The following is a 230686-nucleotide window of genomic DNA, read 5'->3' as shown; positions in this document are numbered from 1 at the left end:
GACGTTTACTGAAAGGGATTGGTGCACTGGCGCTGGCGGGAAGTTGTCCGGTCGCTCATGCACAAAAACCGCAAAGTGCGCCGGGTACGCTTTCACCGGATGCACGTAATGAGAAACAGCCGTTTTATGGTGAGCATCAGGCAGGGATCCTGACGCCACAACAGGCCGCAATGATGCTGGTGGCATTTGATGTGCTTGCCAGTGATAAAGCCGATCTTGAACGGCTGTTTCGCTTGTTGACTCAGCGTTTTGCGTTTCTGACTCAGGGCGGAGCGGCACCTGAAACGCCAAATCCGCGCCTGCCACCACTCGATTCTGGCATTCTTGGCGACTACATTGCGCCCGATAATCTCACCATCACGTTATCGGTGGGCCACTCATTGTTTGATGAACGGTTTGGGCTTGCGCCGCAGATGCCGAAAAAGTTGCAGAAGATGGCACGTTTCCCCAACGACTCGCTGGATGCGGCGTTATGTCATGGTGATGTGTTGCTACAAATTTGCGCCAACACCCAGGACACGGTGATCCATGCGCTGCGCGATATCATCAAACACACGCCGGATTTGCTCAGCGTGCGCTGGAAGCGGGAAGGGTTTATTTCCGATCACGCGGCGCGTAGTAAAGGCAAAGAGACGCCGATAAATTTGCTGGGCTTTAAAGACGGCACCGCCAATCCCGATAGCCAGAATGATAAGTTGATGCAAATAGTGGTGTGGGTGACGGCAGAGCAGCAGGAGCCTGCGTGGGCTATCGGCGGCAGCTACCAGGCGGTGCGCTTGATTCAGTTTCGGGTGGAGTTTTGGGACAGAACGCCGCTGAAAGAACAGCAGACGATTTTTGGTCGTGATAAGCAAACCGGTGCGCCGCTGGGGATGAAGCATGAGCACGATGTGCCGGATTACGCCAGCGATCCGGAAGGGAAGGTGATTGCGCTGGACAGCCATATTCGTCTGGCGAATCCCCGCACGGCGGAGAGTGAATCCAGCCTGATGCTGCGTCGTGGCTACAGTTATTCGTTGGGCGTCACCAACTCCGGGCAACTGGATATGGGGTTATTGTTTGTCTGCTACCAACACGATCTGGAAAAGGGCTTCCTGACAGTACAAAAAAGGCTTAATGGCGAAGCGCTGGAAGAATACGTTAAACCCATCGGCGGCGGTTATTTTTTTGCGTTGCCGGGGGTGAATGACGCGAATGATTATCTCGGAAGCGCGTTATTGCGGGTTTAATGTTTTTAGGCGGATAAGGCGTTCGGCGCATCCGGCGTTCGTGCACTGATGCCTGATGCGATGCTGGCGCATCTTATCAGGCCTACAATCGGTGCTGGCTCGGTAGGCTGGATAAGGCGTTTACGCCGCATCCGGCGTTCGTGCGCAGATGCCTGATGCGAATCCTGCTGAAAGCACACAGCTTTTTTCATCACTGTCATTACTCTGTCATCTTTCCAGTAGAAACTAATGTCACTGAAATGGTGTTTTATGGTTAAATATAAGTAAATATATTGTTGCAATGAATGCGAAAACTGTTGTACTTATTAAGTAACAGCGGTAGTTCCCGGCAGTGATAGTCAGTCACTATGGAGATCGCGGATGGTAACGTCCTGTACTGGACATGTTTTTGACAATCAACGCTCGACCAAACGCGGAGATTTCTCCTCCGGTAGCAACTTCGTCACTCTGTATTTTTACTCACTTCCTCCCTTTTCTCGTGTTACCGACGCCGTGAACGGTGCGCGTAGCCGTTTTCGGTGTTATTTCCAAAAGCAAACTATGGCTTACAAGGAAGCCAACCCTCTGATGTTCGTGCGCATAATCGCGCTGCCAACGGCGCGTGTGATGAATACAAACAACTCAAGGTGCTCTCCATGGGAAGACAAAAAGCAGTGATCAAAGCTCGTCGCGAAGCAAAACGTGTGCTGAGACGGGATTCACGCAGCCATAAACAGCGTGAAGAAGAATCGGTCACCTCGCTTGTGCAGATGAGCGGCGTAGAAGCCATTGGTATGGCCCGCGACAGTCGCGATACTTCGCCAATCGTGGCGCGAAATGAAGCGCAATTGCACTATCTGAAGGCTATTGAGAGTAAGCAGCTGATATTCGCTACGGGCGAAGCCGGGTGCGGTAAAACCTGGATCAGTGCGGCAAAAGCGGCAGAGGCCCTGATACATAAGGATGTCGACAGGATCATCGTCACCCGTCCAGTTTTGCAAGCCGATGAAGATCTTGGCTTCTTACCTGGGGATATCGCAGAAAAGTTTGCTCCCTATTTTCGTCCGGTCTACGACGTGCTGGTCCGGCGCCTGGGGGCTTCCTTTATGCAGTATTGCCTGCGACCGGAAATAGGGAAGGTGGAAATCGCGCCGTTCGCCTATATGCGTGGACGTACCTTTGAAAATGCAGTTGTCATTCTTGACGAGGCGCAGAATGTGACTGCCGCGCAAATGAAAATGTTTTTAACCCGCCTCGGGGAAAACGTAACGGTTATCGTCAATGGTGATATCACGCAATGCGATCTGCCTCGCGGCGTGCGCTCCGGATTAAGTGATGCGCTGGAACGTTTCGAAGAAGATGAAATGGTCGGGATCGTCCGGTTCGGCAAAAATGATTGCGTACGTTCGGCACTTTGCCAACGTACGCTACATGCCTATAGTTAAGCGTATTACAAACGCAGAGCCCGGGCTAACCGGGCTTTGTTTTTGCTGTTTATGCCCGGAGTGCAAATTTATCTAAAACCACCTACAGCCGGTTTAGTTGCAATGCAGGATAGCTATTTTAAATAATAAAGTCTGTTCTCAATATATTCATTCAGTTTTGTCAGCTCTTCTGCGATTTTTTCCTTGTTCAATTCATTGTTGTCAGTCATGGTTAATAAAATCAATTCCTTTGATTTTTTTGATAAAATTCCAGGGTGGAAATTTCTGCTGTTATACATTTCATGAAGAATGTTGAGCAGTTCGCTATTAAAAAAGTCAATATTATCCATGTTGTCGATTTGAGGATTGTTGTCTTGAAATTTTTTTTATGATTTTATTTATTTTGATAAGGAAATAAAACTCAATATTCCTCTGGGTTTGTTCTTCTGGTGTGAAAATTGGGAAGTCATAATGTTCACATATTGTATCATAATCATCAAACTTTTCGTTTTCAATTGACCATAACTTTCTCTTTTCTATTTTATCCTTCGTTGATTTTATCTCTGAAAACATTCTTTTTATTATCAATAAAATGATGGCCGTGACAAATAAAATAATTACGCCAATATGTGTGGAGTAATAAAAAAGTAACATGATAAATGAAATTACTGGTAGTGCTAATGAGGTAGTAATCAATAAGTTACCGACTTTACTATATGAGTGTAGTTCAAAAATGAATTCCCTTTCGCCACTTGCGAAGATGTAAAATAATGAGAAGCCTGTGTTCAGTAATGTTGATATTGCGAAACCTAACGTAGCCCACCACAGCGGAAAACTATTGGAGATATTAACAGGGGGTACACTAAAAAGCCCAATAAAAAAGGTAAAGCAGGCTCCAGTAAGAATTGAGTGAAAATATGAAAACCATTTTATACTTTCCCCTGTATGATACCCTTTTTTATATGCACGCCAGGCAATCCGCTTTGTATTATACATGGTTCTATCCTTAAATTGATTTACTATGAAAACTATACTAATTGATATTAATGCATGCGTAAGATTATTATTAATATCGTATATAATTTACTGCCTCATCGCCCGAATCAATTCCATATCAGTTTGTGCATTAAATTAGTTGATAAATAAATGATTATGAACAAATGCATTTATCTGGTAATAGATTTAGCCTACTACCAGATAAACAATCAGTTATTATGGCGGATAATTTGGTAAAACTCGGCAGGTATGTTGGGGCCAAAACTCAGCGCATATTGATAACAAACATCTGTCCACTGATGGTTTTTGTAAAAAGCAAGAATAACTTGTTTTACCATTTGGTATTCAATATCGAGTTCATCTTTTAAGTCGTTTTCAAATTCATACCATTTTAATTTTTCATTGTTGCTTAATTTTTCATCGTATTTTTCAAATATATCATGTGTACGATTAATGTTTCTTTCATTCCAATCCATTGAAATAGTTAATGACTCCACGGGATGATTATGGTAATCGATTATGTCACCAAGGATACTTATATGGTATTTTAATTTTTCAATTTCTTTTGAAATTTCAGTTAAGTTCATGCTTTATCCTCCATTTTAGAATTTGTAGAATTCATCGCAGATATGACATCTTGAGTCTTTGTTTGTAGATCATGAACATATGCGAGTCTGGAGTGCCTGAATGCCAACCTGTTTCGTAAGAGTTAAGATTTATTTTGCTTCAACAAGAAGCAGGTGAGTATCAGCATCAGGATCTTTTGTATCAAGAGTTCCTAAAGCAATATCGGAAACTCTTTTGTCTTGTGCTCGCTTCAGAAGAGCATAGTCATGCTGTCTGTTATTAAAGGATACTCCCATCCATTTACCCACAATAGTTAGAATTGAATCACTTTGTACATTTATATTCAGCTTTTGCCTTGGTAAATAATAAATATTATTTCGGTATTATCTAATGCAAAAATGATTTTACAAAACAAGGTATCGCTCACCTCATCCTTTCTGAACGCAACAGGAGACTATTTTGGGAAATTCCTCGTCGCCCTGCGGGCAGCCCGTTCACTGCGTTCGCGGTCTGTCCAACTGGCTGTAGGCAGTTGTCGAACCCGGGTCCGGGCTTCTCATCCCCGCCAGACTGTGCAATATGCGAAAAAAAAAGCCCGTACTTTCGTACGAGCTCTTCTTAAAATATGGCGGTGAGGCGGGGATTGACTCGCTTCGCTCGCCCTGTGGGCAGCCCGTTCACTGCGTTCACGGTCTGTCCAACTGGCTGGCGCCAGTTGTCGAACCCGGGTCCGGGCTTCTCATCCCCGCCGGGCTGTGCAACATGCGAAAAAAAAAGCCCGTACTTTCGTACGAGCTCTTCTTAAAATATGGCGGTGAGGCGGGGATTCGAACCCCGGATACGTTGCCGTATACACACTTTCCAGGCGTGCTCCTTCAGCCACTCGGACACCTCACCAAATTGTTGTTCCTGTCTTGCTGGAACGGGCGCTAATTTAGGGAAATAGTCGCCTCGGGTCAACAAACTTTTTTAAAAAAAAAGTGCGTTTATTCAAACTTCAATCAATTTGTGGCTTAAATAAGCAAGTTTTGCTTTTTTTGCCACCGACAGCAGATTTGCTATTCTGATGTTCCTTGCAGATCATAACAATAAGCGCGAATAAATTCCGCTCAACTCTTTTCGGGAGCCAATATGGATATCATCTTTTATCACCCAACCTTTGACTCAAAATGGTGGATTGAGGCGCTGAGTAAAGCGATACCTCATGCCAGGGTCAGAGCCTGGAAAAACGGAGATAACCAGGGCGCGGATTATGCATTAGTCTGGCATCCTCCTGTTGAAATGCTGGCAGGACGCGATCTTAAAGCAGTGTTTGCACTAGGCGCCGGTGTGGATTCTATATTGAGTAAACTACAGGCACACCCTGAAATGCTTAAACCCTCCATTCCGCTTTTCCGCCTGGAAGATACCGGTATGGGCGAGCAAATGCAGGAATATGCTGTCAGCCAGGTGCTACATTGGTTCCGACGTTTTGACGATTATCGAATCCAGCAAAATGCTTCACACTGGCAACCGCTGCCTGAATATCATCGGGAAGATTTTACAATTGGCATCCTGGGCGCTGGCGTGTTGGGCAGTAAAGTCGCACAGAGTCTACAAACATGGCGCTTTCCGCTGCGTTGCTGGAGTCGCAGTCGTAAATCCTGGCCAGATGTACAAAGCTTTGCTGGAGGCGAAGAGCTGAAGGCATTTCTGAGTCAATGCCGGGTACTGATTAATCTGTTACCGAATACGCCCGAAACCGTCGGCATTATTAATCAACAATTATTCAATCAATTACCGGATGGCGCGTATCTTCTCAATCTGGCGCGTGGCGTCCATGTGGTGGAAGATGACCTGCTCGCGGCGCTGGAAAGTGGCAAGATTAAAGGAGCCATGCTGGATGTTTTTAATCGTGAACCTTTACCGCCGGAAAGCCCGCTCTGGCAACATCCACGCGTCACGATAACGCCACATGTGGCAGCTATTACTCGCCCCGTCGAAGCAGTGGAGTATATTTCGCGCACCATTTCCCAGCTAGAAAGAGGTGAGGCCGTCAGCGGGCAAGTCGACCGAGTTCGAGGCTACTAATAAAGCGCCAGGATTCCTGCTATCCTTGGCAAGAATTGAATACAGGAGAGAGTTATGTATCCCGTCGACCTACATATGCATACCGTTGCCAGCACGCATGCATACAGCACATTAAGTGACTACATTGCCCAGGCTAAACAAAAGGGAATCAAGCTTTTTGCAATTACCGATCACGGCCCGGATATGGAAGATGCGCCGCATCACTGGCATTTCATTAATATGCGTATTTGGCCACGAGTGGTTGATGGGGTAGGGATCCTGCGCGGCATTGAAGCCAACATTAAAAATGTTGACGGTGAAATTGACTGTAGCGGCAAAATGTTTGAGTCGCTGGATTTAATCATTGCTGGTTTTCATGAACCGGTTTTTGCACCACATGATGAAGCGACCAATACGCAAGCGATGATCGCGACTATCGCCAGCGGCAATGTGCACATAATAAGCCATCCGGGCAATCCGAAATATTCCATTGATTTCAAAGCCGTTGCGGAAGCAGCCGCGAAACACCAGGTCGCGCTGGAAATCAATAATTCGTCCTTCCTACACTCGCGCAAAGGCAGTGAAGATAACTGCCGTGCAGTTGCCGCTGCGGTGCGCGATGCTGGCGGTTGGGTGGCATTAGGCTCGGATTCTCATACTGCGTTTACTATGGGTGATTTTGAAGAGTGTCGTAAAATTCTTGACGCGGTTGATTTTCCAGAAGAACGCATTTTGAATGTTTCACCGCGCCGTTTACTCAACTTCCTGGAATCCCGCGGTATGGCGCCGATTGCGGAATTTGCTGAACTTTAATTGCTTTTATGGAAATAAATAAATGAACGAGTTTTCTATCCTGTGTCGTGTACTGGGGTCACTTTATTACCGCCAACCGCAGGACCCTTTACTGGTTCCGCTGTTTACCCTGATTCGTGAGGGAAAATTGGCGGCGAGCTGGCCTCTGGAGCAGGATGAGTTGCTGGCACGCTTGCAGAAAAGTTGTGATATGGCGCAAGTATCTGCCGATTACAATGCGCTGTTTATCGGCGATGAATGTGCAGTACCGCCTTACCGCAGTGCCTGGGTTGAGGGCGCGACGGAAGCGGAAGTGCGTGCTTTTCTTTCAGAACGCGGGATGCCGTTAGCAGATACGCCAGCCGATCACATCGGCACGTTACTGCTTGCGGCTTCCTGGCTGGAAGATCAGTCAACGGAAGATGAAAGCGAAGCACTGGAAACGTTGTTCAGCGAGTATCTGTTGCCGTGGTGTGGCGCATTTCTCGGTAAAATTGAGGCCCATGCAACCACGCCGTTCTGGCGCACTATGGCACCACTGACCCGCGATGCTATCGGCGCAATGTGGGATGAACTTGAGGAAGAAAAAGAAGAATAAGTGTGATCGTGGTCACTAATGAATGCAACATCAAACTCTACGTTGCATAAAATGTGTGCTCGATCTCATTCATGGCCGCGTTTTCTGCTATCATTCGCGGCATGAACATACTTCTCTCTATTGCAATCACAACAGGCATTCTCTCCGGTATCTGGGGATGGGTGGCCGTTTCCCTTGGTTTACTCAGCTGGGCGGGTTTCCTTGGCTGCACGGCCTACTTTGCCTGTCCGCAAGGTGGCCTGAAAGGGTTGGCGATCTCCGCTGCAACGCTGCTTAGCGGTGTGGTGTGGGCAATGGTCATTATTTACGGTAGTGCGCTGGCACCCCATCTGGAAATAGTTGGCTATGTCATGACTGGCATTGTCGCTTTCCTGATGTGTATTCAGGCCAAACAGCTATTGCTGTCATTTGTTCCGGGTACATTTATCGGTGCGTGTGCGACGTTTGCCGCGCAGGGAAACTGGAAACTGGTATTGCCATCTCTGGCGCTTGGGCTGGTGTTTGGTTACGCGATGAAAAACAGTGGGCTTTGGTTGGCGGCGCGCAGTGCCAAGACCGCTAACCATGAGCAACAAGTAAAAAATAAAGCGTGAGAGAATCACGCTTTATATTGAATACGTAAAGGCCGGATTAATACTCCGGCTTTTTTATGGATCAGGATTCCGGCGGTACTGACAGATGGCGGTATTTCACCAGAATGTCATTCTGCAGATCTGCTTTATTCTGCAAATCCCACAGACCGCGGTCGATACCATCATTAATCAGGAAGATAACACCGGTTTCAATCGCCGACATCAGGCATAGCATAACGGGTTCGTTCGAGGTATATCCTACTTCCCCTTCCAGTAACCGCTGGTAGTCGATAAAGCGGAAGACGCCGGCCTGGACTTCATAGGAAAGAATGGTCTTACTGGTGTTCACTGATGACAGGATTTCACCGGTGCTGACATTAACGACACGCAAGTTCACCGCGATTTGGTCAAGTTGGTACTGCGTATCGGCGCCAATACCGAAGTATCTCGCCCCGGCACCGCCCGATTTCACATTACTTTCATAACCAATAATCGACCCTTCAACCATGATATTGGCTGCCGTCAGCGACTGTAGCGGGATCCGGTTATTGAGCGCAACAGTGCCGTTTTCTTGTGCCGCACGAATAATCTTACGTTCGTTGAGTAAGTTTTGTAGGCCCTGACGCTCCAGTGGTACAAACCAACGCGAATCTTTCAATGCGGTGACCAACATGGCGGTCGCGCTTTGCGGAACTGCGGTGGAGAAGTTACTCGCCGGATAGGGTTTAAATTGTCCAGTTTCATCCTGGATGTTGTATACCGAGACAAAGATTTTGCCCGTTGGCGAAGGCAAATGGGTTAAATCTTTGTAGCTTTGAGCTCGAGGCATTAATGTCGGCTTGGCGGCTTCTTTTGGTGGTGCTGTTAAGCATCCACTCAGCAACATGACTGCAACCAAAACAAATAAGCGCTGCATATTATTTTCCTTACAAAGCTGGGGCTTAAAAATCGGTTGAGTTATTTTGTAATCCCGAAACCTGAATCGTGGACGTTTGACCCGTTTTACGATCGGTTACGTTCAGTTGCAGCTGACCATCCCGGTTGGCAATATCGACGATATATTCGTTAGTCACCATTCGTCCTGGCTGACCCGTATTAATATTTGTCAGCAGCCCACCTAATATTTGTGACTGAATGGCCTGGGTGAAGTTATCTAACGCCGAGGGCGTTTCAATACCAAAGTCATCATCATAGCTTGGATCTTTATACGAGTTCTGTGCCTGGGCGCTGTTTAGTAAAAAAGCGCCATTATTGGGGTTGCCACCAAAATTAGGATTGCGGAACTGGAAGGTCATATTCCCGGCCCAACTTATTGGCGAAATTAGCATGAGTAGAATTACTGCATGTTTGACACGCATTGCAGCCTCCGGACAATTTAATTTAAAATTCATCAGGCGCTAAATCGCCCGTACTCAGTAAAGCCTGACTAATCTGTCGACGGTTCAGTGCTTCTTCAGTTTGTGCCAGTGCAAAGACAACAGTTTTCTCGAAGTCTCTTTTCAATGGGAATAAAAAAGTCTGGAAAATAACGTCCTGATTTACCGTTATGGTGATCCAGCTTCCCCATCGTGCACTGGGCCTTTCATTAATCGTCAAGTTCCCGGTATAGCTACTTTCCCATTTATCACTAAAGGCACGATAAAAATCATGTCCAATGGATGAAACAGTATGGTCAGTTAACAATCCCGGTACTTCTACCTCTACGGCGTGAACATTCCCCGCAGCGAAGAAAATATTCGCTGCTACAATCCAGCATAAATAACGTTTCATGGCTTTATCGCCTGAGGTTATCGTTTGCCCATGAGACTGCTTGAGTCCGGTTTTTGACTGCTATCTTCTTGAAAAGATTATAAAGATGCGTTTTAACCGTATTTTCGCTGATGAACAGCGAACGAGCAATCTCGTTATTGGAGGCGCCGATACGCAGTTTATTAAGGATCTCTTTTTCCCTATGAGTAAGGAGGGCAGATTCCGTGCTGTTATAACGATAGTTACCTGAATGTGTAATCAGATAGCTGGCAAGTTTTTGCGTAAAGTAGCATTCGCCGCGTAAGACGCCTTGCAACCCATTGATGACGCGTTCTTGATCCTCCAGGGCGTAAAAAACACCGTTGATATGAGGCCAGTTTTCAATGTCGCGGTACGGGTAATCGTCTGGAGTATTTAACAACAGTGTTTTGATGTTGTTGTGTTTTCTGCTTAATGTATCCTGCCAGTAATGGATGAGTTTTTTATCTGCTTCCATCATATCCAACAGAATAATGCAGCCAGAAGATATATCGTCCAGAGAACGTTGAATGTTATGTAGTTTTCCTGTGATTGCCAGCGATTGTTTTAAATGCTGCAATAACGCAGTCGCTTGCAAGGAAGGTTTAGTGATTAACAGTAATGTATGACCATGAATACTATGGACTTCATTAAACATGATGAAACCCCGCTCTTTTTATTAATCGCACACCTGACAGCTGCCTTTATTCAATAAAGGCACCAGAAGTACTGACAGATGTTGCACTGCTGTGTGTAGTAATAAATCAACCCTAAATGGGTAAAAAATAAAACTAATGGATTACATCTGATTTCAATCTAGCCATTACAAATCTTAAATCAAGTGTTAAACATGTAACAAAATGTAATCTGGTAATTAAATTTGTTAACATTGGGGGGTTGTTAAGTTTGGTAATGATAGAAAAGTTGTACATATGGCTTTTATTGCACAATTTTGAAAAGTCATACAAATACGCGTAACTACATGATTGTTTTTATAAAATTTATTTATCTCTGGTCCTTTTGTTGCGCTAAAATTGTCTGCATTTTCATATTCTCTTCATGGACAATTTTTGGCTGCAAAAAAACGATGTTTGTGACGGCTTGTCAGGCAAACATATCGACAGAATCTTCGTGAATCATGAGGAGAGATAGTTTGTCGAATTTTCGTGGTCAAAAAAACGACGGTTTAAAAAGTAAACAAAATAATTTTTGCGTAAATAACAGCGTATTTACGCGAGTTTTAATACTTTGGCATGAGTAAAAAAAGAAAAATACAACGCGCGGGTGAGTTATTAAAAATATTTCCGCAGACATACTTTCCATCGTAACGCAGCGTTAACAAAAAACGGTTTGCGTTAACAACCAAGTTGAAATGATTTAAATTTCTTAAATGTACGACCAGGTCCAGGGTGACAACATGAAAAACAGATTGTTATTTATGATGTTAACAGTACTGGGTGCGCCTGGGATTGCAGCCGCGGCAGGTTATGATTTAGCTAATTCAGAGTATAACTTTGCGGTAAATGAATTGAGTAAGTCTTCATTTAATCAGGCAGCCATAATTGGTCAAGCTGGTGCTAATAATAGTGCACAGTTACGGCAGGGAGGCTCTAAACTTTTGTCGGTTGTTTCGCAAGATGGTAATAACAACCGGGCAAAGATTGACCAGACAGGAGATTATAACCTTGCGTATATTGATCAGGCGGGCAATGCCAACGATGCCAGTATTTCGCAGGGCGCATATGGTAATACTGCAATGATTATCCAGAAAGGTTCTGGTAATAAAGCAAATATTACGCAGCATGGTACTCAAAAAACGGCAATTGTAGTGCAGAGACAGTCGCAAATGGCTATTCGCGTAACACAGCGTTAATTTCCATTCGACTTTTAAATCAATCCGATGGGGGTTTTACATGAAACTTTTAAAAGTAGCAGCAATTGCAGCAATCGTATTCTCCGGTAGCGCTCTGGCAGGTTCTATTCCTCAGTACGGCGGTGGCGGCGGCAACCACGGTGGTGGCGGTAATAACAGCGGCCCGAATTCAGAACTGAATATTTACCAATACGGTGGCGGTAACTCTGCTGTTGCATTGCAGGCTGATGCCCGCAACTCTGATCTGACAATTACCCAGCACGGCGGCGGTAACGGCGCAGATGTGGGACAAGGTTCTGATGACAGCTCAATTGAACTGACCCAACGTGGCTTTGGTAACAGCGCGACACTGGATCAGTGGAACGGGTAAAAACTCTGAAATGACTGTTAAACAGTTCGGTGGCGGCAACGGTGCAGCAGTTGACCAGACTGCATCTAACTCCAGCGTCAACGTAACTCAGGTTGGCTTTGGTAACAACGCGACCGCTCATCAGTACTAATACAGAATTTGTATTACAGAAACAGGGCGCAAGCCCTGTTTTTTTTTCGGGAGAATAGTATGAACGCGTTATTACTTCTCGCGGCGCTTTCCAGCCAGATAACCTTTAATACAACCCAGCAAGGTGACATGTACACCATTATTCCTGAGGTTACTCTGACGCAATCATGCTTGTGCCGGGTGCAAATATTATCTCTGCGTGAAGGCAGTTCGGGACAAAGTCAGACGAAGCAAGAAAAGACCCTTTCATTACCCGCTAATCAACCCATTGCCTTGACGAAGTTGAGTTTAAATATTTCCCCGGACGATCGGGTGAAAATAGTTGTTACTGTTTCTGATGGACAGTCACTTCATTTATCACAACAATGGCCGCCCTCTTCAGGAAAGTCTTAATGTATTGATAGTTGAGCATAAAATGAGCCAGAAGAGAATGGTCTGATACGAATCGGCCACCTGAAAGCATGGATAACACACCCTCAAGGATGATTAATCATTGAGGAAATAGAAGAGATGTTCAGACCGTTATTAAACTCCCTTATGCTTGGCAGCCTGGTTTTTCCTTTCTTTGCAACAGCGGAAAGTAATGCGCAAGGTGGCGTGATTCATTTTTATGGTCAAATTGTGGAACCGGCGTGTGACGTGAGCTCCCTACAAGCGCCAGTTGAAATGACCTGTATGCAAAATGGTCCTGTACAGAGCAAAACGTATTCCAGCAAAGAGCTAATGAGCGGCAAAGTTAAAAATGCGCAAATTGCCTCAGTAAAAGTGCAGTATCTTGATGAGCAGAAAAAGCTGGCTGTGATGAATATCGAATATAACTAAGTTTCTGAATCACTCACGTCGCTGACAAGAAAAATGCGATTTCTCTAAAAACCCTGCTGTACACTTAAGAAACAAGATGGTGTAAGGAGGCGTTATGAAATCGCGTATTCATGTTGTACAGGGCGATATTACCAAACTGGCCGTTGATGTGATTGTTAATGCGGCAAATCCATCGTTGATGGGGGGAGGCGGCGTCGATGGCGCTATACATCGCGCTGCCGGTCCGGCGCTGCTGGATGCCTGTTTAAAAGTCAGACAACAACAGGGCGATTGCCCTACGGGACACGCAGTAATTACCCTCGCAGGCGATCTCCCCGCCAAAGCTGTTGTACATACTGTTGGACCCGTGTGGCGCGGCGGAGAACAAAATGAAGATCAGCTATTGCAGGATGCCTATCTCAATAGTCTGCGACTGGTGGCGGCGAACAGTTATACATCGGTAGCTTTCCCTGCCATTAGTACTGGTGTTTATGGATACCCACGCGCTGCAGCGGCTGAAATAGCAGTAAAAACCGTTTCGGAATTTATTACCCGTCACGCTTTACCCGAGCAGGTATACTTTGTCTGTTATGATGAAGAAAACGCCCATCTCTACGAAAGACTCCTTACCCAACAAGGAGATGAATGATTTGCCCCGGCTGGCGAGCGCGGTGTTGCCCTTGTGTTCGCAACATCCAGGACTGTGCGGCATTTTCCCCCTTGATAAAGGTCTGGATGCGTTTGCCGCACGTTATCGCCTGGCAGAAATGGCGGAACATACGCTGGATGTTCAGTATTACATCTGGCAGGACGATATGTCGGGGCGGTTACTGTTTTCCGCTCTGTTAGCCGCCGCGAAGCGTGGCGTTCGCGTTCGTTTGTTGCTTGATGACAACAATACACCCGGACTTGATGACATTTTACGCTTGCTCGATAGTCATCCGCGGATTGAAGTTCGACTTTTCAATCCTTTCTCATTTCGCTTATTGCGTCCGCTTGGCTATATCACCGATTTTTCCCGTCTCAATCGACGTATGCACAATAAGAGTTTTACCGTCGATGGCGTGGTGACGCTGGTGGGGGGGAGAAACATCGGCGATGCATATTTTGGAGCAGGAGAAGAACCGCTTTTTTCAGATTTAGATGTGATGGCAATGGGGCCGGTTGTTGAGGACGTCGCTGATGATTTCGCCCGCTACTGGTATTGCAAATCAGTTTCACCCTTGCAGCATGTTCTGGATGTGCCAGAAGGTGAAATGGCTGATCGTATTGAGCTACCCGCATCCTGGCATAATGACAGCATCACGCATCGCTATTTGCATAAACTGGAATCAAGCCCTTTTATGAATCAACTCGTTGAGGGGGCGTTACCGCTTATTTGGGCAAAAACGCGTTTATTAAGTGATGATCCTGCGAAAGGGGAGGGCAAAGCAAAACGCCATTCCCTTCTGCCGCAGCGTTTGTTCGATATCATGGGGTCACCCGGCGAGCGGATTGATATTATCTCTTCCTATTTTGTGCCGACGCGTGCAGGTGTAGCGCAACTGTTACGGAATGGTAAGAAAAGGGGTAAAGATAGCAATCTTAACCAACTCACTTGCCGCCAATGATGTCGCTGTGGTGCATGCTGGCTACGCACGCTGGCGCAAAAAATTGCTCCGTTATGGCGTGGAACTCTATGAACTGAAGCCGACGCAGGAACAACCCGGTACACTGCACGACCGTGGAATAACCGGGAATTCCGGTGCCAGTCTGCATGCCAAGACCTTCAGTGTCGATGGCAAAACCGTATTTATTGGTTCATTCAATTTCGACCCGCGTTCTACATTACTCAACACTGAAATGGGCCTGGTAATAGAGAGCAAAACGCTGGCGCAACTGATCGATAAACGCTTTATTCAGAGTCAGTATGATGCGGCCTGGCAGTTGCGTTTGGATCGGTGGGGGCGGATTAACTGGGTCGATCGCCACGGGAAGGAAAAAATTATTCTCAAAAAAGAACCCGCAACCAGTTTCTGGAAGCGGGTTTTGGTCAGACTGGCGTCAATATTACCCGTTGAATGGTTATTGTAAGTGTGGCTCAGCGGGCTGGCGCTTTATCATTCTCGCGCTTAATGGCCGGTTTTCCGGAGAACAAAAACTTCAACAACGGAATGCGTAAATGAATTTCATACAGAATTATCGCAATCCCTATCACAAATATCAGGCCGCAGAGAAAACCAAGCCAATTTGAGGTGATATGCGGGGTGATGTATGCGCCGAAAAACAGCGTTAACGGGTGGTGAACCAGGTAGATAAACAGCGATGCGTTTACAAAATAGGTCACCCGCGCCGACTGAAAATTGAGCAAACGGTGACCAAAGGAGAAAACCACATTCACCATCCACAAGCCGAGTACCATCGTGATCACCGACTCGGTTTCATACATCCAGGCATCGCCGCTACCGTAACGTTGATTGAGCAAATATGCGACAAATGCCATTGCTGCAGCGAGTGTGCAACCACGAGAAGGTGTGGTAAACAAGGCTTTAAGATTAGGGAAAATAAAAGCTAATGCGCCAAGGATAAAAAACGGCATATAAAACAGCGTCTGCATGAAAATAAAATTGAACATGCCATCGCTTAAAATAGGCGGATAAACGATAAAGAGCGTTCTTCTTATTGCCGCATAGCCGATGCCGAGGCATAAGAAGATCACCGATAGTTTAGCCATTGAGAATTTTTTATTTTTGTTATCGGAATTATCTAAATTATCTTTGATGCGCTTAAATATCCATATGCAAAGTGTCGTCATGACCACCAATACCAGTAAAAACCACAGGTGCGAAATTAATTCCCAGGCCAGTGTATTATATTTGTCATATAATGACAGGCCAGGCCAGCTTTCTGCTTTGCCTTTGACATACTGCAGCATAATGAATTGCGGCAAGGTCAGCAGAGGAATGGCCGTTAACATCGGGATCCCCACGCGTTCGACGCGAACTTTCCACCATTTTTTCAATGGGTAGCGCAAAAAAAGCATGTAGGAAAAATAACCAGAAATAACGAAAAATACCTGCATGCGGAACGAGTGGATGAAATCGTTAAAAAGTGTCAGCCACCAGGATGGTTCTGCGCTATTCACATGCCAGGTGTGGCTTGAATAGATTAAAGAAATATGAAAAGGGATCCCTAACAACATCAACCAGGCGCGGATGGAGTCGAGGAAATATTCACGCTGCGCGGGTACTGGATTCATATATGATTAACTAATCTCGGATTTTTCGTCTTATCCCTGCCGGGTAATGCCTTTAGGCTTTTGCCATAACAACATCGACCTGACCGCATCTGGCACAGGCTTCACGGGTGTTTTTGCGCGGCATAGTCACTACCACTAACCAAAATGGAAGCGTCTGTAAGACTGTTGATAAATAAATTTGCTGGCAAACCCTACACGAACTCGCTGCTTCTGTCTTTAGGAGAAGCACGGAAAGTGAAAACGGTCGCAATCAAGTGCTTAATCCATGAGCCAGCATGCTGAATAACACCGGGATTCTGTTGTCGTAATGGCTGGTTATCCATTAAAATAGATCGGATCGATATAAGCACACAAAGGGGGAAGTGCTTACTTATTATGAAACATAAACTACAAATGATGAAAATGCGTTGGTTGAGTGCTGCAGTAATGTTAACCCTGTATACCTCTTCAAGCTGGGCGTTCAGCATTGACGATGTTGCAAAGCAAGCTCAATCCTTAGCCGGAAAAGGCTATGAGACGCCTAAAAGCAACTTGCCCTCCGTTTTCCGCGACATGAAATACGCGGATTATCAGCAGATCCAGTTTAATCATGACAAAGCCTACTGGAACAATCTGAAGACCCCATTCAAGCTCGAGTTCTACCATCAGGGTATGTACTTCGACACGCCGGTCAAAATCAATGAAGTTACTGCAACGGCAGTAAAAAGAATCAAATACAGTCCGGATTATTTTACATTCGGCGATGTTCAGCATGACAAAGACACGGTAAAAGACCTTGGTTTTGCCGGTTTTAAAGTGCTTTACCCGATCAACAGCAAAGATAAAAACGATGAAATCGTCAGCATGCTCGGGGCTAGCTATTTCCGCGTGATTGGTGCAGGTCAGGTTTATGGCCTTTCTGCCCGCGGCCTGGCAATTGATACCGCGTTGCCATCCGGTGAAGAATTTCCGCGCTTTAAAGAGTTTTGGATCGAGCGTCCAAAACCGACTGATAAACGTTTAACCATTTATGCATTGCTTGACTCACCGCGAGCGACAGGCGCTTACAAGTTTGTGGTTATGCCAGGACGTGACACGGTTGTTGATGTGCAGTCTAAAATTTATCTGCGCGACAAAGTCGGCAAACTGGGTGTTGCGCCGCTAACCAGTATGTTCCTGTTCGGACCGAACCAGCCGTCTCCGGCGAATAACTATCGTCCGGAATTGCACGACTCAAACGGCTTGTCTATCCATGCCGGTAACGGCGAGTGGATCTGGCGTCCGCTGAATAACCCGAAACATCTGGCGGTTAGCAGCTTCTCTATGGAGAATCCGCAAGGGTTTGGTCTGTTACAACGTGGCCGCAACTTCTCTCGTTTTGAAGATCTCGACGACCGTTACGATCTGCGTCCAAGCGCCTGGGTAACACCGAAAGGGGAGTGGGGCAAAGGTAGCGTTGAGTTGGTAGAAATCCCGACTAACGATGAAACTAACGATAACATCGTCGCTTACTGGACGCCGGACCAGCTGCCGGAACCGGGTAAAGAGATGAACTTTAAATACACCATCACCTTCAGCCGGGACGAAGACAAATTGCATGCGCCAGATAACGCCTGGGTACAGCAGACGCGTCGTTCAACGGGGGATGTGAAACAATCAAACCTGATTCGTCAACCTGACGGTACTATCGCCTTTGTGGTCGATTTTACTGGTGCAGAAATGAAAAAACTGCCAGCGGATACGCCAGTCACCGCACAAACCAGTATTGGCGATAATGGTGAGATTGTAGAGAGTACAGTGCGTTATAACCCGGTCACCAAAGGCTGGCGTCTGGTAATGCGCGTGAAAGTGAAAGATGCCAAGAAAACCACTGAAATGCGTGCTGCGCTGGTGAATGCCGATCAGACGTTGAGTGAAACCTGGAGCTACCAGTTACCTGCCAATGAATAAAACAACTGAGTACATTGACGCAATGCCCATCTCCGCCAGTGAGAAAGCGGCATTGCCGAAGACCGATATCCGCGCCGTTCATCAGGCGCTGGATGCCGAACACCGCACCTGGGCGCGGGAGGATGACTCCCCGCAAGGGTCGGTGAAGGCGCGTCTTGAACAAGCCTGGCCGGATTCACTGGCTGATGGGCAGTTAATTAAAGACGACGAAGGACGCGATCAGCTGCAGGCCATGCCGAAAGCAAAACGTTCCTCTATGTTTCCCGACCCGTGGCGAACTAACCCGGTAGGGCGATTCTGGGATCGTCTGCGCGGGCGCGATGTGACACCGCGCTATCTGGCTCGGTTGACCAAAGAAGAACAGGAAAGCGAGCAAAAATGGCGTACCGTCGGGACAATCCGTCGTTATATCCTGCTTATCCTGACACTGGCGCAAACCGTTGTCGCCACCTGGTACATGAAGACGATTCTTCCGTACCAGGGGTGGGCGTTTATTAATCCGGTTGATATGGTCGATCAGGATCTGTGGGTTTCCTTTATGCAGCTCCTGCCTTATATGCTGCAAACCGGCATTCTGATCCTCTTTGCTGTTCTTTTCTGCTGGGTGTCTGCCGGTTTCTGGACCGCGTTAATGGGGTTCCTGCAACTGCTCATTGGTCGCGATAAATACAGTATTTCTGCGTCGACCGTTGGCGATGAACCGCTAAACCCGGAGCATCGTACGGCATTGATCATGCCCATCTGTAATGAAGACGTGAATCGCGTCTTTGCAGGCTTGCGCGCAACGTGGGAATCGGTAAAAGCCACCGGCAATGCTAAACACTTTGATGTCTACATTCTGAGTGATAGTTACAACCCGGATATCTGCGTCGCAGAGCAAAAAGCCTGGATGGAGCTTATCGCTGAAGTCGGCGGCGAAGGGCAGATTTTCTATCGCCGCCGCCGCCGTCGTGTAAAGCGTAAAAGCGGTAATATCGATGACTTCTGCCGTCGCTGGGGCAGTCAGTACAGCTACATGGTAGTGCTGGATGCCGATTCAGTGATGACCGGTGATTGCTTGTGCGGCCTGGTGCGCCTGATGGAAGCCAACCCGAACGCCGGGATTATCCAGTCTTCGCCGAAAGCATCTGGTATGGATACGCTGTACGCGCGCTGCCAGCAGTTTGCGACCCGTGTTTATGGACCATTGTTCACTGCCGGTCTGCACTTCTGGCAACTTGGCGAGTCGCACTACTGGGGGCATAACGCGATTATCCGCGTGAAACCCTTTATCGAGCACTGCGCGCTGGCGCCGTTGCCGGGTGAAGGCTCTTTTGCCGGTTCAATCCTGTCGCACGACTTTGTAGAAGCGGCACTGATGCGCCGTGCAGGTTGGGGAGTATGGATTGCGTACGATCTCCCAGGCTCTTATGAAGAGTTGCCACCAAACTTGCTGGACGAGCTAAAGCGTGACCGTCGCTGGTGTCACGGCAACCTGATGAACTTCCGCCTGTTCCTGGTCAAAGGGATGCACCCGGTACACCGTGCGGTGTTCCTGACGGGGGTAATGTCTTATCTCTCTGCGCCGCTGTGGTTTATGTTCCTCGCGCTCTCGACCGCATTACAGGTAGTGCATGCGTTGACCGAACCGCAATACTTCCTGCAACCACGGCAGTTGTTCCCTGTGTGGCCGCAATGGCGTCCTGAACTGGCGATTGCACTGTTTGCCTCAACAATGGTGCTGCTGTTCCTGCCAAAATTGTTGAGTATTTTGCTCATCTGGTGCAAAGGGACTAAAGAGTATGGTGGCTTCTGGCGCGTCACTTTGTCGCTGCTGCTGGAAGTGCTGTTCTCCGTACTGCTGGCGCCGGTGCGCATGCTGTTTCATACGGTATTCGTGGTCAGTGCCTTCCTCGGCTGGGAGGTGGTGTGGAATTCACCGCAACGTGATGATGACTCCACTTCCTGGGGAGAAGCGTTTAAACGTCACGGTTCGCAACTGTTACTGGGCCTGGTGTGGGCGGTTGGTATGGCATGGCTGGATCTGAGATTCCTGTTCTGGCTGGCGCCGATTGTCTTCTCGCTGATCCTGTCACCGTTTGTTTCGGTGATCTCCAGCCGTGCGACCGTAGGGCTGCGTGCTAAACGCTGGAAACTGTTCCTGATCCCGGAAGAGTATTCACCGCCGCAGGTGCTGGTAGATACCGATCGTTTCCTTGAGATGAACCGTCAACGTTCTCTCGACGATGGCTTTATGCACGCGGTATTTAACCCGTCGTTTAACGCCCTGGCAACGGCAATGGCGACCGCGCGTCACCGCGCCAGTAAGGTGCTGGAAATCGCCCGTGACCGCCACGTTGAACAGGCGCTGAACGAGACGCCAGAGAAGCTGAACCGCGATCGTCGTCTGGTGCTTTTGAGCGACCCGGTAACGATGGCACGTTTGCATTTCCGCGTATGGAACTCTCCGGAGAAATATTCTTCATGGGTGAGTTACTATGAAGGGATAAAGCTGAATCCACAGGCATTGCGTAACCCGGATGCGGCTTCGCAATAAAAACGTAGTTGCCTGATGCGCTACGCTTATCAGGCCTACATCGTTCCTGCAATATATTGAGTTTGCAAGATTTTGTAGGTCGGATAAGGCGTTCACGCTGCATCCGGCAAAAACAACGAGCCAATAAAAATACCGGCGTAATGCCGGTATTTTTTTAGGAAAGAGGTATCAAATGCGTTTCATTGTGGTAGGCATCATGGTTACCTTACTGAGTGGCTGTGGCAGCATCATTAGCCGCACTTTACCGGGGCAGGGGCATGGCAACCAATATTATCCCGGAGTGCAATGGGATGTTCGTGACTCCGCATGGCGCTATGTTACGATCCTCGATCTGCCGTTCTCCCTCGTCTTTGATACCTTACTCCTGCCCATTGATATTCAACATGGGCCATATGAGTAATTAACGCTCATCCCATTCATCGGCGGCAGCGCGTCCTTCTTCAGTATCCAGAGGCGGCTCAAGCTGAAATTCGCCTTCGTCCCATTCATGCAGCGTATTTTCATCCTGCCATTCCTGGCGGATTTCAATTTCATCATAATCGCCGTCAAAGACGCTTTGTGCAGCTTCACCGCTGAACATTGGCAGACATTCACCTTCTTCGCCTTCATCAGCAAAAAACTCAACCTGCCACATAATGTCGCCATCTTGCAGAATGTATTTCTGGACATTGAACTGTTGCACATTTGCTTCATCTGCATCGATTCCGGGGTTGTCAGCAAGAAATTCTTCCCGTGCGGCATCAATGGCTTCTTCAAGCGTTGCGTACATAGTCATCACGATTCTCCCTTTGATTTGATGATGTATTCAGGGAAAGAATAGCTGATTATGCGCTTTTGCAAGTATGAAAGGCGAAAAATCAGCCTGTCACTTGGGGCAATCGGCGGCGACGCAAACTGTTCCAGGAATAAACCGCGTTAAACAACACAACTCCTGCGGTGACCAGAAACACTGCGCGGAAACCATAGTTTGCCGAGATAGCCGCGCCCATCAATGGTCCCGTAACGTTGCCAATATCACGAAATGACTGGTTGTAGCTGAAAATTCGTCCGGCGATTTGGTTTGTTGAGTTATAGACCAGTAGCGTTTGTACCGCGGGGAGTAACGCGCCATCAGCGGCTCCAAGTAAAAAGCGTAAAACCCCCAGTTGGAATGGTGTCTGGACGTAAGACATGGGGATTAACAGCAGCACAGAAAAGAGCAGCGCCGTTATCAGGATCTTCTCTGGCCCGATACGATCCCCCAGTTTGCCAAGCCGTGGCGCGCTAAGTAGCGCAGCCACGCCGGGGACCGAGGCAATCATGCCACTGATAAAAGCAACATTACTGACATTCCCCGCCAGTTCGCGGACATAGAGTGTCAGGATTGGCGCGATTGAACCGGTGGCGACCTGGATGATTAATGTTGTGACAAACAGGCTAAGTACCAGCTTCGGGTTTTTAAGCGATGTCACGACATCCCGCATGTGCAGCATCTCTTTTTTGCTGACTGGCTGGAATTTCTCTTTGATACAAAATAGGGTGACGAAAAAGCAGAGTATTAGCACACTGGCGGTAATAAAAAATACCGGACGTAAGCCGTAGTTATCGGCGAGCAGGCCGCCAGCCATGGGGCCGAGCAGCGCGCCGCTAACCCCACCGGTAGAGAGTGTACCCAGCGCCCAGCCGCTTTTATTGCGTGGGACCTGAGTGGCGATTAGTGCGTTGGCATTAGGGACAAATCCACCGAGCAGACCCAGCAATGCTCGCAGGATCAGAAATTGCCAGATATTTTGCACTACCCCCATCAGCACCATCACGATACCCATCCCGAGGGCAGAGCGCAGGAGCATAATTTTTCGACCTTTGCGGTCAGCTAATCCTCCCCAGAACGGAGATGCAATGGCGGAAAATAGAAAGGTAATACTGAAGACAATCCCTGACCACATATTTAGCGCCGAGTGGCCCGTAACGCCAAGTTGCTCAACGTAGAGGGGTAAGAACGGCATTACCAGACTGAAGGCGGCGCCGGTAAGAAAACAGCCAAGCCAGGCAACGAGCAGGTTTCGTTTCCAGTTTATGGGAGTGTCATTTTCACAGAGTGACATAGCAATCCGCTGTTGGTGCGCCAGGACGCGGTGAACAAGAGAATAAAAGATAAGCACACTAATTATGCGCCTGACTTATAAGTGACGCAATGCAGAGAGCTTTTATCGCTAAATCAAGGGGGGATGTTGATGTGCCGGATGCGATGCTGCGCATCCGGCATAAAGAAGGTTAGTAACGTGAAGGAACGCCTTCCGGGCGCGTTTTGAAGCGGCGATGCAACCACATGTATTGTTCTGGCGCCATCATGATGCATTTTTCGACCACTTTGTTCATCCACGCGGCGGTGGTTTCAGCGTTATCCAGAGGCGGTGAGCACTCTGGCGGTAGCATGATCAACTGATAACCTTTGCCGTCCGGCTTACGACGAGGGACAAATGGCACCAGACATGCGCCGGACATTCGTGCCAACATCCAGGTGCCGCTGGTGGTTGCCGCCTGCTCAACGGCGAACAATGGCACAAAAACGCTCGAGCGCGGACCGTAATCGTGATCCGGCGCATACCAGACGACTTCACCTTTTTTCAGGGCTTTAATCATCCCTTTTAAATCTTTGCGATCGAGCATTGATTTATTCGAACGCAGGCGCCCCCAGGTTTGCAGCCAGTCGATCAATGGATTGTCATTTGGGCGATAAACCCCGATCCCCGGCTCCTGCATTCCAAATTGTCGCGCACCGAGTTCCAGCGTCAGAAAATGGATGCCAACTAACAGGATGCCACGCTTTTGCGCCTGCACGTCACGGACATGCTCCATGCCGATAACTTCCGTCCAGCGGGCAACCCGACTTTCTGGCCAGAACCATGCCATGCCGGTTTCCATCAGTCCCATGCCAACGGATTCAAAATTCTTAATCACCATCTGCTGGCGCTCTTGTTCGCTCATTTCCGGGAAGCACAGTTCCAGGTTGCGATGCACAATTTTGGCGCGTCGTTTCATAAAACGTAACGCCAGTCGTCCTGTCACACAGCCGAGGCGATAGATAATCGGGTAGGGCAATTGCACGACCAACCAAAGTACGCCAATACCCAACCAGGTTAACCAATAACGCGGATGAAGCAGTGCGGTGGAGAACTTGGGTAGATTCGTCATATCAATCCTGTCTTTCAACCTATACGGGCAATTGTATGTATTGTCGCATTTTTTCGCCCTCAACCAAAATTTGAGGCTGAAGACTGGGCGAAAATGCCGCGCATGTAAACTATTAATAATTTTTAATGCGCAAATGTAGCGTAAAAAGTGTGGATGTTAATTTGCGATTATTGCTATATCATGCGCCGGATTTTACTTTCCCACCTCGCAGGAACCGTACACCATGCCAGTGTTACACAACCGCATTTCCAACGACGCACTGAAAGCCAAAATGCTGGCCGAGAGTGAACCGCGCACCACCATTTCGTTTTATAAATATTTCCATATTGCCGATCCTAAAGTGACCCGCGATGCTTTATATCAGCTATTTGCTTCGTTGAATGTTTTTGGCCGGGTCTATCTGGCTCATGAGGGGATCAACGCGCAAATTAGTGTACCAGGGAGCAACGTCGAGACATTTCGCGCACAGCTTTATGCTTTTGATCCTGCGTTAGAGGGTTTACGCCTGAATATTGCGTTGGATGATGACGGGAAATCCTTCTGGGTGCTGCGCATGAAGGTCCGCGAGCGGATTGTCGCTGACGGGATTGACGATCCTCAATTTGATGCCACTAATGTCGGGGAATACCTGCAAGCGGCGGAAGTGAATGCCATGCTTGATGATCCCGATACGCTGTTTATCGACATGCGCAACCACTATGAATATGAAGTCGGTCATTTCGAAAATGCGTTAGAAATTCCGGCTGATACCTTTCGTGAACAACTGCCGAAAGCGGTTGAGATGATGCAGACGCATAAAGATAAAAAAATCGTCATGTACTGCACTGGTGGCATTCGTTGCGAAAAGGCCAGTGCCTGGATGAAGCATAACGGCTTTAATAAAGTCTGGCATATTGAAGGCGGCATTATTGAATACGCCCGTAAGGCGCGTGAACAAGGCTTACCAGTGCGTTTTGTTGGCAAAAATTTCGTTTTTGACGAACGGATGGGCGAGCGCATCTCTGATGAAGTTATTGCGCATTGCCATCAGTGCGGCACGCCATGTGACAGCCATACCAACTGTAAAAATGATGGCTGTCACTTGCTGTTTATCCAGTGTCCGACATGTGCTGAGAAATTCAAGGGGTGTTGTAGTGAGATTTGCTGCGAAGAGAGCGCGTTACCGCCAGAAGAACAGCGACGCCGTCGAGCCGGGCGAGAAAATGGCAATAAAATCTTCAATAAGTCGCGGGGACGCCTGAATACGACACTGGGCATACCTGATCCAGCGGAATAAACATCATTGCCGGATGCGCGTCATCCGGCAACATTTCAGCATTATTTCTGCTGTACACCTTCCACCGAAATAATCAGATCAACTTCCTGAGAGGCTGGACCTAAATCTGACTTGATATTGAAGTCTTTCAGCTTAATTTTACCTTCAGCTTCGAAGCCAGCACGTTTACCGCCCCACGGATCGTCGCCCTGGCCAATCAACTTCGCTTCCAGCGTTACTGGTTTAGTTACGCCATTCAGTGTCAGATCACCTGTGATATCCAGCTCGTCACCGTCTTTCTTTACGCTAGTGGACGTAAAGGTTGCCTGCGGATATTTTGCTGTGTTGAGGAAATCCGCGCTGCGCAGATGTTTATCGCGCTCGGCATGGTTGGTATCTACGCTGGTGGTGTTAATGGTGACATTGACTTTATCGGCAGCCGGATTCTTTTCATCAAACGTAAAAGTACCGTCGAAATCTTTAAACGTGCCGTAAACCCAGCTGTAGCCCAGATGTTGTATGCGGAAATTGACAAAGGCGTGCTGGCCTTCTTTGTCAATTTTGTAATCGGCAGCAATAGCTGAACCGGCAGAGAACAACAGGGAAGCGAAGGTTAAACCAAGCAGGCTTTTTTTCATTTTTTATACTCCATAGTCAGATGACGACTTTCCCAGCATGCGCTTCAGGGTGTCGTCTTTATCGATGAAATGATGTTTCAGCGCCATAAATCCGTGCATAACTGACAGGACGACGACACTCCAGGCAAACCAGAAATGTAGAGCTCCTGCTAAGTCAGCTTGCGTGCCTGCGTCGGCAAGCGTTGCGGGGATTTCAAACCAACCAAAGATGCTGATGGGTTTGCCATCGGCGGTCGAAATAAGGTAGCCGCTCAAGCCAATAGCAAAGAGCAAAAGATAAAGTGCCAGATGGCCTGCTTTCGCTCCGTAACGTATACCGGGGGAATAGCTTTTCAATGGGCCAGGCGGAGGAGAAATCAAACGCCAGAGAACGCGAATAACCAGCCCCATCATTAACAGAATACCGATACTTTTATGCAACTCTGGCGCCTTGTGATACCAACCGTCGTAATAACTTAACGTTACCATCCACAAACCTAAAGCAAACATGCCATAGACAATAATTGCCGTCAGCCAATGTAAAGCGGCAGAAATAACACCATAGCGTTGAGGGGAATTTATGAATTGCATAACTGCATCCAGAACATATTCACGAGGTAATGAAAATGGCCTGTCATGAGATGAATTGCAACTTAAAAACAACAATCCGAATGATATTTATTTTTATTTCAATAATTTTGATTTAATAATGAAAGAACCTTCATAAGTTTAGTGGTTTCAGGGTGAGGGATATCTGGTGAATGCTGTTGCGACTGGAATGAGCTTATTCAAATTTTCACGCCAAATGAAAGGGAAATTAAATTTTTGTCAGTTTGTGTCAGCGCCTGGTGATTAAAAATAAAACACATAGATCAGATCCATAATCGCCAATACCCCCCAGAGAAAAAGATAAAGCATGAGATGTTCGCGAATATTATTGATGAGATAGTTCACCAGGCGACGCATTAAAAGCTCCTGTAAAAACGGCCTCAACTTAGAGGCCGTGATGATGGTTATTGAAAGCGGGAAAGCCGGAATGGCGTTAAATCAAAATCGATTTTTTTGTCTTGCGCAAAGTCAGCGGCTATTTCCCCTAATACCGAAGCAAATTTAAAGCCATGCCCACTCAGGCCGGTAATCAGTAGCGTATTAGCGTGTCCTGGTAGGGTATCGATAATAAAATCTTCGTCAGGCGAATTATCATAGGTGCAAGCCGCGCCATACAGGCAGCAGCCGATACCAGGCAACACACTACGTAAGAATGGGAAAGCTTCGGAACCGTCACTGTCGATTTCCGCAAACGGAACACGTTCATCCGCTGAATGAATGACCTGACCACCGTTATGTTTCCCAATCTTCAGAGCATCGTTTTCCGCCGGAAAACCGTAGTATTGATCGCCATTGGGTAATTCACCGGTAAAGGCCGGGAATTTATTCTTCACGCTATAGCGGCCATCGGCCTGATACCAGGCGAATACTTTACGTACGGGCTGGATGGGCAGTTCTGGTAGCAGCTCTTTTACCCAGGTACCCGCACAGACGATCGCTTTCTTCGCCTGGTACTCGCCGTCCGCCGTTTCAATAGTTACGCCGTTATCGTCATGACGAATTGCGGTGACCGGACAGTTAAACAGCTGTGCGCAGCCAGCTTCATTCGCCAGTTTGATCCAGGTTTTAATCGCCAGTTCGCTGCGTAAAAAACCGGAATCGGCCTCAAATAGCCCGATATAGTTGTCAGGAACGCGTATTTCCGGCCAGCGGGCCATAATTGTCTGTGCATCCAGTTTTTCGACGTTGAGTTGCCATTGTTCCGCGCTGTGGGCGACATTGGCGAGAAACTCGGAGTCGGCAGGGCCGAGGTTGATGACGCCGGAGCGCACAAAAACGGGGTCTTCTTCGTTGTGACGGGAGAGTTCATCCCACAGGGTTTGCGCACGGAGTACTAGCGGGACATACTTTTCGCCTTCGCCATAAGCATGGCGAATTAATCGCGTATCTCCGTGGTGGCTGCCGTGTTGATGTGGCGGCATATGGCTGTCGGTCATCAGCACTTTCAAACCGGCCTGGGTGGCATAATACCCGGCTGCAGCGCCTACGGAACCGCTGCCAATAATGATGAGATCGTATTTCATTTTTTTCTCTCTGCTCTCATGGTTTAAGCAGAGTAAATAAGTAACAAACGATATACAACCCAGAAATGGTAAAGGCACCGTTAAGGTGCCTTTTGGGTGGATGGTCATGTCATGTTAATGACGCCGATACTCATTGACATGGAAATCACCAGATTCAATTTTGGCGATTCCTGCTTCTAATATCGAAATAAATTGTCTGGCAACATCAGTAGTTAACCAGAGTGTCTGACCAACTTCAGTCCCTTCCTGCTCGGACTTATTTGGGGTCTGGTAGTGCAAACGCAACATCAGCGCATCATAGCTATCAACGGTGCTGATGTCCCACCCTACGAGCGGATGAGTCTGAATGACTTCATTGTTTTTTTCCATCATGGCCCCCTAATTCGTGTTACTAGACAACGTTATTCGAGGTTCAATGCGTTTTTATCTGAAGCAACTTCAGTATATCAATAAATATGGCTATTCACCGAAATTTTAAAGGGGTAGTGAGATATTTTTTTGCTTTTAAGATTTATATGAACAATAAAACAGCATGTCGTTCATATTTTTTTAGCATATTGTGCAATTATTTTGAGGGAGTGTAAAATTTGTACGAACAATCTTAAAAATATAAAAAAGCCGGGGCGACCCGGCAAAAACAAACATCACTGCATATTATTCGCTAACAAACCAGTCATCGGCGCTTTCCCACGTTTCTTGTAGAATTTCGCTAATGCGCTGTTTATCTTCTTTTGTTGCGCCAATAACCGATAAATTATTTGCCGCAGCATATCGTACCGATACGTGACCTTCATTGTCCGGAAACGCATACTGAATGCGACGAGAAAGTTCACCCGCCAGAGCGTCAATGGCCCCAGTGGGTAGTGGAGAAGTTTTCGCTATGGTGACTTCAATTCGCATAATAGCCCCCTGTTGAATATACTGGTTATTTATACAGGTAAAATAACCTAATGACAACAGGAAGCTACGATTTTTATTGTTTAACGGACCAGCGTACCGTTTCCCCGGCGAGGAATGGCACCAGTGTGTCATCAGTCAGTGCGATGCTTTCAGCAACCTGTTGCTCTTCACGTACCAGTTCGATGAATGTGTCGTTGACCGGTAATCCATAGAATTTCGGCCCGTTTAAAGAACAGAATGCTTCAAAATGCTGTAGTGCATTCATCTCTTCAAATACGGTTGCATAGCTACCCAGTGCCGATGGCGCATTAAAGCAACCTGCACAGCCGCAGCTACTCTCTTTACGATGACGAGCATGAGGCGCGGAATCGGTACCCAGAAAAAACGCGATCAAAACCACTGGCGACCAGCTCACGCAGCGCCTGTTGGTGAATATTGCGTTTGAGGATCGGCAGACAGTAGAGATGCGGACGCACACCGCCAACCAGCATATGGTTACGGTTAAACATCAGATGCTGGGGAGTAATGGTGGCAGCCAATAGTTCATTTCCGTCACGGACATAGTCGGCAGCGTCTTTGGTGGTGATGTGCTCAAAAACGACTTTCAGCGCGGTCAGGCGCTGGCGTAACGGCTCCATGACCGTCTCAATAAAGCGCGCTTCACGGTCAAAAATGTCGATGTCAGTATGGGTCACTTCACCATGCACCAGCAGCGGCATGCCGATTTTTTCCATGCGCTCAAGTACTGGCATGATAGCGTCAACCGACGTCACACCATGGCTGGAGTTGGTGGTGGCGTTCGCAGGGTAAAGTTTTGCGGCGGTGAACACGCCTTCGTTAAATCCACGCTCCAGCTCATTGGGGTCCAGCGAATCTGTTAAATAACAGGTCATCAGCGGGGTGAAATCGTGTCCGTCCGGTACGGCGTCAAGAATACGTTGGCGATAAGCCACAGCAGCCTCAACGGTTGTTACAGGCGGTGCCAGATTGGGCATAACGATGGCCCGACCATAGGTTTCGCTGGTATACGGCACGACAGTTTTTAACATGTCGCCATCGCGGAGGTGAAGGTGCCAGTCGTCTGGGCGGCGGATCTTTAATACCTGGGATGGTGCAGTCATTAATTTCTATGCTCCGGCTGAAGGGATGTTTTTGCCGGACACAAAGGATAAGCGGAAACGTTTTCCTTTGCACGAAAAATAAAGGGCGCAAATACGCCCTCGTAATTAATCAGTGAACGGAATGACTATTTCTCCTGGTTTCACTTCAATGCCTTTTGCCAGTTTTTTAGCCATTGCTTCGCCTTTGCTGCCATCTTCGCGCAGGATGTAAGCCGGCTGCTGGTTAAAGTAATTGCGTAATGCCTGATTCAAATAGGGAAGTAACGTTTGCATCACGGTTTGCATTTTTTCCGGCTGCACGGTCGCGTCGACCACTTCCATCTCTTTCAGGAAGATAGCGCCTTTCTCTTTATCAAACACAGGCAGCGCTTTTAGCTTCAGTTTCATGGTTGCTTTTTGGCTACCGAACAGAGAGTTCATATCCAGATTGGCGTCCCCGGTTAGGGTAACCTTATTAGGTTCTTCACGACCAATTTGGCTGGTCAGGTTTGTCAGCACTATATGGGCGTCAGCCACGCCGGGCAAACCGATATCTTTTGAGAAATTATTATGTTTCGCAAGCGACTGGTTAATCTCTTGTTCGGTGATGGTGTATTGGGTGAGTTGATTACAGCCAACGAGCAGGCCACTGACGATTAATGCAGCGGCAAATAAAAACTTGTTCATGGTAGTCCTCGACATGAAATCTGCGTCAATATCCTGACACAACGCAGCATGTGTCACCAGCGATAAACTCGCCAGCAGAAAAAACTGAAAACAGCGGCAACCCGCGAATACAGGCTGCCGCGGCGGGTCAGGATTAAATCGCCATTGATGATAGTAAATTGATTTGCGTCTGTTTAGCCATGTTATCGCGGCAATCAGCGACGCGGCTTGGCCAGTTTATTCCTGCAACCAGCGTCAGATTACGCAGCAGCGGAAAAAGTTGAATGTCATCTTCCGAAAGCTCGCCATTCACGGCGTTTGGCTTGACGATGAGTTTATCCAGTGCACGAAAATCATCGCTGATATTTTTAATTAACCCATCAGAATGAGAGAGAAGCTCGGCAAAATTACCCGCGCTGGCCTCTTTCTTGTCGATGAAGTATTTGCGTGCGGCGGGAGTAGAAAACTCATCAAAAGCCGATTTGGCAAAACGCGGCAACAGCAGTTTATTGGCATAGCCGTTGACCTTGCGCAGCCACTCTTCAATGGCAGGGGAGCGTTTACCCGTCAGTAACGGTTTGCCGTCGAGCTTATCAACATAGTGAACAATGTCCATGCTTTCTGGCATATAGCGGCTGTCATCTTTTTGCAGAATGGGAACCTGTTTTTGACCGACCATCCGGGTGGGTGTTTCTGCATCGTCGTTGAGCAGAACGTGTAATTCGACGGGGATATTTTTCAGGCCGAAAATCATGCGGGCTTTGAGGCAGTAAGGGCAGTGATCGTAAATATATAGCTTCACGTGACTCCTCCATTTGGCTGTCAGTTCACTTTCAGTATGGAGGAGTCAGGGGGGAGTATCAAATCAGGCGTCGTGTTCCAGCAACCGACGCGCGGCACGTTTATGGCTAAATTGCCAGCCCAACGCAAGGAAGGTGATGATGCCAATAACGCCCAACATCATCCACGGCAACTCCGGTTGTTGCGTGGATTTACCCAGGTCAAACAGCCAGCCGCCGCCGATATAGCCAATAGCGCCGCCTATCGCCAGGCCCAGCCGACTAAATCCCATATAACTGCCGCGCGCTCGTGCATCTGCTAACGAGGCGCTAAGAGTTTCACGCGCAGGTTCGGCAATGATCGAGCCAATATAAAACAGACAAATCAGGGTGAAAAGTTGTTGCAGGCCGCTGACCATGCCCACGGGTATCATGCTTAATGACATCACCAGTAGCCCCGCCATCAACCGGTGTTCCAGACGAAAACGCTTTTCGCTCCAGCGGGCGATAGGGTAGAGCAACGTTAACGACAGACACGCTTCGATGGCATACATCCATTTAACGGCAGAGGGCGCTCCGGCAACGTCGTTGACCATAATTGGCAGCATCAACATCACCTGCACAGCCAGCATGTAGTAGCCCGCGAGTGTCAGGACATAGGTGACAAAACGTTTATCGCGCATCACGCGGGTCATGCCTTCGCGGACTGGCGTACGCACGGTAGAGAGTTTCCATGCGGGCAACAGCCAGGCGTTAAACGCTGCACACAATACAAACAGAACTGCCCCCGTGGCGCAGACCAGGCGAAAATCGTATTGCAATAACCAACTCCCCAACAGCGCGCCAATGACCGCACCGGCACTGTCCTGCATCATCAACAGGGAGAAAAAACGGCCCCGTTGTTCCGGACGAATTAATTTCACCACCAGCGCCGAACGCGGCGGATCAAATAACGTACCGCCGAGGCCCGAGAGCAAACAAGAAAACCACAGCATCCAGGGCTCATGGGCGATGCCCATGGTGGCGAATCCGGCGGCGCGCATCAGCATACCGGTAACGATCATCGGTTTAGCGCCAAAACGGTCGGCAATAGCACCACCGAAAATGCCTAATCCTTGCTGAATGAACTGACGCAGACCGAGGGCAATACCGACCATTACGGCGGCCCAGCCCATTTGATCAACGAAGCGGATAGAGATCAGCGGGAAGACAACAAAGAACCCCAGCACGACCAGCATATTATCGACGAGAAGGAAATATTTACCCAGGTTCCTCGCCTGCGACACGCGCGACATTTCCCCTCCCGGGAAATAAAAGATGAGCACTTTCTATTCTGCATTGCTGCTAAGATTTTTCCCATCATATCGGGGACAATATTTATTTATTCAAAACGTCGCTTTGATAGAGAATTTTTATCCAATATGTGAATAATGCAGAAAATGGCATTTTGGACTTTTCACAGGCTCTGGTTGCGCAGGTATAGTAATACTTACAGCGTATTAAAGACGTTACGGGAAGGAGTAGGTATAGAATGTTTGGCTATCGCAGTAACGTGCCAAAAGTGCGCTTAACCACCGACCGACTGGTCGTGCGTCTGGTGCATGAGCGTGATGCCTGGCGACTGGCGGATTATTACGCAGAGAATCGCCATTTCCTGAAGCCCTGGGAGCCGGTGCGCGATGAAAGCCACTGCTATCCTTCAGGCTGGCAGGCCAGGTTAAGCATGATTAACGAATTTCATAAACAGGGCTCAGCCTTTTACTTTGGATTATTTGATCCAGATGAGAAAGAGATTATTGGCGTAGCCAATTTTTCCAATGTGGTACGCGGCTCTTTTCACGCCTGTTATCTCGGTTATTCGATCGGACAAAAATGGCAGGGTAAAGGACTGATGTTTGAAGCTCTGACCGCCGCCATTCGCTATATGCAACGTACCCAACATATTCATCGCATTATGGCCAACTATATGCCGCACAATAAACGCAGCGGTGATTTGCTGGCGCGGTTGGGGTTTGAAAAAGAAGGCTATGCGAAAGATTATTTGTTGATTGATGGAAAATGGCGCGATCACGTACTGACGGCATTAACCACCCCGGACTGGACGCCCGGCCGCTAAGGAGAATTTCATGAAGTATCAACTTACCGCACTGGAAGCCCGTGTGATGGGCTGTTTGCTGGAAAAACAGGTGACGACGCCGGAGCAATACCCGCTTTCCGTGAATGGCGTGGTAACGGCCTGTAACCAGAAAACAAACCGTGAACCGGTAATGAATCTGAGCGAATCCGAGGTACAGGAGCAACTGGATAATCTGGTAAAACGCCATTATCTGCGCACGGTGAGTGGCTTTGGTAATCGAGTCACCAAATATGAACAGCGTTTCTGCAACTCTGAGTTTGGTGACCTGAAACTTAGCGCCGCGGAAGTCGCATTAATTACCACCTTGTTGTTGCGCGGTGCTCAGACGCCAGGTGAACTGCGCAGTCGCGCGGCGCGGATGTATGAATTCAGCGATATGACGGAAGTAGAAACGACGCTGGAACAACTGGCTAATCGCGAAGATGGGCCTTTTGTCGTTCGTCTGGCTCGCGAACCGGGTAAACGCGAAAGCCGCTATATGCATCTTTTCAGTGGCGAGGTGGATGATCAGCCTGTGCTTACAGAAACGTCGGACGCGGTTGGCGGTGATTTACAATCCCGCGTCGAAGCCCTGGAAATCGAGGTGGCAGAACTGAAACAGCGTCTTGATTCGTTGCTGGCCCATCTGGGAGATTAACGTGAAAAAATTACGTATCGGCGTAGTGGGTTTAGGCGGCATCGCGCAAAAAGCGTGGCTGCCAGTGCTGGCAGCGGCGTCTGACTGGACGCTACAAGGGGCGTGGTCGCCAACGCGTGAGAAAGCCATCTCAATTTGTGAAAGCTGGCGCATTCCTTACGCCGATTCGTTATCTAACCTTGCCGCCAGTTGCGATGCGGTATTTGTCCACTCCAGCACCGCCAGTCATTTTGAGGTGGTCAGTGCGTTATTAAATGCAGGTGTACATGTCTGTGTCGATAAACCGCTGGCGGAAAATCTGCGCGATGCCGAGCGACTGGTTGAACTCGCAGCGCGCAAAAAACTGACACTGATGGTCGGCTTTAACCGCCGTTTCGCGCCGCTGTACTGTGAGCTAAAAACACAACTTGCCAGCGCGTCCTCGCTAAGAATGGATAAACATCGTACCAATAGCGTCGGGCCACACGATCTTTATTTCACCTTGCTGGATGATTATTTGCATGTGGTTGATACCGCGCTGTGGTTGTCTGGCGGCAATGCAACTCTCGAAAGCGGTACGTTGCTGACCAATGAGTCCGGCGAAATGCTGTTTGCCGAGCACCATTTTTCGGCAGGTCAGTTACAAATCACCACCTGTATGCATCGTCGTGCCGGAAGTCAGCGTGAAGCGGTGCTGGCAGTGACTGAAGGGGCATTAATCGACATCACCGATATGCGTGAATGGCGTGAGGAGCGTGGTCAGGGCGTGGTGCATAAACCGATTCCTGGCTGGCAAAGTACCCTCGAGCAGCGTGGATTTGTCGGTTGTGCGCGCCATTTCATTGAATGCGTGCAAAATCAGACAGTTCCGCAAACCGCGGGTGAACAGGCGGTGCTGGCGCAGCGCATCGTTGATAAGATCTGGCGCGATGCGATGAGTGAATAAACCCTGTAACATCTGGCGGTAGCAATTCACCATAATCCAGGTAGACTATTCGCCTCTTTCAGCGCCTGCCTTGCAGGCGTTTTGCCCGTGGGTCTGGATTAGAACACCGATGAATTTATTAAAATCGCTGGCCGCCGTCAGCTCGATGACCATGTTTTCGCGTGTGCTTGGCTTCGCACGCGACGCTATTGTCGCCAGAATATTTGGCGCAGGGATGGCAACCGACGCCTTTTTTGTCGCGTTCAAACTTCCTAACTTGTTACGCCGTATCTTTGCAGAAGGCGCATTCTCCCAGGCTTTCGTGCCGATTCTGGCGGAATATAAAAGCAAGCAGGGTGAAGATGCTACGCGGGTCTTTGTCTCCTATGTCTCTGGCCTGCTGACACTGGCGCTGGCGGTTGTGACGGTCGCCGGTATGCTCGCCGCACCGTGGGTGATCATGGTAACTGCGCCGGGCTTTGCGGATACTGCCGACAAATTCGCACTTACCAGCCAGTTATTACAGATTACCTTTCCTTATATCTTATTGATTTCACTGGCATCGCTGGTGGGGGCAATTCTGAATACCTGGAACCGTTTCTCGATTCCGGCATTTGCCCCAACGTTACTCAACATCAGCATGATTGGCTTTGCGCTGTTTGCTGCGCCGTACTTTAATCCACCCGTGCTGGCGCTGGCGTGGGCAGTTACGGTGGGCGGCATCCTGCAACTGGTTTATCAGCTACCGCATCTGAAGAAGATTGGCATGTTGGTATTGCCGCGCATTAACTTCCACGATGCCGGGGCGATGCGCGTAGTGAAACAGATGGGGCCGGCGATTCTTGGCGTCTCTGTTAGCCAGATTTCCTTAATCATCAACACTATTTTTGCCTCATTTCTTGCCTCCGGCTCGGTGTCATGGATGTATTACGCCGACCGTTTGATGGAGTTTCCGTCTGGTGTACTGGGCGTGGCGCTGGGGACCATTTTGCTGCCGTCGCTGTCGAAAAGTTTTGCCAGCGGTAATCACGATGAATACAACCGTCTGATGGACTGGGGGCTGCGTCTTTGTTTCCTGCTGGCGCTGCCAAGTGCGGTGGCGCTGGGCATCCTCTCCGGTCCGTTAACTGTTTCGCTGTTCCAGTACGGTAAATTTACCGCCTTTGATGCGTTGATGACCCAGCGGGCGTTAATTGCCTACTCGGTAGGTTTGATTGGCCTGATTGTGGTGAAAGTGCTGGCTCCGGGCTTTTATTCACGGCAGGATATTAAAACGCCGGTGAAAATTGCCATCGTCACGCTGATTTTGACGCAATTGATGAACCTTGCATTTATCGGCCCGTTGAAACATGCCGGACTGTCGCTTTCCATTGGTCTGGCGGCGTGTCTGAATGCTTCGCTGCTTTACTGGCAGTTGCGTAAGCAGAAAATCTTTACTCCACAACCCGGCTGGACTGCGTTTCTGCTGCGTTTACTCGTGGCGGTTCTGGTGATGTCTGGTGTGCTTTTAGGCATGTTGCATATTATGCCGGACTGGTCGTTAGGCACTATGCCCTGGCGTTTACTGCGTTTGATGGCGGTCGTTGTTGCGGGAATTGCAGCGTACTTTGCCGCACTGGCCGTGTTGGGCTTCAAAGTAAAAGAATTTGCTCGTCGCACTGCTTAACGTAGAATTCCGGCCTGCATCGCAGGCCGGAGAAAATCTTCAAATAGAAATCTTTTTACCACCGCGCCAGGGTGTTGAGGTCTGACCGTTCGCCCCGTACAGTGTCGGCTCCTGATGCGGTTTCAGCATTTCCAGTGCCTGTTGATTGCGCTCAATCTGCCCTTCCAGTAGCCAGCCGTTATGCTGATTTAACTGGCGCAATTGCTGCGTTTTCTCGGTGATTTCCTGCCAGCATTGCGCAATATCTTCACTTATTTCTGTATCCGGTGCCTGTCGACGCAGCTGTTCCAGGTAATCCAGAGTCGCCAGCATTGAGCTTTTTTGTTCTGTAATATGTTGCAACTGGCTACCGGTGAACAGCCCCATAGAGAGATGTTGCTGCTCCTGGACCATCACTATATTAAGCTCGTTAAGCACCACAGACATCTGGTTGAGAATCTCAGCAAGACGCGGCATCTGATTATTTACTCATTAAATCTTGTTGCACTTCGTTGATCAGCGCATCGGCAATTTTGCCGACATCCATTTTTAGTTCACCATTACGAATCGCCAATTTTAATGCTTCAACGCGTTCAAGATTGATATCACTGCTGCCCGGTTGCATCAGTGTGGCCTGCGCATCGCTTAACTTGACGTTAGTACTGGCGGTAGCGTCGTTTTTGCTGCGCGGGTATTGGCTACCGGAGCGTCACTGGTTTCACGTGGCTGAACGGTGCTTACAGGCTTCAGGGGGGAAGTGCGGTCAATACTCATGGTTTATTCCTCATTGAGGGCGCTTTATCATTTGTTGCTTATTTATCGGCAATGGACGGGCAATCTTTAATAGCTTACAGGTTTATAAGAATATTCCCATCGGCATCCACTACGCCACTGACTACCTGACCCGATATCATTCTCACGCGGGCTTTTTGCGCGACAGAAGCGTTATTCAGCGCCAGACCTTCAGCATTTGCACTGAACCCATCGCCACTGGCAATCACGTTAACGCGTTGTCCTGCTTTTACCTGCCAGGCCTGACGCAGCATAGTCAGCTGTATAGGTTGTTCGGGGACCAAATCGCGCAGGCTAACCGCATCAACCAGTTGATTAACATCCAGAACGGTACGCGGCGGTAGTGTATCCAGTCTGCCACGTTTAAGTTTTACACTGCCAGCGTCAAGCTTTCCCCCACGCACAACAGGCATTGCTGCAACAACATAATTCCCTGTCGCCTGTACATTCACTTGCACGTAATGCTTATCGTTGCCACAACGTGCCAGCACATTCACATTGCCCCACAGGCGGGCGTTATTAGTCATGGAAAGCAGCGGCTGTTCGCATGGCGGCAATAAATTGGGAGCAGTACGAATAGAGACGTTGACCTCATCACTTAGCCCTGCCAGTTGTGCAACGAAAAAGGTTTGCAATTGTGAGGGAAAATCGCCAGCCGCACTAAGTGGACTGAACAACATCGAGATGATCGCCACACAGCGCATTATTGTCAGCATTTTTGCCCCCGGCCATTTTCACAGCCTGAATTGTACCCGTACGCAATGACCATCAACGGCATAAATAGCAACCCATTTTGCTTTTATTCCGCCGATAACGCGCGCGTAAAGCCTTTAAGCTGACGGCAGAATTTTGATATCTGCGGAGGAGATATGCTCGATAAGCTCGACGCCGCCTTACGTTTTCAACAAGAGGCACTCAATCTGCGCGCCCAGCGTCAGGAAGTGCTGGCGGCAAATATCGCCAATGCCGATACCCCTGGTTATCAGGCGCGCGATATGGATTTTGCCAGTGAACTTAAAAAAGTGATGCAGCGCGGGAGAGATGAAACCAGCGTGGTCGCGCTGACGTTGACCTCGTCGCAGCATATTCCAGCACAGGCGTTGTCACCTCCTGCCACAGAATTGCAATACCGTATTCCGGACCAGCCTTCACTGGACGGCAATACCGTGGATATGGATCGCGAACGCACCCAGTTTGCCGATAACAGCCTGCAATACCAGATGAGCCTTAGCGCGTTGAGCGGGCAAATCAAAGGCATGATGAACGTATTACAAAGCGGAAATTAACGGATGGCACTGCTGAATATTTTTGATATCGCCGGATCGGCGTTAACCGCTCAGTCTCAGCGTCTGAACGTGGCTGCCAGCAACCTGGCCAACGCCGACAGCGTGACGGGGCCAGATGGTCAGCCGTACCGGGCAAAACAGGTGGTGTTCCAGGTGAACGCCGCGCCAGGGGCTGCGACGGGCGGAGTCAAAGTGGCTGACGTGATTGAAAGCCAGGCCCCGGACAAACTGGTCTATGAACCGGGTAATCCGCTGGCGGACGCGAAGGGCTACGTGAAAATGCCAAACGTTGATGTGGTAGGCGAGATGGTTAACACCATGTCGGCGTCGCGCAGCTATCAGGCCAACGTTGAAGTACTCAATACGGTGAAAAGCATGATGCTGAAAACCCTCACGCTCGGTCAATAAAGGAGAAAGTCATGTCCATTGCGGTAACCACCACCGATCCGACAAATACCGGCGTCAGCACTACCAGCAGTAGTTCGATTACGGGCAGTAACGCCGCCGATTTACAGAGCAGCTTTCTGACTTTGCTGGTGGCGCAACTGAAAAACCAGGATCCGACCAATCCAATGGAAAACAACGAGCTGACGTCACAACTGGCGCAAATCAGCACGGTCAGCGGGATTGAAAAGCTCAACACCACACTCGGTTCGATTTCCGGGCAGATTGATAACAGCCAGTCGCTACAGGCCAGCAACCTGATTGGTCACGGCGTGATGATCCCCGGCACCACCATTCTTGCCGGTACTGGCAGTGAAGAAGGGGCGGTGACCACCACCACGCCGTTTGGTGTTGAGCTGCAACAGGCCGCAGACAAAGTGACCGCGACCATAACCGATAAAAATGGCGCAGTTGTGCGCACCATTGATATTGGTGAGCTCAGCGCCGGAGTCCACAGTTTCACCTGGGACGGCACGTTGACCGATGGTACGACCGCGCCGAACGGTTCTTATAACGTGGCAATTAGTGCCAGCAACGGCGGTACGCAGTTGGTTGCCCAGCCATTGCAGTTTGCGCTGGTACAGGGCGTGATTCGCGGCAATAACGGTAACACGCTGGATCTCGGCACTTACGGCACCACCACCCTCGACGAAGTACGGCAGATAATTTAAGCCTTCACATTTCAGGAGTCAGTCATGGCCTTTTCTCAAGCGGTTAGCGGATTAAATGCTGCCGCCACCAATCTCGATGTCATTGGCAACAATATCGCCAACTCCGCCACCTATGGCTTTAAATCCGGCACGGCTTCTTTTGCTGATATGTTTGCTGGTTCGAAAGTGGGACTGGGGGTAAAAGTTGCTGGCATCACTCAGGATTTTACCGATGGCACGACCACAAATACTGGCCGTGGCCTGGACGTCGCTATCAGCCAGAACGGTTTTTTCCGTCTGGTAGACAGCAATGGTTCGGTGTTTTACAGCCGTAACGGGCAATTCAAACTGGATGAAAACCGTAACCTTGTGAATATGCAAGGTTTACAGTTGACCGGGTATCCGGCAACCGGTACGCCTCCGACCATCCAGCAAGGGGCGAATCCGGGCAATATTTCGATTCCAAATACCTTGATGGCGGCGAAGACCACGACCACGGCGTCCATGCAGATTAACCTTAACTCCAGTGATACGCTTCCTACCGTTACGCCATTCAGCGCCAGTGATGCCGATAGCTATAACAAAAAAGGTTCGGTAACGGTGTATGACAGTCAGGGTAATGCCCATGACATGAGCGTCTACTTTGTGAAGACGCAAGATAATACCTGGGATGTCTACACCCAGGATAGTAGTGCTCCAAACAGCATTGCAACGATAGCGACAACACTGGAATTTGATGCCAATGGTCTTCTGACGTCGGATCCAACAAAGGATATTACCACTGGCGCGATTAATGGCGCGGATCCTGCGACATTCTCCCTCAGCTTCCTCAACTCTATGCAGCAAAACACCGGCGCTAACAATATTGTGGCAACCACCCAGAACGGTTACAAACCGGGCGATCTGGTGAGTTATCAAATCAACGATGACGGCACGGTAGTCGGGAACTATTCGAACGAACAAACCCAATTGCTGGGGCAGATTGTGCTGGCCAACTTTGCCAACAACGAAGGGCTGGCATCAGAGGGGGACAACGTCTGGTCTGCAACGCAATCTTCTGGTGTCGCGCTGCTGGGAACCGCCGGGACTGGCAATTTTGGCGCACTGACCAACGGCGCCCTGGAAGCGTCCAACGTCGATCTCAGCAAAGAACTGGTCAATATGATTGTCGCCCAGCGTAACTATCAGTCTAACGCTCAGACCATCAAAACTCAGGACCAGATCCTCAACACGCTGGTTAACTTACGCTAATTGCTGACGGGATAGCTCGATGGATCACGCAATCTATACCGCGATGGGCGCCGCCAGCCAGACGCTGAATCAACAGGCGGTGACCGCCAGCAATCTGGCGAATGCCTCCACGCCCGGTTTTCGCGCGCAGTTAAACGCCTTGCGCGCGGTGCCGGTGGAAGGGCTTTCTCTTCCCACACGCACTCTGGTGACGGCCTCTACGCCAGGTGCAGATATGACGTCCGGCAAGATGGATTACACCTCGCGCCCCCTGGATGTTGCGTTGCAGCAGGATGGCTGGCTGGCCGTGCAAACCGCTGACGGCAGCGAGGGGTATACGCGTAATGGCAGCATTCAGGTTGATCCCGGTGGACAACTGACGATTCAGGGGTATCCGGTGATTGGCGAGGCGGGGCCGATTGCCGTGCCGGAAGGGGCGGAAATTACTATCGCCGCCGATGGCACCATTTCGGCGCTCAATCCGGGCGATCCGGCAAATACCGTTGCGCCAGTAGGACGATTGAAACTGGTGAAAGCCATGGGCAGTGAAGTGCAGCGTGGTGATGACGGGATCTTTCGTTTGAGTGCGGAAAGTCAGGCCACGCGTGGTCCGGTGTTACAGGCTGACCCGACGTTACGGGTGATGTCGGGCGTGCTGGAAGGTAGCAACGTCAATGCCGTTTCGGCAATGAGCGACATGATTGCCAGTGCGCGGCGTTTTGAAATGCAGATGAAGGTAATAAGCAGCGTCGATGATAACGCTGGTCGCGCCAACCAACTGCTGTCGATGAGTTAATTGAAAGGATACATGACAAACATAAGTTGCCCGACGGGCCTGCGGGATGATTCGCAATTTATTGATTTTGCGAGCTCTTGTAGGCCGGATAAGGCGTTTACGCCGCATCCGGCAAGAAGACATATGCGATTTGTCAGCAATCCACTACAGGACATTTTATGATCAGTTCATTATGGATCGCCAAAACGGGCCTTGACGCCCAGCAAACCAATATGGACGTCATTGCCAACAACCTGGCAAACGTCAGTACCAATGGTTTCAAGCGCCAGCGGGCGGTGTTTGAAGATTTACTTTATCAAACTATTCGCCAGCCTGGCGCGCAGTCTTCCGAACAAACTACCTTGCCATCCGGGTTACAAATCGGTACGGGGGTGCGTCCGGTCGCCACTGAACGCTTACACAGCCAGGGCAACCTGTCGCAAACCAATAACAGCAAAGATGTGGCGATTAAAGGGCAGGGCTTTTTCCAGGTCATGCTGCCGGATGGCTCATCAGCCTATACACGCGACGGCTCTTTTCAGGTGGATCAGAACGGACAACTGGTGACGGCGGGCGGTTTTCAGGTGCAGCCAGCAATCACCATTCCGGCGAATGCGTTAAGTATTACCATTGGTCGTGATGGCGTGGTCAGCGTTACCCAGCAAGGCCAGGCTGCTCCGGTTCAGGTTGGACAACTCAATCTGACCACGTTTATGAACGACACTGGCCTGGAGAGCATTGGCGAAAACCTCTACACCGAAACACAATCCTCCGGCGCACCGAACGAAAGCACGCCAGGTCTGAACGGCGCGGGGCTGTTGTATCAAGGATATGTTGAAACGTCTAACGTCAACGTGGCGGAGGAACTGGTCAACATGATTCAGGTACAGCGTGCCTACGAAATCAACAGTAAAGCGGTATCCACCACCGACCAGATGCTGCAAAAACTGACGCAACTCTAAAGCATACCGGTAGGGCAACTTACCGGTTTATTGATTTTTGAAGATGATAGCCATGCGAAAAAAATACGGCATTTCCACCTTGTTGGTGCTTTCACTGACCGGCTGCGCCTGGATCCCGTCTACCCCGCTGGTGCAGGGGGTGACCACGGCACAACCTGTACCCGGCCCGACGCCCGTCGCCAATGGTTCCATTTTTCAGTCTGCCCAGCCGATTAATTATGGCTATCAGCCGTTATTTGAAGATCGCCGACCACGCAATATCGGCGATACGCTGACTATTGTGTTGCAGGAAAACGTCAGCGCCAGCAAGAGTTCGTCTGCTAATGCCAGCCGCGACGGAAAAACCAACTTCGGGTTTGATACTGTGCCGCGCTATTTGCAGGGGCTGTTTGGTAATGCCCGTGCCGACGTCGATGCCTCTGGCGGTAATAGCTTCAATGGTAAAGGCGGGGCAAATGCCAGCAATACCTTTAGCGGTACCTTGACCGTGACGGTTGATCAGGTGCTGGTCAACGGCAACCTGCATGTGGTGGGCGAAAAACAGATAGCCATTAATCAGGGTACGGAATTTATTCGTTTCTCCGGCGTGGTCAATCCACGCACCATCAGTGGCAGCAACACTGTACCGTCAACCCAGGTGGCAGACGCGCGCATTGAGTACGTTGGCAATGGCTACATTAACGAAGCACAAAACATGGGCTGGTTACAGCGTTTCTTCCTTAACCTGTCGCCAATGTAAGTGAGGCTGTGGTGATTAAATTTCTCTCTGTATTCATTCTTCTGCTGGTAGCGACCGTTGCACAGGCTGACCGCATCCGCGATCTCACCAGCGTACAGGGCGTACGACAAAACTCGCTGATTGGTTATGGTCTTGTTGTTGGCCTTGACGGTACGGGCGATCAGACGACCCAGACGCCGTTTACCACTCAAACACTTAATAACATGCTCTCACAGTTGGGAATTACCGTTCCGACTGGCACCAATATGCAGCTAAAAAAACGTCGCTGCGGTAATGGTGACGGCGTCACTTCCGCCGTTTGGACGCCAGGGGCAAACCATCGATGTGGTGGTTTCTTCCATGGGTAATGCCAAAAGCTTGCGTGGCGGTACGTTGTTGATGACACCGCTTAAGGGCGTCGACAGCCAGGTTTATGCGCTGGCGCAGGGCAATATTCTGGTCGGTGGCGCGGGGGCATCGGCGGGTGGCAGCAGTGTTCAGGTTAACCAACTGAATGGCGGGCGGATCACCAACGGTGCGATTATTGAGCGCGAATTGCCCAGCCAATTCGGCGCTGGCAATACCCTCAATTTGCAGCTAAATGACGAAGACTTCGCGATGGCGCAGCAGATCGCCGATACCATCAACCGCACCCGAGGATTCGGCAGTGCCACGGCGTTAGATGCCCGAACTATTCAGGTTCGCGTGCCGAACGGTAATAGTTCCCAGGTGCGTTTCCTTGCCGATATCCAGAATATGCAGGTCAATGTCACCCCGCAGGACGCCAAAGTAGTGATTAACTCGCGCACCGGTTCGGTGGTGATGAATCGTGAAGTGACCCTCGACAGCTGCGCGGTGGCGCAGGGCAATCTCTCGGTTACGGTAAATCGTCAGGCCAATGTCAGCCAACCAGATACGCCGTTTGGTGGCGGGCAGACCGTGGTAACGCCACAAACACAGATCGACTTACGCCAGAGCGGCGGTTCGCTGCAAAGCGTGCGTTCCAGCGCCAGCCTCAATAACGTGGTGCGCGCGCTCAACGCCTTGGGAGCCACCCCGATGGATTTAATGTCCATACTGCAATCTATGCAAAGCGCGGGATGTCTGCGGGCAAAACTGGAAATCATCTGATGATTAGCGACAGCAAACTGCTGGCGAGCGCCGCCTGGGATGCACAATCACTTAACGATCTGAAAGCGAAAGCGGGCGAAGATCCAGCAGCAAATATTCGCCCGGTAGCTCGCCAGGTGGAAGGGATGTTTGTGCAGATGATGCTAAAAAGTATGCGTGAAGCCTTACCGAAAGATGGCCTGTTCAGCAGCGAGAATACCCGGCTCTACACCAGCATGTATGACCAGCAGATAGCCCAACAGATGACAGCAGGCAAAGGTCTGGGACTTGCGGAGATGATGGTAAAACAGATGACGCCAGAGCAGCCATTATCAGCAGAAGAAATGCCTGCCGGACCGATGAAATTCCCACTTGAAACAGTGATGAGTTTTCAAAATAAAGCGCTCACGCAGATGGTGCAAAAAGCTTTACCGCACAATTTCGATGCTTTGTTGCCTGGTGACAGCAAAGCGTTCCTTGCACAGCTCTCGCAGCCAGCTCAATTGGCAAGTCAGCAAAGCGGTGTGCCACATCACCTGATTCTCGCCCAGGCTGCACTGGAATCAGGCTGGGGACAACGACAAATTCGTCGCGAAAATGGCGAGCCGAGCTACAACGTGTTTGGCGTAAAAGCGTCAGGTAACTGGAAGGGGCCAGTTACTGAAATCACTACTACCGAATATGAAAACGGCGAAGCGAAGAAAGTTAAGGCGAAGTTTCGTGTTTACAGTTCTTATTTCGAAGCATTGTCAGATTACGTTGGGCTGTTAACCCGTAATCCACGCTATGCCGCCGTGACTCGCGCTGCCAGCGCCGAGTTGGGGGCGCAGGCATTACAGGACGCGGGCTATGCTACCGATCCTGAGTATGCCCGCAAACTCACCAATATGATTCAGCAATTGAAATCGGTAAGCGACAAGGTGAGCAAAACCTACAGTATGAGTATCGATAATCTGTTCTGAATAATTCAAGTCCGGCGGGTGTCTGCCGATAATGCTCTGTAATTGAAGGCTTACAAGGAACCTCCATGTCCAGCTTGATTAATAACGCCATGAGCGGACTTAACGCTGCCCAGGCGGCGTTAAATACGGCGAGTAATAATATTTCCAGCTATAACGTTGCCGGATATACCCGACAAACCACCATTATGGCGCAGGCTAACAGTACGTTAGGTGCGGGCGGTTGGGGAGGCAATGGCGTCTATGTTTCTGGCGTCCAACGTGAATACGATGCGTTTATTACCAATCAGTTACGTGCGGCCCAGACCCAGAGTAGCGGCCTGACTTCCCGTTATGAGCAGATGTCGAAAATCGACAATATGCTCTCTGGCAGCACCACGTCGCTGGCAACGCAAATGCAGGACTTTTTTACCAGTTTGCAAACGCTGGTCAGTAACGCAGAAGATCCGGCTGCGCGGCAGGCGTTGATTGGCAAGGCAGAAGGTCTGGTAAATCAGTTTAAAACCACCGACCAGTATCTGCGCGACCAGGACAAACAGGTCAATATCGCGATAGGTGCCAGCGTCGACCAGATCAATAATTATGCCAAACAAATCGCCAGTCTGAACGATCAGATCTCCCGTTTAACAGGTGTGGGAGCAGGGGCTTCACCCAACGATCTCCTTGATCAACGCGATCAACTGGTGAGTGAATTAAACCAGATCGTTGGTGTTGAGGTCAGCGTTCAGGATGGCGGTACTTACAATATCACCATGGCCAATGGGTATTCGCTGGTTCAGGGCAGTTCGGCACGTCAGCTTGCAGCAGTCCCATCCAGTGCCGATCCTTCTCGTACGACAGTCGCTTATGTTGATGGGACGGCGGAAAATATCGAGATCCCAGAGAAATTGCTGAATACGGGGTCACTGGGCGGTATTCTGACATTTCGTTCTCAGGACCTGGACCAGACGCGTAATACGCTCGGGCAACTGGCGCTGGCATTTGTTGAGGCTTTCAATGCCCAACATAACAAGGGATATGATGCCAATGGTAAAGAAGGGGAGGATTTCTTTGCTATTGGTAAGCCTGCTGTTCTGGAAAATAGCAAAAACAAAGGAAGCTCCGCGATCGGTGCTACGGTAACCGATAGTTCCGCTGTGCTGGCGACAGATTACAAAATCTCGTTCAAAGATAATCAGTGGCAGGTCACCCGTCTGGCCAGCAATACCACTTTTACGGTGGTGCCGGATGCCGACGGTAAAGTCTCATTTGATGGTCTGGAACTGACCTTCACCGGAACGCCAAAACCAAACGACAGCTTCACGTTGAAACCGGTAAGCGATGCCATCGTCAATATGGATGTACTAATCACTGACGAAGCGAAAATCGCCATGGCCAGCGACGAAACTGCCGGTGAAAGCGACAACCGCAATGGTCAGGCGCTGCTGGATTTGCAAACTAATGGCAAAACGGTCGGCGGGGGGAAATCCTTTAACGATGCTTATGCCTCGTTGGTTAGCGATATCGGGAATAAAACCGCCACGTTGAAAACCAGCAGCACTACCCAAAGTAATGTGGTGACGCAACTTTCTAATCAGCAGCAGTCTATCTCTGGCGTCAATCTCGACGAAGAGTACGGCAATCTGCAACGTTTTCAGCAGTATTACCTGGCCAATGCCCAGGTTCTGCAGACGGCGAATGCCATTTTTGATGCGCTGATTAACATTCGCTAAGGGGAGATAAGATGCGTTTCAGTACCCAGATGATGTACCAGCAAAATATGCGTGGTATCACCAATTCTCAGGCGGAATGGATGAAGTACGGCGAACAGATGTCGACGGGTAAGCGAGTCGTTAACCCTTCTGACGATCCCATTGCAGCATCACAAGCCGTAGTTCTCTCCCAGGCGCAGGCGCAAAACAGCCAGTACACACTGGCGCGGACTTTTGCAACCCAAAAGGTGTCGCTGGAAGAAAGCGTACTTGGCCAGGTGACGACGGCAATCCAGAATGCCCAGGAAAAAATTGTTTATGCCAGCAACGGCACGTTAAGTGATGATGACCGGGCATCGTTGGCAACGGATATTCAGGGGATCCGCGACCAGTTGTTAAACCTGGCGAATACCACGGATGGGAACGGGCGCTACATTTTTGCCGGTTATAAAACAGAATCCGCGCCGTTTAGTGAGGCTGACGGTGATTATGTCGGCGGAACAGAAAGTATTAAGCAGCAGGTCGATGCCTCTCGCTCAATGGTGATAGGGCATACTGGTGACAAAATTTTCAACAGCATCACCAGCAACGCGGTAGCGGAACCTGACGGTAGCGATTCTGAAACTAACCTGTTTGCTATGCTGGATAGCGCCATCGCGGCGCTAAAAACGCCAGTCGCGGATAGCGAAGCGGATAAAGAAACCGCCGCTGCGGCATTGGATAAAACCAACCGTGGCTTGAAAAACTCACTGAATAATGTCCTGACCGTACGCGCGGAACTCGGCACGCAACTGAATGAACTTGAGTCTCTGGATTCATTAGGTAGCGATCGCGCTTTAGGGCAAACGCAGCAGATGAGCGATCTGGTTGATGTGGACTGGAATGCGACTATTTCATCTTACATCATGCAGCAAACGGCGTTGCAGGCGTCGTACAAAGCGTTTACAGATATGCAAGGATTGTCGCTTTTCCAGCTCAACAAATAAGCTCGTTTTTAAGCATATCTTGAAACTGGGTATGTTTTGTCTGCCTGCTCTGGGATCGCCGGGGCGGGCATTTTTTTGCTATGAGGCATAAAGAACTATTACAGACATGCCTGCAAATCAGCCAATGTTGCCATCAGTATCATAGAATCGGACGGGGGACGGCTCAAAACCCACTCGCAGATAAAACTCGCGGGCCTGGTCTGATAACGCATGGACCAACATTCCGCGAATACCAATGACTTCAGCTGCCTGTAGTACTCGTAGACCGGCATCTCTGACCATCGCGCGACCGATACCCTGACCCTGTAATGATTTATCTATTGCCAAACGACCAAGTACTACAACAGGGATCGGTTCTGGCATATTACGGCGAAATCGTCCTGTTGCGACATGCATTTCGACGGCGCTTGAGGCAAGCGAATAATAAGCCAAAACGTTGCTATGAGTATCACAGCCAACAAATGTACGTGATGCACCTGCAAGCTGATTTTTTAGGGCCCTCTGCTTTAGCCAGTTATCCATCGTTTCTACCCCCGAGCAAAAAGAGGTGAATTGATGCTTTGCCTGGAGTGGTTCGGGGGCCTGAATCATTTTTTCTGTTCCCACGGCGCGGGTGTTTGCATGGTTTTGCGTAATGCAGAATTGGGCGCGGGTGGCTGATCCAGCCGATTCAAAAATAGCTGATAATCATCAGAATCCATCCTGAAAATTCGCTGCTCAATGAGCGCCTCTTCAGCTGCGGCTCTGGCGGCCTCAAGGACAAATTCGGTGCGATTTTTTCCTCGGGCTTTAGCGGCCCGGTCGATAAGATCGCGTTCTGCGGGTTTTATGCGCAGATTTAAAGATTCGCGCCTGGCTGGAATGTTGTTGGCGGCTGGCATAAAAAAATCCTTCAGCTTTATATGGATAATAATTATACAACATATGTAACGCTAATGTCATTACAGCAAAGGCACTGCCCCTGAAATAAAAAAAGCCCTGGCGGTTGCCAGGGCTTGATCACTTTGAGTTAAGTTTTACTCAACAGGTTGCGGACGCGCAGGGCCAGCAGATGCATGATGTGTTGCTGCATGACCACCTGCGGCACCTTTACCTTCAAAGGCAAAGCTTGGGCGCTGCCAGTCACTGTGACGCGGTGCTTCCGGAACATATTCCGGTGCCGGAGCGCGTGTCATCGGCGCAGTGGCGTGGTTATGTTCAACGATTACCTCGGATACAACAGGAGCTACCGTTTCAACCTCTGCTGCGACTTCAGCGACGACCGGGGCGGCAGGTTGAGCAACAACTTCAGGTTCGGCAACCACAACCTCGGCAGTTTCGGCAACTTCTTCAATGTCTGCCGTCTCTTCCTGCGGTTCAACTACCGGTTCTGCGTGCTCTGCAACGTCCTGCGCTACGGCAACATCGGCCTCGGCTATCACCTGAGGCTGTTCAGTTACCGCTGCGGCAATCACTTCGGGATGCGTTGTTTCAACAACTTCAGGTTGCGGTTCTGCAACCTGAACAGGTGTTTCTACAACTTCAGCCACCTCTTCAACAATCGGCGCGGCAACAACAGGCTCGACAGCGGCAGCAACAGGGACTTCTGTCACCATCGGCTGCACCTGCACTTCTTCCTGTTCGCGTTGCTCCTCAACCTGTACATCTTGCGGACGTACAACCGGATAACGGATCCAGACTTTGCCAGAGGCCAGTTCCGGAGATGCGCACGCTACGGTCAACGGCATTGGCGACTGGGTTGGATAACGCTCGTCACGATAGCGACGACGACGCTGACCACTCACGCGCAGGTGACGAGGCGAGCGACGAGAACGACGCGGCATGCCACCGTTGTCACGGTTATCGGCGTTGTTCTCTTCTTGCTGTTCCGGCGCAGTTTGCGCTACGACTGGCAGCGGTATTTTCACCAGTTCAGTGCTCGGGGCTTGTGCTTCCTGAGTAACAGGCTCGGCAGCGACAGTTTCTTCAACCACCGGTGCGGCTACCACTTCTTCTGCAACGCTTTGTTCATAGCGCACTTTCTGATTCAGCTGACGTTGTTTACGACGCGGCTGAACCGGACGTACACGTTCTTCCTGTTCGGTTTCCTGAACAGATTGCTCTTCAACATTCAGCGCCTTCACTTCTTGTTGCGCCTGACGTTTATCATCGTTACGGCGGCGGCTACGTTCACGACGCGGCGCTTGCTGTTCGTCAGTGGTACGCGCTTTTTCCGTTACATCAGCCTGCTGACGGCTATCACGCGTCTCAGCCGTTTGCTGCTGCGCCTGGCGACGATTACGACGGTTTTCTTCGCGATTATCGCTACCCTCCGTACGTTCGCTACGCGTGTCGCGGCGTTCATTACGATCACGGCGGTTGTTCTGACGAGGCTTACGGCGATCCTGTTGGCGTTCCGGTTTCGCTTCCTCTTTTGGTGCAGGTTGCTCGACCGATTTGGTTTCTTCACCGCCACTGAACAGCGATTTCAGTACACTGAAAAGGCGGCTCAACAGACCCGGTTGTGCCGGAGCTGCAGGCGTTGCTGGTGCAGCTTTAGGTGCCGGGGCTGCTGCAGGCGCTACAGGTTCAGCCGGAGCTGGCGCTGGTGGCACATCCGGCATAGCAAAGGTTGCCAGTGCAGGTTGTTCAGGACGCTTACGTTCAGCGAACTCTTCTTCAGACGGCAACGCCATCGCTTCTTCATGCAGTTTCGGCAGCATGTAGCTTAAGGTCGGCGTTTCTTCCCCTTTACGCACGCGCAGCACGTGGTAGTGCGGAGTTTCCATCTGATCGTTTGGTACAATCACACAGCGTACGCCGTCCTGACGAGTTTCAATGGCATTTACCGCAGAACGTTTTTCGTTCAGCAGGTAAGAAGCGATTGGCACAGGAACAATGGCGTGGACTTCCTGAGTGTTCTCTTTCAGCGCTTCTTCTTCAATCAGACGCAGAATAGAGAGCGACAGGGATTCATTGTCACGCACGGTGCCAGTACCGGAACAACGCGGACAAACGTGATGACTGGATTCACCCAGCGACGGACTCAGGCGCTGACGGGACATTTCCAGCAGGCCAAAGCGAGAAATATGGCTGATTTGAATACGCGCACGGTCCTGACGTACCGCTTCGCGCAGACGGTTTTCTACCGCACGCTGGTGGCGTACTGGCGTCATGTCGATGAAGTCGATAACAATCAGACCACCGAGGTCACGCAAACGCAGCTGACGAGCAATTTCATCAGCAGCTTCCAGGTTGGTGTTAAACGCAGTTTCTTCGATATCGCCGCCGCGAGTTGCACGTGCGGAGTTGATGTCGATGGCGGTTAACGCTTCGGTGCTGTCGATAACAATAGAGCCACCAGACGGCAGACGGACTTCACGCTGGAAGGCGGACTCAATCTGGGATTCAATCTGGTAGTGGCTGAACAGCGGAATTTCACCGGTGTACAGTTTGATTTTGCTACTGAAATCCGGGCGACCTAATGCAGCGATATGCTGACGCGCCAGTTCGAGCACTTTCGGATTATCGATAAGAATTTCGCCGATGTCCTGGCGTAAGTAATCGCGGAATGCGCGAACGATTACGTTGCTCTCCTGGTGAATCAGGAACGGAGCAGGGCGACTTTCAGCGGCTTTTTGATCGCTTCCCAGTGTTTCAGACGGAAGCTTAAATCCCATTGCAGCGCCTCGGCAGATTTGCCGACGCCTGCGGTACGCACGATAAGCCCCATGCCTTCCGGCAGTTCCAGGCTTGCCAGTGCTTCTTTTAATTCGGTACGGTCGTCGCCTTCAATACGGCGAGAAATGCCACCCGCGCGCGGGTTGTTCGGCATCAGAACCAGATAGCTACCCGCCAGGCTGATAAAGGTGGTCAGCGCAGCCCCTTTGTTGCCGCGCTCTTCTTTATCAATCTGAACAATAACTTCCTGGCCTTCACGCAACACATCTTTAATGTTGGGGCGACCATGAGCACTGTAGTTAGCTGGGAAATATTCGCGGGCAATTTCTTTTAGAGGGAGGAAACCGTGACGTTCAGCGCCGTAATCAACAAAAGCAGCTTCCAGACTCGGTTCAATGCGGGTGATTTTACCTTTGTAGATGTTAGCCTTTTTCTGCTCATGCCCCGGGCTTTCGATATCCAGGTCATACAGACGCTGCCCATCTACAAGGGCAACGCGCAACTCTTCCTGCTGAGTTGCGTTAATTAACATTCTTTTCATCGTAACTTACTCATTATTCTTACATTGACGACTAAGCTGCGGGCAAAGTAACGCCTTGCCGGGTGTGAACCGATGGCCTCGTGTCTAGTCGCGTCGCCAACCTCACGGTTATCGTCAGCTCAAAGAGGCGCAGAGTGTCGGTTGCCCGTTTTTCATGCGGAAAAACAGCGCAATTATCAGAGAAACAGACTGGGTATTACTCTCCAGAAATATTTCCATCTACCGGTAAGGACTGCAACCCGCAGCCCGCTAACTGCCTGAAAGATCAATACGTCTTACGCCATTGCTGCGTTGATGATCGGTCGGGCAAAATGGGTTATTCCGTAAAATTTCTTGTTTTAACAAGGTTGGACACGGAAACGTTCTCATTATTCCATTGCAAGCCTTGTTATAGCAAGATGACTTTTACCATTTATCACCCACTTACTCACAGTTTTTTCACTTCTTGCTGGCGATTGGTTTAATAACCACCAATTAGGTGATCACCCTGCGAAGTAATAAGGTGCAAAACTAAATATAAGCATAGAAAAATGAGTGGCGCGAATCCTGCTGGCTATTTAGAATCGCCCACCATGAAAACAGAGACTCCATCCGTAAAAATCGTTGCTATCACTGCTGACGAAGCAGGGCAACGTATCGATAATTTTTTGCGTACCCAACTGAAAGGCGTACCAAAAAGTATGATCTACCGTATTTTGCGTAAAGGTGAAGTACGGGTGAACAAAAAAACGTATTAAACCTGAATATAAACTCGAAGCTGGCGATGAAGTGCGTATTCCGCCAGTTCGCGTTGCCGAACGGGAAGAAAATGCGGTGTCGCCACATCTGCAAAAAAGTGGCGGCGCTGGCGGATGTCATCTTATATGAAGATGAGCATATTCTGGTGCTGAATAAACCGTCCGGCACGGCGGTACATGGCGGCAGTGGTTTAAGTTTCGGCGTTATTGAAGGTTTGCGGGCGTTGCGCCCTGAAGCGCGGTTCCTCGAACTGGTGCATCGACTCGACAGGGACACTTCAGGCGTGCTGCTGGTGGCGAAAAAAACGCTCGGCGTTACGTTCGCTGCATGAGCAGTTACGTGAAAAAGGCATGCAGAAAGATTACCTGGCGCTGGTGCGCGGCCAGTGGCAGTCACACGTGAAGAGTGTACAAGCGCCGTTATTGAAGAATATTTTGCAAAGCGGTGAGCGCATTGTGCGTGTGAGTCAGGAAGGTAAACCATCCGAAACGCGTTTTAAAGTGGAGGAACGCTATGCGTTTGCCACCCTGGTGCGTTGTAGCCCGGTTACCGGACGTACTCATCAGATCCGTGTGCATACTCAGTATGCCGGTCATCCGATAGCGTTTGACGATCGTTACGGCGACCGTGAATTCGATAAACAACTAACTGAATCGGGAACGGGGTTAAATCGTTTGTTCCTGCATGCGGCGGCGTTGAAGTTTACGCATCCGGGGACCGGTGAGGTGATGCGTATTGAAGCGCCAATGGATGATGGTTTGAAGCGTTGTTTGCAGAAACTGCGTAACACGCGTTAATGCGAGCATATAAACCTGGTAGTCGGCGGTAGGCCTGATAAGGCGTTTACGCCGCATCAGGCAGTCAGCACCAATTGCCGGATGCGGCGTAAACGCGTCCGGCCCATAAAATTATCCCATCAGCGGGTTTTGCCCTTCCCGGCGCAACATCTGACAGAGCGCAATAAGCGGCAAACCAACCAGCGTGTTAGGGTCACGCCCCTCTAAGCGCTCAAACAGCGTAATACCAAACCCTTCACTCTTAAAGCTGCCTGCGCAGTGCAGGGGATGTTCTTTACGCACGTAATTATCAATCTCCGCCTCGCTCAGGTGACGGAAATGGACGTCAAAAGGTTCAACTTCTGTTTGCAGATGCCCATTCGCCGAATTAAACAGCGCCAGCCCGGTATAGAAGGTGACAATATTGCCACTGGCTTTACGTAATTGCAGACGGGCATTTTCTTCCGTTAACGGTTTGCCAGTGATTTCACCGTCCAGTACACACACCTGATCAGAACCAATAATTAAATGATCCGGATAACGTGACGCCAGGGATTGCGCTTTTTCCTGCGCCAGTCGAAGCACCAACTGGCGCGGTGATTCTTCGCTGTGCGGGGTTTCGTCGACCTCCGGCGCGGCACATTCGAAAGAGATTTGCAGTTTTTCCAGTAGGACGCGGCGCCAGGGCGATGTGGAGGCTAAAATAAGTTTAGGCATATTTTTTTCCATCAGATATAGCGTATTGATGATAGCCATTTTAAACTATGCGCTTCGTTTTGCAGGTTGATGTTCGTTGTCAGCACTGAACGAAAATAAAGCAGTAACCCGCAATGTGTGCGAATTATTGGCAAAAGGCAACCACAGGCTGCCTTTTTCTTTGACTCTATGACGTTACAAAGTTAATATGCGCGCCCTATGCAAAAGGTAAAATTACCCCTGACTCTCGATCCGGTTCGTACGGCTCAAAAACGCCTTGATTACCAGGGTATTTATACTCCTGATCAGGTTGAGCGCGTCGCCGAATCTGTGGTCAGTGTGGACAGTGATGTGGAATGCTCCATGTCGTTCGCTATCGATAACCAACGTCTCGCGGTGTTAAACGGCGATGCGAAGGTGACGGTAACGCTCGAGTGTCAGCGTTGCGGGAAGCCGTTTACTCATCAGGTCTACACAACGTATTGTTTTAGTCCTGTGCGTTCAGACGAACAGGCTGAAGCACTGCCGGAAGCGTATGAACCGATTGAGGTTAACGAATTCGGTGAAATCGATCTGCTTGCAATGGTTGAAGATGAAATCATCCTCGCCTTGCCGGTAGTTCCGGTGCATGATTCTGAACACTGTGAAGTGTCCGAAGCGGACATGGTCTTTGGTGAACTGCCTGAAGAAGCGCAAAAGCCAAACCCATTTGCCGTATTAGCCAGCTTAAAGCGTAAGTAATTGGTGCTCCCCGTTGGATCGGGGATAAACCGTAATTGAGGAGTAAGGTCCATGGCCGTACAACAGAATAAACCAACCCGTTCCAAACGTGGCATGCGTCGTTCCCATGACGCGCTGACCGCAGTCACCAGCCTGTCTGTAGACAAAACTTCTGGTGAAAAACACCTGCGTCACCACATCACTGCCGACGGTTACTACCGCGGCCGCAAGGTCATCGCTAAGTAATCACGCGTCTGCGTGATGAAGCTTAGTGAGGATTTTCCCCAGGCAACTGGGGAAAGACCAAACCGGGCGGCGACGATACCTTGACACGTCTAACCCTGGCGTTAGATGTCATGGGAGGGGATTTCGGTCCTTCCGTGACAGTGCCTGCAGCTTTGCAGGCACTGAATTCTAATTCGCAACTCACTCTTCTTTTAGTCGGTAATCCCGACGCCATCACGCCATTACTTGCTAAAGCTGACTTTGAACAACGTTCGCGTCTGCAGATTATCCCTGCGCAGTCAGTTATCGCCAGTGATGCCCGGCCTTCGCAAGCTATTCGCGCCAGTCGTGGTAGCTCAATGCGCGTGGCGCTGGAGTTGGTTAAAGAAGGTAGAGCACAAGCCTGCGTCAGCGCCGGTAATACCGGAGCGTTGATGGGACTGGCAAAATTATTACTCAAGCCCCTTGAGGGGATTGAGCGTCCTGCGTTGGTGACGGTGCTGCCGCATCAGCAAAAGGGCAAAACGGTGGTCCTTGATTTAGGGGCCAACGTCGATTGTGATAGCACAATGTTGGTGCAATTCGCCATTATGGGCTCTGTTTTGGCTGAAGAGGTGGTGGAAATTCCCAACCCTCGCGTGGCGTTGCTCAATATTGGTGAAGAAGAAGTGAAGGGTCTTGACAGCATTCAGGATGCCTCAGCTGTGCTGAAAACAATCCCTTCTATTAATTACATCGGCTATCTTGAAGCCAATGAGTTATTAACTGGCAAGACAGATGTGCTGGTCTGTGACGGCTTTACAGGAAATGTCACATTAAAGACGATGGAAGGTGTTGTCAGGATGTTCCTTTCTCTGCTGAAATCTCAGGGTGAAGGAAAAAAACGGTCGTGGTGGCTACTGTTATTAAAGCGTTGGCTACAAAAGAGCCTGACGAGGCGATTCAGTCACCTCAACCCCGACCAGTATAACGGCGCCTGTCTGTTAGGATTGCGCGGCACGGTGATAAAAAGTCATGGTGCGGCCAATCAGCGAGCTTTTGCGGTCGCGATTGAACAGGCAGTGCAGGCGGTGCAGCGACAAGTTCCTCAGCGAATTGCCGCTCGCCTGAAATCTGTATACCCAGCTGGTTTTGAGCTGCTGGACGATGGCAAAAGCGGAACTCTGCGGTAGCAGGACGCTGCCAGCGAACTCGCAGTTTGCAAGTGACGGTATATAACCGAAAAGTGACTGAGCGTACATGTATACGAAGATTATTGGTACTGGCAGCTATCTGCCCGAACAAGTGCGGACAAACGCCGATCTGGAAAAAATGGTGGATACTTCTGACGAGTGGATTGTTACTCGTACCGGTATTCGCGAACGCCATATTGCTGCGCCAAACGAAACCGTTTCAACCATGGGTTTGAAGCGGCAACGCGTGCAATTGAAATGGCAGGCATCGATAAAGACCAGATTGGCCTGATTGTTGTGGCAACGACTTCTGCCACCCACGCCTTCCCGAGCGCAGCATGTCAGATCCAAAGCATGCTGGGCATCAAAGGCTGCCCGGCGTTTGACGTTGCCGCAGCCTGCGCAGGTTTCACCTATGCATTGAGCGTGGCCGATCAATACGTGAAATCTGGCGCGGTGAAGTATGCTCTGGTCGTCGGTTCCGATGTACTGGCGCGCACCTGCGATCCCACAGATCGTGGGACCATTATCATTTTTGGCGATGGCGCGGGCGCTGCGGTGTTGGCTGCCTCTGAAGAGCCGGGAATCATCTCTACCCATCTGCATGCCGACGGTAGTTATGGTGAATTGCTGACGCTGCCAAACGCCGACCGCGTGAATCCAGAGAATTCAATTCATCTGACCATGGCGGGCAACGAAGTCTTCAAAGTTGCGGTAACGGAGCTGGCGCACATCGTTGATGAGACGCTGGAAGCAAATAATCTTGACCGTTCCCAACTGGACTGGCTGGTTCCACATCAGGCGAACCTGCGTATTATCAGCGCAACGGCGAAAAAACTCGGCATGTCAATGGACAATGTCGTTGTGACGCTGGACCGTCATGGTAATACCTCTGCCGCTTCTGTACCGTGCGCGCTGGATGAAGCCGTACGCGACGGGCGTATTAAGCCAGGGCAGTTGGTTCTGCTTGAAGCCTTTGGCGGTGGATTCACCTGGGGCTCCGCGCTGGTTCGTTTCTAGGATAAGGATTTAAACATGACGCAATTTGCATTTGTGTTCCCTGGTCAGGGTTCTCAAACCGTTGGCATGCTGGCTGATATGGCGGCGAGCTATCCAATTGTCGAAGAAACCTTTGCTGAAGCTTCTGCGGCGCTGGGCTATGACCTGTGGGCGCTGACCCAGCAGGGGCCAGCCGAAGAACTGAATAAAACCTGGCAAACTCAGCCAGCACTGTTAACTGCCTCTGTTGCACTGTACCGTGTATGGCAGCAGCAGGGCGGTAAAGCACCGGCGATGATGGCCGGTCACAGCCTGGGTGAATACTCCGCGCTGGTTTGCGCTGGTGTGATTGATTTTGCTGATGCGGTACGTCTGGTTGAGATGCGCGGCAAGTTCATGCAAGAAGCCGTACCGGAAGGAACTGGCGCAATGGCGGCAATCATCGGTCTGGATGATGCGTCTATTGCGAAAGCTTGTGAAGATGCAGCAGAAGGTCAGGTCGTTTCTCCGGTAAACTTCAACTCTCCGGGCCAGGTGGTTATTGCTGGTCACAAAGAAGCGGTTGAACGTGCTGGCGCTGCCTGTAAAGCTGCGGGCGCGAAACGTGCGCTGCCGTTGCCGGTGAGCGTACCTTCTCACTGTGCGCTGATGAAACCTGCTGCCGACAAACTGGCGGTTGAATTAGCGAAAATCACCTTTAATGCGCCGACCGTTCCGGTTGTGAATAACGTTGATGTCAAATGCGAAACCAATGGCGATGCCATTCGTGATGCATTGGTACGTCAGTTGTATAACCCGGTTCAATGGACGAAATCCGTTGAATACATGGCAGCGCAAGGCGTTGAGCATCTTTATGAAGTGGGGCCGGGCAAAGTGCTTACTGGCCTGACGAAACGTATTGTCGACACCCTGACCGCCTCGGCGCTGAACGAACCTTCAGCGATGGCAGCGGCGCTCGAGCTTTAAAAGAGGAACAACATGAATTTTGAAGGAAAAATCGCACTGGTAACCGGTGCTAGCCGCGGGATTGGCCGTGCAATCGCTGAAACGCTCGCGGCTCGTGGCGCGAAAGTTATCGGTACTGCGACCAGTGAAAGCGGCGCTCAGGCGATCAGTGATTATTTAGGCGCCAACGGTAAAGGTCTGATGTTGAATGTGACCGACCCGGCATCTATCGAATCTGTTCTGGAAAAAATTCGCGCAGAATTTGGTGAAGTCGATATCCTGGTCAATAATGCCGGTATCACTCGTGATAACCTGTTAATGCGAATGAAAGATGATGAGTGGAACGATATTATCGAAACCAACCTTTCATCTGTTTTCCGTCTGTCAAAAGCGGTAATGCGCGCTATGATGAAAAAGCGTCATGGTCGTATTATCACTATCGGTTCTGTGGTTGGTACCATGGGAAATGGCGGTCAGGCCAACTACGCTGCGGCGAAAGCGGGCTTGATCGGCTTCAGTAAATCACTGGCGCGCGAAGTTGCGTCACGCGGTATTACTGTAAACGTTGTTGCTCCGGGCTTTATTGAAACGGACATGACACGTGCGCTGAGCGATGACCAGCGTGCGGGTATCCTGGCGCAGGTTCCTGCGGGTCGCCTCGGCGGCGCACAGGAAATCGCCAACGCGGTTGCATTCCTGGCATCCGACGAAGCAGCTTACATCACGGGTGAAACTTTGCATGTGAACGGCGGGATGTACATGGTCTGACCGCGATTTGCACAAAATGCTCATGTTGCGCGCAGTCTGCGTGGTTATGAGTAATAATAAGTGCAAAATGATTTGCGTTGTTGGGGGGTATGGCCTCAAAATAACGCAAAATCGTGGTAAGACCTGCCGGGATTTAGTTGCAAATTTTTCAACATTTTATACACTACGAAAACCATCGCGAAAGCGAGTTTTGATAGGAAATTTAAGAGTATGAGCACTATCGAAGAACGCGTTAAGAAAATTATCGGCGAACAGCTGGGCGTTAAGCAGGAAGAAGTTACCAACAATGCTTCTTTCGTTGAAGACCTGGGCGCGGATTCTCTTGACACCGTTGAGCTGGTAATGGCTCTGGAAGAAGAGTTTGATACTGAGATTCCGGACGAAGAAGCTGAGAAAATCACCACCGTTCAGGCTGCCATTGATTACATCAACGGCCACCAGGCGTAAGTGAACATCTCCAGGCGGTCGTTCGACCGCCTGAGTTTTTTCTTTTTTGTCCCACTAGAATCATTTTTTTCCCTCCCTGGAGGACAAACGTGTCTAAGCGTCGTGTAGTTGTGACCGGACTGGGCATGTTGTCTCCTGTCGGCAATACCGTAGAGTCTACCTGGAAAGCTCTGCTTGCCGGTCAGAGTGGCATCAGCCTAATCGACCATTTCGATACTAGCGCCTATGCAACGAAATTTGCTGGCTTAGTAAAGGATTTTAACTGTGAGGACATTATCTCGCGCAAAGAACAGCGCAAGATGGATGCCTTCATTCAATATGGAATTGTCGCTGGCGTTCAGGCCATGCAGGATTCTGGCCTTGAAATAACGGAAGAGAACGCAACCCGCATTGGTGCCGCAATTGGCTCCGGGATTGGCGGCCTCGGACTGATCGAAGAAAACCACACATCTCTGATGAACGGTGGTCCGCGTAAGATCAGCCCATTCTTCGTTCCGTCAACGATTGTGAACATGGTGGCAGGTCACCTGACTATCATGTATGGCCTGCGTGGCCCAAGCATCTCTATCGCGACCGCCTGTACTTCTGGCGTGCACAACATCGGTCAAGCTGCGCGTATTATCGCGTATGGCGATGCTGACGTGATGGTTGCAGGTGGCGCAGAGAAAGCCAGTACGCCGCTGGGCGTTGGTGGTTTTGGCGCGGCACGTGCATTATCTACCCGCAATGATAACCCGCAAGCGGCTAGCCGTCCGTGGGATAAAGAGCGTGATGGTTTCGTACTGGGCGATGGCGCCGGTATGCTGGTACTTGAAGAGTACGAACACGCGAAAAAACGCGGTGCGAAAATTTACGCTGAACTCGTCGGCTTTGGTATGAGCAGCGATGCTTACCATATGACGTCGCCGCCGGAAAACGGCGCAGGCGCAGCACTGGCAATGGCAAATGCTCTGCGTGACGCAGGAATTGAGCCTGGCCAGATTGGCTACGTGAATGCGCACGGTACTTCTACGCCAGCTGGCGATAAAGCTGAAGCGCAGGCCGTGAAAACTATCTTCGGTGAAGCTGCAAGCCGTGTGCTGGTAAGCTCCACGAAATCCATGACCGGTCACCTGTTAGGTGCAGCAGGTGCAGTAGAGTCTATCTACTCCATCCTGGCGCTGCGCGATCAGGCTGTTCCGCCGACCATCAACCTGGATAACCCGGATGAAGGTTGCGATCTGGATTTTGTGCCGCATGAAGCGCGTCAGGTCAGCGGAATGGAATACACCCTGTGTAACTCCTTCGGCTTCGGTGGCACCAATGGTTCTTTGATCTTCAAAAAGATCTAAGTCGCCATTTCCCACCTACATAAAAGGTCCGCTTGCGGGCCTTTTTTTCTTAGATTTTATTCAGACTTGTTCCGCAGTGAACATGCTGCCACACTTACAATCCTATTATAAGGAGCCGGTATGTTCTTAATTAACGGTCATAAACAGGATTCGCTGGCAGCAAGCGATCGGGCCATACAATTTGGCGATGGCTGTTTCACGACAGCCAGAATTATCGACGGTAAAGTCAGCTTATTATCCGCGCACATTACGCGACTACAGGAAGCCTGTCAGCGGTTAATGATCGTTTGTGACTTCTGGGTGCAGCTTGAGCACGAGATGGCAACTCTGGCGGCAGAGCAGCAGAATGGAGTGCTGAAAGTGGTGATCAGTCGTGGCAGTGGTGGGCGAGGTTACAGTACGTTAAACAGCGGACCGGCAACGCGCATGCTCTCAGTTACGGCTTACCCAACGCATTACGACCGCTTACGCAAAGAGGGAATGCTGCTGGCACTAAGCCCGATACGCCTGGGACGCAATCCTCATCTTGCGGGAATTAAACATCTTAATCGTCTTGAGCAAGTGTTGATTCGCTCTCATCTTGAGCAGACAAACGCCGACGAGGCGCTGGTTCTTGACAGTGAAGGGTGGGTTACGGAATGCTGTGCAGCTAATTTGTTCTGGCGTAAAGGCAACGTGGTCTACACGCCGCGTCTGGATCAGGCTGGAGTTAACGGTATTATGCGACAATTCTGTATCCGTTTACTGGCACAATCCTCCTATCAGATTGCCGAAGTGCAAGCCTCGTTGGAAGATGTGATGCAGGCAGATGAAGTGATGGTTTGTAATGCGCTGATGCCAGTTATGCCTGTGCGTGCCTGTGATGATGTCTTCTTTTCGTCAACAACGCTATATGAATATTTAGCCCCACTTTGTGAGCACCCGAATTAGTCATGAAAAAAGTGTTATTGATTATCCTGTTATTGCTGATGGTACTGGGTATCGCCGCTGGTGTGGGCGTCTGGAAGGTTCGCCATCTTGCCGACAGCAAATTACTTATTAAAGAAGAGACGATATTCACCCTGAAACCTGGAACCGGAAGAATGGCTCTCGGTGAACAATTGTATGCCGATAAAATCATCAATCGCCCCCGCGTCTTTCAGTGGTTGCTGCGTATTGAGCCGGACCTTTCCCATTTCAAAGCCGGGACTTATCGCTTTACGCCGCAGATGACCGTGCGCGAAATGTTACAGCTGCTGAAAAGCGGGAAAGAAGCGCAGTTTCCGCTACGTCTGGTAGAAGGGATGCGTCTGAGCGACTACCTCAAACAATTGCGTGAGGCACCCTATATCACGCACACGTTAAGCGACGATAAATACGCTACCGTGGCGCAGGCCCTGGAACTTGAAAATCCAGAGTGGATTGAGGGCTGGTTTTGGCCAGACACCTGGATGTATACCGCTAATACCACTGATGTCGCGTTACTCAAACGAGCGCACAAGAAAATGGTGAAAGCGGTCGATAGCGCCTGGGATGGGCGAGCGGATGGTCTGCCGTATAAAGATAAAAACCAGTTGGTAACGATGGCGTCGATAATCGAAAAAGAAACCGCCGTTGCCAGCGAGCGCGATCAGGTTGCCTCAGTATTTATCAACCGTTTACGTATCGGCATGCGCCTGCAAACCGACCCGACGGTGATTTACGGGATGGGAGAGCGTTATAATGGCAAACTTTCTCGTGCAGATCTGGAAACGCCGACAGCGTATAACACCTACACCATTACTGGTCTGCCGCCAGGCGCGATTGCTACGCCGGGGGCGGATTCGCTGAAGGCTGCTGCGCATCCGGCGAAAACGCCGTATCTCTATTTTGTGGCCGATGGTAAAGGCGGTCACACGTTTAATACCAATCTTGCCAGTCATAACAAGTCTGTGCAGGATTACCTGAAAGTGCTTAAGGAAAAAAATGCGCAGTAAGTATATCGTCATTGAAGGGCTGGAAGGCGCAGGCAAAACCACCGCGCGAAACGTGGTGGTTGAGACGCTTGAGCAACTGGGGATCCGCGACATGGTTTTCACTCGAGAACCCGGCGGTACGCAGCTGGCGGAAAAATTAAGAAGCCTGGTGCTGGATATCAAATCGGTAGGCGATGAAGTCATTACCGATAAAGCCGAAGTACTGATGTTTTATGCCGCGCGCGTTCAGTTGGTGGAAACTGTCATCAAACCGGCGCTGGCGAAAGGCACCTGGGTGATTGGCGATCGGCACGATCTCTCCACTCAGGCGTATCAGGGCGGCGGTCGTGGCATTGACCAGCATATGCTGGCAACGCTGCGTGATGCTGTTCTGGGGGATTTTCGTCCTGACTTGACGCTTTATCTTGATGTGACCCCAGAAGTGGGGTTAAAACGCGCCCGTGCGCGTGGCGAACTGGATCGCATTGAGCAAGAGTCATTCGATTTCTTTAATCGTACTCGCGCCCGCTATCTTGAACTGGCGGCACAGGATAAAAGCATTTACACCATTGATGCCACTCAGCCACTGGAATCAGTGATGGAGGCGATTCGCACCACCGTGACTCACTGGGTTAAGGAACATAACGCATGAGATGGTATCCGTGGTTAAGACCCGATTTCGAGAAACTGGTAGCCAACTATCAGGCCGGAAGGGGTCACCATGCGCTACTCATTCAGGCGTTACCTGGCATGGGCGATGACGCCTTAATCTACGCTTTAAGCCGTTATCTCCTGTGCCAACAACCAGGAGGGGCATAAAAGCTGCGGCCACTGTCGTGGATGTCAGTTGATGCAGGCGGGAACGCATCCCGACTATTACACACTTGCTCCCGAAAAAGGGAAGAACGCGCTGGGCATTGATGCGGTGCGTGAAGTCACTGAAAAACTGAATGAACACGCGCGTTTAGGCGGTGCTAAAGTTGTCTGGATAACCGATGCCGCCTTGCTGACCGACGCTGCGGCGAACGCTTTGCTAAAAACACTCGAAGAGCCGCCGGCAGAAACCTGGTTTTTCCTTGCTACCCGGGAGCCTGAACGTTTACTGGCGACATTACGTAGTCGTTGTCGGCTACATTACCTCGCACCACCGCCAGAACAGTACGCCGTGATCTGGCTTTCACGTGAAGTGACAATGTCACAGGACGCGTTACTTGCCGCACTGCGCTTAAGCGCCGGTTCGCCTGGCGCGGCGTTGGCGTTGTTTCAGGGAGATACCTGGCAGGCCCGCGAAACACTTTGCCTGGCGTTGGCTCACAGTGTGCAATCTGGCGACTGGTATTCCCTGTTGCCGACACTTAATCATGAACAAGCTCCGGCGCGTCTGCACTGGCTGGCAACCCTGATGATGGACGCTCTCAAGCGCAAGTATGGCGCTTCGCAGGTTACCAATGTTGATGTGCCGGGCGTTGTTGCTGCGCTGGCAAACCAGCTTTCTCCCGCGCGCTGCAGGCTATACTGGGGGATGTTTGTCACACCCGTGAGCAGTTAATTTCTGTCACTGGCGTAAACCGCGAGCTTCTCATCACCGATCTTTTACTGCGTATTGAGCATTACCTGCAACCGGGCGTTGTGCTACCGGTTCCTCATCTTTAAGAGAGACATCATGTTTTTAGTCGACTCACACTGCCATCTCGATGGTCTGGATTATGAATCTTTGCATAAGGACGTGGATGACGTTCTGGCAAAAGCCGCTGCGCGCGATGTGAAATTTTGTCTGGCGGTTGCCACGACATTACCGGGTTATCTGCATATGCGGGATCTGGTAGGCGAACGTGACAACGTCGTATTTTCTTGCGGCGTGCATCCGCTCAACCAGAACGATCCCTATGATGTGGAAGATTTACGCCGCCTGGCGGCGGAAGAGGGCGTTGTTGCCCTTGGGGAAACCGGGCTGGATTATTATTACACGCCGGAAACTAAAGTGCGTCAGCAAGAGTCTTTCATCCACCATATCCAGATTGGTCGTGAACTGAACAAGCCGGTTATTGTCCATACGCGTGACGCCCGCGCCGATACGCTGGCAATTCTGCGCGAAGAAAAGGTGACGGATTGCGGTGGCGTACTACACTGTTTTACAGAGGACAGAGAAACGGCAGGCAAATTACTGGATCTTGGATTTTACATCTCCTTCTCCGGCATTGTGACCTTCCGTAATGCAGAACAACTACGTGATGCCGCGCGTTATGTGCCGCTCGACCGGTTACTGGTCGAAACTGACGCGCCTTATCTGGCACCTGTGCCGCATCGAGGAAAAGAGAATCAACCTGCAATGGTTCGTGATGTTGCTGAATACATGGCTGTGTTGAAAGGTGTTGCCGTTGAAGAGCTGGCGCAGGTAACCACCGATAACTTCGCCCGTCTGTTTCACATCGACGCTTCCCGCCTTCAATCCATCCGTTAAATGAATTTATTTTAAGGCTCGTAATTAATTACTAAAACGAGTAAAGTTCACCGCCGCAAATTGGGCGGTGAATAACCATGTTTGATGCATTATGGCATTTATTTTGTCAATACGTGCAACTTCGCTAAAGCTCCGAAGTTGAAACGTGATAGCCGTCAAACAAATCGGTAATGAATTATTTTACTCTGTGTAATAAATAAAGGGCGCTTAGACGCCCTGTACACGGCAAGGTTCTCCCCCCCTTGCCACGCGTGAGAACGTTAAAAGCACCCATACTCAGGAGCACTCTCAATTATGTTTAAGAATGCATTTGCTAACCTGCAAAAGGTCGGTAAATCGCTGATGCTGCCGGTATCCGTACTGCCTATCGCAGGTATTCTGCTTGGCGTCGGTTCCGCGAATTTCAGCTGGCTGCCCGCCGTTGTATCGCATGTTATGGCAGAAGCGGGCGGTTCCGTTTTTGCAAACATGCCACTGATTTTTGCAATTGGTGTCGCCCTCGGCTTTACCAATAACGATGGCGTATCCGCGCTGGCCGCAGTTGTTGCCTATGGCATCATGGTAAAAACCATGGCCGTGGTTGCGCCGCTGGTACTGCATTTACCTGCTGAAGAAATCGCCGCTAAACACCTGGCGGATACGGGCGTACTCGGGGGGATCATCTCCGGTGCGATCGCAGCGTACATGTTTAACCGTTTCTACCGTATTAAGCTGCCTGAGTATCTTGGCTTCTTTGCCGGTAAACGCTTTGTGCCGATCATTTCTGGCCTGGCTGCCATCTTTACTGGCGTTGTGCTGTCCTTTATTTGGCCGCCAATTGGTTCCGCCATTCAGACCTTCTCCCAGTGGGCTGCTTACCAGAACCCGGTAGTTGCGTTTGGCATTTACGGCTTCATCGAACGCTGCCTGGTACCGTTTGGTCTGCACCACATCTGGAACGTACCTTTCCAGATGCAGATCGGTGAATACACCAACGCCGCAGGTCAGGTATTCCACGGTGACATTCCGCGTTATATGGCGGGTGACCCGACTGCGGGTAAACTGTCTGGCGGCTTCCTGTTCAAAATGTACGGTCTGCCGGCTGCCGCGATTGCTATCTGGCACTCTGCTAAACCAGAAAACCGCGCTAAAGTGGGCGGTATCATGATTTCCGCGGCGTTGACCTCGTTCCTGACCGGTATTACCGAGCCAATCGAGTTCTCCTTCATGTTCGTTGCGCCGATCCTGTACATCATCCACGCGATTCTGGCAGGTCTGGCATTCCCGATCTGTATCCTGCTGGGTATGCGCGATGGTACATCGTTCTCGCACGGTCTGATCGACTTCATCGTCCTGTCTGGTAACAGCAGCAAGCTGTGGCTGTTCCCGATCGTCGGTATCGGTTATGCGATTGTTTACTACACCATCTTCCGCGTGCTGATTAAAGCTCTGGATCTGAAAACCCCGGGCCGTGAAGACGCAACTGAAGATGCGAAAGCTACCGGCACCAGCGAAATGGCACCGGCTCTGGTTGCTGCATTTGGTGGTAAAGAAAACATCACTAACCTTGACGCATGTATTACCCGTCTGCGTGTTAGCGTCGCTGATGTGTCCAAAGTGGATCAGGCTGGCCTGAAGAAACTGGGCGCAGCGGGCGTAGTGGTTGCTGGTTCCGGTGTTCAGGCGATTTTCGGTACGAAATCCGATAACCTGAAAACCGAAATGGATGAGTACATCCGCAACAACTAATCCGTAAGACGTTGGGGAGACTAAGGCAGCCGAATGGCTGCCTTTTTTACAGCCGCTAATCAGATCGGTCATCATTAAATTGCGTGTTGCGCCCGGGACGATAGTTCCTTTCACGTCGATATCGTAGGTTTTGTCGAGCAGATTATTTCCAGCAATGAGACGTTTTTGGGGTATCTGATAACAGGCGAACAGCTCCACCTGCAAATAGCAATTTTGCCCGGCAGTGGAAGGAAACTGTCAAAGCAATGCTGGTGGTAGCAGGAAGGGCCTGGTAGCCGATATCCCTGTTATTATCTAAACCAAAGAGAAAAGGTGTTTTCGGCCCATTCATAGGCAAAAATGGGAATAATGGCGATGTATACGGCAGTAAAACGATTTTTTGCTTATAAATCGTGGCTTAAGGTTGAAAGAGCAGGTTTAACTCGACCATACTCTATACTCGCAGTGTAGCGCGGCGTAGCATGGCGCAACGCATGGCAATTTGAAAAAGGAAAATGTCGTGGCAGAAGAAACTATTTTCAGCAAAATTATTCGTCGTGAGATCCCCTCCGATATCGTCTACCAGGATGAGCTGGTAACGGCGTTTCGCGATATTTCGCCGCAAGCGCCAACGCATATTCTGATCATTCCAAATATCCTTATCCCTACCGTGAACGACGTGTCTGCCGAGCATGAGCAGGCGCTGGGGCGTATGATCACCGTAGCGGCAAAAATCGCCGAGCAAGAAGGCATTGCCGAAGACGGCTATCGTTTGATCATGAATACCAACCGTCATGGCGGACAAGAGGTCTATCACATTCATATGCACCTGCTGGGTGGTCGTCCGTTGGGACCAATGCTGGCGCATAAAGGCCTGTAACGATGAGAAAAGGGTGCTTTGGACTGGCGTCTCTGGCGTTGCTATTGCTGGTCGGTTGTCGTTCACATCCGGAAATCCCGGTGAATGATGAACAGTCACTGGTGATGGAGTCATCTTTGCTGGCAGCGGGCATTAGCGCAGAAAAGCCCGTTCTTTCAACGTCTGATATTCAGCCTTCAGCATCCTCGACGCTTTATAACGAAAGGCAAGAACCCGTTACCGTTCATTATCGTTTTTACTGGTATGACGCCAGGGGGCTTGAGATGCACCCTCTGGAAACGCCGCGCAGCGTCACCATTCCCGCACGTTCAGCGGTGACTCTGTACGGCAGCGCCAATTTTCTTGGAGCGCACAAAGTCAGACTTTATCTTTATTTGTAAGGGGTGAATCTTGATGACAAAAATGAGTCGCTACGCTTTAATCACCGCGCTGGCGATGTTTCTTGCCGGGTGTGTGGGGCCACGTGAACCCGCACCGGTAGAAGAAGTAAAACCTGCGCCGGAGCAACCGGCTGAGCCGCAACAGCCAGTACCCACAGTGCCATCAGTGCCGACGATCCCGGAGCAGCCAGGGCCAATTGAGCACGAAGACCAAACCGCACCGCCTGCGCCGCATATTCGTCATTATGACTGGAATGGCGCAATGCAGCCGATGGTCGGTAAGATGCTTGGGGCCGATGGCGTGACCGCAGGCAGCGTCTTGCTGGTTGATAGCGTCAATAACCGCACCAATGGTTCTTTGAATACCGGGGAAGCGACAGAAACGCTGCGCAATGCACTGGCTAATAACGGTAAATTTACCCTCGTTTCCGCCCAGCAGCTTTCGATGGCCAAGCAGCAGTTAGGTTTGTCGCCGCAGGATAGCTTAGGCACCCGTAGTAAAGCCATTGGTATTGCTCGCAACGTGGGGGCTCATTACGTGCTGTACTCCAGCGCCTCTGGCAACGTTAACGCTCCGACCCTGCAAATGCAGTTGATGCTGGTGCAGACGGGCGAAATTATCTGGTCAGGTAAAGGTGCCGTTCAGCAACAATAATCCCATCACGCGCGACGAGTTATTGTCGCGCTATTTCCCGCAGTATCACCCCGTCGCGACGTTTAACAGTGGACTTAGCGGCGGGAGTTTTCTCATTGAACATCAGGATCAGCGTTTTGTTGTGCGTCAGACTCACGATCCTGATGCGCCGCAGTCCGTGTTTCTGCGCCAGTACCGGGCGTTATCACGATTACCGGCATACCTTGCACCAAAGCCACATCTCTATCTCCGTGGCTGGATGGTGGTCGACTATTTGCCCGGCGAGGTAAAAACGCAATTGCCGGATACCGACGAACTGGCAGGCTTGCTGTATTATCTGCATCAACAACCGCGTTTTGGCTGGCGAATAACCTTGCTGCCGTTACTGGAACGGTACTGGCAGCGAAGCGATCCGGCGCGGCGGACAGCGGGTTGGCTGCGACTATTAAAACGACTGCGCAAAATACGGGAACCACAGCCATTACGTTTAAGCCCGTTGCATATGGATGTTCATGCAGGGAACTTAGTCTATACCTCGTCAGGGCTAAAGCTCATCGACTGGGAGTATGCCGGTGATGGTGATATCGCTCTGGAACTGGCGGCGGTGTGGGTGGAAAATAGTGAGCAGCACCGGCAATTAGTTAATGACTATGCCGTGCGGGCGAATATTAATCCGGCGCATTTGTGGCATCAGGTCAGGCGCTGGTTTCCCTGGTTACTGATGCTGAAAGCAGGGTGGTTTGAGTACCGCTGGCAACAAACCGGCGATCAACAATTTATCAGGCTGGCCAATGACACCTGGCGGCAGCTATCAATAAAACAATAAGGAGAGCAGTGTGGGTCCAGTAATGTTGGATGTTGAAGGTTATGAACTGGACGCGGAAGAGCGCGAAATACTTGCGCATCCGCTGGTGGGAGGGCTGATTCTCTTTACACGTAACTATCATGATCCAGCACAGTTGCGCGAACTGGTACGCCAGATCCGCGCAGCTTCACGCAATCACCTGGTGGTGGCGGTGGATCAGGAAGGTGGACGTGTGCAGCGTTTTCGTGACGGTTTTACCCGCTTACCGGCAGCACAATCATTCGCTGCGTTGTTAGGTATGGAAGAGGGGGGCAAACTGGCGCAAGAGGCAGGTTGGCTGATGGCCAGCGAAATGATCGCTATGGATATTGATATCAGCTTTGCACCAGTGCTGGACGTAGGACATATCAGCGCGGCGATTGGTGAACGTTCTTATCATGCCGATCCAGAAAAAGCCCTCGCAATCGCCAGTCGGTTTATTGATGGGATGCATGAAGCCGGAATGAAAACCACCGGTAAACATTTTCCTGGTCACGGTGCCGTAACTGCAGATTCACACAAAGAGACGCCGTGCGACCCACGCCCGCAAGCGGAAATTCGTGCCAAAGATATGTCGGTTTTCAGTACGTTAATTCGCGAAAATAAACTCGATGCCATTATGCCCGCGCATGTGATCTACAGCGATGTTGATCCGCGTCCGGCGAGCGGTTCTCCCCACTGGCTGAAAACTGTTTTACGTCAGGAGCTGGGGTTTGACGGCGTGATTTTCTCTGACGATTTATCGATGGAAGGTGCCGCGATTATGGGCAGTTATGCCGAGCGTGGACAGGCATCACTGGATGCAGGTTGCGATATGATCCTGGTCTGCAATAATCGTAAAGGAGCCGTCAGCGTGTTAGATAATCTGTCACCGATCAAGGCAGAACGTGTTACACGTTTGTATCATAAAGGTTCATTTTCGCGACAGGAACTGATGGACTCGGCTCGCTGGAAAGAGATCAGCGCCCGTCTGAATCAGTTACATGAACGCTGGCAGGAAGAGAAGGCAGGTCATTAACCCTGGCTTATGTGAGGAAGCGATGATTATCTATTTGCACGGTTTTGACTCTAACAGTCCGGGTAACCACGAGAAAGTCTTACAATTGCAGTTTATTGACCCGGATGTACGGCTAATAAGCTACAGTACGCGGCATCCGAAACATGATATGCAGCATTTGCTCAAAGAAGTGGACAAAATGCTGCAACTGACGTCGACGAGCGCCCGCTCATTTGTGGTGTTGGTCTGGGCGGTTATTGGGCAGAGCGGATTGGTTTTCTCTGTGATATTCGCCAGGTGATCTTCAATCCCAATTTGTTCCCTTATGAGAACATGGAAGGGAAGATTGATCGCCCGGAAGAGTATGCCGATATTGCCACCAAGTGTGTGACCAACTTCCGTGAGAAGAATCGCGATCGTTGCCTGGTGATTTTGTCGCGTCACGATGAAGCGCTTAACAGTCAGCGGACATCTGAAGAGCTGCATCATTATTACGAGATTGTCTGGGACGAAGAGCAGACGCACAAATTCAAAAATATCTCTCCGCATTTGCAGCGCATTAAAGCATTCAAAACCCTCGGTTAATTGGCATCGTCGCATCAGGTAACCTTGTCGGTACCTGATGCGACCCGGATTAAGGCGTTCACGCCGCATCCGACAGCCGAGCACCAATGCCTGATGCGATGCTGCGCATCTTATCAGGCCTGGCAAACGCCCTTCATACACGCCTCACGCTATATAACCCTTCCGAATTAGCTCGAATAATAAACAATAAACTCTGTTTTTTGATCTCAACAGGTAAAGTCGCCTATCTTTTCAGCAACAAAACTTGATTAACATCAATTTTGGTATGACCAATGCACCATTCATGTTATTCTCAATAGCGAAGAACATTTTCATTGCTGTAACCTGTTGTTAATTAAGAGCTATGTTAATAACCATTAATTAACAATTGGTTAATAAATTTAAGGGGGTCACGTTGACTACGCCATTGAAAAAAAATTGTGATTGTCGGCGGCGGTGCTGGTGGGCTGGAAATGGCAACACAGCTTGGAGATAAGCTGGGGCGCAAGAAAAAAGCCAAAATTACGTTGGTCGATCGTAACCACAGTCACCTGTGGAAACCGTTGCTGCACGAAGTGGCGACCGGATCGCTCGATGAAGGCGTTGATGCGCTGAGCTATCTGGCCCATGCGCGTAATCATGGTTTCCAGTTTCAGCTGGGTTCTGTGGTTGATATCGATCGTGAAGCGAAAACAATCACCATTGCTGAACTGCGCGACGAAAAAGGTGAATTGTTAGTTCCAGAGCGGAAAATTGCTTACGACACGCTGGTGATGGCGCTGGGTAGCACCTCTAACGATTTCAACACGCCGGGCGTAAAAGAGAACTGCATTTTCCTTGATAACCCGCATCAGGCACGTCGTTTCCATCAGGAGATGCTGAATCTGTTCCTGAAGTTTTCTGCTAACCTGGGCGCCAATGGCAAAGTGAATATTGCGATTGTTGGCGGCGGCGCGACCGGCGTAGAGCTCTCTGCCGAATTGCACAATGCCGTGAAACAACTGCACAGTTACGGTTACAAAGGGCTGACCAACGAAGCCCTGAACGTTACTCTGGTGGAAGCGGGAGAGCGAATTTTGCCAGCGTTACCGCCGCGTATCTCTGCTGCGGCTCACAATGAGTTAACGAAACTGGGCGTTCGCGTGCTGACGCAAACTATGGTTACCAGTGCCGATGAAGGCGGTTTGCACACTAAAGATGGTGAATATATTCAGGCCGATCTGATGGTGTGGGCTGCCGGGATAAAGGCACCAGATTTCCTGAAAGATATTGGTGGTCTTGAAACCAACCGTATTAACCAACTGGTGGTGGAACCGACGCTGCAAACCACGCGCGATCCAGACATTTACGCTATTGGCGACTGTGCGTCATGCCCGCGTCCGGAAGGGGGCTTTGTACCGCCGCGCGCTCAGGCCGCACATCAGATGGCGACCTGCGCAATGAACAACATTCTGGCGCAGATGAACGGTAAACCGCTGAAAAATTATCAGTATAAGGATCACGGTTCGCTGGTATCGCTGTCCAACTTCTCCACCGTCGGTAGCCTGATGGGTAACCTGACGCGCGGTTCAATGATGATTGAAGGACGAATTGCGCGCTTTGTGTACATCTCGCTATACCGAATGCATCAGATTGCGCTGCATGGCTACTTTAAAACCGGATTAATGATGCTGGTGGGCAGTATCAACCGCGTTATCCGTCCGCGTTTGAAGTTGCATTAATCGGCGTACACTGGCGGATGTGGCGTAAACGCCTTATCCGCCCTGGACAAATGGTACGAGCGGTAGGCCTGATAAGACGCGTTAAGCGTCGCATCAGGCATTCCTTCAGACTCCTCTGAATCCTTCAGCTTTTCCTGCTATTCCCACGCTTTTCATCTTCTGTCTGATAGCTGCTTTTCCCCTTCGCTTGCATGATTGTCATAACTGCAAAGAAGGAGGTGTTCCCGTGAATAAATCAATGTTGGCGGGTATCGGGATTGGTGTAGCGGCTGCGCTTGGCGTAGCGGCAGTGGCCAGTCTGAACGTGTTTGAACGTGGCCCGCAATACGCTCAGGTTGTCTCAGCAACCCCAATCAAGGAAACGGTTAAAACACCGCGTCAGGAGTGTCGCAATGTCACGGTGACCCATCGCCGACCGGTGCAGGATGAAAACCGCATTGCTGGTTCGGTCCTCGGGGCCGTCGCTGGCGGGGTGATAGGGCATCAATTTGGCGGTGGTCGCGGTAAAGATGTCGCCACTGTTGTGGGGGCGCTGGGCGGTGGATATGCCGGTAACCAGATCCAGGGCTCTCTCCAGGAAAGCGATACTTACACTACCACGCAGCAGCGTTGTAAAACGGTGTATGACAAGTCAGAAAAAATGCTCGGTTATGATGTGACCTATAAGATTGGCGATCAGCAGGGCAAAATTCGGATGAACAGCGATCCGGGTACGCAAATCCCATTAGATAACAATGGGCAACTGGTTCTGAATAACAAAGTATAACAAGGCTGTACTCTGCAATTTAGCCCCTCATTCGCTCAGGCTTGAGGGGCTTTTTTTTGCGTCTTACTTCACCAGTTCAGGCCATAAACGCAGCGTTGTCCGGGCAACCAGCATCAGTTTTTCCAGCGATGCGCCTTCACGGGCGCTTATCGACATCCCCTGAATAATACAATTAAGAAATTCCGCAAGATGCGTTACGTCACAGTGGGCGGGAATTTCCCCGCGTGCCTGGCGTTGACTTAAAAACTGCTGCAAGGTGCGTTCTTGCATTGCGTGACGTGATTTCACCGTATGAGCAATATCGCCCGAATCCGCTGAAAGCGTGGTGCAGTTGTTAATCATAAAGCAACCCGCGGGGGTGTCTTTGCTGGTAAAGCAGCTGGCGACGGCAGCGAAATAGTCCGCCAGTGCAGACTCCACGCTTTTTTCTTCACAAAACAACTGCGCTTCATGCTTAGCGGCAAAGCGATCGATATAACGGTCGAGTACGGCGCGAAATAACCCCTCTTTGTTGGTAAATTCCGCGTAGAGCGTTGGCGCTTTGGCTCCGGTCGCTTCAACGAGGTCCGCAAGGGAAGTCGCTTCATAACCGTGCTGCCAGAACAATTTCATGGCCTTATCAAGCGCGGCTTCCCTGTCGAACACTTTTGGGCGGCCACGGCTTTTTTTTTACACAATGTGTTGAGTCTGTTGCCATGATGCCATTGTACCTGGTGGCTGTGAATGAATGGTTATTATAAAAATAATCACCTCCCTTCACCAGTCCAGAAAATAGAAAAATAAAAACTCTCTATTTAACTGAAATTTAAAGTTTTTTAATTTAATTAATGATTGTTATAAAAAACCTCTTGTATGTGATCCAGATCACATCTATCATTTAGTTATCGATCGTTAAGTAATTGCTTGCGACGCCATTCACCTGCATAAGGCCACTATTATGAAAAACGTAAAAACCCTCATCGCTGCGGCGATTTTAAGTTCCATGTCATTTGCCAGCTTTGCGGCTGTCGAAGTTCAGGCAACACCAGAAGGCCAACAAAAAAGTGGGTACTATTAGTGCTAACGCGGGGACAAATCTGGGATCGCTGGAAGAACAGCTGGCACAAAAAGCGGATGAGATGGGCGCAAAATCTTTCCGTATTACTTCAGTAACCGGTCCGAATACCCTCCACGGAACGGCAGTCATTTATAAATAAGCATTAACCCTCATTAATGCCCGCTATTGCTGCTTTTTTCCCCGCGACATACTGTGCCGCGGGGATTTTTTTATCCGGGAGTTACAGCGATTGTGGGCTCAGTTGATGACGGCGCACATCTACCGGCATCCCGGAACGGACATCCATCACATGCTGCATCACTTCAGCGTCAGTTTGCGCTGCATCTTTAAATGATTGCATTGCACTATTCAGCGTTATCGGCAATAGCTGCGGATCATCATCAATCTTCTCTGATAGCGGCTGATGCACTTCAACCAGACGCGCACCGTTTGGTTCGGCAGAGACTTTAATCGGCGTGTTGATGATATTCACTTTGGTGCCTGGGGTGACCTGGCTAAAGAGTGTTTTGATATCGTCATCACGCAGACGAATACAGCCAGAACTTACCCGCATGCCAATGCCGAAATCGGCGTTCGTACCGTGAAGCAAATAAACGCCGCCATAGGCCGCCAGACGAATCGCATGATGGCCCATAGGGTTATCTGGTCCAGCCGGAACTACCGCAGGCAACTCAATTCCCTGTGCTTTATACCGCGCGCGAATGTTTGCCGTTGGCGTCCAGGTTGGGTTTGCACGCTTGTCAGAAACGGTGGTCACCATTGTCGGTGTCAGCGTGTCACCACCCAACTGACCAATGCCGATGGGATACACGGTCACTGAATTTTTACCCGGTGGGTAGTAATAGAGACGCAGCTCCGCAATGTTGATCACAATGCCTTCGCGCGGCGCGTCTGGTAGTAGAGTTTGCAATGGGATCGTTAACACGCTACCCGCGCGTGGCACGTAAGGATCAACGCCGGGGTTAGCCTGTAACAGAGCGAGAAAGCCGACGTTATATTTTTGGCGATCGCTTCCAGCGACCCACCGTCATTTTCCACTACATGAAATTTGTTTTCGCCAACCAGGCGACTGCCCGCTGGCGGCAGCGGCCAGGTGTTGGCTTTTGCCGGTAGCGTCAGCGCCACGGCTGCGGCGAACGTAAAAAACGTTAGCCAGCGAGAAAAACGCGTTTTGATCATCACCAAAAATCCATAATAAATATAAGGTTATTGTAATAAAAAGATAAGCCTGAATTATGGATGGTGACAGTGTCGGATAGTGCAGGGAAGTGCAAAGAATTTGTAAATGTTGCAGATGGGGGCGCAGAAACACCCCCGATCTCACCATTAAGCGATCGCGTTCTCTTCCAGTTCACGCATAAACTGGCGAACCCACTCGATACGCGTTTTCCGCTCGCTCAAATCCTGAATAAACTTCAGGCGCGTCGGGCCATCAAGGCGATAATGCTGCGGCTGTTTTTGCAGCAAACCAATCAACCAGGCTGGATTAACGTGATTTTTCTCGGCAAATTCGATCACGCCGCCTTTCTCATTACCTTCCAGCTTCCTGATCCCCAGTTTCTGCGCTTGCTGGCGCAGACGGGCAATATCCAGCAGGGTACGCGCCGGATCAGGCAGCAGGCCGAAGCGATCGATAAGCTCGACTTTGATCTCTTCCAGTTCGTTTTCCGTTTTGGCGCTGGCAATACGTTTATAGAACGACAGACGCGTGTTCACGTCAGGAATGAAATCATCTGGCAATAGCGACGGCATCCGCAGCTCGACTTCTGTTTGCTGGCTGGTGAGATCTTCCAGCGACGGCTCGCGTCCGGCTTTCAGTGCATCGACGGCGTTTTCCAGCAACTCCATATACAGCGAGAAACCGATGGTTTCCATCGAGCCGCTCTGTTCTTCGCCAAGCAGTTCACCTGCGCCGCGGATCTCCAGGTCGTGCGTTGCCAGTGCAAAACCAGCACCGAGATCTTCCAGCGAGGCAATCGCTTCAAGACGTTTTTGCGCATCGGTAGTCATCGCTTTCGGATGCGGCGTCAGCAGCCATGCATATGCCTGATGATGCGAACGTCCGACGCGACCGCGCAACTGGTGCAGCTGCGCCAGACCGAAGTGATCCGCGCGTTCAATGATAATGGTGTTGGCAGTCGGGATGTCGATTCCGGTTTCGATAATGGTGGTACAAACCAGCACGTTGAAACGTTGATGATGGAAATCATTCATCACCCGTTCCAGCTCGCGCTCGCGCATCTGCCCGTGACCGATAGCAATCCGCGCTTCTGGCACCAGTTCCGCCAGCCGTTCGGCGGCTTTCTGGATGTTTTCCACATCATTGTAGAGATAATAAACCTGACCGCCGCGCAGAACTTCACGCAGGATCGCCTCCCGGACCACCAGACTGTCATACTCGCGGACAAACGTTTTGACCGCCAGACGACGGGCGGGCGGCGTGGCGATAATCGACAGGTCACGCATTCCGCTCATCGCCATATTCAGCGTACGTGGGATCGGCGTTGCGGTAAGTGTCAGAATATCCACGTTCGCCCGCATCGCTTTAATGCGCTCTTTATGACGCACCCCGAAGCGGTGTTCTTCATCGACAATCAGCAGGCCTAAATCTTTAAACTTGACGTCATTTTGCAGCAGTTTGTGCGTACCGATCAGAATATCGATTTTCCCTTCCGCCACTTCCGCAAGGATTTGCGTCTGCTCTTTGGCGCTGCGGAAACGGGAGATCATTTCGATACGTACCGGCCAGTTGGCGAAACGGTCGCGGAAGTTGTCGTAATGCTGTTGCGCGAGAAGGGTGGTAGGCACCAGCACCGCTACCTGCTTGTGGTTATCTACTGCCAGGAAAGCGGCGCGCATCGCCACTTCTGTTTTCCCAAAGCCAACATCGCCGCACACCAGACGATCCATTGCCAGCGGCTGACACATGTCGCTAAGCACCGCATTAATGGCCTGCGCCTGATCCGGCGTGGTTTCAAACGGGAAGCTGTCGCAGAACAACTGATACTGCTCACGATCGTGTTTAAACGCGAAGCCCTCTTTGGCGGCGCGTTGCGCGTAGATATCCAGCAATTCTGCCGCCACATCACGCACTTTTTCCGCCGCTTTCTGCCGCGCGCGTGACCACGCATCGCCGCCAAGTTTATGCAGCGGGGCGTTTTCTTCCGCTCCACCTGCGTAACGGCTAATCAGATGCAGTGACGACACCGGAACATACAGTTTGGCGTCGTTGGCATAGGTGAGCATCAAATACTCGCCAGTAATGCCACCTGCTTCCAGCGTGGTCATTCCTGCATAGCGCCCGACGCCGTGCTCCAGATGGACCACCGGCTGACCAATGTGCAGCTCCGCGAGGTTACGGATCAGTGTATCGGGGTTGATGGTGCGGCGAGAATCCTGACGACGGCGGGCAACACGTTCACCGAGCAGATCGCTTTCGCAGATCAGCGCCAGATTACGCACCGTATCGACAAAACCATGTTCGGCAGCGCCAATCATCAAATAACGCCCACGGTCGCTGGCTTCATCAAGACGCATAATGCGTTGCGGGGCAATTTTAATTCGCGCGAGCAGTTCACCCAGCGCTTCACGGCGACCTTCACTTTCTACCGAGAACACCACCGGACCGTCGAAAGACTCGAGGAACTTACGCAGCGCATCCAGCGGCGCTTTTTGTTGCGCCTGAACGGCCAGGTCTGGCAGCTTCTCGAAGCCTAAATTGGCATTCGCTGCTTTTGTCGGTAAATGTTCAGCTTTTAGCTGCACCCGGGGCCAGTTTTTCAGCTCTGAGAAGAGCTCGTCCACCCGCAGCCAGAGCGCTTGTGGTGGCAACAGTGGGCGCATTGGGTCGACGCCGCGATTCTCAAAACGCGCCAGCGTGTCAGCCTGGAAACGTTCGGCACTGTTTTCCAGATCGCCAGTATTCACCAGCAGCGTATTGGCAGGGAAATAACTGAACAGCGGCGGCAGCGGTTCGCTGAAGAATAGCGGTTGCCAGTACTCGATCCCGGCAGGCAATGTGCCTTTACTCACTTGCTGGTAAATATGTTCTGGATCGCGCTTCACTTCGAAGGTATCGCGCCACTGGCTGCGGAACAGTTCAATCGCCGCTTTATCGGTCGGGAATTCGTGTGCGGGCAGCAGGTTGATCGCTTCTACTTCCTCCAGCGTGCGCTGGCTGTCGACGTCAAACACCCGCAGGCTGTCGATTTCATCATCAAAGAAATCAAGACGATAAGGCAGTTCGCTGCCCATCGGGAAGAGATCCAACAACGCGCCGCGCGTGGCGTATTCACCGTGCTCCATTACCTGGTCAACATGGCGATAACCGGCGCTGTCCAGTTGGGTTCGCAATGCATCTCGTGACAGGCGCTGACCTTTTTTCATTACCAGTGCATGACCGTGGAGAAAACTGTGCGGGCAAACGCGCTGCATAAGCGTATTCACCGGAACAATCAGTACGCCACGCTGCATCGTCGGTAGCTGGTAAAGGGTGGAAAGGCGCGAGGAGATAATGTCCTGATGAGGCGAAAAACTGTCGTAAGGGAGGGTTTCCCAGTCCGCCAGATTCATCACCATCTGATCGGTGAACTGGCTGATTTCATCATGCAAACGCAGAGCATTTTGCATATCTGGTGCAATGAGTACCACCGGACCGGCGTGACGTTCGGCAATTTCCGCCACCAGCGTCGCGCAGGCAGCGCCAGTTAACTCGCCCAGCAGACGCTGCTCACCCGCTTTGACGGGCAGCGTATAACGATATTGTTCAGGCATAACGGTTGTCAGAGTCTCGTTAGGATATGCCCCAACATATGGGGGCATATCTCTGATAAGCAATGCTGTTCATTATCCGTAATCGACATGGTTTAGCAAATTGAATCGCCCCGGCTGGGGCGATGGCTTAACGAGAGTAACTGGTGGCAGGCAGAGAAGGCGGGGAGAACAACAGGTCGCTGAATGCGTGTTGTGAAAATTTTCGCACCAGTAATCCAGCAACAGTACAAATCAACAAACTGACAAAGGGATAAACCAGCAGGAGCGTCAGTTCGAGTTGCGGCGACCAGCGGGCCGCGTTCATTTGCGGAATCAGACTTAAGCTGAATATCTCTACCAGAATGCGATGCGTGGTGTAGATGGCAATGGTGTTCGAACCAATCACATTCAGCAGGCTGGTGGAGCGCATACCGAAACGCTGCTCGTACTGATAAAACAGTTTCATGATCACCACAATCGATAGCAGCGACAACAGCAGCGAGATATTAAACAACCAGGCAGCAACCGCCAGAACAGCCAGCAAAGAAGCCATCAGCAGATGGCGGCGCAACGGCACCTCTTTAACACAGGTCATTAATGTTGCGCCAAACCATGCACCAAGGCTGTAATAAGGTAAATTGCGGATCACACTGTTCATTCCCCACCACGGCGTGGGAACGAAATTAACCGCCACACTCATCAGCACAAACAGAATGAATAACGGCAGTGCCAGGCGGTTAAAAAATTTTACATATCACGAAATAGACAATTAAAGCGTACAGATACCACAAGCTGGTGCTGGCGGTGAGCATCCCGTGCAGGAACTCGCCAGTGGAATCGGCATAAGCAGCATTGGAGGCATTGCTTAAATCGCGCTCAGGCGCCAGCCACGGGTTCAGTGCACTTAACGCCAGCCACTGCACCACGCCCCAAAGCGCCAGCACCCAGAAGATGTTCCAGATGCGTTTATCGAGACAATTTCCCCAGGGTACGCTGTCGATATAGCGGCGAATCAAATAGCCGGAAATAAAGAAAAAAACGGGCATACGAAAGGGCGCAAGGTAAAGATTGAAATAGATCCAGCATTTGCTCAGGACTTCCGATAACGGATGCTGGAAAGTGGTCAGATGCGGATAAAAGGTAATGACCGAGTGATAAATCACCACCAGACAAATACATAACCCTTTGATCTGGTTAATCCATAGCTCTTTTTGTTTCATCAGGACAACACGCTCTTTTTATTTAACATGCTGTTGATCCTGCGGGGCCAGTCGCGTGGTGTAATGCGTATCTGTCTGTATTTGGTTATTTTTCAGATAAAGATCAGGCCTCAAGGCCGATGATAAAATGAGGCCCTTTAGCCGATTGATTTGCTGGTACTTTTCAGATTAGCCCTGACGATCACTTACAGTTCAGACGTTTACCCATCCCGCTTTCGCTTATATACTCGTGTCTTTGCTAACAGCAACCAGACGGATTTCATGTACCAACCTGTCGCTCTATTTATTGGCCTGCGTTACATGCGTGGGCGTGCAGCGGATCGCTTCGGTCGTTTCGTCTCCTGGCTTTCTACCATCGGCATTACCCTCGGGGTGATGGCGCTGGTCACAGTATTGTCAGTGATGAACGGCTTTGAGCGCGAGCTGCAAAACAACATCCTTGGCCTGATGCCACAGGCAATTCTCTCTTCTGAGCATGGCTCTCTTAACCCGCAGCAACTCCCGGAAACTGCAGTCAAACTGGACGGCGTTAATCGCGTCGCACCTATCACTACCGGTGATGTGGTACTGCAAAGCGCGCGCAGCGTGGCGGTCGGGGTGATGCTGGGTATCGACCCGGCGCAAAAAGATCCACTAACGCCGTATCTGGTCAATGTGAAACAAACTGACCTCGAGCCGGGGAAATATAATGTCATCCTCGGTGAACAGCTTGCCTCACAGTTGGGTGTCAATCGCGGTGATCAAATCCGCGTGATGGTGCCATCTGCCAGCCAGTTCACGCCGATGGGGCGTATTCCAAGTCAGCGCCTGTTCAATGTGATTGGCACTTTCGCCGCCAACAGTGAAGTCGATGGCTATGAAATGCTGGTGAATATTGAGGATGCCTCGCGTCTGATGCGTTATCCGGCAGGCAATATTACCGGCTGGCGTTTGTGGCTGGATGAGCCGCTGAAAGTCGACTCATTAAGCCAGCAAAAACTGCCTGAAGGCAGCAAATGGCAGGACTGGCGTGACCGTAAAGGCGAGCTGTTCCAGGCCGTACGCATGGAAAAAAATATGATGGGCTTGCTGCTGAGCCTGATTGTCGCCGTTGCGGCGTTTAACATTATTACCTCGCTGGGGCTAATGGTGATGGAGAAGCAGGGCGAAGTAGCGATCCTGCAAACGCAAGGCTTAACTCCGCGACAAATCATGATGGTCTTTATGGTGCAAGGGGCCAGCGCCGGGATTATCGGTGCAATCCTCGGAGCAGCGCTTGGCGCACTGCTTGCCAGCCAGTTGAATAATCTGATGCCGATAATCGGCGTCCTGCTTGATGGCGCGGCGCTGCCGGTGGCTATCGAACCTTTACAGGTCATTGTTATTGCGCTGGTGGCGATGGCTATCGCGCTGTTGTCTACGCTTTACCCTTCCTGGCGCGCTGCCGCCACTCAACCCGCTGAGGCTTTACGTTATGAATAAGATCCTGTTGCAATGCGACAACCTGTGCAAACGCTATCAGGAAGGCAGTGTGCAAACCGATGTGCTGCACAATGTCAGTTTCAGCGTGGGCGAAGGTGAAATGATGGCAATTGTCGGTAGCTCTGGTTCCGGTAAAAGTACCTTGCTGCACCTGTTAGGCGGGCTGGATACGCCAACCTCCGGCGATGTGATCTTTAACGGTCAGCCGATGAGCAAACTGTCTTCGGCGGCGAAAGCAGAACTGCGCAACCAGAAGCTGGGCTTTATTTATCAGTTTCACCACCTGCTGCCGGATTTTACTGCCCTGGAAAACGTGGCTATGCCGCTGCTGATTGGCAAGAAAAAGCCCGCTGAAATCAACAGTCGAGCGTTGGAAATGTTAAAAGCGGTGGGGCTGGAGCATCGTGCGAATCACCGCCCGTCAGAGCTTTCTGGCGGTGAACGCCAGCGTGTGGCGATTGCCCGTGCGCTGGTCAATAACCCGCGTCTGGTATTGGCGGATGAACCTACCGGTAACCTTGACGCGCGTAACGCAGACAGCATCTTCCAGTTGCTTGGGGAGTTGAATCGCTTGCAGGGCACCGCTTTCCTGGTGGTCACTCACGACCTGCAACTGGCGAAACGTATGAGCCGCCAACTGGAAATGCGTGATGGGCGTCTGACGGCGGAACTAAGCCTGATGGGGGCGGAGTAATGGCGATGCCTTTATCGTTATTAATTGGCCTGCGTTTTAGTCGCGGACGGCGGCGCGGCGGCATGGTGTCGCTGATCTCTGTCATTTCTACCATCGGAATTGCACTTGGCGTAGCGGTATTGATCGTCGGCTTAAGCGCGATGAACGGCTTTGAACGCGAACTGAACAACCGTATTCTGGCGGTGGTGCCGCATGGTGAAATTGAGGCGGTAGATCAGCCGTGGACTAACTGGCAGGAAGCACTGGATAACGTGCAGAAAGTGCCGGGTATTGCCGCCGCTGCGCCGTATATCAATTTCACCGGGCTGGTGGAGAGCGGCGCGAATCTGCGCGCTCTGCAGGTTAAAGGCGTTGATCCGCAACAGGAACAGCGTCTGAGCGCGCTGCCATCATTTGTCCAGGGCGATGCCTGGAACAATTTTAAAGCCGGCGAACAGCAGATTATCATCGGCAAAGGGGTGGCGGATGCGCTGAAAGTGAAGCAGGGGGATTGGGTGTCGATCATGATCCCAAACTCGAATCCCGAGCATAAGCTGATGCAGCCGAAACGTGTGCGTTTGCACGTTGCGGGTATTTTGCAGTTGAGTGGCCAACTCGATCACAGTTTTGCCATGATCCCGCTGGCGGATGCCCAACAATATCTTGATATGGGTTCCAGTGTGTCAGGCATTGCCCTTAAAATGACGGATGTTTTTAACGCTAACAAACTGGTACGTGACGCGGGTGAAGTAACCAACAGCTACGTTTATATCAAGAGCTGGATTGGTACTTACGGCTATATGTATCGCGATATCCAGATGATCCGCGCCATTATGTATCTGGCGATGGTACTGGTGATTGGCGTGGCCTGTTTCAACATCGTCTCCACTTTAGTGATGGCGGTGAAAGACAAGAGTGGCGATATCGCAGTATTAAGAACGCTGGGGGCGAAAGATGGTTTAATTCGCGCCATCTTTGTCTGGTATGGATTGCTGGCAGGGCTGTTCGGCAGCCTGTGTGGGGTGATTATCGGCGTGGTGGTTTCACTCCAACTCACCCCGATTATCGAGTGGATTGAAGATCTGATCGGTCATCAGTTCCTCTCCAGTGACATTTATTTTATTGACTTCTTGCCATCAGAATTGCACTGGCTGGACGTCTTCTACGTACTGGTCACAGCATTGTTGCTGAGTCTTTTGGCAAGTTGGTATCCGGCGCGACGCGCCAGTAATATTGACCCTGCGCGAGTCCTTAGCGGCCAGTAAAGGCAGTACATTAAAACAAGGAGCGGCAATGTATTACGGGTTTGATATTGGTGGAACGAAAATTGCGCTAGGCGTGTTTGATAGCGGTCGGCAGTTGCAGTGGGAAAAGCGGGTGCCGACACCGCGTGACAGCTATGACGCATTTTTAGATGCAGTGTGCGAGCTGGTGGCCGAAGCCGATCAACGTTTTGGCTGTAAAGGTTCTGTCGGCATCGGTATTCCGGGAATGCCGGAAACAGAAGATGGCACGCTGTATGCCGCCAATGTCCCCGCCGCAAGTGGTAAACCGCTGCGTGCCGATCTGAGCGCACGCCTTGAACGTGATGTGCGCCTTAATAACGACGCCAACTGCTTTGCTCTTTCTGAAGCCTGGGACGATGAATTTACCCAATATCCGTTGGTGATGGGACTGATCCTGGGGACTGGCGTTGGCGGTGGACTGGTATTCAACGGTAAACCGGTAACGGGTAAAAGCTATATTACGGGTGAATTTGGGCATATGCGCCTTCCCGTCGATGCGTTAACCATGATGGGGCTGGATTTCCCGTTACGTCGCTGCGGCTGTGGTCAGCACGGTTGCATTGAAAATTATCTGTCTGGTCGCGGTTTTGCGTGGCTGTATCAACACTATTACCATCAACCGTTGCAGGCTCCCGAAATTATTGCGCTTTATGAGCAAGGCGATGAGCAGGCAAGGGCGCACGTTGAGCGTTATCTGGATTTATTAGCGGTTTGTCTGGGAAATATCCTGACCATTGTTGACCCTGATTTGCTGGTCATTGGCGGTGGCTTATCGAATTTCCCGGCAATCACAACGCATCTGGCGGACAGGCTGCCTCGTCATCTCTTACCTGTAGCTCGTGTTCCGCGCATTGAACGTGCGCGTCATGGGGATGCAGGAGGAATGCGTGGTGCGGCCTTCCTACATCTAACCGATTAATCAACAGAGGTTGCTATGTTGTCGCGTCGGGGTCATCGGTTAAGTCGTTTTCGTAAAAATAAACGCCGCCTGCACGAGCGTTTGCGTCAGCGTATTTTTTTCAGAGATAAAGTGGTGCCGGAAGCAATGGAAAAACCAAGAGTACTCGTACTGACAGGGGCAGGGATTTCTGCGGAATCAGGTATTCGTACCTTTCGCGCAGCAGATGGCCTGTGGGAAGAACATCGGGTTGAAGATGTGGCTACACCGGAAGGTTTTGATCGCGATCCTGAACTGGTGCAAGCGTTTTATAACGCCCGTCGCCGTCAACTACAGCAGCCAGAAATTCAGCCTAACGCTGCGCATCTTGCTCTGGCTAAACTGCAAGACGCCCTCGGCGATCGCTTTTTGCTGGTGACGCAGAATATCGATAATCTGCATGAACGCGCAGGTAATACCAATGTGATTCATATGCATGGGGAATTGCTGAAAGTACGTTGTTCGCAAAGCGGTCAGGTTCTCGACTGGACCGGAGACGTCACGCCAGAAGATAAATGTCATTGCTGCCAGTTCCCGGCTCCGCTGCGCCCACACGTAGTATGGTTTGGCGAAATGCCACTCGGCATGGATGAAATTTATATGGCGTTGTCGATGGCCGACATTTTCATTGCCATTGGTACTTCCGGGCATGTTTATCCGGCGGCTGGGTTTGTTCACGAAGCGAAGCTGCATGGCGCGCACACCGTGGAACTCAATCTTGAACCCAGTCAGGTTGGTAATGAATTTGCCGAGAAATATTACGGCCCGGCAAGCCAGGTGGTGCCAGAATTTGTTGAAAAGTTGCTGAAGGGCTTATAAAGCAGGAAGCATTGCCTGATGCGCTACGCTTATCAGGCCTACAAGGGGACGCAATTAATTGAATTTGCGGGTTTTGTGGGCCGGATAAGGCGTTCGCGCCGCATCCGGCATAATACACGCACACTTTACTGCCTCTTTTACCGTTTACTCGTCAATAACAACGCGGCAATAAACGTACAGACACCAATCAGTCCTGCCCAGAGCGGCGATATTCTGGTAATCGCAAAGCTATTATCGATGTACAAACATAAAGCCTGATAACCCATATTGGCAACAGTCATCGCCACTGCAAACTTTAATGCATAATTAAGGCGCGTCGTGTAGTAAAAAAATGCAGTAAAGACGATGAATGCAACCGCCCAGGCAAAAAGGCCTAATGTCGTGGTGCTGCCGGGAGGATCATTCTCCTGCTGTTGTCCGGGATGCGGATAATATGTCAGTGGCGGCGTCGGTTGTTTTAATATCTGTGCTTGTAAAACAGCCAATGCATTATTGATTCCCTGATACCAGAGGTCCGCATGTAAATAAGCCAGTGTGTGATTTTCTACCAGGAGGCCGAGATGTTTATCGTCCAGACTGCTTTCAACCTGGCCGTTGGTTATTACAATTAACCGTGGCTCGCGGGTAGTAAATAGTAACAGAACACTTCCTTTTACATCACTCAATGAAGATGATGCATGCGCCAGCATCGCTTTGCCATTTTGTCTGAGACTGGCTTCATTATTAATGTCGGGTAAAACCACAATAAACGGTGCAATTCCCGTTTGTTGGCGAAAAAGCTCGGCTTTATGCGCGATCTCTTCAGCATCTGGTACAGTACCGGTAACATCCGTAAAAAGTGTCTTCATTATTGGAATCAATGGCTTACTGGCTGCTGTCAGAGGCAGGAGTATCAGTAAACTGAGCAGTATAATGAATTTTTTCATGGGCGGGACTTCCGTTTCCTGCGTGACTTTTTAGAGGAGGGCATACTGATTAATAAACCGACGGCGATAAAAATAACGCCCATAATGCCGATAAACCCCCATTTAAAAAAATTAACCCACGGGTTATTAATCTCAGCCTTTTCAGGATGCCCCGGAGAATAATAAACATTAACTTTATCGCCTTCGCTGTCTTCATAAAAATCGCTGCCGATACTCGAAGTGAAAATTAGCGTGTAATCTGGCGTCGGGCGAAAGGCAACGACGGGATACCACGAACCATCTTTACCCGTGCGATGAGAATGACTGGAGTGCCATACGGTATCAACAATGACGCCCTCGGTATGAATCGCGTCTTTGCTATAGGTGAACTGGTTATAAAAAATCACAACAGAAATAAGGATCAGTACCAGACCGATACCGAGGAATATACGAAAGAAAACTTTACTATCCTGACTCATTAGTCACATCCTTGCTAAATAAAAAACGGGCGGTAATACCACCGCCCGTTTGCTGAATTAACGTCCTGCTTTCAGCTTCTGATAATACTCTTCATAAATGCTGCTGGCTGGGCCAACGTCACTCTGCCATTCGCCATTTTTAATGGTTTCAGCATCCGGGTAGAGCGTCTTGTCGTTCGCTATTTCCGGGCTTAACAGTTTGCGCGCGGCGAGGTTTGGTGTTGGATAACCGATAGTTTCGGCAACCTGTTTTGCCACATCCGGGCGCAGCAGGAAGTTGATCAGTTTCAGCGCGCCTTCTTTGTTTTTGGCATTTGCCGGGATCGCCAGGCTGTCCATCCAGAAAATGCCGCCTTCTTTCGGCCATACCACGTCAATTGGCGTACCCGCCTGGCGAGCAACGAAAGCAGAGCCGTTCCAGATCATGCCGAGGTTAACTTCGCCTTCCATGTACGGGTTTGCCGGGTTATCGGAGTTAAACGCCGCGACGTTTGGCATCAGTTTTTTCAGCTCGTTATACGCAGCTTCAATCTCTTTCGGATCGGTGGTATTACCGGAGTAGCCAAGCTTACGCAGCGCCATCTGGAATACTTCACGGGCATCGTCGGTCAGCAGCAGGCTGCCTTTGTACTCAGGCTTCCACAGATCGGCCCAGCTGGTGACAGATTTCGGATCCACCGCATCACCGTTAACGCCAATCGCCGTCGCACCCCAGATATACGGAATGGAGTAGTCGTTATTCGGATCAAACGGCTTGTTGAGCATTTCTGGATCGAGGTTGCCAAAGTTTGTTAACTTCGACTTGTCGATCTTCTGGATCATCCCTTCTTTACGCATTTTATCAACGTAATAGGTTGAAGGAACCACCAAATCATAGGCACCGTCTTTGTATGTTTTCAGCTTGGCGTACATGGTTTCGTTCGACTCGTAAGTCGAATAGATAACCTTAATACCGGTTTCTTTGGTGAACTGTTCAAGCAGTCCAGGCGGTACGTACTCGGTCCAGTTGTAGAAATACAGTGTGTTGTTGTCATCAGCGTGAGCGGCGCTCATGCCCAGTGCCAGAGCACCCGCCGCGAGCAGGTGGCGTGACCATTTTTTCATTTAACGTCCCCTGTGTTACCTTTCGTTTTATCACGAGCAATAAGCTGGCTGGCAATAACCATCACCAGCGACAGCACCAGTAATATGGTTGCCAGCGCGTTAACTTCCGGCGATACGCCGACTTTGACCATCGAATAAATTTTTAACGGCAGAATTTCATAACTCGGCCCGGTGACAAACGAAGAAACCACCACATCGTCCATCGACAGGGTAAAGCTTAACACCCAACCCGCCGCCACCGCTGGCATTGCCAGTGGCAGGATGATTTTTCGCAGAATGGTAAATTCACTGGCACCGAGATCTTTCGCCGCTTCCAGCATTCGCACGTCAAAACCTTTCAGGCGCGAATACACCGTCACCACCACAAACGGCAGGCAGAAGGTGATATGCGAGAACAGCAGCGACCAGAAGCCAAGCTGAATACCCAGCAGCATAAACAGCACCAGCAGAGAAATCGCCATCACGATATCTGGCGACATCATCACCACAAACAGCATTCCGCTAACGAACGGCTTACCACGAAAGCGATAGCGGTACAGCGCAACTGCCGTCAGTGAACCGATAAGCGTGGCAAACGTCGCCGAAAACACCGCCATCGTCAGTGAATGCTGCGCTGCCTGTAACAGGCTGTCGTTGTTCATCAGCAGGCTATACCATTTGGTGGTAAAACCCTGCCAGTTGATGCCAAAGCGCGAACTGTTGAAGGAGTTCACAATCAAAATAATGATTGGGATATACAGGTACGCGTAGATAGCGGTCATAAAACCGCCGCGAAGCAGTCGACCGATCATTCGAGTTCCACCTTCTTATTCAGCAAACGAGAAGCACGCCAGTAAACCAGCAACATCAGGCCCATTACGATAGTCAGCGTAATGCTGGTAGCTGCACCAAACGGCCAGTCACGAATATTAAGGAACTGGACCTTGATGACGTTACCGATCAGCAGGTTTTTCGCTCCGCCCATCAGGTCGGACACATAGAACAGGCCCATCGCTGGCAGCATCACCAGCAGACATCCGGCAATAATTCCCGGCATCGTCAGTGGAATAATGATGCGGATAAAAGTCTGTAACTTGCTGGCACCGAGATCGCGCGCCGCCTCAAGCAACGGCTTATCCAGTTTTTCGATACTGGAGTACAGCGGCATCACCATAAACGGCAGCAGAATGTAAACCAGACCGATAATCACGGCACTGGGCGTGAACATGATACGAATTGGTGTGTCGATAACGCCCAGCCAGAGCAAAAACTCGTTGAGATAGCCTTTGGTACTGAGGAAAATTTTCAGCCCGTAGATGCGAATCAGTGAGTTGGTCCAGAAGGGAACAATCAGCAGAAACAGCAGTAGCGGACGCACCTTGTGTGGCAGCTTTGCCAGAAACCAGGCAAACGGGTAGCCCAGCACCAGGCAGGCGAGGGTGGCGATCAGCGCCATATTCAGCGAGTGCAATAGCACTTCAAAATAGAGCGGATCGAGCAGACGCGTGTAGTTATCCAGCGTAAAGACCATTTTGACAAAACTGGCGTCGTCGCGGGTCAAAAAGCTGGTGCCAATGATCATCAGGTTGGGCAGAAAGACAAACAACACAAGCCAACCGACAATAGTGACAATCACTACATTCTGGAACTTACTTGTGTTCTTCATCAGCCAGTACGACCTCCCAGCTTTCTACCCAATTAATGGCCATTTTTTGGTCGAGAGAGTGGTCAAAGTCAGGATCGTCTTCATTGAAGAATTCGCTGACCATCACCATCTTGCCATTTTCCAGTTCAACAACCGACTCCAGCGTCATGCCTTTGTAGTTACGCTCGCGAACGTAACCAATCAGCCCTTCAGCATGGTTGTCGTCGTTAATCTCTTCAACACGTAAGTCTTCCGGGCGCAGCAGAACATGCAGTTTTTGCCCCGGTTCAACGGCGAAGTTAACGTAGATATTACACTCGCGACCTTCAACGTTAGCCCGTACGCGCTGCTCGTCGAGTCGCTCGATCACCGTGGCGTTGAACATATTGATCTCGCCAATGAATCCGGCAACAAATAAATTCTTCGGCTCTTCGTAAATTTCGCGCGGTGTACCATCCTGCTCAATACGACCCTCGCGCATCACCACAATCCTGTCTGACATGGTGAGCGCTTCTTCCTGATCGTGAGTGACAAAGACGAAGGTAATACCAAGCTTACGCTGTAACGCTTTCAGCTCGTTCTGCATTTGCTTGCGCAGTTTGTAATCCAGCGCCGAGAGCGACTCATCAAGCAGCAGCAGGCGAGGCTTGTTAACCACTGCGCGGGCAATGGCGACGCGTTGCTGTTGACCGCCTGAGAGTTGATGCGGTTTGCGTTGAGCGAAGCTTTCCAGTTGCACCATCCGCAAAGCTTCCATCACGCGAGGCGTAATTTCAGCAGCAGGGGTTTTTTGCATACGCAAACCAAAGGCCACATTTTCGAATACGGTCATGTGGGGGAATAGCGCGTAGCTTTGGAAAACGGTGTTCACATAGCGGTTTTCCGCCGGAACGTGGGTGATGTCCTCGTTATCCAGCATGATGCGTCCAGAATCAACAGTTTCCAGACCCGCAATCAGGCGAAGAACGGTTGTTTTACCGCAGCCAGAAGGGCCAAGCAGCGTGAGGAACTCGCCATTGTTGATAGTCAGATCCAGCTGGGGAATGACCTCTTTACCATCAAAGCATTTGCGAATTCCCGCCAATTGCACCAGCGGTGAAAGCGAACTCGGTTGTTTATTCAATTTTTTACTCTGTCCCATGTAAACGCAACGGATGGCTTACCGAAGCGGGGTTTGTGGTTAACCACCTTGGTGACTCTTAAAGAGGGCCGTAATTCTACGGCAAACTACTTGGATCGCCAATCCTTGTTGTGAATTACTGGCTTAGCTTTATATTCATTAAGGTAATGTTGATAAATATTCCCGATTGCAGGGGTAAAAGTGACCTGACGCAATATTTGTCTTTTCCTGCTTCTTAATAATGTTGTCACGAAAAGTGAGGGTGACTACATGGATAAACTACTTGAGCGTTTTTTTGAACTACGTGTCTCTCGATACCCAATCAAAAGCGGGGGTGAGACAAGTTCCCAGCACGGAAGGCCAGTGGAAATTATTGCATCTGCTGAAAGATCAGCTGGAAGAAATGGGTCTTATCAATGTGACCTTAAGTGAGAAAGGAACGTTGATGGCGACGCTACCGGCTAACGTTCCTGGCGATATTCCGGCGATTGGCTTTATTTCTCATGTGGATACCTCACCGGATTGCAGCGGTAAAAATGTGAACCCGCAGATTGTTGAAAACTATCGCGGCGGCGACATTGCGTTGGGCGTCGGCGACGAAGTCCTGTCACCGGTCATGTTCCCGGTACTGCATCAACTGCTGGGACAGACGCTGATCACCACTGACGGTAAAACATTGTTGGGTGCTGACGACAAAGCGGGTATTGCAGAAATCATGACCGCGCTGGCGGTATTGCAGCAGAAAAATATTCCGCATGGCGATATTCGTGTTGCCTTTACGCCAGATGAAGAAGTGGGTAAAGGGGCGAAACATTTTGATGTTGAAGCCTTTGATGCCCGCTGGGCTTACACCGTAGATGGTGGTGGCGTAGGTGAACTGGAGTTTGAAAACTTCAACGCTGCTTCGGTGAATATCAAAATCGTCGGCAACAATGTTCACCCGGGTACGGCAAAAGGTGTGATGGTGAATGCGCTGTCGCTGGCGGCACGCATTCATGCGGAAGTACCGGCAGATGAAAGCCCGGAAGCTACGGAAGGTTATGAAGGTTTCTATCACCTGACAAGCATGAAAGGCACTGTTGAACGCGCCGATATGCACTACATCATCCGTGATTTCGACCGTAAACAGTTTGAAGCGCGTAAACGTAAAATGATGGAAATTGCCAAGAAAGTGGGCAAAGGGTTACACCCGGATTGCTACATTGAACTGGTGATTGAAGACAGTTACTACAACATGCGCGAGAAAGTCGTTGAGCATCCGCATATTCTTGATATTGCCCAGCAGGCGATGCGCGATTGCGATATTGAACCAGACCTGAAACCGATCCGTGGTGGTACTGACGGTGCGCAGTTGTCGTTTATGGGATTACCGTGCCCGAATCTGTTTACCGGCGGTTATAACTATCATGGCAAACATGAGTTTGTCACTCTGGAAGGAATGGAAAAAGCGGTGCAAGTGATTGTGCGTATTGCCGAGTTAACGGCGAAACGGAAGTAAGCGAAATTGGATGCGGCATATGATGCCGCATCCGGCTTCAATTCAAATTTACCCTTCGAAGAACCAATACCCGCTATTGACCAGCGCCGCGAGCATCGCGAGGAATGACGGATCTTCCAGTGCGTCGCCAAAATTCTCAGCGGTCAGTGCAATATTGCTGGCGAGTGCCTCCAGCGCCGGACGGTGCGGGGAATCAATTTTCTCACCATTGGCATAAACATCGTCGCCGATGCGCAATACGCGCAGACCACCCAGGCGCACCAGCACATCACCTTGTTTCAGCGCATCGTAGATTTCATCTGGCTGATAAGGCGGCTCCGGCGGCGCGATATCCAGTTCATGACGTGACTGGGATATAAACTCGCCAAACCATTGCTTAAAGTGTTCCGGCTGGTTGATCAATTCGAGCATCATCTCACGCAGTTTATCCATCTCCTGCGGCAGAACGTCCGCAGGATGAGCGCGAGGTGGAACATCCGGATCGCTGTAGTAGTTGCCGCCCAGTTCACGTTGCAGCACGTAATCGGCAAATCCGCTGATCAGTTCCCGCGTATTCGGCGCACGAAAACCAACGGAATAGTTCATCGCATTTTCCAGCGCGTAGCCTTCGTGCGGGAACCCTGGCGGAATATAAAGAATATCGCCTGGCTCCAGCTCTTCATCAATAATCGCTTCAAACGGATCAACCTGTAACAGATCCGGGTGAGGGCAGTGCTGCCTCATGTGCAGTTTTTCACCTACCCGCCAGCGACGGCGACCTGTACCCTGAATAATAAACACATCGTACTGATCGAGATGCGGACCGACGCCGCCTCCAGGCACGGAAAACGAGATCATCAGGTCGTCAATGCGCCAGTCCGGTAATTCACGGAACGGACGCATCAGCGCGGCGGCCGGTTCATGCCAGTGATCAACCGCCTGGACCAGCAATGACCAGTTGGTTTCGCCCAGATGGTCGTAGCTTTCGAATGGCCCGTGACTGACCTGCCATTTGCCATCCTGATGACTGACCAGCCGACTGTCGACTTCACTTTCCATCGCCAGGCCCGCCAGCTCGTCGGGAGAAATAGGATCAATAAAATTATTAAAGCCGCGTTTTAACACCACGGGACGTTTCTGCCAGTGGCGTTTAAGAAAATCGGGCCAATTAAGGGTGAGTTGGTATTCCATATTAAGCGTCCATAGGCGGGTATCTGCAACCGATTATAACGGATGCATACTGTAATGCGTGAACAAAGGACATATTTATTCATCTTTTGGCAAGGAATGCTGGCGACCAAAAATCACCTCCATTCGCGCACCGCCGAGCATGCTCTCTCCGGCAATGATTCTTCCGTCGTACTGTTCAGTAATTTCACGAGCGACCGCCAGCCCCACGCCTTGCCCGGGGCGTAAGGTATCAACACGCTGACCACGGTCGAAAATCACCTCACGCTTGCTTTGCGGGATCCCCGGCCCATCATCTTCGACCACGATGTAGAGATGTTTGTCAGTTTGCCTTGCGGAGATTTCGACAAACTCGAGGCAATACTTACAGGCGTTATCCAGTACATTGCCCATTACCTCAACAAAATCGTTCTGCTCGCCGACAAAACTAATTTCTGGCGAGATATCGAGGGAAATATTGACGCCTTTACGCTGATAAACTTTATTCAGTGCCGATGTGAGATTGTCCAACAACGGGGCCACTGGATGTAGTTCGCGGCTAAGTAATGTCCCGCCGCGCATACTGGCTCGGTGTAGGTAGTAACCAATTTGTTGCGAGATACGGCTAATTTGTTCCAGCATCACCGGTTCCGCCTCACTGACGTTCATCTTTTCACTTCGCAAAGAACGTAGCGTACTTTGTAGCACCGCCAGAGGCGTTTTCAGGCTGTGAGTCAGGTCAGTGAGCGTAGTGCGGTATTTGTCGTAACGCTCACGCTCGCTTTTTAAAAGTCGGTTCAGGTTACCCACCAGGCTGGTAAGTTCTCTCGTTGTTGTAGGGTTGAGCAGTTCACGGTGGTGTTCTTCCAGTTCGCGGACTTCTCGCGCCAGGGCTTCAATAGGGCGTAAGCTCCACCAGGCGGCGATCCACAGTAACGGGATCACTAACAACAGGTTAGCCAGGAGTACATAGAGAAACCAGCTCCATACCGTATAGGAACTTTTAAGCTCTACGGGAATGGTATCGACCACCACAATGGTGAGTTTTGGCATTCGCGCCGTTGCCGGATAGACATTAACGGCTACCGAGTGGGTCATTTCTGCATCGTCGTCGTCTTCCCGAACTTCCTGCAACTGCTGCTGAATAGAGAGATCGTTACTCAGTAGCAGGCTGGTATCGTTCACGTCAGCCTCTATTTCGTGAAAACCATTGGATTTCAGCCAGTCAGGCTGGATCATTTTCATCAGCCAGGGAACGTCACGCTGCGCCCACAATAGTTTGCCGTTCTCGTCATAAATCAGAGACATCGTGGGACTTTGCTTGTCGATATTTTCCGGCAGTTCAACGTGTAGCTTATTGTTTTCCCATTTCGCCAGTGTATAGAATAAATTGCTCTCGCCGCGTAACAGACGAAACGTCGTTTTATCGAAACTAACGCTATAACCGATCAGGGCAACCATACCGTAGGAAAGTGAAAGCACCAGTACTACTGCGGCCGTCGCCAACAGAAAACGTACCCGCAGCGAGAGCGGGAAAAAAACACGCAGTAATTTTTTCATCAGCGCAATTCGAAAAGATAACCCTGGCCGCGAACGGTGGTAATCACCTCGTGCGGGTATTGCGCCTGAATTTTTTTGCGCAGCCTGCCCATCAGAACATCAATGGTATGACTTTCCCGCAGTTCGGCATCCGGGTAGAGCTGTAACATCAATGAATCTTTACTGACCACTTTGCCGTTGTTACGGATCAAGGTTTCCATAATGGTGTATTCAAATGCGGTCAGTTTGATGACTTCGTCACTAATGGATAATTCGCGACGGGAGAGATCAACCTGAAACGGCGGCAGCGAAATAACCTGTGAAGCCAGGCCGCTATTACGCCGCATTAATGCCTGCATCCGTGCCATCACTTCTTCAATATGAAAGGGTTTAGTCACGTAATCGTCAGCACCGGCGCTTAATACTTCGACTTTGTCCTGCCAGCTTTCACGGGCGGTTAAAACCAGAATTGGCAGTGAAACATCATTACTACGCCAGCGACGGATCAGCGACAAACCATCTTCGTCAGGCAAACCGAGATCGACAATCGCAATATCCGGTAAATGTTCGTTGAGATAATAATCGGCTTCTTTGGCATCTTCTGCGTCATCGACCTGATGACCAGCGTCCTGAATCTGAACTTTAAGATGGTGACGTAACAACGCATTGTCTTCGACAACCAGTTACGCCGCATTTTTATTTCTCCCTGTCTTAATTATAAAAATAGTGTAACGCGATTATGTGGTTGTGGGGGTAAACATTAAATAAACCAGTGGGGAAGGGAGGTGTAAATAGAAACGCGGATTATCTTAATAAACAGGCCGGACGGTATCACCATCCGGCACTGATACGAGGCTTATTTCAGCTCATCAACCATAGTGATGGCACGACCAATATAGTTAGCCGGCGTCATCGCTTTCAGGCGTGCTTTTTCTTCTTCTGGCAGCGCCAGACCGTCGATAAATTGCTTCATGCCTTCGGCGTCAACGCGTTTACCGCGAGTCAGCTCTTTCAGCTTCTCGTATGGCTTCTCAATCCCGTAACGGCGCATTACCGTCTGGATCGGTTCAGCCAACACTTCCCAGTTGTGATCCAGTTCATCCAGTAGATGATCACGGTTCACTTCCAGTTTGCTCACACCTTTCAGGGTGGACTGGTAAGCAATCAGCGCATAACCGATACCCACGCCGAGGTTACGCAGCACGGTGGAGTCGGTCAGGTCACGCTGCCAGCGGGAAACCGGCAGTTTGCTTGCCAGGTGCTGCAATACCGCGTTGGAAAGCCCCAGATTGCCTTCGGAGTTTTCGAAGTCGATCGGGTTAACTTTATGCGGCATGGTGGAAGAACCAATCTCACCAGCGATGGTTTTCTGTTTGAAGTGGTTAAGGGCGATATAACCCCAGACGTCACGGTCGAAGTCGATAAGAATGGTGTTAAAGCGCGCAACGCAATCAAACAGCTCGGCGATGTAGTCGTGCGGTTCGATCTGGGTTGTGTACGGGTTCCACTGAATACCCAGTGAGGTGACGAACTCTTCGCTGAACTGATGCCAGTCAACTTCCGGGTAAGCGGCGATGTGGGCGTTATAGTTACCGACCGCGCCGTTGATTTTGCCGAGGATCTCCACCTGATTAAGCTGGCGGTACTGGCGCTCCATACGGTAGGCGACGTTAGCCATCTCTTTACCGATGGTTGACGGCGTGGCTGGCTGACCGTGGGTACGGGACAGCAGCGGGATATCGCGATACTGAACGGCGAGATCTTTAATGCCGTCAATCAGTTGACGCCAGTATGGCAGGATCACTTCATCACGCGCAGTTTTCAGCATCAACGCGTGGGAGAGGTTATTGATATCTTCCGAAGTACAGGCAAAGTGAATGAATTCAGAAACCGCGTGCAGTTCCGGGATCTCCGCCACTTTTTCTTTCAGGAAATACTCAACCGCTTTAACGTCGTGGTTAGTGGTACGCTCGATGGTTTTGATTCGCGATGCATCTTCTTCACTGAAATTAGCGACGATTGCATCAAGGTAACCGATTGCGTCGGCAGCAAAAGCAGGAACTTCCTTGATCGCTGCGTGCGCGGCCAGTTTTTGCAGCAACGTACTTCAACTTGTACACGGAATTTCAGCAAACCGTATTCGCTGAAAATCCCGCGCAGCGCGCTGACTTTATCGCCGTAGCGTCCATCGACAGGGGAAACGGCGGTCAGTGAGGATAATTCCATAGATCACAACTCCGGGGTTAAATGAGCAAGAATTTGTTTTGCCTGAGTGGTCAGGCGATTACGAGAAAACATCAGTTGCAGACGTCCGCCGCCGACCTGGTGCCAGAGCACGGCGGCGCGAATGCCTGCCAGCAGGGTTGCGCGAACTTTCGCCTGCACCTGTGGGCTTTGCAGTACGGCAGGGGAGCCGGTGACCTGAATGCGCGGGCCAAGCGGGCTAATCACATCAACATAGATAGCAGCCATCGCGCTCATCAGCGTTTCGGACTGTAAATCGAAGTGTTCGAGCTGGCGTTGCAGGCCGTTGATCCGGTTGCCCAGAGTGTCGAGCGCACCTTTCGCTGAGGAAAGTTTGCGCTCAAGCACCATCAGGCTTAGCGTGTAGCGGGTTAGCTCAGCGTTTAAGCCCTGACGACTGCTGGCATTGTAGCACGCCGAGCAGGGTTTCCAGCCCGACGCGCAGGTTGGCTTCGCTACCGCCAAAAACCGCCAGCGTCGAGCTGGGGTTCATATCAATAATACTGTTGAGTGAGACGTGTAGCGCATCGGCATCACAATGCCCCTGGTGAGCGAGTTGTTGCACCAGGCGTGCCGACTGACAAATACCGGCCAGGGCGAGGGTGATGTCATAGTAATTCTTTGCCACGTTCACTGCTTCCTTGTTGTAATTAAAGACAATAATCAGACCGGCAGCGGCAGACGCTGCTCAATGATACCGCCACCGAGGCACACTTCACCGTTATAGAAGACGGCAGACTGGCCCGGCGTCACGGCGGCAACGGGCTCATCGAAAATCACTTCAATGCGATCATCGTCCAGAGCCTTGACGGTGCACGGAATGTCGGTCTGGCGATAGCGGGTTTTTACCGTGCAACGCATAGTGCCGGTGAACGGTTCGCGATCGACCCAGTGCAGCTGCTGGGCAATCAGACCGACAGACATCAGACGCGGGTGTTCATGGCCCTGCGCAACAATCAGAATGTTGTTTTCGACGTCTTTATCGACCACATACCACGGTTCTTCGGTGCCTTCTTTGGTGCCACCGATACCCAGACCTTTACGCTGACCGAGGGTGTGATACATCAGCCCCTGGTGCTCACCAATTTCATCGCCATCGACGGTAATGATTTTGCCCGGTTGCGCCGGGAGATAACGGCCCAGGAACTCGCGGAATTTACGTTCGCCAATGAAGCAAATGCCGGTAGAGTCTTTTTTCTTCGCGGTGACCAGACCGAGATCTTCAGCAATCTTACGCACCTGCGGTTTTTCCAGTTCGCCGACCGGGAACAGGCTTTGCGCAATCTGCTCATGGCCGAGCGTATAAAGGAAGTAGCTCTGGTCTTTATTGCTGTCCAGACCACGCAGCAGGCGGCTCTTGCCATCGACATCTGCCCGACGCACGTAATGACCGGTAGCGATATAATCGGCACCTAAATCTTCGGCGGCAAATTCGAGGAAGGCTTTAAATTTGATCTCTTTGTTGCACAGAATATCCGGATTCGGCGTGCGACCGGCTTTATATTCAGCAAGGAACAGTTCGAAGACGTTATCCCAGTATTCGGCAGCAAAGTTGACGGTGTGCAGTTCAATGCCGAGCTTATCGCAGACCGCCTGGGCATCAGCCAGATCCGCTGCCGCTGTGCAATATTCCTCACCGTCGTCTTCTTCCCAGTTCTTCATAAACAAGCCTTCGACCTGATATCCCTGTTGTTGCAACAGCCAGGCAGAAACGGAGGAATCGACACCGCCGGACATGCCGACGATCACTTTTTTTGCGGTTTCAGACATTGGATTACTCACGACATTGAACTTCAAGGCGGCGTATTCTATCACGCAGCCTTTTAGATGACACCCTTTGTAAAAGGCCAGTTAAAATCGCCAATCATCTCCAGCGGATAGCGTTGCCCGCTTTGATAACAACGAATACTTTCCGCCACCAGCGGCGAACGCAAATTTGACGCCTGTAAAAGTTCTTCGGCGCTGACCCAACGGCAGCAGTCGATATCGCTGTCATGAGGCTGGGTCGGGCATATTTGCTCAAGCTCAATGGCAAACAGGAAACGCAAAAACGGCGTTTTATCTGGCGCAATCCACTGATGCATGCGGATAAAGTGTTGCGGTCGCGCGCTGATGCCGGTTTCTTCCCACAGCTCACGCGCAGCCGCTTCCACTAGCGTCTCATCCGCTTCCAGATGTCCCGCCGGTTGGTTCCATAACGCTTTACCGTTAATTGTCTCTTCAACAACTAAAAATTTGCCTTCTGCGTGTACCACGCAGGCGACGGTAACGTGCGGTTTAAACATTGTGCATCCTTATTCTGTTGCTTCTCGCCATTCGCCGTTAGCGAGATTATCCAGTGTGTAATTGCCCATGGCATAACGAATCAGTCGCAGCGTAGGGAAACCGACATGGGCAGTCATGCGGCGCACCTGGCGATTACGTCCTTCATATAAAGTAATCTTCAGCCAGCTGGTGGGAATACTTTTACGTTCACGAATTGGCGGATTACGTGGCCATAACCACTCTGGTTCTGCAACCAGCTCCACGCCTGCGGGCAGGGTAGGACCATCATTTAAGGTTACGCCATTGCGCAACGCTTCAAGAGCGTCTTGTGTGGGAATGCCTTCCACCTGCACATAATAGATTTTCCCGGTGCGTTTGCCCGGCTGAGTTAAACGTGCCTGTAGTGCACCATTATTGGTCAGCACTAATAACCCTTCGCTATCTCTGTCAAGACGACCTGCCGCATAAACGCCCTGAACCGGGATGAATTCTTTTAATGTTTTGCGCCCGGCTTCATCGGTGAACTGTGGCAGGACATCGTAAGGTTTATTGAACAGGATCACACGCGTGGGCTGGTTTTCTGGCTTGCGTTTGTTAGTGCGTTGCGAGCTGAATCGCTTAACCTGGTGATTTCTAAAAGAAGTTTTTTGCATGGTATTTTCAGAGATTATGAATTGCCGCATTATAGCCTAATAACGCGCATCTTTCATGACGGCAAACAATAGGGTAGTATTGACAAGCCAATTACAAATCATTAACAAAAAATTGCTCTAAAGCATCCGTATCGCAGGACGCAAACGCATATGCAACGTGGTGGCAGACGAGCAAACCAGTAGCGCTCGAAGGAGAGGTGAATGGAAAGTAAAGTAGTTGTTCCGGCACAAGGCAAGAAGATCACCCTGCAAAACGGCAAACTCAACGTTCCTGAAAATCCGATTATCCCTTACATTGAAGGTGATGGAATCGGTGTAGATGTAACCCCAGCCATGCTGAAAGTGGTCGACGCTGCAGTCGAGAAAGCCTATAAAGGCGAGCGTAAAATCTCCTGGATGGAAATTTACACCGGTGAAAAATCCACACAGGTTTATGGTCAGGATGTCTGGCTGCCTGCTGAAACCCTTGATCTGATTCGTGAATATCGCGTTGCTATTAAAGGCCCGCTGACCACTCCGGTTGGGGGCGGTATTCGCTCTCTGAACGTTGCCCTACGCCAGGAACTGGATCTTTACATCTGCCTGCGTCCGGTACGTTACTATCAGGGCACTCCAAGCCCGGTTAAACACCCTGAACTGACCGATATGGTTATCTTCCGTGAAAACTCGGAAGACATTTATGCAGGTATCGAATGGAAAGCAGACTCTGCCGACGCTGAGAAAGTAATTAAATTCCTGCGTGAAGAGATGGGCGTGAAGAAAATTCGCTTCCCGGAACATTGCGGTATCGGTATTAAGCCGTGTTCTGAAGAAGGCACCAAACGTCTGGTTCGTGCAGCGATCGAATACGCAATTGCTAACGATCGTGACTCTGTGACCCTGGTGCACAAAGGCAACATCATGAAGTTCACCGAAGGCGCGTTTAAAGACTGGGGCTACCAGCTGGCGCGTGAAGAGTTTGGCGGTGAACTGATTGACGGTGGCCCGTGGCTGAAAGTTAAAAACCCGAATACCGGCAAAGAGATCGTCATTAAAGACGTGATTGCTGACGCATTCCTGCAACAGATCCTGCTGCGTCCGGCTGAATATGATGTTATCGCCTGTATGAACCTGAACGGTGACTACATTTCTGACGCCCTGGCAGCGCAGGTTGGCGGTATCGGTATCGCCCCTGGCGCAAACATCGGTGACGAATGCGCCCTGTTTGAAGCTACCCACGGAACTGCGCCGAAATATGCCGGTCAGGACAAAGTTAACCCAGGCTCTATCATCCTTTCCGCTGAGATGATGCTGCGCCATATGGGCTGGATTGAAGCCGCAGACCTGATTGTTAAAGGTATGGAAGGCGCAATCAACGCGAAGACCGTAACCTATGACTTCGAACGTCTGATGGAAGGCGCTAAGCTGCTGAAATGTTCAGAGTTTGGTGACGCGATCATCGAAAACATGTAGTATCCGCATGTGTTAAAAACTGTAACGGGCGTATTATACGCCCGTTGTTTTATGTTAGCAGGCTAATGGTTATCAAAATTTTATCAAAATAAGTTATCAAAACGTTAAATTGTAACATTCTGGGATTAGTATGTTAGAAAATTTTTTGAGCAGGCTCGAAGAAAGAAAATATAAAAAAGCACAACAAGAAGCTATAGCGGCATTTCAGATTGGAGCCAAAGATGAGGCCGGTTATACAATAAGCCATATATTTGCTAAAAGTGATGAGTTTATTGTTTACGATGCAGCAGAGTTACCTTCGCATGAATCGATTAGAATTTATATAAAAACTAAAAAGGATGATGATACAACTTTAATAGATAACTATAATAAAGTTAAAAAAATATTTAGATGGTTTTAAATCTCATTGCTATAAGTATAAATGTGGAGTGGAGTATAAAAGACGCGCCGCAACAGCCTTAGCTCATGGTATTTATGGGGATACTGATGAGGCTATCAGGAAATTTAATGATATTAACAGTGAAATAATAAAAGATCATGAAGAATCTGTCCGGGCTAGATTATGCTATCAAATCGGAGCGTTTACACCTGTTATAGTATTGTCAGTAATTCTATTATTTATTTATCTGTTTAGAGATGCTGTTTTTTTTGTAAAAAACCCCCTGTTTCTAACCTTACCTGTTTGTTTATTTTGGGCTTCTTTAGGGGGATATCTTTCTGTTTCACTAACCATAAAAAACACAGATCGAGAAAAATCTTTAAAGAGAAGAATCTATTATTTTTATGGTGTAGAAAGATGTTTAATTGCTTTAGTGGCTGGTGTCATTTGTTATGCTATAATAAAAAGCGGATTAGTTCTTGATTTACTAAACAAAGAAGACAATAAATATGTGTTGTTTATAATATATTTACTTTCTGGGTTTAGCGAGACACTTATTCCAAATGCGCTTAAAAGTATTGAGCGAAAGATAGACTAAATGTAAATTGTATTAGCTCAGACCTGATCTGACAGTTACCGGTTATTTATACAGGTATCTGTCAGATTACATCTGGCTTAAATTTTTCTCGGCCCAGATGCGCTTTCCATCAAGTAACGTTTCCATTGGCGTCCGCCCATTGCACATTTTTCCCTGATGGGTTCGCTCATTATTATAGTGAGCCAGCCATTCATCAAGATCCGACTGTAATGTATCAAGATCGCCGTACAGTTTTTTACGGAACGTTACCTGATAAAATTCGTTCAGGATTGTTTTATGGAACCGCTCGCAGATGCCGTTGGTCTGCGGGGACATCGCCTTTGTTTTCGTGTGTTCTATATCGTTTATTGCCAGATAAAGCTGATAATCATGCTGCTCTACTTTGCCACAGTACTCCGTGCCTCTGTCGGTCAGTATTCTCAGTATCGGCAGGCCCTGAGACGCATAAAACGGCAGTACACGATCATTCAGTAAGTCAGCCGCGGTAATCGGTGTTTTGGTGACGTAAAGCTTACAGTGAGCCACTTTCGAGTACGTATCAACGAACGTCTGCTGATAAATACGCCCGGCACCTTTCAGGTTGCCTACATAGAACGTGTCCTGCGAACCCAGATATCCCGGATGAGCCGTTTCGATTTCGCCACAGGCCTCGTCATCACTGGCTTTACGCTCTAGTGCTGCGATCTGGCTGTCAGTTAACTCAATGCCATCACGGGCTACTTTTTCTTCCAGTGCTTTCGGACGTTTTTTGAAATTCTCAAGGTTATGGCGTAACCAGACAGAATGGACACCACTGCCGGAGATAAAAACGCCCTGTTTACGCAGCTCGTTGCTGCGTCCGGTGCTGACTGTGTGCCGGGAAAGCGACGGCGTAATCAACAACAGCCTGTTCAGTTGCCTCATCGGTACGGTTCTTAAGGTTAGGAGCGCGGCGACTACGATTAATCAGCGCATCCACACCACCTTCATCGACCAGTTCGCGGTAACGATAAAACGTATCACGCGAAACGCCCATGATTTTACAGGCTTTTGATACGTTGCTGAGTTCTTCAGCCAGATTGAGCAAACCGGTTTTGTGTTTGATAACGGGATTGGTAGTATGAAGCATGAGAGTTACCTCGTGTTTTGTATAAGGATTCGACACCCATATCAAAACCGGTAACTCTCAACCTTTCAAGGCTCAGTGTCAGATCAAGTCGCGACTAATACATGTAAATATTCATATTGTTAAAGTTACCCAATTTTTTTCCGCGGAGATCGTTATAACGATCAGTTTGTTGCTGGGTTTTATGTCCCAGCAATTTCTGAGTATCTATTCCCTGTTCTTTGTATAGCCTTTCTGACAATGAACGTTGCTCATGAAAGGTTGCTGGGGTTCCTTCACCCCAATCAATTTCAGCCAGATCCCTTGCTTTGCTAAAATTCATAGTCAGAGTATTAGCTTTTACTTGTGCCCCACGTTCTGCCTGTGAAGTTGATCTGAAAAAAATGTACTAAGTATGGACTATCTACATAGTCACGGCAGCGAGCTACAACATCGCGCAGGCTCCAGTTGATTACATTCAAACGAAGAGAAAGAGGAATGGCTATTTTGCTGCCGGTTTTTTCCTGTTCGATATGCAGATGATCATCCCAGATATCGCTGAATTTCATTTTGGATATATCTCCCAAACGTTGGCCAGTAACCAGCGCTAACAGCATGGCATTTCCCATGTAACGATGAGTGGAGTCTGCGATATCAAAAATTTTTTGCCATTCTTCCAGGCTGAGGCGTTGACGGGTGATTTTCCTTCTGGGTTGCTTCGTCGCAAGAGCAGGGTTATACCCTGGTGGAACTTCGCCATAATGCTGTGCTTCCTTAAACACATCGATTAATACAGACCTTACGACTTGGGCCATTCTAGGCTGTCCAGCTGTAATATACTCATCAAGCAATTGTGCTATATCTCTGACATCAACGGATGAGATCAACTTCATTCCTGCTCGTTCTCTGAGCAAGGATACTGGTTTGGCTTTTTGCTTATAGGTATTGAGTCTTATATCACCACTTTTTGAGCCTATCATCCTGGATCGCTTGATAGCGATCTAACCAGGTTGACGTTGTGATCGCTTTTCCTTTGCAGGTTGCGATCCTGTCACTGATAGCCAGAATCTGTCGGGTTCTTTGTTCAGCCAGGCGTGTATTGGCTTCAGTGGCAATAGCGATGGCTTCAGCTTCGTTAGTTCCCAACGCATGAAATTTCCCTGTTACTGGATGCTTATACCGCCAATAGACTTTATTTACCTTCCTACTATAAAGCGGATATAAGTTAGGTACTGAAACATTATTCTTACGCGGTCTGGCTGCCATCACTCAAGATCCGTTGCAAAAGTAATGAGTCATTTTTCTTGATTACTGGTGTTACCAACTCCCCAACTAACTCAGCGTCCTCACGCACTCGCCATAACCGACCTTGTTTCATGGCCGGTGGGCAAAATAAATTCTGCTTAGCATAACGACGCAATGTGGACACACTTGGAGGATTACTTCTGTATTTTTCAGAGGCCCATTCTTCAAGAGTTAACATTTGAAGCATATGCGATCACCTTGTTACTTCACTAACTGTTCAGTCTCTGCATATCGACCCTGCAAGGTCGGTTAGTTTCTCCACAAAACAGAGAAGAGCACCTGTGGCCACAACTATCAGGATGGATCGGGTTATGACCCCGTCATCCGGGGATACTCTTCTCTGTTTTGTAAAAAGGGCGGTACCAGCCGGAAGCAAGGGTACAAGCTGGTACCGCCAAGACTACACACAGCATAAAGTTGTGGTGCCGGGTGCCTCCCGGTGCCTGGCGAAGGTTGCACACCAGGCGGGTGGGTATCCACAGAAGGTCGACTGTCAGCCTCAACCTTAACCCGCGTGCGCTGAGCCGCATTCACCACAACGCTAAGGATTCTCTCTGGTTGAAAATACTTAGCTGTTATGTGCCTGCTTTTAGCCACATCAGGCGAGGTGGACCTGGTTATTCCCCAACAACAAGGATTCGGTTAATCTGGTTATCCCCAACAACGCAAAAGGAAAAGAAATGTCCGGTAATATCTATACGCTGTACAAATCCCACTGTGAAAATGTTGGAAAGTATCGGGGCATTGAAATCAGTGGGGTAGTGTCATCAGTCGAAATAAGCAAAGTTGAATCAAGGGCAACATTACTAACTCTTCTGGACCTTGTGTTACATGAGCACCGGAAGAAATTCGGCACTCCCTATAATCAGTTGAATGGGAAAAAGGCTCTGGTTCACCTTATTCTGATGAAGCATCACTGGATGCCAAAACAGATTAATGAGATGAAATTTGATGAACTTCTTCTTTCAATTCAGGATGAACTCACACTTGATAAAATAAGCGTAACCGCCCAGAAATTTTTAGATTATCGAGACTGGAGATCACAAATTCATCACTTTGATGATTTTGACGAAAATGAATGGGATCCTAATTTGTCTGCACAATATCTAAAGTAACATCCTGTGATAAAACCGTGATTTCCTGATCCAGTTTTTTTAAGGAGTCTATTGTTTCCTGTCGATAAGACAGCACTTCACGAAGCTGGTTTATAGCTGCCAGCTTCTTTGTCATCCACTCATAAATTTCCTCATCTGTGTAGTCAGGCGCGACGATTTTGGGTTCTGTTTTGTGCATTTCACACCTCCTCAAGTTATCAGTTACTTGTTGATGGGGACCAGATTGTTAAAGAGCTAAGCGTCCTGTAGGGCGCTTTTTTGTTGCTAACGAATCATCCTGGACTTCATATGCCCCAGGCGGCTACTTCGTGGGCGTCCTGCCTGTTTGTTGTTTCTCTTGGGTACATTATGTATCTCAAAGGTACATTGTCAAGTATAAAAAAACCTGCCGAAGCAGGTTCATAAACATTGATTAGGCTTTGATTTTGTATCTTCTTGGTTTTCCTGAGAAAATCACAGTACCAATTATAGAGCAATTACCGTTGATCTTAATGTAAGGCTCAGGCCAGTTTGGGTTTAACGCTTTGAGATAACGCTGTGTCCCATCTTCTATCAATCTTTTGAAGGTGGTTTCACCTGTATCGTGCATCAATGCAATAACGTCGTCACCGTGGCAGGCAGGTACTTCAGGATCGACAAAAATCATGTCTCCCGGGCGGTACTCATCAATCATTGAATCACCTATCACCCGCAAGATATAAGTCATTTCCCCACAGGGTACAGGGCAGGGATACGTTTCTGCTGTGCTCAAATCAACCTCAGAATATCCAACTTCTTTCCATGCTCCGGCCTGTACCCATGATATGACAGGGACTAATGTGATTTGTTTATTAGTGATTGAAACATCAGGTTTTTTTGTGATGTTCGTTGTCTGGTGTTCTTGATCGAGCCATCCGACAGGCAGGTCGAAACATTTTTCGATGTGTCGTGCCATGCTGTCACCGATATTTTTAGTAGCACCATCTCCCATAAACCTGCTGGTCTGGGTTGGCTCGCGATCAATCATAGTGGCAAAGGAAGAATTCCCGCCAACACCATCTCTCAGTTTTCTGGCGTTAGACCGCCGGATGTCATGGATTGTTTTCATAACGAAATTAAAACCCTTGTACCGTTAAGGTACAAGTATCTTGAAGGTTCATTTCAATCATGTAATATGTACACCGGAGGTACATATTGTATGAAAGCGTATTGGGACTCTTTAACCAAAGAACAGCAGGGCGAGTTGGCCGGAAAAGTTGGCTCAACACCTGGCTACTTACGGCTGGTTTTCAATGGCTATAAAAAAGCCAGTTTTGTGCTGGCTAAAAAACTTGAGCAATGCACGTCAGGTGCAATTACGAAATCTGACTTAAGACCGGATATCTATCCGAAAGATTAGCAGAACACTTTCAATTTTTAACCACAGAACGATGAGGCTAATCGTGGGTAAGCATCACTGGAAAATAGAAAAACAGCCTGAGTGGTACGTGAAAGCTGTCAGAAAAACTATCGCGGCGTTGCCGGGTGGTTACGCTGAAGCGGCTGACTGGCTCGATGTAACAGAAAACGCTTTATTCAACCGCCTTCGTGCAGATGGCGATCAGATTTTCCCGCTGGGATGGGCAATGGTTTTACAGCGTGCTGGTGGCACTCACTTCATTGCTGATGCTGTGGCGCAGTCTGCAAATGGCGTCTTTGTGTCTCTTCCTGACGTCGAGGATGTGGACAACGCCGATATCAACCAACGCCTGCTGGAGGTCATTGAACAGATCGGCAGTTATTCAAAACAGATTCGTTCAGCAATTGAAGACGGTGTAGTGGAACCGCATGAGAAGACAGCAATTAACGATGAGCTGTACCTCTCAATTTCGAAGCTGCAGGAGCATGCAGCACTGGTCTACAAAAATCTTTTGCGTTTCAGAAAGTAGTGACGCCCGCGAGTGTGCAGCTCCGGGCGTCGTGGCGTCGATTGCTTCTGGTTGTGGAGAAACTAACGCATGAACAGTTTAACAACACACTACCGTCGCTCGCAACTGATTGCGCTTCCGGTTCCGGGTGGAAAAGCGAAGGTGGAGTATTGCTATGCAGTGAATGTACCAGGTGACAGGGAAATTGTAACCCACAGCTTTGCAGAGTGGGCTGTGGGTGATTTCAACCGGCAGAAGGAGACAGTCCTTTGCGACAAGTTAACCGCTGGTTCAAAGATCACTACGGAGTGCCCGTCAGAGTCATTCGTTGGGAATCGGAAACACAACGGGTTATCTACCTCCGCGAAGGTTATGAGCATGAATGCTTCAGTCCGCTCGAACAGTTTCGTCGTAAATTCAGGGAAATAGAGGTCGGTCATGAGCACTAAATTAACCGGCTATGTATGGGATGGTTGCGCTGCATCAGGCATGAAGTTATCCAGCGTGGCAATTATGGCCCGCCTGGCTGATTTCAGTAATGACGAAGGTGTGTGCTGGCCATCAATTGAAACCATTGCCCGTCAGATTGGCGCGGGGATGAGTACCGTCAGAACGGCTATCGCACGGCTGGAAGCAGAAGGCTGGTTAACGCGTAAGGCGCGTCGCAAGGGTAACCGCAATGCGTCGAATGTTTATCAGCTTAACGTTGCGAAGCTTCAGGCAGCGGCATTTTCTCAACTGTCAGATTCTGACCCGTCAAAATCTGACGCATCAAAATCTGACCCGTCAAAATTTGATGCGTCGAAATCTGGCAAAAAAGCGGGTTTTCACCCGTCAGAATCTGGCGGGGATCCGTCAGTAAAATCAAAACATGATCCGTCAGATAAAAAACCTTCTCGTCCGGACGCTTCGCAACCGGACACGCAGACGGCTGAACAGGATTTTTTAACTCGCCATCCTGATGCGGTTGTATTCAGCCCTAAAAAGCGCCAGTGGGGGACGCAGGATGATTTGACCTGCGCACAGTGGCTCTGGAAAAAAATCATCGCCCTGTACGAGCAGGCTGCCGAATGTGACGGCGAGGTGGTTCGTCCCAAAGAACCGAACTGGACAGCCTGGGCAAACGAAATTCGCCTGATGTGTGTGCAGGATGGTCGTACTCACAAACAAATCTGCGAGATGTACAGCCGCGTCAGCCGCGATCCGTTCTGGTGCCGTAACGTGCTCAGCCCGTCGAAGCTGCGGGAAAAATGGGATGAGCTTTCCCTGCGCTTATCGCCGTCCGTAAGCACGTACACCGAAAAACGCGAAGACCCGTACTTCAAATCCAGTTACGACAACGTGGACTACAGCCAGATCCCGGCAGGATTCAGGGGGTGATCATGAGTCTGTTAAATGACGTTCAGAAATTCATTGAAGCCCATCCGGGGTGTACTTCCGGAGACATTGCGGATGCTTTTGCTGGTTACTCACGGCAGCGCGTTCTGCAGTCAGCAAGCAAGTTACGTCAGAGTGGGCGTGTGGCTCACCGTTGTGAAGGAGATACACGCAGACATTTCCCGCACCTGACTGAGAGAGCACAGGAGCCGGAACCACAACCAGTTCGTGAAACCAGACCTGTGCGCAATTTCTATGTCGGCACTAACGACCCGCGGGTGATTTTGTGCCTGACCCGCCAGGCGGAGGAACTGGAGTCCAGGGGCTTATACCGTCGTGCTGCAACGGTGTGGATGGCGGCATTCCGTGAAAGCCACTCCCAGCCAGAACGAAACAATTTTCTGGCGCGTCGTGAACGGTGTTTACGGAAAAGCAGCAAGCGGGCTGCATCAGGTGAAGAGTGGTATCTGTCAGGGAATTACGTGAGGGCTTAATGAGTAATAAATATTGCCAGGCGCTGGTGGAACTGAGGAACAAACCAGCCCATGAACTGAAGGAAGTGGGCGATCAGTGGCGCACGCCGGACAACATTTTCTGGGGAATTAACACCCTGTTTGGCCCGTTTGTTCTGGATCTGTTCACTGACGGTGATAACGCCAAATGTGCCGCGTATTACACGGCGGAAGATAACGCGCTGGCGCATGACTGGTCAGAACGTCTTGCGGAGCTTAAAGGTGCTGCCTTTGGTAATCCCCCATACAGCCGCGCCAGTCAGCATGAGGGGCAATACATCACCGGCATGCGTTACATCATGAAACATGCCAGTTCCATGCGTGATAAGGGCGGGCGCTATGTTTTCCTGATCAAAGCTGCCACAAGCGAAGTGTGGTGGCCGGAAGATGCGGACCATATTGCTTTTATTCGCGGGCGTATTGGTTTTGAACTGCCTGCCTGGTTTATCCCGAAGGACGAGAAGCAGGTGCCGACAGGAGCTTTTTTCGCTGGTGCTATTGCTGTTTTTGACAAGACCTGGAAGGGATCGGCAATCAGCTACATCGGGCGCGATGAACTTGAGGCATGTGGTGAGGCGTTTCTGGCGCAGGTTCGCCAGCAGGCGGAAAAACTGGTCAGGGAGATGGCGGCATGACGACGTTAACTCAATGCCAACAGCAGGTGCTGGATATGCTGATTTCTTATCAGAAAGAACGTGGCTTCCCGCCAACCAATCAGGAGGTGGCAACCATGCTGGGATACCGTTCGGTGAATGCAGCGGTGGAGCATCTTCGCGCACTGGAGAAAAAAGGCGTCATCACGATAAAGCGTGGCGTGGCCCGGGGGATAACGCTTCATACCGCGGTGAAGGACGACGACAGCGAGGCGGTCGGGATTATCCGCTCACTGCTTGCCGGTGAGGAAAACGCCAGGCTGCGTGCAGCCCACTGGTTACATGAGAGGGGCCTGAAAGTATGAAGCTGATCCTGCCTTTTCCGCCCAGCGTGAACACGTACTGGCGACACCCCAACAAAGGGGCGTTTGCTGGTAAGAGCCTGATAAGCGCGGCGGGGCGAAAATTCCAGAGCGCGGCGTGCGCAGCAATAGTTGAGCAGTTACGTCGTCTGCCGAAACCAACGTCGGCACCTGCTTCAGTAGAGATCGTGTTGTTTCCTCCGGATAACCGGATCCGCGATCTGGACAACTATAACAAGGCGCTGTTTGACGTTCTGACCCACGCGGGTGTGTGGGAAGACGACAGCCAGGTGAAAAGAATGCTGGTGGAGTGGGGACCGGTTATCCCGGAAGGGAAGGTCGAGATCACTATCAGTAAGTACGAGAAAACGGCGGGTGCAGCCGCCTGAGCAAGAGGAGAAACGAAGTATGAATAATCTGATGGTCATTGATGGTATTGAAGTTCGTCGTGATGCTTATGGGCGTTACAGCCTGAACGATCTGCATCGCGCAGCAGTAGCATCTGGTGCAAATGCCAGAACCAAGGAGCCAGGAAAGTTTCTTTCCAGCCAACAAACTGTTGAACTTGTTCATGAATTGACCAACACCCAGAATTTGGGTGTTGACCCGGTGAGTGTGATTCATGGGGGAAATGAACGGGGAACTTATGTCTGCAAGGAACTGGTGTATGCCTATGCAATGTGGATCAGCCCGTCATTCCATCTGAAGGTGATCCGTACTTTCGACATGGTAACCAGCGCACCGGAAAAATTATCCGGACAGGCTGCTGACAAGATGCAGGCTGGCGTGATTCTGCTGGACTTTATGCGCCGGGAGTTAAATCTGTCTAACTCTTCAGTGCTTGGAGCCTGTCAGAAACTTCAGGAGGCTGTTGGCTTACCGAATCTGGCACCGCGATATGCCATTGATGCTCCTGCTGATGCACACGATGGCTCAAGTCGCCCGACACTGTCACTGAGTGCACTGCTGAAACAGTATGGTATCCGCCTGACGGCTAATCAGGCATATCACCAGATGGTGAAGCTGGGGATCGTCGAGCAGCGCGAACGATACAGCCGTACCGCGATTAACAACATCAAAAAATTCTGGTCGCTGACAGCGAAAGGTTGCATGTTCGGCAAGAACATCACCAGTCCCGCAAATCCGCGCGAGACGCAGCCGCATTTCTTCGAATCCCGATTCCCTGAGCTGTTAAAGCTGCTCGATACCGTTCATTGAGGTGACCGTGAGAGCACTACTGACCCCTGAAATTGCCCCGCGTATGGGGATCGTATTGTTCAGGCCCGGTTCAGAGCTGATGCCCCTGTTTATGCAGGGGCGTGTACTGCTGGAGCCTGAGCCGGAGCATTATTCATCTTTCGCCAGTGGTGCCGTTCCCGCGGCATCACAACCGCTGGCGGATGATCCTGCCGTTCGGGCCGTGTTCCGTAATGAGGCAGTGATTCGTCGTGCTGGTGGGGTGGAATGTCTTGAAAGCTGGTTACTTCGTGAAAAAGGCTGCCAGTGGCCTCATTCCGACTGGCACAGCGAGAACATGACCACAATGCGACACGCGCCGGGCGCAATCCGTCTGTGCTGGCACTGCGATAATCAGTTACGTGATCAGTTCACGGAGCGGATGGAATCAATGGCAACGGATAACTGTGCCCGTTGGGTGTTGTCTGTAGTCCGTCGGGATCTCGATTTTGATGATAACCATGCCGTGACAATGCCGGAACTGTGCTGGTGGCTGATTCGTAATGACTTGGCGGATGCCTTACCTGAAAGCGCAGCCCGTAAGGCGCTGAGATTACCGAAACCTGTTGTGCCGTCTGTCACCCGGGAAAGTGACCTTGTGCCTTCGGTTCCTGCCACCAGCATCATCCTGGATAAAGCGAAAAAGGTGCTGGCGCTGAAAGTGGATCCGGAGTCGCCGGAGTCTTTTATGTTACGCCCAAAAAGCCGCCGCTGGGTTAATGAAAAGTACACGCGCTGGGTTAAGACACAGCCGTGTGCATGTTGTGGAAAGCCTGCTGATGATCCCCACCATCTGATAGGCCACGGTCAGGGTGGAATGGGTACAAAAGCGCATGACCTCTTTGTGTTGCCTTTGTGCAGAAAGCATCACGACGAGCTGCATGCGGATACCGTGGCATTTGAAGAGAAGTATGGCTCTCAGCTGGAGCTGATGTTTCGTTTTATCGATCGTGCGCTGGCAATTGGCGTACTGGCCTGATTTTGTGGAGAAAGTTGATGCGTGATATGTATGAAGTGATGGATCGTTGGGGAGCTTGGGCTGCTTCAGACAATAGCGGAGTGGACTGGCAACCGGTAGCCGCTGGCTTCAAGGGGCTTTTACCTCATGGCAAAAAAGTCCCGGATTCAGTGTGATGATGATGAGGGGCTCATGATCGATGGGTGCGTAGCTAGATTAAGAAAGTACAAACCAGAAGAGTATGAGTTAGTTATAGCCCATTTTGTGGTAGGGATTTCATTGCGAGCCATTGCTAAGAAGAGAAAGTGTTCGGATGGGACTATCAGGAAAGAGTTGCAAACATCGCTTGGTTTCATTGAAGGCATTGTTTGCACTCTTGCCTGTTAACTATTCTTAACTGTCTTCTAGTTATATTGGGCGCTTTGAATTCGATTTAAAGCGTCTTCCACTTATTCCAGAAACCCAAATGTCTTCCTCAAGAAAGTCAAGAAGGGCTTTTATTTCTTTTTTTGATGAAGGCATGACAATTTTCTCAACGCCGCCAACTATTATGGTTTGTAAGGGGAAATTAACTTTAGCAGCTTCGGATTTAAACTTTGACATATTTTGGGGTGTTAGCATCCCAGTCTGATTTATTAGTGTTACTTTATTTCTTATCACTGTATCTGCAACGGATTTTAGATCAAAACCTTGGGGAGTAGAAAATACACTAAGTTGACTAAATGCATTAAGTTCTTGGTCAGTAGCAGCAGAAAAATAGGACGACATGTCAAAAATGCTTCTTAGATTAAAGAAACTCTTAAATCGTATTGTATCATTGATAATTATTGCAACTAGTTTATCATCAACATTAAAACCGATGCTATTAGCTTTACTAAAGGTAGTTTTGCTTGCAAAAAGCTTTCCAAAGAATGATTTTGAGGTATCTAAGATTTGTTTTTTGTTGAAAGTTTGTAGTGCAATAATATTGGGGTTTGCTGGCGCGTCAACACCAACAAATAATGCTTTAATATAACCAATATCAATTTGGCTAGGATCCCAGATAGGCACGGCGGTAGGCCTATTGACTGCGTCAATCAGGCGTGCAGAATCAGTAAAGTTTTGTATTTCAAAACACTCACTATGTTTTGGTGTATAACCGGCATAGAATGGTATCATATTGTTATGATGACTTTCAAAATATTGACGCTGTTGTTGGAAAATGGCCGTAACAGAAGTACTTGCTGTTGCATCAAGTTCGACTCTAACAATTCTCGTTGCAATTGTATTATCTATTACTGCAAAAAGTGCCATGGTTATTATCCTTTAACATGTAGAAATGTGTAGTCTGTTAATTGAATAACTGTAAATTTGATATCTTTAATATCAGTAATGACTGATTTAGAAATCAATACAAAACCTACGCCGGTGTCATCTTCAGCTTCGTAAAATTTATAACCGATAAGTGACAATACTGGGTTAAAGTTATAGTTCTCGGAAAAGCTGATGTAAAATAACAATGATAAATAAAAGAATAACGCATATGCTTTATTTTCAGCAATAGAATCTGTTCCTAGGAGAGGGAATAAATAGCTTAAGAAATAATTAGTTACTTCTTTGTTAGCGGGAGAAACTGAACTAATATTTTTTGTCAGAGGTTCAAGTTGTTTCTCAGCATATTGAATCAGGCCTATTGCTAATAACCAACTTGCTATGCCAACGCATAAGCTATATTGCATCAGCCAAACCGTATCTTTTACATATCCAATAAAAAATAGAGTTGCGCAAACAGGTGCAATTGAGCTGGCTGTTAATAATAAGCGTGCTAATTTGTTCATCATGATATCCTTTGTACTGTTTATGCATACAGCACTTTACATCATGTACTCCAAAGTATCTATCTTGTGAAGAATCTTACACTAAATACTACAGAAAAAGTTAACGCGTACGCAAAAAGTATTATATCGTGTTAAGAGTGGTTACTTTGCCACACAGCTTAAACCCGCCGTCGAGCGGGTTTTGTCATTTCTGGGCCTTGGTATTCGTTGGGCTTGGTCTATCTAGTACTTATCCATTGGCTCGGCTTCTTTTACGTTTCCGCTTCTGGTTTGCGGTTCGTGGTACTCCCTCAATTTGCACCTCCTGTATCGGCGAGGTGAGAGATAACTACAAATGCCTCATAACCCAAATACCTGGCTGGAGTTGGTCCAGAGCTGGTGGCGTGGAGACACACCACTGGGCGCAGTGATTATGTCGATCGTTATGGCTGGCTTGCGCATTGCCTATTTTGGCGGTGGTGGTGGCTGGAAGCGAAAAACACTCGAAATTCTACTCTGTGGCGCTCTGACGCTGACTTTTGCATCCGCTCTTGAGTATGTCGGATGGCCTAAATCGCTTTCTGTTGCCATTGGTGGTGGGGTGGGGCTGATCGGTGTCGATGCTATTCGTGGGGCTGCAATGAGAGTAATCGGTAATAAGTTTGGTGGCTCTAAGGAGTAATTTATGCAGGTACTAAATTCCCAGCGTAAAGCTTTCCTCGATATGGTGGCATGGTCAGAAGGAACGGATAACGGGCGACAACCGACACGTAACCACGGTTATGATGTTATTGTTGGTGGTGAACTGTTCACTGATTACTCCGATCACCCTCGCAAACTTGTCACGCTAAACCCCAAACTCAAATCAACAGCCGCCGGACGTTACCAGCTTCTTTCACGCTGGTGGGATGCTTACCGTAAACAGCTTGGCCTGAAAGATTTTTCTCCAGAAAGCCAGGACGCTGTAGCTCTGCAGCAGATTAAAGAGCGTGGCGCTTTACCGATGATTGATCGCGGTGATATCCGTCAGGCAATCGACCGTTGCAGCAATATCTGGGCTTCACTGCCGGGTGCTGGTTACGGTCAGTATGAACATAAAATCGGTGATCTGATTGCCCGGTTTAAAGAGGCTGGTGGGGTGGTAAATGAAGTTGAGCTATAAGCTGGTTATCGCTGCTTTCTTCGTTACTGTCATTGGTTCTTTCATCTGGTCAGCCAACCACTACTACAGCAAATATCAGTACGAAAAGAAACGTGCTGATGAGGCTGTACGAAATGCTGAATCAGCAACTGCCATTACCAATAACGTCCTGCAATCACTACAAATCGTCAATACAGTTCTGGAGGCTAACCAGCATGCAAAACAGCAGATCGCACTGGAGTCACAGAGAACCCAGGAAGATATCAAAGTGGCTGTTACGGATGATGATTGTGCTTCACGTCATGTGCCTGCTGCCGCTGCTGACCGGTTGCGGAAATTCGCGGACGGTTTACGTGAGCGCTCCGGTGGCACCACTGCCAGCCAGCCTGACTTCTGATACTCCTGTACCGTTTATACCTAATCCGCTGACGTATGGTGCTAGTCTGGAGTTGAATGTGAGTCTGTTGTCTGCGCTGGCTAACTGCAATCGAGATAAAGCTGACATTCGTAAAATAGATTCAGAGAGAACTAACCATTAAGCAATAAAATTGACAGTTTAATCAGTTGTCAAATGAATATACGTTAAAGGTATATGTCGACATAATTTCACCAATTACCTCAATACATACACTTTTTTTATGAAAATTACTGGGAAATGAACTTAACTCCTCAAGATATTGCACATAAGTGCTGATATCACTTGCATCACGTTCAAGGAATTTCACTTGACCAAAAGAAGGAGTTTTAATTCTGGTTCTTTGCTGGATTATATGGATAAAGTGTGTAGTTGGTGAAACTATTACTCTTGAAATATCGGAAGTGATATCTTCTTGAACCTGCCGATAAAGCAAATCTTTTGGGTAATGATGTTTTATCTCGATGGTTGCAACATTGCCATTATGTTCAGGCGTCAATATCGACTGGTTATAAAGTGATATGTCAACAGCGCCGATACCGAGTTTTGGATGCTCACTTAAAGCAGTTAGTGTGCTGATTTGATTGATTATAACAACTAACTCATCACGTATTTGTGTTTCATGTTTGCGATTGTAGAAGTAGCAATTCAGTTCATTTAACTTTTTATGCATCCTATCGTGACTAATTGCTTCGATCAGTAAATCCTGAATCATACTTTTCTCTGAGTAATCCGAATGGTTGTACGTGACAGTATTGTGCTGGCACGCCATCAATATGTAAAGATATTGTTATATAATAGCGAGATGGCGAAGTATAATTGATAAAAAACTGTACAGCCCTGATTGAATGTAATTTGCTATAATCACCTCTAAAATAAAGTGAGGTGTAAATGGACGCTACTTATATTGCTTATGAAACTCTTGTGGCTAACAGAGATGCTGCATTTTGGGCTAAATTTTCTGCTCTTGTGAGTCTGGCGAGTATTGGAGTTACTTTGTTCGCAGGGATTGTGGGTTTTCTCGCATTAGGGCAATGGAAAAAACAGTATGATGAAGACAAAAAATTGAAATTGATGGATGCTATCATTGAGTATAATAATACTTTGATTTCTATGCCAAAGAATTTAGAAAATGATGAAGGTTATGTTAATAGAAAGTTGATTATCAGAGCCTTTAATGAATTGCAATCTAGGTGCAATATTTATCTATCATCTAACTCAAATGATGATATTTCTAAAACCATGGATAATTTACGAGAACTTCAAATGGCTTTCTTGGCCGGAAAGGGTTTTAAATCAGAATTGGCCTTGCTTGCAGGGAAAATGTTATATATAGATTTAAAATGAAATAGATTGTCTGGATATTCCATATTATTAATGCTGGTTGAACTAATTATCTTTTTTGATGATTAGTTCTCCGGTATTTTTATTTGCGAAGTTATAGATAGAACTATAGTAATAATTTAAGAGGTGATTGGATGCCCCCACGAACCCCAAAAGCCTGCCGTGTTCGCGGCTGCCGCTCTACAACCACGGACCCTTCAGGCTACTGCGAAAGCCACAAAAGCGAAGGCTGGAAGCAATACAAACCTGGACAATCCCGTCATCAGCGCGGTTATGGTTCTAAGTGGGATGTTATCCGTGTGCGTGTGCTGCAACGTGACAAAGGCCTGTGTCAGTTATGTCTGCGTGCTGGTGTGGCGCGTGAAGCGAAAACCGTTGACCACATCATCCCTAAAGCACATGGCGGCACTGATGCCGACAGTAATCTGCAGAGTCTGTGCTGGCCGTGCCATAAGGCGAAGACGGCCCGTGAACGGCTTAAGTGATAATAACTCTCAACTGTCTGAGGGGAGGGGCGGGTCAAATCTCTGTGACCTGACGTCTTCCGGACTGCCCGCCCCATCGTTTTTTTATACCCGCGAAAAATGAAATTTAACCAGGAGTGCCGCATATGGCTGGAACGGCGGGGCGTTCCGGGCGTCGCCCCAAGCCAACGGCGCGCAAGGCGCTGGCCGGAAACCCCGGCAAGCGAGCCCTGAACAAAGATGAACCCGTTTTTACGCCCATCAAAGGTGTTGAGCCACCGGAGTGGTTCGCTGAAGAAGAGCTCCCTCTCGCCACGATCATGTGGCAACTGACAACCAAAGAACTCTGCGGTCAGGGCCTGCTGTGCGTGACTGACCTCGCAGTGCTTGAGCGGTGGTGCGTAGCCTATGAGTTCTGGCGACGTGCTGTGAAAAATATTGCCAGACAGGGCAACACCATCACCGGTGCAATGGGCGGCATGGTCAAAAATCCGGAGCTGACCGCCAAAAAGAACAGGAGTCCGAGATGAGCAGTACGGGGGCAATGCTCGGACTCGACCCCAGCAGCCGCCAGCGTCTGATTGGCCTGGCGGGGCAGAAGAAAGCCACTAACCCGTTTCTGAAAATTATCGAATCATGAGCCGGAAATCTTACCCCAACGTAAATGCTGCAAATCAGTATGCCCGGGATGTCGTGCGCGGAAAGATTGTTGCCTGCCAGTTTGTGATTCAGGCCTGCCAGCGCCATCTTGATGACCTGATGGCGGAAAAAGTAAGTCGTTTCGTTACCGCTTCGACAAGGACCTGGCTGAACGGGCCGCCAAATTTATTCAGCTGTTGCCGCACACCAAGGGTGAGTGGGCATTTAAACGGATGCCCATCACGCTGGAGCCGTGGCAGCTATTTGTGATCTGCTGTGCGTTTGGCTGGGTCAATAAAGGCACCCGGTTGCGCCGCTTCCGGGAAGTGTATACCGAAATTCCCCGTAAGAACGGCAAATCAGCAATCTCTGCCGGTGTTGCCCTGTATTGTTTTGCCTGTGATAACGAGTTCGGCGCGGAAGTGTATTCCGGTGCCACGACGGAGAAACAGGCATGGGAAGTCTTTCGTCCGGCACGACTGATGTGTAAACGCACACCCATGCTGACGGAAGCGTTCGGGATTGAGGTTAACGCCTCAAACATGAACCGTCCGGAGGATGGTGCGCGGTTTGAACCGCTGATCGGTAACCCCGGTGATGGTTCATCACCCCACTGTGCGGTGGTGGATGAATATCACGAGCACGCCACAGATGCGCTTTACACCACGATGCTTACCGGGATGGGGGCGCGACGCCAGCCACTGATGTGGGCCATTACCACCGCCGGGTACAACATTGAGGGGCCGTGCTACGACAAACGGCGGGAAGTCATCGAGATGCTCAACGGCTCGGTGCCCAACGATGAACTGTTCGGGATCATCTATACCGTTGACGAAGGCGACGACTGGACCGACCCGCAGGTACTTGAAAAAGCTAACCCGAATATCGGTGTGTCGGTTTATCGCGAGTTTTTGTTAAGCCAGCAGCAACGTGCGAAAAATAACGCCCGTCTGGCAAACGTCTTTAAAACAAAACACCTCAATATCTGGGTGTCGGCGCGTTCGGCGTATTTCAACCTGGTGAGCTGGCAGAGCTGCGAGGATAAATCACTGACTCTTGAGCAGTTCGAGGGGCAGCCGTGCATTCTGGCCTTTGACCTGGCGCGTAAGCTGGATATGAACAGCATGGCGCGACTTTATACCCGCGAGATTGACGGTAAAACGCATTACTACAGTGTGGCCCCGCGTTTCTGGGTACCGTATGACACGGTGTATAGCGTCGAGAAAAATGAAGATCGCCGGACAGCCGAACGCTTTCAGAAATGGGTGGAAATGGGCGTCCTGACCGTTACCGATGGTGCAGAGGTGGATTATCGCTACATCCTCGAAGAGGCCAAAGCGGCGAACAAAATCAGCCCGGTCAGCGAGTCACCCATCGACCCCTTCGGGGCGAGCGGGTTGTCACATGACCTTGCTGATGAAGACCTGAACCCCGTCACCATCATTCAGAACTACACCAACATGTCCGACCCGATGAAAGAGCTGGAAGCGGCAATTGAATCGGGGCGCTTTCATCATGATGGCAATCCCATCATGACCTGGTGTATCGGCAACGTGGTCGGCAAAACCATTCCGGGTAACGATGATGTGGTGAAGCCCGTCAAAGAGCAGGCGGAAAACAAAATCGATGGTGCAGTTGCGCTGATTATGGCGGTTGGCAGAGCCATGCTGTACGAGAAAGAAGACACGCTGTCTGACCACATTGAGTCCTATGGGATCCGCTCGCTTTAACTGAGGTAATTATGATCATGCTGATTCTCGCGCCTCTGGTGGGCGTGCTGGGGGCGCTTTTGCTGGCGTATGGTGCCTGGCTGATTTATCCCCCGGCGGGGTTTGTTGTTGCCGGGGCGTTGTGTCTGTTCTGGTCGTGGCTGGTGGCGCGATATCTCGACCGTACACAGCTGTCTGATGGTGGAGGTAAATAGTGTTCTTTTCGGGATTATTTCAACGAAAAAGTGACGCACCGGTGACCACGCCAGCAGAGCTGGCGGATGCTATCGGGTTGTCCTACGACACCTATACCGGAAAGCAGATCAGCAGTCAGCGGGCCATGCGACTGACGGCGGTTTTTTCCTGCGTCAGGGTGCTGGCGGAGTCGGTCGGGATGTTGCCCTGCAACCTGTATCACCTGAATGGCAGTCTGAAGCAGAGAGCCACTGGCGAACGTCTGCATAAGCTGATCTCCTCGCATCCTAATGGCTATATGACGCCGCAGGAGTTCTGGGAGCTGGTGGTCACCTGTCTGTGCCTGCGGGGCAACTTTTACGCCTACAAAGTGAAAGCATTTGGCGAAGTGGCTGAACTGCTGCCCGTCGATCCCGGCTGTGTGGCACCGAAGCTTAACAGTAGCTGGGAGCCGGTCTATCAGGTCACATTCCCGGACGGCTCAACGGATGTGCTGACCCAGGAGGATATCTGGCATGTGCGCACGCTGACGCTGGACGGTCTGGTGGGACTGAATCCCATCGCCTATGCCCGCGAGGCAATATCGCTGGCAGCAGCGACTGAAGAGCACGGTGCCAGACTGTTCAGCAATGGCGCGGTGACGTCCGGTGTGTTGCGTACAGAGCAGACGCTGTCGGATCAGGCTTATGAGCGCCTGAAGAAAGATTTTGAGGAGCGTCACACCGGGCTTGGCAATGCTCACCGCCCGATGATCCTTGAGATGGGGCTGGACTGGAAGTCGATGGCGCTGAACGCCGAGGACAGCCAGTTCCTGGAAACCCGCAAGTTTCAGCTTGAAGAAATCTGTCGTCTGTTCCGTGTGCCCTTGCACATGGTGCAGAACACCGATCGCGCCACCTTCAACAATATCGAAGAGCTGGGGCTGGGATTTATCAACTATTCACTGGTGCCGTATCTGACCCGCATCGAACAGCGGATCAACACCGGACTGGTACGAAAAAGTAAGCAGGGCGTTTATTACGCCAAATTTAACGCCGGGGCGTTACTGCGCGGGGATATGAAGTCCCGTTTTGAAGCCTACGCCACCGGGATTAACTGGGGAATTTACTCTCCCAATGACTGCCGCGACCTGGAAGATATGAATCCGCGTCCCGGTGGTGATGTCTATCTCACACCGATGAACATGACCACGAAACCCTCCGATGGCAGTAAAGCCGGTAAGCAGAAGGATAACGCCAATGCAGACGAAACAACGTCTTGATGTACCGCTGAGTCTGAAATCTGTCAGTGACTCCGGTGAGTTTGAAGGGTATGGCTCCGTCTTTGGTGTAAAGGACAGCCACGATGATGTGGTGATGTCCGGGGCATTTGCTGCTTCCCTGCGGGCGTGGAGTGACAGAAAAACGTTACCTGCGCTGCTCTGGCAGCACCGCATGGATGAACCCATCGGTGTTTACACCGAAATGAAGGAAGACGATGTTGGGCTTTACGTCAGGGGACGGTTGCTCATTGATGATGATCCCCTCGCAAAACGCGCACATGCACACATGAAGGCCGGTTCGTTAACCGGCCTTTCTATTGGGTACGTCCTGAAAGACTGGGAATATGATCGGAGCAAAGAAGCCTTTCTGTTGAAAGAAATCGACCTCTGGGAAGTCAGTCTGGTGACGTTCCCGTCTAACGACGAGGCGCGGATCAGCAACGTCAAGAACGCGCTGGCCCGCGGGGAAATCCCCGAACAGAAAAAATCGAAAGAGTCCTGCGTGATGTCGGACTCTCCCGTACCCAGGCCAAAGCATTCATGGCCGGGGGCTATGGCGCACTGTCCCTGCGCGACGCTGAGGATGTGGGCTCTGCACTGAATGCACTTAAAAATCTGAACTTCTAATCAGGAGAAATACGATGGCGGTTGATATTAAAGATGTGGAACAGGTCGCGCAGGAGCTGCAGCAGAAGTTTGACGACTTCAAGGCAAAGAACGACAAGCGCGTGGATGCGATTGAGCAGGAAAAAGGCAAACTTGCCGGGCAGGTGGAAACCCTGAACGGGAAACTCAGCGAGCTGGAAAATCTCAAAAGCGACCTTGAAAAAGAGCTGCTTGAGCTGAAACGTCCGGCAGGTGGTGCGCAAAATAAACTGGCCACAGAGCACAAAGAGGCGTTTGTGGGCTTTCTGCGTAAAGGCCGTGAAGACGGTCTGCGCGATCTGGAGCGCAAGGCATTGCAGGTGGGCACCGATGAAGACGGTGGCTATGCCGTGCCGGAAGCACTGGATCGCAACATTCTCACCCTGCTGAAAGATGAAGTGGTGATGCGCCAGGAAGCCACGGTGATCACTGTTGGCGGTTCCGACTACAAAAAACTGGTGAATCTGGGCGGCACGGCTTCCGGATGGGTGGGCGAGACTGACGCGCGCTCCCAGACTGCCACCTCAAAACTGGGACTGATTGAACCTTTCATGGGGGAAATCTACGGTAACCCGCAGGCCACTCAGAAAATGCTGGATGATGCCTTCTTCAACGTGGAGGCCTGGATCAACAGCGAGCTGGCGACCGAATTTGCCGAACAGGAAGAAATTGCCTTTACCACCGGTGATGGTACCAAGAAGCCAAAAGGGTTCCTGGCGTATGAATCCACCGATGAAACCGATAAGGTTCGTGCGTTCGGTAAACTTCAGCATATTGTATCCGGTGAAGCGACGACGGTGACCGCAGACGCCATTATCAAACTGATTTACACGCTGCGTAAGGCACACCGCACTGGCGCGAAGTTCATGATGAACAACAACAGCCTGTTTGCCATCCGTCTGCTGAAAGACACCGAGGGTAACTATCTGTGGCGTCCGGGGCTGGAGCTGGGGCAACCGTCCTCTCTGGCGGGTTACGGTATCGCTGAAAACGAACAGATGCCGGATATCGCCGCTGATGCGAAAGCTATTGCATTTGGTAACTTCAAACGGGGTTACACCATCGTTGACCGTATCGGTACCCGCATTCTGCGTGATCCGTACACCAATAAACCGTTTGTCGGTTTTTATACCACCAAGCGCACCGGCGGCATGCTGGTCGATTCGCAGGCCATCAAACTGCTGAAGATTGCAGCGGCGTAATCACTCAGGGGCGCGGAACCGCGCCCCCTGTTCTGACGGGTGAAGAATCATGATCCTGAAACAAGATCTGAAATGGTCACCGGACGGTATGCGTGTTGAGGTCATTCGGGCCGGTGAGTATGACGACGGGGCGCTTCCTGCCCGGGTGCAGGAGATTGCACTTCAGGCCGGGTTAGCAGAGCGCGGAATCAGTGCAAAAAGCAGTAAAGCGGCAAAAGAGAAAAAAGCCACGACCAGTAAAGAGGGCTGAGTATGCTTCTGACAATGGAAGAGATTAAAGCCCAACTCCGGCTGGATGAGGATTTCGATACTGATGACCGCCATCTGCAACTGCTGGCATGTGCGGCACAAAAGCGGACGGAAACGTATCTGAACCGGAAGCTCTATGCACCGGATGAAACCATTCCGGACAGCGATCCGGACGGGCTGCACCTGCCGGATGATATTCGTCAGGGGATGCTGATGCTTATCAGCCATTTTTACGAAAACCGCTCGTCAGTTACGGAAGTGGAGAAACTCGACATGCCGCAGAGTTTTGGCTGGCTTGTCGGCCCGTACAGGTACTTTCCGCAATGAAAATTCGTCAGGCGCAGACCAGCGCAACCTACATTCTGCCGGACCCCGGTGAACTGAATAAACGCGTCCTGATCCGCCTGCGGGTGGATATGCCCGCGGATAACTTTGGCGTGGAGCCTCAATACCCGGTTACGTTCCGGACATGGGCGAAGGTTATCCAGACCAGTGCCACCACCTGGCAGGAAACCGCGCAGACCGGGGACGCCATCACCCATTACATCACCATTCGTTACCGCCGGGGGATCACCGCTGATTATGAGGTGGTCTGCGGTGACAGTGTGTACCGGGTGAAACGTCAGCGCGATCTGAACGGGGCGCGGCGCTTTCTGCTGCTGGAGTGTACGGAACTGGGCGAATGTAGGTAGAGTCACGGAGGCAACAATGACGACTTCCTTTTTGCACGTTGATTTTCAGCAGCCCGCGGAGATGCGCTTTAACCGCGCCCGTGTCCGGCGGGCGTTTGTCACGATTGGTCAGCGTCATATGCGTGATGCCCGTCGGCTGGTGATGCGCCGTGCGCGGTCGGCACCGGGTGAAAACCCCGGTTATCAGACCGGACGGCTGGCTCGTTCGATTGGTTACATGGTACCCAGAGCCAGTAAACATCGCCCTGGTTTTATGGCACGTATAGCCCCTAACCAGCGTAATGGAGAGGGAAATCGTCGTATCACCGGTGATTTTTATCCGGCTTTTTTGTTCTATGGCGTGAGGCAAGGGGCAAAACGTCGTCGTAGTCATCATCGTGGTGCATCCGGTGGCAGCGGCTGGCGACTGGCTCCACGTAATAACTTCATGGTGGAAACGCTTGAAAAGAACCGCAGCTGGACACGCTATTTTCTGGCGCGGGAATTGCGTAAATCACTGAAGCCGGAGCGACGACACAGATGAAACTGACTCCTGTTATTGCTGCGCTGCGTGCCCGCTGTCCGTATTTTGAAAACCGGGTGGCAGGCGCGGCCCAGTTCAAAAATCTGCCGGAGGTCGGAAAGCTGAAGCTCCCGGCGGCATATGTGGTACCGGGTGATGACTCTCCGGGAGAAAACAAAAGCCAGACCGACTACTGGCAGGAGCTGAAAGAGGGCTTCTCCGTGGTTGTCATACTGAGTAACTGGCGTGATGAGCGCGGTCAGTTTGCCTCGTATGATGTGGTGGACGATGTCCGGCAGATGCTCTTTAAGGCTCTGCTGGGCTGGAACCCGGAAGCGTGCGGTAACCCGATTACCTATGACGGCGGCACGCTGCTGGATCTGAATCGTCATGAGCTGATTTATCAGTTCGATTTTTCGGTCATCAGCGAGCTGACCGAAGACGATACCCGCCAGCAGGATGACCTGAACAGTCTAGATGAACTGCGAACGCTGGCGATTGATGTTGATTATCTCGAACCCGGTAACGGGCCTGACGGCGATATCGAACATCACACCGAAATAACCCTTCCTTCCTGAGGATCCTCATGTTTGTCAAACCTGTTAAAGGGCGGTCAGTTCCTGACCCTGCCCGCGGCGACCTTTTGCCCGCCGAAGGGCGAAATGTTGACGAGAACAACTACTGGCTGCGCCGTGAAGCAGCGGGTGATATCCGGCGCGTGAATAAAAAGGTGAATACCGATGACGATAAGCTTTAACACCATTCCGTCGAATACGCTGGTTCCGCTGTTTTATGCGGAAATGGATAACCAGGCAGCGAATACTGCACAGGACAGCGGAGCATCGCTGCTGATTGGTCATGCCAGTAACGGTGCAGAGATTGTTGCCAACAGTCTGGTGTTGATGCCGTCGGCAGACTATGCACGCCAGATTTGTGGTGCGGGAAGTCAGCTGGCGCGTATGGTCGAGGCTTATCGCCAGACTGACCCGTTTGGTGAACTGTATGTGATTGCCGTTCCTGAAGCCACGGGCGCGGCGGCAACAGTTACGCTGACGGTGACCGGCGCGGCAACCGAAACCGGCACGGTGAATGTCTATGTGGGACGTACCCGCGTGCAGGCTCCGGTGACCAACGGCGATAACGTCACGACGATTGCCAGCAGTATCAAAGATGCCATCAATGCCGTTCCGACTCTGCCGTTTACAGCTTCATCTTCGGCTGGTGTTGTCACGCTGACCGCGCGTCATAAGGGGCTTTGCGGGAATGAAATTCCTGTCAGCCTCAATTACTACGGCTTCGGTGGGGGCGAAGTGCTGCCAGCGGGCGTACAGATTGCCGTGGCGACGGGGACCGCCGGAACGGGCGCTCCGGTTCTCACCGGCGCGGTGGCTGCAATGGCGGATGAGCCGTTTGATTATATCGGTCTGCCGTTCAACGACACGGCCTCCGTTAACACGCTGGTGACCGAGATGAACGATACCAGCGGTCGCTGGAGCTATGCGCGTCAGCTGTATGGTCATGTGTATACGGCAAAGACCGGCACACTGTCAGAACTGGTGAACGCAGGTGACCAGTTTAACCAGCAGCACATCACCCTGGCGGGGTACGAAAAAGAAACCCAGACGCCTGCCGACGAGCTGGCGGCAAGCCGTACCGCCCGCGCAGCGGTGTTTATCCGCAACGATCCGGCACGTCCCACGCAGACCGGTGAGCTGGTGGGTATGCTGCCTGCGCCGAAGGGGAAACGGTTCACGATGACCGAGCAGCAGACCCTGCTGTCTCATGGCGTGGCAACGGCGTATGTCGAAAGCGGGGTGCTGCGCATTCAGCGTGATGTCACCACGTACAGGAAAAATGCTTACGGGGTTGCGGATAACAGCTACCTCGACAGCGAGACGCTGCATACCAGTGCGTATGTACTGCGCAAACTGAAATCCGTCATTACCAGTAAGTACGGGCGTCACAAGCTTGCCAGTGACGGTACCCGCTTTGGTCCCGGTCAGGCGATTGTCACCCCGGCGGTGATCAAAGGGGAACTGCTGGCAACCTACCGTCAGCTCGAGCGTGCGGGGATCGTGGAAAACTACGAACTGTTCAAGCAGTACCTGGTTGTGGAGCGTGATGCCAGCGATCCGAACCGCCTGAACACGCTGTTCCCGCCTGACTATGTTAACCAGTTGCGTGTCTTTGCCGTGGTTAACCAGTTCCGTCTTCAGTATTCAGAGGAGTCTGCATAATGGCCCGTATCGGGGGAACCTGTTATTTCAAAATTGACGGTCAGCAGCTATCGCTGACCGGCGGCATTGAGGTGCCCATGAACAGGACGGTCAATGATGACATCATCGGCCTGGACGGTTCAGTGGACCGCAAGGAAACTCACCGTGCGCCTTATGTCAAAGGGACCTTCAAGGTGCCGAAGAATTTTCCGGTGAACAAAATCACCTCGTCTGATGAGATGACAATCACTGCCGAGCTGGCGAACGGTCAGGTCTATGTACTGTCGTCTGCCTGGCTGCACGGCGAAGCGAACCATAATGCCGAAGAAGGCACGGTTGATCTTGAGTTCCACGGTGAAGAAGGGGATTACCAGTAATGAAAGAGCTTGAGTTAAAGAAACCGATTACTGCTCATGGCGAGACACTCTCCGTACTGGAGTTTGATGAGCCCACCGGGAAGGATGTCCGCGAGCTGGGGTATCCCTACCAGATGAATCAGGATGAGTCAGTCAGACTTCTGGCGCATGTGGTGTCGAAATACATTGTGCGGCTGGCGAAAGTGCCGCAAAGCTCTGTCGACCAGATGTCTCCGGCAGACCTGAATGCAGCGGCGTGGCTTGTGGCTGGTTTTTTCCTCCAGGCCTGACGGCTGAATACCTCACTGATCGCTTCTTTGACTGCGCCAGCTACTGGCGCATTAATCCTTTCGAATTGCTGAATATGCCGATCAGTGAAATTCCCTTGCTGGTCAGTCAGGCAAACAGGATAGAGCAGGAGAAACGCACACATGGCTGAATTTGAGCTTAAGGCGTTGATCACCGGTGTCGACAGGCTTTCTCCCGCGCTGTCGAAAATGCAAAAGAAAATCCGGGGATTTAAACGCCAGGCGGAAGAAGCGTCACAGGGTGGGCTGGCGCTTGGTGGCGGACTGGCAGCGGGTCTGACGCTTTCCCTGAAATCTTATGCTGATCAGGAAAACGCCGCCACCGGGCTGAAAGTCGCCATGATGGATGCGAACGGCGAGGTTGGAAAGAGCTTTCAGGACATCAATAAACTGGCTATTGGCCTGGGTAACCAGCTACCCGGTACAACGGCTGATTTCCAGAACATGATGCAGATGCTGGTGCGTCAGGGGATCCCGGCAGAAAACATTCTGGGTGGTGTGGGTAAAGCGACAGCTTATCTTGCGGTACAACTGAAAAAAACACCGGAAGCGGCTGCTGAGTTTGCTGCAAAGATGCAGGATGCTACCGGAACGGCGTCAGAAGACATGATGGGGCTGTTCGACACTATCCAGAAGGCGTTTTATCTGGGCGTTGACGATACCAACATGTTGTCCTTCTTCACTAAAACCAGCTCTGTTCTGAAGATGGTGAACAAGGACGGTCTTCAGGCTGCACAGAGCCTTGCCCCCATCAGCGTCATGATGGATCAGATGGGGATGAACGGGGAGTCGGCAGGTAACGCCCTGCGAAAAGTTATCCAGTCCGGATTAAGCGTTAAGAAAATCAGGGACGTCAATAAAATCATGGCCCGCCAGAAACTCGGGGTACAGCTCGATTTTACTGACGGCAAAGGGAGTTTTGGCGGTCTTGATAACATGTTCAGGCAACTGGCAAAGCTGCGAAAACTGACCGACGTTAAACGAACTGGTGTACTTAAGGCAATATTTGGTGATGATGCCGAAACCCTTCAGGTGGTCAATGCACTAATCGATAAAGGAAAGGATGGCTACGATCAGATCCAGCAGAAGATGAATAAACAGGCCAGCCTGAATAAACGTGTTCAGGCACAGCTTGGTACGCTGTCCAACCTGTGGGAGGCAATGACGGGGACCGCAACTAACGGCCTTGCGGCTATTGGCGGCGCATTTTCTGGTGACGCTAAAAATATCACGCAATGGCTGGGGGAGTTGGGGGAGAAATTCACGAAGTTTGCGGATGAAAATCCCCGGGTTATTCGCGGCGTCGTCGGGCTTGCTGCCGGTCTTGCGATTCTGAAACTGGGATTGATGGGCGTTGGCGGTGCCATCAGTATTGTCAGCAGGATCATGTCGATGACGCCGATTGGCATGATTGCGACGGCGATAGCCTGGCTGCGGGATTAATTATCACTAACTGGGATGTTGTCGGACCTTATTTTAAGAAACTCTGGGAAACCATTGGTCCTTATTTTGAGGCTGGCTGGGAACTCCTTAAGAAAGTTTTTGCCTGGTCGCCGCTGGGGATGGTGATCAATAACTGGGGGCCGGTTGTTAAGTGGTTTCAGGATATGTGGGACAAGCTGAAGCCAATTATTGAGTGGTTTACCGACAGTTCCGGTGACACGGTCGATGCCATTAACTCTGCGCAGTGGGGCGCGGGTGCTTATGATGCTTATGGGACGGGAATACCGGCGCGGGGATACACACCTTATCCGGCGGTAGATCTGGCTCAGTCAAACAACGCCTCCGATGCCACAGGCCCGAATCCCTTCATGATTAACAAAGCTATCGCGCCAAAAGTTGATGGCGAGATCAAGGTTTCATTTATGAATATGCCACCAGGTATGCGGGTTACGGAAACACGTTCCAGTGGCATTGATATTAATCACGATGTTGGGTACACCAGATTTAGGTAAAGACGAACAGGGAGGGCCGCCCCTCCCTGAACTTACTGTGCGAACACGCAATTTCGGCCTGATGGGGAGCCGACAATTCTGGACATTTTTTCGCAAATAACAGTTACCTGTTCTCCTTTTTTAAGAGCAGCAGCTGTTGATTTTTCAGAGTCTTGCATCTCCATTCTTGCTGGCATGAATTCATTTTCAGTTCTGAATTTAATAATTATAGAGTCAGTAAAGTCCTTATCAATGGATTGTACGATACCTCTAACGGCGATTAATTTACCTTTTAACTGTTCATCGGTAGCGACTTCATTTTCTTCATACTCTTTAAACAGCTGTCGAGCAGTAGTGTTGTAGATTTCTTTTTGCGGTGCCGCAGCTTCCGTATCGGATGAGTATGAAGAATTAGAGCCTTTATCGTTATTGCCTGCAAAATATCCAATAATCACCAACCCGATGAAAATATATAAAATCCATTTTAATAATTTCTTCATGTTATCACCTTAATGCTAATAATTTATATGGTTACAAATGGTAATGGCTACCACTACAAATTATGGCATTACCAGTAAATATTACTACTGATAATAAATATGGGACTTATATGACGTGGAAAGACAGGCTTCAGGATGCGTCATTTCGCGGCGTACCGTTTAAAGTTGAAGAAGAAAGTGCGGGAACCGGTCGCCGTGTGGAAACACACGAATACCCGAACCGCGACAAGCCCTATACTGAAGATCTGGGAAAAGTCACTTTCCGCCCGTCCATCACGGCTTATGTGGTGGGAGATGACTGCTTTGACCAGCGCGATCGCCTGATTGATGCGCTGAATAAACCCGGTCCCGGCACGCTTGTCCATCCGACATACGGTGAGCTGAAAGTCTGTGTTGACGGGGAAGTTCGGGTCAGCACATCGAAAAGTGAAGGGCGTATTGTCCGCTTTGACCTGAAGTTTGTCGAAGCGGGAGAACTCTCTTACCCCACATCAGGTGCGGCGACGGCGCAGACGCTGATGTCATCCTGTTTTGCACTGGATGACTGCATCAGTGACAGCTTCAGCGGTTTCAGTATCGATGGCGTGGCGGATTTCGTGCAGAACGACGTTATCGGTAATGCCGGCACAATGCTGGGGTATGTTTCTGATGCGATGAAAGTGGTGGATTCTGCTGTATCGGATGCCGCCAGGCTGTTGCAGGGAGATATTTCGGTACTTCTGCCGCCGCCATCGTCAGGCAAAAATTTCGTTGAGCAGGTGCAGAAAATGTGGCGTACCGGGAAGCGCCTTTATGGTAACGCCAGCGACCTGGTCACCATGATCAAAACGCTTTCCGGTGTCAGCCTCGGCAGCGATCTGCAACCGCGCGGTGTCTGGAAAACGGACAGTAAAACCACCGCCACGGCAACGCAGCAGCGTAACGTGGTTGCCAGCACCCTTCGTACGACCGCAATCAGCGAAGCGGCGTATGCCGTCACCCGGCTGCCTGCACCAACAACTTCCGCAGTGATGCAGAATTCCGCAGTGGGGCAGTCAACAACACCCGCGCAGAGCACCGGCTGGCCTTCCGTCACGCATCCGGCACTGAACAATGCACCGGCGGTGAAAAACACGGTTGACCTGCCAACGTGGGAAGAACTGACCGACATTCGCGACACACTGAATACGGCAATTGAGAAGGAGTTGTCCCGTACAACCAGTGATGCGCTGTTTCTGGCGCTGCGCCGGGTGAAAGCAGATCTGAATGCGGATATCAACACGCGCTTGAACAGTCTGCACGGATCATTCAGCGCACACCGGATGAGGTTTTACCCGCGCTGGTGCTGGCGGCGACCTGGTTTGATAACGCGGCGCGTGACGCGGACATTATCCGGCGTAATGCCATTACGCATCCCGGCTTTGTGCCGGTGATCCCTCTGAAGGTGCCAGTGCAATGAACGATAACGTCACGCTACGGGTAAATGGCCGGGAGTGGAATGGCTGGACATCGGTGCGCATCGGTGCCGGTATTGAACGGCTGGCGCGGGATTTCAGTGTGGAGATCACCCGCCAGTGGCCGGGAGATGAGGGTATCACCACGCTTCAGCCGCGCATTAAAAACGGTTCAAAAGTGGAAGTGCTGATTGGTGATGAGCTGGTGATCACCGGCTGGGTGGAGGCGACTCCCGTTCGTTACGATGCCCGTTCGATCAGCACCGGTATTGCCGGACGCAGTCTGACCGCTGACCTGATTGACTGTGCAGCCGAACCGACACAGTTTAACGGACGATCGCTGGTACAGATTGCGCAGGCGCTTGCAGCGCCTTTCGGCATTGAGGTGGTGAACAGCGGCGCGCCGTCGGGTGTTATTCCTGATGTCCAGCCTGATCACGGCGAAACGGTGATTGAGGTGATCAACAAAATACTCGGTCAGCAGCAGGCACTGGCTTACGACGACCCGCACGGCAGGCTGGTGATTGGCGGTATTGGCTCAACGCGGGCACATACCGCGCTGGTACTCGGGGAAAACATCCTTTCCTGCGATACGGAGAAGAGTATCCGGGAGCGGTTTTCAGTTTACCAGGTGGCGGGGCAGCGTGCCGGAAACGACGATGATTTCGGTGAGGCCACCACCACCGCGCTGCGGGCCCGCACAGGGGACGCATTTATTGCCCGTTACCGTCCGATGTATATCAGGCAGACAGGGCAGGCCACGGGGGCAGGCTGTATTGCGCGTGCTGACTTTGAAGCCCGACAACGGGCGGCGCGGACGGATGAAACCACCTATGTGGTGCAGGGCTGGCGACAGGGTAACGGTACGCTGTGGCAGCCCAACCAGCGGGTGATTGTCTTTGATCCGGTCTGTGGTTTCGACAATACCGAACTGCTTGTTTCGGAAGTCACGTTTACTCAGGACCAGAACGGCACCCTGACGGAAATCCGTGTCGGCCCGCCTGATGCTTATCTGCCTGAACCCGAAGATCCCGGCGCGCAAAAAAAGAAAAAAGCCAGAGTACAGGAGGACCCGTTCTGATGAGGGCGATTGAAACCATACAGCGACAACTCCTCGGGCTGATTGGGCGGGCCGTGGTGAAAAGCATCAGTGCCGCCACGAAATGTCAGACCGTGGATGTGTCCCTGATTGCCGGTGAACCCAAAGCCGGGGTTGAACATCTTGAACCTTACGGTTTTACCGCAAGGGCAAACAGCGGTGCGGAAGCGGTGGTGTTGTTTCCGGATGGTGACCGTTCTCATGCGGTGGTTGTTACGGTGTCGGATCGGCGTTACCGCCTGAAAGGGCTGCAGACGGGTGAGGTGGCTGTCTATGACGATCAGGGGCAGTCCGTGACGCTGACCCGGGAGGGGATCGTGGTGGACGGTGCAGGTAAAACGATCACGTTTCGCAATGCACCTGAAGCACGTTTTGAAATGGACCTGGAAGTGACAGGACAGGTGAAAGACCTGTGCGACTCCGGCGGCACCACCATGTCAGCGATGCGGCTTGCCTATAACGGGCATTGTCACAGAGAGAACGGTCAGGGCAGTAACACCGACAAACCTGATAAAGCGATGGAGGCATGATGGAACTGTGGCTGACGGTGAACGGTAAACGCACCTGCGCCAGCGCACCGCTGGATCCGCTGACCCGCGCCGTGGTGATTTCCCTGTTTACCTGGCGGCGGGCGGAGCCTGATGACAACGCCGATGTCCCGATGGGATGGTGGGGGGATACCTGGCCTGCGGTACAGAATGACCGTTACGGCTCCCGACTGTGGCTGCTTCAGCGCAGCAAACTGACCAATCAGCTGGTGCAGACGGTAAGGGGGTATATCCGCGAATGCCTGCAATGGATGATTGATGACGGCGTGGTGTCCCGTATTGATCTGGATATCCGCCGCACCGGGATTAATGAACTGGGTAACAGTATCACTCTCTGGCGTCGTGACGGACCGGTAATGATTTCTTTTGATGATCTGTGGAGTGCGATAACGCATGGCGGACAGTGAATTTCAGCGCCCGACGCTGGCAGAAAATATCAGTATGCTCCGTAACGATTTATTCGCCAGGCTGGACGTCAGCGACACGCTCCGGCGCATGGATGAAGACGTGCGGGCAAAGGTGTATGCGGCGGCGCTGCATACGGTTTACGGTTACATCGATTATCTGGCAATGAACATGCTGCCTGACCTGTGCGATGAGTCCTGGCTGGCGCGACATGCTGCGATGAAACGGTGTCCGCGCAAGGGGGCCACGGCTGCCAGCGGGTATATGCGCTGGGAAGGTGTCAGCGATGACCTGAAGGTGACCGCCGGGAGTGTTATTCAGCGCGATGACCTGGTGCAGTACACGACAACTGACGATGCAACCAGCTCCGGTGGTGTCCTGCGCGTGCCGATCGCCTGCTCAAGTGCAGGTGCGGTCGGTAACGCTGACGACGGTACGGCATTAATCCTGGTCACGCCGGTGAATGGTCTGCCGTCTTCCGGTGTGGCTGACACCCTTACAGGCGGATTTGATACTGAAGAGCTGGAAACGTGGCGCGCCCGCGTCATTGAGCGGTATTACTGGACGCCTCAGGGCGGGGCTGACGGGGACTATGTCGTCTGGGCTAAAGAAGTGCCCGGCATTACCCGCGCATGGACATACCGTCACTGGATGGGAACGGGAACTGTCGGTGTGATGATTGCCAGCAGTGACCTAATTAATCCCATTCCGGAAGAATCAACGGAAACGGCAGCAAGACAACATATCGGGCCACTGGCCCCGGTGGCAGGCTCTGATTTGTATGTATTCAGGCCGGTGGCACATACGGTGGATTTTCATATCCGCGTGACGCCGGACACACCAGAAATACGGGCTGCCATTACCGCGGAGTTGCGTTCGTTCCTGCTGCGTGATGGTTATCCGCAGGGAGAACTGAAGGTGTCACGTATCAGTGAAGCGATTTCCGGTGCGAACGGGGAATACAGCCATCAGTTGCTTGCACCGGCGGACAATATCTCCATTGCAAAAAATGAACTGGCGGTACTGGGGACGATTTCATGGACGTGACAAACGATGATTACATCCGTCTGTTGTCGGCACTGTTGCCACCCGGTCCGGCGTGGTCAGCCAGAGATCCGGCGATTGCCGGTGCGGCACCGTCATTAACCCGCGTTCATCAGCGTGCGGATGCCCTGATGCGGGAGCTGGATCCGCGCACCACCACTGAACTGATAAATCGCTGGGAGCGTCTGTGCGGTCTGCCGGATGAATGTATTCCGGCGGGAACGCAGACCCTTCGCCAGCGTCAGCAACGGCTGGATGCGAAGGTTAACCTGGCGGGCGGCATCAACGAGAATTTTTATCTTGCACAGCTTGCTGCCCTGGGCAGACCAGACGCCACCATCACGCGATACGACAAAAGCACGTTCACCTGCTCATCGGCCTGTACTGACGCGGTGAATGCGCCGGAATGGCGGTATTACTGGCAGGTCAACATGCCAGCCGCCACAAACACCACCTGGATGACATGTGGCGATCCCTGTGATTCCGCGCTGCGTATCTGGGGCGACACCGTTGTCGAATGTGTGCTTAACAAACTCTGCCCTTCGCATACCTACGTAATTTTTAAATATCCGGAGTAATCCATGCATCGTATAGACACGAAAACCGCGCAGAAGGATAAGTTCGGCGCGGGTAAGAACGGTTTTACCCGTGGTAACCCCCAGACCGGCACACCTGCCACCGATCTGGATGATGACTACTTTGACATGTTGCAGGAAGAACTCTGCAGCGTGGTGGAGGCATCCGGTGCCAGCCTGGAGAAGGGGCGGCATGACCAGCTGCTTACCGCGCTTCGTGCGTTGCTGTTAAGCCGCAAGAATCCGTTTGGCGATATCAAATCGGATGGCACGGTGAAAACGGCTCTCGAAAACCTTGGTTTGGGAGAAGGCTCTGCATTACCTGTTGGTGTGCCTGTTCCATGGCCTTCAGTCACACCGCCAACAGGCTGGCTGAAATGCAACGGTGCGGCATTTTCTGCTGAAGAATACCCGGAACTGGCAAAGGCTTATCCAACAAATAAATTACCTGATTTACGCGGTGAGTTTATTCGTGGCTGGGATGACGGGCGCGGTATTGATGCAGGACGTGTTTTATTGAGTATTCAGGCCGGAATGCTGGAAAAGCACCGTCATTTTGTTGTAGCTAACGATGGGCATGATTCAAAAGAGGAATGGGAGCTGGCAACAATCTTCCGAAATACATATACACAGGGCAAGGGGCTGGATGCTACCAGTGCAGGCGGAACTCTGATCCCATCACCGACACTTCATTCACGAGGGAGTATCGGTAATACTGGCGGGAGTGAAACCCGTCCACGAAATATTGCATTTAACTATATCGTGAGGGCTGCATAATGGATAACGCCGTATTAAATAGAGAGCTTATTACTACGAAGGCGGGGAATATTACCGTCTATAACTATGATGGTGAGACGCGGGAATATATTTCTGCATCAACTGAATATCTTGCAGTGGGTGTCGGTATTCCAGCATATTCCTGTTTAGACGCTCCTGGTACATCTAAGGCTGGTTATACAATTTGCCGTTCTGTGGATTTAAAATCATGGGAATATGTGTCAGACCATCGCGGTGAAATCGTCTATAACACCGAAACGGGAGATGCCAAAGAAATCACAGCACTAGGCGACTATCCCGAAAATACAACCACTATCGCCCCGTTAACGCCATACGATAAATGGGATGGTGAAAAATGGGTGACAGATACTGAGGCACAACACGGTGCCGCAGTAGAAGCGGCAGAAGCACAGCGCCAGTCACTGATTGATGCAGCAATGGCTTCCATCAGTCTGATTCAACTGAAATTGCAGGCCGGACGTAAACTGACGCAGGCAGAAACAACCAGACTTAACGCTGTGCTGGATTACATTGACGCGGTGACGGCAACAGATACCAGCACCGCGCCGGATGTCATCTGGCCTGAACTGCCGGAGGCGTAGGCCATTCAATATCTGGCGCACTGGAGGTATCAACCAGCTCCAGTGCATCCAGATAATCCAGCCACAAATTATATTGCGCCAGTTCCTCACCTTTCAGACGACCAATAGCGGCTTTACCGGGCCATTGCTTACTGTTCATGTATTCGTTGGCCTGGTTAATTAGTAGCTGTCTTTCTGATTCAGTAATTTCAATAAGCTCTTCATGCGTGGGTGGAGGAATATCTGCCCACGCAGGCAGCCCATCATCTCCGGCAATACGGATTTTTCCTTGTGGCGGTTCAGCCATAAACTCACTGATAATATTTTGATTTACTTCCTTAGCGTCTGATAAATCCCATCCCTCTGATTTATATTTATCAATCATATCCACAGGGAAAAAAGCATTATGCCTTGCGCTATAAACATATTCGTTCATATAAATCACCCTGAATAAAATTACTCACCAACAGCCCACCAACTGTAATTCATCGATACCGTGTCGCTGGTTGATGACGTTCTGTAAGCAGAATTAAAGCCGGTTAACGTTGGGCCTTCTGCAGTCATCACGAACCCTCGCCCAGCGCCTAAAGGCGCACCGCCATCACCAGAATGAGTAAGCATGGCGCAGTCCGCTTTTTTGGGGAAAGGGATGCTGAATGTAATTCTCATTGTTTGCGTCGATAATGTCGGCGTAACCGCACCACGACCATATTGCAGGATTTTCCCGTTGGGTAATTTCATCCATCCATCACCACTGGCAAAAGAGGCCATGTCCGGTATCTGATTTTCCCCTGTCCCCACATCCCGTTTTGCCGCTTCTCCCAAACCAACGTTTATGAAAATGCAGAAATAACGAGCAAATGGCATCATTCCTGCTTTTGTCAGGGGGATCTACCATGCTTATTGGCTATGTACGCGTATCAACAAATGACCAGAACACAGATCTACAACGTAATGCGCTGAACTGTGCAGGATGCGAGCTGATTTTTGAAGACAAGATAAGCGGTACAAAGTCCGAAAGGCCGGGACTGAAAAAACTGCTCAGGACATTATCGGCAGGTGACACGCTGGTGGTCTGGAAACTGGACCGGCTGGGGCGCAGTATGCGGCATCTTGTCGTGCTGGTGGAGGAGTTGCGCGAACGAGGCATCAACTTTCGTAGTCTGACGGATTCAATTGATACCAGTACCCCAATGGGGCGCTTTTTCTTTCATGTGATGGGTGCCCTGGCTGAAATGGAGCGTGAACTGATTGTGGAAAGAACAAAAGCTGGACTGGAAGCTGCTCGCGCACAGGGACGAATTGGTGGACGTCGTCCCAAACTTACACCATAACAATGGGAACAGGCCGGACGATTAATTGCATCAGGAGTTCCTCGCCAGAAGGTGGCGATTATCTATGATGTTGGTGTGTCAACTTTGTATAAGAGGTTTCCTGCAGGGGATAAATAAAGTTAAAGACACTTTGTGTACAAAAGAAAGTAAAACAACAGCAACTTGTTGCAATTTTATCAATAAAAGTAGTATTGTCGTGAAAAATTGATTAAAGATTAATATTATGCATGTTTTTGATAATAATGGAATTGAACTGAAAGCTGAGTGTTCGATAGGTGAAGAGGATGGTGTTTATGGTCTAATCCTTGAGTCGTGGGGGCCGGGTGACAGAAACAAAGATTACAATATCGCTCTTGATTATATCATTGAACGGTTGGTTGATTCTGGTGTATCCCAAGTCGTAGTATATCTGGCGTCATCATCAGTCAGAAAACATATGCATTCTTTGGATGAAAGAAAAATCCATCCTGGTGAATATTTTACTTTGATTGGTAATAGCCCCCGCGATATACGCTTGAAGATGTGTGGTTATCAGGCTTATTTTAGTCGTACGGGGAGAAAGGAAATTCCTTCCGGCAATAGAACGAAACGAATATTGATAAATGTTCCAGGTATTTATAGTGACAGTTTTTGGGCGTCTATAATACGTGGAGAACTATCAGAGCTTTCACAGCCTACAGATGATGAATCGCTTCTGAATATGAGGGTTAGTAAATTAATTAAGAAAACGTTGAGTCAACCCGAGGCTCCAGGAAACCAGTTGAGGTAGAAAGACTACAAAAAGTTTATGTCCGAGACCCGATGGTAAAAGCTTGGATTTTACAGCAAAGTAAAGGTATATGTGAAAACTGTGGTAAAAATGCTCCGTTTTATTTAAATGATGGAAACCCATATTTGGAAGTGCATCATGTAATTCCCCTGTCTTCAGGTGGTGCTGATACAACAGATAACTGTGTTGCCCTTTGTCCGAATTGCCATAGAGAATTGCACTATAGTAAAAATGTAAAAGAACTAATCGAGATGCTTTACGTTAATATAAACCGATTACAGAAATAAAATTGTTTATTAAAGTCACATTTAAGACGTAATACCCTACAGGGTAAAAATTTTCTCTGATCTTAACTTCTGCAAATGTTAACTGCTATTTTTATGCTAAAAATGGTTATCAAAACTCAAAAACACATGTTTATAATCAATGAGTTATAGAAATGCTAAGAGCTAATGAGTTATATGCAAATTAGTAAAATTATGTTGCTATGTCAAATAGTTACGATTTAGTCATCTAACTAATGCTGCGCCATATGGGCTGGACTGAAGCCGCAGACCTGATTGTTAAAGGTATGGAAGGCGCAATCAACGCGAAGACCGTAACCTATGACTTCGAACGTCTGATGGAAGGCGCTAAGCTGCTGAAATGTTCAGAGTTTGGTGATGCGATCATCAAGAACATGTAATTCGGTAATTTATTAAATCCTTTAACGGGAGCGTAACGCTCCCGTTATTTTTGTCAGGATGCTAACGGTTATCAAAATAAGTTATCAAAATCCCCAGGTAGTTGGGGGATGGTCAGATGGTTGTTCTACTGCCAGGTTCCAATTCTGTGCCAGAATCGGACGTCGCAATCGCAACAACGACGAATCCGTTAGTCCACAATAAAGAGTTTTGCTCCTGTCTCCGTTCTGGACTGATGTGGCTCTGCGTTATCACCAACCTGATAACTCATTCCCGCAGTTAAAGTGAATTTGCGGCCATCTGCGAGCAGTGTTTCGAGTTCTCCCTCCAAGCATAAAAGGATATGACCTTTACTGCACCAATGATCCGCCAGGTAACCTGGGGTATATTCAACCATTCGCACACGGATTTGGTTCGGCTTGTGACCAAAAAATTGTGTGCGCCAGTAGGCCATACCTGTTTCCCCGGGATGTTCTGTTTTTTCGACTTCACCCCAGTTGGTGGTGCCAAAAGCAAATGCTTCGATATTCATTTTATGGCCTTTCGTTGTTAAGAAAGAGTGCTTGAGCTCAGGTTGGAATGAATTAACATTAACATAAGAAAAAATAATTTATATATCAACACATTATTTTTGCCTTAGGTATTATTATAGCGTTTCAATTATTAAGAGCAAAAAACTAAAACTAAATCCGAAAAATAATCTGGTAACATTTTAAAATAATGAAAAATTAAAAGTGCCGCTATACATTTATCTTATTTCTAATTCTCATAGACGAAATTTCCCATGTTATGATATAATATGACGAAAATCGCAGGTTATCAACCTGTTATTGATGTAAATAAATTTCGAGGAGATTATTCCAGTGGGACGTAAATGGGCCAATATCGTAGCTAAAAAAACGGCTAAAGACGGGGCAACGTCTAAAGTATATGCAAAATTCGGTGTGGAAATCTATGCTGCGGCTAAACAAGGTGAACCAGACCCAGAATTAAACACTTCTTTAAAGTTTGTTATTGAACGCGCGAAGCAGGCGCAAGTTCCAAAACACGTTATTGATAAAGCTATTGATAAAGCCAAAGGTGGCGGAGACGAAACGTTCGTACAAGGACGTTATGAAGGCTTTGGACCCAATGGTTCAATGATTATCGCTGAAACGTTGACTTCAAACGTTAACCGTACGATTGCTAACGTTCGTACAATTTTCAATAAAAAAGGCGGGAATATCGGAGCAGCTGGTTCTGTCAGCTATATGTTTGACAATACTGGCGTGATTGTATTTGAAGGAACTGACCCTGACCGTATTTTTGAAATTTTGCTTGAAGCTGAAGTGGATGTCCGTGATGTGACCGAAGAAGAAGGAAACATCGTTATTTATACTGAGCCTACAGACCTTCACAAAGGAATTGCAGCTCTAAAAGCAGCTGGAATTACTGAGTTCTCAACAACAGAATTAGAAATGATTGCTCAATCAGAAGTTGAGCTTTCACCAGAAGATTTAGAAATCTTTGAAGGACTTATTGATGCCCTCGAAGATGACGACGATGTTCAAAAAGTATATCATAACGTTGCAAATCTCTAATTATAAATAAAAGAAATCTGTCTTTATGGCAGATTTCTTATTCTTAAAGAATGTTAAAAAACATATAAAAAAGACTCTCATCTAAAAAATAAGACTAATCGAAATTACTGATTGTAACTATCTCATGATTAACGGCAAAGGATCATCCGATGGGTGGTAATTGCGCGAAAAACGTAATGGTTTACAGTCGAAATATCAGAATGTAATGCCTGTTAATTGTTACGTAAAATATCAAGAATGATCATCAAGAACTGAATTTTTAAAATGGCAGTTTTCACCAAAATGTTGCCCGGTACCAGGAACATATGGCATTGTATTCTTGATACTCGGGCAATGGGCATGTTACATCAGAATATAATCATGGATACGCAGTTTTATAGCGCCCATTAAAAATGAAAAGTGCTTTTTAAATTGGAGGCAGCCCATATTTTGCGCGGGCGCGATTACATGCCTCATTAATCTTCCCATCCTCGCCAGACATGGCGAATTCTCGACATGTCGATGAGCGATTCTTGTATATGGTGCAACATGCGTTTTTTTCCAGGCGTTCCTGCCAGGGCAACACAACGTGGATCCTTCTGGTTAGTACCGCTCATACATCGATGGTAAGGGGATATTTGCTCAGTAAGATGAGCCGGGATAGTGCCGCCTGCATCATCTGCTTCGGCCCAGTAAAAAAGAGACGCGGAAAAATGCACAACAGGCACCACACGCCAGGCATGGATTCAGATTGCTCATAATTCACCAGTACTACTATATACATCACAATACATCATAACAAAAAATGCAGACACGCCCTGTAAAGATGCGTGTCTGTGACCGGCTGGCGAATTTTCTATAGTCAACTACTGAATGATCACCAGCTGTTATTAATTTTACATATCCACTGAGATATAACCAGACAGTCAAAATATAAACAAAGTAAATTAATCTTTACAATTTGTAACTGCAGAGTTTCGGAAGGGAGTGCTTTATGGAATCAGAGTCTACATTATCTTGTTACCATAGGGTGATTTTATAAACATAGTGGATATTGCGATTGTTTTAATTCTGGTTGATTAAAGGGACTCATCAGAAAATGTTATTTCTCTGATGTTCAAAAATATGAGCAAGCTCAGGTTATAATATTTTGTATTTATATTACGGTTGTCTCATCGTTCACATTGATTATTGTGTTAATGGTAAAAACGTTATGATTCAATTCAATAGTGCATTTGACTTCGAACATACCAGAACACGTCTTCTTAAGGCGGTATCAGATAATGGTCTGGTTTTATTTGGCGAGTTTGACCACGCAAAAGCTGCCCGTAATGCAGGGCTTGTAATGCCGCCAACTACTGTTCTGGTATTTGGTAATCCTGAAAAGGGAACGCCTTTGATGTTGGAACATCCAGACCTCGCTCTGGATTTACCTTTCAGGGTACTCCTTCGCCAGTTACCCGGAGGTCAGGTCAACGTTAGATTTCACTCGGCAGAAGAATTGAAATGTTATGGACTTGACTCAACGGCGATACAAACGTTGAAAAAGCTGGAATTGCTGGTACAGAAATACATTCAACCTATTGATTAACATATGCATAAAGGCGAAAGTTAAAGCGAAACAGAAACGTGCTCAACCTGTATTTTTGTTCCCGAATTATTACCCCATGCCTCTTCTCTGCTTAAAGACCCATTGATCAGCGCGAACATTAGTTTTTCATCAGTCATTGAAAGACTTGCGGCATGTTGGGCAAAATTTCATCTGATGCGTGGATATTTCTGATTCTCTCGACCATGCTCTCTGTAGACGCCAGATTGAGCGAATGAATGTCAACCCCCTCTATTAACCTGTTGTCAGGGACACGCAGATGCGCAATACACTTATCCCTATACTCGCTGCGGTTTGCCTGTTTATTACCGGCGTCTCTATTTTGAACATCCAGCTCTGGTATTCCGCAAAAGCGGAGAGCCTGGCAGGGGCGAGATATGCCACAAACAATATCAATTATATACTTGAGGAAGCGTCACAGGCGACTCAAACGGCACAGGAAATAGCCAGAAAAGGGTGTGATCTGGATGAACAATATCAACTAGGTACAGAGGCAGCGCTCAAGCCACATCTGCGTACGATCATCATTCTCAAACAAGATGCGGTCTGGTGTACTTCACTGCCGGGGAACCGCGTATTGCTATCACGTATACCCGTGATTCCTGAAAGCAATTTACTGCTAGCTCCGGCAATCGATACTGTTAATAAAATGCCCATTTTGCTTTATCAGAATCAGTTCGCTGATACCCGAGTTTTGGTGACTATTAGCGATCAACATATTCGTGGCGCGCTCAATGTGCCGTTGAAGGGGGCGAAATATACTTTACTCGTTGGCGGTAGCATTATTGGCCCGTCGGGAGATGTGACAGCTCTCAATGGTAAAAATCATTTTTCTGGGCGAGTCAGTTCCACAAAATATCATTTCAGTATTATTTATAACCAGCCGCCTCTATTTAGCTTTAGCAGACTTATCGATAAAGGTCTGGGGATTTTGATATTCATTTTGTTAATTTCCTGCGCCGTTGCCTTTCTGCTTGATAAATATTTCAACAAAAGCGCGACACCGGAAGAGATCCTGCGGCGGGCAATACATAACGGTGAAATTGTGCCTTTTTATCAACCAGTGGTAAATGGGCGGGAAGGGACGTTACGCGGCGTGGAAGTCCTTGCCCGCTGGAAACACCCTCGGGGAGGATATATCTCTCCTGCGGCTTTCATTCCTCTTGCCGAAAAATCAGGGTTGATAGTTCCGCTCACCCAAAGTTTGATGAGCCAGGTCGCCAAACAAATGAATGCGATCGAAAGTAAACTGCCAGAAGGTTTTCATGTTGGGATAAATTTCAGCGCCTCGCATATTATTTCGCCGACATTTGTTGAAGAATGCCTGAAATACAAGGGCAGCTTCACGCGCCGTGATTTGAATCTCGTGCTTGAAGTCACTGAGCGTGAGCCTTTGCATGTTGATGAAAGTCTGGTCCAGCGACTAAACATTTTGCATGAAAATGGTTTTGTCATCGCACTGGATGATTTTGGTACTGGATACTCGGGGCTTTCTTATCTCCATGATCTACATATTGATTATATTAAGATTGATCACAGCTTCGTCGGGCGGGTCAACGCAGATCCAGATTCCACCCGGATCCTGGACTGCGTGCTGGATCTGGCGCGCAAACTTTCTATCAGTATTGTCGCTGAAGGTGTTGAGACGAAGGAGCAGCTCGATTACCTGAACCAAAACAACATCACGTTCCAACAGGGATACTATTTCTATAAACCGGTGACATATATTGAGCTGGTCAAAATTATTCTCTCAAAACCGAAGGTGAAAGTGGTGGTTGAGTGAAAAATGATCGCTTGAGCGTGAGGTGACGTAATTATAGACAGCTAATTAGCTCGTTTCGTCTTGTTACTATTGTTCATTATTTTGTTTGCTATAATTGTCTGAAATTTTTGACAGGATTACCATCAGTAGCATGAACAAGAGTAATAATCTGGATTATTTTACTTTATATATCATTTTCTCCATTGCATTTATGCTAATCACTTTCCTGGTTATCTTTTTTGCCAAACCCAGCACCTGGTTGGGAGAAGTGCTTGTTACTATAAATTTGCTAAATGCGTTGGTTTGGTTGGCGATCAATGTGGTTAATCGGTTAAGAGGAAAACTCGTTAGCCATAGGGATCAGCCTTAATCCTTCTGTTATCACTGTCAGAAAACGGCTAAATGAGTTGCTGGCAGTGCGCGTAATCTGGGGGAAATTAAACCTGGCGTAAATGGCAATCTGAATCCAGCGGCCAGCGTCTGGGGAAATGTTGGCGTTCAACTCGGTGATAATGGCTACAATGACACCGCAGTGATGGTGGGATTTAAATATAAGTTCTGATTCCTTCGCCTGCTAAAAAAACGCGCCGAATCAATCGGCGCGGTACTACATTAATGATTATTTTTTGCCAATGGCACGCATGGTGTCATCAATGGCGGTAATTAACAGCATTTGCGGATCTTTAGCACAAACCTGGTTCAGTTTTTCTACCACTTTGGCACTGAGTTCCGGAGATTGCTCGATTTTTAAATCACGGCTCGTAACGCTGGCGTTACCCATTACAGCCACAATTTCTGCAACCTGTGCGCTGTCAGTTTTTGCCATTTCGTTGGCTTCAGCACAAGTAATATAGGTTTCTGCCGGCAAACCGTTCTTAATATTGTAGTCCTGCGCCCAGCTCATTGGTGCGAAAACAAACAGACCAGCCAGTAATGCAAATTTTTTTCATCATCATTCCTTATTTCATTTTACCCAGAATGGCACCACCTGTGCCGCCAATTACAGCACCTTTAATCGCGCCTTCCAGACCATTGCCGGTCAACACGCCAGTGACTGCACCAACGGCAGCACCCACTTTCGCACCTTTGCGGGCATTTTTGCCGTCACGACCTTTTTCAGTTACTGCACCAACACCAGCGCCCACAGCAGCGCCTTTCAGCACACCATTAACGCCATTGCCAGTCAGTAAACCTACGCCTGCACCTAACAGCGCACCTTTCGTGGTGCGATTCATGTCCGCCATTGCTGGTGCGGAGCAGAACAATGCTGAGATAAGCCCGAAGGCGAGTATTTTTTTCTTCAACTTAGATGTCCGGTATTAAGTAAGTTGCACACACAATAATTTCGTCTTTAATTAATATTCACTTAACTAAAGAACGCTCGCTATTATTCAGATAATTCAAAATGAGCGCGAATGGTATAATAGTAATTGTGTTTTATGCTTGAATGGGAATAATCTTAAATAAGGATTAACTCATTGATTTGAAATATTTTCTTCAAGAAATGTCATCAGGTGTTAACATGGTATTGTAAAGGTTAGGCGATCTGAAATATCAATATTGTTGTGTGATTTAAATGTAAAAAATATTTATCAAAAAAGGCAAGGTAAGTAATTTCGCTCTGGTGGCAATAGTGTGAATCAGCGGGGATTTGAGCTGACAATAGAAGGGGAGAACAAAATTTAGACCAAATGCAATCTGACAGATACCAGTATAAACAACCGATAACTGTCAGATCAGGTTTGAGCTAATACAGCTTATTTCAGCTCTTCTGCTTCTGGTAAGGTCACGTTAAGCTCAAGAATGGAAATATCGCCATCCTTTTGCTCGAGTTGTACGGTTACCATCTCGGGATCAATTTGTACGTATTTACAAATGACATCAAGAATATCTTTACGCAACTGCGGCAGATAGTGTGGTTCTGCATCGCTGCGACGACGTTCAGCAACAATAATCTGCAGCCGTTCTTTTGCAATGTTGGCCGTATTTTTCTTCCGTGAGAGAAAGAAATCGAGTAATGCCATAACTTATCCTCCGAACAAGCGTTTGAGGAAGCCTTTCTTCTCTTCTTCAATGAAGCGGAAAGGGCGTTCTTCACCCAACAGGCGTTCTACGGTATCTGCGTAGGCTTTACCCGCATCGGCATTGATGTCGAGAATGACTGGTTCACCCTGGTTAGAGGCGCGCAATACGGATTGATCCTCTGGGATCACACCGACGAGTTTGATGCGCAGGATTTCCAGCACGTCTTCCATACTCAGCATGTCTCCTCTGTGCACGCGACCAGGGTTATAGCGCGTTAACAGCAGGTGCTCTTTAATGGGTTCTTCGCCGTTTTCTGCGCGACGTGATTTCGACGCCAGAATACCTAAAATACGGTCAGAGTCACGAACAGATGAGACTTCCGGGTTCGTGGTAATAATGGCTTCATCAGCGAAATAAAGAGCCATTAATGCACCGGTTTCAATACCCGCCGGTGAGTCACAAACGATAAACTCAAAGTCCATCGCTTTTAGGTCATCAAGAACTTTGGCCACCCCTTCGCGGGTGAGGGCATCTTTATCGCGAGTTTGCGATGCCGGGAGAATGTAGAGGTTATCAGTACGCTTATCCTTAATTAGCGCCTGATTTAGCGTTGCATCGCCCTGAATGACGTTGACGAAATCGTACACGACCCGACGCTCACAACCCATAATCAGGTCGAGGTTACGCAAGCCGATATCAAAATCGATCACGACAGTTTTCTTTCCCTTCTGGGCCAAACCAGTGGCGATGGCCGCGCTGGAGGTGGTCTTTCCAACGCCCCCTTTCCCCGAAGTAACAACAATAATGCGTGCCATAAAAATTCCTTGTTAAAAAGGGATCAATTTAACGATTGAACGGTCAAAGCGTTTTCGACTAATTGCAGCCGTGCCGCTTTGCCATAAAATTCTACTGGGATTTTATCACTCAGCCAGTATTCACCAGCAATAGATACTAGTTCGGCCATCAGGTTAGTACAAAATATTTGCGCTTCCCGGTCACCACTTGCTCCCGCCAGCGCACGACCGCGCATCATGCCATAGACATGAATGTTACCATCCGCGATCAATTCTGCTCCTGCACTTACATTACTTGTAACAATCAAATCACATTGTGGAGCATAAATGCGCTGACCGGAACGCACAGGAGTATCTATTAAACGTGTTTTTGTGTCCGGGATCGTATTTTGCGCTGGTGCCTGGGGAACGGGAGCTGAACGTGGCGCTTTTTCCTTTCCTTCAGTCAGGATTGGTAGCCCCATCTTTTCTATTTCAGCTTTCAGTTTCGCATTTTTACAACCGCTGACGCCAATTATCCGCAAGCCAGTTGCTGAGATAGCTTTGTGCATTGCTGACCAGTTGACCCGTTCTTCGAGGCCACTGACATTGAGTACGACGGGTGCATGTTTTAAAAATGCGGGGGCCTGAGCGATTTTGTCTTCCAGCGCTTGATGAATAATCTTAGGCTCTGCCTCATGCAGATGAACCACGGATAAGGTGAAGTTGCTACCTTTAAGCTCGATTGGCGTGTTTGACATCCTGGCCTTACTCAATTAGCTAATTATCATCATCAGCGAGCGATGATATTACGAAGACTATCAGGCATGTTATAGTCTGGATTATATTGAGGCAAGTCACCCCCACATTTATTCAGAGTAAAATTATGTTTTGTGTGATCTATCGAAGTAGCAAACGTGACCAGACCTATTTATATGTCGAAAAAAAAGACGATTTTTCGCGTGTTCCAGAGGAGCTGATGAAAGGGTTTGGCCAACCTCAACTCGCGATGATTCTGCCATTGGATGGGCGGAAAAAACTGGTAAATGCCGATATTGAGAAAGTTAAACAGGCATTAGCCGAGCAAGGTTATTATCTCCAGTTACCACCACCACCTGAAGATTTGCTTAAACAACATCTTTCTGTGATGGCGAAAAATACAGACAGTACTGACAAATAACCGATATCCGGCGGTGGCATCATATTCGTTGGAGCGGGTTTTAAGAACCACGATGAAGTGAGAGGAACGTTATGTATCAACATCACAACTGGCAAGGTGCGCTGCTGGATTATCCGGTGAGTAAGGTCGTCTGTGTTGGCAGTAACTATGCCAAACATATTAAAGAGATGGGGAGTGAAGTGCCCGAAGAGCCCGTGTTGTTTATTAAACCTGAAACGGCACTGTGTGATCTGCGCCAGCCCCTGGCTATCCCCTCTGATTTCGGCTCGGTTCATCATGAAGTTGAACTGGCGGTGTTGATTGGCGCGACGCTACGTCAGGCCACGGAAGAGCATGTGCGCAAAGCTATTGCAGGTTACGGTGTGGCGCTCGATCTGACATTACGTGATGTTCAGGGAAAAATGAAGAAAGCCGGACAGCCGTGGGAAAAGGCCAAAGGGTTTGATAACTCGTGTCCACTTTCCGGGTTTATTCCTGCAGCAGAGTTCAGCGGTGATCCACAAAATACGTCGCTGGGTCTAAGTGTAAACGGCGAACAACGCCAACAAGGTACGACTGCGGACATGATCCATAAAATCGTTCCACTGATTGCTTATATGAGCAAGTTTTTTACCCTTAAGGCCGGTGACGTTGTGCTGACAGGCACGCCTGATGGTGTTGGTCCGCTGCACAGTGGCGATGAATTGACAGTTACTTTCGGCGGTCATTCTTTGACAACTCGCGTTTTGTAATACTTTTGCCGCCTGAAAGGGGCGGCAAAGCTTGCATCGCCGTGCCAGACTGGTTATAAGGTGCGTTTTAACGTAATGGTGGAACACCTGATGAGCGATATACCTTTCTGGCAAAGTAAAACCCTGGACGAAATGAGCGATGCAGAATGGGAGTCGTTGTGTGATGGTTGTGGTCAGTGCTGCCTGCATAAACTGATGGATGAAGACACCGACGAAATCTACTTCACTAACGTTGCCTGCCGTCAGCTCAATATTAAAACCTGTCAATGTCGGAACTACGAACGCCGCTTCGAGTTTGAACCCGACTGCATTAAATTAACTCGTGAAAATCTGCCCACGTTCGAATGGCTACCGATGACTTGTGCTTATCGCTTGTTGGCGGAGGGTAAAGATTTACCTGCGTGGCATCCGTTACTTACCGGTTCAAAAGCAGCCATGCATGGCGAACGCATTTCAGTGCGCCATATCGCGGTGAAAGAGTCGGAAGTGATTGACTGGCAGGACCATATCTTAAATAAACCTGACTGGGCGCAATAATCCGCATCAGTCAAACCGCCGCGAAAATGGTCCTTGCGGTTTTCTGGTCATCAATAACAAGGTCTGGCGCACAGTATATTAGCGATTTGCTACCCGGGAAGAAATGACCCCGATTTTCCAGACGTGTCGCCAGAGTGCCGCGATGAAGTTAGGGCTGGCGGTATATTGGAAGTATGAAATATTTTGTACTGATGGGCTGAAGTATTAATCCTGAATCCTGCAAAAATTTTCGAGCTAAAAAGTGAGAGCATCATCGCTGTTTCTAAGTAAATCTTAGCACGCGTAAAAAGATAATTTACGGTATGACAATAATTCAAATTCCGTAACCAATGGACACATTCATTAGACCGCCTGAACATGCATGCTTATTCTCCTCAGGTGTTCTGGTGGGTATAAAACGAAAGACGGCAAATTCGGACATCAAACGATGTCGTTATATATCCGATCTACAGGTAGTTGATATAAAAATACTCGTGAATATTCTTGTGGAATATGTGAGGAAATTCATAAAGTCCTTTTATATTGTTAGCTTTATTTAGCACTATGCACTGGCGGTTGAAACAGAGAATCATCCGCTATATGGGTGATTCTGATTACGTGAGACTGTTCAATTCCAGTCTATGTTTACTCTACAATCATGCAAATGACAGTGGACAAAGAAGCGCCATCAGGCGATGGATTCGCCGTAGAATGCTACTGCCTGAGCAGGATAAACCACAGCAAGATCCTGATCTTCCCCATGATTTTCAACATAATAAACACACCTATCTTCCTGAGCGTAAATATCCAACGTTACGCAACGCCCTCCACTCATGGAAAAGTCCTGCATTAACGTCTCGTCTGTCATATTGTTTTTCATCATCCAACTCGAAATGATTAATATCACGCCGTGCTGAAAAAACTCCGTTCATACTGTTAATCTACGGTAACGTGTCTTTAGTTGAACGATAAACTTTAGCGCTATATTAAAAACGCTTCACGATAAAAATATAAATATCGGAAGGTATTATTGACTTGATCATTATCAATGACCATCTTGAAGGCCCCCCCCGGGAACAATGTGTCAGGAAAACAATAACTACTCTTTATATCATTTTAATATCGAAGATATCCCATTAACTAAAACATCTGTAATTCTATTGATCATTAAATCTTCGTTGTTAATAAAACAAATGGCTTCTTTTATTATTTTTTTGAGGCTTATTTATGGTCAGTGTTATTGCTCTCGTTGTCCATCTTCTCAGATTTATTGTGGTGGGCAGAGTCCAAAGTGATGAAATCAAAGAACTGGTTGATGTCGTAACCGGATAACTCACTGCTATCCATTCATTACGTGGCCAGGATCACCCGGGTACAGGATGAGCCGTAGAGCAAGGTCCGTAGGTTTACGGTGGGTTAGATAGTAAAAAGAAACGCGGCTGTCGGATTGTAGCCGCGGGACAAGGTCCAAAAATTTCCAAGAGTCGTTGAATTTCCCAGCTTTTTTGGAAGCACAGGTATCTTACTAATAACTAAAAAAGGTTTAAACTATAAAATTAACCGTATTTTTAGGTAATGCTTACCGACATATCCATACCGCGTTCAGACGGTTAACAGTGGGGCGGCAATCCTTAAGGATCAGCCTACGCAGCGACAGATATTGATAGCCTGAATCAGTATTGATCTGCTGGTAAGAACAGACTACTGTATATAAAAACAGTATTACTTCAGGCGGATTATTATGTTGTTTATCAAGCCTGCGGATCTCCGCGAAATTGTGACTTTTCCGCTATTTAGCGATCTTGTTCAGTGTGGCTTTCCTTCACCGGCAGCGGATTACGTTGAACAGCGTATCGATCTGAATCAATTGCTTATTCAGCATCCCAGCGCGACTTACTTCGTCAAAGCGAGCGGAGACTCCATGATTGACGGTGGGATTAGTGACGGTGATTTATTGATTGTCGATAGCGCTATTACCGCCAGCCACGGTGATATCGTCATCGCTGCTGTCGATGGCGAGTTTACGGTGAAAAAATTGCAGTTGCGCCCGACGGTACAGCTTATTCCCATGAATAGCGCGTACTCGCCGATTACCCTCGGCAGCGAGGATACGCTGGATGTCTTTGGCGTAGTTGTCCATGTAATAAAGGCGATGCGCTGATGTTTGCCCTTTGCGATGTGAACTCGTTTTATGCCAGTTGTGAAGCGGTGTTTCGCCCTGACTTATGGGGTAAACCGGTGGTTGTGCTATCGAATAACGACGGTTGCGTTATTGCCCGAAACGCTGAGGCAAAGGCGTTGGGCGTTAAAATGGGCGATCCCTGGTTCAAACAAAAAGATCTGTTTCGTCGCTGTGGCGTTGTCTGCTTTAGCAGCAATTATGAGCTTTACGCAGACATGAGCAATCGGGTGATGTCGACGCTGGAAGAGCTGTCTCCTCGCGTGGAGATTTACAGTATTGATGAAGCGTTCTGCGATTTGACGGGGGTACGTAACTGCCGCGATCTCACTGACTTTGGCAGAGAAATTCGCGCAACGGTACTGCAACGCACGCATCTCACCGTGGGGGTGGGTATCGCTCAGACCAAAACGCTGGCAAAACTTGCCAATCATGCGGCAAAAAAATGGCAGCGGCAGACCGGTGGGGTGGTGGATTTATCCAATCTGGAACGCCAGCGTAAATTAATGGCCGCTTTACCCGTAGATGAAGTCTGGGGAATTGGACGGCGCACCAGCAAAAAATTGAACGCGATGGGTATCAAAACCGTTCTGGATTTGGCGGATACAGATATCCGGTTTATTCGTAAACACTTTAATGTCGTGCTCGAAAGAACGGTGCGTGAACTGCGCGGCGAACCCTGTTTGCAGCTGGAAGAGTTTGCACCGACGAAGCAGGAAATTATCTGTTCCCGCTCGTTTGGCGAACGTATCACGGATTATGAATCGATGCGGCAGGCCATTTGTAGTTACGCCGCCCGGGCGGCAGAAAAACTCCGCAGTGAGCATCAATATTGTCGGTTTATCTCCACGTTTATTAAAACGTCGCCATTTGCGCTCAATGAATCCTATTACGGCAATAGTGCGTCGGTAAAACTGCTGACGCCTACCCAGGACAGCAGAGACATTATTAACGCGGCTACGCGATCTCTGGACGCCATCTGGCAAGCGGGCCATCGCTACCAAAAAGCGGGCGTGATGCTGGGTGATTTCTTTAGTCAGGGAGTGGCACAACTCAATTTGTTCGATAACAACGCACCGCGTCCCGGTAGTGAACAATTGATGGCGGTAATGGATATGCTGAATGCTAAGGATGGCAGGGGAACACTCTATTTTGCAGGGCAGGGGATCCAGCAACAATGGCAGATGAAGCGAGCCATGCTTTCACCACGTTATACAACACGAAGTTCTGATTTACTGCGGGTCAAATAAACATAGCGGCAGGAAAAAGACGCTCCCGCAGGAGCGCCGAATAGATTAGCGACCAAACAGATCACGTTTTTTCGCTTTAAACGGCTGGGAAATCACCACCAGCACCGCGACAATCAGGTAAGCGATAAAAATACCGAGCAACCACTGTGGCATTTCCAGACCTAAAAAATCCCACTGACGCTCGGCACAATCGCCAGAGGCGACAAACACTTGTGGCACCCATTTATCCAGCGGCAGCCAGTCCGGGAAGCGAACCATAAAATCACAGGTCGCAAACGGTGACGGATAGAGTTGAAGCATAGTGTGTTCGTAAGTTAACTGCACACCGCGGAACGCACTGTATAACCAGATAATCATCGCCACATAACGCAGCGGAGTTTTCGGAGCAATAGCGCCAATCAGCGCGGCACCCAGAACGCCGAATAACGCACAGCGTTCATAAATACAGAGCACGCAAGGTTTAAGTAACATCACATGCTGGAACCACAGCGCCGTCAGTTCCAGTGCCAGAGCGGTAAACGCCATCAACAGCCACGCACCCCGACCCTGTGAACATTGGTTCAAAAATCGCAACATAATAATATCCCTGCAATATGCATAGAATGCGCAGTTTAAACCAATTCATTCGCTGCGCCACCAGGGGGAATCAAAAATCGATCGTAATCGAACAATTATCGGGCGAAAAGGCAAACCGGGCATCAATATGCCCGGTTAGTTGTTATCAAAGCGCTGCTATCCAGCCCATTTGCATAAACCATTCGGTTACAGGGGCAAGAGTAAACTCGACGCAGAGCAGTCCGACGAGAGTCAGGACGAGGGTATAAGGCAGGGCCATCCACACCATGCGACCATAAGAGAGGCGAATCAATGGCGCGAGTGCAGAAGTCAGCAGGAACAGGAACGCAGCCTGGCCGTTCGGCGTGGCGACGGAGGGCAGGTTGGTCCCGGTATTAATGGCAACTGCCAGAAGCTCGTATTGCTTCAACGTAATCGCGCCACTCTCCATTGCCGCTTTCGCTTCGTTGATATAAATCGTCCCCACGAAGACGTTATCCGAAATGGATGACAGCAGGCCGTTGAAAATATAGAACAGTGACAACTGGGCGTGTTCCGATGCCTGTAGGACAAAATGAATAATTGGCGAGAACAATTGCTGGTCGATAATCACCGCAACTACCGAGAAAAAGACGGTCAACAGTGCGGTGAATGGCAGAGATTCGGTGAAGGCTTTGCCGATGGCATGTTCATCGGTGACACCGGTCAATGATGTCGCCAGAATAATGACCGACAAACCAATCAAGCCAACTTCCGCCAGATGCAACGCCAGCGCAGTCACCAGCCAGACGCCGATAATCGCCTGGACAATCAGACGAATTTTATCCTGACGGGTACGCTGGTGGCGGCTTTGATCGTCAAACTGTTGCAGCACTTCGCGGACTTTCTCCGGCAGCGTTTCACCGTAGCCAAACCAACGCAGCTTCTCCACCAACAGGCAGGTTAACAGACCGCAAACCAGAACCGGAACGGTCACTGGTGACATGCGCAGGAAGAAATCGCCAAAATGCCAGCCAGCGGCTTTGGCGATAATCAGGTTTTGCGGCTCACCCACCATGGTCATTACGCCACCTAATGCGGTACCGACGCCAGCGTGCATCATCAGACTACGCAGGAACCCACGGAACTGCTCCAGAACAACTTTGTAATGCTGGTCGATATGACTATCGTCTTGCAGGTCGGTATCTTCGGTACGGGAAGAGGCTACGCGGTGATAAATGCCATAAAAGCCTACTGCAACACTGATCACCACCGCCACGACGGTTAAAGCATCGAGGAACGCGGAGAGAAACGCTGCCGCAATGCAAAAAGAGAGCGATAGCAGCATTTTGGAGCGAATGCTTAACAGCAAGCGAGTAAAAATGAACAGCAACAGCTGTTTCATAAAATAGATGCCCGCCACCATAAACATCAGTAACAGCAAGACTTCAAGGTTTGCCGCCACTTCTTCACGGACATGTTTCGCGCTGGTCATGCCGATGAAGACGGCTTCGATAGCCAATAGACCGCCGGGGAGCAGCGGGTAGCATTTCAGAGCCATTGCCAGTGTGAAAATAAACTACCGCTACCAGCAGCCAGCCAGCAACAAAAGGACTGATGAGAAAAATTAGCGGATTAATAATTAAAAAAATGATGAGGGCAAGTTTGTACCAGTCAGGTGACTGGCCTAAAAAAATTGCGCCATAACGCGCGGCCCCAGGAGATTTCCATGATGGTTTCCCTTACCTTAGTAATAATCAATGATGTTTTTATGTTTAAGCGCAAAGCTTAACGGTCGTGCAGGAGTGAGGCAAGTATTGATGATCAAGGAGAAAGAGATGCAGAAAATGAAGCCTTGATCCCTTTTTTCTTCTTTTTGTCTGCTATCAGCGTGATTAGCCCTCTGGTATGATGAGTGCAACTTTGTTTTGCTGTGTTATGGAAATCTCACTATGGTCATTAAGGCGCAAAGCCCGGCGGGTTTCGCGGAAGAGTACATTATTGAAAGTATCTGGAATAACCGCTTCCCGCCCGGGACTATTTTGCCCGCAGAACGTGAACTTTCAGAATTAATTGGCGTAACGCGTACTACGTTACGTGAAGTGTTGCAGCGCCTGGCGCGAGACGGCTGGCTGACTATTCAACACGGCAAACCGACGAAGGTGAATAATTTCTGGGAAACCTCCGGGTTGAATATTCTTGAGACGCTGGCGCGACTGGATCACGAAAGTGTGCCGCAGCTTATTGATAATTTGCTGTCAGTGCGTACCAATATTTCGACAATTTTTATTCGCACCGCATTTCGTCAGCATCCTGATAAAGCGCAAGAAGTGTTGGCAACCGCCAATGAAGTGGCCGATCACGCCGACGCCTTTGCTGACCTGGATTACAACATTTTCCGCGGTCTGGCGTTTGCTTCCGGTAACCCAATTTACGGTCTGATCCTCAACGGGATGAAAGGGCTGTATACGCGAATTGGTCGTCACTATTTCGCTAATCCGGAGGCGCGCAGTCTGGCACTGGGCTTCTATCACAAGCTATCGGCATTGTGCACTGAAGGCGCGCATGATCAGGTTTACGAAACAGTGCGCCGCTATGGGCATGAGAGTGGCGAGATATGGCACCGGATGCAGAAAAATCTGCCGGGTGATTTAGCCATTCAGGGGCGATAATCCCTTCCGTTTAAAAAGCAAACCCCTCAAACGAGGGGTTTTTTGTTGTTTTTACAGATTTCCCATTCTCGGCGGGCAACGTTCCAGCAACTCGACGCTGCCGTCTTCGTTTTGCTGTTCGAGCATCACATCAAATCCCCACAGGCGATGCACATGCTTCAGCACCTCTTTACGCCCCCGGTCCAGCGGAGCGCGGTTATGCGGAATGTAGCGCAGCGTCAGTGAACGGTCGCCGCGTAAATCTACGTTCCAGATCTGAATATTCGGCTCCAGATTACTTAAGTTATATTGCGACGATAATCGGTTACGGATCTCCCGATAACCTTCCTCATTATGAATGGCAGAAATTTCCAGATAATTATGGCGATCGTCGTCCAGAACGGTGAAGAAGCGAAAATCACGCATCACTTTCGGTGACAGGAACTGGCTAATAAAACTCTCATCTTTGAAATCACGCATCGCAAAATGCAATGTTTCCAGCCAGTCAGAACCGGCGATATCCGGGAACCAGTATTTGTCTTCTTCCGTCGGCGACTGACAAATCCGTTTAATATCCTGGAACATGGCGAAACCAAGCGCATACGGATTTATTCCGCTGTACCACGGGCTGTTATAGGGCGGCTGGAAAACCACATTGGTGTGGCTGTGCAAAAACTCCAGCATAAAGCGTTCGGTCACTTTCCCTTCATCGTACAGATGGTTAAGGATGGTGTAGTGCCAGAAGGTCGCCCAGCCTTCATTCATCACCTGGGTCTGTTTTTGCGGATAAAAATACTGGCTCACCTTTCGCACAATACGCAGAATTTCACGCTGCCATGATTCCAGTAGTGGGGCATTTTTCTCCATAAAATAAAGCAGGTTTTCTTGCGGCTCGGAAGGATAGCGGCGCGCTTCGGCGACTGTTTTCTCTTCTTCGCGCTTCGGCAGGGTACGCCACAGCATGTTGACCTGACTTTGCAGATACTCCTCGCGACTTTTTCTGCCGGGCTTTTTCCTCCTGGAGAGAGATTTTTTGCGGACGTTTGTAACGGTCCACGCCGTAGTTCATCAGGGCATGACAGGAGTCCAGCAGCTTTTCTACTTCATCAACGCCATAACGCTCTTCGCACTCGGTAATATATTTACGGGCAAAAATCAGATAATCGACAATCGAACTGGCGTCGGTCCAGCTGCGAAACAGGTAATTGTTTTTGAAGAAAGAGTTGTGACCATAGCAGGCATGTGCCATCACCAGCGCCTGCATGGTAATGGTGTTCTCTTCCATCAGGTAAGCGATACACGGGTTAGAGTTAATGACAATTTCATAGGCCAGCCCTTGCTGACCGTGCTTATACAGACGTTCGGTTTCGATAAACTTTTTACCGAATGACCAGTGCGGATAGTTGATCGGCATGCCGACGCTGGAGTAGGCATCCATCATCTGTTCCGAGGTTATCACTTCAATCTGGTGCGGGTAGGTATCCAGCCGATAGAGTTTCGCCACCCGGTCTATCTCTGCAAGGTAAACATCCAGCAGGTCGAACGTCCAGTCGGGTCCATCGCTCAAACGTGTGGTGTCCTTATTCATAGAATCGATCGTCGCCATACGCGCACCTCATTGTTGTCGGCGCTCTCTGTGTGGAGCACCTCATTTCAAGCATAGAACACCTGTTAAAAACCGCGTCGCCGGAGAATTTTTTTTCTTTGCGATTTCTTATTATCGGAGTGCCAATAATTAGCTTCTCAACGGAATTTTCTGCTGGATAAAAAGCACGTTCAGCAGGAGATGCCAAAGACAGTATATTCCCGCTGTGTCAGGGAGATGTGAGCTGGCTCACCATAAAAAAGCTGTATGTTGAATAATATTTTCAACTGAGTTATCAAGATGTAATTAGATTATTATTCTTTTACTGTATCTACCGTTATCGGAGTGGCTATGCGAGTTGTCATACTGGGAAGTGGTGTGGTAGGCGTTGCCAGCGCCTGGTATCTGAATCAGGCAGGACATGAGGTCACCGTCATTGATCGGGAACCGGGGGCGGCTCTTGAAACCAGCGCAGCGAATGCCGGGCAAATCTCCCCTGGCTATGCCGCGCCGTGGGCAGCACCAGGCGTGCCTTTAAAAGCGATTAAATGGATGTTTCAGCGCCATGCGCCGCTGGCCGTTCGTCTCGACGGTACGCAGTTCCAGTTGAAATGGATGTGGCAAATGTTACGTAACTGCGACACCAGCCACTATATGGAAAATAAAGGGCGGATGGTGCGCCTGGCGGAATACAGTCGTGATTGCCTGAAAGCATTACGCGCAGAGACAAATATCCAGTATGAAGGTCGGCAGGGCGGGACGCTGCAACTGTTCCGTACCGAACAACAATATGAAAATGCCACTCGCGATATCGCCGTGCTGGAAGATGCTGGTGTGCCGTACAAATTACTGGAATCCAGCCGCCTGGCAGAAGTGGAGCCCGCACTGGCAGAAGTGGCGCATAAACTGACCGGCGGTCTGCAACTGCCCAATGATGAAACCGGAGACTGCCAGCTCTTTACCCAGAATCTGGCGCGGATGGCGGAGCAGGCGGGGGTTAAATTCCGCTTTAATACGCCCGTTGACCAACTGCTTTGCGACGGCGAGCAAATCTACGGCGTGAAGTGTGGTGATGAAGTGATTAAGGCCGATGCGTATGTGATGGCGTTTGGTTCTTACTCGACGGCGATGCTCAAAGGCATTGTTGATATTCCGGTGTATCCGCTGAAGGGGTATTCCCTGACCATTCCAATTGCGCAGGAAGATGGCGCGCCGGTATCCACCATTCTTGATGAAACCTACAAAATCGCCATTACCCGTTTCGATAACCGTATCCGCGTTGGTGGAATGGCGGAAATTGTTGGCTTTAACACTGAACTGTTACAGCCGCGTCGTGAAACGCTGGAAATGGTCGTTCGCGATCTCTATCCGCGCGGCGGTCATGTCGAGCAGGCGACTTTCTGGACCGGTTTGCGCCCGATGACGCCAGACGGCACGCCGATTGTTGGTCGTTCACGCTTTAAAAATCTGTGGCTGAATACCGGTCACGGTACGCTCGGCTGGACGATGGCTTGCGGTTCCGGTCAGTTGTTAAGCGATCTACTCTCGGGGCGCACGCCCGCTATCCCGTATGAGGATTTAAGCGTAGCGCGCTACAGCCGTGGATTTACGCCATCACGCCCGGGCCATTTACATGGCGCGCACAGCTAAGGAATCGAGATGACCAGACCGATACAGGCCAGCCTCGATCTACAGGCATTAAAACAGAATCTGAACATTGTCCGCCAGGCCGCGCCGCACGCGCGCGTCTGGTCGGTGGTAAAAGCGAACGCGTATGGGCATGGTATTGAGCGTATCTGGAGTGCGCTCGGGGCTACCGATGGCTTTGCCGTTACTTAATCTGGAAGAGGCCATTACCCTACGTGAGCGCGGCTGGAAAGGGCCGATCCTCATGTTGGAAGGTTTTTTCCACGCCCAGGATCTGGAGATTTATGACCAGTATCGCCTGACTACCTGCGTCCACAGTAACTGGCAGCTCAAAGCGTTGCAAAACGCGCGACTAAAAGCACCCCTGGATATTTATCTTAAAGTGAACAGTGGAATGAATCGGCTGGGCTTCCTGCCCGATCGCGTGTCCACCGTTTGGCAGCAACTGCGGGCGATGGCGAATGTTGGCGAAATGACCCTGATGTCGCATTTTGCCGAGGCCGAACATCCTGATGGGATTACCGAGGCGATGGCGCGTGTTGACCAGGCGGCGGAAGGGCTGGAGTGTCGACGCTCGTTGTCTAACTCGGCGGCGACGCTGTGGCATCCGGAAGCGCATTTTGACTGGGTGCGTCCGGGGATTGTTTTGTATGGTGCATCACCGTCCGGTCAGTGGCGCGATATCGCCAATACCGGATTACGTCCGGTAATGACGTTAAGTAGCGAGATTATTGGTGTCCAGACGCTGAAAGCGGGAGAGCGCGTGGGCTATGGCGGTCGCTATACCGCGCGTGATGAACAGCGAATCGGCATTGTCGCCGCCGGATACGCCGACGGTTATCCGCGGCATGCGCCAACCGGTACCCCTGTTTTAGTCGACGGCGTACGCACCATGACGGTAGGGACTGTCTCGATGGATATGCTGGCGGTCGATTTAACGCCTTGCCCGCAGGCGGGTATTGGTACCCCGGTTGAGCTGTGGGGCAAAGAGATCAAAATTGATGATGTCGCCGCCGCTGCCGGAACTGTTGGCTATGAATTGATGTGCGCGCTGGCGTTACGTGTGCCTGTTGTGACGGTGTAACTTGCTGTAGCCGGATGCGACCAGCGTCGCATCCGGCGATACAAGACGGATCAAACTTAAGATTCGGCTTCTTCCTCCGCTACCCGAACGCCAATCTTCAGTACTTCATTATCTTCTTTCTCGGCCACCGTCCAGATCATCCCGGCAAACTCCACCTGATCACCGACAACCGGAGCCGCGCCTAACAATTGCTGGACAATTTCCCCCAGCGTTTGCTGTTTATCGCGATACTCCCGACCATCTTCCAGACCATATATCAGCGCCACATCGGCATATTTGGCACTGGCTTCAAGAATGAAGTCACCAAAGAAGCGTTGATCCAGCGCGACTGGCGGTGACTGGCTGAACAGTTTACCGAGCGCCGGGAGATCGCGTTCCCGACCAATCACGCACAAGACGTCGCCTTCACGCAGTCGGGTGCTGCCGGTGGGATGAAGCAACTGGTTATCACGAAATAGTGCCGCAATACGCGTCTCTTTTGGCATATGCAGATCGCGCAGCGCCGCGCCCACGCACCATTTATCGGCACTCAACTGATAAACAAACTGTTCCCACGGGTTTTCCGGATGAATATCAAGGCCAACGCGTGATACCGGGCGTCCGACGGGCGGAACCACCACTTTGGCTTTTTTCGCCGCCCACGAGAGCGATGTTCCCTGTAACAACAGCGAAACCAGAACCACGAAGAAGGCGACATTAAAGAACAGACGCGCATTCTCCAGGCCCGCCATCATCGGGAACACCGCCAGGATAATTGGCACCGCGCCGCGCAGTCCGACCCAACTGATAAATACGCGCTCACGCAAATTGAAGCCACGGAACGGCAGCAATCCGGCAAATACCGAAAGGGGACGAGCGAAGAAAATCATCCATGCGGACAAAATGAGCGCCGGAATGGCAATAGGCAGTAAGTCGCTTGGGTTAACCAACAGCCCAAGTACCAGGAACATGGCGATTTGCGCCAGCCAGGCGAGGCCGTCGAAATTCTGCAGAATGCCGTAGCGGTTGCGAATAGGGCGATTACCCAGCAGAAAACCGCACAGATACACCGCCAGAATACCGCTACCTTCCAGCGCAGTGGTTAATGAGAAAATCAGAATACCGCCGCTTAATGCCAGCAATGGATATAATCCGGCAGGCAGGGCGATGCGGTTGATCATTTGCAGCAGTAAATAACCGCCACCAAGACCTATTACAATGCCCAGACCAAATTGCTGCAGAATATCGACAATGAACATCCAGCTAATATTGCTCTCATGATGCTGGATCATCGCAATCAGGGTAATGGTCAGAAACACGGCCATCGGATCATTACTGCCGGATTCTATTTCCAGCGTCGAGCCAACACGTTCGTTAAGCCCCTTGCCGCCAAGCAGAGAAAATACCGCAGCGGCATCCGTGGAACCGACAATAGCGCCGATTAATAAGCCTTCAATCAAATTGAGATTAAACAGCCACGCTGCCATCATGCCGGTTAAACCAGAAGTAATCAGCACGCCCACCGTCGCCAGTGACAGCGCCGGGCCTAACGCCACGCGAAATGAACTGGCCTGGGTACGCATCCCACCGTCGAGCAAAATAATCGCCAGCGCGAGGTTACTTACCATGTAAGCAAAAGGATAATTATCAAACGGGATGCCGCCGACGCCATCAACCCCCGCCAGCATGCCGATCGCCAGAAAAATAACCAGAATGGGAATGCCAAGACGGGAAGAAAATGAACTAAGTAAAATACTGCTGGTGACAAGGATGGATCCTAAGATGAAAAGGCTAATTATTGTTGTGGCATCCAACGGTCGGTTACTCCTGATTACGCTGTCTCTTATATAAACCCTACCATATTAGCGGCAGAAACAGCGTTTTACTTAGCCCTGAATCGTGATTTTTTTACACTTTTAAGAACAGGATGACCACTAATCGTCAACTGTGTGCCTTCCTGGGTGTGATTAAGCGTGGCATGTGCGCCCAACGGCAGCGTAACTGTGCGTTGTTCATGACCAAAATCGAGGCCAGTTATGAGTGGAATAGACAGGCGGGAACGCAAGAACGCGTACACCGACTCCAGGTTGTAACCCGCGTCATAATCATTGGGCGTGCTACCACTGAAGCTACCGAGGATAATCGCCTTTTGACGCGGTAAAATTCCGGCATGATAGAGCTGTAACAGCATACGTTCGACGCGGAAAGGGTGCTCGTTAATATCTTCCAGCACCAGAATACCGTTCTCAATTTGCGGCATCCACGGCGTACCAATCAGCGAAATCAGCATCGCGAGATTGCCTCCCCACAATGTGCCTTCGGTCCGACACGTCGGGCCTTCCCCTTGCCATTCAATGGTGAATGTTTCATTGCGTAATGCCAGCCAGAAATGGTGCTCGGTAAAGGCGTTCAGCTCTTCCGCGCCAAAATTCGCCACCAGCATCGGGCCGCTAAAGGTGATGACATTACCCTGGGTCAGCAGTCCACACTGGATGGCTGTGAAATCGCTATGCCCGCAGATCAGCAACGGATCATGTTGTTGGCGAGCAACCAGCGCCTGCCAGTCAATATCCGCCAGTAAGCGGCTGGCACCGTAACCGCCGCGAACCGCCAGTACGATAGTGTTGGGTGATGTCAGCCCTGCAAGAGAATTAATATCCGCCAGACGCTCCGTTTCCGTACCTGCAAACCGCTCACAGCGACGGGCAATGACCTCTACGTTATTGACCTGATGACCCGCATCCATCAGGCGTTGAATACCGCGCTGCGCGGCGTGCTGATTAATGCAGTAACCCGACGGGGCGATTAAGTGAAACTGAGACATGGCAATTCCTTGCTGACAACAGAAACGAATTGTATATCATGCCGCTTAGGTGTGCCGTTGTCACCTCAACGGCGATTCCAGGCTATAAGGATAGATGAAGTGAAATTGAGATGGTTTGCCTTTTTGATTGTGTTATTAGCGGGTTGTTCATCAAAACATGACTATACGAACCCTCCGTGGAACGCGAAAGTTCCGGTACAACGTGCAATGAAGTGGATGCCAATTAGTCAGAAAGCCGGTGCGGCCTGGGGGGTCGATCCACAATTGATCACGGCGATTATCGCTATCGAGTCGGGCGGTAACCCGAACGCGGTGAGTAAATCGAATGCCATTGGTTTGATGCAGTTAAAAGCCTCCACGTCCGGACGCGATGTTTATCGCCGTATGGGCTGGAGTGGTGAGCCGACGACCAGTGAGCTGAAAAATCCAGAGCGTAATATCTCAATGGGGGCAGCTTACCTGAATATTCTGGAAACCGGCCCGCTGGCAGGTATTGAAGATCCGAAAGTACTGCAATATGCGCTGGTAGTGTCATACGCTAACGGGGCAGGCGCACTGCTACGGACTTTCTCCTCAGATCGGAAAAAGGCGATCAGCAAAATCAACGATCTGGACGCTGACGAGTTCCTCGATCACGTCGCGAGAAATCACCCCGCGCCGCAGGCTCCACGCTATATCTATAAACTCGAGCAGGCTCTGGACGCAATGTAACTCAGTCGCGTACTTTGTCCGCTTTCTCACGGGCTTCCCGCTCGAGTGAGAAAATAATTCGCTGTAATTGCCGCTCCACCGTCGGGCTGACGTTAAGAAAACGAAAGCTCAGACGGGGAGTGGAGACGGTTTCATTTTTACCATCGATCAATTTACGCTCGCTGATCGTCAGTAACTGGGCATCAAAGTGAAAAATGCCCCATTGTCCCATGTTGACTTCAATCTGTGCGAAGCGCATGCCTTCTTGCAATCCGGCAGGCTTTGCCGTTTCCAGTAATGCGCCCATGCCGCCTAACGACAAATCATACAGGCGAAAACGTAACGTGCTGTTATCCGCCAGTTTGGTCTGGCAAAAATAAGGCGGATGGAGCGGGGCGGAGATGCGGAAATATCGGCGTCGTTGTACAAACCATAAGGTGGGAGGCGGTGCGGTAATAAAGGCCGGAAGCTGCAGGTATTCACTTTGCTGTAATTGTTCAACAGTAAACTCGACTTTCGCACCCTGAGTTTCGGCGGTTATGGTAATGTGCTGCGCCTTAAGCACTGCATTGTTGTCTTCTGCTTGACTGCCGTAATCCAGCACCAGTTTATCCGGCTTATTGCCAGTATTTTGCTGATCAGTTGACCGTCAGTCCAACTGATACGCAAGGGAATTGCAGCTTTATGCAAATCGCGTAAAACGCCCAGTACTGCTAAAGGATTTTGTTTCAGGAACTGCTCATGGTAGTGACTCACGCGGAAAAACTCCTGACCGACAAACTGTCTTTGGTTTATCGGTGGCGATTAACAAAACTTTATACAAATGCGAATTTTTTTATCATGTCGACTGCAAATCAACCACCAGACGCCCGACATCAAACTTACCCTTGCCTATACTTAGAGCGTTGACGTAAGCATTTCTTGCGTCCTGTTCATAGAAACGAGGGCCTGAACATGGGAATTATTGCCTGGATTATTTTTGGCCTGATAGCCGGCATTATCGCCAAGCTAATCATGCCGGGGCGTGATGGTGGTGGATTTTTCCTGACCTGTATTCTCGGGATAGTCGGTGCGGTGGTCGGCGGCTGGCTGGCGACCATGTTTGGCATTGGCGGCTCCATCAGCGGTTTTAATTTGCACAGCTTCCTGGTGGCGGTGGTGGGAGCTATTCTCGTTCTGGGCGTATTTCGCCTCCTGCGAAGAGAATAAGATTTTCATAAGGCGGATAGCGATACAGATGCCGCTATCCGCTTTCACATCAGAACGTATACTCGACACCTGCCCAGAAATTGCGACCTTCTTCAATAAACCCTTCACTGTAGGCATATTGAGTATCAAACAGGTTATTGACCGACGCATTGACGCTGAAGCCATGACCTAAGGCGTAATCAGCTCGAATGTGGGTCACCGCAAAACCAGCGGCTTTTTGTGAACCGTCACTGTTGCTGTAGCTGGAGGAACGCGCCTCTTCCGACAGCGTTACGCTTAACGGCTCCCACGGTTTGAGAGTCATCCATGCGGTCATGGTCTGCGTTGGCAGATCGGTTATCTTGCCGATGTCTTTGCGTTTGGCGTCAGCGTGGATCAGGGCGTAGCTCAATCCTACATCCAGTATATTGCTGATTTTCCCCTTAATACCGGCATCCAGACCGCTGTAATCCACCGTGCCGCTGTTCTGGTTTTGAATGGTATCGGCATCGATATTGTGCGAGAGGATGGCATCACTCACCCGGTTATAGTAAACGCTGACCTCAAATCCCCAGTCGCGCGTGAAGGCACCATTCCAGGTTAAATCTACCCCGCGCGCGCGTTCCGGTTTGAGCTGTGGGTTAACAATCGCTATCTGGTTATACGCTGGTTTGGACGTGGTATAGCGTTCTTTCAGCGTCGGAAAGCGAGTGCGGTCATAGTACGAAAGTGCCAGCGTGTCTTCATTGGCAAAGTGGTATTTCCCCATTACCTGCCAGTTAAAAGCTGACTGATTGTTGTCGTCATAATGGGTGATGCTGCCATCGTTCTCATGTTTTTTCGCTTCTACGCTATCGCGCCAGTCATAGCTGATTCCCGCCACGACATCGACATTATCGGCGGCAGCCCATTGATATTCACTGGCGAGCGACCAGGTGCGATCTTCATAGCGATCGTAAGCGGCGTGCGGCGCACCTTTTTCCCGGTGTACGTCATCTTTCCAGTTAACGGCAAACGACAGCAGATCGTTTTCACGCACATCGGCTGCCAGTTGTAACCCGGCACCGTCGCTGTAATCGGAATAATGGCTGTAGCTGCCTTTTTTATTTTTCAAATCAGCCAGCGAGTTGTACATCATCAGCGTATTTTCAAAGGTGTCGCGATACAGCCGACTTTTCAAAGTAAAACGCTCGTTTAGCTGGGTCGTTCCCTGATAGTAAAAACTTTCTTTGTCATACTCCGGCCACTGCCAGTAGCGTGATTTCTGACCACTGTTTCCGCTGTATGGCGGGTTATCTTTTTCACCATCCTGCTTAATGTAAGTCAGTGTGTATTCATCGTTTTCACGCGGTGTAAAACCGAGCTTTACAATACCGCGTTTATCATCAGCCGATGAGTTAATCATCTTGCCGTGTTTGCCTGCAATATCGTTATTCACACCATGCGGCAGGCCGAGAAAATCCTGCTTTAGCTGGCTACCGCTGACTTGCAAATACCCCAGATCGTTGCTGGCGGCAAATGAAGCATGCATATCGTAGGCATTGTCCTGGCTACGGCTCCATCCCTGGCGATATCCCAGACTTGCTTCCAGAGGTTTCGTTGGCTTCTGGGTGGTGATATTAATGGCTCCGCCCATCTGATTAGGCCCCTGAAGCAGCGACGAGTACCCTTTGGAAACTTCGACCGCGCCCAGATTGTTGGTCAGAATCCGCGCCAGATCGAGGTTGCCGTCATAGGGAACATAAATCGGCACGCCGTCGAAATAGACCGGTACCTGACGGCTATCAAAACCACGAACTTTGACCTGTTCTTCGTTGCGGCTGCCTGACTTTTGCAGCACTACGCCAGGGACGACGCTTAATGCCTTAGCGACATTCTGTTTATCCAGGGCCTTCATGGTGGGTTGATCGAGAACGGTGGTCGTCGTCGATGATACGGGGTTGGACCATACGGTCAGCGTGTCGCTCTCCGGAGCCGCTACGGCCTGCTGGGTAAAGGCAAGTGATAATGCTGTGCAGAGATAACGTTTTTTGAGTCTCATAGAATAAATTCCGTTTAACAAAGAATTAAATAGAGGCTGCGGGTTGCAGACTGACTTTGATGTCAGCCGGTGTCGCGTAATAAGGCGCGGAAGTAATAAAAAGGCGAATGCCGCAGTCGAGGTAATTTTTGAGTGTCGTCAGATTAATTCCGCCGGTCAGAGCCAGCGTACAGTGGGGAGCCAGCGACGGCGCTATTTGCGCAATTTCAGTTGCCTGCTGCGGACTAAATTTGTCGAGCTGAAGTACGTCTGGTTGCGCGTGTAACGCGGCGATAGCCTCTTTCGGCGTGTCGGCTTCAACAACAATTTTCTTCTCGGGGGCGTGGCGACGTAACTGAGCGATTGCGCCCGACCAGTCCTGATTGTCAGCAAGAAAATGACGGTGGTTGGCGAACAATAATATGGTTTCCGCACATCCGGCACGGTGAATCAGCCCGCCAGCGGCAATGACAGCTTGTGTTGCCAGCAACCGGGTTCCAGGGATAGCTTTTCGGGTGCAGGCGATATTGCCGTCAGGATAACGTTCACGAAGCAACGCCAGCATTTGAGCGAGATAATCTGAGACGCCGCAACTCCACTCCAGTACGTTCTGGACCGCTTTCCATCCCTGATGAAGTGCTGCAGCGTCGCCGTAGGCTTGGATCAGCCGCTGACCTGCATCCGCTTGTGAACCGTCGCTGACCGCGTCATCAATGGTTAACCCCAGCGTGGTTAACATCTTACACGCGACAGAAACGCCGCTGACGCAGCCGCCCTGGCGGTGAAAAAACGCAATATAGCCAGGCTGGTGTCCAATATTTAATGCCCGCGTGGTCAGGTCACCGCCCTGGATATCTTCCAGAAGTAACGCATCGATTTGTGCCTGAGAAATGAAGATCATCGCAGTGCCTCCGGCGGCACGCTATCCCACCAGATGAGCGCCCAGTCGCGGCTGGCAGGGGCGAGGGTACGAGCATCTTGTTGTTGATACCAGCGATATAACCGCTCACGCTCATCGTCGTTAAGCGCGCCAAGACTCCAGCTGACGTTCTGCTCAAAACGTTCCCAGGTGCTGTTATCCTGTTGGCAATTTTGTCCACGGATAAAATCGACGTGAGCATAAATTCCCATTTGATACAGGACGTTGAGCGCAAAGATATAGTTGGGTAATTCGATCACTTCCCGACCTGCCGCCCGCTGAATGGCCGGGGAGACGAACGAGGTGCTGACCAGATGGGTGGTGTAGACGCGCAGCCGTGCCTGATTATTCAGTTTGCTCATTGCCTGGCGCATATCAGCCACCAGTGTGGATCGGGAAGCCACGGCAATATCGCAGCGTGGCAGGTCACTCCAGTCCTCTTCCCAGGCGCGCTGGATCCAGTGGACATTGTCTGCCTTCAGCGCGGCGGCGCGGCGGGCGGCAACGTTCAGCATCCCCTGACTGTAATCAACGCCATAAACCGTAGTGAGTTTGTCAGCCAGCGCCAGCGATACGGTACCTGGTCCGCAGCCCATATCGAATAAGGTCTGCGCGCCTTGCAGGTCAATTTTAGCGATCAGTTGTTGCAGGTAGCTGTCCGTTGGCGAGGCACAATTTTCAGCCATTTTCTCCGCCCGTTGGTCCCAGTGATCGGGCGTTTTTTTCTGTGCGGTGAGCCAGTTTGAGTTGCTGCAGATAAAGGTCTGCAAAATCAATATCATCAATGAGCATGATTGTTCCTTAGCGGCTAATTGCAGAGAGGTGATGATGAATTTGGTCGGCAGAAACCCGATACAGGGCCGCCAGTTTGTTCGTTGTTAACTGTTCGGTCGGTAAGCCTTGTGTTACTCGTCCATCTGGCTCTACCTGGATAATGCTGTCGGCAATGGCGTTGGCATGGAGCGGATGGTGAGTCGACATTAACATTGTCATGCCGTTATTTTTTAGCTGCGCCAGCGTGTCCAGAAGTTGGATCTGATGACCGAAATCGAGGCTGGAGGCGGGCTCATCCAGTAACAACAAGCGCGGTTGTTGGACGAGTGCACGGGCGATTAAAGCCAGCTGGCGTTCACCGCCGCTAAGGGTATTCCAGCGTCTTGTCGCCAGATGCAAAATACCCAGCTTTTCCAGTTGTTCCGTTGCTTTAAGGCGTTCTTGCTTACCGGGAACGGAAAAAGCGCCCATGGTGGGGGCCAGGCCCATCAACACCATATCCAGCACACTGAAAGCAAAAATACCGTCGTGCGCCTGCGGTACCCAGGCAATTGCTTGCGCGCGCTGGCGATGGTTAAGTGTCTGAACAGGGATGCTATCCAGTAAGATCTCGCCCTTTAATAACGGAATAACGCCAAGAATGGAGCGCATGAGTGTGGTTTTGCCGCAACCATTGGCGCCAAGCAGACAACAAATTGTTCCTTGCGACAGGGCGAAGGAAACGTCACTTAGCACCGGATGGCGGGAGTAACCCAGAGACGCATGACGGACGGCAAGCAAAGTCACTGGCGACCTCCGCGTAACAACAAAAGCAGGAAAAACGGTGCGCCAACAAAAGCGGTCAGAATGCCGAGCGGGATTTCTGTTGTCCCAATGCTGCGCGCCAGCGTATCGGTAAGCAGGAGCAGAATCGCGCCAGTACACATTGCCATGGGCAACTGTTGCTGATGGTTATGACCGGTCAACAAGCGGGCAATGTGCGGAACGACCAGACCAACCCAACCAATAATGCCCGCTATTGCTACCGTGCTGGCGGTGATTAGTGTGGCGCAGACAATCAATCCTAATCGCAGACGCGCAACATTCAGCCCCAGCGAGCGGGCTTCGTCATCAGAAAGCGTGAGTAAATTCATGCGCCAGCGGAGGAACAGCAAAGGAACGGAGCCAGCCAGAATGAGCGGTGCCGCGTAGTAAAGGTCGCGTAAGGTCACCGTAGACAGGCCACCGAGTAGCCAGAAGGTAATCGAGGGCAACTGGGTATAGGGATCGGCCAGCGTTTTAATTAGCGATATCCCCGCTCCGCACAGCGTCCCTAACGCAATGCCGACCAGCACCAGCGTGAGCACCGGATCGTGACGAGTCACCCGACATGTAATCAGCCAGACGCCCGCGACCACCAGCAGACCGCCGCAAAATGCATAGAGTTGGATGTAAGCTATCGATAATCCCCACAGGATTGCCGCGCAGGCACCAAGTCCGGCACCGGCGGAGACGCCTAAAATATCCGGTGAAACTAAGGGATTACGGAACATACCCTGATAGGTGGTTCCGGCGCCTGCCAGCGCAGCGCCCAGTAACAACGCCGCCAGAATGCGCGGCACGCGGATTTGCCAGAAGACAATTTGTTCCTGCACAGGAACATCTTCTTGACGAAGAATTAGCGCCAGCAGTTGCTGTATATCGAGATGATAAGCCCCATTTACGGCGGCAAAAGTGATACTGATAGCTGCCAGCAGCAGAATACATCCGTTCGCGGTTCTCATTAGCTCGCCACCATTTTTTGATAGTCGGCGTCACTTAATGGGCAATGCCAGAACAGTTGAGCGTAACGTTGCATATCGTTTTTAAACTGGCTGTTGACTGCGGGATCCAGCCAGGCGTGGAGTCTGCGCAATCCCAGAAGACGGTTGATTCCCGGCGGGGCATCCAGCCAGCCGAAAGGCAAGCCACTCAAAAACAGGATGCGATGTTCCGCAACGGCATTTACGCCCTGCCAGAGAGGATCGTTACGGATAAAGTTTGCAGTCACAGCATCCTGAACCAGAATAATATCCGGCTGCCAGCGCAGTAGATTTTCCATGGAAACCTGTGCCAGGCCGTGGCGATCGGCTATTTGCGCGACGTTGTGCAAACCTAATAATTCCGCCGCCTCGGTATGCAACGAACCCTGTAAGCCCGTTTCCAGCCCTCGGGGACCGCGCGCAGCATAAAAGCGGAGGTTAGCGGCGGGTGAGGTGGCGAATGCCTGAGCTTCACCAACGAAACGGCTGGCGAGATTGGCTTGTTCTGCGGCGCGGTGCTCTTCGCCTAACGTTTTGCCAAGCGTTGTTAACTGTTCTGCCGATTGCTCCAGTTTCCCGTTAAGCAATAACCAGGGTATTTGTGTCTGTTCGCTAACCTGCCGTGCCTGGGAGATCCAGGTTTCATCCGTATTGCCGCAATCAACGACCAAATCGGGCTGCAATGCCATAAGCCCTTCCATTGAAAGCGAACTGGCGCGCCCGGCGAGTCGTCCAAGTTTAGGTAAATGACGTATTGCCGGAGTTAATGGAATTGCCGCCTCGCGAGCAAAGTCAAAAGAAGAAAAACCGACCAGTTTTTCTGGCGCGACAGCCAGCAAAAGCAGATCGGCAGGCGCACCGGCACTGACAATACGCGTAATTTTTTGGGCTTCAGGAAGCGTCAATGAGGCCCAGAATTTAACTGATTGTGCAAAGGACGGCAGATGATGCAGGAACAAGGTAGACGCAAGAGCCTGCGTAAACATCCGTCTGGTTAGTGACATAAGTAATATCCTGACAATTAAAACCGCTATATATTTACATATATATCGATAAAGATCATGTTTGATATCAAGATTTGTCTAAAGAAACAGAATGATCTGCTTATTTGCTAAACAACGCTTTGTTCAACAAGAAAATTGTCAGGGAGAATGCGTGAGTGGCGGAAAAATATAAATAGAAGAGTAATGATTAATAAATTGATAATGTAAAATTAATATCTTCTCTGATATAAGAAAATTAAGACATAGATCGTATAATAATCGATGTTTGGTTTTTCGTGGAAAAAAAGAGCAATGCCAATTTTATGCGCGCAATGGCATTGCCCGATATACAGTAAAGTTAAGACGTAGGTACCGCCTCTTTTTGTTTAACCGGCTGTGTGGTTGATTTACCGGTCGGACGCGTTGCCGGAACATTGTCACACGGTTGTTCTTTCGGGCAGATCAAATCGAGCATTTTCAGCGTGACGCCATTGGTCCAGCCAAAGCCATCCTGCAACGGGTATTCGCCACCGCCGCCACCTGTTCCGGTGGTACTGACATCATATTTCTCGACCAGCTTCTTCTCCCGGTCATAAGTGTGCTGAACATTGGTCAGGAAGTGCCAGCTAATGTCCATCGCCACCTCGTTCTGCCCGTAGTTTTGCAACCCTTCAGTCGCCACCCATTGCAGGGGAGCCCAGCCATTTGGCGCATCCCATTGCTGTCCACTTTTCACCGATGTGGTGTTCAGTCCGCCTGGTTGCAACAGATGTGTTTTAGTGGCGGTAGCCATTTTGATCGCGCGATCTTTTGCTGCTGCATTGACATAAAGCGGGAACAGGGCGGCGGCAGTTAACTGATTGCGCACTTTATCGCTCTTCAGGTCGTAGTCGGCATACCAGCCATGTTGATCGTTCCACAGATATTTTTCGATCCCTTTCTGACGGGCATCGGCGAGCGTTTCATATTGGCTGGCCATCGCGTTATCCCCGGCTGCTTTACTGGCGCGGGAGAGGATTTTCTCCATTTTATACATCAGACTATTGAGATCGACCGGTACGATGCTGGTGGTGCGTAATGTATTTAACTGCTGCGGGTTGTCCATCCAGCGTGAGCTGAAATCCCAGCCAGACGCGGCGGCAGAACGCAGATCGCGGTAAATTTCAGTGGCAGGGCGGTTCGGATTACTTTTGGCGGTGGCAATATCTTCTACCCACGACTCCGGACGTGGCGTATCGTGGTCATCCCAGTAGCGGTTAAGAATAGTGCCATCCTTGAGTTTAACAACGCGTTTTTCCTGTTGCCCGGCCTGCAGGTTTTCAATACCGTCCATCCAGTACGCGTACTCTTTTTGCAGTTGCGGCAGATATTGTTTCAACGCGTCGTCACCTTCGTGTTGCGCGAGTAACTCCACCATCAAGGCAAAAAAGGGCGGCTGCGATCGGCTCAAATAATAGCTGCGGTTACCGTTTGGAATATGCCCATAAGTATCTATTTCATGACCAAAGTTGGCCACCATGTCAGACACTTTATCCCAGTGACCGCTTTCGGCAAGCCCCAGCATGGTGAAGTAACTGTCCCAGTAATACACTTCGCGAAAACGACCTCCCGGCACGACATAGGGTTTCGGCAACGGCAACAGAGAATCCCATTGTTCGGTACTTTCGGTAGAACGGGTTAACACCGGCCAAAGTCCGTCAATGTGTTCGCGCAGTGACTGCCCCTTTGGAGGCACATATTTTTCTCCCTCTTTCGGCAGGGTGAAATTGACGTTAACGAAATGGCGCAGATCGAACCCGCTCTGATTCTGCTGCATCCGGTAGTCTGCGAGGATCATTAATGGATCGCTGTTAGGAATGGCATCGGCAAAAGTTTTTTGATCAGGAAAAAGTTTGGCGTTTTGCACATCGTTAAACAGAGGGCCTAACAAAATATCAGGCGATTGTGGCATCACCGGTGTTTCTTCTGCCTGTGCAGATAGCGCGGCGGCACACAATAATACGGCAGCAGGTATTAACGCCACTTTCTGCGAGCGACGAGGGACAAGTGGTTTCATCAATCATTCTCCTTTGGCGATACCGAACAAAACGGTATTCAAGTATCAGAAAACCTTAGTTCAGGATCGCCGTAAGAGCATGATTGAAATCTTTTTCTGCGAACTGACAGACAAATCTAATTTAACTCTGATGCCTGAAGCATTGTGCTTTTACATCCAGCATTAGCGTCTCTTCAGGTTGAATCGAATACAGCTTCTCTCCCTGCTGACAAATCCAGCCAATACCCAGTTCGCGGGCAATTAGAGCGCTGTGGGATACCGGACTTCCGGCACTAAGGCAGATGCCCTTAACGACTGTCGGATCCAGTTGAAGTACCGTGGAGGGATAAATGTTCTCCGCCAGTAAAATGGTCGGCGCGCTAAACTGAGGGAGTTCTTCTTTTGTCTGTGTCAGGTGGAGCAGGGTGCGATGCAGAAGATCGTCCACATCAATATAGCGAGCCTGCAAATATTCATCATCAATCTGCTGGTATTGCTGGCTAAGTTCTTTAAGAACCTGCTGCCAGGCATACTCCGCCGTGCAATGTTCATGCTGAAGGAGTTCGCTTGCCGCTACCCGCAGTTCAGGATCGTCTAATAGTGTATGGTGGCCGGAAAAAATTGCTGCGATATCGTCGAGCCCGCTTGCTTCTGCCTTTGCCGTTAACGTCATCAGATCTAACAACGTGAAGTCAATTGCCTGGCGTAACCGTTCCTGTTCTTCTTCCACGCTCAGTGATGATTTTGCCTGTACTGTGCATAAAACCGGTTGATAATAAAAGGCTTTGCCTGTGACAGGCGGAACTGGACGCAGAGTTGGCGGTGCTATCTCTTCCATTTCACCAAAGTTATCTTCAGCCAACTGGCGAAAAGCGGCTAACGCCTCTTCAGCCTCTGGCCCTTTTGCAATCAGGCGCAGCGTATCGTTACAGCGGACTTGTAACAGCGCAATCTGGTTAATACTCTCCGGTGTTACGCACTTACCGTTTTTCTCCAACAACATGTCTGCATTAAATGTCGATAAGGTATAGACCAGTCGGGAGGCTGGACGGACGTGGAGTCCGTTACGGTTTTTAATCACCACTGCCAGAGAACGGGCTTCTTCATCGTGCGAGGGGCATATGTCGGAGATTTCAGTGGCGGATGATGGTAAACCCAGTTGTTCTCGTTTGGCTTCCAGCGCATGCATGGCGTCATGGATGACTTTGTCGATAGCCGCCCCCGAGGCTGCGCTGACGGCGGCTGCTAACGTTCCTTCGACCAACGGTGCAGCGCACAAACGTACTCTCGCGGCGATCTCTGGCGCCAGCAATTCCAGTGCGGTTTCTGCACTCAATAACGCACTCCCCATATCCATCATGACCAACACATGGTCGGCATCGGCAACGGATTCGATGGCTTCCATCACTTTGACGGCATCTGTACCGATGGGATTCTGCGGATCGTCAATTCCTGCGGCAATGGCGATTTTACAACTATCGCCCATTAACATCTGGCGAGCTAATTCACCGACACCTTCTCCCAGTCGGGCGCTATGTGAAACTATGACCAGGTTTACCATCACCAATTCCTTACTCTTTTGCGGCTAATGCCAACATTTGCATCATAAACATCACGGAGGTTGCACCAGGATCCTGGTGACCAATACTGCGTTCACCGAGATAACTGGCGCGGCCTTTGCGGGCTTGCATCGTAATCGTGCTTTGTGCGGCAGATTCCGCGACGCGACTGGCGGCTTCGAGCGCCGCCGGAACAGAAAGGTTTTGCTCACTGGACTGGCGTAACGACTCAACCACCGGCCCCCAGACATCGCACATGGTTTTATCGCCTGGTTCTGCTTTCCCCCGACTGATTACGCCGTCTGCGCCATCACGAAACATCTGATAAAGCTCTATCAACGTCAGGCTTTGACGTGCCTGAGTTGCCTGTGCCGCACGGATAAAGAACGTACCGAACAGTGGGCCGCTGGCACCGCCGACGCTGGAAAGTAACGTCATGCCGGTATTCTTGAGAATGAAACCGATGTCTTTATCCGCGATGGCAGGGAGTTTTTCCACCACTTTGCTAAAGCCACGATTCATATTCAGCCCGTGGTCAGCGTCGCCAATTTCACGATCCAGCCCAGTAAGATAATCGCTCTCTTTGCTGAAAATTTCTCCACAGCGAGTGAGCCAGGTAACAATTTGAGTTCTGCTCAGTGACATGGTTATCTCCTTATTTACCCCAGTTAAGCGCCGGGGTGTGGACCGGGGCGTCCCATAACGCCAGCGTTTCGTCATCAACTTTCAGCAAGGTGATGGAAAAACCGGTCATGTCCAGTGAGGTGCAATATGCACCGATTAAATTGCGCTCGATAGTCAAGCCAGCTTGCTGGCAACGCGTAGTCAGGCGGTTATAGACGCCATACAGTTCAGAAAGCGGTGTCGCGCCAAGATTGTTGACCAGCGCAATCACGCGATCGCCAGACTGAAGCGGTTGTTTAGTTTGCGTCTCTTCCTGCCAGCTACCTTGTCGATAATCCCAGAAGCGCAACGTGCGGTGATATGTGCCATTTTCCAGCAGTGTGTCGAACATTTCATCGACAGTTTGATCAAGAGAGGAGAAGGGGCGGCGGTCAATACCCGGCTCACCATGAATGCCGACACCAAATTCCATTTCATTATCTGCCAGCGTAAAAGAAGGTTTGCCTGCAGCAGGAACGGTACAGGCACCGAGGGCGATACCAATAGAGTGGCCCTGATTGTTCAACTTACGCCCCAGTTGTGCACAAGCCTCCAGCGAGTCGCCGCGTTCTGCCGCTGCGCCAACAATTTTTTCAATTAATACTGTATTGGCGACGCCGCGCCGCCCGGCGGTATAAAGACTGTCTTTTACTGCAACGTCGTCATCAATGACCACGGTGGTCACTTTTACGCCGCTATCGTGCAGTAATTCGGTCGCTGTTTCGAAGTTAAGAATATCGCCGGTATAATTTTTGATAATCAGCAGTACACCTTCGCCACCATCGATTTGCATGGCACATTCAAAAATTTTATCGGGCGTCGGTGAGGTGAAAATTTCGCCCGGACACGCCCCTGAGAGCATACCCTGGCCAATATAACCACAGTGCATTGGTTCGTGTCCGCTGCCGCCGCCCGACAATAACGCCACTTTTCCTGCAATTGGCGCATCGGCTCGGGTGACATACACCGGGTCCTGATGCAGTGCCAGCGAAGGATACGCTTTCGCCAGTCCCGCCAGTTGTTCGTTCAGTACGTCTTGCACATCATTGATCAATTTTTTCATTATTTTGCTCCAGCAATTAGGGTAGGGCATGGATGATGTTCAACGACACGGCGACCACTGACTGCCGGTAAATCCATTGTGCATCAGGCGGGGGAAAAGAAAATTAACCCAAATTATGTTTCACAATGAAACATATGCTTTAATAAATGTTCCATAATGGAACCATGCCGAATCTGGATAAGTAAATTTGCGATGCGGAACACCTTTTTGTCATAAGGGCAGCAAATATGAATGACGGTTTTAACAACCAGCAACAGAGCGTATCTCCCTTGATAGCAGCATCCTGGGAGCGATGCCGCAAGCTGATGAAACGGGAGTCATGGAGCGTACCGCATCAGGCTCGGGGCGTGACATTTGCTTCTATCTATCGGCGTAAGGAAGCGATGCTGGCACTCGGGCAAGCGGCACTGGAAGATGCCTGGGAATATATGGAATCGCGGGCGTGTGGACTGTTCATCCTTGATGAAACCGCCTGCATCCTTAGTCGTTATGGTGATCCGCAAACGCTGCACCAGCTTAGTGTCCTGGGATTCAATGACGGCACGTATTGCGCAGAGGGAATTATTGGTACTTGTGCGCTATCGTTAGCGGCTATCTCCGGTCAGGCAGTGAAAACGATGGCCGATCAACATTTCAAGCAGGCGCTGTGGGATTGGGCATTTTGTGCAACGCCACTGTTTGACAGCAAGGGCCGATTAACGGGAACGATAGCGCTGGCGTGTCCGGTTGAGCAAACCACCGCAGCGATTTGCCGTTGACGCTGGCAATTGCGCGCGAGGTAGGAAATTTACTGCTGACAGACAGTTTACTGGCTGAAACAAATCGGCATTTAAATCAGCTTAACGCCTTGCTGGAAAGTATGGACGATGGCGTGATTAGCTGGGATGAGCAGGGTAATTTGCAATTTATCAATGCCCAGGCGGCGCGTGTTTTGTGTCTGGACGCGACGGCAAGTCAGGGAAGGGCGATCACTGAGCTATTAACGCTACCAACCGTATTGCAACAGGCAATAAAGCAAGCTCATCCCCTCAAACATGTGGAAGCGACTTTTGAAAGTCAGCACCAGTTTATTGATGCGGTCATTACCCTTAAACCGATAATTGAAACGCAAGGGACCAGCTTTATTCTGTTGCTCCATCCGGTAGAACAGATGCGGCAGTTGATGACCAGTCAATTAGGAAAAGTCAGCCATACCTTCGCTCATATGCCACAGGACGATCCGCAAACCCGCCGGTTGATCCATTTTGGCCGCCAGGCGGCGCGCAGCAGTTTCCCGGTGTTACTCTGTGGAGAAGAAGGCGTTGGCAATGCACTGTTAAGTCAGGCCATTCACAATGAAAGCGAGCGTGCGGCGGGTCCCTATATCGCGGTTAATTGCGAGTTATATGGCGATGCAGCGCTGGCGGAAGAATTTATTGGTGGCGATCGAACGGAGAATGAAAATGGTCGTCTGAGTCGGCTGGAACTGGCACATGGCGGCACGTTGTTCCTTGAAAAGATTGAATATCTGGCGGCAGAGTTACAGTCTGCGTTGCTCCAGGTTATCAAACAAGGCGTCATCACAAGACTGGATGCGCGGCGTTTAATACCCATTGATGTCAAAGTGATTGCCACTACCACAGCGGATCTGGCGATGCTGGTGGAGCAAAATCGCTTTAGTCGTCAGCTTTATTACGCGCTTCATGCATTTGAAATTACCATCCCGCCTTTGCGGATGCGGCGCGACAGTATTCCGGCGCTGGTGAATAACAAATTGCGCAGTCTTGAAAAACGCTTCTCTACGCGTCTGAAAATTGATGACGATGCGCTTACTCGCCTGGTTTCTTGCGCATGGCCCGGCAATGATTTTGAACTTTACAGCGTCATCGAGAATCTTGCGCTGAGTAGCGACAACGGACGCATTCGTGTCAGTGATTTGCCGGAACACCTGTTTACTGAACAGGCGACAGATGATGCCAGCGCTACACGTCTTTCTACCAGTCTGTCATTCGCGGAAGTTGAAAAAGAGGCGATTATTAACGCGGCCCAGGTGACTGGCGGACGTATTCAGGAAATGTCGGTTTTACTCGGGATTGGTCGCACTACGCTGTGGCGAAAAATGAAGCAATACGGCATTGATGCAAGTCAGTTTAAGCGTCGTGGATAGCGGGAAAGTAGGCACTCTCCCGCGTATGACTTGCTAATTAATAGCGACCATGACTGCCATGATTTGGCCCACCATTTGAAGGTGGCATTGGCTTACCGGAAGCCGCAGGACCACGCGGGCCATCGTTGTGGCGGTGATGATGGTGAGGAACACAAGCACTTAACAGGCTTGCGAAGACAATTGCTAACAGACTGAAGGTAAATGTTTTTTTCATGACAAACTCTTGAACGGTTAATGCACTGTGATTGTTATCACATAAAAGCCGTATTGTTAATATTGCCAGGAGTCTGATTATGAGTTTCGGTAACTCAGAATTGAAAAAAGCAGCGTAGCAGGTGTAAAAAAGCCATTATGTGCGACTCACATAATGGCTCGTTATTAACCGCCAGGATATTACGCGGAATTAGACGTTGAACAGGAAGTTCATCACATCGCCATCTTTAACGATGTAGTCTTTACCTTCTGCACGCATTTTACCCGCTTCTTTCGCACCTTGTTCACCTTTGTAAGTGATGAAATCTTCAAACGAGATGGTTTGTGCGCGGATAAAGCCTTTTTCAAAATCGGTGTGGATTTTGCCAGCAGCCTGTGGCGCAGTTGCACCAACCGGAATGGTCCATGCACGCACTTCTTTCACCCCAGCGGTGAAGTAAGTTTGCAGATTCAGCAGTTTATAACCTGCACGGATCACACGGTTCAGGCCTGGTTCTTCCAGCCCCAGTTCCTGCATAAACTCGTCACGTTCTTCGTCGTCCAGTTCGGCAATGTCAGCTTCAACAGCAGCACAAACCGGAACCACAACAGAACCTTCTTTCGCCGCGATTTCACGCACCTGGTCAAGATACGGGTTGTTTTCAAAACCGTCTTCGTTGACGTTGGCGATGTACATCGTTGGTTTCAGCGTCAGGAAGCTCAGGTAACGAATCGCCGCTTTCTCTTCAGCGCTTAAATCCAGCGCGCGCAGCATGCCTGCGTTTTCCAGCTGTGGCAGGCATTTTTCCAGTACTTGCCAGCTCGGCTTTCGCGTCTTTATCGCCACCTTTGGCTTTCTTCTGTACGCGGTGAATCGCACGTTCGCAGGTGTCGAGATCCGCCAGCGCCAGTTCGGTGTTGATAACTTCAATATCGTCCGCCGGGTTTACTTTGCCGGAAACGTGAATGATATTGTCATTCTCAAAGCAGCGAACAACGTGGCCGATCGCTTCGGTTTCACGAATGTTGGTCAGGAACTGGTTACCCAGACCTTCACCTTTCGACGCGCCTTTTACCAGACCGGCGATATCGACAAATTCCATGGTCGTGGGAAGCGTACGCTGCGGTTTTACGATTTCAGCCAGTTGATCCAGACGAGGGTCAGGCATTGGTACGACGCCTGTGTTCGGCTCGATGGTACAGAATGGAAAGTTGGCCGCTTCAATACCGGCTTTGGTCAGCGCGTTGAACAGGGTAGATTTCCCGACGTTGGGCAAACCGACGATACCGCATTTGAATCCCATGATTTAAATCACCTTAATATCTTAATAATCAACCTGTTATCACAAACAGATTGCAGAAATGGAAATAACTTTGCCTATTATACACGGCACTCGGCAAAAATGCCGCAGACAACGACTTATTGCGCTTTAAAGGCGTGCAATCGGTTCGTTGCTTTGGTCAAACCATCTGTAAACCACATTTCAGTACAACGCGCCGCTTCGTCGATGGCTTCATCAATTAACTTCTGTTCACTAACAGGTGGTTTGCCTAACACAAACCCGACAACTTTGTTTTTATCGCCCGGATGACCGATTCCGATGCGTAAACGGTGAAAGTTAGGGTTATTACCCAATTTACTGATGATGTCTTTCAGTCCATTGTGACCACCGTGGCCACCGCCCAATTTAAATTTGGCGACGCCCGGAGGCAGATCCAGTTCGTCGTGAGCCACCAGAATTTCGTCCGGATTAATGCGGAAAAAACTGGCCATCGCTGCGACGGCTTTGCCGCTGAGATTCATAAATGTAGTCGGGACTAACAGGCGGACATCTTCGCCTCCGAGGGTAACTCGCGAGGTATAACCAAAGAATTTAGCCTCTTCGCGCAGGGGAGCGCGTAAACGCTCCGCCAGTAAGTCAACGAACCAGGCGCCAGCATTATGTCGCGTTGCGGCGTATTCAGCGCCGGGGTTCGCCAGGCCGACAATCAATTTAATCGTCACGTTTTTTTTTTGTCCTGAGTGAGTACATAACTGGCGCGTAGTTTACTGGTTGCGGCCCCGCTTGACAAAAAACAGCGTGTTAAACGCAGATAACATAATAATTGCCAGTGTCGACTATTAGAAAGTCAAGGTGTTCAGACGGTTATTTGTAAAGTTTTGTTGAAATAAGGGTTGTAACTGTGATCACGCCCGCACATAAGCCACGGGGTGTTGTCTATACTTTACACATAAGGAAGAGGGGTATTCCCTGTTACAACCCAGAAAGTTCCGGAGGTGACACATGAAACGCAAAAACGCTTCGTTACTCGGTAACGTGCTTATGGGGTTGGGTCTGGTGGTGATGGTGGTCGGCGTGGGGTATTCAATCCTCAACCAATTACCACAGTTTGATATGCCCCAGTATTTCGCACACGGTGCAGTGCTGAGTATTTTCGTCGGTGCCATTCTCTGGCTGGCGGGAGCCCGTGTTGGCGGGCATGAACAGGTGTGCGACCGTTACTGGTGGGTTCGCCACTATGACAAACGTTGCCGCCGTAGCGATAATCGCCGTCATAGCTAACAACTAAAGTAGTTTGCTGACCAGTCAGTTTGCGCTGACTGGTCAATTTAATGCCTTTCTTACAGATCAGCCATCGCTGCGCTGCGATTCGGGAAGAACGCCAGACGTCCCGGAATCGGTTGAATACCGGATCGGGCCATTGTACGCAGAGGCTGGAATTCCACGTTACACACGCGCAGTTCACACCCTTCAGGCAGGCGCTTCACAAAACGCTGGAACGCATCAAGACCACCGGCATCAAGCACCGGAACGGCATCCCACTTCAGAATAACAATCCGTTTTCCTTCCAGACGTGATTCCAGGTCGGTGAACAGACCTTCAGCCGCCGCGAAAAACAGCGGGCCAATAACACGCAAGACCAGCACATCATCAGGAACGTCTACTGCCACCGGCGCCAGACGAGTCATACGGGCGATACGGCGCATAAACAGCAACGATGCCAGAACAATCCCCACGCTGATGGCAATAACCATATCAAACAGCACGGTCAGTGACATACACAGCAGCATGACGATGATGTCATCTTTCGGCGCATGACGCAGCAAGTCGACCACTTTGTGCGCTTCACTCATGTTCCACGCCACCATCAACAGCAGGGCTGCCATAGCGGAAAGCGGCAGCCAGGAGAGCAGTGGTGCCAGTACCAGCAGGGCGAGAATAACCAGAATAGAGTGGATCACCGCCGAGATAGGGGAAGTTGCCCCTGCACGGACGTTAGCGGCAGAACGCGCGATGGCAGCAGTAGCGGTAATACCACCAAAGAATGGAGCGATGATATTCCCCAGCCCCTGACCGACCAGTTCACTATTCGCCTTGTGCTTAGTCCCGGTCATACCATCCAGTACCACGGCGCAGAGCAGAGATTCGATCGCCCCGAGCATTGCCATCGAGAATGCCGCAGGCAGCAGGGTTCGAATAGAATCCCAGGTTAGTGTGAATTCTGAATTAGGCAGATCCCACGGCAGCACAAGTTGCGGCAGCAGTTGCGGAATACCGTTACCCTGAGAACCATCGGCCAGAACGTAGTGGAATTGCGACCCGATGGTAGCAACATGTCCGCCGAGCAGGTTAACAATCCCCATCACCGCGCAACCAGCCAGCAAGGCCGGAAGGTGGCCAGGTAAACGAATACCCAAACGTGGCCAGAAAATCAGAATGCCCAGCGTCACGATACCAATAGCAGCATCACCCACATTAATGGTCGGTAGCGCCATAAATAATGCGCCGACTTTTTGTAGATAATGTTCCGGGACATGAGCCATTTGCAGACCGAGAAAATCTTTAATCTGCATGGTACCGATGGTGATCCCGATACCCGAGGTAAAACCTAAGGTGACGGAAACCGGAATATACTCAATCAGGCGACCAAAGCGCGCCAGACCCATCAGGATCAAAAAGATCCCCGACAACAACGTCGCAACCAGCAGGCCTGCCAGTCCAAACTGTTGCGAAACGGGATAGAGAATTACTACAAATGCTGCAGTCGGACCGGAAACGCTAAAGCGCGACCCCCCCGTCAGAGCAATGACAATTCCCGCAACGGCAGCGGTATATAAACCGTATTGAGGAGCCACACCACTGCCAATTGCCAACGCCATCGCCAGAGGAATAGCAATAATCCCAACGGTTATCCCGGCAATAAGGTCACGGGTAAACCGTGCGGCAGTGTATTTTTCTTTCCAGCAAGCGTCGATCAGAGCGCGGAAAGGCATCACATGTGAGGAAAATATTTTGTTCACAATAATGTTTCATCCGTGAGCGCATCATCTGTCAACTAAATGGCAGGTGAAGGAGGCATAGGTCATACAAATGGATATTACAGACAAAAAAACCCGCCGCAGCGGGTCTTTGAGCCGGGTTCGATTAATGTTCGAACATAGCAGAGATCGATTCTTCGTTGCTGATACGACGAATCGCTTCGGCCAGCATACCTGACAGGGTCAGAGTACGCACGTTCGGCAGTGATTTGATTTCATCGCTCAGCGGAATGGTATCGCAGACAACGACTTCATCAATTACAGAGTTACGCAGGTTGTTCGCCGCGTTGCCAGAGAAGATCGGGTGAGTCGCGTACGCAAATACACGTTTAGCACCACGTTCTTTCAGAGCTTCAGCAGCTTTACACAGCGTACCGCCAGTGTCGATCATATCGTCGACCAGTACGCAGTCACGACCAGCAACGTCACCGATGATATGCATCACCTGGGAAACGTTCGCACGCGGACGACGTTTGTCGATGATTGCCATATCGGTATCGTTCAGCAGCTTAGCGATAGCGCGGGCACGCACAACGCCGCCGATGTCCGGAGAAACCACAATCGGGTTATCCAGATTCAGCTGCAGCATGTCTTCCAGCAGGATCGGGCTACCAAATACGTTATCAACCGGAACGTCGAAGAAACCCTGAATCTGTTCAGCGTGCAGATCCACTGTCAGCACACGGTCAACACCGACGCTGGAGAGGAAGTCTGCAACCACTTTCGCAGTGATTGGTACACGAGCGGAACGGACGCGACGGTCCTGGCGCGCATAGCCAAAGTAGGGGATAACAGCGGTGATACGACCTGCGGAAGCACGACGCAGGGCATCAACCATCACGACTAATTCCATCAGGTTGTCGTTAGTAGGGGCACAAGTGGACTGGATGATGAAAATATCACCACCGCGTACATTTTCGTTAATTTGTACGCTGACTTCGCCGTCGCTAAAGCGACCTACAGCGGCGTCGCCGAGTGAAGTGTACAGGCGGTTGGCAATACGTTGTGCTAGTTCCGGGGTGGCGTTACCAGCAAAAAGCTTCATATCAGGCACGAGAAGAACCTCAGGCATGCGTCCATTGGTGGAAAGAATCTGCCGAAAACTGTGCGGGCCAGGCAATATTCTTTCCAGGCGGTGTATTAAAGAGCGCGATGCAACGTCTGGAACAAGGTGACGTTGTCACCGAAACTCAGCTTGCCCGGCTTAAAGCATGGCTCTGTGCAATGGGGAAAGATTGACACCTTTCGCCACAAAGCCATTGAGCCATTCCGGGGCTTGCTCTAGCACCTGGCGGGCTTCAGACTCTGTATCAAATTCAGCAAAGACACAGGCCCCTGTCCCAGTCAGGCGCGACGGGGCGTATTCTAACAGCCAGGAAAGCACCGCATCAACCTCGCGAAAACGTTTTCTTGCGATAACCTCGCAATCATTGCTGAATTCACATTTTAGCAACGTTTCTATTGACCTTTTCGCCGTGTTGCGCGGGAGTTCGGGATCTTTAAAAATCATTGGCGTAGGAATACTCACGCCAGGGTGCGCAACCAGATACCATTTCTCTGGTGGATTCACCGGCGTTAATATTTCACCGACCCCTTCGGCAAAAGCAGCATGACCACGGACAAAAACCGGAACATCTGCGCCCAGCGTCAGACCGATTTCTGCCAACTCATCAACACTCAGTCCGCATTGCCACAGATGATTTAAAGCGACCAGAACTGTTGCGGCATTGGATGAACCACCGCCCAGACCACCACCCATAGGCAAACGCTTGTCAATGCTGATATCTGCACCACTTCCTTTCGGAAGACGCCCACTGGCGGCGGCTGCTTTCATCAACAACCGTGCCGCGCGAACAATCAGGTTATCTTCGTGTTCCACACCTTCAACTGGCGTTAACAGGCGGATTTCCCCATCGTTGCGAAGTTCAATGCTGATAGTGTCGCCGTAATCCAGAAACTGAAACAGCGTTTGCAGCGTGTGGTAGCCGTCCGCACGCTGACCGGTAATGTATAAAAACAGATTAAGCTTTGCCGGAGAGGGCCACTGAGTCCGCATTATTTCACTATCCAGTTATCCATTTTTAACTTGATGCGTTGACCGCCTTCGGTGAGTTCCATGTTGGCAGGCATCGCAGGTTGCGTTTTGGTGTCATAACCGCCATATACCACTTTCCATTTTTTACCGTTCTGACTATAGGTAATTTCGCTCAGGCGGTACTGGTCGTCCAGTTTGTAGTCGGTTGCATCACCTGGCACACCTAAAATCCACTGGCGCAAACTGTTGAGTGGAATAGGCATTCCGGTCAATTTGCCAATCATCTCTTCGGCGTCATCGGCGGTGTAACGCTGGCCTTTATTGTCCACTAACTGCACATTACCCGGCTGGGCATTCAACTCCAGTTCCGTGCTGCCCAATGGGTTAGTCAGCAGCAGACGGTAGCGATCCTGGCCAGTTTGCTGCCAGAAGAAACGGGCATACACTTTTTGTTGGTCAGAAATATAGGCAAATGCACCGCGTGTCTGGTACTGATTCAGGTTGCGCACGTCTTGCTGATGCTGACGCCACTGTGGCGAATCCGGGCTTTTGCCTGGACCTTTCGGCGTCGTAACGGAACAGGCCGTGAGCACGAGAGCAGCCAGCGGTAGCAGGCGGATAAAGCGAAAATCGGGCAGGGGCATAATAATGACAAGTCCTTGAGATACGTTGCAGTTATAACCCTTAATGCTAGCGTTACCGCCAGCCATCGTCTATGTTCAAGTTGTCTTAATTGCCAGAATCTAACGGGTTTAGGCAATTACTCCAAAAGGGGGCGCTCTCTTTTATTGATCCCGCGCATCCTGTATGATGCGAGCAGACTAACCATATCAACGTTGGTATTATTTCCCGCAGACATGACCCTTTTAGCACTCGGTATCAACCATAAAACGGCACCTGTATCGCTGCGAGAACGTGTATCGTTTTCGCCGGACAAGCTCGATCAGGCGCTGGACAGCCTGCTTGCGCAGCCGATGGTGCAGGGCGGCGTGGTGCTGTCGACGTGTAACCGCACAGAACTTTATCTTAGCGTTGAAGAGCAGGATAACCTGCAAGAGGCGCTCATTCGCTGGTTGTGCGATTACCATAATCTCAACGAAGAAGATCTGCGTAATAGCCTCTACTGGCATCAGGATAACGACGCGGTCAGCCATTTAATGCGTGTTGCCAGTGGTCTGGATTCACTGGTATTGGGCGAGCCGCAAATCCTCGGTCAGGTAAAAAAAGCCTTTGCCGATTCGCAAAAAGGCCATATGAAGGCCAGCGAACTGGAGCGTATGTTCCAGAAATCTTTCTCCGTGGCGAAACGCGTTCGCACTGAAACGGATATTGGCGCCAGTGCGGTATCTGTTGCATTTGCGGCTTGTACGCTGGCGCGGCAGATCTTTGAATCGCTCTCTACGGTGACCGTATTGCTGGTTGGCGCGGGCGAAACCATCGAGCTGGTGGCGCGTCATCTGCGCGAACACAAAGTACAGAAGATGATTATCGCCAACCGTACTCGCGAACGAGCCCAAATTCTGGCAGATGAAGTCGGCGCGGAAGTGATTGCCCTGAGCGATATCGACGAGCGTCTGTGTGAAGCCGATATCATCATCAGTTCCACCGCTAGCCCGCTGCCGATTATCGGTAAAGGCATGGTGGAGCGCGCATTAAAAAGTCGTCGCAACCAACCGATGCTACTGGTCGATATTGCCGTTCCACGCGATGTTGAGCCAGAAGTTGGCAAACTGGCGAATGCCTACCTTTACAGCGTTGATGATCTGCAAAGCATTATTTCGCACAACCTGGCGCAACGTAAAGCCGCCGCAGTTGAGGCGGAAACTATCGTTGCTCAGGAAACCAGCGAATTTATGGCGTGGCTACGCGCACAAAGCGCCAGCGAAACCATTCGCGATTATCGCAGCCAGGCTGAACAAGTTCGCGATGAGTTAACCGCCAAAGCATTAGCCGCTCTTGAGCAGGGCGGCGACGCGCAAGCCATAATGCAGGATCTGGCATGGAAACTGACTAACCGCCTGATCCATGCGCCAACGAAATCACTTCAACAGGCCGCCCGTGACGGGGATAACGAACGCCTGAATATTCTGCGCGACAGCCTCGGGCTGGAGTAGCAGTACATCATTTTCTTTTTTTACAGGGTGCATTTACGCCTATGAAGCCTTCTATCGTTGCCAAACTGGAAGCCCTGCATGAACGCCATGAAGAAGTTCAGGCACTGCTGGGTGATGCGCAAACCATCGCCGACCAGGAACGTTTTCGCGCATTATCTCGTGAATATGCGCAGTTAAGTGATGTTTCGCGCTGTTTCACCGACTGGCAACAGGTTCAGGAAGATATCGAAACCGCGCAGATGATGCTCGACGATCCGGAAATGCGCGAGATGGCGCAGGACGAGCTGCGTGAAGCTAAAGAAAAAAGCGAGCAACTGGAGCAACAGTTACAGGTTCTTTTGCTGCCAAAAGATCCCGATGATGAACGCAATGCATTCCTCGAAGTGCGTGCCGGAACCGGCGGCGACGAAGCGGCGCTGTTCGCTGGCGATCTGTTCCGTATGTACAGTCGCTACGCAGAGGCCCGCCGCTGGCGGGTAGAAATCATGAGCGCCAGCGAGGGTGAACATGGCGGTTATAAAGAGATCATCGCCAAAATTAGCGGTGATGGTGTGTATGGTCGTTTGAAATTCGAATCTGGCGGTCATCGCGTGCAGCGTGTTCCTGCGACGGAATCGCAAGGGCGTATTCATACTTCTGCTTGTACCGTAGCGGTAATGCCGGAGCTGCCGGAAGCAGAACTGCCGGATATTAACCCGGCAGATTTGCGTATCGATACTTTCCGTTCTTCAGGCGCAGGTGGTCAGCACGTCAACACCACCGATTCGGCAATTCGTATTACTCACTTGCCGACCGGTATTGTTGTTGAATGTCAGGACGAACGTTCGCAGCATAAAAACAAAGCGAAGGCACTTTCAGTGCTTGGTGCTCGTATCCATGCGGCGGAAATGGCAAAACGCCAGCAGGCAGAGGCTTCCACCCGTCGCAACTTGCTGGGTAGCGGCGATCGCAGCGATCGTAACCGTACCTATAACTTCCCGCAGGGGCGTGTTACCGATCACCGCATCAACCTGACGCTCTACCGTCTGGATGAAGTGATGGAAGGTAAACTGGATATGCTGATAGAACCGATCGTCCAGGAACATCAGGCCGACCAACTGGCGGCGTTGTCCGAGCAGGAATAATGGAATATCAACACTGGTTACGTGAAGCAATAAGCCAACTTCAGGCGAGCGAAAGCCCGCGGCGCGATGCTGAAATCCTGCTGGAGCATGTTACCGGCAAGGGGCGCACTTATATTCTCGCCTTTGGTGAAACGCAGTTGACTGAAGAGCAATGTGAGCAACTCGACGCGCTTTTGGCCCGTCGCCGTGCTGGTGAACCTATTGCTCATTTAACCGGTGTGCGTGAATTCTGGTCGTTGCCGTTATTTGTTTCGCCAGCGACCTTAATTCCGCGCCCGGATACAGAATGTCTGGTGGAACAGGCACTGGCGCGATTGCCTGAACAACCTTGCCGCATTCTCGATCTTGGAACTGGCACTGGGGCAATTGCGCTGGCATTGGCCAGCGAGCGGCCAGACTGCGAAATTACCGCTGTAGATCGTATGCCCGATGCTGTCGCCCTGGCACAACGTAATGCCCAGCATCTGGCGATCAAAAATATCCACATCCTGCAAAGCGACTGGTTTAGCGCGCTAGCCGGGCAGCAGTTTACGATGATTGTCAGCAATCCACCGTATATCGACGAGCAGGATCCACATCTTCAACAAGGCGATGTCCGCTTTGAGCCACTCACTGCACTGGTTGCGGCAGACAGCGGAATGGCAGACATCGTGCATATCATCGAACAGTCGCGTAACGCGCTGGTATCCGGCGGCTTTCTGCTTCTGGAACATGGCTGGCAGCAGGGCGAAGCTGTGCGACAGGCATTTATCCACGCGGGATATTATGAAGTCGAAACCTGTCGGGACTATGGTGATAACGAGCGCGTAACGCTCGGTCGCTATTATCGATGATAAGCTTTACTACGCTGCTTAGCGTTCATCTCATTAGCATCGCGCTTTCTGTTGGGCTCTTAACCCTACGATTCTGGCTACGTTACCAGGAGCATCCACTGGCATTCGCTCGTTGGACGCGCATTGTGCCGCCGGTTGTCGACACGGTGTTATTGCTTAGCGGCATCGCGCTGATGGCTAAAGCGCACATCCTGCCATTTTCCGGGCAGGCTGAATGGCTGACTGAAAAGCTGTTTGGAGTTATCATTTATATCGTTTTGGGTTTTATTGCACTCGATTATCGTCGGATGCACAGTCAGCAGGCGCGCATTATTGCCTTCCCGCTGGCGCTGGTGGTGCTGTACATCATCATTAAACTCGCCACCACAAAAGTACCGTTACTGGGGTAAGTCATGAGATCGTTAGCTGATTTCGAATTTAATAAAGCGCCGCTGTGCGAAGGCATGATCCTGGCTTGCGAAGCAATCCGCCGCGATTTTCCCTCGCAAGATGTTTACGACGAACTGGAGCGTCTCGTTAGTCTGGCGAAGGAAGAAATTAGCCAGCTTCTGCCATTAGAAGAGCAGCTGGAAAAATTAATCGCGCTGTTTTACGGCGAATGGGGGTTTAAAGCCTCACGTGGTGTTTATCGTCTTTCCGATGCATTATGGCTTGATCAAGTGCTAAAAAATCGGCAGGGCAGTGCGGTATCGTTAGGCGCCGTTTTATTGTGGGTTGCTAATCGTCTCGATTTGCCGCTATTGCCGGTGATATTCCCGACGCAGCTTATATTGCGCATAGAATGCCCGGACGGAGAAATCTGGCTGATTAACCCTTTTAACGGTGAATCATTAAGCGAACATATGCTGGATGTGTGGTTAAAGGGAAATATCAGCCCGTCTGCGGAACTGTTTTATGAAGACCTGGATGAAGCCGATAACATTGAGGTTATCCGTAAACTGTTGGATACGCTGAAAGCGTCGCTGATGGAAGAAAATCAGATGGAACTGGCGTTACGCACCAGCGAGGCCTTATTACAATTTAACCCGGAAGATCCGTATGAAATTCGCGATCGTGGGTTGATTTACGCGCAACTGGATTGCGAACACGTTGCGTTGAATGATTTAAATTATTTCGTTGAACAGTGTCCGGAAGACCCGATCAGCGAAATGATACGTGCGCAAATTAACAACATCGCGCATAAACATATTGTGCTGCATTAATTAATCGACACTTTACTTAAGATTAAGGCGATCCTATGAAACAAAAAGTGGTTAGCATTGGCGACATCAACGTAGCAAATGACCTGCCGTTCGTGCTGTTTGGTGGTATGAACGTGCTGGAATCTCGCGATCTGGCGATGCGCATTTGCGAACACTACGTAACCGTAACCCAGAAACTGGGTATCCCTTACGTGTTCAAAGCCTCTTTTGACAAAGCCAACCGTTCCTCCATCCACTCTTATCGTGGACCAGGACTGGAAGAAGGGATGAAAATCTTCCAGGAACTGAAACAGACATTTGGCGTAAAAATTATCACTGACGTTCACGAGCCAAGTCAGGCACAGCCTGTTGCTGATGTGGTAGATGTTATTCAGTTGCCAGCGTTTCTTGCTCGCCAGACTGACCTGGTGGAAGCGATGGCGAAAACTGGCGCGGTAATTAACGTCAAGAAACCACAGTTCGTGAGCCCAGGCCAGATGGGTAATATCGTTGATAAATTCAAAGAAGGCGGCAACGATAAAGTGATTCTTTGTGACCGTGGCGCTAACTTCGGTTACGACAACCTGGTCGTTGATATGCTGGGCTTCAGCATAATGAAGAAAGTCTCTGGCAACTCCCCGGTAATTTTCGACGTTACCCACGCACTGCAATGCCGCGATCCGTTTGGTGCAGCTTCTGGTGGTCGCCGCGCCCAGGTTGCCGAACTGGCACGTGCCGGTATGGCTGTAGGTTTGGCTGGTCTGTTTATTGAAGCGCATCCGGATCCGGAACATGCGAAATGTGACGGTCCATCCGCGCTGCCGCTGGCTAAACTGGAGCCGTTCCTCAAGCAGATGAAAGCGATTGATGATCTGGTTAAAGGTTTCGAAGAGCTGGATACCAGCAAGTAATCTTTTCTGCTTTGAAAACAAAGGCCTTATCGTTTTACGGTAGGGCTTTTTTCATGATCAAAGAAGACAAAAAAGGCCGCAGGCTGTTACCCCTGCGGCCGGTTTCGGGCGCATATTGCCATCACGGCAGCCTGACGCCCGTTTTCACCTTACTTCCGGCTACGCCACCAGCCAACAATCGCTGCGGTAATAATTCCCGCCAGGATCGGTGCTGCCAGGTCGTGCCAGAAAATCACGGCAAACTGCGCGAGCGTCATATAGCCGCCTTGTTGTAATGACAACATTTTGCGGCTATTCTTGAAGTGTCTGGTTTCAAGATTAGCCCCCGTTCTGTTGTCAGGTTTGACCTCTCAACGTGCGGGGGTTTTCTCTTTCCAGCAACCAATGCCACCAGGGATAAAGCCCCCGCAACATTGCGCCTCACCGGATAACTCCGGCTTGGTGTCGATACTACGTCTCAATTCATCTTCACTTCATCCCTGAAATGTTTGCAATGCTGTATGCGTTCCGGCTTTTCACCAGCTGTTGCAGTCGTTTCATGAGTGCACTGGATGAGCTTCCAGATCTGGTTGCCAGTGTCTACTTGTGGAAGAGATAAATACAAAAAAGGCCGCAGGCTGTTAACCCTGCGGCCGGTTTCGGGCGCATATTGCCATTACGGCAGCCTGACGCCCGTTTTCACCTTACTTCCGGCTACGCCACCAGCTGACAATCGCTGCGGTAATAATTCCCGCAAGGATCGGTGCTGCCAGGTCGTGCCAGAAAATCACGGCAAACTGCGCGAGCGTCATATAACCGCCTTTTTGTTGTAATGACAACATTTCGCGGCTATTCTTGAATTGTTCTGGTTCAAGATTAGCCCCCGTTCTGTTGTCAGGTTTGACCTCTCAACGTGCGGGGGTTTTCTCTTTCCAGCAACCAATGCCGCCAGGGATAAAGCCCCCACAACATTGCGCCTCACCGGATAACTCCGGCTTGGTGTGGATACTACGGCTCAATTTATATTCACTTCATTCCTGAAATGTGCGCAATGCTGTACGCGTTCCGGCTTTTCATCAGCTGTTGCAGTGGTTTCGTGCAGGTTGTGGTACAGGCTCGCAAATCTGATTAACGATCTGTTCAGGTAGTATGAAGAAATACTATAAGCAGATAATTTTTATTATCTCCTCCGATTTCCGCCATCGGAGGAGATATAAATGTCAGGCAAATATTGTCATTAAATAAGCTGCAAACAGTGCCAGATGCGCCGCGCCGTTGAGCACGTTGGTACGGCCAGTCGAAAATGAAATATGGCACAGTACCAAAGAGGCTACCATTACCACCATCTCTGGTGCGCCCAGAGCAAACTGCAATTCATTACCCGTCATAAAGGCGATAAGCGTTACGACAGGTACGGTAAGCGAAATCGTCGCTAATACCGAGCCAAAGAACAGATTCATCGCGCGCTGGACCTGGTTGCTTAAAACTGCTTTTAACGCCCCCAGACCTTCCGGCGACAGAATCAATAGCGCTACCAGGAAACCGGTAAAGGCCACCGGCGCATTCATGCTGGTGAGCAATGTTTCCAGCGGGCTGGCGTTCATTTTGGTGACCGCAATAACGGCAATTAGATGGATGATTAACCAGATGGCATGCCACAGGCTGCTATGAGCGGACGGTTTGCCATGATGCGGATCGTCATCATCGCTGTCATCTTCATGCTCATAGACAAACAGGCTTTGATGCGTTTTGGTCTGAATCAGCAAAAATACGCCGTACATCGCTGCGGAAATTAATGCCACAAGTAACGCCTGACCGGTCGAAAAGTTCGCCGCAGGCAGCGCCATCGGAAATACCAGCACGATTATGGCTAATGGGAACAGGGCAATTAAATACTGTTTAATACCAAACAGATTCATATATTGGGTAGCAAATTTACGTCCACCCAGCAGTAATGAAAAACCAACCAGTCCGCCGGTAACAATCATAATGATTGAATAGAGCGTATCTCGCATTAACGTCGGCGCTGCATCGCCGGTCGCCATTAAGGCTGAAATCAAACTGACTTCAAGAATAACGACGGAAAGGCTAAGAATAAGCGAACCGTAAGGTTCACCCAGACGATGGGCTAGTACGTCCGCATGACGGACAACACTAAAAGCACTGCTTAAAATACCAATAAGAGCAAGAAGGTTGATGCCAATAACCACTGGTAGTGTTTGGCTGCTTCCCCACAGGGACAGCACTACCAGCGCCAGAACCGGGAAAATAAGCGAAGTCTCCTTGTGGCGGGTTTTTACCGCCTCGTGAGCATTTGTCATTATGGTTATCCTTTGCAGATGAATTTGTTGGAAATGTAATAAATAGGCAGGAAAAATAACAGAAAGTGTCAGGATATCGGTAACATTTTACGAAATTTTACCCCGTAGTCGTTTTTTTACTCTTTGGAGTATAAAAACAAGCTACGTGTTTAGACAATGTTTGTATTAGCGTCTCTTGAGAATAGTCTGATGTGAGAATTCTTATGTTCTGGCAAGAGGGGATATTGTTGACCACACTTAATGTTCAATTTTAATAAAGGAGTCAACAATGCCGTATAAAACGAAAAGCGACCTGCCGGAAAGCGTAAAACACGTTTTACCCACTCATGCCCAGGATATCTATAAAGAAGCATTCAACAGCGCCTGGGAGCAATATAAAGATAAAGAAGACCGGCGTGATGATGCCAGTCGCGAAGAGACAGCGCATAAAGTGGCCTGGGCTGCGGTGAAACATGAATATGCAAAAGGCGATGATGATAAATGGTATAAAAAATCGTAAAACTCAGCGGCGAGTTAAAGCTATTCGTGCGGTGTTGCCTTGCAAGTGGTCTGTGGATTGCATATTGTCCCAATAGTGGTTTCAAAATGAGCAGTAAAAATGTCCGGAAGACACCAAAAAGTTGTCGCAGGGAAGTATGCAGTGGCGGAGGTGTAAGGTGATAACGCGTGATTTCTTGATGAATGCCGATTGTAAAACGGCATTTGGTGCCATTGAAGAATCACTCTTATGGTCGGCAGAACAACGGGCGGCCTCGCTGGCGGCGACGCTGTCTTGTCGACCTGATGAGGGACCGGTGTGGATCTTCGGCTATGGATCATTAATGTGGAATCCGGCACTGGAGTTTACCGAGTCGTGCACCGGTACGCTGGTTGGGTGGCATCGTGCTTTCTGTTTGCGGCTTACTGCCGGGCGGGGGACTGCGCACCAGCCGGGGAGGATGCTTGCACTGAAAGAGGGCGGGCGTACCACGGGCGTTGCGTATCGTCTGCCGGAAGAGTCTCTGGAGCAGGAGCTGACCTTACTGTGGAAGCGTGAGATGATTACTGGCTGCTATCTGCCGTCCTGGTGTCAGCTTCATCTTGACGACGGCCGCACCGTCAATGCGCTGGTGTTCATTATGGACCCGCGCCATCCTGAGTATGAATCCGATACCCGCGCTCAGGTGATTGCCCCGTTGATTGCTGCGGCGAGTGGGCCATTAGGAACCAACGCACAGTACTTGTTTTCCCTGGAACAAGCGCTTAACAAACTGGGGATGCAGGATGACGGGCTGAGTGATTTACTGGTGTCGGTGAAAAAACTTCTGACGGAAAATTTCCCGGATGGTGTGCTACGGCCCGGGTTTGCCTGATAAAACATGTTAGCAGTGGGGCATCTCTATTATCTTGAGCGCCCCATACTTACCTTAAAATGTGAGCACTTTATCGGCAAGCAGCGTCCATTGCGCCAGTTCTACCAGAGTACCAATTTCCACTCCATCAATCAGTGGAAGTGTGCTGATGCCACGACCATCGGTGCAGGTTTTGCACAATTTCACTGGCACATTTTGCGCCGTGAGGATCTCCAGCATTTGCTGAATGTTATAGCCTTCCCCAGGTTTTTGTCCGCGCAATCCGGCAGTGACCGCATCAGACATCAGGAATAGACGCAGATCCAGGTAGCTTTCCTGCTCTCGTAGCGCAATGGCCAGCCGCAGGCTGTTAAATAAGGATTCGCTCCCGTAGGGGGCGCCATTGGCAACGATCACGATTCTTTGCATTATTTACTCCTGTATTCAGGGAATTAGATGTTCAGTTTCTATCTTACAGCTTGTGTGCTGTCTGACCAATCCGACACATTTTTTAGGATTTGTCATAAAGCATGCAAAAGTACAAGAAAAATTACCAGTAATCGTTATTCTATAAAGCTGTAGCTGTTCATTTTTATTGGAAATTACTGACGTTTTGAGCCGTTTCGTCCCCCGCATTATCGCAATTTGTTTACTCTTGCTGCTGGCAGGCGGTATAGCTAGCGCACAGTCCTCTTTTAAGCAGCAAGCGGCAAATCCTTTTGATAACGACAGTGACGCTCTTCCTGACTTAGGAATGGCAGCGGAAAATCATGACGGTGAAAAACATTTTGCTGAAATTGTGAAAGATTTTGGTGAAACCAGTATGACTGATAAAGGTCAGGACACTGGCGAGCAGGCGAGAGCTTTTGCGTTGGGAAAAGTCCGCGATGCGCTTAGCCAGCAGGTCAATCAGCACGTGGAATCCTGCTATCGCCGTGGGGGAACGCCAGTGTCGACGTCAAAGTGGATAACGAAGGACATTTTACAGGTAGCCGGGGGAGCTGGTTTGTACCGCTACAGGATAACGAACGTTATCTTACATGGAGCCAGATTGGGCTCACTCAGCAGGATGATGGTCTGGTCAGTAACCTTGGCGCAGGCCAACGCTGGGCGCGTGGCAACTGGCTGGTGGGATATAACACTTTTTATGACAACTTGCTGGATCAAAATCTCCAGCGAGCAGGTTTCGGTGCCGAAGCGTGGGGGGAATATTTGCGGTTGTCAGCAAACTATTACCAGCCTTTTGCCTCCTGGCGTGAACAGACCGCCACGCTCGAGCAACGAATGGCGCGTGGTTACGACTTGACGGCCCGGATGCGGATGCCGTTTTACCAGCATATCAACACCAGCGTTAGCCTCGAACAATATTTTGGTCAGAGTGTTGATTTGTTTAACACTGGCACGGGTTATCACAATCCCGTCGCCTTGAGTCTTGGACTAAATTACACACCTGTCCCACTCGTTACAGTAACCGCCCTGCATAAACAGGGGGAAAGTGGAGAAAGGCAAAATAACCTCGGACTGAATATTAACTACCGTTTTGGCGTGCCGCTCAACAAACAGCTTTCTGCTGGCGAAGTTGCTGAAAGCCAGTCGCTACGCGGTAGTCGCTATGACAATCCGCAGCGAAATAATCTGCCGACTATTGAGTATCGGCAGCGTAAAACCTTAACGGTGTTTCTGGCGACGCCGCCCTGGGATCTTAAACCTGGTGAAACCGTGCCACTGAAATTACAAATTCGCAGTCATTACGGTATTCGGCAATTGATCTGGCAGGGAGATACGCAGATGTTAAGTCTGACATCGGGAGCGACTGCCAATAGTGCGGATGGCTGGACGTTGATCATGCCGGACTGGCAAAGTGGGGAAGGGGCGAGCAATCAATGGCGATTGTCGGTAGTGGTGGAGGATAACCAGGGGCAGCGTGTCTCCTCCAATGAGATCACGCTAACGCTTGCCGAACCTTTCGACGCAATGTCGAACGATGAACCGATCTGGGAACCGTAATCAGAAAATACGTTCCTGATGCACCCATACCGCAGCTTCTACACGAGATTTGAGCTTCATTTTTTTCAGCATGTGTTTCACATGCACTTTAACCGTGCTTTCAGTGATGTCCAGGCGACGGGCAATCATCTTATTCGGTAAGCCCTGGGCTATTAGTTTTAGAATGTCGCGTTCACGTGGTGTTAACTGGTTAACATCACGCTCAGTCGTAGCGCGGTTAGCGCGCAGGCTGGCGGCCAGAACAGGGGTCAACGCTTCGCTTAAGACCATTTCGCCAGCGGCAGCCTGATGTAATGCTTTCAGTAAATCTTCTGGCTCCATATCTTTTAACAGATAGCCATCTGCACCGCGTTTCAATGCGGTTACCACGTCCTCTTCATGGTTAGAGACGCTGAACACCACAATACGGCCAGAGAGGGACTTTTCGCGCAGTTTATCCAGCGTTTCCAGACCGTTCATGCCGGGCATATTGAGATCTAACAGGATCAGATCGGGATCAAGAGACTCCGCCAGTTCAATACCCTGTTCGCCATTACTCGCTTCGCCAACCACGGTGATATCTGGTGCCATACTAATAAGCTGTTTTACGCCAGTTCGCAGCATCGGGTGATCGTCAATCAGCAGGATAGTAGCCGGTTCCTGATTACTCATGGGTATCTCCTTGGACGTCTGTGAAAGTTTTTTCGGGAATAAAGGTGACCACCACTTCGGTGCCACCTGATTCACGACGGCGGACGCGGCAATCGCCTCGTAAACTTTGCGCACGGTCGCGCATTATTATCATGCCGTAGTGATTGCTGCGGATGGCATTTTCAGGCACGCCGCAGCCATTATCCTGAACGGTCAGTTTTACCTGATTATCGTTTTGCGCCACCGTAACCACCACCTCACTTGCTTGCGAATGTTTGAGGGCGTTACTTAATGCCTCACGGGCAATTTGCAACAGATGGATTGCCTGATGTGAAGGCACCAGACGTGGCGGCAATTGGTAATTCAGCTTCACCGGGAAGCCAAATTTGGCGCTGTACTCTTCGCAGCTCGCCTCCAGTGCGGGACGTAATCCTGGTTCGGTGAGCTGTAAACGAAATGTGGTGAGTAACTCACGCAACTGCGCCCAGGACGCATTCAGTTCGTTACGGATCTGGCTTAACAGTTCGCGGCTGCTTTCTGGCAGCGCGTCGCCTTGCATCTGTAAACAACTTACCTGCATTTTCATGCAAGAGAGCGATTGAGCAATAGAATCATGCAGTTCGCGCGCAATGGTGGCACGCTCTTCCATCACGATCAACTGCTGCTGGCGCTCCTGATGGCGATCCAACGCCAGCGTGGCGGTGAGCTGTTCAACCAGGGTATCCACCAGTTGTTGTTGATCATGGCTAAGATGACGCCCCTGCGGCAGGGTAGCCAGCAAAATACCATACTGCATATGAGAATCCGCTAACCGCCATTTCAGCGTAGTGCCGCGATCGCCAACAGGTAAAACGCCGCGTGGGCAGAGGTGGCAGCCTTTATCATCGCAACTCATATCTGGCTGACAGGTAAACTCCTGATGATTCTCTTCATCTTCCGTGTCATATACCCGTAGTTCGATATCACGCAACAGGGTTAAATTTTGTAGACCGTTAAGCACAGGCGACAGGCGTTCACACAGCGGGGCGCGGGAATGCAAACGGCGGTTGGCCTGCCACAAAAAAGAGAGAATCTGATTTTTATGCTCCAGTCCGGCAGTTTTCTCCTGTACCCGCTGCTCAAGCACGGCATAACTTTCCGCCAGTTCAGCAGACATATTGTTCAGTGCAGTCCCCAACATCGCCATCTCGTTGCGTCCGCTGATATTCGCTCTCTTACTAAAATCGCGATGACTGACGGCGCTGGCCATTGCCAGTAATTGTCGCCACGGTTGAAGCAAACGCGCTCGCAGCCAGATAATGGTAAACACCAGTAAAAGCGCCATAAAGACCGCCATTACCCGGTGGACCAGCACAACTGTCTCAATACGCGTTTCGGTAGTGCGATCGAAACCAGAAACCAGCTGATCAAGCCCGGCAACAAACTGGCTGACGTCTGCCGACACCGTTTCGCGGTTTTGTGCACGCAACAGCGCAGGAATCAATTCATTGCGCCAGTAATCCTGTAGCCCCTGCAATTGCGCCAGTTGCCCGTCTCGTTCTGCCGCACGAGTTAACTCGGTGCTAAATGCCGTTTGTTCCATCTCTTTGATTAAGGGCTTGTCATTCTCGCTTAATGGCACAGCCGCCAGCAGACGGTAACTTTGCATGCGCAGCGATCCCGCTTTGTTGATCGCATGGGCGCTGCCCTGAACGCCTTGCACCAGCCAGCCAGAAACTGCCATCCCCGCCAGTCCAATGGCGGTAGAAAGCAAAACAATCAGCGCAACCTGATTAACCAGGGTGAGCGGAGAGAGACAACGTTTAAGCATATAAACCTCTTCCTTCAGGCTTTGAATGAGCAATAACCTTAATGAATGTGACGATACATTCTGGAATGGCAGTATTCTCGGCTATTGGCTGAAGTATACCCATACCCGTAAAGAGTTACTCCTTATTTGCCGTGTGGTTAGTCGCTTTACGTCAGTAAGGGTAGGGATTTTACAGTGTCGTGAAAAATCTCAAAATTTTTATGAAATCTCTGTACTCACTATGGGTAATGATAAATATCAATGATAGATAAAGTTATATTGTCGTTTGATTTACATCAAATTGCCTTTGGCTACAGACACTAAGGTGGCAGACATCGAAACGAGTATCAGAGGTGTCTATGAGTCACTCATCCGCCCCCGAAAGGGCTACTGGAGCAGTCATTACAGATTGGCGACCGGAAGATCCTGCGTTCTGGCAACAACGCGGTCAACGCATCGCCAGCCGTAACCTGTGGATTTCCGTTCCCTGCCTGCTTCTGGCGTTTTGCGTATGGATGTTATTCAGTGCCGTTGCGGTGAACCTACCGAAAGTCGGCTTTAATTTTACGACCGATCAGCTATTTATGCTGACTGCGCTACCTTCAGTTTCTGGCGCATTATTACGTGTTCCATACTCCTTTATGGTTCCAATCTTCGGTGGTCGTCGCTGGACAGCATTCAGCACCGGTATTCTGATTATTCCTTGCGTCTGGCTGGGTTTTGCCGTTCAGGATACCTCCACGCCTTATAGCGTCTTCATCATCATCTCTCTGCTGTGCGGTTTTGCTGGCGCGAACTTCGCCTCCAGTATGGCAAACATCAGCTTCTTCTTTCCGAAGCAGAAGCAGGGTGGCGCGCTGGGCCTGAATGGTGGTCTGGGCAACATGGGTGTCAGCGTCATGCAGCTGGTTGCTCCGCTGGTGGTATCACTGTCAATTTTTGCTGCATTTGGTAGCCAGGGTGTAACACAGCCTGATGGCACCGAGCTGTATCTGGCGAACGCGTCCTGGGTATGGGTGCCGTTCCTCGCCATCTTTACCATCGCGGCGTGGTTTGGCATGAACGACCTTGCTACCTCGAAAGCCTCCATCAAGGAGCAGTTACCGGTACTCAAACGTGGGCATCTGTGGATTATGAGCCTGCTGTATCTGGCAACCTTCGGCTCCTTCATCGGTTTCTCTGCGGGCTTTGCCATGTTGTCAAAAACGCAGTTCCCGGACGTGCAGATTCTGCACTACGCCTTCTTCGGACCGTTTATTGGCGCACTGGCGCGTTCTGCTGGTGGTGCATTGTCTGACCGTCTTGGCGGTACCCGTGTCACGCTGGTGAACTTCGTGCTGATGGCGATTTTCAGTGGCTTGCTGTTCCTCACCTTACCGACTGACGGACAGGGCGGAAGCTTTATGGCGTTCTTTGCGGTCTTCCTGGCACTGTTCCTGACCGCAGGGCTGGGTAGCGGCTCCACCTTCCAGATGATTTCCGTGATCTTCCGTAAACTGACGATGGATCGCGTGAAAGCAGAAGGCGGTTCTGACGAACGTGCCATGCGTGAAGCGGCAACCGACACTGCTGCGGCGCTGGGTTTCATCTCTGCGATTGGCGCTATCGGTGGCTTCTTTATCCCGAAAGCGTTTGGTAGCTCACTGGCATTAACGGGTTCGCCAGTCGGTGCAATGAAAGTATTTTTGATTTTCTATATCGCCTGCGTGGTGATTACCTGGGCGGTATACGGTCGGCATTCTAAAAAATAAATCGTAATATTTGATTATCCTTTGCGCGGCGTAATGTCGCGCTTTTTTTACTTGCCATTTAGTTACAACATACTTTGAGGGCGATAATTATTTTCAATTGCGTCAATTAAGCACCATTAATATGTCATCCATGGGGGATACTCCTTAATACCCACCTGTATAAAAATCCGAAATGTATAAATGTGAGATAGCATAAAAACCATTAATTTACAGTCCGTTAGATATAAATCCTTAATTACCCTTAAGGAGTATCTTAGGAATTTACTTTATTTTTCATCCCCATCACTCTTGATCGTTATCAATTCCCACGTTGTTTCAGAGCGTTACCTTGCCTTTAAACATTAGCAATGTCGATTTATCAGAGAGCCGACAGGCTCCCACAGGAGAAAACCGATGAGTAAATTCCTGGACCGGTTTCGCTACTTCAAGCAGAAGGGCGAAACCTTTGCCGATGGGCATGGCCAGCTTCTCAATACCAACCGTGACTGGGAGGATGGATATCGCCAGCGTTGGCAGCATGACAAAATCGTCCGCTCTACCCACGGGGTAAACTGCACCGGCTCCTGTAGCTGGAAAATCTACGTTAAAAACGGTCTGGTGACCTGGGAAACCCAGCAGACTGACTATCCGCGTACCCGTCCGGACCTGCCAAACCATGAACCTCGCGGCTGCCCGCGCGGCGCCAGCTACTCCTGGTATCTCTATAGCGCCAACCGCCTGAAATACCCGATGATGCGCAAACGCCTGATGAAAATGTGGCGTGAAGCGAAGGCGCTGCATAGCGATCCGGTTGAGGCATGGGCTTCTATCATTGAAGACGCCGATAAAGCGAAAAGCTTTAAGCAGGCGCGTGGACGCGGTGGTTTTGTTCGTTCTTCCTGGCAGGAAGTGAACGAACTGATCGCCGCCTCTAACGTTTACACCATCAAAAACTACGGCCCGGACCGTGTCGCTGGTTTCTCGCCAATTCCGGCAATGTCGATGGTTTCTTACGCATCAGGTGCGCGCTATCTCTCGCTGATTGGCGGTACTTGCTTGAGCTTCTACGACTGGTACTGCGACCTGCCTCCTGCGTCTCCGCAAACCTGGGGCGAGCAAACTGACGTTCCGGAATCCGCTGATTGGTACAACTCCAGCTACATCATCGCCTGGGGTTCAAACGTGCCGCAGACGCGTACCCCGGATGCTCACTTCTTTACTGAAGTGCGTTACAAAGGCACCAAAACTGTTGCTGTCACGCCTGACTACGCTGAAATCGCCAAACTGTGCGATCTGTGGCTGGCACCGAAACAGGGCACCGATGCGGCAATGGCGCTGGCGATGGGCCACGTAATGCTGCGTGAATTCCACCTCGACAACCCAAGCCAGTATTTCACCGACTATGTGCGTCGCTACACCGACATGCCGATGCTGGTGATGCTGGAAGAACGCGACGGTTACTACGCCGCGGGTCGTATGCTGCGCGCTGCCGATCTGGTGGATGCGCTGGGCCAGGAAAACAATCCGGAATGGAAAACTGTCGCCTTTAATACCAATGGCGAAATGGTTGCGCCGAACGGTTCTATTGGCTTCCGCTGGGGCGAGAAGGGCAAATGGAATCTTGAGCAGCGCGACGGCAAAACTGGCGAAGAAACCGAACTGCAACTGAGCCTGCTGGGTAGCCAGGATGAGATCGCTGAAGTGGGCTTCCCGTACTTTGGCGGCGACGGCACGGAACACTTCAACAAGGTAGAACTGGAAAACATTCTGCTACACAAACTGCCGGTGAAACGCCTGCAACTGGCTGACGGCAGCACCGCCCTGGTGACCACCGTTTATGATCTGACGCTGGCAAACTACGGTCTGGAACGTGGCCTGAACGACGTTAACTGTGCAACCAGCTATGACGATGTGAAAGCTTACACCCCGGCCTGGGCTGAGCAGATTACCGGTGTTTCTCGCAGTCAGATTATCCGCATCGCCCGTGAATTTGCCGATAACGCTGACAAGACGCACGGTCGTTCGATGATTATCGTCGGTGCGGGTCTGAACCACTGGTATCACCTGGACATGAACTACCGTGGTCTGATCAACATGCTGATTTTCTGCGGTTGTGTCGGTCAGAGCGGGGGCGGCTGGGCGCACTATGTAGGTCAGGAAAAACTGCGTCCGCAAACCGGCTGGCAGCCGCTGGCGTTTGCCCTTGACTGGCAGCGTCCGGCGCGTCACATGAACAGCACCTCTTATTTCTATAACCACTCCAGCCAGTGGCGCTATGAAACCGTGACTGCGGAAGAGCTGCTGTCGCCGATGGCGGATAAATCCCGCTATACCGGACATCTGATCGACTTCAACGTCCGCGCAGAACGCATGGGCTGGCTGCCGTCTGCGCCGCAGTTAGGCACTAACCCGCTGACTATCGCTCGCGAAGCAGAAAAAGCCGGGATGAATCCGGTAGATTACACCGTGAAATCACTGAAAGACGGTTCCATCCGTTTTGCGGCAGAACAACCAGAAAACGGTAAAAACCACCCGCGTAACCTGTTCATCTGGCGTTCTAACCTGCTCGGTTCTTCCGGTAAAGGTCATGAGTTTATGCTCAAGTACCTGCTGGGGACAGAACACGGTATCCAGGGCAAAGACCTGGGGCAGCAGGGCGGCGTGAAGCCGGAAGAAGTGGACTGGCAGGACAATGGTCTGGAAGGCAAGCTGGATCTGGTGGTTACGCTGGACTTCCGTCTGTCGAGCACCTGTCTCTATTCCGACATCATTTTGCCGACGGCGACCTGGTACGAAAAAGACGACATGAATACTTCGGATATGCATCCGTTTATTCACCCGCTGTCTGCGGCGGTCGATCCGGCCTGGGAAGCGAAAAGCGACTGGGAAATCTACAAAGCCATCGCCAGGAAATTCTCCGAAGTGTGCGTCGGTCATCTGGGTAAAGAAACCGACATCGTCACGCTGCCTATCCAGCACGACTCTGCCGCTGAACTGGCACAGCCGCTGGATGTAAAAGACTGGAAAAAAGGCGAATGCGACCTGATCCCAGGTAAAACCGCACCGCACATTATGGTCGTAGAGCGCGATTATCCGGCAACTTACGAACGCTTTACCTCTATCGGCCCGCTGATGGAGAAAATCGGTAACGGCGGTAAAGGGATTGCCTGGAACACCCAGAGCGAGATGGATCTGCTGCGTAAGCTCAACTACACCAAAGCGGAAGGTCCGGCGAAAGGCCAGCCGATGCTGAACACCGCAATTGATGCGGCAGAGATGATCCTGACACTGGCACCGGAAACCAACGGTCAGGTAGCCGTGAAAGCCTGGGCTGCCCTGAGCGAATTTACCGGCCGTGACCATACGCATCTGGCGCTGAATAAAGAAGACGAGAAGATCCGCTTCCGCGATATTCAGGCACAGCCGCGCAAAATTATCTCCAGCCCGACCTGGTCTGGTCTGGAAGATGAGCACGTTTCTTATAACGCCGGTTACACCAACGTTCACGAGCTGATCCCGTGGCGTACGCTCTCTGGTCGTCAGCAGCTTTATCAGGATCATCAGTGGATGCGTGATTTCGGTGAAAGCCTGCTGGTTTATCGTCCGCCGATCGACACCCGTTCGGTGAAAGAAGTGATGGGCCAGAAATCCAACGGCAACCCGGAAAAAGCGCTCAACTTCCTGACGCCGCACCAGAAGTGGGGTATCCACTCCACCTACAGCGACAACCTGCTGATGCTGACTTTAGGTCGCGGTGGTCCGGTGGTCTGGCTGAGTGAAGCCGATGCCAAAGATCTGGGTATCGCCGATAACGACTGGATTGAAGTCTTCAACAGCAACGGTGCTCTGACTGCACGTGCGGTTGTCAGCCAGCGTGTTCCGGCAGGGATGACCATGATGTACCACGCGCAGGAACGTATCGTTAACCTGCCTGGTTCGGAAATTACCCAACAGCGTGGTGGTATCCATAACTCGGTCACCCGTATCACGCCGAAACCGACGCATATGATCGGCGGCTATGCCCATCTGGCATACGGCTTTAACTACTACGGCACTGTAGGTTCTAACCGTGATGAGTTTGTTGTAGTGCGTAAGATGAAGAACATTGACTGGTTAGATGGCGAAGGCAATGACCAGGTACAGGAGAGCGTAAAATGAAAATTCGTTCACAAGTCGGCATGGTGCTGAATCTCGATAAGTGCATCGGCTGCCACACCTGTTCAGTTACCTGTAAAAACGTCTGGACCAGCCGCGAAGGCGTGGAATACGCGTGGTTCAACAACGTTGAAACCAAGCCGGGCCAGGGCTTCCCGACTGACTGGGAAAACCAGGAAAAATACAAAGGCGGCTGGATCCGTAAAATCAACGGCAAACTGCAACCGCGCATGGGTAACCGTGCCATGCTGCTGGGTAAAATCTTCGCTAACCCGCATTTGCCGGGGATCGATGATTATTACGAGCCGTTCGATTTTGATTATCAGAACCTGCATACCGCGCCGGAAGGCAGCAAATCGCAGCCGATTGCCCGTCCGCGTTCGCTGATTACCGGTGAACGGATGGCGAAAATTGAAAAAGGGCCGAACTGGGAAGATGACCTGGGCGGTGAGTTTGACAAGCTGGCGAAAGACAAGAACTTCGACAACATCCAGAAGGCGATGTATAGCCAGTTCGAAAACACCTTCATGATGTATTTGCCGCGCCTGTGCGAACACTGCCTGAACCCGGCATGTGTGGCGACCTGCCCGAGCGGTGCAATTTACAAGCGTGAAGAAGATGGCATCGTCCTGATCGACCAGGACAAATGCCGTGGCTGGCGTATGTGCATCACCGGATGCCCATACAAAAAATCTACTTCAACTGGAAGAGCGGTAAGTCTGAGAAGTGCATCTTCTGTTATCCGCGTATTGAAGCCGGTCAGCCGACGGTGTGTTCAGAAACCTGTGTCGGTCGTATCCGTTATCTCGGCGTGCTGCTGTACGATGCGGACGCCATTGAACGTGCGGCCAGCACCGAGAACGAAAAAGATCTCTACCAGCGTCAGCTGGACGTGTTCCTCGATCCGAACGATCCGAAGGTCATCGAGCAGGCGATTAAAGACGGTATCCCGCTGAGCGTTATTGAAGCTGCGCAGCAGTCGCCGGTTTATAAAATGGCGATGGAATGGAAACTGGCGCTGCCGCTGCATCCGGAATATCGCACCTTGCCGATGGTCTGGTACGTGCCGCCTCTGTCTCCGATTCAGTCTGCGGCAGACGCTGGCGAGTTGGGCAGCAACGGCATTTTGCCAGACGTCGAAAGCCTGCGTATCCCGGTACAGTATCTGGCGAACCTGCTGACCGCAGGCGACACCCAACCGGTACTGCGTGCGCTGAAACGCATGCTGGCGATGCGTCATTACAAACGTGCTGAAACCGTTGACGGTAAAGTTGATACCCGTGCGCTGGAAGAGGTCGGTCTGACCGAAGCCCAGGCACAGGAAATGTATCGTTATCTGGCGATTGCTAACTACGAAGATCGTTTTGTGGTGCCGAGCAGTCATCGTGAACTGGCGCGGGAAGCCTTCCCGGAGAAAAATGGCTGCGGCTTTACCTTTGGTGACGGCTGCCACGGTTCAGATACCAAATTCAATCTGTTCAACAGCCGTCGTATCGATGCCATCGATGTGACCAGCAAAACGGAGCCGCATCCATGATCGAACTCGTGATTGTATCGCGTCTCCTTGAATATCCGGATGCTGCCTTATGGCAGCATCAACAGGAGATGTTCGAGGCGATTGCCGCGTCGGAAAATTTGTCGAAAGAAGATGCCCATGCGCTGGGCATTTTCCTGCGCGATTTAACGGCGCTGGATCCGCTGGATGCCCAGGCGCAGTACAGCGAACTGTTCGACCGTGGTCGCGCCACGTCACTGTTGCTATTCGAACATGTTCACGGTGAATCCCGCGATCGTGGTCAGGCAATGGTTGACCTGTTGGCGCAGTACGAGCAGCACGGCTTGCAGTTAAACAGCCGCGAATTGCCGGACCATCTGCCGCTGTATCTGGAATACCTGGCGCAGCTGCCGCAAAGCGAAGCCGTGGAGGGTTTGAAAGACATTGCGCCGATTCTGGCATTGCTGAGCGCGCGTCTGCAACAGCGTGAAAGCCGTTATGCCGTGCTGTTTGACCTGCTGCTGAAACTGGCGAATACCGCTATCGACAGCGACAAAGTGGCGGAAAAAATTGCCGATGAAGCGCGCGACGATACGCCGCAGGCGCTGGATGCTGTCTGGGAAGAAGAGCAGGGTTAAATTCTTTGCTGACAAAGGCTGCGGTGATTCAGCAATCACTGCTCATCAGCGTCGCTTTGCCGGTGCCGTCGCGCCGCAATATCTGAATATCACCACCGGAGGACAGCACTAATGCAATTCCTGAATATGTTCTTCTTTGATATCTACCCGTACATTGCCGGGGCGGTCTTCCTGATTGGTAGTTGGCTGCGTTATGACTACGGGCAGTACACCTGGCGCGCGGCATCCAGCCAGATGCTGGACCGTAAAGGAATGAACCTGGCGTCGAACCTGTTCCATATCGGGATTCTGGGGATTTTCGTCGGCCACTTCTTCGGTATGCTGACGCCGCACTGGATGTATGAAGCGTGGTTGCCGATTGAAGTGAAACAAAAATGGCGATGTTTGCTGGTGGTGCCAGCGGCGTGCTGTGTCTGATTGGTGGCGTGCTGTTACTGAAGCGTCGCCTGTTCAGCCCACGCGTGCGTGCAACCACTACCGGAGCGGATATCCTGATCCTGTCGCTGCTCGTTATCCAGTGCGCGCTGGGCCTGTTGACCATTCCGTTCTCCGCCCAGCATATGGACGGTAGCGAGATGATGAAACTGGTTGGCTGGGCGCAGTCGGTGGTGACCTTCCACGGTGGCGCTTCTCAACATCTTGATGGCGTGGCGTTTATTTTCCGTCTGCACCTGGTGTTGGGGATGACGTTATTCCTGCTGTTCCCGTTCTCGCGTCTGGTGCACATCTGGAGCGTACCGGTGGAGTATCTGACACGTAAGTATCAGCTGGTGCGCGCTCGTCACTAAGCACGACATAGTGCCTGATGCGCTGCGCTTATCAGGCCTACAGAGTCATACAACTCATTGATATTACGTGATATATATGCCGGATAAGGCGTTCACGCCGCATCCGGCATAACGTAACGCACGTTGTCAGCCTGCTGAAATCATCAGTTACACATTGTCGATATTTCAGATTGTAGAGAAACGAACCTCATCGATATGATTGGCCCACCTATGGAGCAGTGAAGGAGCACTGACCGTGGATCAACCTAATCAATCGACGATCTCTGCGGCATTAAAAATAATCGCCACGGGGATCGCCTTACCGCCTGATAAAATTACCTCTCAACAACTGGATGTTCAGTTAAATAAACCTGCGGGCTACGTTGAGCGACATTCCGGTATTTGCTGGCGCTATTTTGCCAGCAACGACGCCAGCCAGGCCGAACTGGCGGCAGAAGCGTTGCATAATGCGTTAGCATCGGCTGCCTTAAAACCTTCTGATATTGATCTGTTAATTTGTGCGTCAGCCATTGCCGTACAGGCATTACCCTGTAGCGCAATTCATATTCTCAAGGCCGCAGCGATGCCTGCAGGCGTTGCCGGGTTTGATATCAACAGCAGTTGCGTGAGCTTTATTTCCGCTCTGGAAGTCGCTGCCGGATTACTTAACTGTGGAGCATACCGGCGCATTGCCATCGTTTCGGCAGATATTGCTTCACGCGGTATCGACTGGGATCATGAAGAGTCTTCATTAATTTTTGGTGATGGCGCGGCGTGCGCGATTGTTGAGCGGGGCGATGGTCGCAGCGGGATTATCGCCAGCCTGATCGAAATGTATCCCGAAGGTAACGAGCTGTGTGAAATTCGCGCTGGCGGCACGCGGTGTAATCCTCGTTCAGGCGTCAGTGATAGCGACTTCCTTTTTCATATGCAGGGGAAACCGCTGTTTCGTTTTGCCTCTTCACTTATTGAAGATTATTTTTCGCGCTTACTGCAAAAAAGCGGTCTGCAACTGGCTGATATCGGTACGGTCGTTCCGCATCAGGCCAGTCATCTTTCCCTTGAACATATGCGTAAACGGCTGCGAGTGCCGGAATCTGCGCTTATTGATGTCTACCGTTTCTACGGTAATCAGGTAGCTGCGTCTATACCCACGGCGCTGCATGAAGCGATGATTAGCGGTCGTTTTGCTGCGAATAAACCTGCAATGTTGATTGGCACGGCGGCGGGATTAACGCTGGCAGGCATGGTGCTTTTACCGTGAAAATTCTCGTGACGGGGGCGACCAGCGGCCTGGGGCGAAATGCTGTGCAATATTTGTTGCAATCGGGTGTTTCGGTTGTTGCAACAGGGCGAAATCGTGAGATTGGCAAAGTTCTCACAAGCGCAGGTGCACAGTTTGTGGCTCTCGATTTAACCGAGGCAACTGAGGATGACTGCGCCCGGTTGATGGAAGGCTGCGATGCCGTCTGGCACTGTGCGGCAAAGTCTTCGCCCTGGGGAGACAAAACGGCATTCTGGCTTGCCAATGTCAAAGCGACCCACAGCCTGGCACAGGCGGCAGGCAGGCTGAACATTCCCCGGTTTATCCATATCTCCACGCCTGCAGTTTACTTTGATTTTCAACATCACTACGACCTGCCAGAAAATTATCTTGCGCGAACATTTTCCAGCCATTATGCCAGCAGTAAATACGCTGCTGAACAGGCTATTGCTGGCGCTGTTTCTCGATATCCTGCCACGAGGTTTATCCTTTTGCGCCCCCGTGGACTTTTTGGTCCTCATGACCAGGTAATTGTTCCCCGTCTGATGCAGCAATTGCTACAGGGCGGCGGTTGCTTACGTTTGCCGCGCGGGGGCGACGCGTTATTGGATCTCACGTTCGTGCAAAACGTGGTGTATGCCATGCAACTGGCAACGCAGGTTGAAGGATTACGCTCTGGCAGTATTTACAACATTACCAATCATCAGCCGCAGAAATTATCTGTAATGCTTGACGCCTTACTGCGCCAGCAACTGGGCTTGAGTTACCGCATTGCAGCCGTTCCCTGGCCGCTGCTTTCTCTGGTCGCGCGCGGCCTGGAGCTGTACGGGAAATACGTTAATCAGGAACCTGTTATCACACGTTACAGCGCCGGAACACTCTGTTTTGATATGACGCTGAGTGCGCAAAAGGCCATTACAGAGCTGGGATATCACCCGCGCTTTTCGATGGAGCAAGGTATTGCAATCACGGGACAATGGCTGAGGGAACATGGCAAAAATAACCGTATTTGAAACGGGCTGGTGTACCCATATTGGCTGTATTGCGCTGAAAGGGGCGGGGCTGAAAGTGTGTAAGTTCCCCGCCCGCGCCTGGCTGCTGGAAGTGGGGGATAAACGCTGGCTGTGGGACACCGGCTATTCATCGTGGTTCGAACACTACACGCAATCCGGCGTATTTCGTCTTTATCGCCAGGTCACGCCGGTTTATTTCGATCCACAACAGGCGCTGGTGCGGCAACTTTCCGCACACGGACTGGCGGCAAAAGATGTTGATGCGATTATTCTGTCGCATTTTCACGCCGATCATATTGCTGGCCTGCGCGATTTCCCTGATGTCGCCTGTATCTGTTCTGGTGAAGGTTGGCAGCAGGTAAGAACGCTGCGTGGCATAGCCGCATTGCGTCAGGCCTTTGTGCCAGGGCTGATCCCGGAGAATTTTGACTCTTCACTGCGCTTTATTGAAAGTTTCGCATCGGTGAATATGCCTCCTGAACTGGCACCGTTTGAGAGTGGCTATTTGCTGCCAGAAAGCAATGGCGAAATTATCCTCGTGCCGCTTCCCGGACATGCTGGCGGACATATCGGTGCGTTTGTGCAAACAGACGATGGCTGGACTTTACTGGCTGGGGATGCGGCATGGGCACCAGCTAACTATCAGGAGCAGCGAGGGCCTTCACCACTGGCGCATCTGGTGATGTCTGACAGCCGCGCCTACTACCGTACGCTTGGGCAATTACATCAGCTTTGGCAAAACGGCGCAGTGGACATTCGTTTGTGCCACGAGGGGGATTTATGATCCCGCTGGCTTTACTCTGGCGCTACTTCCGTACCCGCAGGCTGCATTTCACCGATCGCCAGGCGCTGGAATACTGGCAGGCAAAAAGGCTGCATCAGTTCCGGCAAAATGTCTTATCTAAAAGCCCGTGGTTTCAGCGTTATCTGGCCTTGCCCTTTAACCAGTGGCCGTTGATGGACAAAGCGTTAATGATGACGCACTTCGATGAGATGAATACCGCTGGTTTAAAGCGCGACGAGCTTCTCGCCTGTGCAATGCGCAGTGAGCAGAGTCGTGATTTCAAACCCAGCGTGGGCAAGTTCAGCGTCGGGCTTTCATCAGGTACATCGGGGCGTCGTGGGCTTTTTGTTGTTAGCCCGCACGAGCAACAGATTTGGGCCGCCGGTGTGCTGGCAAAAGTGTTACCCGACGGTTTATTTGCCAGAGAGCGGGTGGCACTGTTTTTGCGCGCGGACAACAACCTCTATCAAAGCGTGAATAACCGCTGGTTAAGTCTCGACTTTTACGATCTGCTGGCGCCATTTCAGGCGCAACTCAAACAACTGGAACAGCGAGCGCCGACGATTATTGTCGCGCCAGCTCAGGTATTACGCGCACTGGCGCTGGCGGTGATTGCCGGAGAGCTAACGCTAAAGGTCAAAAAAGTGATCTCGGTAGCGGAAGTTCTGGAGTCGCAGGATCGGGAATTACAGCGAAGCGTGTTCAACAATGTGGGCGAGATTTATCAGGCGACAGAAGGCTTTCTCGCCTCTACCTGCCGGTGTGGCACGTTACATCTCAACGAAGAATTTGTTCACATTGAACCGCAATGGCTGGATGAGCACCGTTTCGTGCCGATCGTCACAGACTTTACCCGCACCACGCAGCCGGTGGTGCGTTATCGACTGGATGATGTGCTGGTGGCAAGTGAACAGCCATGCCCTTGTGGCAGTGCGGCAATGGCGATTGCGCGTATCGAAGGGCGGCAGGACGATCAACTGCAACTGCCGACAAGATCTGGCGATATGCAGACCGTTTTTGCCGATGCCTGTAGTCGGGTGCTGGCGATGACGCTGCCGTTAACCGCTGATTATCGCCTGCTACAAACCGGGGCAGCACAGCTAACGCTAATAGCAGATTGCGAACCGGGGATGCTGGAGCAGTGCCGGGAAGCGTTGAATGCTTTGTTTATGCGCCAGAATATCGCAGTGGAGCACTTGATATGGTTCCTTGAGTCGCAACCAGTGCCAGTTGCTTTTACAGCCAAGCGGCGGCGAATTGTGCGTGAGTGGGGGCGGGAATGAGCAATCTACTACTACGCCTGAAACAGATGCTGCTGGGCTGGGGAACCGTTGGGGTTATCTATAACTTTAGCGACTACCTGCAAGGTCAGGGATATCAATTAACGCCGTCAGTAATTGATAATCTGATTGCGTTTTCACCCTCTGCCGTGTGGCTGTATCTCTCGTTTTTTTTAATTGTGCCGTTAGGTTATTTATCCACACCACTTTGCCACCTGCGCTGGCTGGCCCGCGCAATGCAACTTTCGGCACTTGTAGCTGGCTTGTTTTATCTTCTCTGGCCCACAACTATGCAATATCCCCCGTTTGTGCAGTCGGGGATCTCAACGGGTGCATTAAACGGGCTGATCGCCATTGACTCAAGTCAGAACTGTTTTCCCTCTTTACATGCGGCGCTCACGCTGTTGGCGGTATGGGCGATTGCCAAAAAGGGGAACCGTTGGCTGACGCTGATGAGCGTAGTCTGGGCGATAGCGATCGCCTTTTCGATTCTGCAATTACGCAGACATTTATTTATCGATTTAGTAGGCGGCGCGTTGCTGGCGTCGATTTGCGGTTGGATATGCGCAATATGCGCGAAAAGGAAGACGCAATATGAGTGATTTACTGTTTCCCATCATATTGATGGTACTGTTGGTGTTAGCCGAAGCGGGCGTGTTGCAATTCACCGGGCGGCAAAAAGTGGAATGGCTGGACGTTATTTTTAATATCAACTCCGGTCATATGATGCTGTGGTTATTTCGCGGCCTGGAAGTGCTCTGCTATGGCCTGGTGGTCAATCACTTCAGCCTTGGGCTGTTTGATAATGCACCGGTGATCCTGCTTTGGTTGTTTACTTTGCTGGCGTGGGATTTCGGTTTTTATTGGTTGCATCGCTGGCATCACGAAATGCGCCCGCTGTGGGCGGTACATGTGGTGCATCATCAGGGTGAACACTACAACCTGTCATTAGGCGTGCGGAATTCGTGGTATTCCTCGTTAACCTCAATCCCGTTTTTAATGCTGCTGGCGCTGCTTGGTGTGCCGTTGCAGGTCTTTTTGGCGGTTTCTATTATTCACTATAGTTGGCAATTTTTTAACCATAACGCGCTAACGCCGAAACTGGGCTGGCTGGAAAAAGTGCTGATCACGCCTTCGCATCATCGCGTCCATCATCTGAATGAAAAGCAATATGCCGATACCAATTACGGCGGCACCTTTCTGTTGTGGGATAAAATTTTCGGTTCTTATAGCGCCGGGCCGGATCATGACGTGGCCTATGGCGTAAAAAATAGTCGCTTGTCCTGTAACCCGATGCGCGAGAGTAACCTGCCATTTTTACGCTTAATGGGCTTTCGCTCATTTGGCAAAGCAATTGAACGTCGCTACCAAAGTTCCGCGTGGGCAGTGGGGGCAGGGGTGATCCTGCTGTTTATGTTGGTGCTTGGCTACATTCAACAATATGGCTATGGCATCGAGTTTATTACCAGTGAGCAAGCCGTATTATTTGTTCTGCTGGTGGCAGGCTCCATTGCGCTGGGGGGCATGAGCGACGGGCAGCGTTGGGGAATGATTTTGTGGTGCTCTGTGACGTTGTCACTGCTCTATTTTATTCTTTATATGTGTTCATGGAGCACTCTGCTCTGGAAGGGATTAGCGGGCATTTTGCTGGCCCATTGCGTGTTATTCCTAATCGGTGTAGGACGTAAGTCGCTAAGGAAACGCTATGAACCTGTTTAATCCCGACAGGTTAATCACTTTTCCTGCCGATGATTCGCACCTGGTGAAACAGTTGCAGAATGGTACGAAATCGTACCTCGCAAAAGCAGGCGAGCATCGTTATGCCGACGGCTGGGCATTCACCAAAATGGTGGCACTGATTATTGCCTGTTTATCCTGCTATTCACTGGCGTTGTCTCAAAGCCAGTGGGGGCTGTATCTGTTGTGGTATCTGACGATGATGTTTTGCGCCATGCTGTTAGCGGTTAATGTGGTGCATGACGCGTCACATGATGCGTTTTTGCGCGGTAAAAAGGCCAATGCCTGGCTTAACCGGTGGGTTGCGTTCCCGATGGGGCTTGATCCGGACTGTTGGCGAGTACGCCACGTTCGCTTTCATCACGGCTTTACCAATATTGAATTTTACGATCCGGATACCGCAGAAAATGGCATTCTTCGCCAGACTCCGTGGCAACGGTGGCGACCTTTTATGCGCCAGCAACATCGCTACTGGCCGCTGGTCGCGGCGCTCACCTTTCCCTGGTATATCTGGGTGGTGGACTGGCTCGATCGCGCCGGGTATACGCCGGTAACACGGCATCTGGCCCTGAGGGGTTTTGCTGGCTGGGGGTATTTCTTAGCCGGGAAACTGGCGCATTGTGCGCTCTGTCTGATACTCCCGTGGCTTTTGTCTGATTTTAGTTTTATGACCATCCTGCTGACTTATCTGCTTAGCCAGCTGCTGGCGTCATTGATCTTTGTGATGTTGATTATCGGAACGCACTGGGCGAAGGGGCATACGCAGTTACCGCCAGAAGAGGGCAAAATGGCCGTGGGCCGGTTGGCGCATACCTTCGCCACTACCTTTGACTGGACGCCGCAACCTGCATGGCTTGGCTACTGGCTGGGCGGGATTAATTTGCATCTTACCCATCATCTTTTTCCTCACTGGCATCATCGCCATTATCCAGCGTTAAGCCGCATTATCGCGCAAATTGCCAGCCAGCAAGGTCTGGATTATCAGTTGTTGACGTTAGCGGATTTGCTGAGGCTACAGCAGCAGTTTTTACGGCGAATGGGGGAGAAGCCGTCAGAGTGAGAGTGGAATCAAGTGATGGAGGTGGAGGAAGGATTACTCAGCGCTACGCGCTTCGCCCTTCGGGTCGTTGCCTGCGGCAACGCTCTCTCGCTGACGCTCGAGTCGAACTTTAGTCGAAGCTTCTCATCCTTCCCCGCATGGGCAGAATATGAAACGATATCGATAAGTTTGAAATGAGTTTTATCAGGAAGTGATGGTGGTGGGGGAAGGATTCGAACCTTCGAAGTCGATGACGGCAGATTTACAGTCTGCTCCCTTTGGCCGCTCGGGAACCCCACCAGGGGTAATTCATATTGTAGGTAATGCTTGAGATGGTGGTGGGGGAAGGATTCGAACCTTCGAAGTCGATGACGGCAGATTTACAGTCTGCTCCCTTTGGCCGCTCGGGAACCCCACCAGGGGTAATGCTTTTTACTGGCCTGCTCCCTCACTGGGAAGCGGGGCGCATCATATCAAATGACACGCCGCTGTAAAGAGTTACGTTGAGAAAAATGAACTGGTTGCGTAATTTTCATCCGCAACGGATTAAAGCCAACCAGTTCTATTTTGCCAGCGATTAAAGAATAATCGTCCGGTTACCGTAAACAAATACACGCTGTGCCAAAACCTGGTAAAGCGCGCGGCTTAATACGTTTTTCTCAACATCACGACCTGCACGCATCATGTCTTCGGCAGTGTAGGTGTGATCCACATGAATGACATCCTGCATGATGATTGGACCTTCATCCAGATTGTCATTTACATAGTGTGCTGTTGCGCCAATAATCTTCACGCCGCGTTCATAAGCCTGATGATAGGGACGTGCGCCGATAAACGCTGGCAGGAATGAATGGTGAATGTTGATAATTTTGTTCGGGAAGCGCGCCACGAACTCCGGCGTCAGCACGCGCATATATTTCGCCAGCACCACATAATCAGGTTGATGCGCTTCAATGGCATCCGCCATCTTCTGATCGTGCTCGTTGCGGCTTAACCCTTCATGGCTCACCAATTCAAACGGAATATCAAAACGTTCCACCAGAGAACGTAAAGTCTCGTGGTTACCAATAACCGCAGCGATTTCAACATCCAGTCCACCGTAGTTGGCTTTCATCAGCAAATCGCCCAGGCAATGCGCTTCTTTGGTCACCAGAATGACTATGCGGCGGCGACCTGCGGGATTCAGTTCACGCACCGAACCTTCTGGCAAAGCGCTATCGAGATCCGCCAACAGGGTGGAATCATTAAAAATACCCTCCAGTTCCGTGCGCATAAAAAAGCGCCCGGTACGGTGGTCAACAAATTCATTGTTCTGCACGATATTTAACTCGTGCTTGTAGCAAATATTAGTAATACGCGCGATCAGACCTTTTTGATCCGGGCAAATAGTACGCAGAACTTTACGTTGGAGTGAATGCATTGCTGGAAAAACCTTGTTGAGAGTGTTTGCTAAACCGTACCGTCAACCTTTATTGGCCGCAGCACTTTTTAAATTTTTTACCTGAACCACAAGGGCAGGGATCGTTGCGACCAAACTGCGGACGTGTACCATCAATATAGTACCATTGACCGTTTTCTTTCAAAAATCGCGAACGCTCAATAATCGCCCCGGATTTACCCTTCTCAGTAAAACGAGCGACAAAACTGACATAACCTACGTCGTCACCTTCATGATATGAACGTTCAAATACGGTCAAACCTAACCATTCGGTATGTGCAAATCCGGCAATTAATTCAGCACGTAACACCGAGGCGCCACAGGATGGATGCCAGGTTTTAATTAAATAATCTGCGTCGTGCATCACAAAAGCGCAGTAACGCGAACGCATAAGACGTTCGGGATCTGGTGCAACCTTTTCACCAGACACATAAGGGTGGCAACATAGGCTATACTCGACAGCACTACCACAGGGACAAAGCTTAGACACAAATAATCTCCCTGGAAACAATAACGGCGTTTTAACCGCCGGAGTAGCACTATGTTAACCGAGCGGTAGCGATGTGGCTACGGCTGCATTCCAGGGGACGCTTTCAGGAACAATGAGAAAAGTAAAAATAGGGCTGGCGCTGGGATCCGGTGCTGCACGAGGATGGTCGCATATTGGCGTCATTAACGCGCTTAAAAAAATGGGCATTGAAATTGATATCGTCGCAGGATGTTCAATTGGTTCGCTGGTAGGCGCAGCCTATGCCTGTGGCCGATTATCTGCGCTGGAAGAGTGGGTTACCTCTTTTAGCTATTGGGATGTTTTACGACTGATGGACCTCTCCTGGCAGCGCGGTGGGCTGCTGCGCGGCGAGCGTGTGTTCAATCGGTATCGTGAAATAATGCCAGAAACAGAAATCGAGAATTGTTCACGCCGCTTTGCTGCAGTCGCCACCAATCTAAGCACAGGGCGCGAATTATGGTTTACCGAAGGTGATCTCCATCTCGCTATTCGTGCATCCTGCAGTATTCCGGGCTTGATGGCACCGGTCGCACATAACGGCTACTGGCTTGTTGATGGCGCAGTCGTTAATCCCATTCCTATCTCTCTGACTCGTGCGTTGGGCGCAGATATCGTAATTGCGGTTGATCTCCAGCACGACGCTCACTTAATGCAGCAAGATCTTCTTTCATTTAATGTCAGTGCTGAAAATGGCGAGAGTGAAGATGATCTACCCTGGCATGCGCGGCTGAAAGAGCGGCTAAGTAGTATTACTGCGCGTCGAGGCGTCACGGCACCGACAGCAACAGAGATTATGACTACCTCTATTCAGGTATTGGAAAACCGCCTTAAAAGAAACCGTATGGCAGGGGACCCGCCTGATATTCTGATTCAACCCGTTTGCCCACAGATATCCACGCTCGATTTTCATCGTGCGCAGGCTGCCATTTCGGCAGGACAATTGGCGGTTGAGAAGAAAATGGATGAGCTTTTACCGCTAGTTCGAACTAACGTTTTGACCTGATTTTTTATCTACACTTAAGTTAATTCTGACAGGCACTGATGGCAATAGCATGCCACTATTGAATAAAGCCAGTCAGGGGAGAGAACATGACGCAGCCATTGGTCGGAAAACAGATTCTCATAGTTGAAGATGAGGCGGTATTTCGCTCGCTTCTGGATTCGTGGTTTTCCTCATTGGGAGCGACAACGGTACTGGCGGCTGATGGGGTGGATGCCCTTGAGCTACTGGGCGGTTTCACACCCGATCTAATGATATGTGATATTGCAATGCCGAGAATGAACGGCCTGAAACTATTGGAACATATTCGCAACCGGGGTGACCAAACACCTGTCCTGGTGATTTCCGCTACGGAAAACATGGCAGATATCGCGAAAGCGTTACGTCTGGGCGTGGAAGATGTTTTGTTAAAACCAGTTAAAGATCTCAACCGTCTGCGCGAGATGGTTTTTGCGTGTCTCTATCCCAGCATGTTTAATTCGCGTGTAGAGGAAGAAGAAAGGCTTTTTCGCGACTGGGATGCGATGGTGGATAATCCCACCGCGGCTGCTAAATTATTGCAAGAATTACAACCTCCGGTTCAGCAGGTGATTTCCCATTGCCGGGTTAATTATCGCCAACTGGTGGCCGTTGATAAACCGGGGCTGGTGCTTGATATTGCAGCTCTTTCGGAAAACGATCTGGCTTTTTATTGTCTCGATGTAACTCGCGCCGGACATAATGGTGTCCTTGCCGCCTTGTTATTACGCGCGCTGTTTAATGGGTTATTACAGGAACAGATTGCCCACCAAAATCAGCGTTTGCCAGAGTTGGGTGCGTTATTGAAGCAGGTAAATCATTTACTGCGGCAGGCCAATCTGCCTGGTCAGTTCCCGCTATTAGTCGGCTATTATCATCGTGAATTAAAAAATCTCATTTTGGTTTCCGCTGGTCTGAATGCAACGTTAAATGCTGGTGAACACCAGATTCAAATCAGTAATGGCGTTCCGTTAGGAACATTAGGCAACGCCTATTTGAATCAATTGAGCCAGCGATGTGATGCCTGGCAATGTCAAATTTGGGGAACAGGTGGAAGACTGCGCTTGATGTTGTCTGCGGAATGAGCAAACGATTATATGGGATAAAATTGCATTACGCGCTGGTGTCGGCTGGTGGTACTATCGTCGCCATTCGTTTAAGTAATTGTCTTAATTATGTTAACTCGCCTCCTTTTCAGAACCAGGCCTCGTCAGGGTACTGATATACTGGGATGCGACACAGAAATATGAACACGTTCAATACACGAACAGTCCAGGAGAATTTAAATGGCTGCCATTAATACGAAAGTCAAAAAAGCCGTTATCCCCGTTGCGGGATTAGGAACCAGGATGTTGCCGGCGACGAAAGCTATCCCGAAAGAGATGCTGCCGCTTGTCGATAAGCCATTAATTCAATACGTCGTGAATGAATGTATTGCGGCTGGCATTACTGAAATTGTGCTGGTCACTCACTCATCTAAAAACTCTATTGAAAACCATTTCGATACCAGTTTTGAACTGGAAGCAATGCTGGAAAAACGTGTAAAACGCCAGTTGCTTGATGAAGTGCAGTCCATTTGTCCACCACACGTGACTATTATGCAAGTTCGTCAGGGACTGGCGAAAGGTTTGGGACACGCAGTATTGTGTGCCCATCCGGTAGTGGGTGATGAACCTGTGGCTGTTATTTTGCCTGACGTTATTCTGGATGAATATGAATCCGATTTATCGCAGGATAACCTTGCAGAGATGATTCGTCGCTTTGATGAAACTGGCCACAGCCAGATAATGGTGGAGCCTGTTGCTGATGTGACGGCATATGGTGTTGTGGATTGCAAAGGTGTGGATTTAGCACCTGGCGAAAGTGTACCGATGGTCGGTGTGGTAGAAAAACCGAAAGCAGATGTAGCGCCGTCTAATCTTGCTATTGTCGGCCGTTATGTTCTCAGTGCTGATATTTGGCCGCTGCTGGCAAAAACCCCTCCGGGAGCAGGTGATGAAATTCAGCTCACCGACGCGATTGATATGCTGATCGAAAAAGAAACGGTTGAAGCCTATCATATGAAAGGGAAGAGCCATGACTGCGGTAATAAATTAGGTTACATGCAGGCCTTCGTTGAATACGGTATTCGCCACAACACTCTGGGTACTGAATTTAAAGCCTGGCTTGAAGAAGAGATAGGCATTAAGAAGTAACATCTATCACGATGTTTTCTACGAAACGGCATTGAGTGATCAATGCCGTTTTTTTATAGCGTATTCTTATCAGAGAGTCTTAAAACGGACAATAAAAAATCCCGCCAATGGCGGGATTTTAAGCAAACAGAATCAAGAAAAGATTATTGCTTGATCAGGAAATCGTCGAGGGATTTACCTTGCTCATCCATTGCTTTTTTGATTACAGCTGGAGTACGGCCCTGGCCAGTCCAGGTTTTGGTTTCGCCGTTTTCGTCAACGTAGCTATATTTAGCCGGACGCTGTGCGCGTTTAGCTTTGGTGCCAGATTTAACAGCAGCAATGCTATTCAGCAGTTCGTTCGGGTCAATACCGTCAGCGATCAGCATTTCACGATATTGCTGCAGTTTACGAGTACGTTCTTCAACTTCAGCAGCAGCTGCGCTTTCTTCTTCGCGACGTTCGTTAACAACAACTTCTAATTTTTCCAGCATTTCTTCCAGCGTTTCAAGTGTACATTCTCTTGCCTGCGCACGAAGAGTACGGATGTTGTTCAGAATTTTAAGTGCTTCGCTCATTGTAGTAATCTCAAACTTATATTGGGGTGGTTTGTTGAGGTAATAATAGAGCCTTAAATTCAGTTGTGCAATAGCCAGGAATGTAAGGAATTCAAAAATGTTCTTTATTTCGTACCGACAATAAATATCTTTTCATAAAATTAGCCAGAAATGACGTGGCATATAGCCCTATTTACATCGATGCTTTCGCATCACTTAAGGTTAAAACTTCCTGATTCATGTCACATTTTATGTGGAGATTAACATGCGCTGGAGCCTTTTCACTCTTGGGTATTAGCCCTGTTTATGAAAATCCCCTATTAAGCGAATGATGAAAAGTAGAACAGTCGCAATAAGTGCAAGGACTTCGTATTGCTCTTTCCTGGAGGTCAACAGGGGTTATTACGTGCGCAACAGGTTAAAGATTGTGAATAGTTACCAAGAGTCATTTACGCGTTTATAACAAGCAAGGCCGTGGTAAAGATAGCTCTGAAGGATTATGCCAGCCATTCGTAATGGATGATGAATATACTACTTCTGTGCGCACTGTTACGCTGTAAAACTGACGAATTATGATAAACTCCTGCCAACTTTATTTCATATCATTGAGGGCCTGTGGCTGATGGCGCAGCTATATTTCTACTATTCCGCAATGAATGCGGGTAAGTCTACGGCATTGTTGCAATCTTCATACAATTACCAGGAACGCGGTATGCGCACTGTCGTATATACGGCGGAAATTGATGATCGTTTCGGGGCAGGGAAAGTCAGCTCGCGTATAGGTTTGTCATCACCTGCAAAATTATTTAACCAAAATTCATCATTATTTGATGAGATTCGTGCGGAACACGAACAGCAGACAATTCATTGCGTACTTGTTGATGAATGCCAGTTTTTAACCAGACAACAAGTATATGAATTATCGGAGGTTGTCGATCAACTCGATATACCCGTACTTTGTTATGGTTTGCGTACCGATTTTCGCGGTGAATTGTTTGTTGGTAGCCAATACTTACTGGCATGGTCAGACAAACTGGTCGAATTAAAAACTATTTGTTTTTGTGGCCGCAAAGCAAGCATGGTGCTACGTCTTGATCTGGCGGGTAGACCTTATAACGAAGGTGAGCAGGTGGTTATTGGTGGTAATGAGCGTTACGTCTCGGTTTGCCGTAAACACTATAAAGAAGCGTTAGAGATTGGCTCTTTGACGGCGATTCAGGACAATCATCGGCACGACTAATAAATTTTTCTTTACTGACAGGGTGAATAGGGCGCTTTTATCCTGTCAGTCCGTTTACTAACTTCTTCCGAGTCATCATCCTTTCTCTATTCTTAATCATCACTCAACGTACCACAGAACGATTTTAGTGCGTCGATGCCTCATTACCTACGAGGTAGAGTTATTTGTCGACAATCTCGCTTTGTGCTCGTTTTCCGACAATGCAAACATGATGAATTAATACAGCTGGATTATTTGAGTTTACATAGCCGTTCTTTGTCTGAAACAAAAAAACGGCCCCGAATGGGACCGTTTATGATGTTATACAGAGCTACCGATTAAGCGGATTTTTTCGCTTTTTTTCTCTGCTTTAGCCGGAGCTGCTTCTTTAGCAACGGTTGCGCCTTCTACGTAATCACGACCGTAGTAGGTGTCCAGCAGGATCTGTTTCAGCTCGGAGATCAGCGGATAACGCGGGTTAGCGCCGGTGCACTGGTCATCGAATGCATCTTCAGACAGTTTATCAACGTTTGCCAGGAAGTCTGCTTCCTGAACGCCAGCTTCACGGATAGATTTCGGAATACCCAGTTCAGCTTTCAGCGTTTCCAGCCATGCCAGCAGTTTCTCGATCTTAGCAGCAGTACGGTCGCCCGGAGCGCTCAGACCCAGATGGTCTGCAATTTCAGCATAACGACGACGTGCTTGCGGACGGTCGTACTGGCTGAATGCAGTCTGCTTGGTCGGGTTGTCATTCGCGTTGTAGCGGATAACGTTACAAATCAGCAGGGCGTTTGCCAGACCATGCGGAATGTGGAACTGAGAGCCCAGTTTATGTGCCATTGAGTGACATACACCCAGGAAGGCGTTAGCAAACGCGATACCTGCGATAGTTGCCGCACTGTGAACACGTTCACGCGCTACCGGGTTTTTAGACCCTTCGTGGTAGGACGCTGGCAGATATTCTTTCAGCAGTTTCAGCGCCTGCAGAGCCTGTCCATCAGAGAACTCAGAAGCCAGTACAGAAACATATGCTTCCATGGCGTGAGTTACTGCATCCAGACCACCGAAAGCACACAGGGACTTAGGCATATCCATAACCAGGTTGGCGTCAACAATCGCCATATCCGGGGTCAGAGCATAGTCTGCCAGCGGATATTTTTGGCCAGTTGCGTCATCGGTTACAACCGCGAACGGTGTAACTTCAGAACCGGTACCGGAAGTTGTGGTGACTGCGATCATTTTCGCTTTCACGCCCATTTTCGGGAACTTGTAGATACGTTTACGGATGTCCATAAAGCGCAGCGCCAGTTCTTCGAAATGAGTTTCTGGGTGTTCGTACATAACCCACATGATCTTCGCGGCATCCATCGGGGAACCACCACCCAGCGCGATAATCACGTCTGGTTTGAAGGAGTTCGCCAGTTCTGCACCTTTACGAACAATGCTCAGAGTCGGGTCAGCTTCAACTTCGAAGAACACTTCAGTTTCTACGCCAGCTGCTTTCAGTACAGAAGTGATCTGGTCAGCATAGCCGTTGTTGAACAGGAAGCGGTCAGTCACGATGAGCGCACGTTTGTGGCCATCAGTAATCACTTCATCCAGCGCGATTGGCAGAGAGCCACGGCGGAAGTAGATAGATTTCGGAAGTTTGTGCCACAACATGTTTTCAGCTCGCTTAGCAACGGTTTTCTTGTTGATCAGGTGTTTCGGACCAACGTTTTCAGAGATGGAGTTACCACCCCAGGAACCACAACCCAGAGTCAGGGAAGGCGCGAGTTTGAAGTTGTACAGGTCACCGATACCGCCCTGAGAAGCCGGGGTATTGATCAGGATACGGGCAGTTTTCATTTTCTGACCGAAGTAAGAAACGCGTGCCGGCTGGTTATCCTGGTCGGTGTACAGGCAAGATGTGTGACCGATACCGCCCATAGCAACCAGTTTCTCTGCTTTCTCTACCGCGTCTTCAAAATCTTTCGCACGGTACATTGCCAGAGTCGGGGACAGTTTTTCATGAGCGAATGGTTCGCTTTCATCAACAACAGTCACTTCACCGATCAGAATCTTAGTGTTTTCTGGTACAGAGAAGCCTGCCAGTTCAGCAATTTTATAAGCTGGCTGACCAACGATAGCTGCGTTCAGCGCGCCATTTTTCAGGATAACGTCCTGAACAGCTTTCAGCTCTTTGCCCTGCAGCATGTAGCCGCCGTGGGTGGCAAAACGCTCACGTACAGCATCATAAACAGAATCAACAACAACAACAGACTGTTCAGAAGCACAGATTACGCCGTTGTCGAAGGTTTTGGACATCAGCACGGATGCAACTGCACGTTTGATATCAGCAGTTTCATCAATAACAACTGGGGTGTTGCCTGCGCCTACGCCGATCGCCGGTTTACCGGAGCTGTATGCAGCTTTAACCATGCCTGGACCACCGGTCGCAAGGATCAGGTTAATGTCAGGGTGGTGCATCAGTGCGTTGGAGAGTTCAACAGACGGTTGATCGATCCAGCCAATCAGATCTTTTGGTGCACCAGCAGCAATAGCAGCCTGCAGAACGATATCAGCAGCTTTGTTGGTTGCATCTTTAGCACGCGGGTGTGGTGAGAAAATGATGGCGTTACGGGTCTTCAGGCTAATCAGAGATTTGAAGATAGCGGTTGAAGTCGGGTTAGTTGTTGGAACGATACCGCAGATAATACCGATTGGTTCAGCGATAGTGATGGTACCGAAAGTGTCGTCTTCAGACAGAACACCGCAGGTCTTTTTCATCTTTGTAGGCGTTATAGATATATTCAGAAGCAAAGTGGTTTTTGATCACTTTATCTTCAACGATACCCATGCCGGATTCGGCAACGGCCATTTTTGCGAGTGGGATTCGAGCATCTGCGGCAGCCAGAGCGGCGGCGCGGAAGATTTTGTCTACTTGCTCTTGAGTGAAACTGGCATATTCACGCTGGGCTTTTTTTTACACGCTCTACGAGTGCGTTAAGTTCAGCGACATTAGTAACAGCCATAATGCTCTCCTGATAATGTTAAACTTTTTTAGTAAATCATCTGCTCGAATACGAGAGTATAGTCAGTGCGATGATGATTTGCTTAACCTTTGAAAATCAAAATCTTACTCGTGCTCACACTCACTGTGATTTACTAAAAGAGTTTAAACATTAGAGTCATTAATCTCTAATGCGTCACTTCCAGGTGGCGTAAGCAAGATTACTCACTTCTGGGTACCGATTAAGTGATCCAGATCAAGATTTCGCGAAGCTGACACCTTTCAGCTCCGCTTTTAGCCATAATAGCTAATAGTTAATAAATTGTAGTATTAATTGTTGGCTACCTTAGCATGTTTTGTACGACTAGATAACAATAATGAATGATAGTAATTTTAGATAGTTAGGAGGTGAAAAATGCTGACAAAAGGCGTATTGTCAGCACGTATTTTTACCCTTGTTTAAAGATAACATTATCCGGCTTTTGCTTCGGAGCTAACCGTGATTCAGACACTTTTTGATTTTCCCGTTTATTTTAAGTTTTTCATCGGGTTATTTGCGCTGGTTAACCCGGTAGGGATCATCCCCGTGTTCATCAGTATGACCAGCTATCAGACTGCGGCAGCGAGAAACAAAACAAATCTGACCGCCAACTTGTCTGTAGCCATTATTTTGTGGATCGCACTGTTTCTCGGCGACACGATTCTGCAACTTTTTGGAATATCTATTGATTCGTTCCGCATCGCGGGCGGCATACTGGTCGTGACAATTGCAATGTCGATGATCAGCGGTAAGCTTGGCGAGGATAAACAGAACAAACAAGAAAAATCAGAAACCGCAATTCGTGAAAGCATTGGCGTTGTACCGCTCGCATTACCTCTGATGGCAGGACCAGGGGCAATCAGTTCAACCATCGTATGGGGAACGCGTTATCACAGCATTGGTTATCTGTTCGGTTTTTTTGTAGCAATCGCGTTGTTCGCTTTATGTTGCTGGGGGTTATTCCGCATGGCACCCTGGCTGGTGAGGGTTCTGCGTCAGACTGGCATCAACGTCATTACCCGTATTATGGGGCTCTTGCTAATGGCATTAGGGATTGAATTTATCGTCAACGGTATCAAAGGGATTTTCCCGGGTCTGCTCAATTAATTCCTTTCATATGAAACGGAGTCATGATGCTCCGTTTCTTTCATCATTATTTTTACCGCAAGCCAACGTAGTTAACAAAAGAAATAGATAATTTTATCCCCAATTTACAGATAGTTATAAGACTATCCTTATCTGGCGATCCACAACATCATGTTATTTTCATCACATCATAATCCTGGGCCTTGCTGAAGAATAATTGAAATGATATTAGTAATTCTACTGGCTTTGGCAGAGAAAAGTGCTAAATAGCATTCATTTGTTAAATTATTGTGCGTATTTTCTATCTGGACTATAACCGGAAAAGGCAGTATTGCTTTCTTTAGTTATATCCCTTTGTTTTTAAATTATTTTATTGATTGGATAACGAGGGGTATACGTACTGGTATGGTTAGTAAAAGAGAATTGCGTAACAATTTTGCAAAATGTATTGGCGGGCAAGAAGGGCATTTGATACTTTTCGGCCAACCGTTTGGCGATTTTTATTGGCAATGAGAATGATTTGCGATTAAAAGACGCTGCAAAAAATAATGTGTCTCGACAGGGGAGACACAGTAAGAATCGACATAAGGTGGTCATCTGAATCACCAGAATAAATAAAGTCGGTGATAGCAATTAGTAACGATAAAGCAACCTGGCAGCAAAAAGTCTCCGAGCTGTACAGGTATCCTAATCCGGGATTACACATGCTGGTAAAAACCAGTAATTATAATGAGGGAGTCCAAAACACAATGACCAACATCACCAAGAGAAGTTTAGTGGCAGCAGGCGTTCTGGCTGCGCTTATGGCAGGGAATATCGCACTGGCAGCTGATGTACCCGCAGGAGTCACACTAGCGGAAAAACAAACGCTGGTACGCAACAATGGTTCTGAAGTTCAGTCATTAGATCCGCACAAAATTGAAGGGGTTCCTGAGTCTAATATCAGCCGTGACCTGTTTGAAGGTTTGCTGGTTAGCGATCTTGATGGTCATCCGGCCCCTGGCGTGGCTGAATCCTGGGATAACAAAGACGCTAAAGTCTGGACGTTCCACCTGCGTAAAGATGCGAAATGGTCTGACGGCACGCCAGTCACGGCACAAGACTTTGTGTATAGCTGGCAACGTTCTGTTGATCCGAACACCGCTTCTCCCTACGCAAGCTACTTACAATACGGACATATTGCGGGTATTGATGAAATACTGGAAGGGAAGAAACCAATTACCGATCTCGGTGTTAAAGCCCTCGATGACCACACATTAGAAGTCACCTTAAGTGAACCTGTTCCGTACTTCTATAAGTTACTGGTTCACCCATCTACTTCCCCGGTGCCAAAAGCCGCTATTGAGAAATTTGGTGAAAAATGGACCCAGCCAGGCAATATCGTTACTAACGGCGCCTATACATTAAAAGATTGGGTTGTTAACGAACGTATCGTTCTTGAGCGCAGCCCGACCTACTGGAATAACGCTAAAACGGTAATTAACCAGGTGACCTATTTACCGATCGCTTCTGAAGTCACCGATGTTAACCGTTATCGTAGCGGCGAAATCGATATGACTTATAACAACATGCCGATCGAACTGTTCCAGAAACTGAAAAAAGAAATCCCGAACGAAGTTCACGTTGATCCATACCTGTGCACTTACTATTACGAGATTAACAACCAGAAACCGCCATTCAATGATGTGCGTGTGCGTACCGCACTGAAACTGGGTATGGATCGCGATATCATTGTTAATAAAGTCAAAGCGCAGGGCGATATGCCGGCCTATGGTTACACGCCACCATATACCGATGGCGCAAAACTGACGCAACCAGAATGGTTTGGCTGGAGCCAGGAAAAACGTAACGAAGAAGCGAAAAAACTGCTGGCAGAAGCGGGCTATACCGCAGACAAACCGCTAACGATTAATCTGTTATATAACACGTCCGATCTGCATAAAAAGCTGGCGATTGCCGCCTCTTCACTGTGGAAGAAAAATATCGGCGTGGACGTTAAACTGGTTAACCAGGAATGGAAAACATTCCTCGATACCCGCCACCAGGGTACTTTCGATGTGGCCCGTGCAGGCTGGTGTGCAGACTATAATGAACCAACTTCCTTCCTGAACACCATGCTGTCGAACAGTTCGATGAACACCGCGCATTATAAGAGCCCGGCCTTTGACAGCATTATGGCGGAAACCCTGAAAGCTACAGACGAGGCGCAGCGCACGGCGCTGTACACGAAAGCAGAGCAACAGTTGGATAAAGATTCGGCCATTGTTCCGGTTTATTACTACGTGAACGCGCGTCTGGTAAAACCGTGGGTTGGGGGTTATACCGGTAAAGATCCGTTGGATAATACCTACACCCGAAATATGTACATTGTGAAGCACTAATGGCAATGCGTGGGGCAGGTGTATCCTGCTCCACGGTGTCTGCTTTTTATCGCATTACAGAAGGCACAGGCCAGAAGGTACGGCAATGTTAAAATTTATTCTACGTCGCTGTCTGGAAGCGATTCCGACGCT

At 50.0% G+C, this 230686-nt stretch carries 205 protein-coding genes, 3 tRNA genes, 1 other RNA gene and 47 pseudogenes (1 of these 256 cut by a window edge); 154 read left to right on the top strand and 102 right to left on the bottom strand.

The annotated features are described in order from the left end of the window. Both efeB and phoH read left to right on the top strand, forming a co-directional pair. On the top strand, positions 1 to 1229 hold the 3' portion of the coding sequence (gene efeB / locus CRI63_RS01295) for an iron uptake transporter deferrochelatase/peroxidase subunit (RefSeq protein WP_135518226.1). Its footprint begins 43 nt before the window's first position; the window shows 1229 of its 1272 coding nt (coding positions 44-1272); the start codon falls outside the window, past its left edge; it ends in the stop codon at positions 1227 to 1229. 635 nt (positions 1230 to 1864) lie between these two features. After that, positions 1865 to 2653, top strand: coding sequence for a phosphate starvation-inducible protein PhoH (gene phoH, locus CRI63_RS01290; RefSeq protein ID WP_167850467.1), 789 nt, complete (start codon positions 1865 to 1867; stop codon positions 2651 to 2653). Positions 2654 to 2974: 321 nt separating this feature from the next. Here phoH and CRI63_RS01285 read toward each other — a convergent pair whose 3' ends face one another. The 3 genes from CRI63_RS01285 to CRI63_RS01270 all read right to left on the bottom strand — a co-directional run bounded on the left by CRI63_RS01285 (position 2975) and on the right by CRI63_RS01270 (position 5092). After that, complete coding sequence (locus tag CRI63_RS01285) at positions 2975 to 3628, bottom strand: hypothetical protein (RefSeq protein ID WP_135518224.1); 654 nt, start codon at positions 3626 to 3628, stop codon at positions 2975 to 2977. A gap of 209 nt (positions 3629 to 3837) precedes the next feature. Then, positions 3838 to 4215 carry a DUF1878 family protein gene (locus CRI63_RS01280; protein ID WP_130215847.1) on the bottom strand — a complete coding sequence of 126 codons (378 nt, stop codon included), beginning with the start codon at positions 4213 to 4215 and terminating at the stop codon, positions 3838 to 3840. A gap of 789 nt (positions 4216 to 5004) precedes the next feature. Beyond that, positions 5005 to 5092 (bottom strand) — tRNA-Ser (locus CRI63_RS01270). Between the two features lie 234 nt (positions 5093 to 5326). Here CRI63_RS01270 and ghrA point away from each other — a divergent pair. The 4 genes from ghrA (at position 5327) to CRI63_RS01250 (ending at position 8227) form a co-directional block, all read left to right on the top strand. Then, positions 5327 to 6265 (top strand): glyoxylate/hydroxypyruvate reductase GhrA, encoded by a 939-nt coding sequence (gene ghrA / locus CRI63_RS01265; protein WP_130205454.1) that lies wholly within the window; start codon positions 5327 to 5329, stop codon positions 6263 to 6265. A 54-nt stretch (positions 6266 to 6319) separates the two neighbouring features. Continuing rightward, on the top strand, positions 6320 to 7057 hold the full coding sequence (gene ycdX, locus CRI63_RS01260) for a zinc-binding phosphatase (protein ID WP_130205456.1): 738 nt from the start codon (positions 6320 to 6322) through the stop codon (positions 7055 to 7057). 22 nt (positions 7058 to 7079) lie between these two features. Further along, entirely contained in the window at positions 7080 to 7634 is a 555-nt protein-coding gene (gene ycdY, locus CRI63_RS01255; protein WP_130205458.1) for a molecular chaperone YcdY, read from the top strand. Positions 7635 to 7735: 101 nt separating this feature from the next. Continuing rightward, positions 7736 to 8227, top strand: coding sequence for a DUF1097 domain-containing protein (locus tag CRI63_RS01250; RefSeq protein WP_130205460.1), 492 nt, complete (start codon positions 7736 to 7738; stop codon positions 8225 to 8227). 61 nt (positions 8228 to 8288) lie between these two features. Here the strand turns inward: CRI63_RS01250 and csgG are convergent, their stop codons facing one another. From csgG to csgD, 4 genes are read right to left on the bottom strand one after another with little or no spacing between them, the layout of a single operon-like run. After that, positions 8289 to 9122, bottom strand: a complete 834-nt coding sequence (gene csgG / locus CRI63_RS01245; protein WP_130205462.1) for a curli production assembly/transport protein CsgG — start codon at positions 9120 to 9122, stop codon at positions 8289 to 8291. Positions 9123 to 9147: 25 nt separating this feature from the next. Next, positions 9148 to 9564, bottom strand: coding sequence for a curli production assembly/transport protein CsgF (gene csgF / locus CRI63_RS01240; protein ID WP_064528489.1), 417 nt, complete (start codon positions 9562 to 9564; stop codon positions 9148 to 9150). 22 nt (positions 9565 to 9586) lie between these two features. Further along, a complete protein-coding gene (gene csgE / locus CRI63_RS01235) occupies positions 9587 to 9976 on the bottom strand; it encodes a curli production assembly/transport protein CsgE (RefSeq protein WP_130205465.1) in 390 nt (129 codons plus the stop codon). Positions 9977 to 9980: 4 nt separating this feature from the next. Further along, on the bottom strand, positions 9981 to 10631 hold the full coding sequence (csgD, locus tag CRI63_RS01230; protein ID WP_064528493.1) for a biofilm master transcriptional regulator CsgD: 651 nt from the start codon (positions 10629 to 10631) through the stop codon (positions 9981 to 9983). A gap of 759 nt (positions 10632 to 11390) precedes the next feature. Here csgD and csgB point away from each other — a divergent pair. From csgB to clsC, 6 genes and pseudogenes are all read left to right on the top strand, one after another. Further along, positions 11391 to 11846: a curli minor subunit CsgB gene (csgB, locus tag CRI63_RS01225; protein WP_130215852.1), complete on the top strand. Its 456-nt coding sequence runs from the start codon at positions 11391 to 11393 to the stop codon at positions 11844 to 11846. A 40-nt stretch (positions 11847 to 11886) separates the two neighbouring features. Then, positions 11887 to 12346: pseudogene (gene csgA, locus CRI63_RS01220) on the top strand (curli major subunit CsgA). A 59-nt stretch (positions 12347 to 12405) separates the two neighbouring features. After that, positions 12406 to 12738, top strand: a complete 333-nt coding sequence (csgC, locus tag CRI63_RS01215; protein WP_000992819.1) for a curli assembly chaperone CsgC — start codon at positions 12406 to 12408, stop codon at positions 12736 to 12738. A gap of 117 nt (positions 12739 to 12855) precedes the next feature. Then, complete coding sequence (locus tag CRI63_RS01210; RefSeq protein ID WP_130205471.1) at positions 12856 to 13167, top strand: type 1 fimbrial protein; 312 nt, start codon at positions 12856 to 12858, stop codon at positions 13165 to 13167. Positions 13168 to 13261: 94 nt separating this feature from the next. Then, positions 13262 to 13795: an O-acetyl-ADP-ribose deacetylase gene (gene ymdB / locus CRI63_RS01205; RefSeq protein WP_064528503.1), complete on the top strand. Its 534-nt coding sequence runs from the start codon at positions 13262 to 13264 to the stop codon at positions 13793 to 13795. Then, a pseudogene (gene clsC, locus CRI63_RS01200) lies at positions 13737 to 15219 on the top strand (cardiolipin synthase ClsC). Before ymdB ends, clsC begins: the two are co-directional and overlap by 59 nt. A 7-nt stretch (positions 15220 to 15226) precedes the next feature. On the opposite strand, the gene mdoC reads toward clsC, so the two are convergent. Further along, entirely contained in the window at positions 15227 to 16384 is a 1158-nt protein-coding gene (gene mdoC, locus CRI63_RS01195) for a glucans biosynthesis protein MdoC (protein WP_130222069.1), read from the bottom strand. A gap of 393 nt (positions 16385 to 16777) precedes the next feature. On the opposite strand from mdoC, the gene mdoG reads away from it, so the two are divergent. The 3 genes from mdoG (at position 16778) to CRI63_RS01180 (ending at position 21249) form a co-directional block, all read left to right on the top strand. Then, entirely contained in the window at positions 16778 to 18313 is a 1536-nt protein-coding gene (mdoG, locus tag CRI63_RS01190; RefSeq protein WP_130222255.1) for a glucans biosynthesis protein MdoG, read from the top strand. Further along, on the top strand, positions 18306 to 20849 hold the full coding sequence (gene mdoH / locus CRI63_RS01185) for a glucans biosynthesis glucosyltransferase MdoH (protein WP_130222068.1): 2544 nt from the start codon (positions 18306 to 18308) through the stop codon (positions 20847 to 20849). Before mdoG ends, mdoH begins: the two co-directional genes overlap by 8 nt. A 172-nt stretch (positions 20850 to 21021) precedes the next feature. Next, positions 21022 to 21249: a YceK/YidQ family lipoprotein gene (locus CRI63_RS01180; protein WP_130205481.1), complete on the top strand. Its 228-nt coding sequence runs from the start codon at positions 21022 to 21024 to the stop codon at positions 21247 to 21249. Here the strand turns inward: CRI63_RS01180 and CRI63_RS01175 are convergent, their stop codons facing one another. The 3 genes from CRI63_RS01175 to lpxL all read right to left on the bottom strand — a co-directional run bounded on the left by CRI63_RS01175 (position 21250) and on the right by lpxL (position 24023). After that, the gene (locus tag CRI63_RS01175; RefSeq protein WP_130205483.1) at positions 21250 to 21624 is read right to left on the bottom strand and encodes a MysB family protein; all 375 of its coding nucleotides are present in this window, start codon (positions 21622 to 21624) and stop codon (positions 21250 to 21252) included. Between the two features lie 82 nt (positions 21625 to 21706). Beyond that, entirely contained in the window at positions 21707 to 22933 is a 1227-nt protein-coding gene (gene mdtG / locus CRI63_RS01170) for a multidrug efflux MFS transporter MdtG (RefSeq protein ID WP_135518222.1), read from the bottom strand. A 169-nt stretch (positions 22934 to 23102) separates the two neighbouring features. Continuing rightward, positions 23103 to 24023: a kdo(2)-lipid IV(A) lauroyltransferase gene (gene lpxL, locus CRI63_RS01165; RefSeq protein ID WP_130258286.1), complete on the bottom strand. Its 921-nt coding sequence runs from the start codon at positions 24021 to 24023 to the stop codon at positions 23103 to 23105. A 223-nt stretch (positions 24024 to 24246) separates the two neighbouring features. Here lpxL and CRI63_RS01160 point away from each other — a divergent pair, with 223 nt between their 5' ends. Continuing rightward, complete coding sequence (locus CRI63_RS01160; protein ID WP_135518221.1) at positions 24247 to 25299, top strand: rhodanese-related sulfurtransferase; 1053 nt, start codon at positions 24247 to 24249, stop codon at positions 25297 to 25299. Positions 25300 to 25340: 41 nt separating this feature from the next. Here the strand turns inward: CRI63_RS01160 and CRI63_RS01155 are convergent, their stop codons facing one another. The 10 genes and pseudogenes from CRI63_RS01155 to mdtH all read right to left on the bottom strand — a co-directional run bounded on the left by CRI63_RS01155 (position 25341) and on the right by mdtH (position 32767). Then, positions 25341 to 25916, bottom strand: coding sequence for a YceI family protein (locus CRI63_RS01155; RefSeq protein WP_064528519.1), 576 nt, complete (start codon positions 25914 to 25916; stop codon positions 25341 to 25343). 3 nt (positions 25917 to 25919) lie between these two features. Further along, positions 25920 to 26486, bottom strand: a complete 567-nt coding sequence (locus CRI63_RS01150) for a cytochrome b (RefSeq protein WP_135404183.1) — start codon at positions 26484 to 26486, stop codon at positions 25920 to 25922. A gap of 261 nt (positions 26487 to 26747) precedes the next feature. Next, complete coding sequence (locus CRI63_RS01145) at positions 26748 to 26861, bottom strand: YceO family protein (protein ID WP_001253741.1); 114 nt, start codon at positions 26859 to 26861, stop codon at positions 26748 to 26750. A 47-nt stretch (positions 26862 to 26908) separates the two neighbouring features. Then, positions 26909 to 28027 (bottom strand): N-methyl-L-tryptophan oxidase, encoded by a 1119-nt coding sequence (gene solA / locus CRI63_RS01140; protein WP_130258288.1) that lies wholly within the window; start codon positions 28025 to 28027, stop codon positions 26909 to 26911. Positions 28028 to 28141: 114 nt separating this feature from the next. Next, positions 28142 to 28396, bottom strand: a complete 255-nt coding sequence (bssS, locus tag CRI63_RS01135) for a biofilm formation regulator BssS (protein WP_000414435.1) — start codon at positions 28394 to 28396, stop codon at positions 28142 to 28144. 285 nt (positions 28397 to 28681) lie between these two features. Continuing rightward, the gene (dinI, locus tag CRI63_RS01130) at positions 28682 to 28927 is read right to left on the bottom strand and encodes a DNA damage-inducible protein I (protein ID WP_001217771.1); all 246 of its coding nucleotides are present in this window, start codon (positions 28925 to 28927) and stop codon (positions 28682 to 28684) included. A gap of 73 nt (positions 28928 to 29000) precedes the next feature. Further along, positions 29001 to 30048 (bottom strand): annotated as a pseudogene (gene pyrC / locus CRI63_RS01125) (dihydroorotase). Between the two features lie 105 nt (positions 30049 to 30153). Continuing rightward, complete coding sequence (locus tag CRI63_RS01120; protein ID WP_064528527.1) at positions 30154 to 30714, bottom strand: lipoprotein; 561 nt, start codon at positions 30712 to 30714, stop codon at positions 30154 to 30156. A 133-nt stretch (positions 30715 to 30847) separates the two neighbouring features. Further along, complete coding sequence (gene grxB, locus CRI63_RS01115) at positions 30848 to 31495, bottom strand: glutaredoxin 2 (protein ID WP_135518219.1); 648 nt, start codon at positions 31493 to 31495, stop codon at positions 30848 to 30850. Positions 31496 to 31558: 63 nt separating this feature from the next. Next, positions 31559 to 32767, bottom strand: coding sequence for a multidrug efflux MFS transporter MdtH (gene mdtH, locus CRI63_RS01110; protein WP_135518217.1), 1209 nt, complete (start codon positions 32765 to 32767; stop codon positions 31559 to 31561). 236 nt (positions 32768 to 33003) lie between these two features. Between mdtH and rimJ the strand changes: the two genes are divergently transcribed. From rimJ to murJ, 4 genes are all read left to right on the top strand, one after another. Then, positions 33004 to 33588, top strand: coding sequence for a ribosomal protein S5-alanine N-acetyltransferase (rimJ, locus tag CRI63_RS01105; RefSeq protein WP_130205501.1), 585 nt, complete (start codon positions 33004 to 33006; stop codon positions 33586 to 33588). 10 nt (positions 33589 to 33598) lie between these two features. After that, positions 33599 to 34246 carry a YceH family protein gene (locus CRI63_RS01100; RefSeq protein WP_135518215.1) on the top strand — a complete coding sequence of 216 codons (648 nt, stop codon included), beginning with the start codon at positions 33599 to 33601 and terminating at the stop codon, positions 34244 to 34246. Position 34247: 1 nt separating this feature from the next. Further along, positions 34248 to 35171 carry a Gfo/Idh/MocA family oxidoreductase gene (locus CRI63_RS01095; protein ID WP_130215874.1) on the top strand — a complete coding sequence of 308 codons (924 nt, stop codon included), beginning with the start codon at positions 34248 to 34250 and terminating at the stop codon, positions 35169 to 35171. A gap of 109 nt (positions 35172 to 35280) precedes the next feature. Further along, the gene (gene murJ, locus CRI63_RS01090; protein WP_130205507.1) at positions 35281 to 36816 is read left to right on the top strand and encodes a murein biosynthesis integral membrane protein MurJ; all 1536 of its coding nucleotides are present in this window, start codon (positions 35281 to 35283) and stop codon (positions 36814 to 36816) included. A gap of 39 nt (positions 36817 to 36855) precedes the next feature. Here murJ and flgN read toward each other — a convergent pair whose 3' ends face one another. From flgN to flgA, 3 genes and pseudogenes are all read right to left on the bottom strand, one after another. After that, the gene (flgN, locus tag CRI63_RS01085; RefSeq protein WP_135518213.1) at positions 36856 to 37272 is read right to left on the bottom strand and encodes a flagella biosynthesis chaperone FlgN; all 417 of its coding nucleotides are present in this window, start codon (positions 37270 to 37272) and stop codon (positions 36856 to 36858) included. Positions 37273 to 37276: 4 nt separating this feature from the next. Then, positions 37277 to 37569: pseudogene (gene flgM / locus CRI63_RS01080) on the bottom strand (flagellar biosynthesis anti-sigma factor FlgM). A 74-nt stretch (positions 37570 to 37643) separates the two neighbouring features. Continuing rightward, positions 37644 to 38303 (bottom strand): flagellar basal body P-ring formation chaperone FlgA, encoded by a 660-nt coding sequence (gene flgA / locus CRI63_RS01075; protein WP_135518211.1) that lies wholly within the window; start codon positions 38301 to 38303, stop codon positions 37644 to 37646. Positions 38304 to 38456: 153 nt separating this feature from the next. Here flgA and flgB point away from each other — a divergent pair, with 153 nt between their 5' ends. The 11 genes and pseudogenes from flgB (at position 38457) to flgL (ending at position 48398) form a co-directional block, all read left to right on the top strand. Continuing rightward, entirely contained in the window at positions 38457 to 38873 is a 417-nt protein-coding gene (gene flgB / locus CRI63_RS01070; RefSeq protein WP_130216143.1) for a flagellar basal body rod protein FlgB, read from the top strand. Positions 38874 to 38876: 3 nt separating this feature from the next. Continuing rightward, complete coding sequence (gene flgC / locus CRI63_RS01065) at positions 38877 to 39281, top strand: flagellar basal body rod protein FlgC (RefSeq protein WP_001196460.1); 405 nt, start codon at positions 38877 to 38879, stop codon at positions 39279 to 39281. 11 nt (positions 39282 to 39292) lie between these two features. Next, the gene (gene flgD, locus CRI63_RS01060; RefSeq protein ID WP_064528545.1) at positions 39293 to 39988 is read left to right on the top strand and encodes a flagellar hook assembly protein FlgD; all 696 of its coding nucleotides are present in this window, start codon (positions 39293 to 39295) and stop codon (positions 39986 to 39988) included. 24 nt (positions 39989 to 40012) lie between these two features. Further along, on the top strand, positions 40013 to 41218 hold the full coding sequence (gene flgE, locus CRI63_RS01055) for a flagellar hook protein FlgE (protein WP_130258291.1): 1206 nt from the start codon (positions 40013 to 40015) through the stop codon (positions 41216 to 41218). Positions 41219 to 41237: 19 nt separating this feature from the next. Beyond that, entirely contained in the window at positions 41238 to 41993 is a 756-nt protein-coding gene (gene flgF / locus CRI63_RS01050) for a flagellar basal-body rod protein FlgF (protein ID WP_130215882.1), read from the top strand. A gap of 158 nt (positions 41994 to 42151) precedes the next feature. After that, positions 42152 to 42934, top strand: coding sequence for a flagellar basal-body rod protein FlgG (flgG, locus tag CRI63_RS01045; RefSeq protein ID WP_000625837.1), 783 nt, complete (start codon positions 42152 to 42154; stop codon positions 42932 to 42934). Between the two features lie 43 nt (positions 42935 to 42977). Next, complete coding sequence (flgH, locus tag CRI63_RS01040) at positions 42978 to 43673, top strand: flagellar basal body L-ring protein FlgH (protein WP_130222889.1); 696 nt, start codon at positions 42978 to 42980, stop codon at positions 43671 to 43673. An 11-nt stretch (positions 43674 to 43684) separates the two neighbouring features. Next, positions 43685 to 44783 (top strand): annotated as a pseudogene (gene flgI / locus CRI63_RS01035) (flagellar basal body P-ring protein FlgI). Further along, entirely contained in the window at positions 44783 to 45724 is a 942-nt protein-coding gene (flgJ, locus tag CRI63_RS01030) for a flagellar assembly peptidoglycan hydrolase FlgJ (protein WP_135518209.1), read from the top strand. Before flgI ends, flgJ begins: the two are co-directional and overlap by 1 nt. Before the next feature lie 65 nt (positions 45725 to 45789). Continuing rightward, complete coding sequence (flgK, locus tag CRI63_RS01025; RefSeq protein WP_135518207.1) at positions 45790 to 47433, top strand: flagellar hook-associated protein FlgK; 1644 nt, start codon at positions 45790 to 45792, stop codon at positions 47431 to 47433. A gap of 11 nt (positions 47434 to 47444) precedes the next feature. Beyond that, positions 47445 to 48398, top strand: coding sequence for a flagellar hook-associated protein FlgL (flgL, locus tag CRI63_RS01020; RefSeq protein WP_130215892.1), 954 nt, complete (start codon positions 47445 to 47447; stop codon positions 48396 to 48398). 98 nt (positions 48399 to 48496) lie between these two features. Here flgL and CRI63_RS01015 read toward each other — a convergent pair. From CRI63_RS01015 to rne, 3 genes and pseudogenes are all read right to left on the bottom strand, one after another. Beyond that, positions 48497 to 48989 (bottom strand): annotated as a pseudogene (locus CRI63_RS01015) (GNAT family N-acetyltransferase). Beyond that, on the bottom strand, positions 48986 to 49279 hold the full coding sequence (locus CRI63_RS01010) for a DUF1778 domain-containing protein (protein ID WP_130205535.1): 294 nt from the start codon (positions 49277 to 49279) through the stop codon (positions 48986 to 48988). The pseudogene CRI63_RS01015 and the gene CRI63_RS01010 overlap by 4 nt, the downstream one beginning before the upstream one ends. A gap of 135 nt (positions 49280 to 49414) precedes the next feature. Then, positions 49415 to 52599: pseudogene (rne, locus tag CRI63_RS01005) on the bottom strand (ribonuclease E). Positions 52600 to 53171: 572 nt separating this feature from the next. Between rne and rluC the strand changes: the two are divergent. Next, positions 53172 to 54134, top strand: a pseudogene (gene rluC, locus CRI63_RS00995) (23S rRNA pseudouridine(955/2504/2580) synthase RluC). 111 nt (positions 54135 to 54245) lie between these two features. Here the strand turns inward: rluC and yceF are convergent. Next, a complete protein-coding gene (gene yceF / locus CRI63_RS00990) occupies positions 54246 to 54830 on the bottom strand; it encodes a 7-methyl-GTP pyrophosphatase (protein ID WP_135518205.1) in 585 nt (194 codons plus the stop codon). A gap of 198 nt (positions 54831 to 55028) precedes the next feature. Between yceF and yceD the strand changes: the two genes are divergently transcribed. From yceD to CRI63_RS00880, 22 genes and pseudogenes are all read left to right on the top strand, one after another. Next, a complete protein-coding gene (gene yceD, locus CRI63_RS00985) occupies positions 55029 to 55550 on the top strand; it encodes a 23S rRNA accumulation protein YceD (RefSeq protein ID WP_001174481.1) in 522 nt (173 codons plus the stop codon). A 51-nt stretch (positions 55551 to 55601) separates the two neighbouring features. Next, complete coding sequence (gene rpmF / locus CRI63_RS00980; protein WP_000290727.1) at positions 55602 to 55775, top strand: 50S ribosomal protein L32; 174 nt, start codon at positions 55602 to 55604, stop codon at positions 55773 to 55775. Between the two features lie 80 nt (positions 55776 to 55855). After that, positions 55856 to 56926: a phosphate acyltransferase PlsX gene (gene plsX / locus CRI63_RS00975; RefSeq protein ID WP_074399521.1), complete on the top strand. Its 1071-nt coding sequence runs from the start codon at positions 55856 to 55858 to the stop codon at positions 56924 to 56926. Between the two features lie 67 nt (positions 56927 to 56993). Beyond that, positions 56994 to 57946 (top strand): annotated as a pseudogene (gene fabH / locus CRI63_RS00970) (beta-ketoacyl-ACP synthase III). A 15-nt stretch (positions 57947 to 57961) separates the two neighbouring features. Then, positions 57962 to 58891, top strand: a complete 930-nt coding sequence (gene fabD / locus CRI63_RS00965) for an ACP S-malonyltransferase (RefSeq protein WP_130215900.1) — start codon at positions 57962 to 57964, stop codon at positions 58889 to 58891. Positions 58892 to 58903: 12 nt separating this feature from the next. Next, entirely contained in the window at positions 58904 to 59638 is a 735-nt protein-coding gene (fabG, locus tag CRI63_RS00960) for a 3-oxoacyl-ACP reductase FabG (RefSeq protein ID WP_001008542.1), read from the top strand. 210 nt (positions 59639 to 59848) lie between these two features. Further along, on the top strand, positions 59849 to 60085 hold the full coding sequence (gene acpP / locus CRI63_RS00955; protein ID WP_000103754.1) for an acyl carrier protein: 237 nt from the start codon (positions 59849 to 59851) through the stop codon (positions 60083 to 60085). A gap of 89 nt (positions 60086 to 60174) precedes the next feature. Further along, the gene (fabF, locus tag CRI63_RS00950; protein WP_130205545.1) at positions 60175 to 61416 is read left to right on the top strand and encodes a beta-ketoacyl-ACP synthase II; all 1242 of its coding nucleotides are present in this window, start codon (positions 60175 to 60177) and stop codon (positions 61414 to 61416) included. A gap of 120 nt (positions 61417 to 61536) precedes the next feature. Further along, positions 61537 to 62346: an aminodeoxychorismate lyase gene (pabC, locus tag CRI63_RS00945; RefSeq protein ID WP_135384669.1), complete on the top strand. Its 810-nt coding sequence runs from the start codon at positions 61537 to 61539 to the stop codon at positions 62344 to 62346. A 2-nt stretch (positions 62347 to 62348) separates the two neighbouring features. After that, the gene (gene yceG, locus CRI63_RS00940) at positions 62349 to 63371 is read left to right on the top strand and encodes a cell division protein YceG (RefSeq protein ID WP_064528577.1); all 1023 of its coding nucleotides are present in this window, start codon (positions 62349 to 62351) and stop codon (positions 63369 to 63371) included. Continuing rightward, positions 63361 to 64002, top strand: a complete 642-nt coding sequence (gene tmk, locus CRI63_RS00935; RefSeq protein WP_130205551.1) for a dTMP kinase — start codon at positions 63361 to 63363, stop codon at positions 64000 to 64002. Before yceG ends, tmk begins: the two co-directional genes overlap by 11 nt. Next, positions 63999 to 65003 (top strand): annotated as a pseudogene (gene holB / locus CRI63_RS00930) (DNA polymerase III subunit delta'). The gene tmk and the pseudogene holB overlap by 4 nt, the downstream one beginning before the upstream one ends. A gap of 10 nt (positions 65004 to 65013) precedes the next feature. Next, positions 65014 to 65811 (top strand): metal-dependent hydrolase, encoded by a 798-nt coding sequence (locus tag CRI63_RS00925; RefSeq protein ID WP_130205555.1) that lies wholly within the window; start codon positions 65014 to 65016, stop codon positions 65809 to 65811. Between the two features lie 294 nt (positions 65812 to 66105). Continuing rightward, on the top strand, positions 66106 to 67539 hold the full coding sequence (gene ptsG, locus CRI63_RS00920) for a PTS glucose transporter subunit IIBC (protein WP_000475698.1): 1434 nt from the start codon (positions 66106 to 66108) through the stop codon (positions 67537 to 67539). A gap of 499 nt (positions 67540 to 68038) precedes the next feature. Next, positions 68039 to 68398 (top strand): purine nucleoside phosphoramidase, encoded by a 360-nt coding sequence (gene hinT / locus CRI63_RS00915; RefSeq protein ID WP_054445830.1) that lies wholly within the window; start codon positions 68039 to 68041, stop codon positions 68396 to 68398. Positions 68399 to 68400: 2 nt separating this feature from the next. Further along, entirely contained in the window at positions 68401 to 68778 is a 378-nt protein-coding gene (locus CRI63_RS00910; RefSeq protein WP_130205557.1) for a YcfL family protein, read from the top strand. Between the two features lie 13 nt (positions 68779 to 68791). Next, positions 68792 to 69433: a penicillin-binding protein activator LpoB gene (gene lpoB, locus CRI63_RS00905; RefSeq protein ID WP_130205559.1), complete on the top strand. Its 642-nt coding sequence runs from the start codon at positions 68792 to 68794 to the stop codon at positions 69431 to 69433. Continuing rightward, the gene (gene thiK, locus CRI63_RS00900; RefSeq protein WP_135518203.1) at positions 69414 to 70238 is read left to right on the top strand and encodes a thiamine kinase; all 825 of its coding nucleotides are present in this window, start codon (positions 69414 to 69416) and stop codon (positions 70236 to 70238) included. Before lpoB ends, thiK begins: the two co-directional genes overlap by 20 nt. A gap of 10 nt (positions 70239 to 70248) precedes the next feature. Next, positions 70249 to 71274: a beta-N-acetylhexosaminidase gene (nagZ, locus tag CRI63_RS00895; RefSeq protein ID WP_130222875.1), complete on the top strand. Its 1026-nt coding sequence runs from the start codon at positions 70249 to 70251 to the stop codon at positions 71272 to 71274. A 22-nt stretch (positions 71275 to 71296) separates the two neighbouring features. Further along, positions 71297 to 71838 (top strand): annotated as a pseudogene (ycfP, locus tag CRI63_RS00890) (alpha/beta hydrolase YcfP). A 394-nt stretch (positions 71839 to 72232) separates the two neighbouring features. Beyond that, a pseudogene (ndh, locus tag CRI63_RS00885) lies at positions 72233 to 73538 on the top strand (NADH-quinone dehydrogenase). A gap of 226 nt (positions 73539 to 73764) precedes the next feature. Then, positions 73765 to 74304 (top strand): glycine zipper 2TM domain-containing protein, encoded by a 540-nt coding sequence (locus CRI63_RS00880; protein ID WP_064528599.1) that lies wholly within the window; start codon positions 73765 to 73767, stop codon positions 74302 to 74304. Between the two features lie 63 nt (positions 74305 to 74367). Here the strand turns inward: CRI63_RS00880 and comR are convergent. Further along, positions 74368 to 75001, bottom strand: a pseudogene (gene comR / locus CRI63_RS00875) (TetR family copper-responsive transcriptional repressor ComR). A gap of 240 nt (positions 75002 to 75241) precedes the next feature. On the opposite strand from comR, the pseudogene bhsA reads away from it, so the two are divergent. Further along, positions 75242 to 75500 (top strand): annotated as a pseudogene (gene bhsA / locus CRI63_RS00870) (multiple stress resistance protein BhsA). A gap of 81 nt (positions 75501 to 75581) precedes the next feature. Here the strand turns inward: bhsA and ldtC are convergent. The 3 genes and pseudogenes from ldtC to CRI63_RS00855 all read right to left on the bottom strand — a co-directional run bounded on the left by ldtC (position 75582) and on the right by CRI63_RS00855 (position 81333). Then, positions 75582 to 76543, bottom strand: a pseudogene (ldtC, locus tag CRI63_RS00865) (L,D-transpeptidase LdtC). A gap of 144 nt (positions 76544 to 76687) precedes the next feature. Continuing rightward, positions 76688 to 80134 (bottom strand): transcription-repair coupling factor, encoded by a 3447-nt coding sequence (mfd, locus tag CRI63_RS00860; protein ID WP_135518201.1) that lies wholly within the window; start codon positions 80132 to 80134, stop codon positions 76688 to 76690. 127 nt (positions 80135 to 80261) lie between these two features. Beyond that, positions 80262 to 81333 (bottom strand): annotated as a pseudogene (locus CRI63_RS00855) (acyltransferase family protein). Positions 81334 to 81594: 261 nt separating this feature from the next. Between CRI63_RS00855 and lolC the strand changes: the two are divergent. From lolC to cobB, 5 genes are read left to right on the top strand one after another with little or no spacing between them, the layout of a single operon-like run. Further along, positions 81595 to 82794, top strand: a complete 1200-nt coding sequence (gene lolC, locus CRI63_RS00850) for a lipoprotein-releasing ABC transporter permease subunit LolC (RefSeq protein ID WP_000284714.1) — start codon at positions 81595 to 81597, stop codon at positions 82792 to 82794. After that, positions 82787 to 83488 carry a lipoprotein-releasing ABC transporter ATP-binding protein LolD gene (gene lolD, locus CRI63_RS00845; RefSeq protein WP_001033695.1) on the top strand — a complete coding sequence of 234 codons (702 nt, stop codon included), beginning with the start codon at positions 82787 to 82789 and terminating at the stop codon, positions 83486 to 83488. Before lolC ends, lolD begins: the two co-directional genes overlap by 8 nt. After that, positions 83488 to 84732 carry a lipoprotein-releasing ABC transporter permease subunit LolE gene (gene lolE / locus CRI63_RS00840; protein WP_135518199.1) on the top strand — a complete coding sequence of 415 codons (1245 nt, stop codon included), beginning with the start codon at positions 83488 to 83490 and terminating at the stop codon, positions 84730 to 84732. Before lolD ends, lolE begins: the two co-directional genes overlap by 1 nt. 28 nt (positions 84733 to 84760) lie before the next feature. Then, positions 84761 to 85672, top strand: coding sequence for an N-acetylglucosamine kinase (gene nagK, locus CRI63_RS00835; RefSeq protein ID WP_135518197.1), 912 nt, complete (start codon positions 84761 to 84763; stop codon positions 85670 to 85672). Between the two features lie 15 nt (positions 85673 to 85687). Next, a complete protein-coding gene (gene cobB, locus CRI63_RS00830; protein ID WP_096938882.1) occupies positions 85688 to 86509 on the top strand; it encodes a Sir2 family NAD+-dependent deacetylase in 822 nt (273 codons plus the stop codon). A gap of 137 nt (positions 86510 to 86646) precedes the next feature. On the opposite strand, the gene CRI63_RS00825 is transcribed toward cobB, so the two are convergent. Genes CRI63_RS00825 through potA form a run of 6 tightly spaced genes read right to left on the bottom strand, consistent with a single transcriptional unit; the run spans position 86647 to position 91762 of the window. Further along, complete coding sequence (locus tag CRI63_RS00825) at positions 86647 to 87435, bottom strand: TPM domain-containing protein (RefSeq protein WP_135518195.1); 789 nt, start codon at positions 87433 to 87435, stop codon at positions 86647 to 86649. Continuing rightward, on the bottom strand, positions 87432 to 87893 hold the full coding sequence (locus tag CRI63_RS00820; protein ID WP_135518193.1) for a DUF3592 domain-containing protein: 462 nt from the start codon (positions 87891 to 87893) through the stop codon (positions 87432 to 87434). Before CRI63_RS00820 ends, CRI63_RS00825 begins: the two co-directional genes overlap by 4 nt. Positions 87894 to 87950: 57 nt before the next feature. Next, complete coding sequence (potD, locus tag CRI63_RS00815) at positions 87951 to 88997, bottom strand: spermidine/putrescine ABC transporter substrate-binding protein PotD (protein WP_130205579.1); 1047 nt, start codon at positions 88995 to 88997, stop codon at positions 87951 to 87953. Next, a complete protein-coding gene (potC, locus tag CRI63_RS00810; protein ID WP_000580316.1) occupies positions 88994 to 89788 on the bottom strand; it encodes a spermidine/putrescine ABC transporter permease PotC in 795 nt (264 codons plus the stop codon). Before potC ends, potD begins: the two co-directional genes overlap by 4 nt. Continuing rightward, positions 89785 to 90642 carry a spermidine/putrescine ABC transporter permease PotB gene (gene potB / locus CRI63_RS00805; RefSeq protein ID WP_000799401.1) on the bottom strand — a complete coding sequence of 286 codons (858 nt, stop codon included), beginning with the start codon at positions 90640 to 90642 and terminating at the stop codon, positions 89785 to 89787. The genes potC and potB overlap by 4 nt, the downstream gene beginning before the upstream one ends. Further along, a complete protein-coding gene (gene potA, locus CRI63_RS00800) occupies positions 90626 to 91762 on the bottom strand; it encodes a spermidine/putrescine ABC transporter ATP-binding protein PotA (protein WP_130205581.1) in 1137 nt (378 codons plus the stop codon). Before potA ends, potB begins: the two co-directional genes overlap by 17 nt. Positions 91763 to 92011: 249 nt before the next feature. Here potA and pepT point away from each other — a divergent pair. Continuing rightward, positions 92012 to 93239: pseudogene (pepT, locus tag CRI63_RS00795) on the top strand (peptidase T). Positions 93240 to 93287: 48 nt separating this feature from the next. Here pepT and roxA read toward each other — a convergent pair. The 8 genes and pseudogenes from roxA to rluE form a co-directional block, all read right to left on the bottom strand. After that, positions 93288 to 94409: a [50S ribosomal protein L16]-arginine 3-hydroxylase gene (roxA, locus tag CRI63_RS00790; protein WP_135518191.1), complete on the bottom strand. Its 1122-nt coding sequence runs from the start codon at positions 94407 to 94409 to the stop codon at positions 93288 to 93290. Positions 94410 to 94484: 75 nt separating this feature from the next. Beyond that, positions 94485 to 95945, bottom strand: coding sequence for a two-component system sensor histidine kinase PhoQ (gene phoQ / locus CRI63_RS00785; protein WP_135406417.1), 1461 nt, complete (start codon positions 95943 to 95945; stop codon positions 94485 to 94487). Continuing rightward, a complete protein-coding gene (gene phoP / locus CRI63_RS00780; RefSeq protein WP_135518189.1) occupies positions 95945 to 96607 on the bottom strand; it encodes a two-component system response regulator PhoP in 663 nt (220 codons plus the stop codon). The genes phoQ and phoP overlap by 1 nt, the downstream gene beginning before the upstream one ends. A 173-nt stretch (positions 96608 to 96780) precedes the next feature. Then, a pseudogene (gene purB, locus CRI63_RS00775) lies at positions 96781 to 98150 on the bottom strand (adenylosuccinate lyase). Positions 98151 to 98153: 3 nt separating this feature from the next. Beyond that, positions 98154 to 98796: pseudogene (gene hflD, locus CRI63_RS00770) on the bottom strand (high frequency lysogenization protein HflD). A gap of 35 nt (positions 98797 to 98831) precedes the next feature. Further along, entirely contained in the window at positions 98832 to 99938 is a 1107-nt protein-coding gene (gene mnmA / locus CRI63_RS00765; protein ID WP_130222859.1) for a tRNA 2-thiouridine(34) synthase MnmA, read from the bottom strand. Between the two features lie 53 nt (positions 99939 to 99991). Further along, complete coding sequence (gene nudJ / locus CRI63_RS00760; protein WP_135518187.1) at positions 99992 to 100453, bottom strand: phosphatase NudJ; 462 nt, start codon at positions 100451 to 100453, stop codon at positions 99992 to 99994. A 9-nt stretch (positions 100454 to 100462) separates the two neighbouring features. Continuing rightward, positions 100463 to 101116: a 23S rRNA pseudouridine(2457) synthase RluE gene (gene rluE / locus CRI63_RS00755; RefSeq protein WP_135518185.1), complete on the bottom strand. Its 654-nt coding sequence runs from the start codon at positions 101114 to 101116 to the stop codon at positions 100463 to 100465. 171 nt (positions 101117 to 101287) lie between these two features. On the opposite strand from rluE, the gene icd reads away from it, so the two are divergent. The 3 genes from icd to CRI63_RS00740 all read left to right on the top strand — a co-directional run bounded on the left by icd (position 101288) and on the right by CRI63_RS00740 (position 103515). Then, the gene (gene icd, locus CRI63_RS00750) at positions 101288 to 102538 is read left to right on the top strand and encodes an NADP-dependent isocitrate dehydrogenase (RefSeq protein WP_059235815.1); all 1251 of its coding nucleotides are present in this window, start codon (positions 101288 to 101290) and stop codon (positions 102536 to 102538) included. Positions 102539 to 102668: 130 nt separating this feature from the next. Further along, positions 102669 to 102938 (top strand): hypothetical protein, encoded by a 270-nt coding sequence (locus tag CRI63_RS00745; protein WP_135518183.1) that lies wholly within the window; start codon positions 102669 to 102671, stop codon positions 102936 to 102938. A gap of 28 nt (positions 102939 to 102966) precedes the next feature. Further along, a complete protein-coding gene (locus tag CRI63_RS00740; RefSeq protein ID WP_135518181.1) occupies positions 102967 to 103515 on the top strand; it encodes a hypothetical protein in 549 nt (182 codons plus the stop codon). A gap of 66 nt (positions 103516 to 103581) precedes the next feature. Here CRI63_RS00740 and CRI63_RS00735 read toward each other — a convergent pair. The 4 genes and pseudogenes from CRI63_RS00735 to CRI63_RS24170 form a co-directional block, all read right to left on the bottom strand. Beyond that, positions 103582 to 104623, bottom strand: a pseudogene (locus tag CRI63_RS00735) (IS481 family transposase). A gap of 94 nt (positions 104624 to 104717) precedes the next feature. Next, positions 104718 to 105865 (bottom strand): annotated as a pseudogene (locus tag CRI63_RS24075) (site-specific integrase). Continuing rightward, positions 105846 to 106091, bottom strand: a complete 246-nt coding sequence (locus tag CRI63_RS00720) for an excisionase-like protein from lambdoid prophage 14 (RefSeq protein ID WP_000939946.1) — start codon at positions 106089 to 106091, stop codon at positions 105846 to 105848. Before CRI63_RS00720 ends, CRI63_RS24075 begins: the two are co-directional and overlap by 20 nt. 30 nt (positions 106092 to 106121) lie before the next feature. Further along, positions 106122 to 106441, bottom strand: a pseudogene (locus CRI63_RS24170) (hypothetical protein). Positions 106442 to 106584: 143 nt separating this feature from the next. Between CRI63_RS24170 and CRI63_RS00705 the strand changes: the two are divergent. Further along, complete coding sequence (locus CRI63_RS00705; protein WP_000016389.1) at positions 106585 to 107019, top strand: hypothetical protein; 435 nt, start codon at positions 106585 to 106587, stop codon at positions 107017 to 107019. Here the strand turns inward: CRI63_RS00705 and CRI63_RS00700 are convergent. Together CRI63_RS00700 and CRI63_RS00695 are read right to left on the bottom strand one after the other, a co-directional pair. After that, positions 106991 to 107197 carry a hypothetical protein gene (locus tag CRI63_RS00700; RefSeq protein WP_000549621.1) on the bottom strand — a complete coding sequence of 69 codons (207 nt, stop codon included), beginning with the start codon at positions 107195 to 107197 and terminating at the stop codon, positions 106991 to 106993. The genes CRI63_RS00705 and CRI63_RS00700 overlap by 29 nt on opposite strands. Before the next feature lie 234 nt (positions 107198 to 107431). After that, on the bottom strand, positions 107432 to 108106 hold the full coding sequence (locus tag CRI63_RS00695; protein ID WP_000848748.1) for a LexA family transcriptional repressor: 675 nt from the start codon (positions 108104 to 108106) through the stop codon (positions 107432 to 107434). A 90-nt stretch (positions 108107 to 108196) separates the two neighbouring features. Here CRI63_RS00695 and CRI63_RS00690 point away from each other — a divergent pair, with 90 nt between their 5' ends. The 11 genes and pseudogenes from CRI63_RS00690 to CRI63_RS00640 all read left to right on the top strand — a co-directional run bounded on the left by CRI63_RS00690 (position 108197) and on the right by CRI63_RS00640 (position 114330). Further along, positions 108197 to 108397, top strand: coding sequence for a YdaS family helix-turn-helix protein (locus tag CRI63_RS00690; protein WP_000649477.1), 201 nt, complete (start codon positions 108197 to 108199; stop codon positions 108395 to 108397). Positions 108398 to 108440: 43 nt separating this feature from the next. Beyond that, positions 108441 to 108999, top strand: a pseudogene (gene ymfL / locus CRI63_RS00685) (protein YmfL). 175 nt (positions 109000 to 109174) lie between these two features. Then, entirely contained in the window at positions 109175 to 109354 is a 180-nt protein-coding gene (locus CRI63_RS00680; protein WP_071826555.1) for a DUF4222 domain-containing protein, read from the top strand. Continuing rightward, a complete protein-coding gene (locus CRI63_RS00675; RefSeq protein WP_089581679.1) occupies positions 109344 to 110285 on the top strand; it encodes a helix-turn-helix domain-containing protein in 942 nt (313 codons plus the stop codon). Before CRI63_RS00680 ends, CRI63_RS00675 begins: the two co-directional genes overlap by 11 nt. Next, entirely contained in the window at positions 110282 to 110776 is a 495-nt protein-coding gene (locus CRI63_RS00670; protein ID WP_135518177.1) for a PerC family transcriptional regulator, read from the top strand. Before CRI63_RS00675 ends, CRI63_RS00670 begins: the two co-directional genes overlap by 4 nt. Continuing rightward, on the top strand, positions 110776 to 111429 hold the full coding sequence (locus CRI63_RS00665; RefSeq protein WP_089583264.1) for a phage N-6-adenine-methyltransferase: 654 nt from the start codon (positions 110776 to 110778) through the stop codon (positions 111427 to 111429). The genes CRI63_RS00670 and CRI63_RS00665 overlap by 1 nt, the downstream gene beginning before the upstream one ends. Continuing rightward, the gene (locus CRI63_RS00660) at positions 111426 to 111752 is read left to right on the top strand and encodes a LexA family transcriptional regulator (RefSeq protein ID WP_000210164.1); all 327 of its coding nucleotides are present in this window, start codon (positions 111426 to 111428) and stop codon (positions 111750 to 111752) included. Before CRI63_RS00665 ends, CRI63_RS00660 begins: the two co-directional genes overlap by 4 nt. After that, positions 111749 to 112138, top strand: coding sequence for a RusA family crossover junction endodeoxyribonuclease (locus CRI63_RS00655; protein ID WP_000767124.1), 390 nt, complete (start codon positions 111749 to 111751; stop codon positions 112136 to 112138). Before CRI63_RS00660 ends, CRI63_RS00655 begins: the two co-directional genes overlap by 4 nt. Before the next feature lie 19 nt (positions 112139 to 112157). Further along, positions 112158 to 112967 (top strand): KilA-N domain-containing protein, encoded by an 810-nt coding sequence (locus CRI63_RS00650; protein ID WP_001061438.1) that lies wholly within the window; start codon positions 112158 to 112160, stop codon positions 112965 to 112967. A 7-nt stretch (positions 112968 to 112974) separates the two neighbouring features. Next, the gene (locus CRI63_RS00645; protein WP_135518175.1) at positions 112975 to 113964 is read left to right on the top strand and encodes a DUF968 domain-containing protein; all 990 of its coding nucleotides are present in this window, start codon (positions 112975 to 112977) and stop codon (positions 113962 to 113964) included. 17 nt (positions 113965 to 113981) lie between these two features. Beyond that, positions 113982 to 114330 (top strand): annotated as a pseudogene (locus CRI63_RS00640) (antiterminator Q family protein). A 21-nt stretch (positions 114331 to 114351) separates the two neighbouring features. Here the strand turns inward: CRI63_RS00640 and CRI63_RS00635 are convergent. Together CRI63_RS00635 and CRI63_RS00630 are read right to left on the bottom strand one after the other, a co-directional pair. After that, the gene (locus CRI63_RS00635) at positions 114352 to 115236 is read right to left on the bottom strand and encodes a Kiwa anti-phage protein KwaB-like domain-containing protein (RefSeq protein ID WP_001163087.1); all 885 of its coding nucleotides are present in this window, start codon (positions 115234 to 115236) and stop codon (positions 114352 to 114354) included. Positions 115237 to 115241: 5 nt separating this feature from the next. Then, a complete protein-coding gene (locus CRI63_RS00630; protein WP_031617482.1) occupies positions 115242 to 115763 on the bottom strand; it encodes a hypothetical protein in 522 nt (173 codons plus the stop codon). A gap of 331 nt (positions 115764 to 116094) precedes the next feature. Here CRI63_RS00630 and CRI63_RS00625 point away from each other — a divergent pair, with 331 nt between their 5' ends. The 4 genes from CRI63_RS00625 to CRI63_RS24165 are packed head-to-tail and all read left to right on the top strand — an operon-like array spanning position 116095 to position 117419. Beyond that, positions 116095 to 116421 (top strand): phage holin, lambda family, encoded by a 327-nt coding sequence (locus CRI63_RS00625; protein WP_001120496.1) that lies wholly within the window; start codon positions 116095 to 116097, stop codon positions 116419 to 116421. Between the two features lie 3 nt (positions 116422 to 116424). Further along, entirely contained in the window at positions 116425 to 116901 is a 477-nt protein-coding gene (locus CRI63_RS00620; RefSeq protein ID WP_001197762.1) for a glycoside hydrolase family protein, read from the top strand. Beyond that, positions 116885 to 117277, top strand: a complete 393-nt coding sequence (locus CRI63_RS00615; protein ID WP_001314908.1) for a DUF2570 domain-containing protein — start codon at positions 116885 to 116887, stop codon at positions 117275 to 117277. The genes CRI63_RS00620 and CRI63_RS00615 overlap by 17 nt, the downstream gene beginning before the upstream one ends. After that, positions 117162 to 117419 carry a peptidase gene (locus CRI63_RS24165; RefSeq protein WP_122992028.1) on the top strand — a complete coding sequence of 86 codons (258 nt, stop codon included), beginning with the start codon at positions 117162 to 117164 and terminating at the stop codon, positions 117417 to 117419. The genes CRI63_RS00615 and CRI63_RS24165 overlap by 116 nt, the downstream gene beginning before the upstream one ends. A 21-nt stretch (positions 117420 to 117440) precedes the next feature. On the opposite strand, the gene CRI63_RS00605 is transcribed toward CRI63_RS24165, so the two are convergent. Beyond that, positions 117441 to 118010, bottom strand: coding sequence for a hypothetical protein (locus tag CRI63_RS00605; protein ID WP_089583262.1), 570 nt, complete (start codon positions 118008 to 118010; stop codon positions 117441 to 117443). A 176-nt stretch (positions 118011 to 118186) separates the two neighbouring features. Here CRI63_RS00605 and CRI63_RS00600 point away from each other — a divergent pair, with 176 nt between their 5' ends. The 18 genes and pseudogenes from CRI63_RS00600 to CRI63_RS00510 all read left to right on the top strand — a co-directional run bounded on the left by CRI63_RS00600 (position 118187) and on the right by CRI63_RS00510 (position 131032). Beyond that, complete coding sequence (locus tag CRI63_RS00600; RefSeq protein WP_135518173.1) at positions 118187 to 118642, top strand: hypothetical protein; 456 nt, start codon at positions 118187 to 118189, stop codon at positions 118640 to 118642. 131 nt (positions 118643 to 118773) lie between these two features. Beyond that, the gene (locus CRI63_RS00595) at positions 118774 to 119124 is read left to right on the top strand and encodes an HNH endonuclease signature motif containing protein (protein WP_089583260.1); all 351 of its coding nucleotides are present in this window, start codon (positions 118774 to 118776) and stop codon (positions 119122 to 119124) included. A 125-nt stretch (positions 119125 to 119249) separates the two neighbouring features. Continuing rightward, positions 119250 to 119743, top strand: a pseudogene (locus CRI63_RS00590) (phage terminase small subunit P27 family). Continuing rightward, positions 119740 to 121472: pseudogene (locus tag CRI63_RS00585) on the top strand (terminase large subunit). Before CRI63_RS00590 ends, CRI63_RS00585 begins: the two co-directional pseudogenes overlap by 4 nt. A gap of 11 nt (positions 121473 to 121483) precedes the next feature. After that, positions 121484 to 121666: a protein YmfR gene (gene ymfR / locus CRI63_RS00580; protein ID WP_021543577.1), complete on the top strand. Its 183-nt coding sequence runs from the start codon at positions 121484 to 121486 to the stop codon at positions 121664 to 121666. Further along, positions 121666 to 122907 (top strand): phage portal protein, encoded by a 1242-nt coding sequence (locus CRI63_RS00575; protein ID WP_135518171.1) that lies wholly within the window; start codon positions 121666 to 121668, stop codon positions 122905 to 122907. Before ymfR ends, CRI63_RS00575 begins: the two co-directional genes overlap by 1 nt. Then, positions 122885 to 123534, top strand: a pseudogene (locus CRI63_RS00570) (HK97 family phage prohead protease). Before CRI63_RS00575 ends, CRI63_RS00570 begins: the two are co-directional and overlap by 23 nt. A gap of 14 nt (positions 123535 to 123548) precedes the next feature. Beyond that, positions 123549 to 124754 carry a phage major capsid protein gene (locus CRI63_RS00565; RefSeq protein ID WP_001393068.1) on the top strand — a complete coding sequence of 402 codons (1206 nt, stop codon included), beginning with the start codon at positions 123549 to 123551 and terminating at the stop codon, positions 124752 to 124754. A gap of 49 nt (positions 124755 to 124803) precedes the next feature. Further along, positions 124804 to 125004: a hypothetical protein gene (locus CRI63_RS00560; protein WP_000601360.1), complete on the top strand. Its 201-nt coding sequence runs from the start codon at positions 124804 to 124806 to the stop codon at positions 125002 to 125004. A gap of 2 nt (positions 125005 to 125006) precedes the next feature. Further along, positions 125007 to 125330 (top strand): head-tail connector protein, encoded by a 324-nt coding sequence (locus CRI63_RS00555; protein ID WP_135518169.1) that lies wholly within the window; start codon positions 125007 to 125009, stop codon positions 125328 to 125330. Next, positions 125327 to 125695 (top strand): phage head closure protein, encoded by a 369-nt coding sequence (locus CRI63_RS00550; protein WP_135518167.1) that lies wholly within the window; start codon positions 125327 to 125329, stop codon positions 125693 to 125695. Before CRI63_RS00555 ends, CRI63_RS00550 begins: the two co-directional genes overlap by 4 nt. Before the next feature lie 16 nt (positions 125696 to 125711). Continuing rightward, entirely contained in the window at positions 125712 to 126218 is a 507-nt protein-coding gene (locus CRI63_RS00545) for a hypothetical protein (RefSeq protein WP_135518165.1), read from the top strand. Beyond that, positions 126215 to 126775 (top strand): hypothetical protein, encoded by a 561-nt coding sequence (locus CRI63_RS00540; protein ID WP_135518163.1) that lies wholly within the window; start codon positions 126215 to 126217, stop codon positions 126773 to 126775. Before CRI63_RS00545 ends, CRI63_RS00540 begins: the two co-directional genes overlap by 4 nt. 8 nt (positions 126776 to 126783) lie before the next feature. After that, on the top strand, positions 126784 to 126954 hold the full coding sequence (locus CRI63_RS00535; RefSeq protein ID WP_000497751.1) for a DUF2635 domain-containing protein: 171 nt from the start codon (positions 126784 to 126786) through the stop codon (positions 126952 to 126954). Further along, positions 126938 to 128434 (top strand): phage tail sheath subtilisin-like domain-containing protein, encoded by a 1497-nt coding sequence (locus tag CRI63_RS00530; RefSeq protein WP_135518161.1) that lies wholly within the window; start codon positions 126938 to 126940, stop codon positions 128432 to 128434. The genes CRI63_RS00535 and CRI63_RS00530 overlap by 17 nt, the downstream gene beginning before the upstream one ends. Beyond that, positions 128434 to 128790 carry a phage tail tube protein gene (locus CRI63_RS00525; RefSeq protein ID WP_000090997.1) on the top strand — a complete coding sequence of 119 codons (357 nt, stop codon included), beginning with the start codon at positions 128434 to 128436 and terminating at the stop codon, positions 128788 to 128790. The genes CRI63_RS00530 and CRI63_RS00525 overlap by 1 nt, the downstream gene beginning before the upstream one ends. Next, positions 128790 to 129059 carry a phage tail assembly protein gene (locus CRI63_RS00520; RefSeq protein WP_000661054.1) on the top strand — a complete coding sequence of 90 codons (270 nt, stop codon included), beginning with the start codon at positions 128790 to 128792 and terminating at the stop codon, positions 129057 to 129059. The genes CRI63_RS00525 and CRI63_RS00520 overlap by 1 nt, the downstream gene beginning before the upstream one ends. A gap of 141 nt (positions 129060 to 129200) precedes the next feature. Further along, positions 129201 to 131032, top strand: a pseudogene (locus tag CRI63_RS00510) (phage tail tape measure protein). A gap of 32 nt (positions 131033 to 131064) precedes the next feature. Here CRI63_RS00510 and CRI63_RS00505 read toward each other — a convergent pair. Further along, positions 131065 to 131511, bottom strand: a complete 447-nt coding sequence (locus tag CRI63_RS00505; protein ID WP_000734912.1) for a hypothetical protein — start codon at positions 131509 to 131511, stop codon at positions 131065 to 131067. 110 nt (positions 131512 to 131621) lie between these two features. On the opposite strand from CRI63_RS00505, the pseudogene CRI63_RS00500 reads away from it, so the two are divergent. The 8 genes and pseudogenes from CRI63_RS00500 (at position 131622) to CRI63_RS00465 (ending at position 137994) form a co-directional block, all read left to right on the top strand. Further along, positions 131622 to 132949 (top strand): annotated as a pseudogene (locus CRI63_RS00500) (DNA circularization N-terminal domain-containing protein). Next, positions 132946 to 134025 carry a phage baseplate assembly protein gene (locus tag CRI63_RS00495; protein ID WP_135518159.1) on the top strand — a complete coding sequence of 360 codons (1080 nt, stop codon included), beginning with the start codon at positions 132946 to 132948 and terminating at the stop codon, positions 134023 to 134025. The pseudogene CRI63_RS00500 and the gene CRI63_RS00495 overlap by 4 nt, the downstream one beginning before the upstream one ends. After that, on the top strand, positions 134025 to 134573 hold the full coding sequence (locus CRI63_RS00490; RefSeq protein ID WP_135518156.1) for a phage baseplate assembly protein V: 549 nt from the start codon (positions 134025 to 134027) through the stop codon (positions 134571 to 134573). Before CRI63_RS00495 ends, CRI63_RS00490 begins: the two co-directional genes overlap by 1 nt. After that, a complete protein-coding gene (locus tag CRI63_RS00485; RefSeq protein ID WP_000424732.1) occupies positions 134573 to 134998 on the top strand; it encodes a phage GP46 family protein in 426 nt (141 codons plus the stop codon). Before CRI63_RS00490 ends, CRI63_RS00485 begins: the two co-directional genes overlap by 1 nt. Then, positions 134985 to 136043, top strand: a complete 1059-nt coding sequence (locus tag CRI63_RS00480) for a baseplate J/gp47 family protein (RefSeq protein ID WP_135518154.1) — start codon at positions 134985 to 134987, stop codon at positions 136041 to 136043. Before CRI63_RS00485 ends, CRI63_RS00480 begins: the two co-directional genes overlap by 14 nt. After that, positions 136034 to 136618: a YmfQ family protein gene (locus CRI63_RS00475; RefSeq protein WP_046076242.1), complete on the top strand. Its 585-nt coding sequence runs from the start codon at positions 136034 to 136036 to the stop codon at positions 136616 to 136618. Before CRI63_RS00480 ends, CRI63_RS00475 begins: the two co-directional genes overlap by 10 nt. Before the next feature lie 3 nt (positions 136619 to 136621). Then, a complete protein-coding gene (locus CRI63_RS00470; protein WP_000554694.1) occupies positions 136622 to 137392 on the top strand; it encodes a tail fiber protein in 771 nt (256 codons plus the stop codon). After that, a complete protein-coding gene (locus tag CRI63_RS00465) occupies positions 137392 to 137994 on the top strand; it encodes a tail fiber assembly protein (protein WP_135518152.1) in 603 nt (200 codons plus the stop codon). The genes CRI63_RS00470 and CRI63_RS00465 overlap by 1 nt, the downstream gene beginning before the upstream one ends. Here the strand turns inward: CRI63_RS00465 and CRI63_RS00460 are convergent. Then, complete coding sequence (locus CRI63_RS00460; protein ID WP_001008234.1) at positions 137966 to 138409, bottom strand: tail fiber assembly protein; 444 nt, start codon at positions 138407 to 138409, stop codon at positions 137966 to 137968. The two genes, CRI63_RS00465 and CRI63_RS00460, sit on opposite strands and share 29 nt — an antisense overlap. Positions 138410 to 138429: 20 nt before the next feature. Continuing rightward, positions 138430 to 138840: a tail fiber protein gene (locus tag CRI63_RS00455; RefSeq protein WP_001115549.1), complete on the bottom strand. Its 411-nt coding sequence runs from the start codon at positions 138838 to 138840 to the stop codon at positions 138430 to 138432. Positions 138841 to 138869: 29 nt separating this feature from the next. Between CRI63_RS00455 and pinE the strand changes: the two are divergent. The 3 pseudogenes from pinE to CRI63_RS00440 form a co-directional block, all read left to right on the top strand. Then, positions 138870 to 139424 (top strand): annotated as a pseudogene (gene pinE / locus CRI63_RS00450) (site-specific DNA recombinase). 106 nt (positions 139425 to 139530) lie between these two features. Then, a pseudogene (gene mcrA / locus CRI63_RS00445) lies at positions 139531 to 140363 on the top strand (5-methylcytosine-specific endonuclease McrA). Positions 140364 to 140593: 230 nt separating this feature from the next. Further along, positions 140594 to 140761, top strand: a pseudogene (locus CRI63_RS00440) (isocitrate/isopropylmalate family dehydrogenase); the annotation flags it as partial. A 188-nt stretch (positions 140762 to 140949) separates the two neighbouring features. On the opposite strand, the gene CRI63_RS00435 reads toward CRI63_RS00440, so the two are convergent. After that, positions 140950 to 141291, bottom strand: a complete 342-nt coding sequence (locus CRI63_RS00435; RefSeq protein ID WP_130205597.1) for a DHCW motif cupin fold protein — start codon at positions 141289 to 141291, stop codon at positions 140950 to 140952. Between the two features lie 331 nt (positions 141292 to 141622). On the opposite strand from CRI63_RS00435, the gene CRI63_RS00430 reads away from it, so the two are divergent. Then, positions 141623 to 142339 carry a YebC/PmpR family DNA-binding transcriptional regulator gene (locus CRI63_RS00430; protein WP_064528650.1) on the top strand — a complete coding sequence of 239 codons (717 nt, stop codon included), beginning with the start codon at positions 141623 to 141625 and terminating at the stop codon, positions 142337 to 142339. A 406-nt stretch (positions 142340 to 142745) separates the two neighbouring features. Here CRI63_RS00430 and CRI63_RS00425 read toward each other — a convergent pair. Continuing rightward, positions 142746 to 143077: pseudogene (locus CRI63_RS00425) on the bottom strand (YkgJ family cysteine cluster protein). A gap of 454 nt (positions 143078 to 143531) precedes the next feature. Between CRI63_RS00425 and CRI63_RS00420 the strand changes: the two are divergent. The 4 genes and pseudogenes from CRI63_RS00420 to CRI63_RS00405 all read left to right on the top strand — a co-directional run. Further along, complete coding sequence (locus CRI63_RS00420) at positions 143532 to 143909, top strand: DUF302 domain-containing protein (protein WP_130215945.1); 378 nt, start codon at positions 143532 to 143534, stop codon at positions 143907 to 143909. A gap of 277 nt (positions 143910 to 144186) precedes the next feature. Then, complete coding sequence (locus tag CRI63_RS00415; protein WP_135518150.1) at positions 144187 to 145710, top strand: cyclic diguanylate phosphodiesterase; 1524 nt, start codon at positions 144187 to 144189, stop codon at positions 145708 to 145710. A 130-nt stretch (positions 145711 to 145840) separates the two neighbouring features. Then, positions 145841 to 146059, top strand: a complete 219-nt coding sequence (ymgF, locus tag CRI63_RS00410) for a cell division-associated protein YmgF (RefSeq protein ID WP_135518148.1) — start codon at positions 145841 to 145843, stop codon at positions 146057 to 146059. Positions 146060 to 146107: 48 nt separating this feature from the next. Beyond that, positions 146108 to 146251, top strand: a pseudogene (locus CRI63_RS00405) (autotransporter outer membrane beta-barrel domain-containing protein); the annotation flags it as partial. A gap of 57 nt (positions 146252 to 146308) precedes the next feature. Here the strand turns inward: CRI63_RS00405 and CRI63_RS00400 are convergent. The 5 genes from CRI63_RS00400 to minC form a co-directional block, all read right to left on the bottom strand. After that, on the bottom strand, positions 146309 to 146593 hold the full coding sequence (locus tag CRI63_RS00400; protein ID WP_135383332.1) for a YmgD family protein: 285 nt from the start codon (positions 146591 to 146593) through the stop codon (positions 146309 to 146311). Positions 146594 to 146648: 55 nt separating this feature from the next. Then, a complete protein-coding gene (locus CRI63_RS00395) occupies positions 146649 to 146993 on the bottom strand; it encodes a YMGG-like glycine zipper-containing protein (RefSeq protein ID WP_064528662.1) in 345 nt (114 codons plus the stop codon). A 453-nt stretch (positions 146994 to 147446) separates the two neighbouring features. Further along, a complete protein-coding gene (gene minE / locus CRI63_RS00390) occupies positions 147447 to 147713 on the bottom strand; it encodes a cell division topological specificity factor MinE (RefSeq protein WP_001185664.1) in 267 nt (88 codons plus the stop codon). Positions 147714 to 147716: 3 nt separating this feature from the next. Continuing rightward, on the bottom strand, positions 147717 to 148529 hold the full coding sequence (gene minD / locus CRI63_RS00385; protein WP_064528664.1) for a septum site-determining protein MinD: 813 nt from the start codon (positions 148527 to 148529) through the stop codon (positions 147717 to 147719). 23 nt (positions 148530 to 148552) lie between these two features. Further along, entirely contained in the window at positions 148553 to 149248 is a 696-nt protein-coding gene (minC, locus tag CRI63_RS00380) for a septum site-determining protein MinC (RefSeq protein ID WP_130215951.1), read from the bottom strand. Between the two features lie 125 nt (positions 149249 to 149373). Here minC and CRI63_RS00375 point away from each other — a divergent pair, with 125 nt between their 5' ends. From CRI63_RS00375 to CRI63_RS24790, 4 genes and pseudogenes are all read left to right on the top strand, one after another. Continuing rightward, the gene (locus CRI63_RS00375; RefSeq protein ID WP_130205736.1) at positions 149374 to 149667 is read left to right on the top strand and encodes a YcgL domain-containing protein; all 294 of its coding nucleotides are present in this window, start codon (positions 149374 to 149376) and stop codon (positions 149665 to 149667) included. A 71-nt stretch (positions 149668 to 149738) separates the two neighbouring features. Continuing rightward, positions 149739 to 150398, top strand: a complete 660-nt coding sequence (locus tag CRI63_RS00370; RefSeq protein ID WP_135404263.1) for a fumarylacetoacetate hydrolase family protein — start codon at positions 149739 to 149741, stop codon at positions 150396 to 150398. Between the two features lie 90 nt (positions 150399 to 150488). Further along, positions 150489 to 150935, top strand: coding sequence for a YcgN family cysteine cluster protein (locus CRI63_RS00365; protein ID WP_205712811.1), 447 nt, complete (start codon positions 150489 to 150491; stop codon positions 150933 to 150935). Between the two features lie 37 nt (positions 150936 to 150972). After that, positions 150973 to 151143 (top strand): annotated as a pseudogene (locus CRI63_RS24790) (hypothetical protein); the annotation flags it as partial. Positions 151144 to 151602: 459 nt separating this feature from the next. On the opposite strand, the gene CRI63_RS24160 reads toward CRI63_RS24790, so the two are convergent. Further along, entirely contained in the window at positions 151603 to 151749 is a 147-nt protein-coding gene (locus tag CRI63_RS24160; protein ID WP_240782706.1) for a hypothetical protein, read from the bottom strand. Between the two features lie 906 nt (positions 151750 to 152655). On the opposite strand from CRI63_RS24160, the gene CRI63_RS00355 reads away from it, so the two are divergent. Together CRI63_RS00355 and umuC are read left to right on the top strand one after the other, a co-directional pair. After that, complete coding sequence (locus CRI63_RS00355) at positions 152656 to 153075, top strand: translesion error-prone DNA polymerase V autoproteolytic subunit (protein WP_130205617.1); 420 nt, start codon at positions 152656 to 152658, stop codon at positions 153073 to 153075. After that, entirely contained in the window at positions 153075 to 154343 is a 1269-nt protein-coding gene (umuC, locus tag CRI63_RS00350) for a DNA polymerase V catalytic protein (RefSeq protein ID WP_135518146.1), read from the top strand. The genes CRI63_RS00355 and umuC overlap by 1 nt, the downstream gene beginning before the upstream one ends. A 45-nt stretch (positions 154344 to 154388) precedes the next feature. Here the strand turns inward: umuC and dsbB are convergent, their stop codons facing one another. After that, a complete protein-coding gene (dsbB, locus tag CRI63_RS00345) occupies positions 154389 to 154919 on the bottom strand; it encodes a disulfide bond formation protein DsbB (RefSeq protein WP_130258884.1) in 531 nt (176 codons plus the stop codon). 145 nt (positions 154920 to 155064) lie between these two features. Then, positions 155065 to 156608: pseudogene (gene nhaB / locus CRI63_RS00340) on the bottom strand (Na(+)/H(+) antiporter NhaB). Positions 156609 to 156829: 221 nt separating this feature from the next. Here nhaB and fadR point away from each other — a divergent pair. Next, complete coding sequence (gene fadR, locus CRI63_RS00335; protein ID WP_130215962.1) at positions 156830 to 157549, top strand: fatty acid metabolism transcriptional regulator FadR; 720 nt, start codon at positions 156830 to 156832, stop codon at positions 157547 to 157549. A 51-nt stretch (positions 157550 to 157600) separates the two neighbouring features. On the opposite strand, the pseudogene CRI63_RS00330 reads toward fadR, so the two are convergent. Then, positions 157601 to 159134 (bottom strand): annotated as a pseudogene (locus CRI63_RS00330) (SpoVR family protein). A gap of 330 nt (positions 159135 to 159464) precedes the next feature. Between CRI63_RS00330 and dadA the strand changes: the two are divergent. Together dadA and dadX are read left to right on the top strand one after the other, a co-directional pair. After that, on the top strand, positions 159465 to 160763 hold the full coding sequence (gene dadA / locus CRI63_RS00325; protein ID WP_130205629.1) for a D-amino acid dehydrogenase: 1299 nt from the start codon (positions 159465 to 159467) through the stop codon (positions 160761 to 160763). A 9-nt stretch (positions 160764 to 160772) separates the two neighbouring features. Then, positions 160773 to 161844: pseudogene (gene dadX / locus CRI63_RS00320) on the top strand (catabolic alanine racemase DadX). A gap of 56 nt (positions 161845 to 161900) precedes the next feature. Here the strand turns inward: dadX and CRI63_RS00315 are convergent. Then, positions 161901 to 163637 carry a potassium/proton antiporter gene (locus tag CRI63_RS00315; protein WP_064528688.1) on the bottom strand — a complete coding sequence of 579 codons (1737 nt, stop codon included), beginning with the start codon at positions 163635 to 163637 and terminating at the stop codon, positions 161901 to 161903. Between the two features lie 68 nt (positions 163638 to 163705). After that, complete coding sequence (gene ldcA, locus CRI63_RS00310) at positions 163706 to 164647, bottom strand: muramoyltetrapeptide carboxypeptidase (protein ID WP_135518144.1); 942 nt, start codon at positions 164645 to 164647, stop codon at positions 163706 to 163708. 99 nt (positions 164648 to 164746) lie between these two features. Between ldcA and emtA the strand changes: the two genes are divergently transcribed. Further along, the gene (gene emtA, locus CRI63_RS00305; RefSeq protein ID WP_130205637.1) at positions 164747 to 165358 is read left to right on the top strand and encodes a membrane-bound lytic murein transglycosylase EmtA; all 612 of its coding nucleotides are present in this window, start codon (positions 164747 to 164749) and stop codon (positions 165356 to 165358) included. 1 nt (position 165359) lies between these two features. Here emtA and CRI63_RS00300 read toward each other — a convergent pair. Further along, a pseudogene (locus CRI63_RS00300) lies at positions 165360 to 166093 on the bottom strand (flagellar brake protein). A gap of 198 nt (positions 166094 to 166291) precedes the next feature. On the opposite strand from CRI63_RS00300, the gene CRI63_RS00295 reads away from it, so the two are divergent. Further along, on the top strand, positions 166292 to 166546 hold the full coding sequence (locus CRI63_RS00295) for a GlsB/YeaQ/YmgE family stress response membrane protein (protein WP_000511315.1): 255 nt from the start codon (positions 166292 to 166294) through the stop codon (positions 166544 to 166546). Positions 166547 to 166595: 49 nt separating this feature from the next. On the opposite strand, the gene CRI63_RS00290 is transcribed toward CRI63_RS00295, so the two are convergent. The 10 genes and pseudogenes from CRI63_RS00290 to dhaK form a co-directional block, all read right to left on the bottom strand. Continuing rightward, positions 166596 to 168566: a TonB-dependent receptor gene (locus CRI63_RS00290; protein ID WP_135518142.1), complete on the bottom strand. Its 1971-nt coding sequence runs from the start codon at positions 168564 to 168566 to the stop codon at positions 166596 to 166598. Positions 168567 to 168591: 25 nt separating this feature from the next. Continuing rightward, positions 168592 to 169446: a ModD protein gene (gene modD, locus CRI63_RS00285; RefSeq protein ID WP_135518140.1), complete on the bottom strand. Its 855-nt coding sequence runs from the start codon at positions 169444 to 169446 to the stop codon at positions 168592 to 168594. Next, positions 169443 to 170256 (bottom strand): annotated as a pseudogene (locus CRI63_RS00280) (methyltransferase domain-containing protein). Before CRI63_RS00280 ends, modD begins: the two are co-directional and overlap by 4 nt. Before the next feature lie 9 nt (positions 170257 to 170265). Beyond that, positions 170266 to 171024 (bottom strand): ABC transporter ATP-binding protein, encoded by a 759-nt coding sequence (locus tag CRI63_RS00275; protein WP_130258892.1) that lies wholly within the window; start codon positions 171022 to 171024, stop codon positions 170266 to 170268. Continuing rightward, positions 171021 to 172001: an iron ABC transporter permease gene (locus CRI63_RS00270; protein WP_130258893.1), complete on the bottom strand. Its 981-nt coding sequence runs from the start codon at positions 171999 to 172001 to the stop codon at positions 171021 to 171023. Before CRI63_RS00270 ends, CRI63_RS00275 begins: the two co-directional genes overlap by 4 nt. Beyond that, positions 172001 to 173023, bottom strand: a complete 1023-nt coding sequence (locus CRI63_RS00265) for an iron ABC transporter substrate-binding protein (RefSeq protein WP_135518138.1) — start codon at positions 173021 to 173023, stop codon at positions 172001 to 172003. Before CRI63_RS00265 ends, CRI63_RS00270 begins: the two co-directional genes overlap by 1 nt. A 337-nt stretch (positions 173024 to 173360) precedes the next feature. Beyond that, the gene (locus CRI63_RS00260) at positions 173361 to 175058 is read right to left on the bottom strand and encodes an alpha,alpha-trehalase (RefSeq protein WP_135518136.1); all 1698 of its coding nucleotides are present in this window, start codon (positions 175056 to 175058) and stop codon (positions 173361 to 173363) included. A gap of 121 nt (positions 175059 to 175179) precedes the next feature. Next, complete coding sequence (dhaM, locus tag CRI63_RS00255; RefSeq protein ID WP_135518134.1) at positions 175180 to 176598, bottom strand: dihydroxyacetone kinase phosphoryl donor subunit DhaM; 1419 nt, start codon at positions 176596 to 176598, stop codon at positions 175180 to 175182. 10 nt (positions 176599 to 176608) lie between these two features. Then, positions 176609 to 177241: a dihydroxyacetone kinase subunit DhaL gene (gene dhaL, locus CRI63_RS00250; protein WP_130259701.1), complete on the bottom strand. Its 633-nt coding sequence runs from the start codon at positions 177239 to 177241 to the stop codon at positions 176609 to 176611. Positions 177242 to 177251: 10 nt separating this feature from the next. Continuing rightward, positions 177252 to 178322 carry a dihydroxyacetone kinase subunit DhaK gene (dhaK, locus tag CRI63_RS00245; protein ID WP_130215987.1) on the bottom strand — a complete coding sequence of 357 codons (1071 nt, stop codon included), beginning with the start codon at positions 178320 to 178322 and terminating at the stop codon, positions 177252 to 177254. A gap of 227 nt (positions 178323 to 178549) precedes the next feature. Here dhaK and dhaR point away from each other — a divergent pair. After that, a pseudogene (dhaR, locus tag CRI63_RS00240) lies at positions 178550 to 180468 on the top strand (dihydroxyacetone kinase operon transcriptional regulator DhaR). Positions 180469 to 180505: 37 nt separating this feature from the next. On the opposite strand, the gene CRI63_RS23860 reads toward dhaR, so the two are convergent. From CRI63_RS23860 to pth, 3 genes and pseudogenes are all read right to left on the bottom strand, one after another. Further along, positions 180506 to 180682 (bottom strand): hypothetical protein, encoded by a 177-nt coding sequence (locus CRI63_RS23860; protein ID WP_165383448.1) that lies wholly within the window; start codon positions 180680 to 180682, stop codon positions 180506 to 180508. Positions 180683 to 180871: 189 nt separating this feature from the next. Then, a pseudogene (gene ychF / locus CRI63_RS00235) lies at positions 180872 to 181964 on the bottom strand (redox-regulated ATPase YchF). A gap of 116 nt (positions 181965 to 182080) precedes the next feature. Continuing rightward, complete coding sequence (pth, locus tag CRI63_RS00230) at positions 182081 to 182665, bottom strand: aminoacyl-tRNA hydrolase (RefSeq protein ID WP_000152933.1); 585 nt, start codon at positions 182663 to 182665, stop codon at positions 182081 to 182083. 280 nt (positions 182666 to 182945) lie between these two features. Between pth and ychH the strand changes: the two genes are divergently transcribed. Further along, positions 182946 to 183224: a stress-induced protein YchH gene (gene ychH / locus CRI63_RS00225; RefSeq protein WP_064528711.1), complete on the top strand. Its 279-nt coding sequence runs from the start codon at positions 182946 to 182948 to the stop codon at positions 183222 to 183224. A 59-nt stretch (positions 183225 to 183283) separates the two neighbouring features. Here ychH and dauA read toward each other — a convergent pair whose 3' ends face one another. The 4 genes from dauA to lolB all read right to left on the bottom strand — a co-directional run bounded on the left by dauA (position 183284) and on the right by lolB (position 187660). Then, a complete protein-coding gene (dauA, locus tag CRI63_RS00220) occupies positions 183284 to 184963 on the bottom strand; it encodes a C4-dicarboxylic acid transporter DauA (protein ID WP_130205665.1) in 1680 nt (559 codons plus the stop codon). A 124-nt stretch (positions 184964 to 185087) separates the two neighbouring features. After that, positions 185088 to 186035 carry a ribose-phosphate diphosphokinase gene (gene prs / locus CRI63_RS00215; RefSeq protein WP_001298109.1) on the bottom strand — a complete coding sequence of 316 codons (948 nt, stop codon included), beginning with the start codon at positions 186033 to 186035 and terminating at the stop codon, positions 185088 to 185090. A 150-nt stretch (positions 186036 to 186185) separates the two neighbouring features. Next, on the bottom strand, positions 186186 to 187037 hold the full coding sequence (gene ispE, locus CRI63_RS00210) for a 4-(cytidine 5'-diphospho)-2-C-methyl-D-erythritol kinase (RefSeq protein WP_130215991.1): 852 nt from the start codon (positions 187035 to 187037) through the stop codon (positions 186186 to 186188). After that, on the bottom strand, positions 187037 to 187660 hold the full coding sequence (gene lolB, locus CRI63_RS00205) for a lipoprotein insertase outer membrane protein LolB (protein WP_135518132.1): 624 nt from the start codon (positions 187658 to 187660) through the stop codon (positions 187037 to 187039). Before lolB ends, ispE begins: the two co-directional genes overlap by 1 nt. A 213-nt stretch (positions 187661 to 187873) precedes the next feature. Here lolB and hemA point away from each other — a divergent pair, with 213 nt between their 5' ends. The 6 genes from hemA to kdsA are packed head-to-tail and all read left to right on the top strand — an operon-like array spanning position 187874 to position 193179. Then, a complete protein-coding gene (gene hemA, locus CRI63_RS00200; protein WP_130205671.1) occupies positions 187874 to 189130 on the top strand; it encodes a glutamyl-tRNA reductase in 1257 nt (418 codons plus the stop codon). Between the two features lie 41 nt (positions 189131 to 189171). Further along, positions 189172 to 190254, top strand: a complete 1083-nt coding sequence (gene prfA, locus CRI63_RS00195) for a peptide chain release factor 1 (protein ID WP_130205673.1) — start codon at positions 189172 to 189174, stop codon at positions 190252 to 190254. Continuing rightward, a complete protein-coding gene (prmC, locus tag CRI63_RS00190; protein WP_135489395.1) occupies positions 190254 to 191087 on the top strand; it encodes a peptide chain release factor N(5)-glutamine methyltransferase in 834 nt (277 codons plus the stop codon). The genes prfA and prmC overlap by 1 nt, the downstream gene beginning before the upstream one ends. Then, complete coding sequence (gene sirB2, locus CRI63_RS00185; RefSeq protein WP_021580704.1) at positions 191084 to 191476, top strand: invasion regulator SirB2; 393 nt, start codon at positions 191084 to 191086, stop codon at positions 191474 to 191476. The genes prmC and sirB2 overlap by 4 nt, the downstream gene beginning before the upstream one ends. Positions 191477 to 191479: 3 nt before the next feature. Then, a complete protein-coding gene (gene sirB1 / locus CRI63_RS00180; protein ID WP_001764444.1) occupies positions 191480 to 192289 on the top strand; it encodes an invasion regulator SirB1 in 810 nt (269 codons plus the stop codon). A gap of 35 nt (positions 192290 to 192324) precedes the next feature. After that, positions 192325 to 193179: a 3-deoxy-8-phosphooctulonate synthase gene (kdsA, locus tag CRI63_RS00175; RefSeq protein ID WP_000811058.1), complete on the top strand. Its 855-nt coding sequence runs from the start codon at positions 192325 to 192327 to the stop codon at positions 193177 to 193179. A gap of 149 nt (positions 193180 to 193328) precedes the next feature. On the opposite strand, the gene CRI63_RS00170 is transcribed toward kdsA, so the two are convergent. From CRI63_RS00170 to chaA, 3 genes are all read right to left on the bottom strand, one after another. Then, entirely contained in the window at positions 193329 to 193436 is a 108-nt protein-coding gene (locus CRI63_RS00170) for a type I toxin-antitoxin system toxin Ldr family protein (RefSeq protein ID WP_016265910.1), read from the bottom strand. A gap of 426 nt (positions 193437 to 193862) precedes the next feature. Next, positions 193863 to 193970 carry a type I toxin-antitoxin system toxin Ldr family protein gene (locus CRI63_RS00165; RefSeq protein WP_064528728.1) on the bottom strand — a complete coding sequence of 36 codons (108 nt, stop codon included), beginning with the start codon at positions 193968 to 193970 and terminating at the stop codon, positions 193863 to 193865. 408 nt (positions 193971 to 194378) lie between these two features. Then, a complete protein-coding gene (gene chaA, locus CRI63_RS00160; RefSeq protein WP_064528732.1) occupies positions 194379 to 195479 on the bottom strand; it encodes a sodium-potassium/proton antiporter ChaA in 1101 nt (366 codons plus the stop codon). A 268-nt stretch (positions 195480 to 195747) separates the two neighbouring features. Here chaA and chaB point away from each other — a divergent pair, with 268 nt between their 5' ends. Together chaB and chaC are read left to right on the top strand one after the other, a co-directional pair. Beyond that, on the top strand, positions 195748 to 195978 hold the full coding sequence (gene chaB / locus CRI63_RS00155; RefSeq protein WP_135518130.1) for a putative cation transport regulator ChaB: 231 nt from the start codon (positions 195748 to 195750) through the stop codon (positions 195976 to 195978). 157 nt (positions 195979 to 196135) lie between these two features. After that, entirely contained in the window at positions 196136 to 196831 is a 696-nt protein-coding gene (gene chaC / locus CRI63_RS00150; RefSeq protein WP_135518128.1) for a glutathione-specific gamma-glutamylcyclotransferase, read from the top strand. 54 nt (positions 196832 to 196885) lie between these two features. Here chaC and ychN read toward each other — a convergent pair whose 3' ends face one another. Then, on the bottom strand, positions 196886 to 197239 hold the full coding sequence (gene ychN / locus CRI63_RS00145) for a DsrE/F sulfur relay family protein YchN (RefSeq protein WP_064528737.1): 354 nt from the start codon (positions 197237 to 197239) through the stop codon (positions 196886 to 196888). Between the two features lie 184 nt (positions 197240 to 197423). On the opposite strand from ychN, the pseudogene CRI63_RS00140 reads away from it, so the two are divergent. Further along, a pseudogene (locus tag CRI63_RS00140) lies at positions 197424 to 198817 on the top strand (YchO/YchP family invasin). On the opposite strand, the gene narL reads toward CRI63_RS00140, so the two are convergent. Together narL and narX are read right to left on the bottom strand one after the other, a co-directional pair. Continuing rightward, entirely contained in the window at positions 198818 to 199468 is a 651-nt protein-coding gene (gene narL / locus CRI63_RS00135; RefSeq protein WP_000070491.1) for a two-component system response regulator NarL, read from the bottom strand. It abuts the pseudogene before it with no gap. After that, positions 199461 to 201257 carry a nitrate/nitrite two-component system sensor histidine kinase NarX gene (narX, locus tag CRI63_RS00130; RefSeq protein ID WP_135518126.1) on the bottom strand — a complete coding sequence of 599 codons (1797 nt, stop codon included), beginning with the start codon at positions 201255 to 201257 and terminating at the stop codon, positions 199461 to 199463. Before narX ends, narL begins: the two co-directional genes overlap by 8 nt. Positions 201258 to 201595: 338 nt before the next feature. On the opposite strand from narX, the gene narK reads away from it, so the two are divergent. The 12 genes and pseudogenes from narK (at position 201596) to CRI63_RS00070 (ending at position 217159) form a co-directional block, all read left to right on the top strand. Beyond that, positions 201596 to 202987 (top strand): nitrate transporter NarK, encoded by a 1392-nt coding sequence (gene narK / locus CRI63_RS00125; RefSeq protein ID WP_130205687.1) that lies wholly within the window; start codon positions 201596 to 201598, stop codon positions 202985 to 202987. 393 nt (positions 202988 to 203380) lie between these two features. Next, a complete protein-coding gene (locus CRI63_RS00120; protein WP_130222807.1) occupies positions 203381 to 207124 on the top strand; it encodes a nitrate reductase subunit alpha in 3744 nt (1247 codons plus the stop codon). After that, a pseudogene (narH, locus tag CRI63_RS00115) lies at positions 207121 to 208658 on the top strand (nitrate reductase subunit beta). Before CRI63_RS00120 ends, narH begins: the two are co-directional and overlap by 4 nt. Beyond that, positions 208655 to 209366: pseudogene (narJ, locus tag CRI63_RS00110) on the top strand (nitrate reductase molybdenum cofactor assembly chaperone). The pseudogenes narH and narJ overlap by 4 nt, the downstream one beginning before the upstream one ends. After that, positions 209366 to 210042: pseudogene (gene narI, locus CRI63_RS00105) on the top strand (respiratory nitrate reductase subunit gamma). The pseudogenes narJ and narI overlap by 1 nt, the downstream one beginning before the upstream one ends. Positions 210043 to 210277: 235 nt before the next feature. Then, a complete protein-coding gene (locus CRI63_RS00100; RefSeq protein ID WP_135518124.1) occupies positions 210278 to 211285 on the top strand; it encodes a 3-oxoacyl-[acyl-carrier-protein] synthase III C-terminal domain-containing protein in 1008 nt (335 codons plus the stop codon). Further along, positions 211282 to 212298, top strand: coding sequence for an NAD(P)-dependent oxidoreductase (locus CRI63_RS00095; protein ID WP_135518122.1), 1017 nt, complete (start codon positions 211282 to 211284; stop codon positions 212296 to 212298). The genes CRI63_RS00100 and CRI63_RS00095 overlap by 4 nt, the downstream gene beginning before the upstream one ends. After that, entirely contained in the window at positions 212276 to 213082 is an 807-nt protein-coding gene (locus CRI63_RS00090) for an MBL fold metallo-hydrolase (protein WP_135518120.1), read from the top strand. Before CRI63_RS00095 ends, CRI63_RS00090 begins: the two co-directional genes overlap by 23 nt. Continuing rightward, positions 213079 to 214365 carry a F390 synthetase-related protein gene (locus CRI63_RS00085; protein ID WP_135518118.1) on the top strand — a complete coding sequence of 429 codons (1287 nt, stop codon included), beginning with the start codon at positions 213079 to 213081 and terminating at the stop codon, positions 214363 to 214365. Before CRI63_RS00090 ends, CRI63_RS00085 begins: the two co-directional genes overlap by 4 nt. Continuing rightward, positions 214362 to 214964: a phosphatase PAP2 family protein gene (locus tag CRI63_RS00080; RefSeq protein ID WP_135518116.1), complete on the top strand. Its 603-nt coding sequence runs from the start codon at positions 214362 to 214364 to the stop codon at positions 214962 to 214964. The genes CRI63_RS00085 and CRI63_RS00080 overlap by 4 nt, the downstream gene beginning before the upstream one ends. Beyond that, complete coding sequence (locus CRI63_RS00075) at positions 214957 to 216081, top strand: sterol desaturase family protein (protein ID WP_135518114.1); 1125 nt, start codon at positions 214957 to 214959, stop codon at positions 216079 to 216081. Before CRI63_RS00080 ends, CRI63_RS00075 begins: the two co-directional genes overlap by 8 nt. Further along, on the top strand, positions 216068 to 217159 hold the full coding sequence (locus CRI63_RS00070) for an acyl-CoA desaturase (protein WP_135518112.1): 1092 nt from the start codon (positions 216068 to 216070) through the stop codon (positions 217157 to 217159). The genes CRI63_RS00075 and CRI63_RS00070 overlap by 14 nt, the downstream gene beginning before the upstream one ends. A 16-nt stretch (positions 217160 to 217175) precedes the next feature. On the opposite strand, the gene CRI63_RS00065 is transcribed toward CRI63_RS00070, so the two are convergent. From CRI63_RS00065 to CRI63_RS00045, 5 genes are all read right to left on the bottom strand, one after another. After that, positions 217176 to 217307: non-coding RNA, RtT sRNA (locus tag CRI63_RS00065), on the bottom strand. Positions 217308 to 217353: 46 nt separating this feature from the next. Beyond that, a tRNA-Tyr gene (locus tag CRI63_RS00060) sits at positions 217354 to 217438 on the bottom strand. 33 nt (positions 217439 to 217471) lie between these two features. Continuing rightward, positions 217472 to 217556 (bottom strand) — tRNA-Tyr (locus CRI63_RS00055). A gap of 159 nt (positions 217557 to 217715) precedes the next feature. Continuing rightward, on the bottom strand, positions 217716 to 218558 hold the full coding sequence (purU, locus tag CRI63_RS00050; RefSeq protein WP_130208904.1) for a formyltetrahydrofolate deformylase: 843 nt from the start codon (positions 218556 to 218558) through the stop codon (positions 217716 to 217718). 49 nt (positions 218559 to 218607) lie between these two features. After that, positions 218608 to 219066: a YchJ family protein gene (locus CRI63_RS00045; RefSeq protein WP_130208902.1), complete on the bottom strand. Its 459-nt coding sequence runs from the start codon at positions 219064 to 219066 to the stop codon at positions 218608 to 218610. A 112-nt stretch (positions 219067 to 219178) separates the two neighbouring features. Between CRI63_RS00045 and rssA the strand changes: the two genes are divergently transcribed. The 3 genes from rssA to galU all read left to right on the top strand — a co-directional run bounded on the left by rssA (position 219179) and on the right by galU (position 222300). Continuing rightward, positions 219179 to 220090, top strand: a complete 912-nt coding sequence (rssA, locus tag CRI63_RS00040; RefSeq protein WP_135518110.1) for a patatin-like phospholipase RssA — start codon at positions 219179 to 219181, stop codon at positions 220088 to 220090. Positions 220091 to 220176: 86 nt separating this feature from the next. Then, positions 220177 to 221190 carry a two-component system response regulator RssB gene (gene rssB, locus CRI63_RS00035; protein WP_130216020.1) on the top strand — a complete coding sequence of 338 codons (1014 nt, stop codon included), beginning with the start codon at positions 220177 to 220179 and terminating at the stop codon, positions 221188 to 221190. A 201-nt stretch (positions 221191 to 221391) separates the two neighbouring features. Further along, on the top strand, positions 221392 to 222300 hold the full coding sequence (gene galU, locus CRI63_RS00030; protein ID WP_130208896.1) for a UTP--glucose-1-phosphate uridylyltransferase GalU: 909 nt from the start codon (positions 221392 to 221394) through the stop codon (positions 222298 to 222300). Between the two features lie 143 nt (positions 222301 to 222443). Here the strand turns inward: galU and hns are convergent, their stop codons facing one another. Beyond that, the gene (gene hns / locus CRI63_RS00025; RefSeq protein WP_105289150.1) at positions 222444 to 222857 is read right to left on the bottom strand and encodes a histone-like nucleoid-structuring protein H-NS; all 414 of its coding nucleotides are present in this window, start codon (positions 222855 to 222857) and stop codon (positions 222444 to 222446) included. A 601-nt stretch (positions 222858 to 223458) separates the two neighbouring features. On the opposite strand from hns, the gene tdk reads away from it, so the two are divergent. Next, positions 223459 to 224076 (top strand): thymidine kinase, encoded by a 618-nt coding sequence (gene tdk, locus CRI63_RS00020; protein ID WP_130208894.1) that lies wholly within the window; start codon positions 223459 to 223461, stop codon positions 224074 to 224076. 300 nt (positions 224077 to 224376) lie between these two features. Here the strand turns inward: tdk and adhE are convergent. After that, positions 224377 to 227069, bottom strand: a pseudogene (adhE, locus tag CRI63_RS00015) (bifunctional acetaldehyde-CoA/alcohol dehydrogenase). A gap of 477 nt (positions 227070 to 227546) precedes the next feature. Here adhE and ychE point away from each other — a divergent pair. Beyond that, on the top strand, positions 227547 to 228194 hold the full coding sequence (gene ychE, locus CRI63_RS00010) for an NAAT family transporter YchE (RefSeq protein ID WP_000616766.1): 648 nt from the start codon (positions 227547 to 227549) through the stop codon (positions 228192 to 228194). Positions 228195 to 228922: 728 nt separating this feature from the next. Then, on the top strand, positions 228923 to 230554 hold the full coding sequence (oppA, locus tag CRI63_RS00005; RefSeq protein ID WP_130208890.1) for an oligopeptide ABC transporter substrate-binding protein OppA: 1632 nt from the start codon (positions 228923 to 228925) through the stop codon (positions 230552 to 230554). Positions 230555 to 230686 lie beyond the last annotated feature (132 nt).

It is taken from the genome of Escherichia sp. E2661, assembly GCF_004745185.1.
Taxonomy (GTDB): Bacteria; Pseudomonadota; Gammaproteobacteria; order Enterobacterales; family Enterobacteriaceae; genus Escherichia.
Note: the sequence above shows the minus strand (reverse complement) of the source record. Positions and strands in the feature narration are given on the sequence as shown.

Excerpts from the sequence above, each read along its gene's own strand:
- phoH (WP_167850467.1), top strand. The coding sequence starts at position 1,865 with ATGGGAAGACAAAAAGCAGTGATCAAAGCTCGTCGCGAAGCAAAACGT.
- CRI63_RS01285 (WP_135518224.1), bottom strand. The coding sequence starts at position 3,628 with ATGTATAATACAAAGCGGATTGCCTGGCGTGCATATAAAAAAGGGTAT.
- CRI63_RS01280 (WP_130215847.1), bottom strand. The coding sequence starts at position 4,215 with ATGAACTTAACTGAAATTTCAAAAGAAATTGAAAAATTAAAATACCAT.
- ghrA (WP_130205454.1), top strand. The coding sequence starts at position 5,327 with ATGGATATCATCTTTTATCACCCAACCTTTGACTCAAAATGGTGGATT.
- ycdX (WP_130205456.1), top strand. The coding sequence starts at position 6,320 with ATGTATCCCGTCGACCTACATATGCATACCGTTGCCAGCACGCATGCA.
- ycdY (WP_130205458.1), top strand. The coding sequence starts at position 7,080 with ATGAACGAGTTTTCTATCCTGTGTCGTGTACTGGGGTCACTTTATTAC.
- CRI63_RS01250 (WP_130205460.1), top strand. The coding sequence starts at position 7,736 with ATGAACATACTTCTCTCTATTGCAATCACAACAGGCATTCTCTCCGGT.
- csgG (WP_130205462.1), bottom strand. The coding sequence starts at position 9,122 with ATGCAGCGCTTATTTGTTTTGGTTGCAGTCATGTTGCTGAGTGGATGC.
- csgF (WP_064528489.1), bottom strand. The coding sequence starts at position 9,564 with ATGCGTGTCAAACATGCAGTAATTCTACTCATGCTAATTTCGCCAATA.
- csgE (WP_130205465.1), bottom strand. The coding sequence starts at position 9,976 with ATGAAACGTTATTTATGCTGGATTGTAGCAGCGAATATTTTCTTCGCT.
- csgD (WP_064528493.1), bottom strand. The coding sequence starts at position 10,631 with ATGTTTAATGAAGTCCATAGTATTCATGGTCATACATTACTGTTAATC.
- csgB (WP_130215852.1), top strand. The coding sequence starts at position 11,391 with ATGAAAAACAGATTGTTATTTATGATGTTAACAGTACTGGGTGCGCCT.
- csgC (WP_000992819.1), top strand. The coding sequence starts at position 12,406 with ATGAACGCGTTATTACTTCTCGCGGCGCTTTCCAGCCAGATAACCTTT.
- CRI63_RS01210 (WP_130205471.1), top strand. The coding sequence starts at position 12,856 with ATGTTCAGACCGTTATTAAACTCCCTTATGCTTGGCAGCCTGGTTTTT.
- ymdB (WP_064528503.1), top strand. The coding sequence starts at position 13,262 with ATGAAATCGCGTATTCATGTTGTACAGGGCGATATTACCAAACTGGCC.
- mdoC (WP_130222069.1), bottom strand. The coding sequence starts at position 16,384 with ATGAATCCAGTACCCGCGCAGCGTGAATATTTCCTCGACTCCATCCGC.
- mdoG (WP_130222255.1), top strand. The coding sequence starts at position 16,778 with ATGATGAAAATGCGTTGGTTGAGTGCTGCAGTAATGTTAACCCTGTAT.
- mdoH (WP_130222068.1), top strand. The coding sequence starts at position 18,306 with ATGAATAAAACAACTGAGTACATTGACGCAATGCCCATCTCCGCCAGT.
- CRI63_RS01180 (WP_130205481.1), top strand. The coding sequence starts at position 21,022 with ATGCGTTTCATTGTGGTAGGCATCATGGTTACCTTACTGAGTGGCTGT.
- CRI63_RS01175 (WP_130205483.1), bottom strand. The coding sequence starts at position 21,624 with ATGACTATGTACGCAACGCTTGAAGAAGCCATTGATGCCGCACGGGAA.
- mdtG (WP_135518222.1), bottom strand. The coding sequence starts at position 22,933 with ATGTCACTCTGTGAAAATGACACTCCCATAAACTGGAAACGAAACCTG.
- lpxL (WP_130258286.1), bottom strand. The coding sequence starts at position 24,023 with ATGACGAATCTACCCAAGTTCTCCACCGCACTGCTTCATCCGCGTTAT.
- CRI63_RS01160 (WP_135518221.1), top strand. The coding sequence starts at position 24,247 with ATGCCAGTGTTACACAACCGCATTTCCAACGACGCACTGAAAGCCAAA.
- CRI63_RS01155 (WP_064528519.1), bottom strand. The coding sequence starts at position 25,916 with ATGAAAAAAAGCCTGCTTGGTTTAACCTTCGCTTCCCTGTTGTTCTCT.
- CRI63_RS01150 (WP_135404183.1), bottom strand. The coding sequence starts at position 26,486 with ATGCAATTCATAAATTCCCCTCAACGCTATGGTGTTATTTCTGCCGCT.
- CRI63_RS01145 (WP_001253741.1), bottom strand. The coding sequence starts at position 26,861 with ATGCGTCGCCTGGTGAACTATCTCATCAATAATATTCGCGAACATCTC.
- solA (WP_130258288.1), bottom strand. The coding sequence starts at position 28,027 with ATGAAATACGATCTCATCATTATTGGCAGCGGTTCCGTAGGCGCTGCA.
- bssS (WP_000414435.1), bottom strand. The coding sequence starts at position 28,396 with ATGGAAAAAAACAATGAAGTCATTCAGACTCATCCGCTCGTAGGGTGG.
- dinI (WP_001217771.1), bottom strand. The coding sequence starts at position 28,927 with ATGCGAATTGAAGTCACCATAGCGAAAACTTCTCCACTACCCACTGGG.
- CRI63_RS01120 (WP_064528527.1), bottom strand. The coding sequence starts at position 30,714 with ATGAACAAGTTTTTATTTGCCGCTGCATTAATCGTCAGTGGCCTGCTC.
- mdtH (WP_135518217.1), bottom strand. The coding sequence starts at position 32,767 with ATGTCGCGCGTGTCGCAGGCGAGGAACCTGGGTAAATATTTCCTTCTC.
- rimJ (WP_130205501.1), top strand. The coding sequence starts at position 33,004 with ATGTTTGGCTATCGCAGTAACGTGCCAAAAGTGCGCTTAACCACCGAC.
- CRI63_RS01100 (WP_135518215.1), top strand. The coding sequence starts at position 33,599 with ATGAAGTATCAACTTACCGCACTGGAAGCCCGTGTGATGGGCTGTTTG.
- murJ (WP_130205507.1), top strand. The coding sequence starts at position 35,281 with ATGAATTTATTAAAATCGCTGGCCGCCGTCAGCTCGATGACCATGTTT.
- flgN (WP_135518213.1), bottom strand. The coding sequence starts at position 37,272 with ATGCCGCGTCTTGCTGAGATTCTCAACCAGATGTCTGTGGTGCTTAAC.
- flgA (WP_135518211.1), bottom strand. The coding sequence starts at position 38,303 with ATGCTGACAATAATGCGCTGTGTGGCGATCATCTCGATGTTGTTCAGT.
- flgB (WP_130216143.1), top strand. The coding sequence starts at position 38,457 with ATGCTCGATAAGCTCGACGCCGCCTTACGTTTTCAACAAGAGGCACTC.
- flgC (WP_001196460.1), top strand. The coding sequence starts at position 38,877 with ATGGCACTGCTGAATATTTTTGATATCGCCGGATCGGCGTTAACCGCT.
- flgD (WP_064528545.1), top strand. The coding sequence starts at position 39,293 with ATGTCCATTGCGGTAACCACCACCGATCCGACAAATACCGGCGTCAGC.
- flgE (WP_130258291.1), top strand. The coding sequence starts at position 40,013 with ATGGCCTTTTCTCAAGCGGTTAGCGGATTAAATGCTGCCGCCACCAAT.
- flgF (WP_130215882.1), top strand. The coding sequence starts at position 41,238 with ATGGATCACGCAATCTATACCGCGATGGGCGCCGCCAGCCAGACGCTG.
- flgG (WP_000625837.1), top strand. The coding sequence starts at position 42,152 with ATGATCAGTTCATTATGGATCGCCAAAACGGGCCTTGACGCCCAGCAA.
- flgH (WP_130222889.1), top strand. The coding sequence starts at position 42,978 with ATGATAGCCATGCGAAAAAAATACGGCATTTCCACCTTGTTGGTGCTT.
- flgJ (WP_135518209.1), top strand. The coding sequence starts at position 44,783 with ATGATTAGCGACAGCAAACTGCTGGCGAGCGCCGCCTGGGATGCACAA.
- flgK (WP_135518207.1), top strand. The coding sequence starts at position 45,790 with ATGTCCAGCTTGATTAATAACGCCATGAGCGGACTTAACGCTGCCCAG.
- flgL (WP_130215892.1), top strand. The coding sequence starts at position 47,445 with ATGCGTTTCAGTACCCAGATGATGTACCAGCAAAATATGCGTGGTATC.
- CRI63_RS01010 (WP_130205535.1), bottom strand. The coding sequence starts at position 49,279 with ATGCCAGCCGCCAACAACATTCCAGCCAGGCGCGAATCTTTAAATCTG.
- yceF (WP_135518205.1), bottom strand. The coding sequence starts at position 54,830 with ATGCCTAAACTTATTTTAGCCTCCACATCGCCCTGGCGCCGCGTCCTA.
- yceD (WP_001174481.1), top strand. The coding sequence starts at position 55,029 with ATGCAAAAGGTAAAATTACCCCTGACTCTCGATCCGGTTCGTACGGCT.
- rpmF (WP_000290727.1), top strand. The coding sequence starts at position 55,602 with ATGGCCGTACAACAGAATAAACCAACCCGTTCCAAACGTGGCATGCGT.
- fabD (WP_130215900.1), top strand. The coding sequence starts at position 57,962 with ATGACGCAATTTGCATTTGTGTTCCCTGGTCAGGGTTCTCAAACCGTT.
- fabG (WP_001008542.1), top strand. The coding sequence starts at position 58,904 with ATGAATTTTGAAGGAAAAATCGCACTGGTAACCGGTGCTAGCCGCGGG.
- acpP (WP_000103754.1), top strand. The coding sequence starts at position 59,849 with ATGAGCACTATCGAAGAACGCGTTAAGAAAATTATCGGCGAACAGCTG.
- pabC (WP_135384669.1), top strand. The coding sequence starts at position 61,537 with ATGTTCTTAATTAACGGTCATAAACAGGATTCGCTGGCAGCAAGCGAT.
- yceG (WP_064528577.1), top strand. The coding sequence starts at position 62,349 with ATGAAAAAAGTGTTATTGATTATCCTGTTATTGCTGATGGTACTGGGT.
- tmk (WP_130205551.1), top strand. The coding sequence starts at position 63,361 with ATGCGCAGTAAGTATATCGTCATTGAAGGGCTGGAAGGCGCAGGCAAA.
- CRI63_RS00925 (WP_130205555.1), top strand. The coding sequence starts at position 65,014 with ATGTTTTTAGTCGACTCACACTGCCATCTCGATGGTCTGGATTATGAA.
- ptsG (WP_000475698.1), top strand. The coding sequence starts at position 66,106 with ATGTTTAAGAATGCATTTGCTAACCTGCAAAAGGTCGGTAAATCGCTG.
- CRI63_RS00910 (WP_130205557.1), top strand. The coding sequence starts at position 68,401 with ATGAGAAAAGGGTGCTTTGGACTGGCGTCTCTGGCGTTGCTATTGCTG.
- lpoB (WP_130205559.1), top strand. The coding sequence starts at position 68,792 with ATGACAAAAATGAGTCGCTACGCTTTAATCACCGCGCTGGCGATGTTT.
- mfd (WP_135518201.1), bottom strand. The coding sequence starts at position 80,134 with ATGCCTGAACAATATCGTTATACGCTGCCCGTCAAAGCGGGTGAGCAG.
- lolC (WP_000284714.1), top strand. The coding sequence starts at position 81,595 with ATGTACCAACCTGTCGCTCTATTTATTGGCCTGCGTTACATGCGTGGG.
- lolD (WP_001033695.1), top strand. The coding sequence starts at position 82,787 with ATGAATAAGATCCTGTTGCAATGCGACAACCTGTGCAAACGCTATCAG.
- lolE (WP_135518199.1), top strand. The coding sequence starts at position 83,488 with ATGGCGATGCCTTTATCGTTATTAATTGGCCTGCGTTTTAGTCGCGGA.
- nagK (WP_135518197.1), top strand. The coding sequence starts at position 84,761 with ATGTATTACGGGTTTGATATTGGTGGAACGAAAATTGCGCTAGGCGTG.
- cobB (WP_096938882.1), top strand. The coding sequence starts at position 85,688 with ATGTTGTCGCGTCGGGGTCATCGGTTAAGTCGTTTTCGTAAAAATAAA.
- CRI63_RS00825 (WP_135518195.1), bottom strand. The coding sequence starts at position 87,435 with ATGAAAAAATTCATTATACTGCTCAGTTTACTGATACTCCTGCCTCTG.
- CRI63_RS00820 (WP_135518193.1), bottom strand. The coding sequence starts at position 87,893 with ATGAGTCAGGATAGTAAAGTTTTCTTTCGTATATTCCTCGGTATCGGT.
- potD (WP_130205579.1), bottom strand. The coding sequence starts at position 88,997 with ATGAAAAAATGGTCACGCCACCTGCTCGCGGCGGGTGCTCTGGCACTG.
- potC (WP_000580316.1), bottom strand. The coding sequence starts at position 89,788 with ATGATCGGTCGACTGCTTCGCGGCGGTTTTATGACCGCTATCTACGCG.
- potB (WP_000799401.1), bottom strand. The coding sequence starts at position 90,642 with ATGAAGAACACAAGTAAGTTCCAGAATGTAGTGATTGTCACTATTGTC.
- potA (WP_130205581.1), bottom strand. The coding sequence starts at position 91,762 with ATGGGACAGAGTAAAAAATTGAATAAACAACCGAGTTCGCTTTCACCG.
- roxA (WP_135518191.1), bottom strand. The coding sequence starts at position 94,409 with ATGGAATACCAACTCACCCTTAATTGGCCCGATTTTCTTAAACGCCAC.
- phoQ (WP_135406417.1), bottom strand. The coding sequence starts at position 95,945 with ATGAAAAAATTACTGCGTGTTTTTTTCCCGCTCTCGCTGCGGGTACGT.
- mnmA (WP_130222859.1), bottom strand. The coding sequence starts at position 99,938 with ATGTCTGAAACCGCAAAAAAAGTGATCGTCGGCATGTCCGGCGGTGTC.
- nudJ (WP_135518187.1), bottom strand. The coding sequence starts at position 100,453 with ATGTTTAAACCGCACGTTACCGTCGCCTGCGTGGTACACGCAGAAGGC.
- rluE (WP_135518185.1), bottom strand. The coding sequence starts at position 101,116 with ATGCGGCAATTCATAATCTCTGAAAATACCATGCAAAAAACTTCTTTT.
- icd (WP_059235815.1), top strand. The coding sequence starts at position 101,288 with ATGGAAAGTAAAGTAGTTGTTCCGGCACAAGGCAAGAAGATCACCCTG.
- CRI63_RS00745 (WP_135518183.1), top strand. The coding sequence starts at position 102,669 with ATGTTAGAAAATTTTTTGAGCAGGCTCGAAGAAAGAAAATATAAAAAA.
- CRI63_RS00720 (WP_000939946.1), bottom strand. The coding sequence starts at position 106,091 with ATGCTTCAAATGTTAACTCTTGAAGAATGGGCCTCTGAAAAATACAGA.
- CRI63_RS00705 (WP_000016389.1), top strand. The coding sequence starts at position 106,585 with ATGTCCGGTAATATCTATACGCTGTACAAATCCCACTGTGAAAATGTT.
- CRI63_RS00700 (WP_000549621.1), bottom strand. The coding sequence starts at position 107,197 with ATGCACAAAACAGAACCCAAAATCGTCGCGCCTGACTACACAGATGAG.
- CRI63_RS00695 (WP_000848748.1), bottom strand. The coding sequence starts at position 108,106 with ATGAAAACAATCCATGACATCCGGCGGTCTAACGCCAGAAAACTGAGA.
- CRI63_RS00690 (WP_000649477.1), top strand. The coding sequence starts at position 108,197 with ATGAAAGCGTATTGGGACTCTTTAACCAAAGAACAGCAGGGCGAGTTG.
- CRI63_RS00675 (WP_089581679.1), top strand. The coding sequence starts at position 109,344 with ATGAGCACTAAATTAACCGGCTATGTATGGGATGGTTGCGCTGCATCA.
- CRI63_RS00665 (WP_089583264.1), top strand. The coding sequence starts at position 110,776 with ATGAGTAATAAATATTGCCAGGCGCTGGTGGAACTGAGGAACAAACCA.
- CRI63_RS00660 (WP_000210164.1), top strand. The coding sequence starts at position 111,426 with ATGACGACGTTAACTCAATGCCAACAGCAGGTGCTGGATATGCTGATT.
- CRI63_RS00655 (WP_000767124.1), top strand. The coding sequence starts at position 111,749 with ATGAAGCTGATCCTGCCTTTTCCGCCCAGCGTGAACACGTACTGGCGA.
- CRI63_RS00650 (WP_001061438.1), top strand. The coding sequence starts at position 112,158 with ATGAATAATCTGATGGTCATTGATGGTATTGAAGTTCGTCGTGATGCT.
- CRI63_RS00635 (WP_001163087.1), bottom strand. The coding sequence starts at position 115,236 with ATGGCACTTTTTGCAGTAATAGATAATACAATTGCAACGAGAATTGTT.
- CRI63_RS00630 (WP_031617482.1), bottom strand. The coding sequence starts at position 115,763 with ATGATGAACAAATTAGCACGCTTATTATTAACAGCCAGCTCAATTGCA.
- CRI63_RS00625 (WP_001120496.1), top strand. The coding sequence starts at position 116,095 with ATGCCTCATAACCCAAATACCTGGCTGGAGTTGGTCCAGAGCTGGTGG.
- CRI63_RS00620 (WP_001197762.1), top strand. The coding sequence starts at position 116,425 with ATGCAGGTACTAAATTCCCAGCGTAAAGCTTTCCTCGATATGGTGGCA.
- CRI63_RS00615 (WP_001314908.1), top strand. The coding sequence starts at position 116,885 with ATGAAGTTGAGCTATAAGCTGGTTATCGCTGCTTTCTTCGTTACTGTC.
- CRI63_RS24165 (WP_122992028.1), top strand. The coding sequence starts at position 117,162 with ATGATGATTGTGCTTCACGTCATGTGCCTGCTGCCGCTGCTGACCGGT.
- CRI63_RS00605 (WP_089583262.1), bottom strand. The coding sequence starts at position 118,010 with ATGATTCAGGATTTACTGATCGAAGCAATTAGTCACGATAGGATGCAT.
- CRI63_RS00600 (WP_135518173.1), top strand. The coding sequence starts at position 118,187 with ATGGACGCTACTTATATTGCTTATGAAACTCTTGTGGCTAACAGAGAT.
- CRI63_RS00595 (WP_089583260.1), top strand. The coding sequence starts at position 118,774 with ATGCCCCCACGAACCCCAAAAGCCTGCCGTGTTCGCGGCTGCCGCTCT.
- ymfR (WP_021543577.1), top strand. The coding sequence starts at position 121,484 with ATGATCATGCTGATTCTCGCGCCTCTGGTGGGCGTGCTGGGGGCGCTT.
- CRI63_RS00565 (WP_001393068.1), top strand. The coding sequence starts at position 123,549 with ATGGCGGTTGATATTAAAGATGTGGAACAGGTCGCGCAGGAGCTGCAG.
- CRI63_RS00560 (WP_000601360.1), top strand. The coding sequence starts at position 124,804 with ATGATCCTGAAACAAGATCTGAAATGGTCACCGGACGGTATGCGTGTT.
- CRI63_RS00555 (WP_135518169.1), top strand. The coding sequence starts at position 125,007 with ATGCTTCTGACAATGGAAGAGATTAAAGCCCAACTCCGGCTGGATGAG.
- CRI63_RS00550 (WP_135518167.1), top strand. The coding sequence starts at position 125,327 with ATGAAAATTCGTCAGGCGCAGACCAGCGCAACCTACATTCTGCCGGAC.
- CRI63_RS00545 (WP_135518165.1), top strand. The coding sequence starts at position 125,712 with ATGACGACTTCCTTTTTGCACGTTGATTTTCAGCAGCCCGCGGAGATG.
- CRI63_RS00540 (WP_135518163.1), top strand. The coding sequence starts at position 126,215 with ATGAAACTGACTCCTGTTATTGCTGCGCTGCGTGCCCGCTGTCCGTAT.
- CRI63_RS00535 (WP_000497751.1), top strand. The coding sequence starts at position 126,784 with ATGTTTGTCAAACCTGTTAAAGGGCGGTCAGTTCCTGACCCTGCCCGC.
- CRI63_RS00530 (WP_135518161.1), top strand. The coding sequence starts at position 126,938 with ATGACGATAAGCTTTAACACCATTCCGTCGAATACGCTGGTTCCGCTG.
- CRI63_RS00525 (WP_000090997.1), top strand. The coding sequence starts at position 128,434 with ATGGCCCGTATCGGGGGAACCTGTTATTTCAAAATTGACGGTCAGCAG.
- CRI63_RS00520 (WP_000661054.1), top strand. The coding sequence starts at position 128,790 with ATGAAAGAGCTTGAGTTAAAGAAACCGATTACTGCTCATGGCGAGACA.
- CRI63_RS00505 (WP_000734912.1), bottom strand. The coding sequence starts at position 131,511 with ATGAAGAAATTATTAAAATGGATTTTATATATTTTCATCGGGTTGGTG.
- CRI63_RS00495 (WP_135518159.1), top strand. The coding sequence starts at position 132,946 with ATGAACGATAACGTCACGCTACGGGTAAATGGCCGGGAGTGGAATGGC.
- CRI63_RS00490 (WP_135518156.1), top strand. The coding sequence starts at position 134,025 with ATGAGGGCGATTGAAACCATACAGCGACAACTCCTCGGGCTGATTGGG.
- CRI63_RS00485 (WP_000424732.1), top strand. The coding sequence starts at position 134,573 with ATGGAACTGTGGCTGACGGTGAACGGTAAACGCACCTGCGCCAGCGCA.
- CRI63_RS00480 (WP_135518154.1), top strand. The coding sequence starts at position 134,985 with ATGGCGGACAGTGAATTTCAGCGCCCGACGCTGGCAGAAAATATCAGT.
- CRI63_RS00475 (WP_046076242.1), top strand. The coding sequence starts at position 136,034 with ATGGACGTGACAAACGATGATTACATCCGTCTGTTGTCGGCACTGTTG.
- CRI63_RS00470 (WP_000554694.1), top strand. The coding sequence starts at position 136,622 with ATGCATCGTATAGACACGAAAACCGCGCAGAAGGATAAGTTCGGCGCG.
- CRI63_RS00465 (WP_135518152.1), top strand. The coding sequence starts at position 137,392 with ATGGATAACGCCGTATTAAATAGAGAGCTTATTACTACGAAGGCGGGG.
- CRI63_RS00460 (WP_001008234.1), bottom strand. The coding sequence starts at position 138,409 with ATGAACGAATATGTTTATAGCGCAAGGCATAATGCTTTTTTCCCTGTG.
- CRI63_RS00455 (WP_001115549.1), bottom strand. The coding sequence starts at position 138,840 with ATGCCATTTGCTCGTTATTTCTGCATTTTCATAAACGTTGGTTTGGGA.
- CRI63_RS00435 (WP_130205597.1), bottom strand. The coding sequence starts at position 141,291 with ATGAATATCGAAGCATTTGCTTTTGGCACCACCAACTGGGGTGAAGTC.
- CRI63_RS00420 (WP_130215945.1), top strand. The coding sequence starts at position 143,532 with ATGATTCAATTCAATAGTGCATTTGACTTCGAACATACCAGAACACGT.
- CRI63_RS00415 (WP_135518150.1), top strand. The coding sequence starts at position 144,187 with ATGCGCAATACACTTATCCCTATACTCGCTGCGGTTTGCCTGTTTATT.
- ymgF (WP_135518148.1), top strand. The coding sequence starts at position 145,841 with ATGAACAAGAGTAATAATCTGGATTATTTTACTTTATATATCATTTTC.
- CRI63_RS00400 (WP_135383332.1), bottom strand. The coding sequence starts at position 146,593 with ATGAGCTGGGCGCAGGACTACAATATTAAGAACGGTTTGCCGGCAGAA.
- minE (WP_001185664.1), bottom strand. The coding sequence starts at position 147,713 with ATGGCATTACTCGATTTCTTTCTCTCACGGAAGAAAAATACGGCCAAC.
- minD (WP_064528664.1), bottom strand. The coding sequence starts at position 148,529 with ATGGCACGCATTATTGTTGTTACTTCGGGGAAAGGGGGCGTTGGAAAG.
- minC (WP_130215951.1), bottom strand. The coding sequence starts at position 149,248 with ATGTCAAACACGCCAATCGAGCTTAAAGGTAGCAACTTCACCTTATCC.
- CRI63_RS00375 (WP_130205736.1), top strand. The coding sequence starts at position 149,374 with ATGTTTTGTGTGATCTATCGAAGTAGCAAACGTGACCAGACCTATTTA.
- CRI63_RS00370 (WP_135404263.1), top strand. The coding sequence starts at position 149,739 with ATGTATCAACATCACAACTGGCAAGGTGCGCTGCTGGATTATCCGGTG.
- CRI63_RS00365 (WP_205712811.1), top strand. The coding sequence starts at position 150,489 with ATGAGCGATATACCTTTCTGGCAAAGTAAAACCCTGGACGAAATGAGC.
- CRI63_RS24160 (WP_240782706.1), bottom strand. The coding sequence starts at position 151,749 with ATGAGTGGAGGGCGTTGCGTAACGTTGGATATTTACGCTCAGGAAGAT.
- CRI63_RS00355 (WP_130205617.1), top strand. The coding sequence starts at position 152,656 with ATGTTGTTTATCAAGCCTGCGGATCTCCGCGAAATTGTGACTTTTCCG.
- umuC (WP_135518146.1), top strand. The coding sequence starts at position 153,075 with ATGTTTGCCCTTTGCGATGTGAACTCGTTTTATGCCAGTTGTGAAGCG.
- dsbB (WP_130258884.1), bottom strand. The coding sequence starts at position 154,919 with ATGTTGCGATTTTTGAACCAATGTTCACAGGGTCGGGGTGCGTGGCTG.
- fadR (WP_130215962.1), top strand. The coding sequence starts at position 156,830 with ATGGTCATTAAGGCGCAAAGCCCGGCGGGTTTCGCGGAAGAGTACATT.
- dadA (WP_130205629.1), top strand. The coding sequence starts at position 159,465 with ATGCGAGTTGTCATACTGGGAAGTGGTGTGGTAGGCGTTGCCAGCGCC.
- ldcA (WP_135518144.1), bottom strand. The coding sequence starts at position 164,647 with ATGTCTCAGTTTCACTTAATCGCCCCGTCGGGTTACTGCATTAATCAG.
- CRI63_RS00295 (WP_000511315.1), top strand. The coding sequence starts at position 166,292 with ATGGGAATTATTGCCTGGATTATTTTTGGCCTGATAGCCGGCATTATC.
- CRI63_RS00290 (WP_135518142.1), bottom strand. The coding sequence starts at position 168,566 with ATGAGACTCAAAAAACGTTATCTCTGCACAGCATTATCACTTGCCTTT.
- modD (WP_135518140.1), bottom strand. The coding sequence starts at position 169,446 with ATGATCTTCATTTCTCAGGCACAAATCGATGCGTTACTTCTGGAAGAT.
- CRI63_RS00270 (WP_130258893.1), bottom strand. The coding sequence starts at position 172,001 with ATGAGAACCGCGAACGGATGTATTCTGCTGCTGGCAGCTATCAGTATC.
- CRI63_RS00265 (WP_135518138.1), bottom strand. The coding sequence starts at position 173,023 with ATGTCACTAACCAGACGGATGTTTACGCAGGCTCTTGCGTCTACCTTG.
- CRI63_RS00260 (WP_135518136.1), bottom strand. The coding sequence starts at position 175,058 with ATGAAACCACTTGTCCCTCGTCGCTCGCAGAAAGTGGCGTTAATACCT.
- dhaM (WP_135518134.1), bottom strand. The coding sequence starts at position 176,598 with ATGGTAAACCTGGTCATAGTTTCACATAGCGCCCGACTGGGAGAAGGT.
- dhaL (WP_130259701.1), bottom strand. The coding sequence starts at position 177,241 with ATGTCACTGAGCAGAACTCAAATTGTTACCTGGCTCACTCGCTGTGGA.
- dhaK (WP_130215987.1), bottom strand. The coding sequence starts at position 178,322 with ATGAAAAAATTGATCAATGATGTGCAAGACGTACTGAACGAACAACTG.
- CRI63_RS23860 (WP_165383448.1), bottom strand. The coding sequence starts at position 180,682 with ATGAAAAAAACATTTACCTTCAGTCTGTTAGCAATTGTCTTCGCAAGC.
- ychH (WP_064528711.1), top strand. The coding sequence starts at position 182,946 with ATGAAACGCAAAAACGCTTCGTTACTCGGTAACGTGCTTATGGGGTTG.
- ispE (WP_130215991.1), bottom strand. The coding sequence starts at position 187,037 with ATGCGGACTCAGTGGCCCTCTCCGGCAAAGCTTAATCTGTTTTTATAC.
- lolB (WP_135518132.1), bottom strand. The coding sequence starts at position 187,660 with ATGCCCCTGCCCGATTTTCGCTTTATCCGCCTGCTACCGCTGGCTGCT.
- hemA (WP_130205671.1), top strand. The coding sequence starts at position 187,874 with ATGACCCTTTTAGCACTCGGTATCAACCATAAAACGGCACCTGTATCG.
- prfA (WP_130205673.1), top strand. The coding sequence starts at position 189,172 with ATGAAGCCTTCTATCGTTGCCAAACTGGAAGCCCTGCATGAACGCCAT.
- prmC (WP_135489395.1), top strand. The coding sequence starts at position 190,254 with ATGGAATATCAACACTGGTTACGTGAAGCAATAAGCCAACTTCAGGCG.
- sirB2 (WP_021580704.1), top strand. The coding sequence starts at position 191,084 with ATGATAAGCTTTACTACGCTGCTTAGCGTTCATCTCATTAGCATCGCG.
- sirB1 (WP_001764444.1), top strand. The coding sequence starts at position 191,480 with ATGAGATCGTTAGCTGATTTCGAATTTAATAAAGCGCCGCTGTGCGAA.
- kdsA (WP_000811058.1), top strand. The coding sequence starts at position 192,325 with ATGAAACAAAAAGTGGTTAGCATTGGCGACATCAACGTAGCAAATGAC.
- CRI63_RS00170 (WP_016265910.1), bottom strand. The coding sequence starts at position 193,436 with ATGACGCTCGCGCAGTTTGCCGTGATTTTCTGGCACGACCTGGCAGCA.
- CRI63_RS00165 (WP_064528728.1), bottom strand. The coding sequence starts at position 193,970 with ATGACGCTCGCGCAGTTTGCCGTGATTTTCTGGCACGACCTGGCAGCA.
- chaA (WP_064528732.1), bottom strand. The coding sequence starts at position 195,479 with ATGACAAATGCTCACGAGGCGGTAAAAACCCGCCACAAGGAGACTTCG.
- chaB (WP_135518130.1), top strand. The coding sequence starts at position 195,748 with ATGCCGTATAAAACGAAAAGCGACCTGCCGGAAAGCGTAAAACACGTT.
- ychN (WP_064528737.1), bottom strand. The coding sequence starts at position 197,239 with ATGCAAAGAATCGTGATCGTTGCCAATGGCGCCCCCTACGGGAGCGAA.
- narL (WP_000070491.1), bottom strand. The coding sequence starts at position 199,468 with ATGAGTAATCAGGAACCGGCTACTATCCTGCTGATTGACGATCACCCG.
- narX (WP_135518126.1), bottom strand. The coding sequence starts at position 201,257 with ATGCTTAAACGTTGTCTCTCTCCGCTCACCCTGGTTAATCAGGTTGCG.
- narK (WP_130205687.1), top strand. The coding sequence starts at position 201,596 with ATGAGTCACTCATCCGCCCCCGAAAGGGCTACTGGAGCAGTCATTACA.
- CRI63_RS00120 (WP_130222807.1), top strand. The coding sequence starts at position 203,381 with ATGAGTAAATTCCTGGACCGGTTTCGCTACTTCAAGCAGAAGGGCGAA.
- CRI63_RS00090 (WP_135518120.1), top strand. The coding sequence starts at position 212,276 with ATGGCAAAAATAACCGTATTTGAAACGGGCTGGTGTACCCATATTGGC.
- CRI63_RS00085 (WP_135518118.1), top strand. The coding sequence starts at position 213,079 with ATGATCCCGCTGGCTTTACTCTGGCGCTACTTCCGTACCCGCAGGCTG.
- CRI63_RS00080 (WP_135518116.1), top strand. The coding sequence starts at position 214,362 with ATGAGCAATCTACTACTACGCCTGAAACAGATGCTGCTGGGCTGGGGA.
- CRI63_RS00075 (WP_135518114.1), top strand. The coding sequence starts at position 214,957 with ATGAGTGATTTACTGTTTCCCATCATATTGATGGTACTGTTGGTGTTA.
- CRI63_RS00070 (WP_135518112.1), top strand. The coding sequence starts at position 216,068 with ATGAACCTGTTTAATCCCGACAGGTTAATCACTTTTCCTGCCGATGAT.
- purU (WP_130208904.1), bottom strand. The coding sequence starts at position 218,558 with ATGCATTCACTCCAACGTAAAGTTCTGCGTACTATTTGCCCGGATCAA.
- rssA (WP_135518110.1), top strand. The coding sequence starts at position 219,179 with ATGAGAAAAGTAAAAATAGGGCTGGCGCTGGGATCCGGTGCTGCACGA.
- rssB (WP_130216020.1), top strand. The coding sequence starts at position 220,177 with ATGACGCAGCCATTGGTCGGAAAACAGATTCTCATAGTTGAAGATGAG.
- galU (WP_130208896.1), top strand. The coding sequence starts at position 221,392 with ATGGCTGCCATTAATACGAAAGTCAAAAAAGCCGTTATCCCCGTTGCG.
- hns (WP_105289150.1), bottom strand. The coding sequence starts at position 222,857 with ATGAGCGAAGCACTTAAAATTCTGAACAACATCCGTACTCTTCGTGCG.
- tdk (WP_130208894.1), top strand. The coding sequence starts at position 223,459 with ATGGCGCAGCTATATTTCTACTATTCCGCAATGAATGCGGGTAAGTCT.
- oppA (WP_130208890.1), top strand. The coding sequence starts at position 228,923 with ATGACCAACATCACCAAGAGAAGTTTAGTGGCAGCAGGCGTTCTGGCT.